The 224,560-nt window shown below is 66.3% G+C and carries 219 protein-coding genes, 7 tRNA genes, 4 pseudogenes and 2 riboswitches (2 of these 232 running past the window's edge); of the genes and pseudogenes, 111 read left to right on the forward strand and 119 right to left on the reverse strand.

Translation table 11 applies throughout. The features are described from left to right. The 5 genes from tolA to GJG85_RS03955 form a co-directional block, all read right to left on the reverse strand. A protein-coding gene (gene tolA, locus GJG85_RS03935; RefSeq protein WP_204383674.1) for a cell envelope integrity protein TolA crosses the window boundary here: on the reverse strand, positions 1–535 show its 5' portion. It extends 521 nt beyond the left edge of the window; only the first 535 of its 1,056 coding nucleotides appear in the window; it begins with the start codon at positions 533–535; its stop codon lies beyond the left edge, outside the window. Then, a complete protein-coding gene (gene tolR / locus GJG85_RS03940) occupies positions 532–981 on the reverse strand; it encodes a protein TolR (RefSeq protein ID WP_050011742.1) in 450 nt (149 codons plus the stop codon). Before tolR ends, tolA begins: the two co-directional genes overlap by 4 nt. A 10-nt stretch (positions 982–991) precedes the next feature. Further along, a complete protein-coding gene (gene tolQ / locus GJG85_RS03945) occupies positions 992–1,669 on the reverse strand; it encodes a protein TolQ (RefSeq protein ID WP_006476795.1) in 678 nt (225 codons plus the stop codon). Positions 1,670–1,813: 144 nt separating this feature from the next. Next, on the reverse strand, positions 1,814–2,299 hold the full coding sequence (ybgC, locus tag GJG85_RS03950; protein ID WP_050011741.1) for a tol-pal system-associated acyl-CoA thioesterase: 486 nt from the start codon (positions 2,297–2,299) through the stop codon (positions 1,814–1,816). Between the two features lie 108 nt (positions 2,300–2,407). Continuing rightward, positions 2,408–3,154, reverse strand: a complete 747-nt coding sequence (locus tag GJG85_RS03955; RefSeq protein ID WP_050011740.1) for an SDR family NAD(P)-dependent oxidoreductase — start codon at positions 3,152–3,154, stop codon at positions 2,408–2,410. Between the two features lie 180 nt (positions 3,155–3,334). Continuing rightward, positions 3,335–3,435: riboswitch (ZMP/ZTP riboswitch) on the forward strand. A 137-nt stretch (positions 3,436–3,572) separates the two neighbouring features. On the opposite strand from GJG85_RS03955, the gene glyA reads away from it, so the two are divergent. The 7 genes from glyA to GJG85_RS03990 all read left to right on the forward strand — a co-directional run bounded on the left by glyA (position 3,573) and on the right by GJG85_RS03990 (position 8,367). Continuing rightward, positions 3,573–4,820: a serine hydroxymethyltransferase gene (glyA, locus tag GJG85_RS03960; RefSeq protein WP_050011739.1), complete on the forward strand. Its 1,248-nt coding sequence runs from the start codon at positions 3,573–3,575 to the stop codon at positions 4,818–4,820. A 6-nt stretch (positions 4,821–4,826) separates the two neighbouring features. Continuing rightward, positions 4,827–5,306, forward strand: a complete 480-nt coding sequence (gene nrdR / locus GJG85_RS03965; RefSeq protein WP_050011738.1) for a transcriptional regulator NrdR — start codon at positions 4,827–4,829, stop codon at positions 5,304–5,306. A gap of 153 nt (positions 5,307–5,459) precedes the next feature. Beyond that, a complete protein-coding gene (locus tag GJG85_RS03970) occupies positions 5,460–6,023 on the forward strand; it encodes a GspH/FimT family pseudopilin (RefSeq protein WP_050011737.1) in 564 nt (187 codons plus the stop codon). Between the two features lie 5 nt (positions 6,024–6,028). Further along, positions 6,029–6,430 carry a hypothetical protein gene (locus GJG85_RS03975; RefSeq protein ID WP_204383675.1) on the forward strand — a complete coding sequence of 134 codons (402 nt, stop codon included), beginning with the start codon at positions 6,029–6,031 and terminating at the stop codon, positions 6,428–6,430. Then, on the forward strand, positions 6,420–7,253 hold the full coding sequence (locus tag GJG85_RS03980) for a PilW family protein (protein WP_204383676.1): 834 nt from the start codon (positions 6,420–6,422) through the stop codon (positions 7,251–7,253). Before GJG85_RS03975 ends, GJG85_RS03980 begins: the two co-directional genes overlap by 11 nt. Before the next feature lie 143 nt (positions 7,254–7,396). Then, positions 7,397–7,924, forward strand: coding sequence for a pilus assembly protein (locus GJG85_RS03985; RefSeq protein ID WP_176015610.1), 528 nt, complete (start codon positions 7,397–7,399; stop codon positions 7,922–7,924). After that, positions 7,921–8,367 carry a type IV pilin protein gene (locus tag GJG85_RS03990; RefSeq protein ID WP_089488190.1) on the forward strand — a complete coding sequence of 149 codons (447 nt, stop codon included), beginning with the start codon at positions 7,921–7,923 and terminating at the stop codon, positions 8,365–8,367. The genes GJG85_RS03985 and GJG85_RS03990 overlap by 4 nt, the downstream gene beginning before the upstream one ends. Before the next feature lie 52 nt (positions 8,368–8,419). On the opposite strand, the gene GJG85_RS03995 is transcribed toward GJG85_RS03990, so the two are convergent. The 3 genes from GJG85_RS03995 to GJG85_RS04005 form a co-directional block, all read right to left on the reverse strand. After that, positions 8,420–8,863, reverse strand: coding sequence for a DUF3318 domain-containing protein (locus tag GJG85_RS03995; protein WP_089488191.1), 444 nt, complete (start codon positions 8,861–8,863; stop codon positions 8,420–8,422). Between the two features lie 43 nt (positions 8,864–8,906). Next, a complete protein-coding gene (locus GJG85_RS04000) occupies positions 8,907–9,296 on the reverse strand; it encodes a phage holin family protein (protein ID WP_050011732.1) in 390 nt (129 codons plus the stop codon). Positions 9,297–9,416: 120 nt separating this feature from the next. Continuing rightward, entirely contained in the window at positions 9,417–9,719 is a 303-nt protein-coding gene (locus GJG85_RS04005) for a YqjD family protein (RefSeq protein WP_006494044.1), read from the reverse strand. A gap of 317 nt (positions 9,720–10,036) precedes the next feature. Between GJG85_RS04005 and GJG85_RS04010 the strand changes: the two genes are divergently transcribed. Further along, complete coding sequence (locus GJG85_RS04010) at positions 10,037–10,675, forward strand: peroxiredoxin (RefSeq protein ID WP_006476788.1); 639 nt, start codon at positions 10,037–10,039, stop codon at positions 10,673–10,675. Positions 10,676–10,797: 122 nt separating this feature from the next. On the opposite strand, the gene GJG85_RS04015 is transcribed toward GJG85_RS04010, so the two are convergent. Further along, positions 10,798–11,985 carry an acyl-CoA dehydrogenase gene (locus GJG85_RS04015; protein WP_050011731.1) on the reverse strand — a complete coding sequence of 396 codons (1,188 nt, stop codon included), beginning with the start codon at positions 11,983–11,985 and terminating at the stop codon, positions 10,798–10,800. Positions 11,986–12,161: 176 nt separating this feature from the next. Between GJG85_RS04015 and GJG85_RS04020 the strand changes: the two genes are divergently transcribed. Both GJG85_RS04020 and GJG85_RS04025 read left to right on the forward strand, forming a co-directional pair. Then, positions 12,162–12,953 (forward strand): IclR family transcriptional regulator, encoded by a 792-nt coding sequence (locus GJG85_RS04020; protein WP_050011730.1) that lies wholly within the window; start codon positions 12,162–12,164, stop codon positions 12,951–12,953. A gap of 145 nt (positions 12,954–13,098) precedes the next feature. Further along, positions 13,099–13,509, forward strand: coding sequence for a GFA family protein (locus tag GJG85_RS04025; RefSeq protein ID WP_124555676.1), 411 nt, complete (start codon positions 13,099–13,101; stop codon positions 13,507–13,509). 199 nt (positions 13,510–13,708) lie between these two features. Here the strand turns inward: GJG85_RS04025 and GJG85_RS04030 are convergent, their stop codons facing one another. Beyond that, positions 13,709–14,512, reverse strand: coding sequence for an EAL domain-containing protein (locus GJG85_RS04030; RefSeq protein WP_069616654.1), 804 nt, complete (start codon positions 14,510–14,512; stop codon positions 13,709–13,711). Positions 14,513–14,864: 352 nt separating this feature from the next. Here GJG85_RS04030 and GJG85_RS04035 point away from each other — a divergent pair, with 352 nt between their 5' ends. From GJG85_RS04035 to fahA, 5 genes are read left to right on the forward strand one after another with little or no spacing between them, the layout of a single operon-like run. After that, a complete protein-coding gene (locus tag GJG85_RS04035; RefSeq protein WP_050011727.1) occupies positions 14,865–16,526 on the forward strand; it encodes an FAD-dependent oxidoreductase in 1,662 nt (553 codons plus the stop codon). 28 nt (positions 16,527–16,554) lie between these two features. Then, positions 16,555–16,785, forward strand: coding sequence for a DUF2783 domain-containing protein (locus GJG85_RS04040; RefSeq protein WP_050011726.1), 231 nt, complete (start codon positions 16,555–16,557; stop codon positions 16,783–16,785). Beyond that, positions 16,782–18,140 carry an aromatic acid/H+ symport family MFS transporter gene (locus tag GJG85_RS04045; RefSeq protein ID WP_204383677.1) on the forward strand — a complete coding sequence of 453 codons (1,359 nt, stop codon included), beginning with the start codon at positions 16,782–16,784 and terminating at the stop codon, positions 18,138–18,140. Before GJG85_RS04040 ends, GJG85_RS04045 begins: the two co-directional genes overlap by 4 nt. A 16-nt stretch (positions 18,141–18,156) precedes the next feature. After that, on the forward strand, positions 18,157–19,491 hold the full coding sequence (gene hmgA / locus GJG85_RS04050) for a homogentisate 1,2-dioxygenase (protein ID WP_050011724.1): 1,335 nt from the start codon (positions 18,157–18,159) through the stop codon (positions 19,489–19,491). Further along, the gene (gene fahA / locus GJG85_RS04055; RefSeq protein ID WP_050011723.1) at positions 19,488–20,792 is read left to right on the forward strand and encodes a fumarylacetoacetase; all 1,305 of its coding nucleotides are present in this window, start codon (positions 19,488–19,490) and stop codon (positions 20,790–20,792) included. Before hmgA ends, fahA begins: the two co-directional genes overlap by 4 nt. A gap of 161 nt (positions 20,793–20,953) precedes the next feature. On the opposite strand, the gene GJG85_RS04060 is transcribed toward fahA, so the two are convergent. From GJG85_RS04060 to GJG85_RS04080, 5 genes are all read right to left on the reverse strand, one after another. Continuing rightward, a complete protein-coding gene (locus tag GJG85_RS04060) occupies positions 20,954–22,114 on the reverse strand; it encodes an MFS transporter (protein ID WP_050011722.1) in 1,161 nt (386 codons plus the stop codon). 93 nt (positions 22,115–22,207) lie between these two features. Then, positions 22,208–23,377 (reverse strand): MFS transporter, encoded by a 1,170-nt coding sequence (locus tag GJG85_RS04065; protein WP_050011721.1) that lies wholly within the window; start codon positions 23,375–23,377, stop codon positions 22,208–22,210. A 222-nt stretch (positions 23,378–23,599) separates the two neighbouring features. After that, positions 23,600–24,337: a 5,6-dimethylbenzimidazole synthase gene (bluB, locus tag GJG85_RS04070; protein ID WP_204383684.1), complete on the reverse strand. Its 738-nt coding sequence runs from the start codon at positions 24,335–24,337 to the stop codon at positions 23,600–23,602. 172 nt (positions 24,338–24,509) lie between these two features. Further along, entirely contained in the window at positions 24,510–25,508 is a 999-nt protein-coding gene (locus tag GJG85_RS04075; RefSeq protein WP_050011719.1) for a 2-hydroxyacid dehydrogenase, read from the reverse strand. Positions 25,509–25,538: 30 nt separating this feature from the next. After that, positions 25,539–26,522 carry a LysR family transcriptional regulator gene (locus tag GJG85_RS04080; RefSeq protein ID WP_050011718.1) on the reverse strand — a complete coding sequence of 328 codons (984 nt, stop codon included), beginning with the start codon at positions 26,520–26,522 and terminating at the stop codon, positions 25,539–25,541. 746 nt (positions 26,523–27,268) lie between these two features. Between GJG85_RS04080 and GJG85_RS04085 the strand changes: the two genes are divergently transcribed. Continuing rightward, the gene (locus tag GJG85_RS04085) at positions 27,269–28,480 is read left to right on the forward strand and encodes an alanine--glyoxylate aminotransferase family protein (protein ID WP_050011717.1); all 1,212 of its coding nucleotides are present in this window, start codon (positions 27,269–27,271) and stop codon (positions 28,478–28,480) included. Between the two features lie 36 nt (positions 28,481–28,516). On the opposite strand, the gene GJG85_RS04090 is transcribed toward GJG85_RS04085, so the two are convergent. Continuing rightward, positions 28,517–29,452, reverse strand: a complete 936-nt coding sequence (locus GJG85_RS04090; RefSeq protein ID WP_050011716.1) for an AraC family transcriptional regulator — start codon at positions 29,450–29,452, stop codon at positions 28,517–28,519. A 134-nt stretch (positions 29,453–29,586) separates the two neighbouring features. Between GJG85_RS04090 and GJG85_RS04095 the strand changes: the two genes are divergently transcribed. From GJG85_RS04095 to GJG85_RS04105, 3 genes are all read left to right on the forward strand, one after another. Continuing rightward, positions 29,587–30,477, forward strand: coding sequence for an EamA family transporter (locus tag GJG85_RS04095; RefSeq protein ID WP_050011715.1), 891 nt, complete (start codon positions 29,587–29,589; stop codon positions 30,475–30,477). A 122-nt stretch (positions 30,478–30,599) separates the two neighbouring features. After that, positions 30,600–31,253, forward strand: a complete 654-nt coding sequence (locus GJG85_RS04100; protein ID WP_235356148.1) for a hypothetical protein — start codon at positions 30,600–30,602, stop codon at positions 31,251–31,253. Between the two features lie 51 nt (positions 31,254–31,304). Beyond that, positions 31,305–31,856: an RES family NAD+ phosphorylase gene (locus GJG85_RS04105; RefSeq protein WP_239468925.1), complete on the forward strand. Its 552-nt coding sequence runs from the start codon at positions 31,305–31,307 to the stop codon at positions 31,854–31,856. Between the two features lie 42 nt (positions 31,857–31,898). On the opposite strand, the gene GJG85_RS04110 is transcribed toward GJG85_RS04105, so the two are convergent. Next, positions 31,899–33,113 (reverse strand): MFS transporter, encoded by a 1,215-nt coding sequence (locus GJG85_RS04110; protein WP_050011713.1) that lies wholly within the window; start codon positions 33,111–33,113, stop codon positions 31,899–31,901. A 333-nt stretch (positions 33,114–33,446) separates the two neighbouring features. Between GJG85_RS04110 and xdhA the strand changes: the two genes are divergently transcribed. The 4 genes from xdhA to GJG85_RS04130 all read left to right on the forward strand — a co-directional run bounded on the left by xdhA (position 33,447) and on the right by GJG85_RS04130 (position 38,653). Then, positions 33,447–35,018: a xanthine dehydrogenase small subunit gene (xdhA, locus tag GJG85_RS04115; protein WP_204383685.1), complete on the forward strand. Its 1,572-nt coding sequence runs from the start codon at positions 33,447–33,449 to the stop codon at positions 35,016–35,018. A gap of 18 nt (positions 35,019–35,036) precedes the next feature. Next, on the forward strand, positions 35,037–37,400 hold the full coding sequence (gene xdhB / locus GJG85_RS04120; protein ID WP_050011711.1) for a xanthine dehydrogenase molybdopterin binding subunit: 2,364 nt from the start codon (positions 35,037–35,039) through the stop codon (positions 37,398–37,400). A gap of 69 nt (positions 37,401–37,469) precedes the next feature. Then, positions 37,470–38,138 (forward strand): xanthine dehydrogenase accessory protein XdhC, encoded by a 669-nt coding sequence (xdhC, locus tag GJG85_RS04125; protein ID WP_176015552.1) that lies wholly within the window; start codon positions 37,470–37,472, stop codon positions 38,136–38,138. 113 nt (positions 38,139–38,251) lie between these two features. Beyond that, a complete protein-coding gene (locus GJG85_RS04130) occupies positions 38,252–38,653 on the forward strand; it encodes a nuclear transport factor 2 family protein (RefSeq protein WP_089488199.1) in 402 nt (133 codons plus the stop codon). 45 nt (positions 38,654–38,698) lie between these two features. On the opposite strand, the gene GJG85_RS04135 is transcribed toward GJG85_RS04130, so the two are convergent. From GJG85_RS04135 to GJG85_RS04145, 3 genes are all read right to left on the reverse strand, one after another. After that, on the reverse strand, positions 38,699–39,646 hold the full coding sequence (locus GJG85_RS04135) for a LysR family transcriptional regulator (RefSeq protein WP_050011708.1): 948 nt from the start codon (positions 39,644–39,646) through the stop codon (positions 38,699–38,701). Positions 39,647–39,727: 81 nt separating this feature from the next. Further along, positions 39,728–40,366 (reverse strand): 2-hydroxychromene-2-carboxylate isomerase, encoded by a 639-nt coding sequence (locus GJG85_RS04140; RefSeq protein ID WP_050011707.1) that lies wholly within the window; start codon positions 40,364–40,366, stop codon positions 39,728–39,730. Positions 40,367–40,460: 94 nt separating this feature from the next. Beyond that, positions 40,461–41,903, reverse strand: coding sequence for a TAXI family TRAP transporter solute-binding subunit (locus tag GJG85_RS04145; protein ID WP_124555691.1), 1,443 nt, complete (start codon positions 41,901–41,903; stop codon positions 40,461–40,463). 432 nt (positions 41,904–42,335) lie between these two features. Between GJG85_RS04145 and GJG85_RS04150 the strand changes: the two genes are divergently transcribed. From GJG85_RS04150 to GJG85_RS04160, 3 genes are all read left to right on the forward strand, one after another. Then, the gene (locus GJG85_RS04150; RefSeq protein ID WP_050011705.1) at positions 42,336–42,701 is read left to right on the forward strand and encodes a BON domain-containing protein; all 366 of its coding nucleotides are present in this window, start codon (positions 42,336–42,338) and stop codon (positions 42,699–42,701) included. A gap of 138 nt (positions 42,702–42,839) precedes the next feature. Next, positions 42,840–44,930, forward strand: a complete 2,091-nt coding sequence (locus GJG85_RS04155; protein ID WP_050011704.1) for a D-(-)-3-hydroxybutyrate oligomer hydrolase — start codon at positions 42,840–42,842, stop codon at positions 44,928–44,930. A 611-nt stretch (positions 44,931–45,541) separates the two neighbouring features. Further along, on the forward strand, positions 45,542–47,377 hold the full coding sequence (locus GJG85_RS04160) for a peptidase S1 (protein WP_050011703.1): 1,836 nt from the start codon (positions 45,542–45,544) through the stop codon (positions 47,375–47,377). A gap of 277 nt (positions 47,378–47,654) precedes the next feature. Here the strand turns inward: GJG85_RS04160 and GJG85_RS04165 are convergent, their stop codons facing one another. From GJG85_RS04165 to GJG85_RS04185, 5 genes are all read right to left on the reverse strand, one after another. Next, on the reverse strand, positions 47,655–48,443 hold the full coding sequence (locus GJG85_RS04165) for a sulfite exporter TauE/SafE family protein (protein WP_050011702.1): 789 nt from the start codon (positions 48,441–48,443) through the stop codon (positions 47,655–47,657). A 309-nt stretch (positions 48,444–48,752) separates the two neighbouring features. Then, positions 48,753–50,192 (reverse strand): DHA2 family efflux MFS transporter permease subunit, encoded by a 1,440-nt coding sequence (locus GJG85_RS04170; protein WP_089488200.1) that lies wholly within the window; start codon positions 50,190–50,192, stop codon positions 48,753–48,755. Positions 50,193–50,326: 134 nt separating this feature from the next. Beyond that, positions 50,327–51,058 (reverse strand): DsbA family oxidoreductase, encoded by a 732-nt coding sequence (locus tag GJG85_RS04175; protein ID WP_050011700.1) that lies wholly within the window; start codon positions 51,056–51,058, stop codon positions 50,327–50,329. 178 nt (positions 51,059–51,236) lie between these two features. Further along, positions 51,237–52,028, reverse strand: a complete 792-nt coding sequence (locus tag GJG85_RS04180; RefSeq protein WP_124630619.1) for a PAS domain-containing protein — start codon at positions 52,026–52,028, stop codon at positions 51,237–51,239. Beyond that, positions 52,025–52,987 carry an ornithine cyclodeaminase family protein gene (locus GJG85_RS04185; RefSeq protein ID WP_050011698.1) on the reverse strand — a complete coding sequence of 321 codons (963 nt, stop codon included), beginning with the start codon at positions 52,985–52,987 and terminating at the stop codon, positions 52,025–52,027. Before GJG85_RS04185 ends, GJG85_RS04180 begins: the two co-directional genes overlap by 4 nt. A gap of 380 nt (positions 52,988–53,367) precedes the next feature. On the opposite strand from GJG85_RS04185, the gene GJG85_RS04190 reads away from it, so the two are divergent. The 10 genes from GJG85_RS04190 to groL all read left to right on the forward strand — a co-directional run bounded on the left by GJG85_RS04190 (position 53,368) and on the right by groL (position 61,485). After that, positions 53,368–54,147, forward strand: a complete 780-nt coding sequence (locus tag GJG85_RS04190; protein WP_124630620.1) for an ABC transporter substrate-binding protein — start codon at positions 53,368–53,370, stop codon at positions 54,145–54,147. Positions 54,148–54,214: 67 nt separating this feature from the next. After that, a complete protein-coding gene (locus GJG85_RS04195; protein ID WP_050011696.1) occupies positions 54,215–55,459 on the forward strand; it encodes an FAD-binding oxidoreductase in 1,245 nt (414 codons plus the stop codon). 333 nt (positions 55,460–55,792) lie between these two features. Beyond that, a complete protein-coding gene (locus tag GJG85_RS04200) occupies positions 55,793–56,152 on the forward strand; it encodes a hypothetical protein (RefSeq protein WP_089488203.1) in 360 nt (119 codons plus the stop codon). A 33-nt stretch (positions 56,153–56,185) separates the two neighbouring features. Continuing rightward, positions 56,186–56,701 carry a sigma-70 family RNA polymerase sigma factor gene (locus GJG85_RS04205; protein WP_124630622.1) on the forward strand — a complete coding sequence of 172 codons (516 nt, stop codon included), beginning with the start codon at positions 56,186–56,188 and terminating at the stop codon, positions 56,699–56,701. Then, positions 56,698–57,480, forward strand: a complete 783-nt coding sequence (locus GJG85_RS04210) for an anti-sigma factor (protein WP_124555700.1) — start codon at positions 56,698–56,700, stop codon at positions 57,478–57,480. The genes GJG85_RS04205 and GJG85_RS04210 overlap by 4 nt, the downstream gene beginning before the upstream one ends. A gap of 26 nt (positions 57,481–57,506) precedes the next feature. Further along, positions 57,507–57,926, forward strand: a complete 420-nt coding sequence (locus GJG85_RS04215; protein WP_050011694.1) for a quinol oxidase — start codon at positions 57,507–57,509, stop codon at positions 57,924–57,926. Then, the gene (locus GJG85_RS04220; protein ID WP_050011693.1) at positions 57,923–58,555 is read left to right on the forward strand and encodes a hypothetical protein; all 633 of its coding nucleotides are present in this window, start codon (positions 57,923–57,925) and stop codon (positions 58,553–58,555) included. The genes GJG85_RS04215 and GJG85_RS04220 overlap by 4 nt, the downstream gene beginning before the upstream one ends. 44 nt (positions 58,556–58,599) lie before the next feature. Further along, a complete protein-coding gene (locus GJG85_RS04225) occupies positions 58,600–59,112 on the forward strand; it encodes an SRPBCC family protein (RefSeq protein ID WP_050011692.1) in 513 nt (170 codons plus the stop codon). 392 nt (positions 59,113–59,504) lie between these two features. After that, entirely contained in the window at positions 59,505–59,798 is a 294-nt protein-coding gene (gene groES, locus GJG85_RS04230; protein WP_004186661.1) for a co-chaperone GroES, read from the forward strand. 46 nt (positions 59,799–59,844) lie between these two features. Further along, positions 59,845–61,485 carry a chaperonin GroEL gene (gene groL / locus GJG85_RS04235; RefSeq protein WP_006476740.1) on the forward strand — a complete coding sequence of 547 codons (1,641 nt, stop codon included), beginning with the start codon at positions 59,845–59,847 and terminating at the stop codon, positions 61,483–61,485. 110 nt (positions 61,486–61,595) lie between these two features. Here groL and GJG85_RS04240 read toward each other — a convergent pair whose 3' ends face one another. The 4 genes and pseudogenes from GJG85_RS04240 to GJG85_RS04250 all read right to left on the reverse strand — a co-directional run bounded on the left by GJG85_RS04240 (position 61,596) and on the right by GJG85_RS04250 (position 63,160). Beyond that, a complete protein-coding gene (locus tag GJG85_RS04240) occupies positions 61,596–62,048 on the reverse strand; it encodes a hypothetical protein (RefSeq protein WP_124630623.1) in 453 nt (150 codons plus the stop codon). A gap of 1 nt (position 62,049) precedes the next feature. Further along, a complete protein-coding gene (locus GJG85_RS34925; RefSeq protein WP_239468926.1) occupies positions 62,050–62,394 on the reverse strand; it encodes an N-acetylmuramoyl-L-alanine amidase in 345 nt (114 codons plus the stop codon). 71 nt (positions 62,395–62,465) lie between these two features. Next, a pseudogene (locus tag GJG85_RS34930) lies at positions 62,466–62,582 on the reverse strand (N-acetylmuramoyl-L-alanine amidase); the annotation flags it as partial. 95 nt (positions 62,583–62,677) lie between these two features. Then, the gene (locus GJG85_RS04250; protein WP_204383686.1) at positions 62,678–63,160 is read right to left on the reverse strand and encodes a type VI secretion system tube protein Hcp; all 483 of its coding nucleotides are present in this window, start codon (positions 63,158–63,160) and stop codon (positions 62,678–62,680) included. 34 nt (positions 63,161–63,194) lie between these two features. Between GJG85_RS04250 and GJG85_RS04255 the strand changes: the two genes are divergently transcribed. Beyond that, positions 63,195–63,518 (forward strand): hypothetical protein, encoded by a 324-nt coding sequence (locus GJG85_RS04255; RefSeq protein WP_124593926.1) that lies wholly within the window; start codon positions 63,195–63,197, stop codon positions 63,516–63,518. 19 nt (positions 63,519–63,537) lie between these two features. Here the strand turns inward: GJG85_RS04255 and GJG85_RS04260 are convergent, their stop codons facing one another. Next, entirely contained in the window at positions 63,538–64,404 is an 867-nt protein-coding gene (locus GJG85_RS04260; protein WP_050011689.1) for a hydroxymethylpyrimidine/phosphomethylpyrimidine kinase, read from the reverse strand. Positions 64,405–64,659: 255 nt separating this feature from the next. Between GJG85_RS04260 and GJG85_RS04265 the strand changes: the two genes are divergently transcribed. The 8 genes from GJG85_RS04265 to GJG85_RS04300 all read left to right on the forward strand — a co-directional run bounded on the left by GJG85_RS04265 (position 64,660) and on the right by GJG85_RS04300 (position 71,266). Further along, a complete protein-coding gene (locus GJG85_RS04265) occupies positions 64,660–64,830 on the forward strand; it encodes a rubredoxin (RefSeq protein WP_004186709.1) in 171 nt (56 codons plus the stop codon). A gap of 104 nt (positions 64,831–64,934) precedes the next feature. After that, a complete protein-coding gene (locus tag GJG85_RS04270) occupies positions 64,935–66,239 on the forward strand; it encodes a hypothetical protein (protein ID WP_050011688.1) in 1,305 nt (434 codons plus the stop codon). Between the two features lie 182 nt (positions 66,240–66,421). Next, positions 66,422–67,000, forward strand: coding sequence for a YqgE/AlgH family protein (locus GJG85_RS04275; RefSeq protein ID WP_034206570.1), 579 nt, complete (start codon positions 66,422–66,424; stop codon positions 66,998–67,000). Further along, positions 66,997–67,446, forward strand: coding sequence for a Holliday junction resolvase RuvX (ruvX, locus tag GJG85_RS04280; protein WP_006476737.1), 450 nt, complete (start codon positions 66,997–66,999; stop codon positions 67,444–67,446). The genes GJG85_RS04275 and ruvX overlap by 4 nt, the downstream gene beginning before the upstream one ends. Then, positions 67,433–67,945 carry a bifunctional pyr operon transcriptional regulator/uracil phosphoribosyltransferase PyrR gene (pyrR, locus tag GJG85_RS04285; protein ID WP_050011687.1) on the forward strand — a complete coding sequence of 171 codons (513 nt, stop codon included), beginning with the start codon at positions 67,433–67,435 and terminating at the stop codon, positions 67,943–67,945. The genes ruvX and pyrR overlap by 14 nt, the downstream gene beginning before the upstream one ends. Positions 67,946–68,018: 73 nt before the next feature. After that, positions 68,019–69,050: an aspartate carbamoyltransferase catalytic subunit gene (locus tag GJG85_RS04290; protein ID WP_006476735.1), complete on the forward strand. Its 1,032-nt coding sequence runs from the start codon at positions 68,019–68,021 to the stop codon at positions 69,048–69,050. A 61-nt stretch (positions 69,051–69,111) separates the two neighbouring features. Beyond that, positions 69,112–70,389 (forward strand): dihydroorotase, encoded by a 1,278-nt coding sequence (locus GJG85_RS04295; RefSeq protein WP_050011686.1) that lies wholly within the window; start codon positions 69,112–69,114, stop codon positions 70,387–70,389. Positions 70,390–70,408: 19 nt separating this feature from the next. Continuing rightward, the gene (locus GJG85_RS04300; protein WP_050011685.1) at positions 70,409–71,266 is read left to right on the forward strand and encodes a lysophospholipid acyltransferase family protein; all 858 of its coding nucleotides are present in this window, start codon (positions 70,409–70,411) and stop codon (positions 71,264–71,266) included. 31 nt (positions 71,267–71,297) lie between these two features. On the opposite strand, the gene GJG85_RS04305 is transcribed toward GJG85_RS04300, so the two are convergent. Continuing rightward, a complete protein-coding gene (locus GJG85_RS04305; protein ID WP_204383687.1) occupies positions 71,298–72,137 on the reverse strand; it encodes a symmetrical bis(5'-nucleosyl)-tetraphosphatase in 840 nt (279 codons plus the stop codon). 334 nt (positions 72,138–72,471) lie between these two features. Between GJG85_RS04305 and rfbB the strand changes: the two genes are divergently transcribed. From rfbB to glf, 11 genes are all read left to right on the forward strand, one after another. Continuing rightward, complete coding sequence (rfbB, locus tag GJG85_RS04310; RefSeq protein ID WP_204383688.1) at positions 72,472–73,533, forward strand: dTDP-glucose 4,6-dehydratase; 1,062 nt, start codon at positions 72,472–72,474, stop codon at positions 73,531–73,533. Between the two features lie 11 nt (positions 73,534–73,544). Then, positions 73,545–74,438, forward strand: coding sequence for a glucose-1-phosphate thymidylyltransferase RfbA (gene rfbA / locus GJG85_RS04315; protein WP_124593933.1), 894 nt, complete (start codon positions 73,545–73,547; stop codon positions 74,436–74,438). Beyond that, positions 74,423–74,974, forward strand: coding sequence for a dTDP-4-dehydrorhamnose 3,5-epimerase (gene rfbC / locus GJG85_RS04320; protein WP_204383689.1), 552 nt, complete (start codon positions 74,423–74,425; stop codon positions 74,972–74,974). The genes rfbA and rfbC overlap by 16 nt, the downstream gene beginning before the upstream one ends. A gap of 38 nt (positions 74,975–75,012) precedes the next feature. Beyond that, positions 75,013–75,864, forward strand: a complete 852-nt coding sequence (gene rfbD / locus GJG85_RS04325) for a dTDP-4-dehydrorhamnose reductase (protein ID WP_239468927.1) — start codon at positions 75,013–75,015, stop codon at positions 75,862–75,864. Positions 75,865–75,868: 4 nt separating this feature from the next. Then, positions 75,869–76,777 (forward strand): glycosyltransferase family 2 protein, encoded by a 909-nt coding sequence (locus GJG85_RS04330; RefSeq protein WP_204383691.1) that lies wholly within the window; start codon positions 75,869–75,871, stop codon positions 76,775–76,777. Between the two features lie 39 nt (positions 76,778–76,816). Beyond that, positions 76,817–77,599 (forward strand): ABC transporter permease, encoded by a 783-nt coding sequence (locus GJG85_RS04335; RefSeq protein WP_124593972.1) that lies wholly within the window; start codon positions 76,817–76,819, stop codon positions 77,597–77,599. A gap of 10 nt (positions 77,600–77,609) precedes the next feature. Next, positions 77,610–78,356, forward strand: a complete 747-nt coding sequence (locus tag GJG85_RS04340; RefSeq protein ID WP_124593937.1) for an ABC transporter ATP-binding protein — start codon at positions 77,610–77,612, stop codon at positions 78,354–78,356. A gap of 98 nt (positions 78,357–78,454) precedes the next feature. After that, positions 78,455–79,162, forward strand: coding sequence for a sulfotransferase family 2 domain-containing protein (locus GJG85_RS04345; protein WP_204383693.1), 708 nt, complete (start codon positions 78,455–78,457; stop codon positions 79,160–79,162). A gap of 77 nt (positions 79,163–79,239) precedes the next feature. Next, positions 79,240–80,160, forward strand: a complete 921-nt coding sequence (locus GJG85_RS04350; RefSeq protein WP_124593939.1) for an NAD-dependent epimerase/dehydratase family protein — start codon at positions 79,240–79,242, stop codon at positions 80,158–80,160. 67 nt (positions 80,161–80,227) lie between these two features. Next, entirely contained in the window at positions 80,228–82,084 is a 1,857-nt protein-coding gene (locus tag GJG85_RS04355) for a DUF4422 domain-containing protein (protein ID WP_124593940.1), read from the forward strand. Position 82,085: 1 nt separating this feature from the next. Then, entirely contained in the window at positions 82,086–83,234 is a 1,149-nt protein-coding gene (gene glf / locus GJG85_RS04360) for a UDP-galactopyranose mutase (protein WP_275564759.1), read from the forward strand. A gap of 52 nt (positions 83,235–83,286) precedes the next feature. On the opposite strand, the gene GJG85_RS04365 is transcribed toward glf, so the two are convergent. Both GJG85_RS04365 and GJG85_RS04370 read right to left on the reverse strand, forming a co-directional pair. Further along, entirely contained in the window at positions 83,287–84,246 is a 960-nt protein-coding gene (locus GJG85_RS04365; protein WP_124593942.1) for a glycosyltransferase, read from the reverse strand. Between the two features lie 2 nt (positions 84,247–84,248). After that, positions 84,249–86,690, reverse strand: coding sequence for a glycosyltransferase (locus GJG85_RS04370; RefSeq protein WP_204383695.1), 2,442 nt, complete (start codon positions 86,688–86,690; stop codon positions 84,249–84,251). A gap of 236 nt (positions 86,691–86,926) precedes the next feature. On the opposite strand from GJG85_RS04370, the gene GJG85_RS04375 reads away from it, so the two are divergent. The 5 genes from GJG85_RS04375 (at position 86,927) to GJG85_RS04395 (ending at position 94,661) form a co-directional block, all read left to right on the forward strand. Then, positions 86,927–87,940, forward strand: coding sequence for a glycosyltransferase family 2 protein (locus tag GJG85_RS04375; RefSeq protein WP_239468928.1), 1,014 nt, complete (start codon positions 86,927–86,929; stop codon positions 87,938–87,940). Continuing rightward, positions 87,937–88,902: an SDR family oxidoreductase gene (locus GJG85_RS04380; RefSeq protein WP_050011662.1), complete on the forward strand. Its 966-nt coding sequence runs from the start codon at positions 87,937–87,939 to the stop codon at positions 88,900–88,902. Before GJG85_RS04375 ends, GJG85_RS04380 begins: the two co-directional genes overlap by 4 nt. A gap of 5 nt (positions 88,903–88,907) precedes the next feature. Further along, positions 88,908–89,924, forward strand: a complete 1,017-nt coding sequence (locus tag GJG85_RS04385; RefSeq protein ID WP_239468929.1) for a glycosyltransferase family 4 protein — start codon at positions 88,908–88,910, stop codon at positions 89,922–89,924. 12 nt (positions 89,925–89,936) lie between these two features. Beyond that, complete coding sequence (locus GJG85_RS04390; RefSeq protein WP_204383699.1) at positions 89,937–91,817, forward strand: nucleoside-diphosphate sugar epimerase/dehydratase; 1,881 nt, start codon at positions 89,937–89,939, stop codon at positions 91,815–91,817. Positions 91,818–92,297: 480 nt separating this feature from the next. Beyond that, a complete protein-coding gene (locus tag GJG85_RS04395; protein WP_204383700.1) occupies positions 92,298–94,661 on the forward strand; it encodes a protease pro-enzyme activation domain-containing protein in 2,364 nt (787 codons plus the stop codon). Between the two features lie 50 nt (positions 94,662–94,711). On the opposite strand, the pseudogene GJG85_RS34935 reads toward GJG85_RS04395, so the two are convergent. Further along, a pseudogene (locus tag GJG85_RS34935) lies at positions 94,712–95,164 on the reverse strand (hypothetical protein); the annotation flags it as partial. 399 nt (positions 95,165–95,563) lie between these two features. Here GJG85_RS34935 and GJG85_RS04405 point away from each other — a divergent pair. Further along, complete coding sequence (locus GJG85_RS04405) at positions 95,564–97,798, forward strand: S8 family serine peptidase (RefSeq protein WP_204383702.1); 2,235 nt, start codon at positions 95,564–95,566, stop codon at positions 97,796–97,798. 198 nt (positions 97,799–97,996) lie between these two features. Next, a complete protein-coding gene (locus tag GJG85_RS04410) occupies positions 97,997–98,164 on the forward strand; it encodes a hypothetical protein (protein ID WP_185641117.1) in 168 nt (55 codons plus the stop codon). Positions 98,165–98,173: 9 nt separating this feature from the next. Here the strand turns inward: GJG85_RS04410 and GJG85_RS04415 are convergent, their stop codons facing one another. Genes GJG85_RS04415 through GJG85_RS04435 form a run of 5 tightly spaced genes read right to left on the reverse strand, consistent with a single transcriptional unit; the run spans position 98,174 to position 103,610 of the window. Then, a complete protein-coding gene (locus GJG85_RS04415) occupies positions 98,174–99,280 on the reverse strand; it encodes a glycosyltransferase (protein ID WP_124593951.1) in 1,107 nt (368 codons plus the stop codon). Positions 99,281–99,307: 27 nt separating this feature from the next. Next, entirely contained in the window at positions 99,308–100,330 is a 1,023-nt protein-coding gene (galE, locus tag GJG85_RS04420; RefSeq protein WP_204383703.1) for a UDP-glucose 4-epimerase GalE, read from the reverse strand. A gap of 14 nt (positions 100,331–100,344) precedes the next feature. Beyond that, entirely contained in the window at positions 100,345–101,481 is a 1,137-nt protein-coding gene (locus tag GJG85_RS04425; protein WP_204383704.1) for a glycosyltransferase family 4 protein, read from the reverse strand. Positions 101,482–101,532: 51 nt separating this feature from the next. Then, positions 101,533–102,357, reverse strand: a complete 825-nt coding sequence (locus GJG85_RS04430) for a glycosyltransferase (protein ID WP_089488215.1) — start codon at positions 102,355–102,357, stop codon at positions 101,533–101,535. Continuing rightward, positions 102,354–103,610 (reverse strand): oligosaccharide flippase family protein, encoded by a 1,257-nt coding sequence (locus GJG85_RS04435; RefSeq protein ID WP_204383706.1) that lies wholly within the window; start codon positions 103,608–103,610, stop codon positions 102,354–102,356. Before GJG85_RS04435 ends, GJG85_RS04430 begins: the two co-directional genes overlap by 4 nt. A 246-nt stretch (positions 103,611–103,856) precedes the next feature. Between GJG85_RS04435 and GJG85_RS04440 the strand changes: the two genes are divergently transcribed. From GJG85_RS04440 to waaA, 4 genes are all read left to right on the forward strand, one after another. Then, the gene (locus GJG85_RS04440) at positions 103,857–105,251 is read left to right on the forward strand and encodes a phosphomannomutase/phosphoglucomutase (protein WP_089488217.1); all 1,395 of its coding nucleotides are present in this window, start codon (positions 103,857–103,859) and stop codon (positions 105,249–105,251) included. 124 nt (positions 105,252–105,375) lie between these two features. Continuing rightward, positions 105,376–106,419: a lipopolysaccharide heptosyltransferase I gene (gene waaC, locus GJG85_RS04445; RefSeq protein WP_306427004.1), complete on the forward strand. Its 1,044-nt coding sequence runs from the start codon at positions 105,376–105,378 to the stop codon at positions 106,417–106,419. A gap of 23 nt (positions 106,420–106,442) precedes the next feature. Then, positions 106,443–107,327, forward strand: coding sequence for a Kdo hydroxylase family protein (locus GJG85_RS04450; RefSeq protein WP_006485119.1), 885 nt, complete (start codon positions 106,443–106,445; stop codon positions 107,325–107,327). Positions 107,328–107,364: 37 nt separating this feature from the next. Further along, on the forward strand, positions 107,365–108,726 hold the full coding sequence (waaA, locus tag GJG85_RS04455; RefSeq protein WP_089488218.1) for a lipid IV(A) 3-deoxy-D-manno-octulosonic acid transferase: 1,362 nt from the start codon (positions 107,365–107,367) through the stop codon (positions 108,724–108,726). A gap of 63 nt (positions 108,727–108,789) precedes the next feature. Here the strand turns inward: waaA and ureG are convergent, their stop codons facing one another. The 16 genes from ureG to hemN form a co-directional block, all read right to left on the reverse strand. Beyond that, complete coding sequence (ureG, locus tag GJG85_RS04460) at positions 108,790–109,437, reverse strand: urease accessory protein UreG (protein WP_050011650.1); 648 nt, start codon at positions 109,435–109,437, stop codon at positions 108,790–108,792. Between the two features lie 16 nt (positions 109,438–109,453). Further along, positions 109,454–110,134, reverse strand: coding sequence for an urease accessory UreF family protein (locus GJG85_RS04465; protein WP_089488219.1), 681 nt, complete (start codon positions 110,132–110,134; stop codon positions 109,454–109,456). Further along, positions 110,121–110,771, reverse strand: a complete 651-nt coding sequence (gene ureE, locus GJG85_RS04470; protein WP_204383709.1) for an urease accessory protein UreE — start codon at positions 110,769–110,771, stop codon at positions 110,121–110,123. The genes GJG85_RS04465 and ureE overlap by 14 nt, the downstream gene beginning before the upstream one ends. Positions 110,772–110,789: 18 nt before the next feature. Then, positions 110,790–112,496 carry an urease subunit alpha gene (gene ureC / locus GJG85_RS04475; protein ID WP_050011647.1) on the reverse strand — a complete coding sequence of 569 codons (1,707 nt, stop codon included), beginning with the start codon at positions 112,494–112,496 and terminating at the stop codon, positions 110,790–110,792. A gap of 27 nt (positions 112,497–112,523) precedes the next feature. Beyond that, positions 112,524–112,829 (reverse strand): urease subunit beta, encoded by a 306-nt coding sequence (locus GJG85_RS04480; RefSeq protein WP_050011646.1) that lies wholly within the window; start codon positions 112,827–112,829, stop codon positions 112,524–112,526. An 8-nt stretch (positions 112,830–112,837) separates the two neighbouring features. After that, positions 112,838–113,140 (reverse strand): urease subunit gamma, encoded by a 303-nt coding sequence (ureA, locus tag GJG85_RS04485; RefSeq protein WP_006406310.1) that lies wholly within the window; start codon positions 113,138–113,140, stop codon positions 112,838–112,840. A 235-nt stretch (positions 113,141–113,375) separates the two neighbouring features. Then, complete coding sequence (locus tag GJG85_RS04490; RefSeq protein ID WP_204383711.1) at positions 113,376–114,251, reverse strand: urease accessory protein UreD; 876 nt, start codon at positions 114,249–114,251, stop codon at positions 113,376–113,378. A 141-nt stretch (positions 114,252–114,392) separates the two neighbouring features. After that, a complete protein-coding gene (gene urtE, locus GJG85_RS04495; protein ID WP_124638654.1) occupies positions 114,393–115,085 on the reverse strand; it encodes an urea ABC transporter ATP-binding subunit UrtE in 693 nt (230 codons plus the stop codon). 4 nt (positions 115,086–115,089) lie between these two features. After that, on the reverse strand, positions 115,090–115,947 hold the full coding sequence (gene urtD, locus GJG85_RS04500; RefSeq protein ID WP_089488221.1) for an urea ABC transporter ATP-binding protein UrtD: 858 nt from the start codon (positions 115,945–115,947) through the stop codon (positions 115,090–115,092). Further along, complete coding sequence (gene urtC, locus GJG85_RS04505) at positions 115,944–117,131, reverse strand: urea ABC transporter permease subunit UrtC (protein ID WP_204383713.1); 1,188 nt, start codon at positions 117,129–117,131, stop codon at positions 115,944–115,946. Before urtC ends, urtD begins: the two co-directional genes overlap by 4 nt. 1 nt (position 117,132) lies before the next feature. After that, the gene (gene urtB / locus GJG85_RS04510) at positions 117,133–118,752 is read right to left on the reverse strand and encodes an urea ABC transporter permease subunit UrtB (RefSeq protein ID WP_124846477.1); all 1,620 of its coding nucleotides are present in this window, start codon (positions 118,750–118,752) and stop codon (positions 117,133–117,135) included. A 148-nt stretch (positions 118,753–118,900) separates the two neighbouring features. Then, positions 118,901–120,208, reverse strand: a complete 1,308-nt coding sequence (urtA, locus tag GJG85_RS04515; protein WP_050011640.1) for an urea ABC transporter substrate-binding protein — start codon at positions 120,206–120,208, stop codon at positions 118,901–118,903. Positions 120,209–120,565: 357 nt separating this feature from the next. Next, entirely contained in the window at positions 120,566–120,889 is a 324-nt protein-coding gene (locus GJG85_RS04520) for a rhodanese-like domain-containing protein (protein WP_006476692.1), read from the reverse strand. 14 nt (positions 120,890–120,903) lie between these two features. Then, on the reverse strand, positions 120,904–121,560 hold the full coding sequence (locus GJG85_RS04525) for a protein-L-isoaspartate O-methyltransferase (RefSeq protein WP_050011639.1): 657 nt from the start codon (positions 121,558–121,560) through the stop codon (positions 120,904–120,906). Between the two features lie 104 nt (positions 121,561–121,664). Next, the gene (locus tag GJG85_RS04530; RefSeq protein WP_006488573.1) at positions 121,665–121,922 is read right to left on the reverse strand and encodes a hypothetical protein; all 258 of its coding nucleotides are present in this window, start codon (positions 121,920–121,922) and stop codon (positions 121,665–121,667) included. Positions 121,923–122,005: 83 nt separating this feature from the next. Then, positions 122,006–123,397 carry an oxygen-independent coproporphyrinogen III oxidase gene (hemN, locus tag GJG85_RS04535; RefSeq protein WP_089488225.1) on the reverse strand — a complete coding sequence of 464 codons (1,392 nt, stop codon included), beginning with the start codon at positions 123,395–123,397 and terminating at the stop codon, positions 122,006–122,008. A gap of 187 nt (positions 123,398–123,584) precedes the next feature. Between hemN and GJG85_RS04540 the strand changes: the two genes are divergently transcribed. The 3 genes from GJG85_RS04540 to GJG85_RS04550 all read left to right on the forward strand — a co-directional run bounded on the left by GJG85_RS04540 (position 123,585) and on the right by GJG85_RS04550 (position 125,390). Then, entirely contained in the window at positions 123,585–123,902 is a 318-nt protein-coding gene (locus tag GJG85_RS04540; protein ID WP_050011805.1) for a YkgJ family cysteine cluster protein, read from the forward strand. Further along, the gene (locus GJG85_RS04545) at positions 123,899–124,480 is read left to right on the forward strand and encodes a DUF1439 domain-containing protein (protein ID WP_089488226.1); all 582 of its coding nucleotides are present in this window, start codon (positions 123,899–123,901) and stop codon (positions 124,478–124,480) included. The genes GJG85_RS04540 and GJG85_RS04545 overlap by 4 nt, the downstream gene beginning before the upstream one ends. Positions 124,481–124,559: 79 nt before the next feature. Further along, a complete protein-coding gene (locus GJG85_RS04550) occupies positions 124,560–125,390 on the forward strand; it encodes an undecaprenyl-diphosphate phosphatase (protein ID WP_050011636.1) in 831 nt (276 codons plus the stop codon). 93 nt (positions 125,391–125,483) lie between these two features. Here GJG85_RS04550 and trmB read toward each other — a convergent pair whose 3' ends face one another. Next, entirely contained in the window at positions 125,484–126,269 is a 786-nt protein-coding gene (gene trmB / locus GJG85_RS04555) for a tRNA (guanosine(46)-N7)-methyltransferase TrmB (RefSeq protein WP_050011635.1), read from the reverse strand. A 131-nt stretch (positions 126,270–126,400) separates the two neighbouring features. Next, a tRNA-Gly gene (locus GJG85_RS04560) sits at positions 126,401–126,475 on the reverse strand. Positions 126,476–126,675: 200 nt separating this feature from the next. Here GJG85_RS04560 and GJG85_RS04565 point away from each other — a divergent pair. Then, entirely contained in the window at positions 126,676–127,020 is a 345-nt protein-coding gene (locus tag GJG85_RS04565) for a cupin domain-containing protein (protein ID WP_006496617.1), read from the forward strand. A 339-nt stretch (positions 127,021–127,359) separates the two neighbouring features. After that, entirely contained in the window at positions 127,360–128,541 is a 1,182-nt protein-coding gene (locus GJG85_RS04570) for an enolase C-terminal domain-like protein (protein WP_050011631.1), read from the forward strand. A 36-nt stretch (positions 128,542–128,577) separates the two neighbouring features. On the opposite strand, the gene GJG85_RS04575 is transcribed toward GJG85_RS04570, so the two are convergent. From GJG85_RS04575 to GJG85_RS04585, 3 genes are all read right to left on the reverse strand, one after another. Then, entirely contained in the window at positions 128,578–129,120 is a 543-nt protein-coding gene (locus tag GJG85_RS04575) for a chromate transporter (RefSeq protein ID WP_050011630.1), read from the reverse strand. Then, on the reverse strand, positions 129,117–129,728 hold the full coding sequence (locus GJG85_RS04580) for a chromate transporter (RefSeq protein ID WP_204383714.1): 612 nt from the start codon (positions 129,726–129,728) through the stop codon (positions 129,117–129,119). Before GJG85_RS04580 ends, GJG85_RS04575 begins: the two co-directional genes overlap by 4 nt. Before the next feature lie 139 nt (positions 129,729–129,867). Then, positions 129,868–130,623, reverse strand: coding sequence for a DeoR/GlpR family DNA-binding transcription regulator (locus tag GJG85_RS04585; RefSeq protein WP_089488229.1), 756 nt, complete (start codon positions 130,621–130,623; stop codon positions 129,868–129,870). 81 nt (positions 130,624–130,704) lie between these two features. Between GJG85_RS04585 and GJG85_RS04590 the strand changes: the two genes are divergently transcribed. The 3 genes from GJG85_RS04590 to GJG85_RS04600 all read left to right on the forward strand — a co-directional run bounded on the left by GJG85_RS04590 (position 130,705) and on the right by GJG85_RS04600 (position 132,734). After that, positions 130,705–131,304: an NUDIX domain-containing protein gene (locus GJG85_RS04590; protein ID WP_089488230.1), complete on the forward strand. Its 600-nt coding sequence runs from the start codon at positions 130,705–130,707 to the stop codon at positions 131,302–131,304. Beyond that, complete coding sequence (locus GJG85_RS04595; RefSeq protein ID WP_089488231.1) at positions 131,301–131,681, forward strand: DUF4406 domain-containing protein; 381 nt, start codon at positions 131,301–131,303, stop codon at positions 131,679–131,681. The genes GJG85_RS04590 and GJG85_RS04595 overlap by 4 nt, the downstream gene beginning before the upstream one ends. Before the next feature lie 183 nt (positions 131,682–131,864). Next, a complete protein-coding gene (locus GJG85_RS04600; protein WP_089488232.1) occupies positions 131,865–132,734 on the forward strand; it encodes a Sir2 family NAD-dependent protein deacetylase in 870 nt (289 codons plus the stop codon). 37 nt (positions 132,735–132,771) lie between these two features. Here GJG85_RS04600 and GJG85_RS04605 read toward each other — a convergent pair whose 3' ends face one another. Beyond that, positions 132,772–133,983, reverse strand: coding sequence for a S53 family peptidase (locus tag GJG85_RS04605; protein WP_089488233.1), 1,212 nt, complete (start codon positions 133,981–133,983; stop codon positions 132,772–132,774). 416 nt (positions 133,984–134,399) lie between these two features. On the opposite strand from GJG85_RS04605, the gene crcB reads away from it, so the two are divergent. Beyond that, positions 134,400–134,786, forward strand: coding sequence for a fluoride efflux transporter CrcB (gene crcB / locus GJG85_RS04610; protein ID WP_089488234.1), 387 nt, complete (start codon positions 134,400–134,402; stop codon positions 134,784–134,786). Positions 134,787–134,809: 23 nt separating this feature from the next. Beyond that, positions 134,810–135,160, forward strand: a complete 351-nt coding sequence (locus tag GJG85_RS04615; RefSeq protein WP_050011622.1) for a DUF190 domain-containing protein — start codon at positions 134,810–134,812, stop codon at positions 135,158–135,160. A gap of 13 nt (positions 135,161–135,173) precedes the next feature. Here the strand turns inward: GJG85_RS04615 and GJG85_RS04620 are convergent, their stop codons facing one another. Beyond that, positions 135,174–135,737 (reverse strand): YggT family protein, encoded by a 564-nt coding sequence (locus GJG85_RS04620; RefSeq protein WP_006488584.1) that lies wholly within the window; start codon positions 135,735–135,737, stop codon positions 135,174–135,176. A gap of 75 nt (positions 135,738–135,812) precedes the next feature. Then, positions 135,813–136,754 (reverse strand): DUF2520 domain-containing protein, encoded by a 942-nt coding sequence (locus GJG85_RS04625; RefSeq protein WP_050011621.1) that lies wholly within the window; start codon positions 136,752–136,754, stop codon positions 135,813–135,815. A 513-nt stretch (positions 136,755–137,267) separates the two neighbouring features. Here GJG85_RS04625 and GJG85_RS04630 point away from each other — a divergent pair. Continuing rightward, positions 137,268–137,576 (forward strand): hypothetical protein, encoded by a 309-nt coding sequence (locus tag GJG85_RS04630; protein ID WP_050011620.1) that lies wholly within the window; start codon positions 137,268–137,270, stop codon positions 137,574–137,576. A gap of 121 nt (positions 137,577–137,697) precedes the next feature. Here the strand turns inward: GJG85_RS04630 and GJG85_RS04635 are convergent, their stop codons facing one another. Both GJG85_RS04635 and GJG85_RS04640 read right to left on the reverse strand, forming a co-directional pair. After that, positions 137,698–138,366, reverse strand: a complete 669-nt coding sequence (locus GJG85_RS04635) for a LysE family transporter (protein ID WP_050011619.1) — start codon at positions 138,364–138,366, stop codon at positions 137,698–137,700. 58 nt (positions 138,367–138,424) lie between these two features. Continuing rightward, on the reverse strand, positions 138,425–139,981 hold the full coding sequence (locus tag GJG85_RS04640) for a UbiD family decarboxylase (protein WP_050011618.1): 1,557 nt from the start codon (positions 139,979–139,981) through the stop codon (positions 138,425–138,427). Positions 139,982–140,578: 597 nt separating this feature from the next. Here GJG85_RS04640 and GJG85_RS04645 point away from each other — a divergent pair. Continuing rightward, positions 140,579–141,712 (forward strand): transglycosylase SLT domain-containing protein, encoded by a 1,134-nt coding sequence (locus tag GJG85_RS04645; RefSeq protein ID WP_050011617.1) that lies wholly within the window; start codon positions 140,579–140,581, stop codon positions 141,710–141,712. Positions 141,713–141,828: 116 nt separating this feature from the next. Here the strand turns inward: GJG85_RS04645 and GJG85_RS04650 are convergent, their stop codons facing one another. The 9 genes from GJG85_RS04650 to GJG85_RS04690 all read right to left on the reverse strand — a co-directional run bounded on the left by GJG85_RS04650 (position 141,829) and on the right by GJG85_RS04690 (position 149,930). Continuing rightward, positions 141,829–143,025, reverse strand: coding sequence for a pyridoxal phosphate-dependent aminotransferase (locus tag GJG85_RS04650; protein ID WP_089488238.1), 1,197 nt, complete (start codon positions 143,023–143,025; stop codon positions 141,829–141,831). Between the two features lie 69 nt (positions 143,026–143,094). Then, complete coding sequence (gene nusB, locus GJG85_RS04655) at positions 143,095–143,532, reverse strand: transcription antitermination factor NusB (RefSeq protein ID WP_050011615.1); 438 nt, start codon at positions 143,530–143,532, stop codon at positions 143,095–143,097. Beyond that, positions 143,529–144,044, reverse strand: coding sequence for a 6,7-dimethyl-8-ribityllumazine synthase (gene ribH / locus GJG85_RS04660; RefSeq protein ID WP_006476661.1), 516 nt, complete (start codon positions 144,042–144,044; stop codon positions 143,529–143,531). Before ribH ends, nusB begins: the two co-directional genes overlap by 4 nt. A gap of 53 nt (positions 144,045–144,097) precedes the next feature. Next, positions 144,098–145,240 carry a bifunctional 3,4-dihydroxy-2-butanone-4-phosphate synthase/GTP cyclohydrolase II gene (ribBA, locus tag GJG85_RS04665; RefSeq protein ID WP_050011614.1) on the reverse strand — a complete coding sequence of 381 codons (1,143 nt, stop codon included), beginning with the start codon at positions 145,238–145,240 and terminating at the stop codon, positions 144,098–144,100. Positions 145,241–145,397: 157 nt separating this feature from the next. Continuing rightward, complete coding sequence (locus tag GJG85_RS04670; RefSeq protein ID WP_050011613.1) at positions 145,398–145,916, reverse strand: DUF1993 domain-containing protein; 519 nt, start codon at positions 145,914–145,916, stop codon at positions 145,398–145,400. 315 nt (positions 145,917–146,231) lie between these two features. Continuing rightward, positions 146,232–146,861: a riboflavin synthase gene (locus GJG85_RS04675; protein WP_050011612.1), complete on the reverse strand. Its 630-nt coding sequence runs from the start codon at positions 146,859–146,861 to the stop codon at positions 146,232–146,234. Positions 146,862–146,875: 14 nt separating this feature from the next. Next, a complete protein-coding gene (gene ribD / locus GJG85_RS04680) occupies positions 146,876–147,997 on the reverse strand; it encodes a bifunctional diaminohydroxyphosphoribosylaminopyrimidine deaminase/5-amino-6-(5-phosphoribosylamino)uracil reductase RibD (RefSeq protein ID WP_050011611.1) in 1,122 nt (373 codons plus the stop codon). Positions 147,998–148,012: 15 nt separating this feature from the next. After that, positions 148,013–149,296, reverse strand: coding sequence for a glutamate-1-semialdehyde 2,1-aminomutase (gene hemL, locus GJG85_RS04685; protein WP_050011610.1), 1,284 nt, complete (start codon positions 149,294–149,296; stop codon positions 148,013–148,015). Positions 149,297–149,477: 181 nt separating this feature from the next. Continuing rightward, positions 149,478–149,930 carry a hypothetical protein gene (locus GJG85_RS04690; protein WP_012328082.1) on the reverse strand — a complete coding sequence of 151 codons (453 nt, stop codon included), beginning with the start codon at positions 149,928–149,930 and terminating at the stop codon, positions 149,478–149,480. A gap of 247 nt (positions 149,931–150,177) precedes the next feature. On the opposite strand from GJG85_RS04690, the gene GJG85_RS04695 reads away from it, so the two are divergent. Beyond that, a complete protein-coding gene (locus GJG85_RS04695; RefSeq protein WP_204383715.1) occupies positions 150,178–151,395 on the forward strand; it encodes a Bcr/CflA family multidrug efflux MFS transporter in 1,218 nt (405 codons plus the stop codon). Positions 151,396–151,453: 58 nt separating this feature from the next. On the opposite strand, the gene GJG85_RS04700 is transcribed toward GJG85_RS04695, so the two are convergent. From GJG85_RS04700 to zwf, 6 genes are all read right to left on the reverse strand, one after another. Then, positions 151,454–151,885 (reverse strand): type VI secretion system amidase immunity protein Tai4, encoded by a 432-nt coding sequence (locus GJG85_RS04700; protein ID WP_089488240.1) that lies wholly within the window; start codon positions 151,883–151,885, stop codon positions 151,454–151,456. Between the two features lie 103 nt (positions 151,886–151,988). Continuing rightward, positions 151,989–152,345 (reverse strand): DUF1493 family protein, encoded by a 357-nt coding sequence (locus GJG85_RS04705; RefSeq protein WP_089488241.1) that lies wholly within the window; start codon positions 152,343–152,345, stop codon positions 151,989–151,991. Further along, a complete protein-coding gene (locus GJG85_RS04710) occupies positions 152,345–152,776 on the reverse strand; it encodes an STM2901 family protein (RefSeq protein WP_060313020.1) in 432 nt (143 codons plus the stop codon). Before GJG85_RS04710 ends, GJG85_RS04705 begins: the two co-directional genes overlap by 1 nt. A 577-nt stretch (positions 152,777–153,353) precedes the next feature. Next, positions 153,354–155,282, reverse strand: coding sequence for a bifunctional transcriptional regulator/glucokinase (locus tag GJG85_RS04715; protein WP_089488242.1), 1,929 nt, complete (start codon positions 155,280–155,282; stop codon positions 153,354–153,356). Continuing rightward, positions 155,260–155,940: a 6-phosphogluconolactonase gene (gene pgl, locus GJG85_RS04720; protein ID WP_050011604.1), complete on the reverse strand. Its 681-nt coding sequence runs from the start codon at positions 155,938–155,940 to the stop codon at positions 155,260–155,262. Before pgl ends, GJG85_RS04715 begins: the two co-directional genes overlap by 23 nt. An 88-nt stretch (positions 155,941–156,028) precedes the next feature. Further along, positions 156,029–157,498, reverse strand: a complete 1,470-nt coding sequence (gene zwf / locus GJG85_RS04725; RefSeq protein ID WP_089488243.1) for a glucose-6-phosphate dehydrogenase — start codon at positions 157,496–157,498, stop codon at positions 156,029–156,031. Between the two features lie 431 nt (positions 157,499–157,929). Between zwf and GJG85_RS04730 the strand changes: the two genes are divergently transcribed. The 4 genes from GJG85_RS04730 to ugpC all read left to right on the forward strand — a co-directional run bounded on the left by GJG85_RS04730 (position 157,930) and on the right by ugpC (position 162,333). Next, entirely contained in the window at positions 157,930–159,177 is a 1,248-nt protein-coding gene (locus GJG85_RS04730; protein ID WP_089488244.1) for an ABC transporter substrate-binding protein, read from the forward strand. 139 nt (positions 159,178–159,316) lie between these two features. After that, positions 159,317–160,255, forward strand: coding sequence for a sugar ABC transporter permease (locus GJG85_RS04735; RefSeq protein WP_011544827.1), 939 nt, complete (start codon positions 159,317–159,319; stop codon positions 160,253–160,255). After that, positions 160,245–161,102, forward strand: a complete 858-nt coding sequence (locus GJG85_RS04740) for a carbohydrate ABC transporter permease (protein ID WP_011544828.1) — start codon at positions 160,245–160,247, stop codon at positions 161,100–161,102. The genes GJG85_RS04735 and GJG85_RS04740 overlap by 11 nt, the downstream gene beginning before the upstream one ends. A 112-nt stretch (positions 161,103–161,214) precedes the next feature. Further along, the gene (gene ugpC / locus GJG85_RS04745) at positions 161,215–162,333 is read left to right on the forward strand and encodes a sn-glycerol-3-phosphate ABC transporter ATP-binding protein UgpC (protein ID WP_050011602.1); all 1,119 of its coding nucleotides are present in this window, start codon (positions 161,215–161,217) and stop codon (positions 162,331–162,333) included. Between the two features lie 103 nt (positions 162,334–162,436). Here ugpC and GJG85_RS04750 read toward each other — a convergent pair whose 3' ends face one another. The 3 genes from GJG85_RS04750 to trxB all read right to left on the reverse strand — a co-directional run bounded on the left by GJG85_RS04750 (position 162,437) and on the right by trxB (position 164,924). Further along, entirely contained in the window at positions 162,437–163,060 is a 624-nt protein-coding gene (locus GJG85_RS04750) for a trimeric intracellular cation channel family protein (protein ID WP_089488245.1), read from the reverse strand. After that, a complete protein-coding gene (locus GJG85_RS04755; RefSeq protein WP_050011601.1) occupies positions 163,047–163,826 on the reverse strand; it encodes a Smr/MutS family protein in 780 nt (259 codons plus the stop codon). Before GJG85_RS04755 ends, GJG85_RS04750 begins: the two co-directional genes overlap by 14 nt. Before the next feature lie 135 nt (positions 163,827–163,961). Beyond that, on the reverse strand, positions 163,962–164,924 hold the full coding sequence (gene trxB / locus GJG85_RS04760; protein ID WP_050011600.1) for a thioredoxin-disulfide reductase: 963 nt from the start codon (positions 164,922–164,924) through the stop codon (positions 163,962–163,964). 384 nt (positions 164,925–165,308) lie between these two features. Here trxB and GJG85_RS04765 point away from each other — a divergent pair, with 384 nt between their 5' ends. From GJG85_RS04765 to GJG85_RS04775, 3 genes and pseudogenes are all read left to right on the forward strand, one after another. Continuing rightward, positions 165,309–167,618, forward strand: a complete 2,310-nt coding sequence (locus tag GJG85_RS04765) for a DNA translocase FtsK (RefSeq protein WP_050011599.1) — start codon at positions 165,309–165,311, stop codon at positions 167,616–167,618. Between the two features lie 88 nt (positions 167,619–167,706). Continuing rightward, positions 167,707–168,354 (forward strand): annotated as a pseudogene (gene lolA, locus GJG85_RS04770) (outer membrane lipoprotein chaperone LolA); the annotation flags it as partial. 226 nt (positions 168,355–168,580) lie between these two features. Further along, positions 168,581–169,891: a replication-associated recombination protein A gene (locus tag GJG85_RS04775; RefSeq protein ID WP_011544833.1), complete on the forward strand. Its 1,311-nt coding sequence runs from the start codon at positions 168,581–168,583 to the stop codon at positions 169,889–169,891. A gap of 43 nt (positions 169,892–169,934) precedes the next feature. On the opposite strand, the gene GJG85_RS04780 is transcribed toward GJG85_RS04775, so the two are convergent. After that, positions 169,935–170,204 (reverse strand): DUF2164 domain-containing protein, encoded by a 270-nt coding sequence (locus GJG85_RS04780; RefSeq protein WP_050011597.1) that lies wholly within the window; start codon positions 170,202–170,204, stop codon positions 169,935–169,937. 247 nt (positions 170,205–170,451) lie between these two features. Between GJG85_RS04780 and serS the strand changes: the two genes are divergently transcribed. Further along, positions 170,452–171,753, forward strand: coding sequence for a serine--tRNA ligase (serS, locus tag GJG85_RS04785; RefSeq protein WP_204383716.1), 1,302 nt, complete (start codon positions 170,452–170,454; stop codon positions 171,751–171,753). A 115-nt stretch (positions 171,754–171,868) separates the two neighbouring features. Continuing rightward, positions 171,869–171,959 (forward strand) — tRNA-Ser (locus GJG85_RS04790). Between the two features lie 375 nt (positions 171,960–172,334). On the opposite strand, the gene GJG85_RS04795 is transcribed toward GJG85_RS04790, so the two are convergent. Then, positions 172,335–173,495 (reverse strand): alkane 1-monooxygenase, encoded by a 1,161-nt coding sequence (locus GJG85_RS04795; protein ID WP_050011595.1) that lies wholly within the window; start codon positions 173,493–173,495, stop codon positions 172,335–172,337. A gap of 556 nt (positions 173,496–174,051) precedes the next feature. On the opposite strand from GJG85_RS04795, the gene GJG85_RS04805 reads away from it, so the two are divergent. The 5 genes from GJG85_RS04805 (at position 174,052) to GJG85_RS04825 (ending at position 177,336) form a co-directional block, all read left to right on the forward strand. Beyond that, complete coding sequence (locus tag GJG85_RS04805) at positions 174,052–174,675, forward strand: GNAT family N-acetyltransferase (protein WP_235356145.1); 624 nt, start codon at positions 174,052–174,054, stop codon at positions 174,673–174,675. Positions 174,676–174,845: 170 nt separating this feature from the next. Beyond that, positions 174,846–175,631, forward strand: coding sequence for a septum site-determining protein MinC (minC, locus tag GJG85_RS04810; RefSeq protein ID WP_046545139.1), 786 nt, complete (start codon positions 174,846–174,848; stop codon positions 175,629–175,631). Between the two features lie 59 nt (positions 175,632–175,690). Next, positions 175,691–176,506: a septum site-determining protein MinD gene (minD, locus tag GJG85_RS04815; RefSeq protein ID WP_006476635.1), complete on the forward strand. Its 816-nt coding sequence runs from the start codon at positions 175,691–175,693 to the stop codon at positions 176,504–176,506. Between the two features lie 12 nt (positions 176,507–176,518). Further along, the gene (gene minE / locus GJG85_RS04820; protein WP_006476634.1) at positions 176,519–176,773 is read left to right on the forward strand and encodes a cell division topological specificity factor MinE; all 255 of its coding nucleotides are present in this window, start codon (positions 176,519–176,521) and stop codon (positions 176,771–176,773) included. 161 nt (positions 176,774–176,934) lie between these two features. After that, the gene (locus GJG85_RS04825) at positions 176,935–177,336 is read left to right on the forward strand and encodes a YXWGXW repeat-containing protein (RefSeq protein WP_050011593.1); all 402 of its coding nucleotides are present in this window, start codon (positions 176,935–176,937) and stop codon (positions 177,334–177,336) included. A gap of 114 nt (positions 177,337–177,450) precedes the next feature. On the opposite strand, the gene GJG85_RS04830 is transcribed toward GJG85_RS04825, so the two are convergent. Next, positions 177,451–178,998: a chloride channel protein gene (locus tag GJG85_RS04830; RefSeq protein ID WP_050011592.1), complete on the reverse strand. Its 1,548-nt coding sequence runs from the start codon at positions 178,996–178,998 to the stop codon at positions 177,451–177,453. A gap of 192 nt (positions 178,999–179,190) precedes the next feature. Here GJG85_RS04830 and waaC (GJG85_RS04835) point away from each other — a divergent pair, with 192 nt between their 5' ends. Beyond that, on the forward strand, positions 179,191–180,189 hold the full coding sequence (gene waaC / locus GJG85_RS04835) for a lipopolysaccharide heptosyltransferase I (RefSeq protein ID WP_050011591.1): 999 nt from the start codon (positions 179,191–179,193) through the stop codon (positions 180,187–180,189). A gap of 19 nt (positions 180,190–180,208) precedes the next feature. Here waaC (GJG85_RS04835) and GJG85_RS04840 read toward each other — a convergent pair whose 3' ends face one another. The 9 genes from GJG85_RS04840 to rph form a co-directional block, all read right to left on the reverse strand. Beyond that, positions 180,209–180,388 carry a hypothetical protein gene (locus GJG85_RS04840; protein WP_006486620.1) on the reverse strand — a complete coding sequence of 60 codons (180 nt, stop codon included), beginning with the start codon at positions 180,386–180,388 and terminating at the stop codon, positions 180,209–180,211. Between the two features lie 104 nt (positions 180,389–180,492). Continuing rightward, positions 180,493–181,803: an MFS transporter gene (locus tag GJG85_RS04845; protein ID WP_050011590.1), complete on the reverse strand. Its 1,311-nt coding sequence runs from the start codon at positions 181,801–181,803 to the stop codon at positions 180,493–180,495. 304 nt (positions 181,804–182,107) lie between these two features. Beyond that, entirely contained in the window at positions 182,108–182,599 is a 492-nt protein-coding gene (locus tag GJG85_RS04850; RefSeq protein ID WP_050011589.1) for an energy transducer TonB, read from the reverse strand. 305 nt (positions 182,600–182,904) lie between these two features. After that, the gene (locus GJG85_RS04855) at positions 182,905–183,198 is read right to left on the reverse strand and encodes a hypothetical protein (protein WP_050011588.1); all 294 of its coding nucleotides are present in this window, start codon (positions 183,196–183,198) and stop codon (positions 182,905–182,907) included. 234 nt (positions 183,199–183,432) lie between these two features. Next, positions 183,433–183,828: a hypothetical protein gene (locus GJG85_RS04860; protein ID WP_050011587.1), complete on the reverse strand. Its 396-nt coding sequence runs from the start codon at positions 183,826–183,828 to the stop codon at positions 183,433–183,435. A 141-nt stretch (positions 183,829–183,969) separates the two neighbouring features. After that, positions 183,970–184,057: transfer RNA gene (locus GJG85_RS04865), tRNA-Ser, on the reverse strand. Between the two features lie 44 nt (positions 184,058–184,101). Continuing rightward, entirely contained in the window at positions 184,102–185,316 is a 1,215-nt protein-coding gene (gene hemW / locus GJG85_RS04870; protein ID WP_176016847.1) for a radical SAM family heme chaperone HemW, read from the reverse strand. Then, positions 185,313–185,939, reverse strand: coding sequence for an RdgB/HAM1 family non-canonical purine NTP pyrophosphatase (rdgB, locus tag GJG85_RS04875; RefSeq protein ID WP_050011585.1), 627 nt, complete (start codon positions 185,937–185,939; stop codon positions 185,313–185,315). The genes hemW and rdgB overlap by 4 nt, the downstream gene beginning before the upstream one ends. Then, entirely contained in the window at positions 185,932–186,672 is a 741-nt protein-coding gene (gene rph / locus GJG85_RS04880; RefSeq protein ID WP_050011584.1) for a ribonuclease PH, read from the reverse strand. The genes rdgB and rph overlap by 8 nt, the downstream gene beginning before the upstream one ends. A 172-nt stretch (positions 186,673–186,844) precedes the next feature. Here rph and GJG85_RS04885 point away from each other — a divergent pair, with 172 nt between their 5' ends. From GJG85_RS04885 to GJG85_RS04900, 4 genes are all read left to right on the forward strand, one after another. Beyond that, entirely contained in the window at positions 186,845–187,768 is a 924-nt protein-coding gene (locus tag GJG85_RS04885; RefSeq protein ID WP_050011583.1) for a YicC/YloC family endoribonuclease, read from the forward strand. 108 nt (positions 187,769–187,876) lie between these two features. Further along, complete coding sequence (gene gmk / locus GJG85_RS04890) at positions 187,877–188,560, forward strand: guanylate kinase (RefSeq protein WP_050011582.1); 684 nt, start codon at positions 187,877–187,879, stop codon at positions 188,558–188,560. A 58-nt stretch (positions 188,561–188,618) separates the two neighbouring features. Further along, positions 188,619–188,822, forward strand: coding sequence for a DNA-directed RNA polymerase subunit omega (gene rpoZ, locus GJG85_RS04895; protein ID WP_006025620.1), 204 nt, complete (start codon positions 188,619–188,621; stop codon positions 188,820–188,822). 63 nt (positions 188,823–188,885) lie between these two features. After that, entirely contained in the window at positions 188,886–191,252 is a 2,367-nt protein-coding gene (locus GJG85_RS04900) for a bifunctional (p)ppGpp synthetase/guanosine-3',5'-bis(diphosphate) 3'-pyrophosphohydrolase (protein WP_050011581.1), read from the forward strand. 199 nt (positions 191,253–191,451) lie between these two features. On the opposite strand, the gene GJG85_RS04905 is transcribed toward GJG85_RS04900, so the two are convergent. The 3 genes from GJG85_RS04905 to GJG85_RS04915 form a co-directional block, all read right to left on the reverse strand. Next, positions 191,452–191,528 (reverse strand) — tRNA-Arg (locus GJG85_RS04905). A gap of 61 nt (positions 191,529–191,589) precedes the next feature. Beyond that, a tRNA-Arg gene (locus GJG85_RS04910) sits at positions 191,590–191,666 on the reverse strand. A 66-nt stretch (positions 191,667–191,732) separates the two neighbouring features. Continuing rightward, positions 191,733–191,809, reverse strand: a tRNA-Arg gene (locus GJG85_RS04915). A gap of 129 nt (positions 191,810–191,938) precedes the next feature. On the opposite strand from GJG85_RS04915, the gene greB reads away from it, so the two are divergent. Beyond that, on the forward strand, positions 191,939–192,502 hold the full coding sequence (gene greB, locus GJG85_RS04920; protein WP_006476618.1) for a transcription elongation factor GreB: 564 nt from the start codon (positions 191,939–191,941) through the stop codon (positions 192,500–192,502). A gap of 83 nt (positions 192,503–192,585) precedes the next feature. On the opposite strand, the gene GJG85_RS04925 is transcribed toward greB, so the two are convergent. After that, positions 192,586–193,731, reverse strand: a complete 1,146-nt coding sequence (locus GJG85_RS04925; protein WP_089488248.1) for a porin — start codon at positions 193,729–193,731, stop codon at positions 192,586–192,588. A 500-nt stretch (positions 193,732–194,231) separates the two neighbouring features. Then, positions 194,232–194,504: a hypothetical protein gene (locus tag GJG85_RS04930; RefSeq protein WP_050011579.1), complete on the reverse strand. Its 273-nt coding sequence runs from the start codon at positions 194,502–194,504 to the stop codon at positions 194,232–194,234. Between GJG85_RS04930 and GJG85_RS04935 the strand changes: the two genes are divergently transcribed. From GJG85_RS04935 to GJG85_RS04945, 3 genes are all read left to right on the forward strand, one after another. Then, positions 194,503–194,667 (forward strand): hypothetical protein, encoded by a 165-nt coding sequence (locus GJG85_RS04935; RefSeq protein ID WP_160300489.1) that lies wholly within the window; start codon positions 194,503–194,505, stop codon positions 194,665–194,667. The two genes, GJG85_RS04930 and GJG85_RS04935, sit on opposite strands and share 2 nt — an antisense overlap. Before the next feature lie 230 nt (positions 194,668–194,897). Then, positions 194,898–195,101, forward strand: a complete 204-nt coding sequence (locus GJG85_RS04940) for a cold-shock protein (protein ID WP_027783827.1) — start codon at positions 194,898–194,900, stop codon at positions 195,099–195,101. Positions 195,102–195,242: 141 nt separating this feature from the next. Further along, positions 195,243–196,370 carry an exonuclease domain-containing protein gene (locus tag GJG85_RS04945; RefSeq protein ID WP_204383717.1) on the forward strand — a complete coding sequence of 376 codons (1,128 nt, stop codon included), beginning with the start codon at positions 195,243–195,245 and terminating at the stop codon, positions 196,368–196,370. A 29-nt stretch (positions 196,371–196,399) separates the two neighbouring features. Here the strand turns inward: GJG85_RS04945 and GJG85_RS04950 are convergent, their stop codons facing one another. After that, complete coding sequence (locus GJG85_RS04950) at positions 196,400–196,990, reverse strand: chorismate mutase (protein WP_050011577.1); 591 nt, start codon at positions 196,988–196,990, stop codon at positions 196,400–196,402. 223 nt (positions 196,991–197,213) lie between these two features. Continuing rightward, positions 197,214–197,318, reverse strand: a complete 105-nt coding sequence (locus tag GJG85_RS04955; protein WP_162484450.1) for a chorismate mutase — start codon at positions 197,316–197,318, stop codon at positions 197,214–197,216. 239 nt (positions 197,319–197,557) lie between these two features. Here GJG85_RS04955 and GJG85_RS04960 point away from each other — a divergent pair, with 239 nt between their 5' ends. The 3 genes and pseudogenes from GJG85_RS04960 to GJG85_RS34940 form a co-directional block, all read left to right on the forward strand. Beyond that, the gene (locus GJG85_RS04960; RefSeq protein ID WP_050011576.1) at positions 197,558–197,947 is read left to right on the forward strand and encodes a DUF2946 domain-containing protein; all 390 of its coding nucleotides are present in this window, start codon (positions 197,558–197,560) and stop codon (positions 197,945–197,947) included. Positions 197,948–198,078: 131 nt separating this feature from the next. Beyond that, a complete protein-coding gene (locus tag GJG85_RS04965; protein ID WP_050011575.1) occupies positions 198,079–200,460 on the forward strand; it encodes a TonB-dependent receptor in 2,382 nt (793 codons plus the stop codon). 84 nt (positions 200,461–200,544) lie between these two features. Further along, a pseudogene (locus GJG85_RS34940) lies at positions 200,545–200,643 on the forward strand (TlpA family protein disulfide reductase); the annotation flags it as partial. A gap of 79 nt (positions 200,644–200,722) precedes the next feature. Here the strand turns inward: GJG85_RS34940 and GJG85_RS04970 are convergent. From GJG85_RS04970 to pepN, 5 genes are all read right to left on the reverse strand, one after another. After that, complete coding sequence (locus GJG85_RS04970) at positions 200,723–200,977, reverse strand: GlsB/YeaQ/YmgE family stress response membrane protein (protein WP_006476609.1); 255 nt, start codon at positions 200,975–200,977, stop codon at positions 200,723–200,725. A 333-nt stretch (positions 200,978–201,310) separates the two neighbouring features. Beyond that, positions 201,311–201,634, reverse strand: coding sequence for a hypothetical protein (locus tag GJG85_RS04975; RefSeq protein ID WP_176016842.1), 324 nt, complete (start codon positions 201,632–201,634; stop codon positions 201,311–201,313). 273 nt (positions 201,635–201,907) lie between these two features. After that, positions 201,908–201,983 (reverse strand) — tRNA-Thr (locus tag GJG85_RS04980). Positions 201,984–202,190: 207 nt separating this feature from the next. Continuing rightward, a complete protein-coding gene (locus tag GJG85_RS04985) occupies positions 202,191–203,204 on the reverse strand; it encodes a class 1 fructose-bisphosphatase (protein WP_050011574.1) in 1,014 nt (337 codons plus the stop codon). A gap of 279 nt (positions 203,205–203,483) precedes the next feature. Further along, on the reverse strand, positions 203,484–206,177 hold the full coding sequence (gene pepN / locus GJG85_RS04990; protein ID WP_124637798.1) for an aminopeptidase N: 2,694 nt from the start codon (positions 206,175–206,177) through the stop codon (positions 203,484–203,486). Positions 206,178–206,365: 188 nt separating this feature from the next. Here pepN and GJG85_RS04995 point away from each other — a divergent pair, with 188 nt between their 5' ends. Continuing rightward, on the forward strand, positions 206,366–207,076 hold the full coding sequence (locus GJG85_RS04995; protein WP_089488250.1) for a DUF4136 domain-containing protein: 711 nt from the start codon (positions 206,366–206,368) through the stop codon (positions 207,074–207,076). 54 nt (positions 207,077–207,130) lie between these two features. Here GJG85_RS04995 and GJG85_RS05000 read toward each other — a convergent pair whose 3' ends face one another. The 8 genes from GJG85_RS05000 to GJG85_RS05035 form a co-directional block, all read right to left on the reverse strand. Then, entirely contained in the window at positions 207,131–207,703 is a 573-nt protein-coding gene (locus tag GJG85_RS05000; protein WP_089488251.1) for a TMEM165/GDT1 family protein, read from the reverse strand. A 78-nt stretch (positions 207,704–207,781) separates the two neighbouring features. Beyond that, a riboswitch (yybP-ykoY riboswitch) is annotated at positions 207,782–207,919 on the reverse strand. Between the two features lie 131 nt (positions 207,920–208,050). Next, a complete protein-coding gene (gene guaD, locus GJG85_RS05005; protein WP_050011569.1) occupies positions 208,051–209,370 on the reverse strand; it encodes a guanine deaminase in 1,320 nt (439 codons plus the stop codon). A gap of 16 nt (positions 209,371–209,386) precedes the next feature. Further along, positions 209,387–209,728 carry a hypothetical protein gene (locus GJG85_RS05010; RefSeq protein ID WP_239468930.1) on the reverse strand — a complete coding sequence of 114 codons (342 nt, stop codon included), beginning with the start codon at positions 209,726–209,728 and terminating at the stop codon, positions 209,387–209,389. Positions 209,729–209,755: 27 nt separating this feature from the next. Continuing rightward, positions 209,756–210,781 (reverse strand): adenosine deaminase, encoded by a 1,026-nt coding sequence (locus tag GJG85_RS05015; RefSeq protein WP_089488252.1) that lies wholly within the window; start codon positions 210,779–210,781, stop codon positions 209,756–209,758. Between the two features lie 18 nt (positions 210,782–210,799). Then, positions 210,800–211,804: a xanthine dehydrogenase accessory protein XdhC gene (gene xdhC / locus GJG85_RS05020; RefSeq protein ID WP_050011566.1), complete on the reverse strand. Its 1,005-nt coding sequence runs from the start codon at positions 211,802–211,804 to the stop codon at positions 210,800–210,802. 620 nt (positions 211,805–212,424) lie between these two features. Then, positions 212,425–212,937, reverse strand: coding sequence for a disulfide bond formation protein B (locus GJG85_RS05025; RefSeq protein WP_050011565.1), 513 nt, complete (start codon positions 212,935–212,937; stop codon positions 212,425–212,427). 158 nt (positions 212,938–213,095) lie between these two features. Then, a complete protein-coding gene (locus GJG85_RS05030; RefSeq protein WP_204383719.1) occupies positions 213,096–214,472 on the reverse strand; it encodes an amidase in 1,377 nt (458 codons plus the stop codon). 6 nt (positions 214,473–214,478) lie between these two features. Next, positions 214,479–215,159, reverse strand: a complete 681-nt coding sequence (locus GJG85_RS05035) for a GntR family transcriptional regulator (RefSeq protein WP_124629887.1) — start codon at positions 215,157–215,159, stop codon at positions 214,479–214,481. A 280-nt stretch (positions 215,160–215,439) separates the two neighbouring features. Here GJG85_RS05035 and GJG85_RS05040 point away from each other — a divergent pair, with 280 nt between their 5' ends. Together GJG85_RS05040 and GJG85_RS05045 are read left to right on the forward strand one after the other, a co-directional pair. Beyond that, positions 215,440–216,630 carry a type 1 glutamine amidotransferase gene (locus tag GJG85_RS05040; RefSeq protein WP_204383720.1) on the forward strand — a complete coding sequence of 397 codons (1,191 nt, stop codon included), beginning with the start codon at positions 215,440–215,442 and terminating at the stop codon, positions 216,628–216,630. Between the two features lie 115 nt (positions 216,631–216,745). Next, on the forward strand, positions 216,746–217,450 hold the full coding sequence (locus tag GJG85_RS05045) for a DUF2968 domain-containing protein (protein WP_124629888.1): 705 nt from the start codon (positions 216,746–216,748) through the stop codon (positions 217,448–217,450). 78 nt (positions 217,451–217,528) lie between these two features. On the opposite strand, the gene GJG85_RS05050 is transcribed toward GJG85_RS05045, so the two are convergent. After that, positions 217,529–218,497, reverse strand: a complete 969-nt coding sequence (locus GJG85_RS05050) for a hypothetical protein (protein WP_050011559.1) — start codon at positions 218,495–218,497, stop codon at positions 217,529–217,531. Between the two features lie 353 nt (positions 218,498–218,850). Here GJG85_RS05050 and GJG85_RS05055 point away from each other — a divergent pair, with 353 nt between their 5' ends. After that, the gene (locus tag GJG85_RS05055; RefSeq protein WP_050011558.1) at positions 218,851–220,146 is read left to right on the forward strand and encodes an MFS transporter; all 1,296 of its coding nucleotides are present in this window, start codon (positions 218,851–218,853) and stop codon (positions 220,144–220,146) included. Positions 220,147–220,227: 81 nt separating this feature from the next. Here the strand turns inward: GJG85_RS05055 and GJG85_RS05060 are convergent, their stop codons facing one another. Further along, positions 220,228–222,135: a tetratricopeptide repeat protein gene (locus GJG85_RS05060; RefSeq protein WP_050011557.1), complete on the reverse strand. Its 1,908-nt coding sequence runs from the start codon at positions 222,133–222,135 to the stop codon at positions 220,228–220,230. 58 nt (positions 222,136–222,193) lie between these two features. On the opposite strand from GJG85_RS05060, the gene GJG85_RS05065 reads away from it, so the two are divergent. Continuing rightward, positions 222,194–223,837, forward strand: a complete 1,644-nt coding sequence (locus GJG85_RS05065; protein WP_050011556.1) for an FAD-dependent monooxygenase — start codon at positions 222,194–222,196, stop codon at positions 223,835–223,837. Between the two features lie 8 nt (positions 223,838–223,845). On the opposite strand, the gene GJG85_RS05070 is transcribed toward GJG85_RS05065, so the two are convergent. Together GJG85_RS05070 and fdhF are read right to left on the reverse strand one after the other, a co-directional pair. Next, complete coding sequence (locus GJG85_RS05070) at positions 223,846–224,097, reverse strand: formate dehydrogenase subunit delta (protein WP_050011555.1); 252 nt, start codon at positions 224,095–224,097, stop codon at positions 223,846–223,848. 7 nt (positions 224,098–224,104) lie between these two features. After that, positions 224,105–224,560, reverse strand: partial view of a formate dehydrogenase subunit alpha gene (gene fdhF / locus GJG85_RS05075; protein ID WP_050011554.1) — the final stretch only. The gene runs 2,496 nt beyond the window's last position; only the last 456 of its 2,952 coding nucleotides appear in the window; its start codon lies off the right edge, out of view; the stop codon is at positions 224,105–224,107.

The following is a 224,560-nucleotide window of genomic DNA, read 5'->3' on the forward strand; positions in this document are numbered from 1 at the left end:
TTTGCTGCTGGAGTTTCTGCTGTTCGAGCTTCTGCTGCTCGGCGAGCTGCTGTTGCTTGAGCTTGTCGGCCTGCTTCTGTTTGTCGCGTTCCGCGGCTTTCTGGGCGGCGAGCGCGGCGGCCTGTTGCGCGGCGAGCTGCGCGCGCCGGGCTTCCTCTTCCTGCTGGGCCTTCAGTTGCTGCGCGCGGCGCTGCTGCTCGAGCTGCGCCGCGCGCGCGGCCGCTTCCTGCTGACGCTTCTTCTGCTGCAGCGCGATGTCGGCCTGCTCGTCGCGCACCGGCGGAGGGGGCGGAGCGACCTTCGCGGGCGGCGTGGGCGTGACGACGGGCCGCGGCGCGGGGACGTCGGGCACTTCGGTCCACAGCTCGGCCTCGGCGCCGGCCGGCGTACTGTTCTGCCACTGCACGCCGTGATAGAGGAACAGCGCGAGCAGCACGTGCATCAGCGCGGCGAGCGCGAACGCGCGCCACGTCCCGCGCTCCCGGGGAGGCTGGAGCGGGTAGGCGGACCTGCGCGTGGATTGCTGCCGGTTCATTGCGATTTGACGAGGAGGCCGACGCGCTTGACGCCGCGCGCCTTCAGATCGGACATCACGGTCATGACGGCATCGTACTGCACGGTCTTGTCGGCTGCGATCACGACCGGCTGGTCAGGGTGATCGGCCTGCCGGGCCGTGATGAAGCTGTCGAGCTCGGCCTTCGTCATCGTGTCTTCCTGGGTCGCGCCCGAGTCGCCCTTGTACTTGACGCTCATCGTGCGGTCGGCCTTGATGTTGACGACGACGGGCGGCGTCTGCTCCTGCGGCGCGGCATTGCCGACGGTCGGCAGGTTGATGATCGACGGCGCGACGAGCGGTGCGGTGACCATGAAGATCACGAGCAGCACCAGCATCACGTCGATGTACGGCACGACGTTGATGTCGGCCATCGCGCGGCGCGAGCGGCCGCCGCGCATGCTGGATCGAATGGGACTTCCTGCCATGGCGCGCTCCTTACTGGGCCTGACGCTGCAGGATGTTCGAGAACTCTTCGATGAAGGTCTCGAAGCGGATCGCGAGGCGGTCGATGTCGTGCGCGTAGCGGTTGTACGCGACCACCGCCGGAATCGCGGCGAACAGGCCGATCGCGGTGGCGACGAGCGCCTCGGCGATGCCCGGCGCGACATTCGCGAGCGTGGCCTGCTGCACGTTCGCGAGGCCGCGGAACGAATTCATGATCCCCCAGACCGTGCCGAACAGACCGATGTACGGGCTGACCGAGCCGACCGACGCGAGGAACGCGAGATTGGCTTCGAGCACGTCCATTTCACGCTGGAACGACGCGCGCATCGCGCGGCGCGCACCGTCGAGCACGAGGCCCGGATCGCTGAGGCGCTTTTCCTTCGCCTTCAGGAATTCGCGCATCCCGGATTCGAAGATCCGCTCGAGCGCACCGATCGTGTGGCGGTTGTTGGCCGCGCTTTGATACAGCGCCTGCAGGTCGCCGCCCGACCAGAAATCCTTCTCGAAGCGTTCGGTCTGCGCGCGCGCGCGGCGGATCGCGAACCACTTGCGGAAGATGAAGGTCCACGACATCAGCGACAGCAGCAGCAGCAGCCCCATCACGGCCTGGGCCAGCACGCTCGCGTTGAGGACGAGGGAAATGATCGACAGGTCTTGAACAGTATTCATAGAGGTTTGAGTAACGTCCCTTCGGGAGTGCCCGGCAAGGGCGTCCGGTGTGCGTGCGGCGCGGCGCGCCGGCGAGGCCTGACGCCGAACCTTGCTTAGTATCGAATCAGAACGGCAAGTTCATAGGCTGTGTCTAAACGGCGCTCATGCGAGCTTCGTTGACAAACCAGTCTGCCCCGCGTCGATGACGGGCCCGCGTTGCAGCGCGTCGAGCACGGCCGGCGGGATGGCCGCGGGCCGGATGCCGTGACGGTCGACGCAGCCGAGGCGGATCTGCCCGGCCACGAGCAGCGTGTCGCCGCACCAGGCTTCCTGCGTGAATTCCACCGATGCGCGACCGATGCGTCCGGGGCGGCTCGTGATCGTCAGCGTGTCGTCGAGTCGCGCCGGCGCGCGGTAGTCGAGCGACGTGCTGCGCACGATGAAGATCGCATCGGTCTCGTCGGAGAGCCGACGCTGGTCGACGCCGCATGCGCGAAGCCACTCGGTGCGGGCGCGCTCGAAGAACTTCAGGTAGTTGGCATAGAAGACGATGCCGCCTGCATCGGTATCCTCGTAGTACACGCGCACCGGCCAGGTAAAGCCGGACGGCGCTTCCGGGGAGCGGGTAGGCTGAGTCATGGCGCGCATTCTACCGGAAGGCAAAGATGGGATTCGTAACCGATTCGTAACGGAATGTAGTGCGTCGTGGCACACCGCGGGCCGGCCGGAGCCGGGCCCGCGGCTGCGGGCGACGTGTCAGCCGCGATGGACCGTGAGGCCGGCCGGGGCTTGCGCGACCGGCATCATCTCGATCGTATTGATGTTGACGTGCGCGGGGCGCGTGGCGATCCAGTAGATCGTGTCGGCGATGTCTTCGGCCGTGAGCGGCTGGACGTTCTGATAGACGTTCGCCGCTTTTGCATCGTCGCCGCGGAAGCGGACGTTCGAGAATTCCGTGCCGCCGCACAGCCCCGGCTCGATGTCGGTTACGCGCAACGGCGTGCCGATCAGGTCGGTGCGCAGGTTCAGGCTGAATTGTCTGACGAAAGCCTTGGTCGCGCCGTATACATTCCCGCCCGGATACGGATAGGTGCCGGCCACCGAGCCCAGATTGAAGATATGGCCGCGACCGCGCGCGATCATGCCGGGCAGCAACGCGTGCGTGACGGTCACGAGGCCCGAGCAGTTCGTGTCGATCATGGTCTGCCACTCGTCGAGGCTCGCCTTCTGGGCCGGCTCGACGCCGAGCGCGAGGCCGGCGTTGTTGACGAGCACGTCGAGCGCGGCGAATTCGGCGGGGAGGGCGGCCGGCACGGCTTCGACGGCCGCGCGGTCGCGCACGTCGAGCTCGAACGGCAGCAGCGCGTCGCCGAGTTCGGCCGCGAGCGCGTCGAGACGATCCTTGCGGCGTGCGGTGGCGACGACGCGATGGCCGCCCTTGACGAAGGCGCGGGAGATGGCGGCGCCGAAGCCGGCGGACGCCCCTGTGACGAACACGATCATTGCTGCTCCTGGTCGGTAACGGAATAGCGGGTGGAATCCCGCAAGCCTACTGAGAATGCCGCACCGCGGCAAGACGGCGAAGCGTTCCGGCACGGGCGCGTAGAGTCCGGCCCTCATTGTTTGGAGGCCACTGCCGTGCGGTTGCCTATTCATGACGCATCCAATACACTAATGCGCTCATCACCCCTGCGTGACTGGCGATAGAACCCTTCGGGTTCAAGGTGGAGCATCCCACCGTGAAGCGCGGGGCGCCGTTTTTGCCGTTCGCCTGGGCAGCCGTTGTGCGCCGTCGCGTGCATCGCCGGTGGCTGTCCTGCCTCGCGTCATACGGATTCTTCCGCCACGTCGAGCTGGTCTCGCCAGCAGCGCACCGTACTCGGCCGCTCCGGTCAACCTGTACACACTTAACGGAAACCGTATGTTTGACAGAGCCCAAAGCACCATTGCGAACGTCGATCCCGAAATCTTTGCGGCGATCGAGCAGGAAAACCGCCGCCAGGAAGATCACATCGAACTGATCGCGTCGGAAAACTACACGAGCCCGGCCGTGATGGCCGCACAAGGCTCGCAGCTCACGAACAAGTACGCGGAAGGGTATCCGGGCAAGCGCTACTACGGCGGCTGCGAGTACGTCGACGTGGTCGAGCAGCTGGCGATCGACCGTGTGAAGCAACTGTTCGGCGCGGAAGCCGCGAACGTGCAGCCGAACTCGGGTTCGCAGGCGAACCAGGGCGTGTTCTTCGCGATGCTCAAGCCGGGCGACACGATCATGGGCATGAGCCTCGCGCATGGCGGCCACCTGACGCACGGCTCGCCGGTGAACATGTCGGGCAAGTGGTTCAACGTGGTGAGCTACGGCCTGAACGAAAACGAAGACATCGACTACGAAGCGGCCGAGCAACTCGCGCAGGAACACAAGCCGAAGCTGATCGTCGCGGGCGCGTCGGCGTTCGCGCTGAAGATCGATTTCGAGCGTCTGGCGAAGATCGCGAAGTCGGTCGGCGCATACCTGATGGTCGACATGGCGCACTACGCGGGCCTGATCGCGGCGGGCGTGTATCCGAACCCGGTGCCGCACGCGGATTTCGTGACGACGACGACGCACAAGAGCCTGCGCGGCCCGCGCGGCGGCGTGATCCTGATGAAGGCCGAGTACGAGAAGCCGATCAACTCGGCGATCTTCCCGGGGATCCAGGGCGGCCCGCTGATGCACGTGATCGCGGCGAAGGCCGTGGCGTTCAAGGAAGCGCTGTCGCCCGAGTTCAAGGAATATCAGCAGAAGGTGGTCGAGAATGCACGCGTGCTGGCCGAAACGCTGGTCAAGCGCGGGCTGCGGATCGTGTCGGGCCGCACGGAAAGCCACGTGATGCTGGTCGACCTGCGCGCGAAGCACATCACGGGCAAGGCAGCGGAAGCGGCGCTCGGCGCGGCGCACATCACGGTGAACAAGAACGCGATCCCGAACGACCCGGAAAAGCCGTTCGTGACGAGCGGCGTGCGCCTGGGTTCGCCGGCGATGACGACGCGCGGTTTCGGGCCGGCGGAAGCCGAGCAGGTGGGTAACCTGATCGCCGACGTGCTCGAGAATCCGGAAGACGCAGCGACGATCGAACGCGTGCGCGCGCAGGTCGCCGAGCTGACCAAGCGTTTCCCGGTCTATCGCTGATCGCCGATGCGCTGCCCGTTCTGCCGGCATGACGACACGCAGGTCGTGGACTCGCGCGTGTCCGAAGATGGCGCCGCGATTCGGCGGCGCCGGCGCTGCTCGGCTTGCGACAAGCGTTTCACGACGTACGAGCGGGTCGAGTTGTCCCTGCCGTTCGTCGTGAAGAAGGACGGCAGCCGCACGGAATTCGACCGTCGCAAGATCGTCGCCAGCATGCAACTCGCGCTGCGCAAGCGGCCGGTTGCCGCCGACGCGATCGACGCGGCGGTCGCCCGCATCGAGTATCAACTGCTCGCGACTGGCGAGCGCGAAGTGCGTAGCGAGAAGCTGGGCGAACTCGTGATGAACGAGTTGCGCGGCCTCGATACGATCGCCTATGTGCGCTTCGCATCGGTGTATCGCCAGTTCGAGGACGTTTCCGAATTTGCCGACGTGATCGAAGAGTTCCGTCGCGCCTCTCCCGCCAAGACCCCACGTAAGCGCTGACGCGCTGCGTTCGTTCATCGTCTGCTCCATTGGTTCGATTTGCGCCGATTGTGTCGGTTGCGATCGCATGTCGCCAGTCGGCCGTTCGGCCAATGGCGCACATCCGCACGCGCCGCTACAGTCGTCGCATCACCGTGGCGGAGGACGATTGCGATGGAACCGGGCGCTCAACCCTTTAAGAATGTGGTGCAACGGTCGGGCGGATTCACGCTCGTCGAGCTGATGGTCGCCATGTCGCTGGCAGCGGGGCTCGCGCTCTATGCGGTGCCCACGTTCGACCAGTGGCGCATGCGCGAACGCGTGGATGCCCGTTCGCGCGCGCTGCTCGGTGCGCTGTCGTTTGCGCGTGCCGAGGCAACGCGTCTCGGCGCGCGCGTCACGCTGTGCCGCGCCGGGCGCAACGGCGCCTGTCTGCGTGCCGGTGAGCAATGCGATCCGGCCGAATGGTCGTGCGACTGGATCGTCAGCGGGCAAGTCGACGGGCAGTCGCGTGTGCTGCGACGCTACCCGCGCGATGCCGAAGTGGCCGTCGCGGGCGCCGCGCATGAGCTCGCATTTGCGCCGCCGGTCGGTCAGTCGATCGGCGGCATCCGGCGTTTCGAGGTGCGTCCACGGCGCAGCGTGTCCGGCGCCGACGACGCGCGCGCGTCGCGTTGCGTGCGGATTGCGGCAGGCGGTCGCGCGCGGCTGGTCGCCGGCCGCTGCGACGCGGCGTGATCGCGATGCGCAATGCCATGCGCGGGACGTCGTTGATCGAGGCGACGCTGGCCATCGCGCTGCTCGCCACCGTGATGCTCGCAGTGGCCGGCAGCCAGCTCGCGATGGCGCGTGCGCAGCGCGCGACGATCTGGCGCGAACGCGCGCTGTGGCTGGCCGATGCGCGTATCGAGCGTCTGCATGCTCCCGCGGCGGCCGGCGACGGTCTCGCGGCGCTCGCGGCCGCCTCGTTGCCGGGCGGCGCGATGATGCTCGACGGCGGGCCGGGCGGTGTGCGCTACGCGGTTGTCTGGTGGCGGGGCGGCGATGGACGCGCGTCGGCGCGCTGCGATGGCGCGGGAATGTCGACGCGGCCGCCGTCGTGTGTCCGCATTCCATTTCGCGAGCGGGCGGGCGATGAACGCTGATCGCCGTACGCGTGGCCATACGCTGCTCGAAGTGCTGATCGCGATGACCGTCGGGCTCCTCGTGCTCGCGGCGGCCGGTGCGCTGTACCACGCGCAGCGCATTGCGCAGCGGCGCGCGGAAGACGGGTTCAGGATGCGCGACGCGGCAGCGACCGCGCTGATGCTGATCGGTCAACAGATCCAGATGGCAGGATTCCTGCCGCTCGATGCACAAGCGCCATCGTCGTTGCCGCCGGTGTTCGGGTGTTCGGCGGCGCGCGTGCGGGGTAGCGGCGCACAGGTGCGCTGCGAGCCCGTGCGCCTGTCGTCGGACGCGTTGCTGGTCCGGTATGTCGGCGATGCGGTATCGACGTGGACGACGGTGAACGACCAGACGTCGGATTGCCTCGGGCAGGGTGTCGGCGAGCCGGGCGAAGCTGCGCCGGTGGAGAATCGCTTCGATGCGCATGTCAGCCCGTCGACGGGCGAGCCCGAACTGTATTGCGAAGGAAGCGGCCGTCCGGGCACGCCGCAGCCTGTCGCGGCGGGAATCGATCAGTTGCGCCTGCGCTATTTGCGTCGCGGCGCCACGCAGTTCGTCGACGCCGATGCGATGCGTGCGGACGACTGGCGCGAGGTCGTGGCCGTGCATGTCTGCGTGCGGGCGCGCGGCGAGCCGATGCGCGAACCGACGCCGCATATCGACTGCGACGGCCGCGCCGCCGTTGCATCGGACGGCCGCGCACGTTTGACGCTCGATCGCATCGTCGCGTTGCGGAACGTCGCGCTCGCACCCGACGCTGCGTTACATGATGCAACCCGAGCAAGCGAGGTGGCGCGATGAGCGGCGCAGCACAGTGCGTGCGGGACGACATCTCGCGATGCATCGAGAGAGGCCACGCGCCCGAGCGCACCGTCGCGAGCGGAGGCGACCCGCAGCAGGCCGCATGCGTCGGCGTTCAGGCGATGACCCCGCGCGAGCCCCATATGCGTTTCCGGCCCGCTCGCCGCGCGTGGCGTCGCGATGCAGGCCTTGCATTGCCCGCGGTGATCGCGGTCGGCGCAGCAGTCGCGGCACTGACCGGCACATGGTTCGACGCCGCATTGACGGAGTCGCGCCGCACCCGTGCGTTGTCGGATCGGCTGATCGCATTCCACGCGGCCGATGCCGCGCTGGCCGCGTGCACCGCGCGATTGTTGCGCAGCTCGGCACCGTACGTGAACGAAAGCGACTCGCATGCGGAGCCCGACGCCTGGCGGCGCATGCCGCCGCTGGCGGCTGCCGAAGCGTTCGCGCCTTTCGCCGAATGGCCGATGGCCGCGCAACCGCCGCGATGCCTGATCGAGGCGTGGCGGCGTCCGTCAGCGCAGGCCGGCGACCGCGCTTACCTTGTCACCGCGCGTGGCGTCGGCGCGCACGCGTCGAGCGCCGTGTGGCTGCAACACCAGGTCGCGATACGCGACGGCCACGTCGTCGTGCTGCGCTGGCGTCGTGTCGCGGCGGTGCTTCGATGAACGGCCGCCTGCCGCTGTGCCGAGCGGCCGGCTTCACGCTGATCGAGCTGATGATCGTGCTCGCGATCGTCGCGGTGCTGGCCGGGTGGGGTATCCCGTCGTATCGCGAGCATGTCGTGCGGGTTCACCGCGCGACGGCGGTGTCCGCGCTGTACCGTGCGGCCCAATATCTTGAAACGCTGGACGGCGCGCCGCCCGCGGCGTTGCCGGACGCGCTCGCGCAGGCGCCGCCGGACGGGCATGCCGTGTATCGATTGACGCTCGGGCGGCCGGATGGCGACGACTCGCCGGTGAGCTACGAACTGGCGGCGACGCCGCTCGACACCGGGCCGATGCGCGACGATGCATGCGGCACGTTCACGCTGCGCTCGGACGGGACGAAAGGCAATGCAGGAAGCGAAGGTGTCGACGAACCGGGCGCTGTCTGCTGGGGCCTGCGCTGAGTTCGCCAGGAGGGTGCGCAGCGGCGCATGGCCGCGCGCGGGATGCCGACGGTCAGTCGTCGCGTGGGTCGAGCCCGCGCTCGTCGCGGGACTGCTTCCAGATCCGGTAGACCTCCCATGCGGCGAAGCCGAGCGTGCCCCACTTCAACGCGGGGCCCGTGCTCGCGCGCAGCAGCGAGCGAACGGGTTTCGCCAGCACGAGCGATGCGAGCGAACTCAGCATCGGATACTGGTTGACGAGCTGGCCTAGGCTTGCGTTCAGGTTCTTGGCCGACTGGCCGAACCTGCTGGTCGACAACCCGGGGATGAACACCTTGAGCCAGCTGAAGCGCGTGACGGCGTGGCGCATTTCGGCGGCGGCCTCCGCAAATTCGAGCCGCTCGACTTCGGATCGCAGGATCAGCAATTCCTTGCGGAGCGCGCGGTGCTGCGACGCGCTCCAGTTCGATCGCGACGAAGGGGAGCGGGAGGGATTGCCCGTGATGTTCTGGCTCATGGCGCGTCGGCGAAGTAGGTGGAAGGGACGAGCGCGAGGGCGCTCACGGCTTGCCGCGGAACAGGTCGCGGTCTTTCTCGAGCTCGGCGAGCGTCGCCTCGAATACGGTCGGCGCGTCGCGCAGGCCCGAGCGCGCCTTCAGCGCGCATGCGATGCCGCCAATGGCATACAGCGCGGTGATCGCGGCGAGCGCCTGCCAGCGGTAGGTATCCCAGAACGCGATCGCGATCAACACGGTCAGGCTGATGAGCGCCATCGTCGCGAGCATCATCGCGGCGAGGCCGAGGAACAGCACGCCCATCAGGCGCTCCTTCTCCTCGGCAAGCTCGATGCCCACCAGTTCGAGGCGCGTCTGCAGAAGGCCGATCGCGGAGCCGACGAGGCGGCGCAGCGGTCCTTGACCGGACGGCTGCGAGGAGGTGTCTGTCGTCATGGATGAGAGGCTTGCGCGTGCACTAAGCAGCTAGGACCAAGCCGGCCGGCGCAGGCCGGCTGGCTTCGACGCCCGCGGGCCGCGCGACGCGGCCCGCGGGACGAAACGGCGCAGAGCGCGTTACTTGCGGTTGATCAGCAAGCCGATCAGCACGCCGACGCCGGCGGCCACGCCGATCGACGTCCACGGATGCTCGTGCACGTAGTCGTCGGTCGCGCGCGCGGCCTTCTTGCCTTTCTCGACCACCACGACCTGGACGTCGGCAGCCTTTTCCTTGGCCTGCTTCAGGCGAGACATGGCCTTCTCGCGCAGCTCGGCCGCACGGTCGCCCGTGCTGCTCGCTGCTTGCTTGAGCAGGTCTTCGGCGTCCGAGAGAACGGTTTTGATATCCGACATCAGTTTCTCCTTGTTGATTTCCGACATTGCAACTCCCTTCGTGCTGTCATGCTGCAGGTTCACATCGTAGCGAAACCCCTGCCTGCTGGCGAGCCGGGAAGACACACGGCGGCCGCGCAAGACTGCATGGTAAACGACTTGTAATCATGAACAGAGCGACAAAGGATTGAAAAGTTTCCCTTGCCGCCCACCGTCCTGCCACGACGCCGGGTAAAAATGACAAAAAAGTATGAATATCAAACGGAATATTCGTTCGCACGACCCATGGCTTCCCGTAAGCTGATGGACTGCCCCGCGCTGTCCGGCGCGCGGTTTCAACCAGCATCGTTCGAGGAGGGAACATCATGAGTCTGCGTCTTGGTGACATCGCACCGGATTTCGAGCAGGAATCGAGCCTGGGCACCATCAAGTTTCACGAGTGGCTCGGCAACAGCTGGGGCGTGCTGTTCTCCCATCCGGCCGACTACACGCCGGTGTGCACGACCGAACTCGGGCTGACCTCGAAGCTGAAGGGCGAATTCGAGAAACGCAACGTGAAGGTGATCGCGCTGTCGGTCGACGGCGTCGAATCGCACAAGGGCTGGATCAACGACATCAACGAAACGCAGTCGACGGTCGTGGGCTTCCCGATCATCGCCGACGCGGACCGCAAGGTGTCGCAGCTGTACGACATGATTCACCCGAACGCGAACGAAACGCTGACGGTGCGTTCGCTGTTCGTGATCGACCCGAACAAGAAGGTGCGGCTCACGATCACCTATCCGGCCAGCACGGGGCGCAACTTCGACGAAGTGCTGCGCGTGATCGATTCGCTGCAACTGACCGACAATTACAAGGTCGCGACGCCCGGCAACTGGAAGGATGGCGATGACGTCGTGATCGTGCCGTCGCTGCAGGATCCTGAAGAGCTGAAGAAACGCTTCCCGAAGGGCTTCAACGCGGTGCGTCCGTATCTGCGCCTGACGCCGCAGCCGAACAAGTAAGCATCGGCGGCCCGGAGCCGCGGCTCCGATGACATAAGGCCCGCCCGGCAGCGATGCCGGGCGGGCCTTTTACCTGGCGGCGCGTGCGCGGCATCGCCGCCGTCCGCGTGATGGCCGGATCGTCAGAAGAATGCCTGGATGCCCGTCTGCGCGCGGCCGAGGATCAGCGCGTGGATATCGTGCGTGCCTTCGTACGTGTTGACCACTTCGAGGTTCACGAGATGGCGCGCGACGCCGAATTCGTCGGAGATGCCGTTGCCGCCGAGCATGTCGCGCGCGAGCCGCGCGATGTCGAGCGCCTTGCCGCATGAATTGCGCTTCATGATCGACGTGATCTCGACGGCCGCCGTGCCTTCGTCCTTCATCCGGCCGAGGCGCAGCACGCCTTGCAGGCCGAGCGTGATTTCGGTCTGCATGTCGGCGAGCTTCTTCTGGATCAACTGGTTCGCGGCGAGCGGCCGGCCGAACTGCTGGCGGTCGAGCACGTACTGGCGCGCGGTGTGCCAGCAGGACTCGGCCGCGCCGAGCGCACCCCATGCGATCCCGTAGCGCGCCGAGTTCAGGCAGGTGAACGGGCCGCGCAGGCCGCTCACGTTCGGCATCAGGTTCTCTTCGGGCACGAACACCTCGTCGAGGACGATCTCGCCGGTGATCGACGCGCGCAGCCCGACCTTGCCGTGGATCGCCGGCGCCGACAGGCCCTTCCAGCCCTTCTCCAGGATGAAGCCGCGGATCGCGTCCTTGCCGTTCTCTTCCAGCTTCGCCCACACGACGAACACGTCGGCGATCGGCGAGTTGGTGATCCACATCTTCGCGCCGGACAGCGAGTAGCCGCCCGGCACCTTCTTCGCGCGCGTGACCATGCTGCCCGGATCGGAGCCATGGTTCGGCTCGGTCAGGCCGAAGCAGCCGATCCATTCGCCGGTCGCGAGCTTCGGCAGGTATTTCTGCTTCTGCGCGTCGGAGCCGAATTCGAAGATCGGCACCATCACGAGCGACGACTGTACCGACATCATCGACCGGTAGCCCGAATCGACGCGCTCGACTTCGCGCGCGATCAGCCCGTAGCTCACGTAGTTGAGGCCGGGGCCGCCGTATTCCTCGGGAATCGTCGGGCCGAGCAGGCCGACCTCGCCCATTTCGCGAAAGATGGCCGCGTCGGTGCGTTCGTGGCGGAACGCTTCGGTGACGCGCGGCGCGAGCTTGTCCTGTGCGTACGCTTGCGCGGCATCGCGGACCATCCGCTCTTCTTCGGTCAGTTGCTGGTCGAGCAGCAGCGGATCGTCCCAATGAAAAGTTGCAGCACTCATCGTCTCATCTCCTGTCGGCCCGAGTTAGCGCTTCAGCGCTTACTCGGGCCCCATGCTTTGCGGTCGGCCCGAGTTGGCGCTTCGGCGCTTGCTCCGGGCTGATACCTGAAGTTCGCTTGACTTGCGTTCCGCTGTGCGGAACAATGTTTTGCAAATCGACCTCAGTGTAGCACCGGATGACACTTTCAACCATCGACGACACCCCCATCGACGAGCGCAAGTTCGTCGTCGCGCTCGCGCGCGGGCTCGACCTGCTGCGCGCCTTCCGGCCCGGCGAGACGATGCTGGGCAACCGCGATTTCGCGGAACGCACGGGCCTGCCGAAGGCGACGGTGAACCGGCTCGCCTATACGCTGACCGTGCTCGGCTATCTGCGCTACGACGAGACGCTCGGAAAGTATGCGCTGGACGCCGGCGTGTTGTCGCTCGGCTACGCGCTGCTGTCGGGCTCGGGGACGATCGATCTCGCGCGGCCGCACATGCAGGCGCTCGCGCGCGAAATCGGCGCGGCCGTGTCGCTCGGCTGCCGCGACGGGCTCGACATGATCTATCTGGAGACGATCCGCAGCGAGACCGCGCTGACGCTCGGGCTCGCGCCCGGCTCGCGGCTGTCGATGCTGACGAGCTCGATGGGGCGCGCATACCTGGCCGTGCAGCCGGAGGACGTGCGCCGCGCGCTCTATGCCGAACTGCATCGCGCGGCCGGCGGCGCGGCCGACGCCGATGCACTCGTCGTGGCCGCGCAGCACGCGGTGGCCGAGTTCTCCGAAGGCGGATGCTGCTATTCGTTCCGCGCGTGGCATACGGACGTGAACGCGGCGGCCGTCCCATTTCGCGAGCCGCGCGAGGGGCGCTGGCTGATCCTGAGCTGCAGCGGCCCCGCATCGTCGATGGACGAGGACGTGTTTCGCATGCAGGTCGGGCCGCGACTGAAGGCGCTCGCGCAGCGGCTCGGGCAGACGGTCTGAGCAACCATCGCGCGGGTGTTGCCGTCGCGCGCCAACCGGTTTGTTCGCGGCGAGTGCGGGGAGCGGACGCGTTGCCGTCGCGTATTGCGTGACGGGCGAACCGCGCTCATCATCGTTCGCCTGCTTCCCGACGACGAGGCCTGCCATGGCGCACCCCGAACCGATGGAAGGCGGATGCGCGTGCGGCGCGATCCGCTACCGTATCGCCGACGTTCCGACCGATGCCGGCTTTTGCCACTGCCGGCTCTGCCAGCGCACGACCGGCGCGGCGGTCGTCGCATCGGCATCGGTGCCGATCGACGCATTCGAATACCTGCAGGGCGAACCGGCCGTCTACGCGTCGAGCGCATGGGGCGAGCGGCGCTTCTGCGGCCGTTGCGGCGCGCAGCTCGAATACCGGCGCGCCGACGCGCCGCGGACGGTCGAGATCAATTACGCGACGCTCGACGAGCCGTCGCGGCTGCGTCCGGCGTGGCACGTCTGGTACGGCGACCGTTTCCCGGGCATCGAGATCGACGACGATCTACCGAAGTACGACGACGGTGGTAGAGAATAGGCCGCACATCGGTGTCGAGCGCGCGCACAAGCGCCTTCGACCTTTCTGCGTGAACGAACGAACGAACGAACAAACAAACAAACAAACAAGGAACCGGCCGCCGCGCCACGTTACGTGCTGAAACCCGGTTCCCTGAGCAACACGACACCGGAGTCCGCCATCCGGCGTGCCGCTCCCGGGCGCCTTCCCCGCCGATCCCTCAGACCGTCACGACCTTCGCGAACACCGGCCCCTGCATGAACCGCACGTCGTGCTGGCGCAGCAGCTCGCACTGCGTCTCGTCGACGACGCCGTCGAAGATCAGCGGAATCCGCACGCGCTGCGCATAGGCGACGAGCGCCTTGACCATCCCGTCGCGCAATGCGATGCCCGCATCCATCTTGATGTAGTCGGGGCGCGCCATATCCGATTCGACCGCGAGGATGCGGCCGGGGTCGGGCAGCTTGTCCGCGACCTTGAAACCGTGATGCTGGTAGCTGCGCGTCAGGTAGCCGAGGAACGTCTTGTGGGCGACCGCGACCGCCGGCAGCTCGATCACGATCCGCTCGGTCGGCAGCCCGAAGCGCTGCAGCACCGACGAGAAATGCTTGCCGTGGTCGTACTTCACGCTCTTGAGCAGCCGCTCGTGCACGCGCAGGAACAGCAGCCCGTGGCGCTGCGCGCCGAAGAAATTGATCGCGTGCAGCGCGCGCGACAGGCGGTCGATCGCGACCAGCGTCTGGTCGTCGACGGCCGCGTCGACCGGATCGTGCTGCGCGCCGGTGACGAGCGTGACGGCCTGAAAGCCGAGCTCGTCGCCGTAGCGCTCGATCGCGTCGGCGAACGACGTCGATTGCGGCGAGCCGGGCATCGTCACGTCGTAGATCGGCTCGTACGCGCTGGCGAGCGTGCGCTCGGGCAGGTTCGCGCACGCGGTCCCGCCTTCTGCAAGCGCGAGGTGCTCCCGCAGATACGGCAGTTGCCCGGCACGGGTGACCAGCTCGGGGATGGTAGGCGGAATCATCGGCGTGAAAAGGAAAAATGGCGGCCGAAAGGGCCGCCTCGTTGACTTGATATTAGCAGTGCGCGCCGCGCTCGGCTTGCCGTTTCACTCATATGGTTATCCCGTTCCCGAGCGCGCGATCAGGGTTTACGTTGATTTCACTATTCGTAATTGGTTTTACTATTCGTAAATCCAGGATTTGTCGCCGATCAAGAAACGCGGCAGGCAGGCGCCGAGAAACGGCGCCGTTCAAGAATCAACAGGAGCAAGGAGCGAGACGTGGCGGTTGACAGGACAGGCGGGCGCACGCGCCGGCGGCAGACGGACGGGACGACGGGCGCGGCGGTGCGCGCACGGCGCGGTTGACGCGCGGATGGCGACCATGAGCATCGATTACCAGACGCTGAAATTCGAGTACCGCGCCCGCGTGCACGACGCGGCCGTCCACCCGGTGATCGTCGTCGGCGCGGGCCCGGTGGGCCTCGCGGCCGCGATCGATCTCGCTCAGCACGGCGTGCCGGTCGTGCTGCTCGACGACGACGACACGCTGTCGACCGGCTCGCGCGCGATCTGCTTCGCGAAGCGCACGCTCGAGATCTTCGACCGGCTCGGCTGCGGCGAGCGCTTCGTCGACAAGGGCGTGAGCTGGCACGTCGGCAAGGTGTTCCTGCAGGACGAGCAGCTTTACGCGTTCGACCTGCTGCCCGAGGAAGGGCATGCGCGCCCGGCGTTCATCAACCTGCAGCAGTACTACGTCGAAGGCTATCTGGCCGATCGCGCGTTCGAACTGCCGAACATCGACATCCGCTGGAAGCACAAGGTGACGGGCGTCGACCAGTCGGCCGAACACGCGGTGCTGACGATCGAGACGCCGGACGGCGTCGCGACGCTGCGCGCGCAGTACGTGATCGCGGCCGACGGCTCGCGCAGCCCGATGCGCACGATGATGGGCCTGGAAAGCCGCGGCCGCACGTTCAAGGACCGCTTCCTGATCGCCGACGTGAAGATGAAGGCGGAGTTTCCGACCGAGCGATGGTTCTGGTTCGATCCGCCGTTTCACCGCAACCAGTCGGTGCTGCTGCATCGCCAGCCGGACAACGTGTGGCGCATCGACTTCCAGCTCGGCTGGGATGCCGATCCGGTCGCCGAGAAGCAGCCGGAGCGCGTGATTCCGCGCGTGCGGGCGCTGCTCGGCCCGGATGTCGAGTTCGAGCTCGAGTGGGTGAGCGTCTACACGTTCCGCTGCCAGCGGATGGACACGTTCCGCCACGGCCGCGTGCTGTTCGCGGGCGATTCCGCGCACGGCGTGTCGCCGTTCGGCGCGCGCGGCGCGAACAGCGGCGTGCAGGATGCGGACAACCTCGCGTGGAAGCTGAAGCTGGTGCTCGACGGCCGTGCACACGATCGCCTGCTCGACACCTATGCAAGCGAGCGCGAGTTCGCGGCCGACGAGAACATCCGCAACTCGACGCGCTCGACCGACTTCATCACGCCGAAGAGCACGGTGTCGCGCGTGTTCCGCGATGCGACGCTGAAGCTTGCGCGCGACTGCGAGTTCGCGCGCAAGCTGGTGAACAGCGGGCGCCTGTCGGTGCCGGCCGTGCTGGCCGATTCGCCGCTCAACACGCCGGACCGCAACGGCGACACGTTTGCAGGCGCGATGCGGCCGGGCGCGGCGGCGGCCGATGCGCCGGTGCGCGTGCAGGGTGCGCCGGGCTGGCTGCTGCAGCATCTGTGCGGTGGCTTTACCGGCGTGCTGTTCGGCTTGCCGGGCGACGCGGCCGCGCTCGCGCAGGCCGTCGACGGCCTCGCGCTGCCGGTGCGGCCGGTCCTCGTCGTGCCGGCCGGGCACGCGCAGCCGGTGGCCGGCATCGACGTCGTGGAGGACGTCGACGGCCTCGCCGCGCGGCGCTACGACGCGCAGCCCGGCACGTTCTACCTGCTGCGTCCCGACCAGCACGTGTGCGCACGCACGCGCACGCTCGACCGTCAGGCGATCGCCGACGCACTGGCGCGCGCGACCTGCGCATGCTGAATACGATAAAGACACCGGAGACACCGTCATGCCCCCACTCGACACCCGCCCGCGCCTGGCCGACCCCGACGCGTTCTACGAAGCGCTGATCGACATGCATCGCGACCTGTCGGATGCCGACAGCCAGCTCGTCAACGCGAAGCTGATCCTGCTGCTCGCGAACCAGGTCGGCGACGCCGACGTGCTGCGCGAAGCGATGGCGCTCGCGCGCCAGGGCGTGACGCCGCCCGTGCATCCGGCCGCCGAGGTCGAGCAATGAGCGCGGCGGCCGATACGCGCGTGCTCGAAGTCGAGCGCGTGATCGACGAGACCCATCGCCCGGGCTTTCACGCGATGCTGCTCGCGCTGTGCGGGCTGTGCCTCGTGATCGACGGTTTCGATGCGCAGGCGATGGGCTACGTCGCGCCGAGCGTGATCGCCGAATGGGGCGTGCCGAAGCAGGCGCTCGGCCCCGTGTTCAGCGCGAGCCTGTTCGGGATGCTGCTCGGCGCGCTCGGGCTGTCGGTGCTGGCCGACCGGATCGGGCGGCGCCCGGTGCTGATCGGCTCGACGCTGTTCTTCGCGGTGACGATGCTCGCGACGCCGTTCGCGAGCTCGATCCCCGTGCTGATGGCGCTGCGCTTCGTCACGGGCCTCGGCCTCGGCTGCATCATGCCGAACGCGATGGCGCTGGTCGGCGAGTTCAGCCCCGCCACGCATCGCGTGAAGCGGATGATGATCGTGTCGTGCGGCTTCACGCTCGGCGCGGCGATCGGCGGCTTCATCAGCGCGGCGCTGATTCCGGCGCTCGGCTGGCGTTCGGTGTTTTTCGTCGGCGGCGCGGTGCCGCTCGTGCTGACGATCGCGATGGTCGCGCGGCTGCCCGAATCGCTGCAGTTCCTGGTGCTGAAAGGGCGCGTCGCGCAGGCGCGCGACTGGCTCGCACGGTTCGCGCCGCAAGCCGGCATCGATGCGAATACGCGGCTCGTCGTGCGTGAACGTGCAGCGAGCGGTGCGCCGGTGGCCGAGCTGTTCCGCCATGGCCGCCTGCCGGTCACGCTGCTGCTGTGGTCGATCAGCTTCATGAACCTGATCGACCTGTACTTCCTGTCGAACTGGCTGCCGACCGTGATGCGCGAAGCCGGCTATTCGCCGGGCACGGCGGTGATCGTCGGCACGGTGCTGCAGACGGGCGGCGTGATCGGCACGCTGTCGCTCGGCTGGTTCATCGAACGTTACGGCTTCGTGCGCGTGCTGTTCGCCTGCTTCGCGTGCGCGGCCGTGTCGGTGGGACTGATCGGCTCGGTCGCGCATGCGTTGCCGTGGCTGCTGGTGGTCGTGTTCGCGGGCGGCTTCTGCGTGGTCGGCGGACAGCCGGCCGTGAACGCGCTCGCGGGCCAGTATTACCCGACGTCGCTGCGCTCGACGGGCATCGGCTGGAGCCTCGGCATCGGCCGGATCGGCTCGGTGCTCGGGCCGCTCGTCGGCGGACAACTGATTGCGCTCAACTGGTCCAACGGCGCGCTGTTCCACGCGGCCGCGGTGCCGGTGCTGTGCTCGGCGCTGTTCGTGCTGAGCCTGGCCGGTGTGACGCGGCGCAACGGCGCGCTGGCGCCGAACGCCGCGATGAATTGATGGAGAAAGGAAAACGATGACGCTTGACCTGTCGAAACCGGCGACCGCCGGCTACCTGAGCGGTTTCGCGAACGAATTCGCGACCGAGGCGCTGCCCGGCGCGCTGCCGCACGGCCGCAACTCGCCGCAGCGCGCGCCGTACGGGCTGTACGCGGAGCAACTGTCGGGCACCGCGTTCACCGCGCCGCGCGGCCACAACCGCCGTTCGTGGCTGTACCGGGTCCGTCCGGCCGCCGTGCACCGACCGTTCGAGCCGTACGCGGGCACGCAGCGGCTCGTGTCGGAATTCGGCGATTCGACCGACGTGCCGCCGACGCCGCCAAACCAGCTGCGCTGGGATCCGCTGCCGATGCCGGTCGAGCCGACCGATTTCGTCGATGGCCTCGTGACGATGGCCGGCAACGGGTCGGCCGCGGCGATGAACGGCTGCGCGATCCACCTGTATGCGGCCAACCGGTCGATGCAGGACCGCTTCTTCTACAGCGCGGACGGCGAGCTGCTGATCGTGCCGCAGCAGGGGCGGCTCTTCATCGCGACCGAGTTCGGCCGGCTCGACGTCGAGCCGTTCGAGATCGCGGTGATTCCGCGCGGCGTGCGTTTTGCCGTCGCGCTGCCGGATGGCGACGCGCGCGGCTACATCTGCGAAAACTTCGGCGCGCTGCTGCGCCTCCCGGATCTCGGCCCGATCGGCTCGAACGGGCTCGCGAACCCGCGCGACTTCCTGACGCCGCAGGCCGCGTACGAGGATCGCGAAGGCGCGTTCGAGTTGATCGCGAAGCTGAACGGCCGGTTGTGGCGCGCGGACATCGGCCATTCGCCGCTCGACGTCGTCGCGTGGCACGGCAACTACGCGCCGTATAAATACGACCTGCGCCTGTTCAACACGATCGGCTCGATCAGCTTCGACCATCCCGATCCGTCGATCTTCCTCGTGCTGCAGTCACAGAGCGACACGCCGGGCGTCGACACGATCGATTTCGTGATCTTCCCGCCGCGCTGGCTCGCGGCCGAGGATACGTTCCGCCCGCCCTGGTTCCACCGCAACGTCGCGAGCGAGTTCATGGGGCTCGTGCACGGCGCGTACGACGCGAAGGCCGAGGGCTTCGTGCCGGGCGGCGCGAGCCTGCACAACTGCATGTCGGGCCACGGGCCCGATGCGGACACGTTCGAGAAGGCGTCGGCGAGCGACACGACGAAGCCGCACAAGGTCGACGCGACGATGGCGTTCATGTTCGAAACCCGCACGCTGATCCGGCCGACGCGCTACGCGCTCGACACCGCGCAGCTGCAGGCCGACTACTTCGAATGCTGGCAAGGCATCAAGAAACACTTCAATCCGGAGCAAAAGTGAGCGATACCCAAGACTGGCGCGCGACGCTCGACCCGGCTCGCAAGAGCTGGATCGATACCGCGAACGATCCCGCCTGCGATTTCCCGATCCAGAACCTGCCGTTCGGGATCTTCAGCGATGCGAAGCAGGGCGCGCGCCGTGCGGGCGTCGCGCTCGGCGACCAGATCGTCGATCTCGCGGCGCTCGCGCGTGCGGGCCTCGTGACGCTGCCGGCCGGCGCCGATGTATTTGCCGCGCCGACGCTCAACGCGTTCATCGCGCTCGGCCGCGACGCGTGGCGCAGCGTGCGCGTGCAGCTGTCGGCGCTGTTCTCGCGCGACAACGCGACGCTGCGTGACGATGCGGCGCTGCGCGCGCAGGTGCTCGTCGCGCAGCGCGACGCGACGCTGCATCTGCCGGTCGACATCCCCGGCTACACCGATTTCTATTCGTCGAAGGAGCATGCGACCAACGTCGGCTCGATGTTCCGCGATCCGAAGAACGCGCTGCTGCCGAACTGGTCGGAGATGCCGATCGGCTACAACGGCCGCGCGTCGTCGGTGGTCGTGAGCGGCACGCCGGTGCGGCGCCCGAACGGGCAACTGAAGCTGCCCGACCAGGAGCGTCCGGTGTTCGGCGCGTGCCGCAAGCTCGACATCGAACTGGAAACGGGCTTCATCGTCGGCAAGAACAACGCGCTCGGCGAGCCGATCGCGTGCGAGGACGCGGAAGCGCATATCTTCGGGATGGTGCTGCTGAACGACTGGAGCGCGCGCGACATTCAGCAGTGGGAATACGTGCCGCTCGGCCCGTTCAACTCGAAGGGGTTCGCGACGACGATCTCGCCGTGGATCGTCACGCTCGACGCGCTCGAACCGTTCCGCGTCGCGCAGCCGGAGCAGTCGCCGCAGCCGCTCGCGTATTTGCGGCATGCGGGCAAGCATGCGTTCGATATCGCGCTGGAAGTGACGCTGCGGGCGGAGGGCGCGGCCGACGCGACGTCGATCTGCCGCACGAACTTCAGGCACATGTACTGGACGATGGCGCAGCAGCTTGCGCATCACACGGTCGCCGGCTGCAACACGCGCGTGGGTGACCTGATGGGTTCGGGCACGATCAGCGGGCCGACCAAGGATTCGTTCGGCAGCCTGCTCGAACTGACGTGGAACGGCAAGGAGCCGGTCGCGCTGAACGGCGGCGGCAGCCGCACGTTCATCGAGGACGGCGATGAGCTTACGCTCGCCGGCTGGTGCCAGGGCGACGGCTATCGCGTCGGCTTCGGCGCGTGTGTAGGCAGGATTTTGCCGGCGCGCGGCGCGTGACGGATCGCAGCGCCGGACGTTACGTGTAGGCTACGCGTCGTCCGGAAGGACAGGGCGGCCCGCGTTGCGCGGGCCGTTTTTCGTTGACCGCGGGACGGGCACGAGCGGGCCGAGGCGTATCGGTGCATGGTGCTGCGCGCCAACGCCAACGCCAATTTGCATCAGACCGCGCGCTGCACCGCTGCGCGTCCCTCCCACAACGCGGCCGCAACGAACGCGGCCACGCACGCGACCAGCACGCCGACCAGCGCGTTGCTGCCCAGTTGCTCCATCAACGCGCCGGCCACCAGCGGGCCGCCGAAGCTCGCGGCGCTCCACGACGCCGACACGAGCGAGCTCGCGGTGACGAGCGCCGCCCCGCGGAAACGCTCGCCGCACGCGACGAGCGACAGCGTGTAGATGCTGCCGGCCGCCGCGCCGAGCACGAACAGCAGCGGCCAGCACAGCCACGGATTCGCGATCACGAACGGCAGTAGCGGCAGGCCGGCCAGCACGATCCAGCCCGCGCCGAGGTGCACGCGTTCGCGGCCGAGCTTGTCCGCGAGCCAGCCAATCGGGAACTGCATCGCGGTATCGCCGAACAGCATGATCGACGCGAGCAGCACGGCGGTCGCGCTCGCGACGCCGTGATCCATCGCATAGAGCGGCAGCAGCGACAGCGCGAGCGTGTCGAACAGCGCGAAGAAGCCGGTGCCGATGATCAGCGCGGGCATGCGCGGCAGCACGTCGAGCCAGCGGCCGTGCGCTTCGTGATGCGCGTCGTCGCCGGCGAGCGGCGCACGGCGGATCGTCGCGAGCGTCGGCAGCGCAAGCAGGAACAGCGCGCCGCACAGCGCGAAGCGGAGGCTCGTCGCGCCGGCGATCTGGCTGACGAGCACGGGGCCGGCCATCTGGAACAGCGTGAAATTGGTCGCGTAGATCGCGACCACGCGGCCGCGCGTCGAATCCTCGGCGAGCTGGTTGACCCACGCTTCGCCGATCGTGAACAGCAGCATCAGCGCGGCGCCGCACAGCACGCGCAGCACGCCCCACAGGATCAGGTTCGACGTGAACTGCATCAGCGCGGTGGCGGCCGCGAGCAGCACGACCGACACGACGATCGCGCGGCGCGCACCGATGTGCCGCGCGAGCGCGGTGACGAACGGGACGACCGCGAGGCCGCCGAGGGCCTGCGCGGCGGTCAGCATGCCGACGACGTGGGTGCCGTGCCCGGCTTCGGTCAGTGCAAGTGCGGTGAGCGGCAGTGTGGCGCCGGTGCCGAGGCCGACGACCGCGACGCTCAGGATCAGCGCGAGGAAATCGCGATTGAGAATGGCTTTCATCGGCCGCGATGCTACACCGCGACCGGTGAAAGGTCCATGAAGGCCGTCAGGTTCGGATGGCGTTGTGTCCGCAACGATCTCAGCAGGGTTGCGTCACACGTATTCGGTCGGCACGACCACCGGCCGGCGTTCGAGCGACGCCGACCACAGCGTGAGCGCGAGCGCCGCGACGGCCATCGCGACGCCGACCCACGGCAGGCTCACGAGCGACACGCCGGAGCCGATCGCCATCCCGCCGAGCCATGCGCCGGTCGCGTTGCCGAGGTTGAACGCGCCCTGGTTCAGCGTCGACGCGAGGTTCGGCGCGTCGCTCGCGCGATCGACGATCATGATCTGCAGCGGCGGCACGATCGCGAACGCGAGGATGCCCCACACGAAAACCGTCGCGAGCGCGGCGAACGGCAGATGCATCGTGCCGGCGAACAGCGCGAGGACGATGCCGATCAGCGCGAGCGTCGCGATCAGCGACGGCATCCGGCGCCAGTCGGCGAGCTTGCCGCCGAGCGTGCCGCCGACCGTCAGGCCGAGTCCGAACAGCAGCAGCACGTAGGTGACCTGATGCGGCGAGAAGCCGGTCACGTCCTCGAGGATCGGCGCGATGTACGTGAACACGCTGAACAGGCTCGCGGACGCGAGCACGCTGATGCCGAGCACCATCAGCACCTGCGGGTGCTTCAGCACGCTGAATTCGCGCGTGATGCTGGTGTCGGGCATCGCGAGGTTTTTCGGCAGGCACACCGCGAGCACGGCGGCCGCGGCGATGCCGATGCCGGTGACGGCCCAGAACGTCGCGCGCCAGCCGAACGCCTGGCCGAGCGCGGTGCCGAGCGGCACGCCGAGCACGTTCGCGAGCGTGAGGCCGGTGAACATCAGCGCGATCGCCTGCGCGCGGCGGTTCGGCGCGACGAGGTTGCTCGCGACCACCGAACCGATGCCGAAGAACGCCCCGTGGCAAAACGCGGTGACGACGCGCGCGGCCATCAGCACCGCGTAGCCGGGCGCGATCGCGCAGAACAGGTTGCCGGCGATGAACAGTCCGATCAGCCCCATCAGCGCACGCTTGCGCGGCATCTTCGCGGTGACGATCGCGAGGATCGGCGCGCCGATCGTCACGCCGAGCGCGTAGCCCGACACGAGCATCCCGGCGGCCGGGATCGACACGCCGAGGTCGCGCGCGACATTGGGCAGCAGCCCCATGATCACGAATTCGGTGGTACCGATTCCAAATGCGGCGACGGCAAGGGCGAAAAGAGGCAGGGGCATCGCGGTAGGCTCGGGAAAGGATGCCGCTCGAGCCGGGCGCGGGATGCGCGGGACGGGCGGTCGATGAGGCGAGAGTCAGCCGCGATTCTACTTCAGTGAAAACCCTGATGCTTGGGGCCAAAATGGGTGTTGCCGGCGTGCGACGGGGCGGCGCGCAGGGTGCTCACAGTGTGGGATCGACGGCGATTCAGCAGCGAGGCGACGGCTGCGGCCGAATGTGGATCAGGCGATGCGTTCGGGCGACCCGTCGGCCATCGCATCCGATGGTTTTTTCTTTTCAGTCTCGACTGGCGCCGCCGCCGATCCGGCCCCGTCGATCGCCGCCGGCTCGTCCCAGCCGTTCTCGAACAGGCATGCTTCGATCGGCATCCGCGCGGCCCAGCGTTCTTCTTCGAGCATCGGCTTCGCGTAGAACGCGTCGACGTGCCCGACGCAGAGCACGGCGATCGGCTTCGCGCCGTCGGGCATCCGCAGCAGCGTGCGCAGCGCATCGACGTCGAACAACGACACCCAGCCCATCCCGAGCCCTTCGGCGCGCGCCGCGAGCCACATGTTCTGGATCGCGCACGCGGCGGAGGCCAGATCCATCTCCGGCAGCGTGCGGCGGCCGAACACGTGGCGTTCGCGGCCGTCGGCGAGCGCGACGACCAGCAACTCGCCGCATTCGCGCACACCTTCGACCTTCAGCCGCATGAATTCGTCCTGGCGCTCGCCGAGTGCGTCGGCGGTCGCGCGGCGCTCGGCGTCGACCAGCGCATGAATGGCGGTGCGCAAGGCGGGATCGGTGATGCGGATGAAGCGCCACGGCTGCATGAAGCCCACGCTCGGCGCGTGGTGCGCCGCGCGCAGCAGCCGCGCGAGCACGGCCGGATCGACGGGCGCCGGCGTGAAGTGACGCATGTCGCGCCGTTCGAAGATGGCGCGGTAGACAGCGGCGAGGTCGGAGTCGGCGAAACGCATGAGCGGACAAGGCAGGGAAGGACGTCGGCGCAACGATAGCAGACCGCGCGCTCGAAACGTTACTTCAACCGAAACAATGCGCTGAATTGTGGACGAAGGTGAGTGCGCTTCGCGGCGCGAGGCGTAAGCAAACGATTGCGAATGCGCCGCAAGCCCTCAAATGGGCGGTTTTTCAGCGATTTGCAATTACGACGTTCTGCGGCGTCCGCGCATGCCACGCCTCGATGTTCAGCAGCGTCGTGTGCGCGATCTCGGCCAGCGCCTCGCGCGTGAAGAACGCCTGGTGCGACGTGACGATCACGTTCGGGAACGTCAGCAGGCGCGCGAGCACGTCGTCCTGCAGCGGCAGGTCCGAGTGATCCTCGAAGAACAGCCCGCTTTCCTCCTCGTACACGTCCAGCCCGAGATGGCCGAGCTGGCCGCTCTTGAGCGCGTCGATCAGCGCCTGCGCATCGACGAGGCCGCCGCGCCCCGTGTTGATCAGCATCGCGCCGTGCTTCATCCGCGCGAGCGTGCGTTCGTTGATCAGGTGGTGCGTCGACGGCAGCAGCGGGCAATGCAGGCTGACGATGTCGGCGTGATGCAGCAGCTCGTCGAGTTCGACGTAGCGCGCGCCGAACGCGATCAGCTCGTCGTCGTACGGCGGCACCGAGTGCGCGAGCACGTGCATCCCGAAGCCCATCATGATCTTCGCGAACACGCTGCCGATGATGCCGGTGCCGATCACGCCGACGGTCTTGCCGTGGAGGTCGAAGCCGAGCAGGCCGTTCAGCGAGAAATCGCCTTCGCGCGTGCGCGCGACCGCGCGCGGCAGGCGGCGGTTGAGCGCGAGGATCAGCGCGACCGCGTGCTCGGCCACCGCGTGCGGCGAATACGCGGGCACGCGCACGACCGTGATGCCGAGCCGTTCGGCGGCGGCGAGGTCGACGTGGTTGAAGCCCGCCGAGCGCAGCGCGATCAGCCGCGTGCCGCCGTCGGCGAGCCGTTCGAGCACGGCCGCGTCGACGGTGTCGTTGACGAACGGGCAGACGACGTCATAGCCGTGCGCGAGGATCGCCGTTTCCGCGTCGAGGTGCGACGGCTGGAAGTGCAGCCGATAGCCGAACTGCCGGTTGGCGGCGGTGAACGAATCGTCGTCGTACTGCCGGCTGCTGAACAGGATCACGCGCACGCTGCACCTCCGATGGCTGACGCGCGCAGTTTACTGCAGGCCCGTGACGATGTCGGAGCGTTCGGGGCCGCGCACCGGCCGCAGGAAGTCGTAGTCCGTCTGCCCGCGGGCGGCCGGCGCGCCGAAGTGCTCGAGCGCGTGCTCGACGAAGCTGCGCGTCCGGGCCGGCACGTACTGGCGGTTCGGATAGACGAGCGACAACTGCGCGTCGGGATCGTCGATCCGGTAGCCGGCCATCAGCCGCACGAGCGTGCCGTGGTTGAGCGCGTCGGCCACGCACGGCTCGGGCAGCACCGCGATGCCGGCACCGGCCACGGCCGCCGCCTGCACGAGCGCGAGCTGATTGACCGTGCAGGCCGGGCGCACCGTGACCGTATGGGCGACGCCGTCGTGACCGACGAGTTGCCACGTCGGCGCGTGCTGGTGCGCCGCGAGCGTGACCCAGTCGTGGCCCGGCAGGTCGTCGGGCACGCGCGGCTCGCCGCGGCGGTCGAGATACGCGGGCGCCGCGCACGCGACGAACGGGTTCGGCGCGAGCGCATGGCCGATCAGCGACGGGTTGCCGTCGAGCCGGGTGCCCGTGACGATGCCGACGTCGTAGCCCGAATCGAGCACGTCGAGCGGCCCTTCGGCGACGGTCAGCTGCACGCGCAGCTCCGGGTAGCGGTGCCGGAAGCTGCTGACGAGCGGCGTCAGCGCGAGCGGCGACAGCAGCCCCGACGCGACGACGCGCAGCGTGCCGGCCGGTTCGCGCACGGCATGCGCGACGGACGATTCGAGGTGGTCGAATTCCTCGAGCAACGCACGGCAACCGTCGAGGTAGCGTACGCCGGCCTCGGTAAGCGACAGGTTGCGCGTGGTGCGATGGATCAGCCGTGTGTTCAGGTGGCCCTCGAGCATCGCGATCGAACGCGTGACGAGCGCATTGGACACGCCGAGATGGTGCGCCGCGCGCCGGAAGCTTTGCTGCTCGGCGACGCAGACGAATACACGCATGGTCTGAATCTGGTTCATGGCTTGCGTATTTCTGGCCCGGTTGATTGATTTTGGTTGTGATTTATCGCCGCGCAACGTCGAAAGCGCATCGCGCGGCCCCAGCTCTCCCTCGTCTCGAAAATAGAATTTTCGATTCCGCAGATGATTGTTCAATAAAGAACAGATATCCGTCAACCTGAGAAAACGGGCGGCTTGCGTAAAATCGAAATCGCGAGTACCCGTTTAACGCTGCAATGCAGCAAGCGCGGGGCGGCAAAACCGGCATGGTATTGGAGTATGCGCGGTTTCTTGAAAAATATCTTTTTTAATCAGTATGTTGGGAGAAATTTGGCAGCCCGTGGCGCAGCGCTTTCGGCGTCGTTCCCCAATACATGCTGCAATAGTGGATGTTTTTTCCACGTTCGGATTTTGTGTATCGCATTCGTTCCGCGATTTGTATCAGGTGGTCGGTACATTTCGTTCCATCCGCGAATGAGGCTGAACTGCCGTTTTCGACGAATCATCTCGATATTGGCGGAGAAAATCGTGCGTTCGGAACCCCGAGTGGAACCGTTTCGCGGCCGGCAGGCAATCCCTTTTCAATCCGGCCAGCCATCGCGGGCGCGGTGTGCGGCCGGCTGGCCCGGTCCGGCGACCGGGCCACCGTCGCGCTGTCCGGACGTGCGCGCCTCTTGCGCGAGGCGGCGGAACACGGAATGATCGATGAGTTGGCCGCGCCGTGCTACGGGCGTCCGGGCACTTCCTTTCCTCATCCTTTTCCAGCCATGTCCATCGATTATTCGCCGATTCCCTGTCCCGTCGTCGTGCCGCTCGACGCGATCCTGCCCGAAGAACCGCTGCTGATGATGGGAGCCGGCCCGGTGCCGATCCCGGCCGCGGTGGCCAAGGCGAACACGATCGTGATCAACCACCTCGGCGCGACGATGGCGAAGATCATCGAGCAGGTGAAGGAGATGGCGCGCTACGTGTTCCAGACCCGCACGAAGTGGGTGCTCGGCGTCGCGGGCCCGGGCTCGGCCGCGATGGAAATGGCGATCTCGAACCTCGCCTGGCGCGGCACGCGCGTGCTGTCGATCCGCAACGGCTTCTTCAGCGCGCGGATGGCCGAGATGGCCACGCGCGTCGGCGCCGACGTCGCGACGCTCGAAGTGGCCGACCGCGCGGTCGCGAGCCTCGACGAGATCGCCGACGCGATCGCCCGCGAGCAGCCCGAAATCGTCACGATCGTGCAGGGCGAGACGTCGAACACCGTCTGGAACCGCGACCTGCGCGACATCGCCGCGCTCGCGAAGGCGGCCGGCGCGCTGGTGGTCGTCGACGCGGTGTGCACGCTGTCGACGATGCCGCTCGAGATGGATGCGTGGGGCATCGACGCGGTGATCACCGGCGGCCAGAAGGGGCTGTCGTCGATCCCCGGCGTGTCGCTGATCGCGTTCTCCGATGCCGCGTGGGACCGCATGAAGCATCGCCCCGAGCCGAACGCGCACTGGTGCCTCGACATGGCGCTCGCGGAGAACTTCTGGCACAACGCCGGCTATCACTACACGGCGCCCGTGTCGGGCGTGCTCGCGCTGCACGAGGCGCTGCGGCTCGTCTGCGCGGAGACGCTCGAAAGCCGCTTCGCGCGCCACCTGCGCTGCTCGCTGGCGCTGCAGGCGGGCGTCGAATCGATGGGGCTCAAGCTCTATGCGCCGAAGGACTGCCGGCTCAATTCGGTGGTCGGGATCGAGACGCCCGAGGGGCTCACGCCCGGGATGGTCTGCGGCCATATCTCGAAGCAGTACCAGGTCGAGATCTCCGGCTCGTTCGGCTTGCCGATCGTGCGGATCGGGCAGATGGGCGAGCAGTGCCGCGAACACAACCTGTTCCGCACGCTGCATGCGTTCGGCCGCACGATGGTCGACCTGAAGGTGCCGGTCGACCTGCCGGCCGGCGTCGCGGCGCTCGAACAGGAACTGTCGCGGCGCGGCGCGTAAGCGGGAGCAGCGAGGAAACGAGGAAGCGGGCCGCGCTCAGCGGCCCTGCATCGCGCGCCGGTACGTATTCGGCGTCGTGCCGTGCGCGTCGCGAAAGCGATGGCTGAAGTGGCCGGCGTTCGCGTAGCCGCAGTCGGCCGCGATCTGCGCGAGCGGCAGCGCCGTCGTGCGCAGCAGCTCGCGGGCGCGGGCAAGCCGTTGCTCGGCCACCCATGCGTGCGGCGCGCGGCCGAACGACAGCCGGAACATCCGCGAGAAATGGTATTCGGACAGCGCGGCAACCTCGGCGAGTTCGCCGAGCGTCAGCGGCTGCGTGAGATACGTGTCGATGTAGTCGCGCACGCGGCGGCGCACGGCCGGCGCGAGCCCGCCGCGGAACGACGTGTCGGTGCGCGTCGTGCTCTGCCCGCGCAGCAGCAGGCTCAGCACGTCGTGCGCGGTCTCGTTCACGCGCAGCCGGTCGTCCGCATCGTCCCAGCCGTCGAGCGCGAGCGAGCGCAGCAGCGCCGCGACGCGCGCATCCTCGAAATAGGTGCGATCGGCGAGCTTCAGCTCGCGCGGTTCGCGATCGAGCTCGCGGATCGCGCGCTGCGTGAAGTGCTCGGGCAGGAAATACAGGTGGATGAAATGCATTTCGCCGCGCACCCACCAGCGCGATTCGTGGTCACCCGGCAACGCGCACAGCAGGCTCGGCGCGCCGTAGCGCGGCACGCGCTGGCGCTCGGTCCGGTAGCCGCCGTCGAGGTAGCACGACAGCGTGTGGTGGCCGGGCTGCTCGTAGACCGTCTCGCTTTCGTCGGTGATCCGCGTCCATTCGGCGATCGCGAGGTGGTCGCCGAGCCACGCGAAGCGCTCGAGCGTCGCGTTCGCGTCGGCGAGCGTGCGGCACACCGACTGCAGGCCGAACGGCAGATCGCCGCCAGCCAGGGCGGTGGTGCGGTCGACGGGCGGGGCGCAGAGGGAGAGACTCATGATGGGCCGAGTATAAGCGGGCGCGCGGCGCCGCGTGCGGCGTCCCGAAAAAGACCGCAATTCCGGACAATCGGCGCGCGCGGGGCGACGGCATAGTCGGGATCCCGATTCACCCGATTGTCAGGAACGCCGCCATGAACCTGTCGCTTTATTTCGTCACCGTGCTGATCTGGGGCACCACCTGGATCGCGATCAAGTGGCAGCTCGGCTCGGTGCCGCCGCCCGTGTCGATCGCGTGGCGCTTCTGGCTCGCGGCCGCCGTGCTGTTCGCGCTGCTGCGCGTGATGCGCCGCCCGGTGCGCCCCCCGCGCGAAGCGTGGCGCTTTCTCGTCGCGCAGGGCTTCGCGCTGTTCTGCCTGAATTTCCTGTGTTTCTACTATGCGGAGCAGGTCGTGCCGAGCGGGCTCGTCGCGGTGATCTTCTCGACCGCGCCGCTGCTGAACTCGATCAACGGCCGGCTGTTCATGGGCCGCCCGCTGCGGCCGTCGGCGATCGCCGGCGCGCTGCTCGGCCTGACCGGCATCGCGTGCCTGTTCTGGCAGCAGATGGCTGGCCATCTCGACGACCACGCGACGTGGACGGGGCTCGCGATCGCGTTCGCCGGCACGATGTGCTTCTCGGCAGGCAACCTGCTGTCGAGCCGGATGCAGTCGATGGGGCTGCACCCGCTCGCGACCAACGGCTGGGCGATGCTGATCGGCGCGGCGATCCTGACCGTCGGCGCCGCGGTGGCCGGGATGCCGTTCACGCTCGACACGAGCCCGCGCTATCTCGGCGCGCTCGCGTACCTCGCCGTGCCGGGCTCGGTGATCGGTTTCACCGCGTACCTGACGCTCGTCGGCCGGATCGGGCCGGAGCGCGCCGCGTACTGCACGGTGCTGTTCCCGATCGTCGCGCTGGCCGTGTCGACGGTGTTCGAGGGCTACCAGTGGTCGCCCCTCGCGGTGATCGGGCTGCTGCTCGTGGTGGCCGGCAATCTCGTCGCGTTCGACCTCACGCGGCGGTTGTTTCTGCGGACGGCGTGACGGCGTTCGCGGCTGCGCGAACCCGCGATCGAGGAAACCGGCGAACGGTTGATTTGGTTGACACGGTTGACTTTGTTTCGATTCAAGGCTACGCTCGATCATTCCGGTAGTGACGGGAGGTGATGATGATTGCGCGGGCTCATACGCTGGAAGGAACGGCCGTCGTTCTTGATGTCGAGACGGAGGAAGCGCTGCGCAGCGCCGTCGGCGCGGCGACCATGCTCGGCCCCGATCGCGCGCGGGCGCTGCTCAGCCTGTCCGACGAGCAATTGGGGCACCTGTTCAAGGTCGGCATCGCGCAGGTCATCGATCTGGCCGGCACGATCACGTTCGGCATCGCCGCTGCGGCGACGCGCGACAGGCCGGCCCGCGGGAAGAAGCGGGCGGCGGCAGTCGCCGCCGCCGATCCGGAGCGGCAGGTGCAGGCCGAACGGCGCATGCTGGTCGCCGACGGCAAGCTGCTGCCCGCCGCGCAGACATGGGCCGGCCTCGGCATGACGCGGCAGGCGCTCAGCAAGGCCGTGGCGTCCGGCCGGATCTTCACGGTCGATGTCGGCGCCGCACAGTACTACCCGGCCTTCTACCTGGCGGGAGATATCGATCGGAAGACGTTGGGCCGGGTGACCCAATGTCTGGGCGGTTTGCCGGGATGGAGCAAATGGCAGTTCTTCACGACGCCGAAGGCATCGCTGGGCAACGTCACGCCGCTCGTCGCGCTGTCGCGCGGGAAGGTGGGTGAAGTCGAGCGCGCCGCCACGGCGTTCGCCGAGCGCTAGGCGGCCCGTTTGCTGACGGCGCCAGGAGCACATTTCGCGAGCGCGACACTGGTGACTCGCGAAGTTGCGCCGACGGCGCTGCTGCGCATCTCGCGATTCGCGACGGGCGAGCCGTACTTCGGCAAGTCGGGCGGCAACCGCTTCGACGATCCACGCAAGCGACGGCGGTACGGCACCAGCTATTTCGGCTTCGATCTGCATTGCGCATTCGCCGAGACGGTGCTGCACGACGAAGTCGCCGATCTGGCGCTGGGCGGTTTCCCGCTCGTGACGACCGAACTCGATCGCTACGTCCTTTCGTTTGGCGGCGCGCCGCTGACCGTCGCCGTCCTGCACGGCTTGCCACTGAAGAATCTCGGGGGTGACGGCGCGTTGTCGACCATCGCACCGTACGACGTTCCGCAACAGTGGTCGCTTGCCGTCCACCGGCATCCCCGTCGCGTCGACGGGTTTTTATACATGTCGCGCCATCTCAACACGTCGGAAGCGCTCGTGCTGTTCGATCGTGCCGAACCGAAGCTCTCGCTCGGGCGCGCCGTTCCGTTCAGGCGTCATCCCGATGCGGCCCGCGTATTGCGGGACTTCAACGTACTGCTGCGTTGACGCGTGTGGCGCGTGACCCACGCGCCAACGCGCGCATCCCTCTCACGCCGCCGCGCCGCTCCCCGCCACGCGCGCCTGCCGCTGGTACAGCACCATCGACAGCGCGACGCCCGCGGCCGCGGCCACCGCCGCGAACAGGAACACCTGCGGATAGCCGAACGCACCGGCCACATAGCCGGCGAGCGGGCCGGTGATGCCGAGCGACAGGTCGAGGAACACCGAATACGCGGACAGCGCCGCGCCGCGGCTCGCGGGCGGCACCAGCGCGACGGCCTCGACGCCGAGCGCCGGGAAGATCAGCGCGAAGCCGAAGCCCGTCAGCGCGGCGCCGACGAGCGCGACGTGCGGCACCGGCGCGAGCCACAGCAGCAAAAGGCCCGCGGATTCGAACGCGAACGACACGATCGCGACGCGGAAGCCGCCGTAGGTCTTGATCGTGTTCGCGAACAGCAAGCGCGCGCCGATGAACAGCGTGCCGAACACGGTCAGCGACAGCGCGGCGTTCGGCCAGTGGCGCGCCGCGTAGTACAGCGTGACGAACGTCGCGATCGAGCCGAAGCCGGCCGAACCGAGCGCGAGGCCGAGGCCGTGCGGCAGCACGCGCGTGAACACGCTCGCATACGACATCCGTTCGCCGTGCACGAGCGGCACCGGCGCGATCGGGCGAGCGAGGGTGAAGCCGAGCGCGGCCAGCGCGATCACGATCACGCCGATCAGTGCCGGATTCAGCGTATGCGCGATCGCGACGCCGACCGGCGCGCCGAGCGCGAGCGCGCCGTAGGTCGCGATGCCGTTCCACGAGATCACCTTCGCGTTGTGCGCGACGCCGACCCGGCCGATGCCCCACAGGATCGCGCCGGTGCCGCACAGGCTTTCGCCGACGCCGAGCACGAGCCGGCTCGCGACCAGCAGCACGAGGCTCGCGACCGGCCAGTGCGCGAGCAGCAGCGCGACCAGCAGCAGCACGCCCGACACGCCGCAGCCGACCAGCCCGCGCAGCACCGTCTGCTTCGGCCCGAGCGTATCGGCGAGGCGCCCGGCGAGCGGCCGCGACGCGAGCGTCGCGAAATACTGGACGCTGATCGCCCCGCCCGCGACGATCGCGGAAAAGCCGAGGTCGTCGTGGACGAAGCCGGGCAGCACCGCGAGCGGCAGGCCGATGGTCAGGTAGCAGATGAACGTGAAGCAGACGACGGACACGATTTGCAGCGTGACCGCAAACCCGCTGCGCGGCGGTGTGGCGGAATCGGATGACATGGGGTCGGAACGAATGGCGGAGCGGACGGAAAACGGCGGAAAAGGGAATCGGGATTTTCCCATGGAACCGGTTTTCCCGCAGGTACCGTTTAGTTAACTGCGCCCCGTTCGTAGAGAGGACCGCCGGTCACGGGGGCAGGGACGGACGGAGCGCCCCGTCCGGCAAGGGCGTCAGCCGGCCGGGCGCGCATATCGCGGCAGTTATATGAGCCGCATGCGTGATGGGCTATGGGTTGCGGAATTTGACGGTGATAGCGTGCAAACTGTCGGAAAAACGTCGGTCGAGCGCTCCGCGCAGGCCGCCTTGCCCCCCATTTGAAGAAACACCGAGACATGAGTGAGCCGATCCGCTTCTACCATCGTCACGCGATCCGCGAAGTCAGCGGCGCGGACGTGACCCGCACCGTGCTGCAATACCTGCGCGAGGACGCGCATTGCACCGGCACCAAGGAAGGCTGTGCGGAAGGCGACTGCGGCGCGTGCACGGTCGTCGTCGGCGAGCTGACCGACGCCGGCGCGGTCGAGTTCAAGGCCGTCAACGCATGCATCCAGTTCCTGCCGACGCTCGACGGCAAGGCGCTGCTCACGGTCGAGGACCTGCGCCGGCCGGACGGTTCGCTGCACCCGGTGCAGCAGGCGATGGTCGATTGCCACGGGTCGCAGTGCGGCTTCTGCACGCCCGGCTTCGTGATGTCGATGTGGGCGCTGTACGAGAAGCACGGCCACGAAGGCTGCGGCAGTGCGTGCGCGAAGGCGAAGGACGTGCCGACGCGCACCGAGATCGCCGATGCGCTGACGGGCAACCTGTGCCGCTGTACCGGCTATCGCCCGATCGTCGATGCGGCGGTGCGGATGTTCGATGCGACCGGCGAAGCCGCGCCGCAGCCGGCCGCGCCGGTCGACACGGCCGCGCTCGCCCGCACGCTCGCATCGCTCAAGCGCGACGACACGTTCGACTACGCGACGGTCAACGGCGCGCGCTTCGCGGCGCCGCGCACGCTCGACGCGCTGGCCGCGCTGAAGGCCGAGCGTCCCGACGCGCGCATTCTCGCGGGCAGCACCGACATCGGCCTGTGGGTCACCAAGCAGATGCGCCGCCTCGACGACCTGATCTACGTCGGCCAGATCGCCGAACTGCAGCAGGTCGTGCACGGCGACGACTGGATCGGGATCGGCGCGGGCGTGACGGTCGAAAAGGCCTATGCGGCGCTCGCCGGAACCTATCCGGAACTGACCGAGATGTGGAAGCGCTTCGCGTCGCTGCCGATCCGCAACGCGGGCACGCTCGGCGGCAACGTCGCGAACGGCTCGCCGATCGGCGATTCGATGCCGGGCCTGATCGCGCTCGGCGCACGCGTCGTGCTGCGCGGCGGCGACACGGTGCGCGAGCTGCCGCTCGAGGCGCTGTACACCGGTTATCAACAAAAGGACCTGGCGCCGCACGAATTCGTCGTCGGCGTGAAGGTGCCGACCCGCACCGGCGCCCGTGCAAAGCTGCAGTTCCGCACGTACAAGCTGTCGAAGCGGTTCGATTCGGACATCTCGGCCGTGTGCGCGGCGTTCGCGTTCATCGCGGACGGCGACAGGATCCGCGAGCCGCGCATCGCGTTCGGCGGGATGGCCGCGACGCCGAAGCGCGCTGCCCATACGGAAGCCGTGCTCGACGGCGCGCAGTGGCACGAAGCCACCGCGCAGGCCGCGATGCAGGCGCTCGAGCGCGACTACCAGCCGCTGTCCGACATGCGCGCAACCAGCACGTATCGCCTCGATGCCGCGAAGAACCTGATGTTCCGATTCTGGCTGGAGACGCGCCCGCACGACCCGCTGCCGCCGCAGGCGCTGAACGTGCGCGAAGTGGCCGCCGAAGCAGGCGCTGAAGTTGCCGACGACGCGGCACGCGTCTGACGACGGAGAACACCGAACATGAATCAGCAAGCAGAACCGTTCCTGAGCACCCTCGACCCGCAGGCCGACGCCGCGCAGGTGCACGTGTCGCGTGCGCACGAATCCGCCCACCTGCACGTGAGCGGCCGCGCGACCTATACCGACGACATCCCGCTCGTCGCCGGCACGCTGCACGCGGCGCTCGGGTTGTCCGCGAAGCCGCACGCGAAGATCGTGTCGATGAACTTCGACGCGGTGCGCGCGACGCCGGGCGTGGTCGCCGTGTTCACGGCCGACGACATCCCGGGCGTCAACGATTGCGGCCCGATCATCCACGACGATCCGGTGCTCGCGAACGGCATCGTGCAGTTCGTCGGCCAGCCGATGTTCATCGTCGTCGCGACGTCGCATGAAACCGCGCGGCTCGCCGCGCGGCGCGCGCAGGTCGACTACGAGGAACTGCCCGCGATCCTGACCGCGCAGGAAGCGCGCAAGGCCGAAACCTACGTGATCCCGCCGCTGAAGCTCGCGCGCGGCGACGCGGCCGCGCGGCTCGCCGCCGCGCCGCACCGCGAGTCGGGCGAGATGCTGCTTGGCGGCCAGGAGCAGTTCTACCTGGAAGGGCAGATCGCGTACGCGGTGCCGAAGGACGACGACGGGATGCACGTGTACTGCTCGACGCAGCACCCGAGCGAGATGCAGCACCTGGTCGCGCACGTGCTCGGCGTCGCGTCGCACAACGTGCTGGTCGAATGTCGCCGGATGGGCGGCGGCTTCGGCGGCAAGGAGTCGCAGTCAGGCCTGTTCGCGTGCTGCGCGGCGCTCGCCGCATGGAAGCTGCTGTGCCCGGTGAAGCTGCGTCCGGACCGCGACGACGACATGATGATCACCGGCAAGCGGCACGACTTCCATTACCGCTTCGACGTCGGCTACGACGACGACGGTCGCATCGACGGCGTCGCGCTCGACATGACGTCGCGCTGCGGCTTCTCGGCCGACCTGTCGGGCCCGGTGATGACGCGCGCGGTGTGCCACTTCGACAACGCGTACTGGCTCGGCGACGTCGACATCGCCGGCTACTGCGGCAAGACCAACACGCAGTCGAACACCGCGTTCCGCGGCTTCGGCGGCCCGCAGGGCGCGTTCGCGATCGAAACCATCCTCGACGACATCGCGCGTTCGCTTGGCCGCGATCCGCTCGACGTCCGCTACGCGAACCTGTACGGCAAGACCGAACGGAACGTGACGCCGTACGGGCAGACCGTCGAGGACAACGTGCTGCACGAATTGCTCGGCGAACTCGAGACGACGAGCGACTATCGCGCGCGGCGCGCGGGCGTGCGCGCCTTCAACGCCCGCAACACGGTGCTGAAGAAAGGCATCGCGCTCACGCCGGTGAAATTCGGCATCGCGTTCAACGTCACGCACTTCAACCAGGCCGGCGCGCTCGTGCACATCTACACCGACGGCTCGGTGCTCGTGAACCACGGCGGCACGGAGATGGGGCAGGGGCTCAACACGAAGGTCGCGCAGGTCGTCGCGCACGAACTCGGCATCCGCTTCGGCCGGATCCGCGTGACCGCGACCGACACGAGCAAGGTCGCGAACACGTCCGCGACCGCCGCGTCGACGGGCTCCGACCTGAACGGCAAGGCCGCGCAGGACGCGGCGCGCCAGTTGCGCGAGCGGCTCGCGGCGTTCGCGGCGAAGCAGTTCGGCGACGGCAACGTCGAGGCGGCCGACGTGAAGTTCGGCAACGACGTCGTGTGGGTCGGCGGCCATGGCGTGCCGTTCGGCGAGGTGGTCGCGAAGGCGTATCTTGCGCGCGTGCAGCTGTGGTCCGACGGGTTTTATGCGACGCCGAAGCTGCACTGGGATCAATCGAAGCTGCAGGGCCGGCCGTTCTACTACTACTCGTACGGCGCGGCCGTGTCGGAAGTCGTGGTCGACACGCTGACGGGCGAGATGCGCACGCTGCGCGTCGATGCGCTGCACGACGTCGGCGCGTCGCTGAACCCGGCGCTCGACATCGGCCAGGTCGAAGGCGCGTTCATCCAGGGGATGGGCTGGTTGACGACCGAGGAGCTGTGGTGGAACGCGGGCGGCAAGCTGATGACGCATGCGCCGTCCACGTACAAGATCCCGACGGTGAACGACACGCCGCCCGAGTTCAACGTGCGGCTGTTCCAGAACCGCAACGTCGAGGACAGCATCCACCGCTCGAAGGCCGTCGGCGAGCCGCCGCTGCTGCTGCCGTTCTCGGTGTTCTTCGCGGTGCGCGATGCGGTGGCCGCGGTCGGCGACTACCAGGTGAATCCGCCGCTCGACGCGCCGGCCACGGGCGAGTCGATCCTGCGCGCGATCGGCGCGGTGCGTGCGGCGAGCGCGAGCCGGGCAGGTTGAGATGAAACGCTCTTTGCGCTTGCTTCGTTCGTTGCTCGCTCACGGCGGCACGACCCGACGGAGGCCGGCATGAACGGCCCCGCTCGTTCGCCGCGTGCCGCGTCGCAGGCGTCCGCCGCCGGATGCGACGGCGCGTGCGGCAGCGCGTCGTCGCAACGACAGCCGTTCGCGCCCGGCTCCGGCCAGCGCAACCGCGTGACCGCAGCACCGCCGCCGATGCACATCGTGCTGTTCGGCGCGGGGCACGTCGGCCACGCGCTCGTCACGCTGCTCGGCGCGCTGCCGTGCGTCGTGCAGTGGGTCGACACGCGCGACGAGCTGTTCCCGGACGAATGTCCGCCGAACGTGCAGCCGGAGCCGACCGACACGCCGGAGGCCGTCGTCGACGCGGCGCCGCCCGGCGCGTACTTCCTCGTGATGACGCACAACCACGCGCTCGACTTCGCGCTCGCCGCGCAGATCATGCGGCGGCGCGACTACGCGTACTTCGGGATGATCGGCTCGCGCACCAAGCGCGTGAAGTTCGAGCGCCGGCTCGCCGCGCGCGGCGTCGATCCGGCGCGGCTCGTCGAGATGGTGTGCCCGATCGGCGTCGCGGGCATCGTCGACAAGGCACCGGGCGCGATCGCGGTGGCCGTCTGCGCGGAGCTGCTGCAGGCCCGCTCGGGCATGCCGGTGGCCAATGCGAAGGCGGCCGCGGCCGGGCGCGCACGCGACGACCTGTCCTGCGCGCGCTAAAACGCGCGGTAAAACGGTCATGCCGCGCGGCTGGCGCACGACCGCGCGTTTTTGCCTACACTGCACGACAACGCGCGGCAGCGGGCCGCGCTTCACGTCACCGTGCACGCCCCATGTCCGATCACTCCGTCTATCTCGACGCGCTCGATGCGAGCCTCGTCGCCATCGAGCGCTGGCTGTCCGGCGTCGATACCGCGCCGGCGGCGCTCGATGCGCTGCTCGCCGCGTTTTCCGTCGACTTCACGATGATCCTGACCGACGGCCGCGTGGTCGACCATGACGGCATGCGCGCGCTGTTCGCGACGCTGGCCGGCGCGAAGCCGGGGCTGCACATCGCGCTGTCGGAGATCCGCGTGCTCGCGGCCGATGCAGCGCATGCGGTGATCACCTATCTCGAAACGCAGCATGCGGCAGCGGGCGAACTGCCGGCGCGCCGCGCGACCGCCGTGTTCGCGCGCGACGCGGCGGGCGTCGTGCGCTGGACTCATCTGCAGGAAACCTTCTGCACGGCCTGAGCGGCCGCGCTGCCTGACCACTTCGCGCCGCGCTTTGGCCGCGCGTCAGCGCTTGCGCGTGCGGGCGACCGTCAGTTCGTCGGACACGCTCTGCATCAGCGCGCACAGCCACGCGATGTCGGTCGGCCGATCGGGTTGCGGGTGCGTGAGCAGGTAGCTCTTGATGCGCGGGAACGGCACGGGCGGCGTGACGACGACGAGCGGCAGCAGTTGCGCATAGTGCGTCGCGAAGCGGCGCGTCGTCGTGAAGATCAGGTCCGACTGCAGCAGCACCTGCGGCACGATCCCGAAATACGGCAGCGTCGTCACGATGCGCCGCGTGAGGCGTGCGCGCGCGAGGCCGATCTCGATCGCGTTGCGCTTGTCGCCGGTGTACGGCGTCGGCGCGACGTGCGCGGCCGACGCATACGCGTCGCGCGTGAGCGGTTCGCGGGCGAGCGGATGCGCGTCGCGCATCAGGCACACGATCGTGTCGGAGAACAGGTCCTGGCGCGCGAACTGCGGGTCGGGCTTCGGCCAGTTGCCGATCACGAGATCGAGCGCACCCGATTGGAGCGCGCCCGCGTGGTCGAGCGCGGGATTCAGCGAATCGATTTCCAGATGCGCATGCGGCGCCGCGTCGCGAAAGCGCTCGATCAGCGTCGGCATGAAGAAATCGTTCAGGTAGTCGGGTGCGGCGACGCGGAATGTGCGCCGCGCGGACGACGGATCGAAGTCGCCGTGCGGCGTCGCGATGAAGTCGACCTCGCGCAGCGCACGCGACGCGGCTTCGAGCAGCGACGCGCCGTATTCGGTCGGCACCATGCCGGATTTGCCGCGCACGAGGATCGGGTCGTTCAGCGTCTCGCGCAGCTTGCGCAGCGCGGTGCTGATCGCGGGCTGGGTCTGGTTCAGCCGCAGCGCGGCCTGCGTGACGCTGCGCTCGAGCAACAGCGTGCGCAATACGCGCACGAGCCAGATGTCGAGCGAGGCGGTACGGTCGTCGTCGTCCATTGGTGGGGGGTGATTCGGGGGACGCGTAACCTTACCGCAGCCGCGCGTTGCCGTGCGTGATACCGGCCATCACGCACCCCATCACGCGCGGCCCTTCGGCAGCGTGCTGATCCGCTTGACCTCGCGCGATTCGAGCCAGTTCGGCGTGCGCGCGCAGTACAGCACCATCGGCAGCGCGTCCTCGCCCCAGAACAGCTGCTTGTTCATCCAGAAGGTGGGCACGCCGAACACGCCGAGCGCGATCGCATCGGCCGTGTTGCGGGCCAGCTGCGCGGCGGTTTCCTCGAATTCGATCAGCTCGTCGCCGTGGCTCACGCCGACGCGTTCGCACAGCGCCGCGAAGCCGTCCGGCGTCGATGGATCGTTGCCTTCTCGCCAGACGAAGCGGAACATTTCCAGCACCGTCACGATATCGGCGCGCAGCGCGATCGCGAGGCGCAGCACCTTGTCGGAATCGAATGGATGCGCGGGCGGCATCTTGAAGCGGATGCCGAGCTGTTCCGCGCGAAACAGCGCGTGACGGTACGTGAACACGCGCTTGGCCGGCACGTCGGCGCTCGGGCGCTGGCCCCAGTGGCGCTGCAGGTCGGGCAGCGATACGGCGACGGGGTTGAACGGCACGTCCGGCCATTTGTCGTGCTGCTCGAGCAGCAGATACGAGAACGGCGACACGAAGTCGAAGAACCAGGCGGGTTGGGCGGTATCGAGGCCGGTTGTCATGTCGTTCTCCAGAAGGGGGGGCGTGCGGCGCCTGGCGGCGGCCTCCATGTTACGCGGCAGCGCGCGCATGCAGCAATGATCGCGGATCGTTCGCTCACGCGGAACCGGGAGTCGCCCGGGGGCCATCGCCGGCCGGCGGCGGGCCGGTTTCCGCGCGCGCCGGCGAATTGCCGGCGCCGGGCGGGCCCGCCGGCGCATCCTGGTCGTGCGCGGTGAGCCGTTCGCGCACGAAGCCGATGTGCTCGCGCAGCACGTAGAACTGCCCGGCGTACGCGAGCGGCATCTTCATCCGGTTCACGGCTTCCTCGATGTCGTCGAGCTCGTCGAGCAACTGCACGCGCTCCTCGGCCGTATGTTCGCCGAGCGCGCGGCGCTCGAGCGCGATCAGCGCGCCGTACCAGCGGTAGATGCGCGAGCGCACGCGCCAGCCGTACAGCGACGGCACGAGCCGCAGCCCGGGGATCAGCACGACGATCAGCGGCACGACCACGACCAGCAGCCGGTCGACGAGGCTCGCGACCCAGAACGGCAGCCGCCGGTACAGGAAGCTCTTGCCCGACTTGTAGTAGCGGGCGGCGTCGTCGGACAGCGGAAAGCCGCGCGTGACGGACGACGGGAATTCGCCCGCGTGCTGCAGGATCGTCGCGTGGCCGTGCACTTCGCGCGCGGCCTCGATCAGCAGGTCGGACAGCGCCGGGTGCAGCGAGTCGCGCGCGACGAGTTCGATCGTCGGCGCGACCGTGTGGATGTCGGCCGGCGGCAGGTTGCGGCCGAGATCGTAGACGCCCATCGGCAGCGTGATTGCGGTCAGATACGGAAAGCGCCGCGCGTACGCCTCGGCCTGCGTGAACGAATATACGTGCACGCCGGGCGCGCGGAACAGCTTTGCCATCACCGGGATCTGCGTCGAGTCGCCGGACAGGAACGCGGCGTCGATCTTGCCGTCGAGCAGCGCGGTCGCGGCGTCCTCGCCGGCGGTCGGCAGCAACTCGGTCGGGCCGCCCGGCACGATGCCGTTCATCTTCAGCAGCGCGAGGCTCAGTTCGCGCGCGCCGCTGCCTTCGGCGCCGAGCGCGAGCCGCTTGCCCTTGAAATCGGACAGGCGCGCGACGACCGGGCCGCGGTACATGATCGCGAGCGGCACGTAGCCGATGCTGCCGAGCGACACCAGATGCTCGTCGCGCTCCTTCGGGCCGATGCCGCTCTGCACGAAGCCGACGTCGACCGGCGCGTTCGGGTTCGACAGCCGCGCGAGGTTCTGCGCGGAACCTTCGGACGATTGAACGTCGAGCGTGACGCCGTTTTTCGCGAGGATCGTCTTGTATTTCTGCGCGGCGTTCCAGTACGTGCTGCCGGGCGGCCCGGCCGAGATCACGAGCGTGGACGGCGGCGCCGGCTGGATCAGCTTGACCGCGAGCCAGACGGCCGCGCCGGCGAGCAGCACGGTCGGGCCGATCGACAGCGCGAGGTCGCGCCACGACACGGCGACGAAGCGGGCGAGGATGCGGCGCGGCGGGCGGGGACGGGCAGGCTTCATGGGATCGGCGGATGACGCTGGCGTGACGCATCGGTGACGGTCGTCGCGGGACGATGCGGATTCTCGCGGCGATGGTACCCGGTTTCCCTGCGCCTGCGCGAGTCGGGGCGGTATTGCACCGCGGCACCGCGACGGCGGCGGGCATCCCGGCGTCAAAAGCTTTGCGCTTCGGCGGGCGCTGGATTACATTGTGCGACGCAGCCGCGCCCGATTCGCGCGCGACCCGGCACGTCATGAGGCCGGGCGCGTCCGGCCGGCGGCTGCCCGGCCCGACCGGCCCGCTTTTGCGTGCGCCGGCCGCCGGCCCGTGACGCCTCTCTCGTATCGCCGTGGAAAACACCGGCTGTCCCGCCCGTTCGCGCGCGGGCCGGCTGTTTTTGGGGGTATCCGGCCGTACTGTGCACGGCCGTTCCGGAGTGATAAGGAGATAGCATGAAGTCGATCGTGTTGAGAGCGTTGGGCGTCGCCGCCGTGGCGGCCTGTCTGTCGGGCAGCGTATATGCGCAGTCGAGCGACGCAGCGGCAACGGAAGCGCCGGCGGCCGCGACGAGCGCGCCGAAAGCCGCCGCGAAAACCGCGAAGAAGGCGAACCGCAAGCTCGGCTATGCGGTGCGCAAGGCCATTACGAAGGCAGGCGGCATCGACGTGGCGAACCTCGTCGTGCGCTCGAAGGGCGGCGCGATCACGCTGGAGGGCACGGTGCCCGACCAGGCTCAGATCGACAAGGCGGAAGAGGCGGCGAAGGGCGTGAGCGGTGTGACGTCGGTCACGAACAAGCTGACGGTTCAGCAGCAGTAACGCCGGGCGGCGGCGCGCGAGCGCCGCGCGCGCCCGTTTCAGGCGGGCCCCGGCATGCCGGGGCCCGTTTGCGCTTCAGGGGGCCGACAGCCGCGCGCGGCGCGGCGACGGACCGATAACGATATCGAGGGGGCGGCGATGACGAAGTTCGGGTGGGGCAAGCGGGTGGTGTGGGGGGCGGCGCTGGCCGCGGTCGCGATGCTCGGCGCCTGCAACGGCGACGAGTCGGCCGAGCGCAACCGGTTGCCCGGCTTCGTGTCCGGCAGCGTGCGCACGACGGCCTACGACGGCGCGAGCGACGACCTGCTGACGGCCGGCCTCGGCAAGACGGGCCTCGCGGCGGCGACCGCGCCGGGCTTCGCTAACCCGTCGCGGCCGACGAGCGCCGAATTGCGCCGCCTCGCGATCTGGTCGAACTACCGCGCGCTCGTCGACATGAGCGCGAACGGCGGCTACGGCCGCTTCTGGGGGCCGAACGTCGACCTCGACGGCAACGACACGCTCGGTGAAGGCAAGATCCCCGGCACCGAATATCTCGCGTATGCCGACGACGGCAGCGGCGCCAAGAACGTGACGCTGCTCGTGCAGGTGCCTGCCAGCTTCAATCCCGCGCAGCCCTGCATCGTCACCGCGACGTCGTCCGGCTCGCGCGGCGTGTACGGCGCGATTTCCGCGGCCGGCGAATGGGCGCTCAAGCGCGGCTGCGCGGTCGCCTACAACGACAAGGGCGGCGGCAACGGCGCGCACGAACTCGGTTCCGACGCCGTCACGCTGATCGACGGCACGCTCGCCGACGCGGTGCTGGCCGGCACCGCGAGCCTGTTCACCGCGAACGTGACGAGCGGCGATCTCGCCGCGTTCAACGGCCGCTTCCCGAACCGCTATGCGTTCAAGCACGCGCATTCGCAACAGAATCCGGAACAGGACTGGGGGCGCGTGACGCTGCAGGCGGTCGAATTCGCATACTGGGCGCTCAACGAGCAGTTCGGCCCGCTGATCGACGGCACGCATCACGCCGTGCGCTATCGCGCGGGCGACATCACGACGATCGCCGCGTCGGTCAGCAACGGCGGCGGCGCGTCGCTCGCGGCGGCCGAGCAGGACAGCCGCGGCTGGATTACCGCGGTCGTGGTCGGCGAGCCGCAAATCAACGTGCGGATGGCGCCGAATGCGGTCGTCCGGACGGGCGGCCAGCCGGCGCCGTCGTTCGGCCGGCCGCTGGCCGATTACGCGACGCTCGCGAACCTGCTGGAACCGTGCGCGGCCGCGTCGGCGTCGCTCGCCGGCGCGCCGTACCTGAGCGCGCTGCCGTCCGCGACCACGCAGTCGATCCGCACGCAGCGCTGCGCAACGCTCGCCGCGGCCGGGCTGGTGGCGGGCGCCGACACGCAGAGCCAGGCGGCCGACGCGCTCGCGCAGCTCCATGCGGCCGGCTATCTGGCCGATTCCGACCTGTTGCAGGCGGCGATGTGGGATTCGCAGGCGATTCCCGCGATCGCGGTCACCTATGCGAACGCGTACACGCGCTCGCGCGTCACCGACAACCTGTGCAACTTCAGCTTCGCGACGACGAACGCGGCGACGGGCGCGGTCGCGGCGCCCGCCGCGTCGCCGATGCCGGCCGTGTTCGGCATCGGCAACGGCGTGCCGCCGACGGCCGGCATCAATCTCGTGTTCAACAACGGCGCGGGCGTCGACCACCGGCTCGCGACGCCCGATGCGAGCTTCGCGGGCGCGCTGTGCCTGCGCCAGCTGTGGACGAACGGGATGCTCGGGATGCCCGCGAACGTCGACGCGGTGCGCGTGAACGCGAACCTGCACGGCAAGCCGGCGATCATCGTGCAAGGCCGCAGCGACGCGCTCGTGCCCGTGAACCACGCGTCGCGCGCGTACGTCGCGCAGAACGGCATCAGCGAAGCCGGGCGCAGCCAGCTGGTGTTCTACGAAGTGACGAACGGCCAGCACTTCGACGCGTTCCTGTCGGTGCCGGGCTTCGACACGCGCTTCGTGCCGGTTCACTACTACAACGTGCAGGCGCTGAACCTGATGTGGAAGCGCCTGAAGAACGGCGCGCCGCTGCCGCCGTCGCAGGTGATCCGCACGGTGCCGCGCGGCGGCACGCCGGGCGCCGCGCCCGCGCTGACGAGCGCGAACCTGCCGCCGATCTCGGCCGCGCCGGGCGCGAACGCGATTTCCGTCGGCGTCGGCACGATCGACGTGCCGCTCTGACGGCGCCCGTCACGCGCCTCCAGCAAGCCGGACAGCCGTCCGGCTTTTTTTATGGGCGTTTCTGGAATCGGTCCCGGACTGCCTTTTATCGGAATGGCGAGCGCTGTAACAAATTCTTACTTTACGGCGATAAATCCGGAACCTATTATGCGCCGGTATTTTCACTTAATTTAATAAATCGGATTGCGAGCATATTCCTTTCCATTTAGTTAATCGTTCCTTTCGATTTTATTCAATCGGATCGAGTCGCGATTGGTCGCGGTTTCGCGATTAATCGGTATCTCGCCGATGGGGATCGTTTGTCTGGTCGAAGTGAAGACGCTTTGCTGAGCGGGCTTTGCGAGGCGTCCTTTTGTCCGTCGCTTTCGTTATGCGTGCGAATCCGCGGAATGAATCCGTATTGCGGTGAATCATCGAATTATCGTTGCCAATGGAGTTTATGCCATTGTGCGGTTGCAAAAAAAGGTGGGGTAAATCGTGCCGATCGGTATTCGCCGATCCGGTAAAAAACTCGGAGTGCGTCGCATAACGAATGCATTCCCGGTGCGGAGCGCCGGCGCAAATGATCCCTTGCGACCGGCGGTATTTATCGTTCTGTTCGAGAGGCAATAATGACGACACGCAAGTCCTTGAAAGACGGTTTCGCGCTATTCGGAACGACCTTGAGCGTACCGCTCGCCGCCGCGGCGGCCGCGGCGCTGCTCGTCACGGGGTGCGGCGGCGACGATGGGCCGAGCCCGGCTGCGTCGGCCGCCACCGCGGCCGCGACGTCCAGCGGCGGCACGTCGGCCACCACCGACGCAACGGCCGCCACCGCGGCCGACCAGCCGTACGTCGACACCGACGTGTACGGCACCGGGCCGAACGATGCGGTCACGGATTCGACGGAAGGCGCGGCGGTCGTGCACCGCCAGGTCGCGATCGGCGGCAAGACGATCCAGTACACGGCCACCACCGGTCACCTGACGACGATCGATCCGGTCACGTCGGCGCCGAACGCGAAGATGTTCTACGTCGCGTACACGCAGGACAATCCCGACCCGTCGAAGCCGCGCCCGGTCACGTTCTTCTACAACGGCGGCCCGGGCTCGTCGTCGGTCTACCTGCTGCTCGGCTCGTACGGGCCGAAGCGCCTGCAGTCGTCGTTCCCGAACTTCACGCCGCCCGCGCCGTACAAGCTGCTCGACAATCCGGACAGCCTGCTCGACCGCACCGACCTCGTGTTCATCAACCCGGTCGGCACCGGCTACTCGACGGCGATCGCGCCGGCGAAGAACAAGGACTTCTGGGGCACCGACCAGGATGCGCGCTCGATCGACCGCTTCATCCAGCGCTACCTGACCAAGTACTCGCGCTGGAATTCGCCGAAGTTCCTGTACGGCGAGTCGTACGGCACCGCGCGCAGCGCGGTCGTGTCGTGGGTGCTGCACGAGGACGGCATCGATCTGAACGGGATCACGCTGCAGTCGTCGATCCTCGACTATGCGAACGCGCTGTCCGCGCCGGGCACGTTCCCGACGCTCGCGGCCGATGCGTTCTACTGGAAGAAGACGACGCTCAACCCGACGCCGACCGATCTCGACGCGTACATGGTGCAGGCCCGCCACTACGCGGACAACACGCTCGCGCCGCTTGCGCAGAAGCCGAATCCGCAGGACGGCGGCTTCGTGAACGTGCGGCTGAACCTGAAGCTGCAGACCGCTCAGCAGATGGGCGCGTACATCGGCACGGACCCGACGTCGCTGATCCAGACCTTCGGCAACCCGGCCGCGCTCGGCAACGTGCCGTCGTCGGACGACAACCCGCCGTACACGTTCTTCCTGACGCTCGTGCCGGGCACGCAGATCGGCCAGTACGACGGTCGCGCGAACTTCACGGGCAAGGGCATCGCGCCGTACATCCTGCCGAACTCGGGCAGCAACGATCCGTCGATCACGAACGTCGGCGGCGCGTACACGGTGCTGTGGAACAGCTACATCAACACCGATCTCAAGTACACGTCGACGTCGTCGTTCGTGGACCTGAACGACCAGGTCTTCAACAACTGGGACTTCAGCCACACGGACCCGACCGGCGCGAACAAGGGTGGCGGCAACACGCTGTACACGGCCGGCGACCTGGCGTCGACGATGAGCGTGAACCCGGACCTGAAGGTGCTGTCGGCGAACGGCTATTTCGACGCCGTCACGCCGTTCCACCAGACGGAGCTGACGCTCGCGCAGATGCCGCTCGATCCGACGCTCAAGGCGCAGAACCTGACGATCAAGAACTACCCGTCGGGCCACATGATCTATCTGAACGACGCGTCGCGGACCGCGCTGAAGGGCGATCTCGCCAACTTCTACGACGGCATCCTCGCGAACCGTACTGCGCTGCAACGCGTGCTGAAGCTGCAGGCGCGCACGCAGCAGATGAAGCAGCAGAAACTGCAGCAGCAGGGGCAGTAAGTGTTGCGGGCGGCGGGCGCCGCCCGCCGCGGCGGAAAAGTGCACGCGCGCGTGCGTCCCGATGTGGCGGGTCGTGTACGTTGATGGTGTGGCTGTCGTTCCACAAGATGCCCCCGAGAGTCGTGGACTCCGGGGGCATCTTTTTGTGTCGGAGGGGGTATTGCCCCGGAAGTCGAAGGTGATGGCTTCCTTAATCCTCAAAACAGGGATGAAAAGCCCTCTATTGAGGATCGGCATGCGCCGACGGTGGCGTTTGTCACCAGACGCGAGGCGTTGCTTACGCCAGCACGAGCCGCACGCCCACCGCCACCAGGGTCGACGCGAGCAGGTTGCGCAGCAGCCGCTCGGGCGCGCGCGCCGACAGCAGGCTGCCGATCACGATGCCGGGCAGCGAACCGAGCAGCAGCGACAGCAGCATCGACCAGTCGACGGAGCCGAGCAGCCAGTGGCCCATGCCCGCGACCAGCGTGAGCGGCACCGCATGCGCGATGTCGGAACCGACGATGCGGGTCGTCGCCAGCAGCGGATACAGCAGCAGGAGCACGGTCACGCCGATCGCGCCGGCGCCGACCGACGTCATCGACACGAGCACGCCCAGCACGGCGCCCGTCAGCACGGTCGACCACAGCGTGCGCGCGGGGCTCGGCGCGAGCGGGTTGCGCGCGGCGAATGCCGTGAGCTGCGGGCGGAAGATCAGCGCGAGCGACGTGAGCAGCAGCGCGACCCCGAGCACGAGCTGGATCATCCGCGCGGTACCCGGCGTGTTCATCCCGTGCGTGTGCAGCCACCACAGCGTGAGCGCCGCGGCCGGTACGCTGCCCACCGCGAGCCGGCCCGTGATGCGCCAGTCGACCGAGCCCTTCAGGCCGTGGACGAGCGTGCCGGTGGCCTTGGTCGCGGCCGCGTACAGCAGGTCCGTGCCCACGGCCGTCGCCGGGTGGACGCCGAACAGCAGCACGAGGATCGGCGTCATCAACGAACCGCCGCCGACGCCCGTCAGGCCGACGAGAATGCCGACGAACAGGCCGGACAGCGAGTACAGCAGATCGATATGGGGAAGCGACATCGGAGGCAGGCGGTTAGGTGGCGTTCGGCGGCGGCGCGCGGCCGCGGCGCTGCGCGCGCGTCAAAGTCCGCCATTGTCGCAAAAGTGGCGCGTCAATGTACGACTGCGTTAAAAATCGGCCGGGAAGGTCTGCACCGCAGGCGGCCGGCGGGACGTAAAACGGGCGTTTGAATGGGGCGCGACCGACGATGACGACCGGTCTGAAAGCGATGACGAACCGGGGCCGGCGCCGTGTATCCGGGCGCGCATAAAAAGGGCGCGACAGTGCGCGCCCCGACTCGATGCCGGTTCCGGGCCGCCCATCGACGGTCAGTGCATCGCGGGCCCGGCACCTTCGACCGCGCGTGGCGGCCGGATGCGCAGCGCGAAACCGGTCAGCGCGGCCACGGCCGCAAACGCCGCGCCGAACGCGAAGGCCGCGTGGTAGCCGCCGTTCAGTGCGTCGAGCGGCGCCGCTTGCGCTGCCGCGAGCGCATCGGTGCGTGCGCCGGCGAGACTCGCGAGGACCGCGAGCCCGAGCGCGCCGCCCATCATGAACGCGGTGTTGACGATCCCCGACGCGAGCCCGGAATCGGCCGGATCGACGTCGTTCATCGCGGCGAGCAGCACCGGATTGAACGCGACGCCTGCACCAATGCCCAGCAGCGTCATGCCGGGCAGCACATGCCACACGAAACCGCCGTCGACCGGCGCGCGCGAGAACAGCGCAAGGCCGCACGCCGCGATCAGCAGGCCGGCGGCGATCGGGCCGCGGATCCCGAAGCGCATCACGATCCGCGCCGACAGCCCGAGCGAGAACGCCGCCATGATCAGGTTCGCCGGCAGGAACGCGAGGCCGACCTGCAGCGGCCCGTAGCCGAGCACGCGCTGCATGTACAGCGCGGACAGGAAGAACCACGCGAACATCGCGGCCGCCCACAGCACGGCGATCGCGTTTGCGAGCGCGACGTTGCGCGCGGCGAACAGCGTAAGCGGCATCAGCGGGTGCGCGGCGCGCGACTCGATCGCGATGAACAGCGCGAGCAGCACGACGGCCGCGCCGATCAACGCGACGGTCTGCGTCGACAGCCAGCCGGCCTCGTTGCCGCCGACGATTCCGTAGACGGCCAGCATCAGCGATGCCGTCACCGTGATCGCGCCCGCCACGTCGAGCCGCGCGGTGCCGGCCGCCGTACGCGTGCGCGGCAGCAGCGCGGCGCACATCGCGTAGACCGCGACGCCGATCGGCAGGTTGACGAGGAAGATCCAGTGCCACGACAGCGAGCTCGTCAGCAGCCCGCCGAGCAGCACGCCGATGCTGCCGCCGCCCGCGCACACGAAGCCGTAGACGCCCATCGCGCGAGCGCGTTCGCCGGGCTCGGTGAACAGGTTCATGATCAGCGACAGCGAGACGGCCGACACGACCGCGCCGCCGAGCCCCTGCACCGCGCGCGCGGCGATCAGCATCGCCTGCGATTGCGCGAGCCCGCAGGCGAGCGACGCGAGCGTGAACACGACGAGGCCCGCGAGAAACATGCGCCGCTGGCCGTACAAGTCGCCGAGCCGGCCGCCGAGCAGCAGGCAGCCGCCGAATGTCAGGAGGTAGGCATTGACGACCCACACGAGGGCCGTTTCGGTGAAGTGGAGATCGGTGCTGATCGACGGCAGCGCAACGTTCACGATCGTGCTGTCGAGCACGATCATCAGCACGCCGAGGCAGAGCACGATCAGCGCGTACCAGCGCTTCTCGCCGTGAATCCCGTGGGTCATGGGCTCGCAGCCTTCTATTCGTTATATGGAAGGATGCATTGTAGATGCCACCGGCGCGGGTTTCCTGTCGGTTTGTGGCAGGAGCGTCGCGTAGCGGCGGGTGTGGCCCGGCGCGCGTGAAGCGGGATGTTGCGTTACGCGCGCGCCGGCAGTTCGCAGCCGTCCGGGCCGCAGGCGGCCGCGTCGTCGCCGTCGAGTTCGACGACGCCGTCGCGCCACGCGTGGTCGAGCGCTTGCGCGAACGCGTCGGCCGGCTGCGCGCCCGATACGGCGTAGCGGCCGCCGAACACGAACAGCGGCACGCCGCGCCCGCCGATCTGCGCGGCGCGCGCGATGTCGGCCTCGACTTCGTCGCGGTACGCGTCGCTGTGCAGCACCGCTTCGACGGCCGAGCGCTCGAGCCCGGCTTCGACCGCGAATTCGGTCAGCGCGGCATGATCGAACAGCGAGCCGTGCTCGCAGAAATACGCGCGATACAGGCGCTCGGTCAGCGCATGCGCGCGGCCCGACGCGTGCGCGAGCTTCACGAGCCGGTGGCCGTCGAGCGTGTCGCCGACGAGCGTGCCGGGCAGGTCGTAGCGCAGCCCGACGCTCGCGGCCGCCTCGGTTACCTGGCGCAGCATCTGGTCGACCTGTGCGGGCGCCATCCGGTATTTGCCTGCGAGCATCGCCTCGACCGGCTCGACGGGGTGGCCCGGCATCAGCCGGTACGCGCGCAGCGCGACGTCGACGCGGTCGGCGTGCGCGAACGCGGCCAGCGCCTCGTCGAAACGGCGCTTGCCGATCCAGCACCATGGGCAGATCAGGTCGGACCAGATTTCGACGGTCAGGGTCGGGCGGGCGGTCGGGGCGGGAGCGGTCGTCATGGCGGTTGGAGCGGTCAAAAATGTAACTGTGACTATATCACTTTATGCTCCCGGGCTCCGTGGTCCGTAGGCCCGTGCGGCATGCAGCCGCGCCCGCGTATCGCGAAGCTTCGACGCGGAAACGGTCGTCCGATGCCGATGGCCGGGTCCGATCGTCATTGCGGCCGCCGCTGCGCGCTCAGGCGTCGCCCGTTTCCTTCAGATGCTTCAGATGCTTGTAGACCGTCGCGCGCCCCATCCCGAGCACGTTCGCGACGTAGTTCGCCGCGCTCTTGCCGCGAAACGCGCCTTCCGCGTACAGCGCCTCGACGAGTTCGCGCCGGTGCTCGCGCGTGAGCCCGTTCAGCCCGACCTGCCGCTCGCGCAGCCAGCCGTGCAGGAACGTATTGATGCGCTCCTGCCAGTCGTCGCGGAACAGCTCGTCGGGCTGCGCGACGACGCCCGCGCCCTTGATGAACAGGTCGAGCGTCGCGCGCACCTCGTCGAACACCGCGATGTTGAAGTTGATGCACATCATCCCGGCCGGGCGGCCTTCGTCGTCGAACAGCACGTTGCTCACGCAGCGCATCCGCCGGCCGTCCCAGTTCAGCTTCTCGTACGGGCCGATCACGCGCTCGCGCGCCGAATGATCGATTTCCTCGAGCGCGGAATCGTCGCCGACCTCGCGCTTCGACAGGTTGTTCGCCAGATACAGCACCGTCTGGTCGTGCAGGTCGTGGATCACGACTTCCGCGTACGGGAAGAACAGCGCGGCGATACCGTCGGCGATCGGCGCATAGCGGGTGAGCAGCAGGTCTTTGACGGGAGATTTCTTCTTGCGCATCGGTATCGCGATCTCGGGTGGGCGGGAGCCGGGCAGCGTGTCGGGCCGGCGGGCCGGCGCACCGTCGGCCGGCATGCCCGTGCGCCCGCGCGCGGCCGCCGCGGCGGTTGCGCCATTGTATCGGCCCCGCGCGCGCGGGGCGCTCATCCGCGCGTCAGATGCGTGTACAGCGCGTGCGCGATCGCGATGTCCTCGAGCCCGAGGCCGATCGAGCGGAAGAATGCGTGACGCGTGCGCGACGGCGCCGCGCAGGTGCCGGCGACGAGCGCGGGCAGGTCGCCGGCGATCCGGCCGGCATCCCAGCCGTGCTCGGCCGCCGCGATCTGCATCTCGCCGGCGCTCGCGGGCGTCGTGTGCCGGTAGTCGCAGTAGACGTCCATGTCCGGCAGCCACGCGGGCGGGATTTCGTGTGCGCGCGCGACGTTCGTGCTGATCGACGTGACGAGCGCGGCGCGCGTGAGCATCCCGTCGCCGAGCACGGGCGTGCCCGACGACGTGCACAGCATCACCACGTCCGCGTCGCGTACGCACGCCTCGACGCTTGCCGCCGCGCGTGCGCGCGGGTCGAGCGCGGCGAGGCTCGCCTGCAGTGCCGTATCGCCGGCCAGCGCGGGCGAGTACACGCGGATCGTGTCCCAGTCGCGCAGCGCCGCCGTGTGCCGCAGGTGCGCGAGGCCGACCGCGCCCGCGCCGACGATCGCCAGATGACGCGCGTTGCGCGGCGCGAGGCAGTCGACCGCGAGCGCCGTCGTGCCGGCCGTGCGTTCGACGGTCAGCAGCCCGGCGTCGCACCACATCAGCGGCTGGCCGGTTTGCATCGACATCAATGCGGTCCATGCGGTGACGATGGGTTTGCCGTCTGTCACGACATACGGCGACAGCTTCGCGCCGAATACCTGCTGGTCGGCGAGCGCGCCGAGATACGTGATGAAGTCGCCGGCCTGGTCGGGAAACGGCGTGAGCGTCTGCGGCGGCTGCACCGCGCGCGCCGCGGCGAGCGACGCGAACATGCGGCGCAGCGTGCCGAGCACGTCGAGCGACGGCAGCGCCGCGCGCACCGCGGCTTCGTCGACGGTCAGCGGCAGGCTGGGGCGGGGTTGCGTCATCGGGACATCTCCGGTGCGGGCTGGACAGAAAGTCTCGAAAGACGGTGTCCGGCGGGGTTCGTTGTGGACTAAAAGTCTAATATAGACAAACGAAATCGGGATAATTTTTCTTTTCGAGACGTCGTGGCGGTGCTGGGATCATGAAAAATTCCACAGAATCAACGATGTTTTGGCTCGGGCGACGAAATTTCGGCGTCGAGCAACACGACGATCTCCTCATATCCCCTATAGTCTATAGTAGACTTTGAGTCTATATTTCGCATGCAGAGCCCGACACGTCGCCATGCGGCGGCCGCCTGCGCCGAATCCCGACCCGGCGTCCGACCGAGGGCGTCGTGCGACCGATCTTCATCGCCTCACTCCAGAACAGAAGGACCGTCATGAACTGGAAACTTTCCCTCTGCGCCGCTGCGGCGGTCGCGTGCGCGGCCGTCACGGCCCATGCGGAACAGACCACGTTGCGCTTCGGGATCGAAGCCGCCTATCCGCCGTTCGAGAGCAAGACGCCGGCTGGTCAGCTGCAGGGTTTCGACGTCGACGTCGGCAATGCGGTATGCGCGAAGCTGAACATGAAGTGCGTGTGGGTCGAGAACGCGTTCGACGGGCTGATCCCGGCGCTGCAGGCGCGCAAGTTCGACGCGATCAACTCGGCGATGAACATCACCGCGAAGCGCAAGCAAAGCATCGACTTCACGCCGGCGATCTACGTGGTGCCGATCGTGATGGTCGCGAAGCACGGCTCGCCGCTGAAGCCCGACGTCGCGAGCCTGCGCGGCAAGCACGTCGGCGTGCTGCAGGGCTCGTCGCAGGAGGATTTCCTGAAGGCGCACTGGGCCAATGCGGGCGTGGACGTCGTGTCGTACCCGGATCAGGACCAAATCTACGCCGATCTCGTCGCGGGTCGTCTCGACGCGGCCGTGCAGGAAGCGCAGACCGCGCAGGACGGCTTCCTCGACAAGCCGGCCGGCCGCGACTACCGGATCGTCGGCGAGCCGCTGAAGGATCCGGCGACGCTCGGCGAAGGCACCGGCTTCGGGATGCGCAAGAACGACAAGGCGCTGCAGGCGAAGATCGTCGGTGCGCTCGATGCGCTGAAGAAGGACGGCACGCTGAGCGCGCTGTCGCAGAAATACTTCAAGCGCGACATCATCGCGAAGTAAGCGCCGCCGCGTGCCGCCCGCCGGGCCGGCGCACGGCGCATCCCATCTCGACGCAGTGCGGGGGACCATGGATTTCGACGTCATCGTTCTGGGGGCCGGCATCGTCGGCGTGTCGTCGGCGCTGCATCTGCAGGATCGCGGGCTGCGCGTCGCGCTCGTCGACCGGCGCGCGCCCGGCGAGGAAACCAGCCACGGCAATGCGGGGCTGATCGAGCGCTCGTCGGTCGTGCCGTATGCGTTTCCGCGCCGGCTCGGCACGCTGCTGCGCTACGCGCGCAACCGTTCGGTCGATCTCTATTGGGATTACCGCGCGCTACCTGCGTATGCGGGCTGGCTCGCGCGCTTCTGGCGCGAATCGTCGCCGCAGCGGCTCGCGGCCGCCGCGCGCGACCTGCTGCCGCTCGTCGCGGCGAGCGTCGTCGAGCACGATGCGCTGCTCGCACGCACCGACGCGCAGCCGCTCGTGCACGACGGCGGATGGATCGAGGCGTTCCGTTCACCGGGGCTGTTCGACGCGGAAGCGCGCGCGCAGCAGCAGGTCGCCGCCGCGCACGGGTTGCGGATGACCGTGCTCGACGCGCATGCGCTGCGCGCGCGAGAGCCCGGTATCGGCGACGCCTTCTGCGGCGCCTTCCACTGGCAGGATCCGAAGACCGTGTCGAGCCCGGGCGGGCTGACCAAGGCCTATGCGCGGCTGTTCGAGCGCGACGGCGGCTCGTTCGTGCACGGCGACGCGACGACGCTCGTGCAGGTCGATGACGGCTGGCAAGTCCGATCCGAACACGGGCCGATCTCGGCGCGCTCGGCCGTGGTCGCGCTCGGGCCGTGGTCCGATCAGGTGTTCGCGCCGCTCGGCTACCGGATTCCGCTGCGCGCGAAGCGCGGCTATCACATGCATTACCGGCCGACGCGCACGCCGCTGAACGTGCCCGTGTGCGATACCGAGGCCGGTTTCGTCGTCGCGCCGATGGAGGGCGGCCGCCTGCGGCTGACGACGGGCGTCGAGATCGCGCCGCGTGGTGCGCCGCCGACCGGCGTGCAACTCGCGCGCGCCGAACCGCTGGCGCGCGACGCGTTCGGCATCGGCGAGCGGCTCGATCCGGAACCGTGGCTCGGGATGCGGCCGTGCACGCCCGACATGCGTCCGGTGATCGGGCCCGCGCCGCGCCATCGCCATTTGTGGTTCGCGTTCGGCCACTGCCATCACGGGCTCACGCTTGGGCCCGCGACCGGCCGCCTGCTCGCCGAAATGATGACGGGCGCGCCGACCTATATCGATCCGCATCCGTATCGGCCCGCACGCTTCAGTTGAACCGGCCGCGCGCAGTTGCGGCGTCGGTCGCCGGCACGCGCCGATGGCAATGCGCGTATTTCACGGTTTTTCGTTCTGCTGCCCGGGTGGTCGAAATCCGCGCCGTCGAAAATGATCTGCCAATCGACAAGAAGGACATTCAGGCTTCCCGCGTGCTTTCGTCGCATGAATGATCGCCACCACTCGTCGCGCCGCCGCATGGAATAACCGGCCGCCGCCGTCCGTTTACATACCGAGTTCCGGCACAGCCGGCCGGCGGGATAATGATCGCGACGCAGCCGATCGTCCCGTTCGGCGGCACCGTGTCGCGACACGACGCCAAGGAGAACGGGAATGAAACGGATGCTCTTCGCTGCCGCGCTGACGGTGGCGATCGTGCGGCCGGCGGCCGCGGAACCGCCCCAGGTCGGCGACGGGAAACTGGTCGACGAAGCGCACATGACGCTGTACGTGTTCGATCGCGATGCGCCGGGCAAGAGCATGTGCGACGGCACGTGCGCAGCCAACTGGCCACCCGCGCTCGCCGACGCGTACGACAAGGCGTCGGGTGCGCTGAGCCTCGTCGCCCGCGACGACGGCAAAAAGCAATGGGCATACCGCGGCCGCCCGCTGTATCGCTGGAAGATGGACCGCAAGGCCGGCGACGCGAGCGGCGATGGAATCGGCGGCATGTGGCACGTCGCGCGGCCGTGACCGTGACCGCGCGGCGACGCGCGAGGCGCCCCGATGAGCTATGAATCGGACCTGCTGGTATGGCTTCCGCATCTCACGCGCTATGCGCGTGCGCTGACGGGCGAGCGCGCGTGGGCCGACGATCTCGTGCAGGACACGCTCGAGCGTGCGCTGAACCGGCCGCCGCGCGACGGCGGCAACCTGCGCGCATGGTTACTGACGCTGCTGCGGCACCGCTTCATCGACCAGTTGCGCGCGCGGCACGAGATCGCGGTCGACGACGCGACGGCGCCGTGGCAGACGATGGCCGCGCCGGTCGGCGAGGTCGGCGGGCTGGAGTTGCGCGACGTGCAGCGTGCGCTGTACCGGCTGCCGGTCGAACAGCGCGAGGTGCTGCTGCTGGTCGCGCTGGAGGAGTTGAGCTATCGCGATGCCGCGCAGGTGCTCGGCGTGCCGGTGGGCACGGTGATGTCGCGGCTCGCGCGGGCGCGCGCGCAGATGCGCGCGTTGCTGTCGGACGCGCCGTCGACGCACGGCACGGCCACGTTACGGGTGATCGGGAAGCCATGATGGACGATCCGCGCAAGCCTTCGAACGAGCAGGGAGACGATGCGTCGGCGCAACTGCTGTCCGCGCTGCTGGACGGCGAACTGTCCGGGCACGAGCGGCGCGAGGTGCTCGCGCGCCTGCAGGCCGATCCGCAGGAAGCCGAACGATTCGCGCATTACCGCGCGCAGCGCGATGCGCTGAAGGCGCTGTTCCCGTTGCCGGGCGCGGCGCCCGCGTTGTTCGTGCAGCGCCGCGCGCCGCGCTGGCGCGCGGTCGCGCATGCGTTCGCGGGGCTGGCGGCCGGGCTGCTGATCGGTGTCGCGCTGCATGCGGGCTGGGCGGCATTCGGCCGCGAACCGGCGTTCGCCGCGCGCGCCGATGTCGCCTACGCGGTGTACGCGGCCGACCGCGAGCATCCGGTGGAAGTCGGCGCGAACGATCCCGAGCGTCTCGCCGCGTGGTTGTCGGCGCGCGTCGGCCGGCCGGTGCGCGCGCCGTCGCTCGACGAATACGGTTACGCGCTGCTGGGCGGCCGGTTGCTGCCCGGCGACGCGGGGCCGGCCGCGCAGCTCATGTACCAGCGCGCAGACGGTGCGCGCGTGACGCTGTACATGACCGCATACGATGCGCGGCGTCTCGCGCCGCACGCGCTGTCGGCGAACGGCCGCTACACGTATTTCTGGTCGGATCGCGGCATGGGTTATGCGCTGTCCGGCCGTGGCGACGAACGGCGTCTGCGCGAGCTCGCGATCGACGCATGCGGTGCGCTGGGCGGGCCGACCGACGCGTGGAAGGGCTGACGCGCGGCGCCCGCAGGGAGCAGGCGATGAAGATGGCGACGATGAAGGGGCTCGTACTGGCGGTGTTCGCCGCGGGCACGGTGCTTGCGCACGCGGATGCCGACACGCCCCTGCGCGTGCCGATCGACGCGGACGGCGTGCAGCGCGTGACGATCGTCGGCGGCAGCTATTTCTTCCGGCCGAATCACGTGATCGTCCGTGCGCACGCGCCGGTCGAACTGACCGTGTCGGCCGAGCCCGGCGTGGTGCCGCACAGCTTCGAGATCGACGCGCCGCAGGCCGGCATCGCGGTACGCACCGAGCTCGGCACGACGCCGAAGACGTTTCGTTTCACGCCGGTGCAGCCGGGGCGATTCGCCTACTATTGCACGCACCGGCTGCTGTTTTTCAGCAGCCATCGCGAGCGCGGGATGGAAGGCGTGCTCGAAGTCGAGGCGGCGCCGTGATCGCCGCGTTGCTGGCCGCGAGCCTGATAGGAGCGAGCATGACAGCCGATCCCGTGACCGTCGCGCAGGCGCATTTCGACCACGTCCGCTCGTACCGCGCGACGATCCGCTCGTCGGCGCGCGACGGCGAGCGCACCGAAATCCGCTACGCGTACCTGAAACCGGGCTTCGTCCGGATGGATTTCGTGTCGCCGCATCGCGGCGCGGTGCTCGCGTACGATCCCGGCGACGGCAAGGTCAGGCTGCGCCCGTTCGGCACGCATGCGCCGCCCGCGCTGACGCTGTCGCCGTCCAATCCGCTCGTGCGCGACCGCACCGGCCACCGGGTCGACCGCTCGGACGTCGGCGAACTGCTGCGCAACGTACATGCGCTGCAGCAGGGCGGTGCGACGGTGACCGAAGGCAAGGAGGCCGTCGGCGGCCGGACCGCGCAGCGCGTGCTGGTCACGGGCGCACCCGCGCACGCGATCGACGGCGTGCATCGCTACCGGTTGTGGCTCGACGCCGCGGACGGTTTTCCGCTGAAGGTCGTCAGCTATGCGGGCGACGACGACGTGCCGCTCGAAACCGTGACGCTCGACGACGTGGAGATCGACGTCGCGTTTCCCGAGCGTTTCTTCGCGCCCTGACGGCGCGCCGATCTGCGTTCCTGAACGCGCATGCCGGAGGCTGCATGGCGGAGTACCGGTTTTCGACGACCTGGCGGGTGGATGCGCCGCTCGCGGCGGTCTGGGACGCGATCTACCAGGTCGATCGCTGGCCCGACTGGTGGAAGGGCGCCGTGCGCACCGTCGAGCTCGAGCCTGGCGACGCGCGCGGCGTCGGCGCGTTGCACCGGTATACGTGGAAGGGAGCGCTGCCGTACCGGCTGACCTTCGACATGCGCGTGCGGCGCGTCGAGCGGCCGCATGCGCTCGAAGGCCATGCGAGCGGTGCGATCGAGGGCGACGGCTGCTGGTCGTTCGCCGCCGACGGCGCGCGCACCGTCGTGCGCTACGACTGGCACATCCGCACGCGCGGCTGGATGAACTGGCTGGAGCCGCTCGCGCGGCCGCTGTTCCGGTGGAACCACGACGTCGTGATGCGCGAAGGCGCGAAGGGGCTCGCGCGGCGGCTGGGCGCGACCGTCGAGACGGACGGCCGGACCTTCCGGCCGTTGTCCGGCGCGGACTGCGCCGACGCGTGAAATCGGCCCGGCGACGCCGGCGAGCGAGCACGGCGCGGCAGACGAAATCGGCGTCGCGCGGTTTTTTCGATGCGATGTCACCGGTCCCGGGAACTCCGGGCTTACCCGGTGTCCAAACGGGGCTGGATGGGATCAGCGGGCCGCATGGGCCCGCCTGTCGGGTCGGTTGCATTCGATATGGCATTGTTTTAAAAGGGGTTTTTGTTGTTTTCGTGGGTTTTTCCCGCCGCGTCGCCGCCCCGAAAATTCCTCCGGTTTCCCTTCTTGAATTTGTCAAAACCCGTCCATATAATTAGCACTCGCTGCACGAGAGTGCTAACAATTCTCTGCCGGGCGCCACGCCGGGCAGTTTCCCTAAGCGTTCTTCAATCTCAGTCAAGAGAGGAGTGAATATGAACCTTCGTCCTTTGCACGATCGCGTGATCGTCAAGCGCCTGGATCAGGAAACCAAGACCGCCTCGGGCATCGTGATCCCCGACGCCGCTGCTGAAAAGCCGGATCAGGGCGAAGTCCTGGCCATCGGCCCGGGCAAGCGCGACGACAAGGGCGCCCCGATCGCGCTCGACGTGAAGGTCGGCGATCGTGTCCTGTTCGGCAAGTACGCAGGTCAGACCGTGAAGGTCGACGGCCAGGAACTGCTGGTCATGCGCGAAGAAGACATCATGGCCGTGGTCAACGCCAAGTAAGCGTCCTCCGACGGTACATATTCCCAAGAATTCAAGGAGTTAGAAGATGGCAGCTAAAGACGTCGTATTCGGCGATTCCGCCCGTTCGAAGATGGTCGAAGGCGTGAACATTCTCGCCAACGCAGTCAAGGTCACGCTGGGTCCGAAGGGCCGCAACGTCGTGCTCGAGCGCAGCTTCGGCGGCCCGACGGTCACCAAGGACGGTGTGTCGGTCGCGAAGGAAATCGAGCTGAAGGACAAGCTCCAGAACATGGGCGCGCAAATGGTCAAGGAAGTCGCTTCCAAGACCAGCGACAACGCAGGCGACGGCACGACGACGGCAACCGTCCTCGCGCAATCGATCGTTCGCGAAGGCATGAAGTACGTCGCATCGGGCATGAACCCGATGGACCTGAAGCGCGGCATCGACAAGGCAGTCGCAGCGGCTGTCGAAGAGCTGAAGAAGATCAGCAAGCCGTGCACGACCAACAAGGAAATCGCACAGGTCGGCTCGATCTCGGCGAACAGCGACTCGTCGATCGGCGATCGCATCGCTGAAGCGATGGACAAGGTCGGCAAGGAAGGCGTGATCACCGTCGAAGACGGCAAGTCGCTGGCCGACGAGCTCGACGTCGTCGAAGGCATGCAATTCGACCGCGGCTACCTGTCGCCGTACTTCATCAACAACCCGGACAAGCAAGTCGCCGTCCTCGACAACCCGTTCGTGCTGCTGCACGACAAGAAGGTGTCGAACATCCGTGATCTGCTGCCGGTGCTCGAGCAAGTCGCGAAGGCTGGCCGTCCGCTGCTGATCATCGCTGAAGACGTCGAAGGCGAGGCACTGGCCACGCTGGTCGTCAACAACATCCGCGGCATCCTGAAGACCGTTGCGGTCAAGGCGCCGGGCTTCGGCGATCGTCGCAAGGCAATGCTGGAAGACATCGCGATCCTGACCGGCGGTCAAGTCGTCGCGGAAGAAACCGGCCTGACGCTCGAGAAGGCAACGCTGGCAGAACTGGGCCAGGCGAAGCGCATCGAAGTGGGCAAGGAAAACACGACGATCATCGACGGCGCAGGCGAAGCCGTGAACATCGAAGCACGCGTGAAGCAAGTGCGCGCGCAAATCGAAGAAGCGACGTCGGACTACGACCGTGAAAAGCTGCAAGAGCGCGTGGCCAAGCTGGCAGGCGGCGTTGCGGTGATCAAGGTCGGTGCTGCGACCGAAGTCGAAATGAAGGAAAAGAAGGCACGTGTCGAAGACGCACTGCACGCGACGCGCGCAGCTGTGGAAGAAGGCATCGTTGCAGGTGGCGGCGTTGCGCTGATTCGCGCACGCACCGCGATCGCAGGCCTGACCGGCGCGAACGCCGACCAGAACGCCGGCATCAAGATCGTGCTGCGCGCAATGGAAGAGCCGCTGCGCCAGATCGTCACGAACGGCGGCGAAGAAGCCAGCGTCGTCGTGGCGGCGGTTGCTGCAGGCAAGGGCAACTACGGCTACAACGCAGCAACGGGCGAGTACGTCGACATGGTCGAAGCCGGCGTCGTCGACCCGACCAAGGTCACGCGCACCGCACTGCAGAACGCAGCTTCGGTTGCAGGCCTGCTGCTGACGACGGACGCAGCTGTCGCAGAACTGCCGAAGGAAGATGCACCGATGCCGGGCGGTATGCCGGGCGGCATGGGCGGCATGGGCATGGACATGTAATCGACTTCGGTCGATTGTCCGGAGCGCGCAGCGATGCGCGTTCCAGCCAAAAGAAAAGACCCGCAGCGATGCGGGTCTTTTTTTATATGTGCGCGTCGGCGCGATTGGAATCAGAAGCCCGGCAGATAGCACGAAGCGTCGTCGTCTTCATCGTGAAGGCCGTAGCTGCATGCGAACGGGTCGTGCCAGCCGTTATGGCGACCGTTGTAGAGATAGACCGTGTTGCCGTTCGATGCCCATGTCAGTGACGCGGTGCCGCTGGAGTAAACACGCCACCTTCCCGAACTGCCGTCCGGGAACGATACGGTGCCGCTCGAATGGCAGGGCGAGTAGTAATCGTGTGCCACGAACCTGCCGTCAATCGGCGCTGCTCTGGAAAAGAAGCGCTTCAGCTGGTCGACGGTCGGTGTGAAGTTTCTGCATGCATCCGTTGTACGCGGATCGTCCGGGGTCGAAGTCTGGCCGGAGTGCTCGACCGTCACGGCCTTCACCCCTCTGGCCTGACAGACGGTGATCGGGACGCACAACGCAACCGCGGCGACACATCTGGCTAGAACCATCATGTCATTCCCACCGTGCAGTGCTTGCTTCTGTGGCGTTCTTGCGTCCGACTTCCGGGTGCCGATACACCTCTCGCATCTCGACGTTCAGCGTTTCAGACAATTCGCGAACCAGCCATTTGAGCGATGCATTCTGTTCGGTTGTGACGCTTTCATAGATGGGTTCCGCGGTTTTCTCGTCGGGGTAGTACATGCCGACAAGTTCGATTCCTATTGCGTCCGAGTTGGACGGGTAGCGGTCCGGAAATGCCTTCCGGGATTCATGGCGATGGAATGCCGTTGGACCGGCTTGGTACGCGCGCCGTGCCGCTCGGAGGTCTGCGGTCGAGCAGTTAGTGTGGTGATACAACGTGACTGTAATTTACCGATGTGATTGGTCATCCTGTGCAGGGAGGCGGTCTGATAGATCGTGCCATCTTTGTCGATCAGGAAATGGGCGCCGTTCGGGACGTGCGCGGTATTGCTATAGCTATTGAATGTACTGGAGACGGTGGCGCCCCCGGTTTGATGGACGACGATTCCGTTCACGTGCTCCATCGGCCCTCGTTCGATGGACGAGTATATTTTGACGATCACGCGTTCCGCGTTGACGTGGCCCTGCTTTGAAATGAAAAGCACGACTCCTCCAATTCTCAAGTCGCTTTGCCGGTTTTGACGTCGTATCCTGCCGCGACCGTTCCGCCGCTCCCGCCTTGCGCGTTCTGAACGACATACTCCTGCCGGATATGGGCGAATGAGAGTTGGACTTCCTCCCGGGGCCGCGCCATGTTGAAATTGGCGACTGAATTGATCCGTGTGATGACGACATCATCCAGCGTGATCTTCAGGTACTCGAGTGGCATGCAGCCGGCCTTGCGCGCGACAAGAACGGCGTTCTCGATATGATTCCCTTTTAGGCAATGCAGCATGAGGATCGGTGATGCGCGATCGACATAATGCTCGATGGTCAGATCGTTGGCCGTGCATTTGGCTTCAATGCTGCCGGCCCCTGAGCGTGTGGACGATGGCTGATCGGCGGACCAGTCCCACGCCAATACCTCGATCTCGTCAGGATGCGACGCATCTCGAGATTCGCCTTTGATGCCGGCCAGTTTCAGGAAAATGTCTTGCGCCATCGCATGCTCCTTTGTATCGGTCACATTGAGTGAAATGGACCGTAGCATTGAGCTTGGTGGTCAATCTATTGGACCGGTTCGATTTTCGGCGCAATTGGACGTTGAAAAGTACGACGCCAATTTATCGTTGGTCGAAAGTCGCCAGAGTAGGACGGGCGCGAACGCGGATTCGGCCGCGATGATTGAGCGGCTGCGATTGCGCGGGCCGACGCGCTGGTCGGGAAAACGAAGATTCGGAGGGTGTCGCGCCGAGCCGGCAGCCGATGGCGATGGTTTTGCATGCATCGGCGTCGATTTGCCGATGCGGGAGGTGTGCTGCCGAGACGACGAGAAGGGCGGCCGGCGTTTGATTGCGTGAACCCCGCCGCCCCGACGACTCAATGCCGATGCGATGTCCTCGGCACCAGGTCGGCCTTCACGGCCGGCGGCGTGTCCGACTCGTCGTTGCTGCGCGCCCAGAAGAACCGGTCGGGCAGGTACGCGCCCATGCCGGGCCGGAACGCGTCGCGCACGGCCTGGTACAGGTATTCCTGCGCCTCGCGCACGGCTTCCGGCGGCTCCTGGCCGTTCGCGAGCAGCGCCGCGATGGCCGCGCCGAGCGTATCGGTGATGCCCATCAGCCGGTGCGGCGAGCGATCCCACATGTCTTCGCGAAGCTGGCCTTCCTCGCCGTACAGCGTATTGACGAGCCGGTGCGAGCCCGTTTCCGACGACAGGATGTATTCGCAGCCCTGCGACAGCAGGTGCGACACGGCCGCGTCGAGATTCGGCGCCTCGGCATCGCCGTCCGGCTGCGCGAGCGCGATCAGTGTCGCGTGGTCGGCCACCAATAACGTGGTTTGCGGTGCCAGCAGGTCGGCGATCGACTCGCGCAGGTCGTCGGCGGCGAGGACGTGTTCGTCGTCGAGCGTGAAGTCCGGTGCGAGCACGAGCGGCACGCCGTCGTAGTCGGCGACGACTTCGGCGATCGCGCTCACGACTTCCGCACGCGTCGCCGCGCCGATCTTGAACGCGGCAACCGGCATGTCCTCGAGCAGCATGCGCGCCTGCGCGGCGACGACGTCGGGATCGAGGCCCGTGACTTCATCGCAGGCGGCCGAGTCGCGCACGGTATAGCCGGTCAGGACGGACACGCCGTGACAGCCCATGCTCGCCAGGGTCATCAGATCGGCTTGGAGGCCGGAGCCGCCGGTGGGATCGGACAGGCCGAAGGTGAGGACGATCGGAGGGGCGTTGCTGGACATGTAAAAATGGGGCAAGAGAAAAACGGACAAGCGACGGAGATGCGGACGGCGAGGCGAATGGGCTTGTTTGGCCCTGTGTTGCCCGGCAGGCCGCACTTTTCAACCATTATGCGGTGGAATCCGGCCGGTACGACGGATTTTTTAGCGCAGCGCAACGTAGTTGCCGTCCTCCAGCGCGATTGCTAGGCAGTCCGGCCCCGACACGGTACCATCATGGCTCCCGAATTTACCGACTTTTCCCCGACGCGGCTTAAGATGGAATACAAGAGCTGGATGTGCCTGATTTGTGGCTGGATTTACGACGAAGAAGCCGGGCTGCCGGAAGAGGGCATTGCCCCGGGCACGCGCTGGGAAGACGTCCCGATCAACTGGACGTGTCCCGAATGCGGCGCCCGCAAGGAAGACTTCGAGATGGTCCAGATCTGATCGGACCGCTGGCCCACGGACACCCCGCTCAGGCCTCGCACCGGCCCGGCGCTTGCGCGCCGCGGTTCGCGCGAGCGACTTGACGATGACAGGCGCGCGTGTCCATGACGTCCGATCCGGCGAACGTTCCCCACCCTGACGCATTGCCCAACCCGCGCGGCGGCGCCGTACGCGCGGCCGACGCGTGGCTGGCGGCGGCCGCCGACGCATTCGAGCGGCGCGACGCCGCCGCGGCACCGCTGGCGGCGGCCGCGGCCGTGCTCGCGGAAGCCGGCTGGCTGCCGGCCGCGCGTTTTGCCGGGCAACTGTCGGCCGCCGTGCCGCTCGTCGCCACCGAGCCGACTTCGGCCGGCTGGCGCGCGGCGCTGCACGATTTTCGTGCGGCCGTCGGGCGCCACAACCTGCGCGAGCTCGCGTGCTCGCCGGTTCTCTTCGAGCATTTCCGTGCGTTACGTGCGCAAAGCGCCGCCGACCTGCGCGCGAACACGCCGCTCGATGCGCTCGCGCTGGTCGGCCGGGCGGTGCCGCCTGCCACGCTGCGTGCGCTACCCGACGCCTTCGCGCCCCGGATTCGCGCCCGCTACGAGCAGGCGCTGCTCGACGTGCTGCGTGCCGAGCACGGCGTGCCGGGCGCGGCGCTCGACGAAGTCGACGCGATGCTGGCCGCGCTCACCGACGACGGGCCGTACGATTTCTGGCGGCTCGCGGCCGCGTGCGTGCGCACGCTGCGCGCAAGCGGCGCACCCGAGCTGAAGCGCTTTCTCGCGCGGATCAACCTGCTGCTCGGCGAACACGCGCAGGGCCGGCGCAGCGCGCCGCCCGGGCTGGTGCGCGAGACGGTGGCGCTGCTGTGGCGCGATTTCGCGCTGTTCGGCGCCGCCGCCGAGGACGTCGCGCTCGTCGACGTGCTGCACGACTACGGATTGACGGTCGACTGGCACGTCGCCGGCACGCCCGCATCCGAAGCATTGTGGGAGGCCGATGCGGCGCGGGCCGAGCACGATGCGGTCGCCGCCGCCGCGCCCACCCGTGCGCTCGGCGTCGTGACCGTCAACGCGCATGCCTATGAGGATTTCCTGCAGACCGCCGATGCGTCGATGGCCGACCTGGCGGCCAACCCGGTCACCGCCGACGCCGGCGCCGCATGGCACGCGTCCGCCGCCGCCTACCGGGTCGGCACGGCCGCGTGCGCGCTCGGGCTCGGCCACGCGGCGCTGCTGGCCGACACGCTGGGCCTCGCGTGGCGCCGTGCAGCCCACGGCGTGCCGCTCGCCGACGGCGGCCTCGATGCGCACCGCCACGCGTCCGACATGCTGCGTGCGGCGCTCCTGAAGATCGCGGCCGGCGTCGCGCCGCCGGATCTCACGGCGGCGTCCGAAGCGCTCGGCACGGCCCTCGGCCGGACCTGACGAACAAGGGGACGAACACGCGACGGCGGCCCTTGTCGCACGGGCCTGCAACACGCTGCCGACAGCGCCCGCGCGCGTGTTAGAGTGCCGTGTGATCCGCGTGCGCCGTTGCCAGCGCGGCGCGGCGTTGCTTGTTGATCGCGGCCCGGTCAGGTCGCGGCGTCTTTGCTAAAATTCAAACCATGTCAAAGCCTTCCGATCGCATCAATCTCACCAACCAGTTCCTGATCGCCATGCCGAACATGGCCGATCCGACGTTCTCGGGAACGGTGATCTATCTTTGCGATCACAGCGAGCGCGGTGCGCTCGGCCTCGTCATCAACCGTCCTACCGACATCGACCTCGAATCGCTGTTCAACCGCATCGACCTGAAGCTCGACATCGAGCCGCTGCTGCACATTCCCGTGTACTTCGGCGGCCCCGTCCAGACCGAGCGCGGCTTCGTGCTGCACGAGCCGGTCGAGGGCGCGAGCTACAACTCGTCGATGTCCGTCGACGGCGGGCTCGAGATGACGACGTCGAAGGACGTGCTCGAGGCGGTCGCGACGGGCACCGGCCCGAAACGCTTCCTGCTGACGCTCGGCCATGCAGGCTGGGGCGCCGGCCAGCTCGAGGAAGAAATTTCCCGCAACGGCTGGCTGACGGTCGCCGCCGATCCGCGCATCGTGTTCGACACGCCGGCCGAAGAGCGCTTCGAAGCCGCACTGGGCCTGCTCGGCGTCAGCTCGTCGATGCTGTCCGGCGAAGCAGGGCACGCATGAGTGGCGCGAGCGCGCGCGATGCGACGCTCCTGGCGTTCGACTACGGCGAAAAACGGATCGGCGTCGCGATCGGCAACGCGCTGACGCGCTCGGCCCGTGCTCTCGTCGTGATCCAGAACCTGAACCGCGAACACCGCTTCAAGGCTGTCGGCGACTTGCTGGCCGAATGGCGGCCGGACGCGCTCGTCGTGGGCCTGCCGATGCATCCGGACGGCACGCCGCACGACATGACGCAGCAGGCGAAGCGTTTCGGCAACCAGCTGAACGGCCGCTTCGGGCTGCCCGTCACGTGGGTCGACGAGCGCTATTCGTCGGTCGAGGCCGAGGCCGGGCTGCGCGAGCGCAACGTGCGCGGCCGCGCCCGCACCGACATGCTCGATGCCGAAGCCGCGCGCGTCATCCTTCAACAGTATCTCGATCAATTGTCCGACCATGAGCACCATTGACGCCGAGGCGCTTTACCGCGTCCTGCTCGACCAGATCCGCGCAGCCTACGGCACGGCGTTCGCCGAACCGGGCGGCCCGCGGCTCGCCGGCATTTACAGCGGCGGCGCGTGGCTCGCCGAGCGCCTCGCGCGCGATCTCGGCGCTCAGGCGTTCGGCGTCGTCAACGTCGCGCTGCACCGCGACGACTACGCGAAGAAGGGGCTGCACAGCCAGGCCAGCCCGACGTCGCTGCCGTTCGAGATCGACGGCGCGCGCATCGTGCTCGTCGACGACGTGCTGTACACCGGGCGCACCGTGCGCGCGGCGCTCAACGAGTTGTTCGACTACGGCCGTCCGGCCGCGGTCGAGCTCGCGGTGCTCGCCGATCGCGGCGGCCGCGAGCTGCCGGTCGCCGCACGCTTCGCGGGCGGCACGCTCGACGTGCCGGCCGACGCGACGCTCGTGCTCGCGCGCGACGATGCGGGCTTCACGCTGCGCGTCGAATCGCACGGCGCCTGAACGACACGCGAACCGTATCCCGGGCCGCCGGTTTGCACCGCGGCCCGTTTGCATAGTTGGAATCACGCACACCATGACCACCGACACCACTGGCCGCACCGGCAATCCCGCGGCGGCCGCGAGCCCCGACCGGTTCCGCTACGGTTTCCTGAAGGGCAACCCGCAGCTCACGAAAAACGGCGAGCTGAAGCACCTGCTGTCGATCGAGGGCCTGCCGCGCTCGATCGTCAATCACATCCTCGATACGGCCGAGCAGTTCGTCAGCGTGACGGACCGTGAAGTGAAGAAGGTGCCGCTGCTGCGCGGCAAGTCCGTGTTCAACCTGTTCTTCGAGAATTCGACGCGCACGCGCACGACCTTCGAGATCGCCGCGACGCGCCTGTCGGCCGACGTGCTGAACCTGAACATCAATGCGTCGTCGACGAGCAAGGGCGAATCGCTGCTCGACACGATCAACAACCTGTCGGCGATGCATGCCGACCTGTTCGTCGTGCGTCACGCATCGAGCGGCGCGCCGTACCTGATCGCCGAGCACTGTGCGCCGCACGTGCACGTGATCAACGCCGGCGACGGCCGCCATGCGCATCCGACGCAGGGCCTGCTCGACATGTACACGATCCGTCACTACAAGCGCGACTTCACGAAGCTGCGCGTGGCGATCGTCGGCGACATCCTGCATTCGCGCGTCGCGCGCTCCGACATCCACGCGCTCACCACGCTCGGCGTGCCGGAAGTGCGCGCGATCGGCCCGCGTACGCTGCTGCCGGGCGGCCTCGAACAGATGGGCGTGAAGGTGTTCCACAACCTCGACGAGGGGCTGAAGGGCGTCGACGTGATCATCATGCTGCGCCTGCAGAACGAACGAATGAGCGGCGCGCTGCTGCCGTCCGCGCAGGAGTACTTCAAGACGTGGGGCCTGACGCCCGAGCGCCTCGCGCTCGCCGCGCCCGACGCGATCGTGATGCACCCGGGCCCGATGAACCGGGGCGTCGAGATCGATTCGCAGGTCGCAGACGGCCCGCAGTCGGTGATCCTCAACCAGGTCACGTTCGGCATCGCCGTGCGGATGGCGGTGATGGGCATCGTCGCCGGCAACAGCGACTGAGCCCGCTTTCGCGCGTCCTCATTCAGGCATTCAACGCAATCAACGCATTCACAGACAGCGCATGAAGATTCATATCCAAGGCGGCACGCTGATCGACCCGGTCGCCGGCACCGAACGGCAGGCCGACGTATTCGTCGCGGACGGCAAGATCGCCGCGCTGGGCAGCGCGCCGGCCGGTTTCAACGCGGACAAGACGATCGACGCATCGGGCCTGATCGTCGCGCCCGGCCTCGTCGACCTGTGCGCGCGGCTGCGCGAGCCCGGCTACGAGCACAAGGCGACGCTCGCGTCCGAGATGGCCGCGGCCGTCGCGGGCGGCGTCACGACCCTCGTGTGCCCGCCGGACACCGATCCCGTGCTCGACGAGCCCGGCCTCGTCGAGATGCTCAAGTTCCGCGCGCGCAACCTGCATCAGGCGAACGTGCATCCGCTCGGCGCGCTCACGGTCGGCCTCAAGGGCGAAGTGATCACCGAGATGGTCGCGCTGACCGAATCCGGCTGCGTCGGCTTCACGCATGCGAACGTGCCGGTGCGCGACACGCAGGTGCTGCTGCGCGCGCTGCAATACGCAAGCACTTACGGCTACACGACGTGGCTGCGTCCGCTCGACGCGTTCATCGGCCGCGGCGGCGTGGCCGCGAGCGGCGCGCTCGCGTCGCGGCTCGGGTTGTCCGGCGTGCCGGTCGCGGCCGAGACGATCGCGCTGCACACGATTTTCGAACTGATGCGCGTGACGGGCGCGCGCGTGCACCTCGCGCGGCTGTCGTCGGCGGCCGGGCTTGCGCTCGTACGTGAAGCGAAGGCCGAGGGGCTGCCCGTGACCTGCGACGTCGGCGTGAACCACGTCCACCTGATCGACGTCGACATCGGCTACTTCGATTCGCAGTTCCGGCTCGATCCGCCGCTGCGCAGCGAGCGCGACCGCGAAGCGATCCGCGTGGCGCTCGCCGACGGCACGATCGACGCGATTTGCTCCGACCACACGCCGGTCGACGACGACGAGAAGCTGCTGCCGTTCGGCGAAGCGACGCCGGGCGCGACGGGGCTCGAGCTGCTGCTGTCGCTGACGCTGAAGTGGGCGGACGAGACGCGCACGCCGCTCGCGCAGGCGCTGCGCCGCATCACGTCCGCGCCGGCCGACGTGCTGCAACTGCCGGCGGGGCGCCTCGCCGAAGGCGGTGCGGCCGACCTGTGTGTGTTCGATCCGCGCGCGCACTGGCGCGTCGAGCCGCGAGCGCTGAAGAGCCAGGGCCACAACTCGCCGTTCCTCGGCTACGAACTGCCGGCCACCGTGCGCGCGACGCTCGTGGCCGGGCAGGTCGCGTTCGAGCGCCACTGAACCACGCCGGATCCTCGCCATGACCGCTCTTCGCAAGCTGCGTCTCGTCTTTCATCTGCTGCGCGGCATGGCGATCGTCGCGCTGCGTTTTTCGCACGTCACGCCCGCGCGCCGCGCGGAGCTGATACGCCGCTGGTCGGTCAAGATGCTGCGCATCTGCGGGATGCGCCTCGTCGTCCACAACGACGGCGCGCGGCTCGACGCGAGCGCGCTCGTCGTGGGCAATCACGTGTCGTGGCTCGACATCTATGCGGTCAACGCGTGGCGGCCGACGCCGTTCGTGTCGAAGGCGGAGGTGCGGCAGTGGCCGGTCGTCGGCTGGCTCGCCGAGAAGCTCGACACCGTGTTCCTGCAGCGCGAGAAGCGCACCGAGGCGATGCGGATCATGCACGAGATGGCCGAGCGCCTGCGCACCGGCGGTGTGATGTGCGTGTTTCCGGAAGGGACGACGTCCGACGGCCAGGATCTGCTGCCATTTCATGCGAACCTGTTCCAGGCCGCGGTATCGGCCGGCTGCGCGGTGCAGCCGATCTGCCTGATGTACGAGGACGCGCACGGGCGGCAGTCGGTCGCGCCGGCCTATACGGGCGAGTTGTCGCTCGGCAAGTCGCTCGACATGGTGCTACGCGGCGGGCCGCTCGTCGCGCATCTGTACGTGTGCGAGCCGATCGCGCCGGGCGGCGACCGGCGGGCGACGTCCGCGGCGGCGCGCGACGCGATCGCCGCCGCGCTGGCGACGCTGCAGGAGAAGGTCGGCAAGCCGACGGCCGAGTCGCTCGCCGAGCTGCAGAAGCATGCGTATCCGGCGACTGAACTCGGCGCAGACGCGGCGGGCGATGCTGCAGCCGACGCACCCGTGCCGGGGCGCGAGGGCTGATGCACCGGCGGGCGCGTGAATCAGCCTGCCGTCACTCGCCGCCCGGCGAGCGGCACGCTTCGCACTGCACCTGCGTGACCGTGCGCTGTGCAGGATCGGCCGTCAGCCGTACGGCCGACAACTGGTTTCCCCATACGCATCCCGAATCGAGCGCGACGACGTTGTCGCGCAGCATCAGGCCGAGCGCGGCCCAGTGTCCGAACACGACCGTCACGTCCGCGGTGCGGCGCCCCGGCACGTCGAACCACGGCAGGTAGCCGGGCGGCGCGCTGTCGGGGCCGCCGTTCGCCTTGAACTCCATCGCGCCGTCGGGCGTGCAGAAGCGCAGGCGCGTGAACGCGTTGAACGCGACACGCATCCGGTCGCGCTTTTTCAGGTTCGGGTTCCATTGGTTGGGTTCGTTGCCGTACAGGCCTTGCAGCGTGTCGCGCCAGTCGGGGGCGCGGAGTGCGCGCTGGAGTTCGTCGGCGAGTTCGAGCGCGAGCGTGGCATCCCATTGCGGTAGCACGCCCGCGTGCACGAGGAGCTTTCCGTCTTCGAGATGCACGAACGGGCGGTGGCGCACCCAGTCGAGCAGGGCTTCGGCGTCGGGGGCGTCGAGGATCTCGCCGATCGTGTCGCCGGGGCGTTCGGTGCGCAGGCCGGCGGAAACCGCGAGCAGGTGAAGGTCGTGGTTGCCGAGCACCACGGTCGCGCGCGGGCCGAGGTCGACAACCGCGCGCAGCGCGGCGAGGGAGCCCGGGCCACGGTTGACGACGTCGCCGGCGATCCAGAGGGGCGTGTCGGCGGGGGCTGAAAGCTTGTCGAGCAGCGACTGGAAAGCGGAATGGCAGCCTTGGATGTCGCCGATGGCGATGGGGGTGTGCGTCATGAAGGGCGACTGTTACAATTTGTGACGTTCAAGAAAAGTGATGGCCAAAACACGCGACGGTCGAGAATTTTATTCCATCAGAGCGTGCCATCGGGACGAAAAAATTTTAAGACCGAGAGGGGCGGAGCGCTGTATCAAGTTGTTAGCGGCATGGCTTTTGCGCACTGCGGATCCCTATAATTGCTTCTTTCCCCAACAAAATTAGCACTTCATGACTTTGACGGTAGGGACGACCGGGTAAAATCCTCGGCCTGATGTGACTGTCATTGTCACTTGCGATTCTCAGCGGCAAGCGTCGGTTGGCGACTTGCCGCGCTTTACTAGAGGGAGCCTCATGATCCTGGTTACGGGCGGCGCGGGTTTTATCGGTGCCAACTTTGTTCTCGACTGGCTGCGTGAATCCGACGAAGCCGTGCTCAACGTCGACAAGCTCACGTATGCGGGCAACCTCCGCACGCTGCAGTCGCTGGACGGCAACCCCAAGCACGTGTTCGCACGCGTCGATATTTGCGACCGCACGGCGCTTGATGCGTTGTTTGCCGAGCACAAGCCACGCGCAGTGTTGCACTTTGCTGCCGAAAGCCACGTCGACCGCTCGATCCACGGCCCTGCTGATTTCGTGCAGACCAACGTCGTCGGCACATTCACCCTCCTCGAAGCGACCCGTCAATACTGGAACGGCCTGAGCGACGCAGACAAAGCAGCGTTCCGTTTCCTGCACGTTTCGACCGACGAAGTTTTCGGTTCGCTGTCCGCGACGGATCCGCAATTCTCCGAAACGACGCCGTATGCACCGAACAGCCCGTATTCGGCGACGAAGGCCGGCTCGGACCACCTCGTGCGTGCCTACCATCATACGTATGGCCTGCCGACGCTGACGACGAACTGTTCGAATAATTACGGCCCGTATCAGTTCCCCGAGAAGCTGATTCCGTTGATGATCGCGAATGCGCTCGCCGGCAAGCCGCTGCCGGTGTATGGCGACGGGCAGAACGTGCGCGACTGGTTGTATGTCGGCGACCACTGCAGCGCGATCCGTGAGGTGCTCGCGCGCGGCGTGCCCGGCGAGACGTACAACGTCGGCGGCTGGAACGAGAAGAAGAACCTCGAAGTCGTGCATACGCTGTGCGATTTGCTCGACAAGGCGCGTCCCAAGGCAGCAGGTTCGTATCGCGACCAGATCACCTACGTGACGGACCGGCCCGGCCACGATCGCCGCTACGCGATCGATGCACGCAAGCTCGAGCGCGAACTCGGCTGGAAGCCGGCGGAAACGTTCGAGACGGGTCTTGCCAAGACTGTCGACTGGTATCTCGACAACCAGGTATGGGCCGACGAAGTCGCGTCGGGCGAATACCGCAAGTGGGTCGAAACCAACTACGCGAAGCGCGCTTGAGGAGATACGCGATGGCACGTAAAGGCATCATCCTCGCCGGCGGTTCGGGTACGCGGCTGTATCCGATCACCCACGTCGTCTCCAAGCAACTGCTGCCGGTGTACGACAAGCCGATGATCTACTATCCGCTGTCGACGCTGATGGTCGCCGGCATCCGCGATGTCCTGATCATCTCGACGCCGCAGGACACGCCGCGCTTCGAGTCGATGCTCGGCGACGGCAGCCAGTGGGGGATGAACATCCAGTACGCGGTGCAGCCTTCGCCCGACGGTCTCGCGCAAGCATTCATCATCGGCAAGGAATTCGTCGGCAACGATCCGTCGGCGCTGATATTGGGTGACAACATTTTCTATGGGCACGACCTGGCGGGACAACTCGAACGGGCGGATGCACGAGAGTCGGGAGCAACTGTATTCGCTTATCACGTGCATGACCCCGAGCGATATGGCGTCGTCGAGTTCGACAAATCGTTTCGGGCGATTTCTATCGAGGAGAAGCCAACACAGCCGCGCTCAAACTATGCAGTGACGGGATTGTACTTCTACGACAATCGAGTCTGCGACATTGCAGCGGACATCAAACCGTCTGCGCGTGGTGAGTTGGAGATCACCGATGTCAATTCGCGCTATCTTCAAGACGGTGTGTTGAACGTCGAAATCATGGGGCGTGGTTACGCGTGGCTCGATACGGGAACCCATGATTCATTGATCGAGGCAGCGAGCTTTATTGCGACGCTGCAGAAGCGACAAGGTTTGGTAGTGGCATGTCCGGAGGAAATTGCATATCGGAAGCATTGGATCGATGGGGAGCAACTGTCTAGGCTTGCACAGCCGCTTGCCAAAAATGGTTACGGCCAATACCTCAAGAACATTCTCACGGATCAGGTTGCATGGGCATCGAAGTAAAGGCGACAGCGATTCCAGACGTCAAATTGATCGTTCCCCGTGTATTCGGGGACGCGCGCGGATTTTTCCTTGAGAGCTTTAATGCGCGTGAATTCTCCGAGAAGCTCGGTGTCGATGCACCGTTCGTTCAGGACAATCACTCGCGCTCGACCAAGGGAGTGCTGCGTGGTCTGCACTATCAAATTCAGCATCCACAGGGCAAGCTCGTGCGGGTTGTGAATGGGGAAGTGTTCGATGTTGCTGTAGACATTAGGAAAAGTTCACCCACCTTCGGAAAATGGGTGGGGGCGGTCCTGAGTGCATCGAATTTTCACCAATTTTGGATTCCGCCCGGTTTTGCACACGGATTTGTTGTGTTATCAGAAACGGCGGATTTTCAGTACAAGACCACGGATTACTGGTACCCGGAGCATGAGCGGAGCATTGCGTGGAATGATCCGGAAATCGGCATTGAGTGGCCCATCGATTTTCAGCCAACGCTGGCGGCGAAAGATGTGGCAGGTCAGCGTCTGAGCGAAGCGGATGTCTTCGCGTGAGGGGTACTGTGGATAGGCCGACGATTGTTGTCACAGGCGTGAGCGGCCAGGTTGGCTTCGAACTTCAGCGCACGCTTCAATGCCTAGGGCGTGTCGTGTCTTGCGATCGCGCTGCTCTAGACCTGTCTGATCTGGCGCGTGTGCGTGAATTCATTCGCACAACGGCACCATCGATCATTGTCAACCCAGCTGCTTATACAGCGGTGGATCGCGCCGAGACCGATGAAGTGATGGCCATGCGGATCAACGCGGAGTTACCTGCTACTCTCGCTCAAGAGGCGGCGGCGCTGGGTGCAGTGCTTGTGCATTATTCAACCGACTATGTGTTCGACGGGCAGAAGTCCGGTCCGTATGTTGAAGATGATCAGCCGAACCCGCAAAACATATACGGAAAGAGCAAGCTCGCCGGAGAGTTGAGTGTTGCCGCAGCAGGTTGTGCACACCTGATCTTGCGTACGAGCTGGGTTTATGGACGGCGGGGAAAGAATTTTCTGCGAACGATGCAGCGACTTGCAACCGAACGTCGAGAGTTGAAGGTGGTTGCCGATCAGATTGGCGCGCCGACGTGGTCTCGGACAATCGCGGAGGCGACCGCGCAGATCCTTTCACAAGGAATCGCTGCAAATCGCTCGGAATGGTGGCGGGAGCGCTCTGGTGTCTACCATCTTACAGCCGCAGGCGAGACATCATGGTGCGGCTTTGCGAAGTCCATTCTTGAACGCGATGGCCATCATGCCGATACGGTGGTGGTGCCGATCACGTCAAGTGAGTATCCGACACCTGCTGCGCGACCTTCCAATTCGCGGATGAGTATCGACAAAATATCCAAGATATTCGGTCTGCACATGCCCGCGTGGGACGAGGCGCTGGGCCTGTGTCTTGGTGATTGATCGAATGAGCGAGCGTTCCGCGACATCCCAAAAAATCGGCATTGTCGTCGTGTTTTATCGACCCAACGCTGATTGCGTGCGTAACGCCAATCGACTTGCTGGTTTTGGCCATTGTGTTGTTGTAGATAATACAGAAAGCAGCGCCAACGCAGGCGGCGTTAGACTTGATCCGGCGATCGAGTACATCACAAATGGCCGAAATTTAGGGATCGCAACTGCATTGAACCAAGGTGTCGAGCGACTGCTTGAGCACGGTTGCCGATGGGCTTTGCTGTTTGACCAAGACAGCGAGCCGACACCGGAGTTGCTTACCGGTTTGCCAAAGCGGATCGATGCGGCCGTTAGACGGAATCCACGCGTTGCGCTTGTCGGCCCCGCGTATGCAGATGCTAGGCTTGGCGGTGTCGCCCCATTCATTCAGTTTCGACATTTTTCACTCAAACGCATTCGACCGACATCGAATGAGCCGGTGTCTGTCGATTTTTTGATTACGTCAGGATCGTGCATCAATTTGTCGTTGTGGCGTGAAATTGGTCCGATGGACGATTCACTATTTATTGATTTTGTCGACCTTGAATGGTGCGTTCGTGCGCGTGCGCGTGGGTGCCTCATTCTAGGTATACCGGACATCACGCTCATGCACGAATTGGGGGGCGAGCCTGTTAGGGTTCTTGGTCGACTCTATCCGAGTCATAGCGCGCTACGCCACTACTACTTGTTTAGAAATGCTGTACTTCTAATCAAGCGAGACTATGTTCCGTTGAGTTGGAAGAGTACGGAACTAATTAAATTCCCGTTTAGGCTGGCCATCTATGGCGTATTCATGACTCCCAGAATGGAGCATCTTCGCCTATCTTTGCTGGGCTTGTGGCATGGGCTGAAGGGGCGTAGCGGGAGGTTAGAGCGGCAATGAAGTATTACACAGCGATTCTGATTTCGATTGATGGTTCTTATGTTCAATAGTGCACTAATTGACTTGTGGCAGAGTCTGGCCTCTTGGAGGCTCTGGATGTTGTTGGGGTGGCTCGAAATTCGTCAGCGATATGCTCGCTCACGGGTGGGACCATTCTGGCTCACCATCAGTATGGGGGTGATGGTGGGCTCTCTGGGCGTCGTATACGGCACGCTTTTCGGTCAAAAGATGAGCGACTATCTGCCCTTCCTTGCGACAAGCATTGTTATGTGGGGTTTTTTTTCGCAAGTCGTTCAAGAGGGAAGTCTATCGTACATCAACAGCGGCTCTTATATCCGCCAGACCCCAACTGCAAAACTCATTTTTGTATTGCAGGTCGTTTGGCGGAATCTGGTGGTTTTGACTCACAACTTTGTCATCATCCTTGTCCTGCTTGTTGTTTTCGGCGTAAAGGACTGGGTATCGCTGATCTTTTTTGTACCCGCATTCGGCCTTTACGTTCTGAACGCTGTTTGGATTGCAATGGTAGCCGGGCTTTTGTCGGCTCGATTTCGAGACCTGCCTCAGATCATCGGTGCTTTTCTGCAGGTGGCATTCTACGTGACGCCGATCATCTTCAAGCCGACTTCGTTAAATCGGTTCTCGTTCATCGTGGAGTGGAATCCTCTTGCATACATGATCGATATCGTTCGTGCACCGTTGATTGGTGAGATACCGGGAGCGACTACATGGATCGTCGTGGGCGGGATGGCTCTGGTGGGCTGGCCCCTCGCGTTGATGCTGACAGGGCGATATCTGAAGCGTATCCCGTACTGGATTTGAGGGGCAGAAAGTGGCTTACATTGAACTAAAGAACGCGACACTTGACCTGCCTATCTACGATCTCCAAGGTCGGTCACTGAAGAAAAAGGTGATGCGAATGGGGCGACGGAATACTATTGCTGAGGACAACGATGGAGTAATCGTCGTTCGAGCCCTTGATAGCGTTTCGATGCGGTTCGAGAGCGGGGACCGAGTTGGGCTAATCGGTCATAACGGGGCAGGAAAATCGACTTTGTTGCGTACGATGGCCGGGATCTATACACCCACGTCGGGCGAAGTGCAGCGAAGCGGAAAGGTCGTGCCGCTGCTGGATATCAGCTTGGGAATGGATGAGAATTCCACTGGCCTCCAGAACATTCGTCTCCGGGGATTGCTGCTCGGTATGTCGGATACGGAAATCAAGGCAAAGCAAGAAGAAATTGCCGATTTCTGTGAGCTTGGCGACTACCTAGATTTACCGATTCGAACGTACTCGAGCGGGATGCGGGTTCGCCTCGCATTCGCAGTGTCTACGGCGGTTGATGCGGAAATCCTGTTGCTCGACGAAGTCATGGGGGTGGGGGATGCATCTTTTATGCAAAAGGCGAAGACTCGTCTACAAGACCTGCACGGTCGGGCCGAGATTGTAGTCCTCGCAATGCACTCGAATACCGAAATTCGTCGCGTGTGCAATAAGGTGTTATGGATGGAAAGAGGCCGCGTCCATCGGTTCGGGGGCGTGGAGGAAGTGCTTCAAGAATATGAGGCGCAGGTCTGAGTTACCACGCATCGATGTTGTTTGTGGAAGAGGGGACGCGGTCGAACGCGACGCGTCTCTCACGAAGAACCGGTAGGAGCATAGTCGGTAGTGCAAATATGACGATGATGTACTTCAATGACCACCAGCTTAGATTCATTCGTATTCCCAAGAATGCGTGCTCGACGGTCATTAATAGCCTGGGTTTCTCGAAAATTCAAGGAAGGAACCCGCATCACGTTGGCGAATCGTTCGCCGGCGCTTCGCCGGACGCCCACGAGTGGCCGTGCCTTATTGTTCTGCGAGATCCTTTTGAGCGAGTTGTTTCCGCGTACTTAAACAAGTTTACGGAAATCTTGCCGGACGAATTGTTTGTCCACGAACTCGTCGAATACATCTGGCGGGTGCAACGAGGGAAGGCACGACCATCGTCGACTTCATCGGTTACATTTCGCGAATTTGTAACGCATCTCTGTGCTTTTCCAGACGAACAACTCGACCCACATTGGCGCAGTCAGTCCGCGTTCTTGACCGAGCAGCCGACGATCTGGCTCTGGATGGAAACACTGCAGGAGCAATGGAGTGGCCATCCGCGGTTGCGAGAGATCGAACTCAAAACTTACGCCCCACACGCGACTAGGTCAGACATAAGCATTGGCAGCAACGTGCTAGACGTGAACGGTGAGGTGTTCCTCGGGTTCAAGGAAATTTGCGGACAGTTTCCGGCATCGTCACAGTTTCGCGACGCAGAGCTCGTTGGGCGTATTCGAGCCAGGTTCGCGGCTGACTATACGCTGATCGAGTCGATGTTTGGAACTTCCCAGTAAAAGCAAGTGGTACCGGACTTCGTTCATGGCCACGCGGCGATGCACTGCAATATCGAAAATCTTGTGGATTTAGAAAGATGAGAGCACTAATCACTGGGGGATTCGGTTTCATCGGTTCCCATTTGACACGCCACCTTCTTGACAAGGGTTGGAACGTTACCGTTGTCGACTTGGAAGGTGCTACACCGTGTGTGGCGCTGCCGATGGATAAGTTGACTTTGATCAACGGGCCCTACTACGCCCCGGAGGTGATTGCGCAATGCGGTGGAGAGATCGACGTGTGTTTTCATCTCGCATCTAGCGTTGGGCCCGCGCTGTCGAACGAGAAGATCGTATTCGATATTGAGACGAATTTAATCGGAACTGTCTCGTTGCTTGATGCGCTCTCGCCGAAGCAAATTCGGCGATTTGTTTATATTTCATCGGGAGGTACCGTCTATGGCACGGTGCCGAGTGTACCGATTTCGGAAAATCAACATGGCTTCCCGACGTGTTCATACGGAATTGTAAAAAAGGCGGTTGAGTATTATTTGCATCTTTATAGCAAAATTCACGGGATGCGCTACAACGTTATTCGCCTTGCAAATCCGTATGGGGTTGGCCAGCGCCTAAATTACAACCAAGGGGCAATTGCGAACTTTATTGGAAAAATCATCAATAACGTCCCCATCGAAATCTGGGGAGACGGATCTGTTGTTCGCGATTATATCTATATAGATGATGTGGTGAGGGCCATCGTGGCTGCCGCAGAGAGCGACGCGGAAAATGAAATATTCAATATCGGCTCGGGCGTAGGTCTTTCCCTGAATCAAATAGTGAAAATTCTTCGCGACGACTTTGGATTGCCGTTCGAGGTAAAATATCAGGCGTCGAGAAGTGTGGATGTTCCTGTTAATATCCTTGATATTGCAAAGGCAGTCAATAGATTAAACTGGCGACCTGAAATTGATGTCAAGAGTGGCATTGAAGCCACTTTGACGTGGGCCCGTGGTCAGTGAAAGTTATTGCCGCGTGCGAAAAAAAGCATCAAGAAATACTGGCCATGCTGAGTCAAGAGTTACTTCAATGAAAATTTCTCTCTACATAAATTATTTCAACCCTGCTTACATGGTGAAGAGCAGGGTGATGAAGCCGATTCAGACTGGATGTGCGATATCAAAGCACGACTTGCCGACGCTCAAAGATAATGTCGGTGAAAATATTTCCGGGAAAAACGCGTCGTATTGTGAATTGACGGGGCAATATTGGGTCTGGAAAAACGACAAAGAATCGGATTATGTTGGATTTGTTCATTATCGTCGTTTTTTTGATTTTTTCCCGGAGCGAATTGATCGAAATGTAGATTCAAGTGGGCTCGTCATTGAGGATCGTCTGTCCGCGGAAGTGCTCGCCAAATATGGTCTGACCGATCATGATATCGAGCGCTGCGTGGAGGATGTCGACATGATTTTGCCGGAGCCCTGGAATGTCGCGGGTTGCGGTGCTACAACAATTTACGATCAATATCGTGACGCCACATTTCATCACATCAAAGATCTTGATCTTGCTGGTGAGATAATTTATGAAACATGCCCGGAGTACTACGGGCATTTCAAAAAAGTGATGAGCTCGGAATCGGGTTTATTCACCAACATGTTCATTTTTAAGCGTGAAATATTTGAGGAATATTCCGCTTGGCTTTTCCCGTTGCTCGCCGAGCTAGACAAGCGTATCGATGTTTCAAACTATGGCCCCGCCGAGCGTCGCGTCATTGGGTATATCGCTGAACGCATGGTTGGCGTGTTCGTCTCGAAGAAATCGGCGGACGACAAGGATTTGAAGATTAAGTACTTGCGCCGTGTATTTGTAAAAGATACGTCCCCGATCGCGTCATGTCCACCGTTGCCGGTTACCGATCTCAAGCCGGTATCGGTTGTTGCCGCTACGGATTCGCACTACGTTGCTCATATGGCTGCGCTCGTTGCTTCGGTTTTTTCTAACGCGGCACACGATAGGTTCATCGATTTTCTGATTCTTGATGGAGGGATGACCGAACTTGAGCGTCGAGGTCTTCGCGCGCTGGAACGATTGCATCCACATGCAAAGATTTCGTTTGTTGATATGTCAATGCAGTTTCTTGACATCGATGCTCATATGTACTTCACGCGCGCCACGTTCTATCGGCTTGCGTTGCCTGAGATCGTCTACAACCGCAATAAGATCTTATTTCTCGATACCGATGCTGTAGTCATCGATGATGTCGCCAAGATTTTTGACACTGAGCTTGATGGCAAGTCAGCGGCCGCGGTAAAGGACGTCATCATGGCATCGTTTGTTGCGATGGGAGTTCGTTCAATGGCGGAGACAGGAGGCTATCCGACTGCGAAATACTTGTCCGACGTGGTCGGAATGAAGGAGCGGTATCGGGACTACTTTCAAGCAGGACTCATTTTGTTTAATCTCGAGAAGCTTCGAGAAAATCGGTTGTGTCAGAAAATGATTTCTGATCTTCGGCGTAATAGATATTGGTTTCTTGATCAAGATATATTAAACAAATATCTTGTTGGTGATGTTCGGTTTCTGGATTTAACTTGGAATAGTGTGAGTTTGCCGCCGGGGCATGGAAATGCGCTGCCGGTCGACATCTACAACGCGTATCTCGAATCACGAAAGAATCCTTCCATGCTGCATTATGCAGGAGCGGTTAAGCCGTGGAACGATCCGGGTTCAGAGTTTGCGCAATATTATTGGTTTTATCTGAGAATGACGCTTTGGTATGAAGATCGCTTGCTAAAGCTAAGTTCCTCGGCGGCACCCTTGTCTTTGCGTAGTAATACCATGAAGCGACGGGTTGCTTCGGCAGTGTGGAGGCGATTGCCTGGTTTTATCCGCCGTGCAATCTTTCCGCTAGCCACGACATTGGATCAACGGTGGAAGAATTGATATGGAAAAAATACTTATTGTCGGCGCGGGCCTCTCTGGGGCGGTGATCGCCCGTGAATTGGCCGAAAAGGGAATGAAGATTACGGTGGTAGAGTCGCGTAATCATGTGGCCGGTAATTGTCATACCGAGCGGGACGCGCGAACTGGAGTGATGGTTCATGTCCACGGCCCTCATATTTTCCATACTGATAACGAGGAAGTCTGGAAATATGTAAATCGCTTTGCAGAATTTGCGCCATATATTTGTCGAGTGAAGGCGACAACCGGTGGGCGCGTTTATGGGCTTCCGATAAATTTGCACACAATCAATCAATTTTTCGGAAAGACATTTAATCCGAAAGAGGCGAAGCAATTTATCGAGCAAAACGCGGAAAAGTCAATTTCAGAGGTGCGAAGCTTCGAGGATCAGGCGTTGCGCTTTCTGGGGAAAGACTTGTATCACGCGTTTTTCCGTGGCTATCCGATCAAACAGTGGGGTTTGCCGCCGAGCGAGTTGCCTGCATCTGTTTTGAAACGATTGCCGGTGCGATTTAGTTACGATGACAATTACTTTGGCCATCGTTTCCAAGGAATGCCGGTCGAGGGGTATACGCTCATGGTCGAGCGGATTCTCGATCATGAAAATATTGACGTCCATTTGAACTGTAGCTTTGATCGCACATCGACGTCAAAATATGATCATGTATTCTTCAGTGGTCCACTGGACAGTTGGTTTGAACATAAGTTGGGGCATCTCGCGTATCGAACATTGAGGTTCGAGCCAATTTATGACACGGGAGATTTCCAAGGCTGCGCGGTGATGAGTTATCCAGAGGAGAATGTTCCGTATACGCGCATTACTGAACACAAGCATTTCACTCCCTGGGAGGATCACGAGGAAACTATCGTATTCAAGGAGTTTAGTAGTCAATGTCAGCCAGGTGATATACCGTACTATCCGATCCGTTTGGTCGAAGATAAGGAAATGCTGCGCGACTATGTTGATCTGGCCGAGACGGAGCGTAACGTCACATTTGTTGGTAGATTGGGCACATATCGCTATCTCGATATGGATGTCACTATTGCCGAAGCTCTAGATGTGGCGGACGCTTTCCTCACCGCTCGTACGGAGCGGGCGCAAATGCCTGCATTTGTCGTATCGCCTCTTTGATTCGATTGGGTATTTTTCCTCTTTGCCAAATGCAAGTTTGGCAAAGAGGAATTTAAGCAACGTAGAGGTGCTGAATCGAATCGAGAATAGTCTGCGCACGATTCTTATATGTGTGATCTCGCCGAGTGCGCGCTTGTGCAGCCTGTGCAATTCTTTTTGCGGAGATGGGATCGTCTTTCAGCATTTCCCAATGTCGACGCAACTCTACTGGCGAATCAAATAGGAGAATTTCTCCGCTTGCTTCATCGTAGTAGTCGCTAATTTCGAGACCTTCGACGAACATGCATTGTACTGTACCGGCTGCGGCTGCTTCAAATGTTCGCGGTCCCGGGGTTGAGGCATCTAAATTGAATCGCTCGTTTGCTAAATTATGTCGCCTACCGACATTTAGTGTAATGAGCGAGGATGCATACATATCCGGAAGAACATTGTTGGGTATGCGCTGATTCGAAGTGAAACTCAAGTCTTGCGGCCAGCCGTCGCCAAATATTTCAACATTAATATGTTGGAGATAAGGTGCGCAGTCCCTCAGGAGTTGAATCCGATTGTTGAACCCGACTCCACAAAAAAATAAATCACGTGTCTTTTCTGTTTTGAAATCTCGAAAATGAGCCTCGCAATCTGCTGCGAGCGGAAGATGCACGACATGCGGGTGCTGGTAGTGCGTAGATGTCCATTTGTCGTTGGAAAAAACTATATCGGCTATCGATGTAATTTTTGCTGCATGATCGAATTCATAGGGATCGTCATGAAGCCAGAATGCCATTGTGGCGTCGACATCCATTGCGGCCTGCTTTAACGGGAGGTAGTATGCTTCTGAAGGCATGCAAGATCCGAACACTAAGATCAGATCTGGTGATGTGGCCTGTGCAACCAACGTTGCGCTTTCAAGGGAGCATGCGGTTACATCGGCGACGTTTTCGAGAGCGCGAAAGCCGTTCGCAACGTATCCTCTAAGGATTGCATTGTTGTTAACTGCGTCGGGCGATGCTCCCGCAATTAGTACTTTCATTTTTACCTCGGTACCCGAATTCTGTTTGCAATGATGCGCAGCGTCGGACGTACGCCGTGAATCTTGTAGAAGGCAGCCAGTTTATGCGCCTTCCGTATTGCACCGGAGAACATCTTTCCGCCAAGCGGCAAAAACTGCGTCCCATGGTGCCAACTGAATGGATGGGGCGCGATTCCTGCATCTGCGAGATTCAATTCCGCCTCGAATTGTGGCATGCCATGAGGGCGATTTTTCAACAACGTCGAATAGACATCGCTCAAAGAAGCTACATGACTCGAAATTTGAGCGTATAGTGTTGGAGAGATATTCGATCGGTACTTCGAAAGCATTGAGGGCGAGTCGACGAGGGTGTGGATCGCGTCGATCAGATCTCCTTCGCTATCGGGAGCGATTTTCAGTCCGTTCACGCCATGGTCTATGCGCTCGCCGAGCGCTCCGATGTTTGTGACAATTGGAACGAGGCTCATCTGAAGTGCTTCCGACAGCGTAAGGCAATAAGTCTCGGGCCAGATCGATAGGTGCAATGAGACATCGCACTCCTTCAATGCTTCGGGCATAGCGTCGTATCGGTAGCCTCCGTGAACAACGACGTTCGGATAGCGGGCGGGGTCGGCAAGATCGGCATACTGTGGATCAATTCGACCAAACAAATGCAGTTCCACCGGTGCGCTTGCGAGTAGTGGAAGAGCACGCGACAATACGTCGCCACCTTTCTGATGCGTGATATTGCCGAGCCACGCTATCTTCAAAGGTGTCGATTTTGTATGGTTGCGGGTCGTGGCAGTTGCCGTACTGTCAGGTATGGGTACGGGAAGCACCTGCACATTGGAGTGAAGTCTGACTGACGGATAGATGCGCTCGTATATGTTCTTGCTGTGGCTTGTATTGAAGACAAGCATGTCGACACGACTTAATGTGTCATTCCAGAAACTCCGTCGGAGTGCCTGGGAACCCGGCGCAACATGATGTTTTTGCCACAAGCAGACGTCACATTGCGATAACGGGATGTCTGGTGCGCCGCAGAACGTCTGCTTGAACGACAATAGATTGAATTCGTGACAGGCGCCGTAGAAATCATGTGCAGTGAACGCGCTCGCAATCCCTAGGAGGCGCGGCACGAGGGTAAGTGACGGGGGGTGGCCGATAAAATGATGGAAATGAACGAGATCTACATGGTATTTGCTTAGGATATTTCGAAATGCATTTTCCCTCTCCTCACATCGAAGCAGATCAGTACCGTAGGTGTGAGCGAAATTTATAGTCTCAAGTGCTTCGTACGTTTCTGACAGAAGCTGGGCAGATCGCCCGGTTCGATTGTCCGGAACATAGAACAATACGCGGTAGTCGCCTTTGAGTGCGTCACGCAGGCGATCAAGATATACTTCGACGCCGCCGAAGTTTTTGCTTCCGATTACGTTATGCGTGACGAACAAAACTGTTCGTCGATCAGGTACGACTGAACTGGAGGCAGAGGAGCGAATCTCCGATGCGGCGGTTAGAATGGTATCGACACGTCGGTCATACGTATGCAATTCTGTGGCCTTCGCGCGAGCGGCTTCCGCAATTTCGTTGCGATAGGCACGATCGTTAATTATCTGCGTCGCTTTCGCGATGAAATCATGCTCGTCCGAAAAGAAGACAAGCTCCTTCCCCGGCGTAAAGAAGGTTTTGGCCTCCGTCAACGAATCGTGAATGATCTGAACCGAGCCGGCCAGAGCAGCCTCGAACAAGCGAGGGGGTGGTGTCTCCGCAAATTCCCGACCACCGGACGCGGTAAAGACGCGAGGCAACATCAACGTAATTGCGCTTCGATTTGCGAAACGTGCGAAATCTGAGGGCGACGTTCGCCAGGACAGTGCGCTTGGTGGTAAGTCAATCCCGTGCGGTGGCAGAAAGGGATTGGTCGGAAGCGCAAGCTTAAATTTCCAATCATCAGGCAACTGCTTCAGGACCGAGCGCAGGAACTGGCTTCGGTTGGGCCAGGCGGTTCCCGCAAAAAACATGTGGTAGCGCAGTTCTTGCTGTAGCGGGAGAACCGGCAACGAATGAAATTCTGAGGCACCGGCCAGTGGCAGATGCCGACCACGACTTCCGTAAGCCGAAACACTGGACGAATCGTTCGTAAACACGACATCGAACAACTCGGCGTTTCTCAGATTGATTGGAAGCTCATACGGATCTTCTGTAACCCAGAGCACCGAGCGACCGCAAATGGTTGCAAGCGTCGCACACAGGTCCTTACGAAGTTCTTCGCCATCGAACGCAATGAACAGGTCACATTTCTGGCGCATTGCGGTTGCAGCAGCATCGATCGGGTCTACTTTGGCGACGAATTCGACATCCGGGTGTCGCTGCAAGGCATGAAGAATCGCGAGACAAATGTAATGGTTTGGGTTGCGATATTTCGTGTCAAGCAAGAGGACGCGGAATTTTGGTTGACTCATAGATCTTTCTCTGCCGACAGGGGCGGTACGTGAGGTCATACAGGGGTCATTGAGCGACGGTGTTGGTAGCCTCGTCGTGACGGATGTTCGTTTGCGAACTCAAAGCCGTGCTGTTGCCGGCCCGCTAGCGTCGCGCTGAGCGTTCGGGGCCCGGCGGTATGCTGGAAGTGTACGGATGGTGCTTCGTTGGTGCGGTTGGGGAGGTACCGCAATGTTAACGCACATCGGGGATTCTGATGCCCTTTCTTGAGGCAATGGGGTCGAGTCTAGCAAGCGGTAAGCATGGTGGTGTAAGTAACCGTAACCGCGGTCGAGGCCATCGCTTGCCAATATGGTGGCTTATGGCCACACTTACCGCTTTTAGGAGATGTCAACCGGATGGTCAAGTACCGAATTCAAGGGCATTGGCGGTGATAGGCAGCGCACGGAATGATGGCGCGCGACTTTCGGTTTCCGTTGTCGTGTTTCGGCCGGACGTTGCCGCTCTGATCAGGACTCTCGACACGCTGAGGAGTGCGATCTCAACCTTGAACGATGAGAGAGGCCCGGATGGGACGACAATCTTCTTGGTCGACAACGGCGGACTACCGGACGTAGGGAGTGCGGTTCAGTCACTACATGCAGTCGGCGCAGACGTGGCAGTCCTAAGCGGACATGGAAATGTCGGATACGGTCGTGGTCACAACATCGCCCTACAAAGCGTTGGCAGCCGATACCATCTCATTCTTAACCCGGATGTCGATATCGAGCCATCCGCACTGGCCGACGCGATAGCTTTTCTTGATGACAAGCCGGAGGTAGGTCTGCTTGCGCCGCGTATCGGTGATGAGCACAGCGCATTGCAACACCTTTGTCGACGCTTTCCGAGCTTGGTGGACCTCGCAGTGCGTGGGTTCATACCCGTAGCGTGGCGCAAGTGGTTCCGTCGGCGCCTCGCCCACTACGAAATGCGCGACGTGATAAACGACCGCGACGTCGTCTGGGATCCACCCATCGTCAGCGGCTGCTTCATGCTGTTCCGCACGGAAGTGCTGAAGAAGTTGGGCGGTTTCGACCCGCGCTACTTCCTCTACTTCGAGGACTACGACCTGAGCTTGCGTACGCATGACGTCGCGCGCGTCGCGTACGTCCCGTCGGTCCGCGTGATCCACCACGGCGGCGGCGCGTCCCGTAAAGGCTTCGCCCACATCCGCATGTTCGCCGCGTCAGCCTTCAAGTTCTACAACCGCTTTGGCTGGAGGCTGTGGTGAGCCACCTCATCGTCACCGGCGCAAACGGCTTCGTCGGTCGTGCGGTCTGCCGCCGCGCGCTGGACGCCGGGCACACCGTCACCGCACTGGTGAGGCGCCCGGGCGGATCCATCGAACGCGTGCGTGAATGGGTGCACGACGCCGCCGATTTCGACGGCCTCGACGAAGGATGGCCAACGGATCTGGCGGCCGACTGCGTGATCCATCTCGCGGCCCGCGTACACGTGATGCGCGACGAGTCACCGGATCCCGACGCCGCGTTCGACGCGACCAACGTCGCCGGTACCTTGCGTCTCGCCAAAACCGCGCGCCAGCACGGCGTGCGCCGCATCGTCTACGCAAGCAGCATCAAGGCGGTCGGCGAGAGCGACGGCGGCACGCCGTTGTCGGAAGCGGTGAGTCCCAATCCGCAGGACGCCTACGGTCGCTCGAAGCTGCGCGCGGAGCGCGAACTCGCGCAATTCGGTGCGTCGAACGGGCTCGACGTCGTGGTCGTTCGGCCACCGCTCGTCTACGGTCCGACAGTCCGCGCGAACTTCCTGCGAATGATGGACGCGGTAGCGCGCGGGATACCGCTGCCACTCGGCTCGATCGCGGCACGTCGCAGCATCGTCTACGTCGACAACCTGGCCGATGCACTGCTGCAATGCGCGATCGATCCGCGCGCGGCCGGAGAATGCTTCCATGTCGCCGACGACGATGCACCGTCGGTCACGGGGCTGCTACGTCTGGTCGGCGACGCGCTCGGCAAGCCGGCCCGCCTGATCGCTGTCCCGTCCGCCGTGCTGCGCGCGCTCGGTACGCTGACCGGCCGCCGCGCGGCGATCGACCGCCTGACCGGCAGCCTCCAACTGGATACGGGCCGGATCACGCGCGTGCTCGGCTGGCATCCGCCTTATACGACAAGACAGGGCCTCGAAGCGACCGCCGCATGGTATTGTTCGCGCAATACACAACAATAGCCGACATGCATTTCCTGATATCCACGTGGCCCGACGCGGCTGCGGTGGCGCTGGCTGCTGCCATCGCGTCGACGGCCATCCTGCGCATGCTGCTCGCGACCGGCCTTGCGTGGCGCCTTGCCACCGATATTCCGAACGACCGTTCGCTCCACACGCTGCCGACGCCGCGCGTCGGCGGGTGGGGCATCGTACCGGTCTGCGTCGTCGCGCTGCTCGTGCTGGCGCCACACTTGTGGCTGATCGCCATCGCCGCCGCCGGGCTGGCCGCGATGTCCCAGATTGACGACAGGCGCGGGCTGCCCGCCCGCGTGCGGTTCTCGGCGCACCTCGCGGCGGTCGTCGTGCTGATCGTCGTGTTTCCGGCCGACGCGCCGTGGTGGCTGCTGGTCGGCATCGGCTTCGTGATGGTCTGGCTGACGAACCTGTACAACTTCATGGACGGCGCCGACGGCCTTGCGGGCGGTATGGCGCTGTTGGGCTTCGGCGCGTACGCGGTCGCGGCGCTGACCTCCCCGACGTCGTCGCCGGATCTGATCGTCGCCGGCTCGGCCGTCGCCGGCGCCGCGTTCGGCTTCCTGCTGCTGAATTTCCATCCGGCCCGGCTGTTTCTCGGCGATGCTGGTTCGATTCCGCTCGGATTCCTGGCCGGTGCCCTCGGCTATTGGGGCTGGCGCGCGGGCGTGTGGCCGATCTGGTTTCCGGCGCTGGTGTTCGCGCCCTTTATTGCTGACGCATCTGTAACACTTTTGAGACGTCTGTTACGTGGCGAAAAGTTCTGGCAGGCCCACCGGGAGCACTATTATCAAAGGATGGTCCGCGCGGGCGTAGGTCACCGCCGGACAGCTCTTTATTGGTACCTCATCATGCTCGCAGGCATAATCGTCGCCGTGTGGGCAATGGGCCGCCCGGAACTGCAGCAGTGGCTGTCGTTCTTCGCGTGGTACGGCGTCCTGGCATGGTTCGGATGGGTGATCGACATGCGTTGGCGCCGGTTTCAGTCCGCCGCCGAAAATAACTCTTGAGGTTTCCTGCCGATGTTGCGATCCAAAGCATCATGGCTTTCGCTGAGCGCTTTCCTGTTTGACCTGACGGCGGTCGCCGCCGCGTGGTTGTTCGCCTATCTCGTCCGATTCAACGGCAGCGTTCCATCCGATTTCATGGGCGGCGCGCTGACGGCGCTCGTCTGGGTGTTGCCGGTCTACGCGCTGATGTTCCACTTGTTTGGGCTGTATCGCGGGCTGTGGGTGTTCGCGAGCCTTCCCGATCTGATGCGGATCTCCAAGGCCGTCATCGGTGGCGGCGTGATCGTAATGATCGGCGCGGTGATGTTCCAGCCGAGCCCGATCATCCCGCGCTCGGTGCTGCTCGTGTCGCCGCTGATGCTGTTCCTCGCGATGGGAGGCGCCCGCGCGCTGTACCGCGCGACGAAGGAGTTCTACCTGTACGGCGGGCTGGTCGGCCAAGGCAAACCGGTGCTCGTGCTCGGTGCCGGCACGGCCGGCGCGAGCCTCGCGCGGGAGCTGTCGCGTTCGGGCGAATGGCGTCTGGTGGGCCTGCTCGATGACGATCCGACCAAGCAGGGCCGCGAAATCTACGGCTACAAGGTGCTTGGCTCGTTCAACGACCTGAAGCACTGGACCGACGCGCTGAAGGTGGAATACGCGATCATCGCGATTCCGTCGGCCTCGGTCGAAACGCAGCGCCGTGTCGCGACGCTATGCGTGCGCGCCGGCATCAAGGCGATGGTGTTGCCGTCGCTGACCGCACTGATGCCGGGGCAGGGCTTCCTGTCGCAGGTACGGAACATCGATCTCGAGGATCTGCTCGGCCGCGACGCGGTGACGATCGACACACCGCACGTCGAGGCGTTGCTGCGCGGCCGCGTCGTGATGGTGACGGGCGCGGGCGGCTCGATCGGCTCCGAACTGTGCCGGCAGATCCTCCGCTTCAAGCCGGCGCAGCTCGTCGCGTTCGACCTGTCCGAATACGCGATGTATCGGCTGACCGAGGAACTGCGCGAGCGCTTTCCCGATCTGTCCGTCCTGCCTATCATCGGCGATGCGAAGGATTCGCTGCTGCTCGACCAGGTGATGTCGCGTCACGCACCGCACATCGTGTTCCACGCGGCTGCCTACAAGCACGTGCCGTTGATGGAAGAGCACAACGCGTGGCAGGCGCTGCGCAACAACGTGCTCGGCACCTATCGCGTGGCGCGCGCGGCGATTCGCCACGACGTGCGTCACTTCGTGCTGATCTCGACCGACAAGGCCGTCAATCCGACCAATGTGATGGGCGCGAGCAAGCGTCTCGCCGAAATGGCATGCCAAGCGTTGCAGCAGACGAGCGAGCGCACGCAGTTCGAGACGGTGCGCTTCGGTAATGTGCTCGGCAGTGCCGGCAGCGTGATTCCGAAGTTTCAGCAGCAGATCGCGAAGGGCGGGCCGGTGACGGTCACGCACCCGGAAATCACGCGTTTCTTCATGACGATTCCGGAAGCATCGCAACTCGTGCTGCAGGCGTCGAGCATGGGGCGCGGCGGCGAGATCTTCATTCTCGACATGGGCGAGCCGGTCAAGATCGTCGATCTCGCGCGTGACCTGATTCGTCTGTACGGTTTGTCTGAAGGGCAAATCCGGATCGAATTCACGGGGCTGCGTCCCGGTGAGAAACTCTACGAGGAACTGCTCGCGGACGACGAGACGACCACACGCACGCCGCATCCGAAGCTGCGAATCGCGCGTGCGCGCGAAGTGCCGGACCATCTGCTCGATGAGCTATTGCCTTGGCTGATGCAGCACCGCGTGCTCAGCGACGACGAAGTGCGGCGCGACCTGAGGCGCTGGGTGCCGGAGTATCAGACGGCGGTGGCGCCGGTGTTGCAAAGTGTGCCGAGGCGCGTCGTGTCGGGCGGATAGGCTTGATACCCTCGCGCCAATCGGACCGGATGGCTGATGGATATACATGTGCCGTTCAGTAATTTACTGAACGGCTTTTTTGTTGGTGAGTAGCTGCACGCAAGTGCGCGTCGCAAGCTTGGCAAGCAGTTTTAGAACATATTAAATTTCTCGCAAGTTCCAATGGTGGTTGGTTTTTCGTGATTTCATTCTGTTTGTGAAATTAACGTGCGAATATCGCGCCACCCTGTCTCGGTATTTAACAATTCTTAAAACTCGGTGAAACTCCGTCGAGTGATTGACTATCGGCTCGCTCCTGCGTATGTTTAACGACGGGGCGGAACTCGATTGACTGCGGCTGTATTTGTTCGCTCTTGCTTCCTTTCTTCATGTGTCGAACATATCGGTGTCGAAGAAAAGTCGCTATCGCCGACACGCTGTTGTGGTGGAAGGGAAAATGTAAGAAATCAAATAAATAATCAATAAATTGAGACCAATTCAATGAAAACCGGACACATTGCCCGATCGTTGATCGGGGTGCTTGCGGCGTTAGCACTAGGTGGTTGCGGGGATGGCGATAATTCAGCGGTGGCTACCGCGCAGGCTTACAAATTATCAACACTGCGGGCCTCCGGGAATATTGTGAGCTCGGCGCCTTTGAGCGCTACGGCGCCCATCCATGTCGCGTTGGTTCTGAAGCTGAACAACGAAGCCGAGCTCGATGATTTTTTGCGGAGAGCAAGGACGCCGGGTAACGCCAGCTTCGGGGCGGTCCTGAGCTCGGCGCAAGTTGCTGCAAGATACGCGCCTACTACCGGGCAGGTCTCCACCGTGAAAGCCTATTTGCAAAATAGTGGTTTCACGAACATCAAGGTGGCCGGCAACAACATGCTTGTCGAAGCCGATGCGCCAGCCAATGTGGTCGCCGGCGCGTTCCGGACGACACTGGTATCGGTCGCAATGGCGGATGGAAGTCAAACGCATATCAACACTACCGCCGAGACGGTGCCCGATGCCATCAGCGGCATCGTTCGGTCCGTTTTAGGTTTGGATACGGCCACCCGCTTGCGCACACACGGTATCCGGGCTTCTGTCCCGGCAAGCGGTCCTCATGCGAGCGACTCGCCGACAACCGCGGCAGTAACGGCGGGGCATAATCCCACGGCTTTTCCCGCCATCTACTCCGTGGGCAACACTCCGGCGGCCGGCAACATCACCGTGGGCATCATCGCGGAAGGAAATCTATCGCAACCTCTTGCTGATCTGACTACGTTCACAAATAACAACCGATTGCCCGCTGTAGCCGTTTCGGTAATCAATGCAGGAACGCCAAGTCCAGATACGAGCGCGAACTCGGAATGGTCGCTCGATAGCCAAAGCATTGTCGGTATGTCCGGTGGCGTGCGGCAACTCAATTTCTATGTTGCATCATCCTTCGCATGGAGCGACATGGCCAGCGCCATCAATCGAGCGGTGTCGGACAATACTGCTCGGGTCATCAACATGTCGATTGGCGGCTGCGAGAGTTTCGCACCCACTACATCGATCGACCAGATGCTCAAACTCGCCGTAGCGCAAGGGCAGACATTCTCGGTGAGCACGGGCGATTCAGGCAGCGTTGCGTACGGTTGCTCGGGAACCTCGGTGGAATATCCCGCCAGTTCGCCGTATGTCGCCGCCTTGGGCGGCACGACTCTGTACACGAATGCGGACGGAAGCTATGCCGGCGAGACGGCGTGGAACTCGGGTGGTGGCGGCATCAGCGTCGTGGAACCCATTCCGTCGTGGCAATCGAGCGTACCTCAGCTCAACGGGCGGGCTAATCGCGGCACGCCGGACATTGCGTTTGATGCGGATCCCAATAGTGGTGCGCTGATCATTGTAGGAGGCCAAATCCAGCAATGGGGCGGGACGAGTCTGGCCGCGCCCTTGTTTGCTGCGACGTGGGCACGCATCCTCTCCGGCAGTTGCTCGGCGAATCCAGGATTCGCACCGCCCGCCTTGTATGGCTTTCAAGCGACGACCCCCGCCATTTTCCGCGATATCTCCAGCGGTTCGAACGGTGCATACAGCGCGGGTCCGGGATGGGATTTCGTGACCGGTTGGGGCACGCCGAACGTCAGCGTATTGCATTCCGCGATCTGCGTTCCAACGACGCCGATCTATGGCGGCAATCTCAACGAAGGAACGACGCTGAGCCCGGGCCAAGTCGTGTATTCGGCCTCCGGAAACCATAAACTCGTCATGCAATATGACGGTAACCTCGTGCTTTACAACGTGGGTAACGGTGCTGCGATATGGAATTCCGGAACGTCGGGAAATCCGGGGGCTTATGCCGCTTTCCAGCTTGACGGGAACTTCGTTGTCTATGGGGCGGGTGGCAAGGCGCTGTGGTTTTCGTCGACCACCGGCACGCCTTATGATCAACATCTCGCCGTACAAGATGACGGCAACATGGTGATCTACGAGGCACATGTGCCTTTGTTTTACACCGCGACCGCTACGACGGGCTATCCAAACTCCCCTAGCGGCCCTGCTGTCTGGAATGGCGGCACCACCCTCGTGAGCGGCCAGAATTTCACTTCGGGCAATGGCGCGAATGTGCTGGTCATGCAGGGTGATGGCAATCTGGTGCTGCTTCGCCAGGGGGTTCCGCAATGGAATTCAGGGACGTTCAATCATCCCGGGGCATATGCGACGATGCAAACCGACGGCAATCTAGTCGTCTACAGTCCGGCTGGCGTTGCGCTGTGGAATTCCGGCACGGGCGGACATCCGGGGGCAGCGACTTACGTTCAAGACGATGGTAACGTCGTGATCTATGCGCAGGTACCGCACTGGAGCACCAATACCGCAGGAAGCTAACATTCTTCGGTCGGTGGAGGCCGGCACCATCACGCTGGCCGCCGCCACCTTCAAGATTCCCGCCTCTCATTCCTCGCCATCATCCACCGCGGCACTCTGAACCTGACGATGCTGAGATAACGCCACACACGCCAGCGCGAACAGCACCACAAAAACGAGCAGATGCACGGTATACCACCAGAACCGCGTCGCTGGAATCACCGTGTCGAGGCACGACAGCCAAAGACAAGGTGAGGGAGGGGGATCGAAATCCGCCGCGTGGGATTGACCGGCTCTGGAATTTTCGGACCAATCGAAGCCGTCGATGAGGTTGGTCCGTTCGCGAGCACCGCGATGGCGAGCACCGTGATGAACATGGAAATGGCGACGCAGCCGGGCGGGAAGTCGAGCGGCGACACGCCGATGCGCTTGATCGCGATGCCCAGCAGCCAGAATGCCAGCGCAGCCGCGCCCGTCGTGCACAGCAAGCAGCGCCGCGCGGTGACATGTGCTTGGTCAAGATCGAGAAAAAAGAAATTGCTGAATAACGAAGTGGGCTCACTCTCTCGATATGGACATACCTTAATCTATGGCCATTTCTCGAATTCATGCTGTAAAAATTTCGAGATTTAATCTCGATTATTTTTATTAATTTAACGGACCACTGCTTAGCGTGGAGAATTGTGCGCTTTCGTGCTTTGAATATTCGATCCGTTATAGCAACATCTTCCATGCGCTCATTCAGCTTGTCGTCGCGTCACCAACTCGACATTTCGCTTGCCGAACCGGTGTTCTGTGATGTCCCACCCTGCCTTGAGACGCGGGCGGAGGATACAGTTCCCGGCCTGTTCGAACCATCAAATCGTGCGGGCAGCAGCAAGTCGATCCTTGGTCTGGTTTTATAAATAAAGCGAGGGAAGAAATTGAGACGTCGAATCTTTACAGTAATAGAAAATCAACGACAAAAATTGCGATCAAGAGCAGGTGCGACCGCTGTCCTGTTACTGTCGATGACATTGGCCGCTTGCGGTGGCTCGGATGATGAAACCACGTCGGCAGTGGCAGAACGACAGGCGGCTATCGTTGCAAACAAACAGCCAGTCAATAGTGGAGGGCAATACGACCAATTCAATCTCCAGGCGCTGCCGGAAACTGCCGAGACTGACCGCTTCATCGTCAAATACAAGGAAGGCTCGCGACTGCGTCGCGATGCAGCCAGCGTCGATGCACGCGTGAACGAACGCACGCGTTCGATGCGAATGCATGCACGCCACTCCCTCCGCCTGGCAACGGGTGCTGATGTGATCGTCACCGATCGCAAGCTGACTCGTGAGCAGGCAAAGTCATATATGCAGCAGATTCATACTGACCCGGAGGTGGAATATATCGAGCCGGATGTACGAATCTTCCCGCAAATGGCCCCCAACGACCCTGGGTACTCCAGGCAATTTGGTTACTGGGGCTCGCAAAGATCAGCAGGAGGAATCAATGCGGAAGAAGCCTGGGATATCGCCAACGGTGCTGGCATCACAATAGCTGAGCTCGATACTGGCATTGCCTTTCATGGAGACCTTGATGGCAATATCCTGGCCGGTACCGAAATCAGCCGGGGGCGCTTCAGCGGTGATGGGCGGGATCGCGGAGTCACGACGGAAAGCTGCCAGCCAAATTGGCATGGTACCCATGTCGCAGGAACACTGGCTGCCTCGACGAATAACGGGGCGGGTGTGGCCGGAACAGCGTGGGGCGCCAAAATTGTACCGGTGAAAGTTTTGCCTACATGCGGCTACGGATATCTTTCAGATACCGCTACCGGTGTTATTTGGGCTTCTGGTGGCGTCGTTCCTGGCGCACCAGCCAATCAGCTTCCCGCTCAAGTCTTGAATTTGAGTCTTGGGGGCGTGGGCGTTTGCTCCCGTACCATGCAGGATGCTATCGATAGCGCGCTCAGCCGCGGCACCATTGCAGTTGTTGCCGCAGGGAATGCCGGAGCAGACGCGATGAGCCAAACGCCGGCAAACTGCAACGATGTGATCACTGTTGCAGCGCACAAATCAGATGGCGCTGTTGCATCGTTCTCTAACTGGGGCAATCGGATCGACATTTCTGCACCCGGACAGAACGTCTATTCAACGTGGAAAAGTGGAAGAGATGCTTCCGCAACCGATAGCTACGCGACGATGGATGGGACCTCCATGGCAACCCCTCACGTGGCAGGCGTGGTGGCACTGATGCAGTCGGTAGCGGCTCCCAGGCGCCTCACGGTCAACGAAGTCAAGAACATATTCAGAAGCACAGCCAGACCGTTCGCTGTGCAACCTCATAACCCCCAGGGCCCAGGAATTCTTGACGCAAGAATGGCGGTATTGGTCGCAAGGGATGCAGGCGCGTCTCAGAGTGGGGTTTTGAGTATTAACCAATCAGCATGCTCGCCATCTGGCAAGGTCTGCTTGGTTATGCAGGGTGATGGCAATCTCGTGCTCTACCCATCGACGGGGGGGCAGGCGCTTTGGGCGACTGGGACGCAAGGAACGGGAGCCACTCGCGCCGTAATGCAAGCCGATGGAAATCTTGCGCTGTACACCGCAGCGAACAAAGCTGTCTGGTCCACCCAGACGAACAACCCCGGCACTTTTCTTGCTGTACAAGATGATGGGAATGTTGTCGCCTACTGGCCTCGACCGATTTGGCATAGCCAGACCTCGGACCTTGCATCTGCCACAGGCGAGAACGCGGTCATTTTTGGTCCGGGAACTCAACTGACCGTGGGCCAATGCTATGCCGTCGGCGCATTCTGCTTGGTCTTCCAAGCGGACGGCAACCTTGTCTTGTACAAGAATCGCGCAAACGCTGTTTGGAATTCAGGCACATATGGAAGAGGGGCCGTTCGCGCAATCCTGCAACCGGATGGCAATCTGGTGATCTACAACAGCAGCGGCGTAGCGCTCTGGGCCACACACACGGCTGGAAATCCCAATGCATATCTTGCGTTGCAGGCCGATGGCAATTTGGTGATGTACTCCAATACGCCAGTATGGAGTCGCATGACCGGAAGCATGTCACCTGGGCCCGCCGCGCAACCATTGCCTCGCCCTGCGCGTTGCTATGATATTGGACAGTGCAACTCATCGACAATTTCCCCGTATGCGAGCCGTTAGCGGCGTCCTTGCCTAGCGATCGCTGCACCCTGACGCTACGTGTCCGCGTGGGCACGTAGCCATTTGCACAGGTGACGCCACTTGTGATCCGCTCTAGCAATCCTGGACACAAACGCGTGTTGGTGTTTGGGGGGGGCAATTGTCCCAATAGGAACGGAAGGTTGGCAATGAGCCGGCGAACAGCCGGTTCTGGAGACGATGGCCGCACTGGCGAATCATCATCCGGAGATTCGGGTGAATCCCGCATTGGTTCGTGCCAGCGAGGTACGCAAACCGATGGGTTCGACCGAACGGTTGAGCGGTGCGATAGGCGTACTTCAGATCGTTCCGCTCGAAGACACGCATCCGCTGGACGCGCCGGCATGACGGCGTCGCTCAGTGACTGTCCCGTTGCTTCCTCACCACCATCCACCGCGGCGCCCTGAACCTGACGATGCTGAGATAAAGCCACACATACGTCAGCGCGAACACCACAACAAACACGAACAGATGCACGGTATGCCGCCAGAACAGCGTCGCCGGTATCACCGCGACGAGGCACAGCAACCACAGATAAGGTGACGTGAGCGAATTCCGCCGCGTCAGATCATGCGCGTGCTTCGTCCCGACGGCCCACCGCATCAGCCGCTTGTACACGAGCATATGCAGATGCACGCCGTCCGGAATCCCCGGCGACATCCCGCGGATGAACTTCTTCCGGTAGATCGAGAAGCAGGTCTCGAAGATCGGATACATGAACAACAGCACCGGATACCAAGCGGACACCTCGCGATTGCGCATCACCAGCATGATCGCAAGCTCGGCAAGCATGAACCCGATGAAATACGCGCCGCCGTCGCCGAGAAAGATCAGCCCCGCCGGGAAATTCCACAGGAAGAAGCCGAGCACCGCGCCCATCATGATGATCGACGCGGACATCACGACCGGGTCGTTCACATGGAACGCGACATACGCGAGCGACGCGAACATCATGAAGCTGACCATCGAGGCGAGCCCGTTGAACCCGTCGATGATGTTGATCGCGTTCGCGAGCGCCGCGACCGCGAGCACGGTGATGAATGCCGAGATGGCCACGTAGCCGAGCAGGAAATCGAGCGGCGGCACGCTGATGCGCTTGACCGCGATGCCCAGCAGCCAGAACGCCAGCGCGGCCGCGCCCATCGTGCAGAGCAGCCGTGCGCGCGGCGACACGCGCTTGGTCAGGTCTTCGACGAGGCCCGACAGGAACGCCGGCATCCCGCATGCGACGATCCCGAGAATGCTGCCGGCGATCGTCGGATAGCGCCGCGACACGAGCAGCGCGGCCACGACGACCCCGGCGAGGATCCCGATGCCCCCGACGCGCGGCACGGGCCGCACGTGGAATTTCTGCACGCCGGCCAGGTCGCTGTCGATCGAGAATTTCTCGTGAAGGTGCGCGTAGCGCACGATGAACAGCGTGACGAGCAAGGAGACGATGAAGCCGGACGCGAAGCTGAGCATGGGATCGCTCGAAAAATGGACAGCGGATTATACAAAACCGCGCGGGTTCCCCTCCTGCCATCGCCAGTGGTCGGCACACATTTCCTCGATGCCGAGCGTCGCGCGCCAGCCGATGATGTCGGCCGCGGCCTGCGGGTTCGCATAGCACTCGGCGATGTCGCCCGGGCGGCGCGCGACGAGTTCGTACGGCACCGGGCGGCCCGACGCCTTCTCGAACGCGCGCACGACTTCCAGCACGCTGTAGCCTTGCCCGGTGCCGAGGTTCACGACGAAGCTGGCGTCGCGCTTGGCCAGTGCGGCGAGCGCGGCGATGTGCCCCTTCGCGAGATCGACGACGTGGATGTAGTCGCGCACGCCGGTGCCGTCCGGCGTCGGGTAATCCGAACCGAATACACGGAGCTTTTCCAGCTTGCCGACCGCGACCTGCGCGACGTACGGCATCAGGTTGTTCGGGATGCCGGCCGGATCCTCGCCGATCAGCCCGCTCGCGTGCGCGCCGACCGGGTTGAAGTAGCGCAGCGTCGCGATCCGCCACGACGGGTCCGAGACTTCGAGGTCGCGCAGGATCTGCTCGGCGATCAGCTTCGACTGGCCGTACGGGTTCGTCGCGGACAGCGGGAACGATTCGTCGATCGGCGAGCGTTCGGGCACGCCGTACACGGTCGCGGACGAGCTGAACACGAACTGCCTGACGTTGCGCTCGCGCATGACCTTGAGCACGGCGAGCAGGCCGCCGATGTTGTTCTGGTAGTACTCGAGCGGCTTCGCGACCGATTCGCCGACGGCCTTGAGCGCCGCGAAGTGAATCGTGCCGGTGATCGGGTGCGCGTCGAATACCTTCGCGAGCGCGGCTTCGTCGCACACGTCGACCTGGTGGAACGCGGGCGTCTTGCCCGTGATCCGCTCGATGCGGCGCACGGATTCGGCCTTGCTGTTCACGAGGTTGTCGACGATCACGACGTCGTAGCCGTTGTCGAGCAGCTCGACGGCCGTGTGCGAGCCGATATAGCCCGCGCCGCCGGTAACGAGGATGGTGCCTTTAGCGGTCATGCTGATGCGCTCCTTCAGAGTGTGAATCCCGTCAACGAATGGATGGTCTCCCGGTAGCGTTCGACGACCTGCTGTTCGTCGAATTCCGCCGCGACCTTGTGCCGGCCGCTTGCGCCCATCGCCGCCCGGCCTTGCGGCCCGAGCGCGATCATGCGATTCATTTGCTCCGCGAGGCTCGCGCTGTCCCGCGCGCGGCACAGGAAGCCCGTTTCGCCGTCGGCGACGACGTCGCGGCAACCCGGCACGTCGGTCGCGACGATCGGGCGGCCCATCGCCGATGCTTCCATCAACGTGCGCGGCACGCCCTCTCGGTACGACGGCAGCACGACGCAATCGGCCGCCGCGATGTGCGGGCGCACGTCGTGCGCTTCGCCGAGATACTCGACGATGCCTTCGCCGACCCACGCGTCGACGTCCGCGCGACCGATCGCGCTCGGATTGTCGACGCCGAGCGGCCCGAGCAGCTGGAAGCGCGCGTTCGGAAAGCGTTCGCGCACGAGACGCGCGGCCTCGACGTATTCGCGTACGCCCTTGTCCCACAGCAGCCGGCCGATCAGGATGAAGACGGGCGCGTCGCCGCCCGGCAGCGGCACGGGCGAGAACTGTTCGAGATCGACGCCTTCGCCGTGCAGCAGCCGCGCGCGCTCGGGATGCGCGAGCAAGCGCTCGTCGGTGAAGGTCGCGAGATCGTCGCGATTGAGGAACCACACCTCGCGCGGGAAGCGGAACGCGAACCGGTACAGGCGCTTCGCGACGCTCGCCGCGCGGCTCTTCTGGATGAACACGTAGCCGAGGCCCGTCGTCACCGCGATCGACGGCACGCGCGCGAGCCACGCGGCCACCGAGCCGTAGATGTTCGGCTTGATCGTGTAATGGAACACGAGATCGGGCCGCAGCGCGCGGTAGTGGCGCGCGAGCGCGGCGAGCGTGCCGAGATCCTCGCGCGGGCTCGTGCCTTTCGACGCGACGGCAAGCGCGACGTAACGGCAGCCCATCTGCTCGAGCAGCGGCACCGTGCGGTCGTGCGGCGCGATCACGACGACCTCGGCGCCGCGCGCGACGAGCGCACGGATCAGCCCGTGGCGATACGTATGGATCGCCCAGGCCGTGTTGCAGACGAGCGCGATGCGCAGCGGGGACGTGGTGGACATGAAAAAAAGAAAAAATAAAGCGTCGTAATTGCCGGACGGGCCGGATGCGCGTCAGGCGGACGGCCGCGCGGCGAACAGCGTCTGCTTGATGCGCTGCAGCGTACGGTACGGCGTCACGAAATGCAGCAGGTTCTTGGCGAGGCCGGCCCAGTCGTACGGGTTCAGCACGTTGAAGTGGCGCAGCAGCAGCGTGAGCGTCGACACCAGCTGGCGCCGGCGTTTGGTCGCACTGATCCCGCCCTCGTTAAGCTCGTAATACAGGCCGAGTTCCGGCAGGTTCGCGCAATCGTAGCGTTGCATTAACCGTAAAAAAAGATCGAGATCCTCGGCCGCGCGGTACTTCGCCCGATAGTTGCCCACTTCGCGCACGGCGTCGATGCGCAACATGACCGACGGATGCACGAGCGGCGAGCGCAGGAAGCGCGTGCGGCGCAACGTGCGCGGGTCGGCGGGCGGCGTCAGCATGAAGCGCGGCTCGCCGGCGCGCGACACGACCTGCGTCCACATGCCGACGCAGGCCACGCGCGGGTGGGCGTCGAGATACGCGCGTTCTTTCGCCAGGCGCTGCGGCGTGGCGAGATCGCCCGCATCGATGCGGGCCGCATAGCGGAAGCCGCGCGCGGCGAGCGCGTCGATGCCGGCCGCCAGCGCGCGTTCGATGCCGCCGTTGCGCGGCATGCGCAGCACGTCGATCGACAGGCCTGGCAGGTCGGGTGCGACGATCGGCGGCGTGCTGCCGTCGTCGACGATCAGCACGTGCACGGGTGCGTCCTCGCGAAACGACGCGAGGGTCCGGGCGACGTCGTCGTGCCCGTTGTAGGCCGGCATCAGCACGGCCACGTCGTCGAGCGGGGGCGGGCAATCAGGGGACGTCATGTTCGCAGCTTGAAACGGATGTAATAAAAGTTGACGGCGGCAGCAGCCAGGTAGCCGGCCGCCAGCCCGACGAGCGCGCCGTACAGGCCGAGCCGCGGGATCGCGAACAGGTTGACGAGCACGGCGATCGCCAGCGCGAGCAGCCATTTCGACAGCAACACGAATTTTGCTTGATATTTGAGAACGATAAGATTGCCTATCGCCTCGATGCCGGCCGGCACGGACAGCCAGACGGCCCAGCGGAAGATGTCGACCGACGCCTCGTAGCCGCGGCCGAACACCTTGCCGACGATCAGCGGGGCGGCCGTGTCGAGCACGAGCGCGCCAGCCGTCATCAGGCCGGCCGTCATCGCGATCAGCCGGACGATGTTGCGGCGCAGCCGCGCGACGTCCTGCACGCGGTACACGAACGCGGGCGCGATGGTCTGCGCGAGCATCAGCGCGAGCGTGATCCAGTTCTCGTTGAGCTGCTGCGCGGCCGAATAGCGGCCGAGATCGGCGAACGACACGTGGCGCTCGAGCATCAGGCGGTCGAGTTTCAGGAACAGGTACATGCAGATGAGGCCGAGCCAGAACACGGTGCCGGCCGTTGCAAAGTGCCGGAACAGCGATGTGTCGAACGTCCAGCCGAGCGCGCTGCCGTTACGATGGCGGTAGTACAGCAGCAGCGCGAGGCCGATCGCGGCGGCTTCCAGCGCCCACAGCCACGCGAAGCGGGCGGGGCCGGCGGCCGCGCGCACCAGCAGCCACACGAGCAGCGCCTTGGCGAGCGCCGTGACCATGCTGGCGACGAGCTGCGGCTTGCTGTAGGTCATGCTCTGCAGCCACGCGTTGATCACGCCGACGAACGGCTCGCGAAACACCATCGTGACCGCGAGGCCCGCGAGCATCGCGCCGACCAGCGGGTCGAAGGCGCCCGCGGCGATCGCGATCCAGGTCGCGGCGAGCGCGGCGACCGACACGGCGATGCGCAGCACGAACGCGCTGCCGAGCACCGCGCCGAGCTGGGCGGGCGGGAGCTGGACGATGGTCGGGACGAGGATTTCCGCGCCGCACACCCAGGTGAGCGGCGCCAGTACCAGGAGAAGCGTATTCGCGTACTGCCATTTGCCGAACACATCTGGCCCGAAATAACGGGCCAGCAGGCCGCTGATCGCGATCGCGACGCCGATCTGCGTGAGCCGTTCGAGGCCCAGCCAGACGAGGTTCGCGACGGCTTTCGCGACGTCCGGGTTGCCGAAGCGCTTCAGCATGCGCGGCAGCGACGGCGCGCGCGGGGGGCGGCCGAAAGCGGCGGGTGGGCGGCGGCGGGACGGCTAGGCATTAAAATAGGCGGTATGCGCGTCATCAAAACCCGCGATTATAAGTGGGATCGCGACCGCTCCAGCCGTTCCGTTCCTTGTTTTGCGGGGCCGCCTGTATCATGCGCGGCACCGGCGAGAGGCGGCCAGCCAAGCCAGACAATTTTCCATGCACGCAACTGAGAGAGAAGAGAATCGATGATCTCCCAATCCATCTTCAAGGCATATGACATCCGTGGCGTGGTCGGCAAGACACTCGACGTCGACACGGCGCGCGGGATCGGCCGCGCATTCGGCAGCGAAGTGCGTGCGCAGGGCGGCGATGCGGTCGTCGTCGCGCGCGACGGCCGCCTGTCCGGGCCGGAACTCGTCGGCGCGCTGGCCGACGGCCTGCGGGCGGCCGGTGTCGACGTCGTCGACGTCGGCATGGTGCCGACGCCGGTCGGCTATTTCGCGGCGAACGTGCCGCTCGCGCTGAAGGGCGGCGAGCGCCGCGTCGATTCGTGCATCGTCGTCACGGGCAGCCACAACCCGCCCGACTACAACGGCTTCAAGATGGTGCTGCGCGGCGCCGCGATCTACGGCGAGCAGATCCAGGCGCTGTATCGCCGCATCGTCGACGAGCGGTTCGAGACGGGCAGCGGCACCTATGAGGAAATCGACGTCGCCGATCAATACATCGCGCGCATCGTCGGCGACGTGAAGCTCGCGCGGCCGCTGAAGCTCGTGGTCGACGCCGGCAACGGCGTCGCCGGCCCGCTCGCGACGCGCCTGTTCAAGGCGCTCGGCTGCGAGCTCGTCGAGCGCTTCACCGACATCGACGGCACGTTCCCGAACCACCACCCCGATCCCGCCCACCCGGAAAACCTGCAGGACGTGATCCAGGCGCTGAAGGACACCGATGCGGAGCTCGGCTTCGCGTTCGACGGCGACGGCGACCGTCTGGGCGTCGTCACGAAGGACGGCCAGATCATCTATCCGGACCGCCAGCTGATGCTGTTCGCGGAAGAAGTGCTGTCGCGCAACCCGGGCGCCCAGATCATCTACGACGTGAAGTGCACGCGCCACCTCGCGCAGTGGGTGAAGTCGAAGGGCGGCGAGCCGCTGATGTGGAAGACGGGGCACTCGCTCGTGAAGGCGAAGCTGCGCGAGACGGGTGCGCCGCTCGCCGGCGAAATGAGCGGCCACGTGTTCTTCAAGGATCGCTGGTACGGCTTCGACGACGGCCTGTACACCGGCGCGCGCCTGCTCGAGATTCTCGCGAAGACGGCCGATCCGAGCGCGCTGCTCAACAGCCTGCCGGACGCGATGAGCACGCCCGAACTGCAGCTCTGGCTCGACGAAGGCGAGAATTTCCGCCTGATCGAGCAGTTGCAGAAAGAGGCGAAGTTCGACGGCGCCGACGAAGTCGTGACGATCGACGGCCTGCGCGTCGAGTACCCGGACGGCTTCGGCCTCGCGCGTTCGTCGAACACGACGCCGGTCGTCGTGATGCGCTTCGAAGCCGAGACGCAGGAAGGGCTCAAGCGTATCCAGGACGACTTCCGCCGCGTGCTGACGGCCGCGAAGCCGGACGTGAAGCTGCCGTTCTGAGCGCCGGCGGCTAGCGGGCCGCCCGTACGACGGCCCGTTCAGCGGCCGTGCTGGTCCCGAAAAGCGGCGCGCGCCCCAGGCGCGCGGCCGCTTTTTGTCTGTCCGGCCCTTCGGCCGGGATAAAATCCCCCCTTTATGTCTGTCGCCGGCTGTCAGCCGGCGTTTTTTCAGCGTGCAAAAGATCCTGATCGTGCGCGTGTCGTCGCTGGGCGACGTCGTGCACAACATGCCGGTGATCGCCGATATCCGGCGCCGCCATCCCGATGCGCAGATCGACTGGCTCGTCGAGGAAAGCTTCGTCGACCTCGTGCGGCTCGTCGACGGCGTGCGCAACGTGCTGCCGTTCTCGCTGCGCCGCTGGCGCAAGAAGCCGTTCTCGGGCGCGACGTGGCGCGAGATCCGCGCGTTTCGCCGGCGCCTCGCCGCCGAGCAGTACGACCTCGTGATCGACTGCCAGGGCCTCATCAAGACGGCGTGGGTCGCGAGCTGGGCGCGCGGCCCGCTCGTCGGGCTCGGCAACCGGACCGACGGCGCCGGCTACGAATGGCCGGTGCGCTTCTTCTACCGCAAGCGCGTGCCGATCGCGCCGCGCACGCACGTGGTCGAGCGCTCGCGTCAGCTCGTCGCGGCCGCGCTGGACGACCCGGCGCCGACCCCGGCCGATCCGGTCGAGTTCGGCCTCGACACGCGGGCGGCGGCGCTCGCGGTGGCCGCGCTCGGCCTGAACCTGCCGGTGCCGTACGTCGTGTTCGTCCACGCGACGTCGCGCGCCGACAAGCAGTGGCCGGACGCCGCATGGATCGAGCTCGGCCAGGCGCTCGTGCGGCGCGGCGCGTCGCTCGTGCTGCCGTGGGGCAACGACGCGGAACGCGCGACCAGCGAGCGGCTCGCGAAGGAATTCGGCGCGGCGGCGATCGTGCCGCCGAAGCTGTCGCTGCCGGCCGTGGTCGGGCTGATCGACGGCGCGGCCGCGACGGTCGGGGTTGATACAGGTCTGGTTCACATCGCGGCCGCGCTGAAGCGTCCGACGGTCGAACTGTACAATTTCGCGACGGCCTGGCGGACCGGCGGCTACTGGTCGCCGAACGTCGTCAATCTCGGCACGGCGGGGCAGCCCCCGTCGATCGCGCAGGTGAAGTCGACGCTCGCGGGCTTCGGTCTCCTGTAACGCTGTCCACACGCGAACCGATCATGAGCGAATCCCAGATCATCGAAGTCCCGTCCGCCGACTGGAGCGGACACAACCTGTCGGCGCCGCGCGAGCAGTTGCTCGCCGCGGTCGAGGAAGGCAAGGTGCTGTATTTCCCGCACCTGCGCTTCGCGATCGAAGGCGGCGAGGAAGCGCTGCTCGATCCGGCGCTCGCCGATCCGAAACGCAAGAACATCAGCCTCGCGCCGAACGGCGGCGCGCTCGCCGGCGTGCTCGGCGACAGCGTCACGCAGTCGGCCGTGCGCGCGCTCGTCGCGCGCTTCCAGCAGCAGGCCGGCACGCTCGTCGACGGCCTCTTTCCCGAATATCGCGGCAAGCTGCGCGTCGCGCCGACGAGCCTGCGGCTGATGCAGGTCGAAACGCGCCAGACGTCGTGGCGCAAGGACGACAGCCGCCTGCACGTCGACGCATTCCCGTCGCGGCCGAACTACGGCGAGCGGATCCTGCGCGTGTTCACGAACGTGAACCCGGCCGGCGCGCCGCGCGTGTGGCGCGTCGGCGAGCCGTTCGAGGACGTCGCGAAGCGCTTCCTGCCGAAGATCCGGCCGCAGTTCCCGGGCTCGGCGTGGTTGCTGAACCTGCTGCACGTGACGAAGTCGCCGCGCAGCGCATACGACCACCTGATGCTGAACCTGCACGACGGGATGAAGGCCGACCTCGATTACCAGAAGACGTGTCCACAGCAAACGATGCCGTTTCCGCCGGGCAGCGTGTGGATATGTTTCTCCGATCAGACTTCGCACGCTGTGATGTCCGGCCAGTTCATGCTCGAGCAGACCTTCTTCCTGCCGGTCGATGCGATGGTGCGCCGCGAGTGCGCGCCGCTCGGCATTCTCGAACGCCTGACGGGCAGGGCGCTGGTTTGAGCGCGCACCTGCTTCGACGTCACTCGAGGGCGGCCGCATGCTGAGGGCGATCTATCGCGCGCTGTGGTGGCTCGTCGCGCCGGCCGCCGTGATCCGGCTCTATGTGCGTTCGCGCAAGGAGCGCGGCTATCGCGAGCATATCGGCGAGCGCTTCGGCCACGTCGCGGGCCGTTCGCCGGACGATCGCGCGCCGCTGATCTGGGTGCATGCGGTGTCGGTCGGCGAGACGCGCGCCGCGCAGCCGCTGATCGATGCGCTGATGCACGCGCGCCCCGATGCGCGCATCCTGCTCACGCACATGACGCCGAGCGGCCGGGCGACGGGCGAACAGATCTTCGGCGATCGCGTGCTGCGCTGTTATCTGCCGTACGACATGCCGGGCGCGGTGCGGCGCTTCCTGCGCGCATGGCGGCCGACGCTCGGCCTCGTGATGGAAACCGAGGTGTGGCCGACGCTGATCGACGAGTGCCGCCGCGCGGACGTGCCGCTCGTGCTGACCAATGCGCGGATGTCCGCGCGTTCGTTCCGGCGCGCGGCGAAGTTCGGCACGGCGACGCGCGACGTGTTCGGCGGCTTCTCGCGCGTGCTCGCGCAGAGCCCGGCCGATGCGGAACGGCTGACGTCGCTCGGCGCCCGCAACGTGACCGTGCTCGGCAACCTGAAATTCGACATGACGACGCCGCCGGAACTCGCGGCGCGCGGCCATGCATGGCGCGACGCGATCGGCGCGCGGCCGGTGTGGGTCGCCGCCAGCACGCGCGAGAATGAAGAAGCGCTGGTGCTGCAGGCGTTCGCGGAAATGCGCACGCCCGGCGCGTTGCTGGTGCTCGTGCCGCGTCATCCGCAGCGTTTCGCCGAAGTCGAGGCGCTCGTCGCGCGCAGCGGGCTCAAGTGCGTGCGGCGCTCCGCCTGGGCGGCCGATGCGGCCGCGCTCGCGGCCGGCCGGCCGGCCGCCGAACCGTTGGCCGGCGACGTGACGGTGCTGCTCGGCGATTCGATGGGCGAGCTCGGCGCGTACTACGCGGCGGCCGACATCGCGTTCATCGGCGGCAGCCTGTTGCCGCTCGGCGGGCAGAACCTGATCGAGGCGTGTGCGGTCGGCGTGCCGGTGCTGATCGGGCCGCACGTGTTCAACTTCACGCAGGCGACCGCCGATGCGGTCGCGGCCGGTGCGGCGATGCAGGTCGCGGATCCGCTCGATCTCGCGCACGTGCTCGACGCGCTGTTCGCCGACAAGGCGCGGCGCATCGCGATGGGCGCGGCCGGCGCGGCGTTCGCGTCGCGTCACCGTGGCGCGACCGCGCGCACGGTCGACGTGCTCGCCGCGTTGCTGCCGGCCGGCGAAGCCGGTGCGCGTGCGCTGCCGGGTGGGCAGGACGCCTCTTCCGAAGACGAATAGACGAAGGGCGGCGCAAGGCCGCCCGCGCACGCATGGCGGCGACGTGAGCCGCCGCCATGCCGCTCACACCGTCAGCAAACCCTTCTTCTCGATGAACGCGATCACGTCCGCGACGCCGTCGAGCGCCTTCAGGTTCGTCATCACGTAAGGCCGCTCGCCGCGCATCTTCCGCGTGTCGGACGCCATCACGTCGAGATTCGCGCCGACCAGCGGCGCGAGGTCGGTCTTGTTGATCACGAGCAGGTCGGACTTCGTGATGCCGGGGCCGCCCTTGCGCGGAATCTTCTCGCCGCCGGCCACGTCGATCACGTAGATCGTCAGGTCCGACAGCTCGGGGCTGAAGGTCGCCGCGAGATTGTCGCCGCCGGACTCGATGAACACGATGTCGGCATCTGGGAAGCGCGACAGCATCCGGTCGACGGCTTCGAGGTTGATCGATGCATCCTCGCGGATCGCCGTGTGCGGGCAGCCGCCCGTCTCGACGCCCATGATGCGTTCCTCGGGCAGCGCGCCCGCGACCGTCAGCAGCCGCTGGTCTTCCTTCGTATAGATGTCGTTCGTGATCGCGACGAGGTCGTACTTGTCGCGCATCGCCTTGCACAGCATTTCGAGCAGCGTGGTCTTGCCGGAGCCGACGGGGCCGCCGATGCCGACGCGCAGCGGCGGCAGTTTCTTCGTGCGGCGGGCGGAGGAGGGAGCAGGTGCGTTCATGGTCGGGCGAAGAGGTTCAGGAGCGGAACAACCGCGAATACTGGGTTTCGTGCCGCGCGGACAGGATGCCGAGCTGCGGCGCGAACGTGTTGACGGCGTCGGGCGGCGTCGCGAGCGCGCGGCGCACGGCGGCGTCGATCGCGCCGCGCAGCGCGACGATGATGCGTTGTCCGGCGAGCTGCCCGAGCGGCACGGCTTTCAGCGCGGCGGACGTCTGGTTCTCGACCCAGCCGAATGCGTACGCGGCGAGCGTCGCGTCGGCGCTCGCGTCGTGTGCGGCGGCCGCGTACGCGAACGCGGTCGGCAGCGCGATCGGCGACAGCGACGCGAGCGTCGCGCGGCGTGCGGCGTCGCCCCATTCGAGCGACGCGCACAGTTGCGCGAGCGACCAGCCCATCTGTTCGGTTTCGCGGCGCAGTTCGGCCGATTCGCGGCTCGCGACGAACCACGCGTTGTCGGCGGCGAGCGCGTGCGTGTCGTGCGCCTGCCAGCGGGCGAGCTGGTGCGCGAGGAACGGCAATTCGCCGTGCGCGAGCACGTCGGTCAGGCCGCTCGCGATCCAGTCGCGCGCGGAATCGGCGTCGCGGATCAGGTTCGCGTCGAGCGCGGCTTCAAGGCCCTGCGAATAGCTGTACGCGCCGATCGGTAGTGCGGGCGACGCGAGGTGCAGCAGCGCGACGAGTTCAGTGGTGGTCATGACCGTGGTGGCCGTGCGTGCAGCCGGGACCATGCTGATGGCCGTGATCGTGATCGTGATCGTGATCGTGATCGTGGTCGTGATCGTGATCGTGATCGTGATCGTGCGAATGCGAATGTCCATGGTGTTCGCCGAACACCTGCTGCGCCAGCGCATAGTCCTCGGCGAACGTCGCGTCGTGCCCGTGCTTGTGGCCGCCGCCGTACGCGCCGGCTTCCGGCTGGAACGGCGCGCGCGCCTCTTCGACCTGCGTGCCGAGTCGGCGCAGCATGTCCGCGAGCACCGGATCGGCTTCGAGCTTCAGGTAGCCGTCGCCGATCTCGACCGGCGTATGGCGGTTGCCGAGATGGTAGGCGGCGCGCATCAGCGTGAGCGGATCGGCCGCGCGCACGAGCAGCACCGTTTCGGATGCCGCGGCGATACGCACGAGCGCGCCGTCGTCGGCGACGAGCACGTCGCCGTCGCGCAGCACGGTGCCGCGCGGCAGCAGGACCGCGACGTCCTCGCCGGTGTCGAGCGTCGCCGCGAGGCGGCTCTTGCAGCGGGCGTCATAGGCGAGCGTGAGCGTCGGCGCGCGCGCGACGAGCGACGCGGCGAGTTTCACGTTCGGGGCAATGCGTTTGTCGAGGGTGCGCATGACACTGAGGATTCCGGATCAGAACAGGAAATAGCGCTGCGCCATCGGCAGCACCGTTGCCGGTTCGCAGGTGAGCAACTGGCCGTCGGCGATCACGTCGTAGGTTTCCGGATCGACGCTGATCGACGGACGCCATGCGTTGTGGATCATGTCGGCCTTCGTCACGTTGCGGCAGTTGCGCACCGGCACGATCCGCTTCGCGAGGCCGTAGCGCTCCGCGATGCCCGCATCGGCCGCCATCTGCGACACGAAGGTCAGCGACGTGCGCGCGAGCGCGCCGCCGCGCGTCGCGAACATCTCGCGGTAGTGGACCGGCTGCGGCGTCGGGATCGACGCGTTCGGGTCGCCCATCTGCGCGAGCGCGATCATCCCGCCCTTCAGGATCATCGACGGCTTGATCCCGAAGAACGCGGGCTCCCACAGCACGAGGTCGGCCCACTTGCCGGGCTCGATCGAGCCGACTTCATGCGCGATGCCGTGCGTGAGCGCCGGGTTGATCGTGTACTTCGCGACGTAGCGTTTCGCGCGGAAGTTGTCGTTGCGCGCGCCGTCTTCCGGCAGCGCGCCGCGCTGCACCTTCATCTTGTGCGCGGTCTGCCACGTGCGGATGATCACTTCGCCGACGCGGCCCATCGCCTGCGAATCGGACGACAGCATCGACAGCGCGCCGAGATCGTGCAGGATGTCCTCGGCCGCGATCGTCTCGCGGCGAATGCGCGATTCGGCGAACGCGAGATCCTCGGCGATCGACGGATCGAGGTGATGGCACACCATCAGCATGTCGAGATGCTCGTCGAGCGTGTTGATCGTGTACGGGCGCGTCGGATTGGTCGACGACGGCAGCACGTTCATCTCGCCGCACACCTTCAGGATGTCGGGCGCATGGCCGCCGCCCGCGCCTTCGGTGTGGTACGTGTGGATCGTACGGCCCTTGAACGCGGCGACCGTCGATTCGACGAAGCCGGCCTCGTTCAGCGTGTCGGTGTGGATCGCGACCTGCGTGTCGGTGTCGTCGGCCACCGACAGGCAGTTGTCGATCGCGGCGGGCGTCGTGCCCCAGTCCTCGTGCAGCTTCAGGCCGATCGCGCCGGCCGCGATCTGCTCGACGAGCGGCTGCGGCAGGCTCGCATTGCCCTTGCCGAGGAAGCCGAGGTTGATCGGCCAGCCGTCGGCCGCCTGCAGCATCCGCTCCATGTGCCACGGGCCCGGCGTGCAGGTCGTCGCGTTGGTGCCGGTGGCTGGCCCCGTGCCGCCGCCGAGCATCGTCGTGACACCCGAGGCCAGCGCCTCGTCGATCTGCTGCGGGCTGATGAAGTGGATGTGCGTGTCGATGCCGCCCGCCGTCACGATCAGCCCTTCGCCGGCGATCACTTCGGTCGCGGCGCCGATCGCGATCGTCACGCCCGGCTGGATGTCGGGGTTGCCGGCCTTGCCGATCGCGGCGATGCGGCCGTGCTTGATCGCGATGTCGGCCTTCACGATGCCCCAGTGATCGAGGATCACCGCGTTCGTGATGACGGTATCGGGCACGTCGGCGGCCACGCGCTGCGACTGGCCCATCCCGTCGCGGATCACTTTCCCGCCGCCGAATTTCACTTCCTCGCCGTACGTGGTGAAGTCGCGTTCGATCTCGATCAGCAGTTCGGTATCCGCGAGCCGCACGCGGTCGCCCGTCGTCGGCCCGAACATTTCCGCGTACGCGCGGCGGCTCAAGCGTAGTGTCATGTTGCTGTTCCTGAAGAGCGGGGCGGCTTACAGCGGCCCCATCACCTTGCCCTGAAAACCGTAGACGGCGCGATCGCCCGCGAGTGCGACCAGCTCGACGGTGCGCGTCTGGCCCGGCTCGAAGCGCACGGCGGTGCCGGCCGCAATGTTCAGGCGAAAGCCGCGCGCGGCCACGCGATCGAACGACAGCGCGTCGTTGACTTCGAAGAAGTGGTAGTGCGAGCCGACCTGCACCGGGCGATCGCCGGTGTTCGCGACGACGAGCGACAGCGTCGCGCGGCCCGCGTTCAATTCGTGTTCGCCGTCGTCGGTGAGGATTTCGCCGGGGATCATGCGGGGCCTCACGGAATCGGGTGGTGGACGGTCACGAGCTTCGTGCCGTCGGGGAAGGTCGCTTCGACCTGGATGTCGGGAATCATTTCCGGCACGCCGTCCATCACGTCGTCGCGCGTGAGCAGCGTCGTGCCGTAATGCATTACCTCGGCCACGGTCTTGCCGTCGCGCGCGGCTTCCATCAGCGCCGCGGTGATGAAGGCCACCGCCTCCGGATAGTTGAGCTTCAGGCCGCGCGCGCGGCGGCGTTCGGCAAGCAACGCCGCCGTGAAGATCAGCAGCTTGTCCTTTTCGCGGGGAGTCAGTTTCATGAAGGCAGGCGTTCAGGAAAACGTAATTTTTATCGGTGCGCACGCAACCGGGCAGGAGGCGGATCATCGTAGCACCGCGCTGTTTGGCGTGCGTCGTGTATCGCTTATGTAAGCAGCAAGGGCCGTGCCATGTGCATCCGGCGTGCTGTCGTGCGCATTCATGGTGCGCGATGCATGTACAGGGTGCGCGGTGTGGGGTGGCGTTGCGCCGAAACGGTGCGTGGCGCGACCGCGCTCAGGTTTGCCAGAGGCGCAGCGGCCGTGCGTCGACGCCGTGCACGATCGGCCGCAGGTGCAGCCAGCAGTCGGTGAAGTGGCGTTGCAGCGCTTCCATCGACGTCGACAGCGCGCGGACCAGCACGACGCCGGGTGTCACGCAGGTCGCGCCCGCGCGCAGCGTCGCATCGAACGGCATCCGCGCGGCGAGCGATTCGGCGAGCGCGGCGTCGCACGCGGCGCCGGCGGCCCACAGCGTGCCGTATGCGGGAAAGCCGGCAAGACCCTGCAGCGCGCCGCGCAGCGGGTCGTGCGCATCGAGCAGCGCGCGCTCGGTCCACAGCGGCCGGCCGTCGGCATCGACGAGTGCCGAACCCGACGCGATGCGGCCCGCCGACCACGTTTCGCCGGCCGCCTGCCGGCCGAGCTGCGTCGCGTCCCAGCCGATCGCGCTCGCGCCCGCGCCGAGCGTCACCGTGAAGTCGAGCGCGGCGTGGGCCGCGTCGAAGAACAGGTTGTTCTGCGGCAGCCAGTCGAGCTTCGCGTGCGCGCCGACCGTGATGCCGATGCGCTGCGTCGCGTCGAGCCCGTTCGACTTGTACCACTTGGTCGCGCCGGGCGTCGTCAGCACCGCGTGCGTGCCGTCGCCGAGCGCGATGTCGATGTCGAGCCGGTCGCCGCCCGCGACGCCGCCCGGTGGGTGCACGATTACCGCGTGGCAGACCGCGTCGCCTTCCGGGTACAGCGGCCGCTGCACGCGCAACGGGCCGTCGTGCAGCCGGTGCGCGAGCGTCGTGCGCGCACTGTGCCGCTCGAAGCCGAGTTCGAGGCGGCCGCGCCACGACTTGGCGACGGCGGGGCGGGACAGCGGGGCGTGCGAATCGGGGGCGGACATCGGCGGCGAACGGGAAACGAGGAAGCGGGTGCGAAGAACGTGGATGCTACCGGAACAATAATGCAGATGCCGCGTTCGCAGGAAGTGCCGCGTGCGGGCGTCTCGCGAGTCGGCCGTACGTGTTCCCCGCCGTGCCTACCGTCACACCGCGATCAGCTCGCGCACGCCGTTCGCCTCCATGTCCCGCGCGTCCCCTCCCGCGACAATCTCCCCGCGACTCATCACCCAATATCGATCCGCGATCGAGCGCGCGAAATCGTAATACTGTTCGACCAGCAGCACGGTCATCTTCGATTCGTCGACGAGCTGGCGCAGCGTGCGCCCGATGTCCTGGATGATCGACGGCTGGATGCCTTCGGTCGGCTCGTCGAGGATCAGCAGCTGCGGCTCGCTCATCAGCGCGCGGCCGATCGCGAGCTGTTGCTGCTGACCGCCCGACAGGTCGCCGCCGCGCCGCGCACGCATGTCCTTCAGCACCGGGAACAGGTCGTAGATGCGATCGGGCACTTTCGACGGCGCCTTGCGGCTCGCCGCGCCCACGAGCAGGTTCTCCTCGACGGTGAGTCGCGGAAAGATGTCGCGGCCCTGCGGCACGTACGCGAGCCCGGCCGCGACGCGCGCATACGGCGGCAGTGCGCCGAGCGCGGTGCCGCGCCACGACACGCTGCCGCTTTTCGCGGCGACGACCCCCATCAGGCAGCGCAGCAGCGTGCTCTTGCCGACGCCGTTGCGGCCGAGCAGCACGGTGAGCTTGCCGTCGTCGGCCGCGAGGTTCACGTTGCGCAGGATATGGCTGCCGCCGTAGTACTGGTTCAGCGCTTCGATTTTCAGCATCGCATCATCGTCCGAGGTAAGACTCGATCACCGCGTCGTCGCGCTTGACCTGGTCGAGCGTGCCGTGCGCGAGCACCGCGCCTTCGGCCATCACCGTCACGCGCCCCGTGTCGCCCGCGAGCGCCGCGACGAACTCCATGTCGTGCTCGACGACCATCATCGAGCAGGTACCGCGCAGCGTGTTCAGCAGCTCGGCGAGTTCCATCGTCTCGTGGTCGGTCATCCCGGCCGCCGGCTCGTCGAGCAGCAGCAGCGCGGGACGCTGCATCAGCAGCATGCCGATTTCGAGCCGCTGCTTCTGCCCGTGCGACAGCTCGCCGGCCGCGCGATACGCTTGGCTTTCGAGGCCGATCAGCGCGAGCGTCTCCTCGATCTTCGCCTGCGCGGTACGGTCGAGCCGCGCGCGCAGCGACGCGAGCCAGCCCTTGTCGGTCTGCATCGCGAGTTCGAGGTTTTCCCACACCGGATGCTGTTCGAACACGGTCGGCTTCTGGAACTTGCGGCCGATGCCCGCCCGCGCGATCTCGGGTTCGTTCATCCGCGCGAGATCGATCGTCTGGCCGAGAAACACCTTGCCCGCATCGGGCCGCGTCTTGCCGGTGATGACGTCCATCATCGTCGTCTTGCCCGCGCCGTTCGGGCCGATCACGCAGCGCAGCTCGCCCACGTCGATCGCGAGCGACAATTTCTTCAGCGCGCGAAAGCCGTCGAAGCTTACTTCGATATCCTCGAGATAGAGGATCGTGCCGTGCGACGTGTCGATGCCGGCCGGCACGACGCGCCCCATCGACGCGCTGCCGCTGACGGCGAGCAGCTCGTCCTCGGGCGGCGGCGTGAACTGATAGAGAGCCGTTCCGTTCATGCGCGTTTCCCCTTCGCGAGCACGGTTTCGACGAGGCCCATGATCCCGCGCGGCAGCAAGAGCGGCACGAGCACGAAGATCAGGCCGAGGAAGAACAGCCAGTATTCGGCGAAGTACGCGGTGAAGAAACTTTTCGCGCCGTTCACCGCGAACGCGCCGACGATCGGCCCGATCAGCGTGCCGCGCCCGCCCACCGCGACCCAGATCGCCATCTCGATCGAGTTGCCGGGCGACATCTCGCCGGGATTGATGATGCCGACCTGCGGCACGTACAGCGCGCCGGCGATGCCGCACAGCACGGCCGACACGGTCCACACGAACAGCTTGTACGCGAGCGAGCTGTAGCCGAGGAACATCAGCCGCGTCTCGCCGTCGCGCACCGCGGTCACCACGCGTCCGAGCTTGCTCGTGACGATCGCGCGCGCGGCGACGAACGCGAGCACGAGCGTCGCGAAGGTCAGCAGCAACAGCACCGTGCGCGTGCCCGGCGACGTGATCGAGAAGCCGGCGATGCGCTTGAAATCGGTGAAGCCGTTGTTGCCGCCGAAGCCCGTCTCGTTGCGATAGAACAGCAGCATCGCGGCGAACGTCATGGCCTGCGTGATGATCGACAGGTACACGCCCTTCACGCGCGAGCGGAACGTGAAGAAGCCGAATACCCACGCGAGCACGGCCGGCACGAGCACGACGAGCGCGAGCGCCCACGCGAGATGCTGCGTGCCGCTCCAGTACCACGGCAACTGGTGCCAGTCGAGGAACACCATGAAGTCGGGCAGGTCGCTGCCGTACTTGCCTTCGCGGCCGATCTCGCGCATCAGGTACATGCCGATCGCATAGCCGCCGAGCGCGAAGAACAAGCCGTGGCCCAGGCTCAGGATCCCGCAGTAGCCCCACACGAGATCGAGCGCGAGCGCGGCGATCGCGTAGCACATCAGCTTGCCGGCGAGCGTCATCGTGTACGCGGACAGATGGAACGCGCTGGCTTCCGGCGCGACGAGCGCGGCGAGCGGCACGCCGACGCCGATCGCCACGCATAGCGCGACGAGCGCGAGCCACGCGCGACGCGAGAGCAGCGCGGGGCGGGGCGGCAGGCCGAGCGCGAAGCCGTCCGCCGCGCGCGCGCCGGCAGCGGGCTTCGACGTGTCGGCGACCGGGTTCGACATCGAATCGGTGTATGAAGTCACGTCAAGCCTCCGCGCTGCGGCCCTTCGGCGCGAACATGCCCTGCGGGCGTTTCTGGATGAACAGCACGATCATCACGAGCACCGCGATCTTCGCGAGCACGGCGCCCCAGAACGGTTCGATCGCCTTGCTCGCGAGGCCAAGCCCGAAACCGCCGAGCACGGTGCCGGCGATCTGCCCGACGCCGCCGAGCACGACGGCCATGAACGAATCGATGATGTAGTTCTGGCCGAGATCGGGGCCCACGTTGCCGATCTGCGACAGCGCGCAGCCGCCGAGGCCCGCGATGCCCGCGCCGAATGCGAACGCATACGCGTCGACGCGGGCGGTCTTCACGCCGACGCACGCGGCCATCCGGCGGTTCTGCGTGACCGCGCGCACGAACAGACCGAGCCGCGTCTTCGTCAGCACGGCCCACGCGACGAACACCACCGCGAGCGCGAACGCGAGGATCGCGAGCCGGTTGTACGGCAGGATCAGGTTCTGCATCACCGTCACGCCGCCGCTCATCCACGACGGGTTCACGACCTGCACGTTCTGCGCGCCGAACAGCATGCGGGTGGCCTGGATCAGGATCAGGCTCACGCCGAAGGTCGCGAGCAGCGTTTCGAGCGGGCGACCGTACAGGTGCCGCAGCACGAGCCGCTCGAGCACGATGCCGACGAGCGCGGCCACCGCGAACGACACCGGCACGGCGACGAGCGGATACCAGTCGAATGCGCCGGGCGCGTAGCGCTGGATCAGCGTCTGCACGACATAGGTTGCGTACGCACCGATCATCAGGAATTCGCCGTGCGCCATGTTGATCACGCCGATCAGCCCGTACGTGATCGCGAGGCCGAGCGCGGCGAGCAGCAGCACGCTGCCGAGCGACAGGCCGGCGAACACCGTGCCGACGATCTCGCCGCGGCGCTGCAGCGCGTGCAACGTATCGAGCCCTTGTTGCGCGGCGTCGCGCACGCGCGCGTCGGGTTCGGCGAAGCTGCCGTCGGCGTTCTTCGCGACGAGCGGGCGCAGTTGTTCGATCATGTCGAGATCGCTGCGCGCGGCCACCACCTGCGCGGCTTCGAGGCGTTTCGCCGGATCGGCATCGTGCAGCGCGGCGATCGCCCACAGTGCATCGAGACGGCGCTTCAACGCCGGATCGGTTTCCTTTGCGCGCGCGCGATCGATCATCGGCTTGAGCGCCGGGTCGGGCGACTTCAGCAGCGCGTCGATCGCGTCGCGGCGCGTGGCCACGTCGGGCGACGCGAGCGCGAGGCCCGACAGCGCGCCGGCGATCTTCGTGCGCAGCAGGTTGTTCAGCATCACCGGCTGCGCATCGCCGGCCGGCGTCGCGGCCTGCGTGAGCGCGTCGTGTGCGGTGTCGCCGGACTGGATCAGCAGGCGGCCGTCGCCGGTCGCGAGCGCATCGCCGCTCGACAGCGCGTTGAGCACCGCAACGGCGCGCGGATCGGTGTCGGCGGCGAGCCGTTCGATCGCGGCCGTCTTCGCGTCGAAGTCGTCGCCGGCGAGCGCGGCGGTGTCGGCCGCCGTCAGCGCGAACGCGGCGTGCGGCAGCAGGCCCGCGAGGGCGGCGCATGCCGCGATCGCGCGGGCGGCTCGGCGAAAGCGTGTAGGCATCGGGAAATCCTGTCGGGCGTGGGGGAGCGGAGCGGTGCGACGCTGCGTCGGCGCGGGCGATTCGTCACGGCAAGCGCGGCCGGCGCATCGGCAGCGGGCGGGCAAGCGTGCGGCACGTCGCACACGAAGCGCGACGCGCCGCACGGCATCACGCCAGCGCCGCGCGCTGCCGGCGCAGGAACGCCGGGATCGAGCTGACGACGTCCGGCTTGCCCTGGTTGCCCGCGATGAACGGGCTCCACGGCTGCGCGCGCACGGCCGTCTTCGTTTTCCACACGACGTTGAACTGTCCGTCGCCGCGGATCTCGCCGATCATCACCGGCTTGTGCAGGTGATGGTTGCCGTCCATCGCGAGCGTGAAGCCCGACGGCGCGGCCACCGTCTGGCCGATCATCGCGACGCGCACCTTGTCGACGTCGGTGCTCTTCGCCTTCTCGACGGCCTGCTTCCACATGTGGATGCCGACGTAGGTCGCTTCCATCGGATCGTTGGTCACGCGCTTCGCGCCGCCCGGCAGGTTGTTCGCCTTCACCCATGCGGCGAACTGGTCCTTGAACTTCGTGTTGGTCGGGTTCTTCACCGACATGAAATAGTTCCACGCGGCGAGGTGGCCGACGAGCGGCTTCGTATCGATCCCGCGCAGCTCTTCCTCGCCGACCGAGAACGCGACGACCGGCACGTCGGTCGCCTTGATGCCCTGGTTGCCGAGTTCCTTGTAGAACGGCACGTTGGAATCGCCGTTGATCGTCGAGATCACGGTCGTCTTGCCGCCCTGCGCGAAGGTCTTGATGTTCGCGACGATGGTCTGGTAATCGCTGTGGCCGAACGGCGTGTAGACCTCCTGAATGTCGGCGTCCTTCACGCCCTTCGATTTCAGGAACGCGCGCAGGATCTTGTTGGTCGTGCGCGGATACACGTAGTCGGTGCCGAGCAGGAAGAAGCGCTTCGCGCCGCCGCCTTCCGCGCCCATCAGGTACTCGACGGCCGGAATCGCCTGCTGGTTCGGCGCGGCGCCCGTGTAGAACACGTTGCGCGACATTTCCTCGCCTTCATACTGCACCGGGTAGTAGAGCAGCCCGTTCAGCTCCTCGAACACCGGCAGCACGGACTTGCGCGACACCGACGTCCAGCAGCCGAACACGCAGGCGACCTTGTCCTGCGTGAGCAGCTGGCGCGCCTTCTCGGCGAACAGCGGCCAGTTCGACGCCGGGTCGACCACCACCGGTTCGAGCTTGCGACCCATCACGCCGCCGCTCTTGTTGATGTCGGCGATCGTCATCAGCGCGGTGTCCTTCAGCGACGTCTCCGAGATCGCCATCGTGCCCGACAGCGAATGCAGGATGCCGACCTTGATCGGGCCGGTGCCCGCATCGGCCGCGTGCGCGAACGGGCTCTTGCCCGCCAGCGCGAGCGCGCCGGCCATGGAACCGAACTTCAACAGACTGCGACGTTTCATCGGGATCCCCTTGTCGTGTTGGATGCGCGTGCGCCGTGGCGGCGCCGGCCATCGTGTAACGCAAGGCATGTGCCAGTCGCGCGGATGCACGCCCGGCGTGCCTGCGCGGGGCACGGGCGGGCACCAGCGGGCATCGGCGCGGTGCGGATGACGCGCCGTGCAGCATGCGCGGTCCGTTGCGGTGCAGACGCACGGGCACAAATGGTGCACGACGGTGCGGCGGCGTCGAAACGCAGGGAAACCGGGGGAGGAAAAGAGAAACGGGCGCGCAGTGCGCGCCCGTTCGGCGGATCGGTGCGGCCGGCGGCGGGGTGCCGGGCGGCGCGGCGGCGCATGATGCGCCGCGGGAAGGATCGATCAGTAGCGCGGCACGGACGGATCGACGTCGCGCGACCACGCGTCGATCCCGCCTTGCAGGTTGTACAGCTTCGTGAAGCCGCGCGATTCGAGGAACATCGCGACCTGCGCGCTGCGCATCCCGTGATGGCACACGCAGACGATTTCCGCTTCGTCGTCGAGCTCTTCGCTGCGCGCGGGAATCTGCTGCATCGGAATCGCCACGCTGCCGGCGATCTGCGCGGTCGCGATTTCCCACGGCTCGCGCACGTCGAGCACGACCGGCGCGGGGCGCGCCGTGTCGCCGAGCCATTCCGCGAGCATCGCGGGCGTCAGGATCTGCATGGAGGCTCCGCCGCTCAGAACTTGAAGCGCGACGGCTCGATCGCGTTGACGAGGTGGTCGATGTACGTTTCGAACACGTCGGCGACGCGGTACTGCTTGTCGTCGATGCGCGTGATGATCTGCGCCTTCATCACCGGACGGCCGCCGACGAACGCCGCCAGGCGGCCGCCGACCTTCAGCTGTTCGAGCATGTCCTGCGGCACGACCGGCAGGCCGCCCGCGACGCAGATCACGTCGTACGGCGCCTTGGCCGCCCAGCCGCGCGAGCCGTCGCCGAGCACGACTTCGGCGTTGGTCACGCCGTCGTTGCGCAGGTTGTCTTCCGCGAACTTCGCGATCGCCGGATCGATCTCGACGGCCGTCACGTGCTGCGCGCGATGCGCGAACAGCGCGGCCAGGTAGCCCGAGCCCGCGCCGATCACGAGCACGTTCTCGTGCTTCTTGACTGCCAGCTCCTGCAGCACGCGCGCTTCGACGCGCGGGAACAGCATCTTGCTCGCGCCGCCCGGCAGCGGCAGTTCGAGATCGGCGAACGCGAGATCGCGGTATTGGGCCGGCACGTAGTTTTCACGCTTGACGATCGACAGCAGGCCCAGGACATCCAGATCCAGCACGTCCCACGGACGGATCTGCTGTTCGATCATGTTGAAACGCGCGTTTTCGATATTCATGGTGTGGTCACGCAGCCAGGTCGGCCATCAGCGGGGATAGAGAAACTTCGTGATTGTACCAAACGGCACGGCCGCGAAGCCTTCAGGCGGCCTGCAACAGACCTTTACCCTTTGCTCTTCTTGATCTGCGCCTCGAACGCGAGGTCGAGCTTGCTCGCCTTGCGCGGTTTTTTGGGGCCAAATTCGTCGACGAACTTGACGAATTCGTCGAGCGGCAGCGGCTCGCAGCGCTTCTCGGCAGTGCCGCCCGAGCGGTCGACGAGATAGAACAGACCGCCCGCCATCGCGACGGCCGCGAATTGCGGGTTGCCGGAGCGGGTCTTCAGGCGTTCGACCGCGTGGGTCGCTTTGGTGGTGCGCATCTTGGGGGCTGGCGAAGCGGATGTAAGCCTCACACTGTATCAAACCGGTCGCCCGCGTGCGGCCGGCGCCCGCGTGAACCGCCCTAAACCGTGCGCGAGTAGCGCTGCCGCGACGTCTGGCCGAGGTACGCGTCGAACGCCATCGCGATGTTGCGCACGACCATCCGGCCGGCCGGATGGATCGTCAACCGGTCGTGCGCGATCGTCAGCAGCCCGTCGCGCTCGAACGGGCGCAGCGCGTCGAGCTCGCGCGCGAAATGATCGGCGAAGCGGATGCCGTGCGCGGCCTCGACGTGCGAGAACGGCAGTTCGAGGTTGCACATCAGTTGCGTGATCACGTCGCGGCGCAGCCGGTCGTCCGGCGTGAGGCGGACGCCGCGCGCGATCGGCAGCCGGCCCGCGTCGAGTGCGGCGCCGTACGCGGGCAGGTCCTTCGCGTTCTGCGCGTAGACGTCGCCGACCTTGCCGATCGACGACACGCCGAAGCCGATCAGGTCGGTATCCGCGCGCGTGCTGTAGCCCTGGAAATTGCGCTGCAGCGTGCCGTTGCGCTGCGCGCGCACGAGTTCGTCGGACGGCCGCGCGAAGTGGTCCATCCCGATGTACACGTAGCCGGCCGACGTCAGCATGTCGATCGCGAGGCCGAGCAGCGCGATGCGCGCTTCCGGCGGCGGCAGCGTCGCATCGTCGATCTGCCGCTGCATCTTGAACAGGTGCGGCATGTGCGCGTAACCGAACACCGACAGGCGATCGGGCGCGAGCTCGATGATCGTCTCCAGTGTGCGTGCGAACACGGCGACCGTCTGGTGCGGCAGCCCGTAGATCAGGTCGACGCTCACCGAATGGAAGCCTGTCGCGCGTGCGGCGGCGAGCAGGTCGGCCGTCATCGCGCGCGGCTGGATGCGGTTGATCGCCTGCTGCACGACCGGGTCGAAATCCTGCACGCCGAGGCTCAGCCGATTGAAGCCGATCGTGCGCAGATGGACGAGCGTCGCCGGCGTGACCGTGCGCGGATCGATCTCGATCGAGAACTCGGCGTCGGCGTCCGGCGCGAGCGCGAAATGCTCGCGCGTGGCCGCCATCAGCTCGGCCGTTTCGTCGTCGGACAGGAAGGTCGGCGTGCCGCCGCCCCAGTGCAGTTGCGTGACGGGGCGCGACGGATCGAACAGCGCGGCCTGCAGCGCCATTTCGCGCTTGAGCTGGTCGAGATACGGGCGCGCACGGCGGCGGTTGTTGGTCGCGATCTTGTTGCAGCCGCAGTAGAAGCACGCGGTGTTGCAGAACGGGATGTGGAAGTACAGCGACAGGTCGCTCGACGAGGCGCCGGGGTCGCCGGCCGCGCGGACGTAGTCGGCCGGATCGAAATCCTCGCGGAACTGCAGCGCGGTCGGGTACGACGTATAGCGCGGCCCGTTCACGCCGTATTTCGTGAGCAAATCGGGACGGAACACCGGGTCGGCAGATCCAGAACGCATGGCGGTCTCGCGCTTTTTTAGATGGTTTCGAGTATAGGAACACGCGGTCGGGCTGCATTGTGTAATAACGTCGCAGCCGGCGATGGCACAATGCGGGGTGGGGCTGCCGGACGCCGCGTCCGGTTGCCGCATCGTTTTCGGTTGTTCGTTGTTCGTTATTCGTCGAGAGAGCCGAGTGTCCGTCGAAATGCCTGTCCGCGCGGCGCCCGCCGACGTCCCGCCGCCGCATGCGTGCCGCGAGGGCTGCGGCGCGTGCTGCATCGCGCCGTCGATTTCCAGCCCGATTCCGGGCATGCCCGACGGCAAGCCGGCGGGCGTGCGCTGCGTGCAGCTCGGCGACGACCTGCGCTGCATGATCTTCGGCCGGCCCGAGCGCCCCGCGTGCTGTGCCGGGCTGCAGCCGTCCGCCGACATGTGCGGCGCGTCGCGCGACGACGCGCTCGCGTGGCTCACGCGCCTCGAGGCCGCGACGCGGCCGGCGCATCCAGGAGAGAAATCAGCATGACCGTCCCTCGCGCGCCTGGCCGGCGCCGTTTTCTCGCTGCCGCCATTGGCGCCGTCGGCGTGTGCGTATCGCTTGCCGCGTGCGCGTCGACGTTCCCGTTCATCCCCGATCACTACACGTTCTCGCGCGGCGACGTGCAGAAGGCCGTCGCGCGGAAGTTTCCTTACCAGAAGACGGTCGCCCAGGTCGTCGACGTGTCGCTCGCGAATCCGGCCGTCAACCTGCTGCCGGACCAGAACCGCGTCGCCGTGCAGCTCGACGCGAACTTCGTGAGCCCGTTCCTGCGCGGGCCCGTCAGCGGCAAGTTCACCGTGTCGGGCCAGCTCGCGTACGACGCGCCGAGCCGCTCGGTCGTGCTGAAGGCGCCGGCCGTCGACAGCCTCGCGCTCGACGGCGACGCGCAGATGTACGCGCAGCAGGTGGGCGCGGCCGCCGGCCTGCTCGCGACGCAGCTGCTGACCAACTATCCGATCTACACGTTCAAGCCGGAACAACTGCAATTTGCCGGAGTGAACTACGAACCCGGTACAATTACGATCCTTACAAACGGCATACGCGTGGCGATCGTCGAAAAGTGACGACGGAGCGCGCACGGCCGGGTGGGCCGCGCGCGCAAGAGTGGCCTTTTCTTTCGACCATTTCGGAGTTGGGCCACGGATGGACTGGATCCTGATCTGCAAGGCATTGATCCTCGGCGTCGTCGAGGGGCTGACGGAATTCCTGCCGGTGTCGAGCACCGGTCACCTGATCGTCGCGGGCAGCTTCCTGAATTTCAACGATTCGCACGCGAAGACGTTCGACGTCGTGATCCAGTTCGGCGCGATCCTCGCGGTCTGCTGGGAATACCGGCAGCGGATCGTGTCCGTCGTGTCCGGGCTGCCGAGCCGGCCCGATGCGCAGCGCTTCACGCTGAACGTCGTGATCGCGACGATTCCCGCGATCGCGCTCGGCCTCCTGTTCGAGAAGAAGATCAAGGCCGTGCTGTTCTCGCCGGTGCCCGTCGCGTTCGCGCTCGTCGTGGGCGGCGCGATCATCCTGTGGGCCGAGGCGCGGCAGCGCGAACGCGGCGAGCCGCCGCGCGTGATGTCGGTCGACGCGCTGACGCCGCTCGACGCGCTCAAGGTCGGACTCGCGCAGTGCTTCGCGCTGGTGCCCGGCATGTCGCGCTCGGGCTCGACGATCATCGGCGGGATGCTGTTCGGTCTCGACCGACGCGTGGCCACCGAATTCTCGTTCTTCCTCGCGATTCCGATCATCTTCGGCGCGACGCTCTACGAAACCGTGAAGGACTGGCAGGCGTTTACCGTCGATTCGCTCGGCCTGTTCGCGCTCGGGCTCGTGTCGGCGTTCGTCAGCGCGTTCGTGTGCGTGCGCTGGCTGTTGCGCTACGTCGCGACGCACGATTTCACGGTGTTCGCGTGGTACCGGATCGCGTTCGGACTGTTCGTGTTGCTGGTGGGTTACAGCGGCTGGCTGAACTGGGCGTGAGGCTGGCGAGCGGTCGATGCGCCGCTCGATGAAAAAATCCCGACCGGCGCGAGACGCCGGTCGGGATTTTTTATGCTGCGCAGGGTGGGACGCTCAGCTTGCGCGCTTGCGGAACACCAGGTCCCACACGCCGTGGCCGAGCCGCAGCCCGCGCCGTTCGAACTTCGTCACCGGGCGGTAGTCGGGGCGCGGCGCGTAATCGGCGGCCGTGTTTTCGAGCGTCGGTTCCGCGCCGAGCACTTCCAGCATCTGCTCCGCGTAGTTCTGCCAGTCGGTCGCGCAGTGAATGTACGCACCGGGCTTCAGGCGCGACGCGAGATGCGCGACGAGCGGCGGCTGGATCAGCCGGCGCTTGTGGTGACGCGCCTTGTGCCACGGATCGGGAAAGAAGATGTGGACGCCGTCGAGGCTTTCCGGCGCGATCATGTGCTCGAGCACCTCGACCGCGTCGTGCTGGATGATGCGGATGTTCGATAGATCCTGCTCGCCGATCAGCTTCAGCAGCGCGCCGACGCCCGGCTCGTGCACCTCGACGCCGAGGAAGTCATCGCCCGGGCGGTGCGCGGCGATTTCCGCGGTCGACGCGCCCATCCCGAAACCGATCTCGAGGATGCGCGGTGCACTGCGGCCGAAGATCGCGTTCCAGTCGGGCAGTTCCGGCGCATACGGGACGACGAAGCGCGGGCCGAATTCGTCGAGCGCGCGGCGCTGGCCGGTCGACACGCGGCCGGCGCGCGTCACGAAGCTGCGGATGCGGCGGCGGTGCAGCGGGTTGACTTCGTCGGCGCCTTCCGTGGCTTCGCCGGCTTGGTCGGCTTCGTCGGGAATGGCGTCGTCGTGCGGCGGAAGGCCGGCTTCGTTCGGATCGTCGTGCATCATCGGTACAGAGAAAGGCTCGGTTCGGGCGAGGGCCCGTTGCGCAGCAATGCTGCCGGGCGATTCGGCGCATGGTACAAAAAAGCCGCCTTCGACGAGGCGGCTCATGCGCAGGCTGTCGTGCAGCCGGAAAGTGGAGCGGGCGATGGGAATCGAACCCACGTCATCAGCTTGGGAAGCTGAGGTAATGGCCATTATACGACGCCCGCAGAACGTGCAATTCTACAGGGGTTTGGGTGGGGATGGCAAGCGGGGCGTCTGGGCCGCCGGTATCGAAACTGCTGCGGCCCGACTGGCCTGCCAGCCAATGTCGAAAATGGACGAGTCGGTGTCGGAAGCGTACAAGCCCTGGTAAAGCTTTCGAACTAACGTGACAGGCCTCTCATACGATCGTCAGTCTGGAGCCGACATGTCCGATTTCATCACCGTTCTGCGCAAAACCTGCCCGACGCCTGTCCTTGATGCGACCAAGTGGAAGCGCATTGGCGGCGATCCGCACACCGTGAACCTCAACGCGTACGTCTCGAAGGACGGCAGCAAGATCATGGGCACGTGGATCTGCACGCCGGGCAAGTTCGAGGTGAATTACGAAAAATGGGAGTACTGCCACTTCCTCGATGGTTACTGCATCATCACGCCGGAAGGTGAGGAGCCGCAGCACCTGAAAGCCGGCGACGTGTTCGTGATCGAACCCGGCATGAAAGGGACGTGGGAAGTGGTGGAGACCGTGCGCAAGTACTTCGTCTTCGCCTGAGCGGGCGGTCGATTCTATCCAACCCCTGCATACCGTCATCGCCCCACGTCTTCGCGGTTCACGAAGCCGGGAGGGGCGAGCGAGGATTCCGGTTCAATAAAAGTCGTCCCGGGTTCGGAAACAGCGCGCTGAGGGCAGCCACAGGCTTGGCGCGCTTCGTTATCCAGCCGCAATCCATGACGAATTGAACGCACGGTTGTCCGGCGACGACACGATGACGCTCGCCACCGGTCCTGCACACCGTCACGCAAACCCCTAAGATGCAGCGATCCGCCCACCGCTTCCGCTGCCGCGCATGAACCTTCCGCCTGCGCCGGACGCCCCTCCGGAGCCCCGACCATGCGCATCACCGCGATCCACGAACGCGCGATTCCCGTATCCCGCTATGCCGATCCGGCGATTCCGTCCGGCGGCCTGACGACGAGCGTCGTCGCGGTCGTGACCGACGTCGTGCGCGACGGCCGCCCGGTGACGGGCTACGGCTACGCGTCGATCGGCCGCTTCGCGCAGGGCGGCCTGATCCGCGAACGGTTCGCGCCGCGCCTGCTGGCTGCCGCCGACTCACTCGCCGACGAAGCCGGCACGAACCTCGACCCGTTCCCCGCATGGCGCGCGATGATGGCCGGCGAGAAGCCGGGCGGGCACGGCGAACGCTGCGTCGCGGTCGGCACGCTGGACATGGCGATCTGGGACGCCGCCGCGAAGATCGCAGACCTGCCGCTGCACCGCTTTCTCGCCGACCGCCTCGGACGCACGGCGCCGCCGCGCGTGCGCGTGTACGCAGGCGGCGGCTACCGCTATCCGCATGACGATCTCACGCGCCTGTCGGACGAGATGCGCCGGATCGTCGATCTCGGCTACACGCACGCGAAGATCAAGATCGGCGGCGCGGATTTCGAGCAGGACCGGCGCCGCATCGACGCCGCGGCCGCACAGCTCGCCAGCCCTTCGCATCTCGCAGTCGACGCGATGAACACGTACGACGCGACGACGGCCTACGAGGCGGCGAACATGCTTGCGCCGTTCGATCTCTGGTGGTTCGAGGACATCTGCGATCCGCTCGACCTGCCGCTCCAGGCAGACGTCGCCACGCGATACGCATCGCCGATCGCGGCAGGCGAAGCGCTGTTCTCGCTCGCGGAAGCGAAGCTGCTCGACCGTTACGGCGGCCTGCGTGCCGACCGCGACGTGCTGGTGTTCGATCCCGTGCACAGCTACGGGCTGTCGGGCTATCTGCAGATCGTCGATCACTTCGTGTCGCGCGGCTGGCGGCGCGACGCGTTCTGGCCGCACGCCGGTCATCTGTTCTCGCTGCACGTCGTCGCGGCGCTCGGGCTCGGCGGGGCGGAAGTCAGCCCGTTCGCATTCCATCCGTTCAGCGGACTGGCCGATGGCGAAAACGTTGACGCGGGACACGCACGCGTACCGCAGGCGCCGGGCATCGGATTCGAGCTGCATGCCCACGCGCACGACGCGTTCCGCGCGATATCGGAATCGGTGCCGGTGTTTCGCGGCGTCTAGGCGCTCAGGTAGCGACGCGAAGGCGGTGGCGCCGTGCTACGTCCCCCCGAGCGCACGCAAGCCGACGAGCAGCAGCGCGCCGATCGCGATCAGCAGTAGCGCATGAACGCGCGTGTAGATCACGCACAGTGTCGACGCCACCGCGATCGCGCGGGCGGCCCAGCCGCCGTCGAGCGCCTGCACCAGCACCCACACCGATGCGAGGATCATGCCGGCCGCGACCGGGCGCAGGCCGGCTTCGAGCGCGATCTGCCAGCGCGCGCCCCGGTGCCGTCGCCACAGGTGCGCGACGCCGTAGATCAGGAACGCGGTCGGGCCGAACAGCGCGAGCGTCGCGATCACCGCGCCCCAGAAACCGGCCACCTGCCAGCCGATCAGCGTCGCCAGCAGCGAGCCGGGGCCAGGCGCCATCCGTGCGATCGCGAAGTCGTTCACGAATTGTGTTGCGCTCATCCAGTGATGCACGTCGACGACCTGCCGCTGGATATCCGCGATGACCGCCTGCCCGCCGCCGATCGTCGCAATCGACAGCGGCGCGAACACGCCGAACAGTGCTGCGTAACGTGCGGACGCATTCATCGCGCGTCGTTCCCGACCGGCGCGGCGGCCGCACGACGGTATTCGAGCGCGACGCTCAGCGTGCCGCCGATCAGCACGGTCCACACGAGCGGCCAGTGCAGCACCGCAACCGACACGAAGGTGAGCGTCATGACCGCGAACGGCAGCACGCGGCGCGGCAGCCGGCGCACCGCGGTAATCGCCATCGAGATCGACAGCCCGATCGCCGCGGCCGCCGCACCGGCGAGCGCGACGTGCGTGAGCGGAAAGCGCGTGAGCGTCGAGAACGCGACGCCGAACAGCACGATCAGCACGGCCGGCGGCGCGATGATGCCGATGAAGCCGGCCACCGCGCCGCGCCATCCGGCGAGCCGGTAGCCGATCCAGATCGCGAGGTTCTTCACGTTGACGCCCGGTAACGCCTGCGACAGCGCGAGACCGTTGAGGAACGCCTCTTCGTCGAGCCAGCGTCGCTCGTGGACGAAATCGCGCATCATCCGCCCGCTGAGCCCGCCGCCGAAGCTAGTCAGGCCGATCTGCGCGAACGCGATGAACAGCGCGAGGATGCCCGGCGGCGGTGCGTCGCCGGCGGGCGGTGCCGAGGGCGTCGTGGAGGAGGGCGAGGGCATCGGGCGGTTGGCACGTGGCGATCGGGCGATCGCCCATGTTAGCAAGCGGCGCCTGTCAGCACGCTGACATCGACTCGGGTGCCTGCGCGACGACACTTCGCAACCGAGCCGGCAAGCGCGAATACCAACGCCCCGCGCGCTACGCGCGCACCACCGTCACACCCGCGGCCTCGATCGGCTTCGTCAGCGCGGCGTCGGTTTCCTTTTCGACGACGACCGTCTGCGCCAGCGTGATGTCGCCGATCACGAACTGCGATGCCGCGCGCAATTTCGACTGCGACGCGAGCACGACCGTCTCGGCCGCGCGTTCGGCCAGCGCGCGCTTGATCGCCGCTTCCTCGAAATCGCCGGTGCTCAGGCCGGCGACCGGATGCACGCCCGTGACGCCCATGAAATACAGGTCCGCATGAATGCGCGCGATGCCTTCCATCGCCGCCGCACCGACCGCGACGATCGAATGCTTGTAGAGCCGCCCGCCGATCAGGATCACGTCGATCGACGGATGCGCGGCGAGCGCCACCGCGACGCTCGGGCTGTGCGTGACGATCGTCGCGCGCAGGTCGGCCGGCAACTGGCTGACGAGCAGCGCCGAGGTCGTGCCGCCGTCGACGATCGCCACCTGCCCGGGCGCGATCATCTGCGCGGCCCGCCGTGCGATGCGCCGCTTCTCCGTGGTTTCGAGCGTCTCGCGCTGCGCGAGCGGAGCGACGGCCGGCGACGCCGGCAGCGCGCCGCCATGCACGCGCTGCAACAGCCCGTCGGCCGCGAGTTCCCGCAGGTCGCGGCGCACCGTGTCTTCGGACACGCCGAATTGCACGCTCAGCTCGGCGGCCAGCACCTGGCCGTCGCGCGCGAGCGCGTCGAGGATCGCCTTCTTGCGTTGCGTCGTCAGCATCGTGTTTGCACGAAAATTCTTGAAATTGCACGAATGTGCACGTTACCATGGGCGCCGTCCTTTGTCGAACCGGAGGCTGCAATGGCTGCAACGCGGGAGCGGGTGCGCATCGTCGATACGACGGTGCTGTCCGACGACTGGTATGTGCTGCGCAAGGTGACGTTCGATTTCCTGCGCCGCGACGGCACGTGGCAGCGCCTGAGCCGCGAGACCTACGACCGCGGCAACGGCGCGACGATCCTGCTGCGTCATGCCGAAACGGGCGACGTGCTGCTGACGCGCCAGTTCCGGATGCCGGCGTTCGTGAGCGGACACGACGGCATGCTGCTCGAAGCGGCCGCCGGCCTGCTCGACGACGAAACGCCCGAGGCGCGCATCCGCGCGGAGGCCGAGGAGGAGACCGGCTATCGCGTGCGCGGCGTGCGCAAGGTGTTCGAGGCGTTCATGAGCCCGGGTTCCGTGACGGAGAAGCTGCATTTCTTCGTCGGCGAATACGATGCGTCGCTGCGCACCGGCGCGGGCGGCGGCGTCGCGGAAGAGGGCGAGGATCTGGAGGTCGTCGAGATGCCGCTGCGGGCGGCGCTGGACGCGGTCGAGCGCGGCGAGATCGTCGACGCGAAGACGATCATGCTGCTGCAGTACGTCGCGCTGCGGGAAACCGCCGGCGCACGCGCCGCATGACGCCGCGGCTCGTGCTGATCGCCGGCCCGTATCGCAGCGGCACGGACGGCGACCCCGCGCGCATCGCCGCGAACCTGCACCGGCTGGAAGCGGCGGCGCTCGCCGTGTATCGCCGCGGGCACGTGCCGATGATCGGCGAATGGGTGTCGTTGCCGCTCGCGGCCGCGGCCGGGTCGACGCAACTGGGCGACGCGATCGGCGAAACGTTCCTGTATCCGGCCGCGCACCGGCTGCTGCGACGCTGCGATGCGGTACTGCGCATCGATGGCGCGTCGCGCGGGGCGGATGCGGACGTCGCGCTCGCGCGGCAACTCGGCAAGCCGGTCTATTTCGCGGTCGACGAGATCCCGGTTGCACACGACGAATCGGCTCACTGAGCAAGCATGGGCGCCGCGTCGCGGTATCGCCGGTGCGGCGCTTGCGGACGGCGGGCCATTGCATTGCCGGTCGCCGCACGTGCGCCGCGCTACACAGTTGCGTCGCCGATGCGGCGCGACGCCCGAACCGGCGTATGATCGCCACGCCACTCGCGCAACGTTCGACGCCACCGCTTTCCCATCATGCCGCTTTCCGGTCCCGCAGATCTCGCCGACTCCGCCGCCGCGCCGCTTCCTGCCGAGCTCGTCGCGTCCGCCGTCGCCGCACTCGCGCGTGCCGATGCATTGCTCGTCACGGCCGGCGCGGGCATCGGCGTCGATTCCGGACTGCCCGATTTTCGCGGCACGGACGGTTTCTGGCGCGCGTATCCGGCGCTGCGCTACGAGCGTTTCGAATTCCACGAGATCGCGTCGCCGCACGCGTTTCGTGCGCGTGCGGCGCTCGCGTGGGGCTTCTACGGGCACCGTCTCGCGCTCTACCGCGCGACGGCGCCGCATGCGGGCTTCGCGATCCTGCGCCGCTGGATCGACGTGATGCCGAACGGCGGCTTCGTGCTGACGAGCAACGTCGACGGCCAGTTCCGGAAGGCCGGTTTCGATCCGGCGCGCATCGTCGAGATCCACGGCTCGATTCATGCGATGCAGTGCCTGCGCCCGTGCACAGACGCCACGTGGGACGCGGCGCCGTTCGTGCCGGAGGTCGACGAAGCGACGTGCCGCCTCGTGGGCGACATGCCGCGCTGCCCGCACTGCGGCGGTCTCGCGCGGCCCAACATCCTGATGTTCGGCGACACCGGCTGGCTCGGTGCGCGCTACGACGCGCAGGAACGCGTGCTCGAAGAGTGGATTGCGCAGGCCGGGCGCGTCGCCGTGGTGGAGATCGGCGCGGGCACCGCGATTCCGACCGTGCGCTTGCTGAGCGAACGGCTCGGCGCCGACGTGATTCGCATCAATGCGCGCGACGCGCATGCGCGCCGGGCGGACGTGATCGGGCTGAAGGGCGGTGCGCTGGCGACGCTGAACGCGCTCGACCGCGCGTGGCGCGGCGGCTGAGCCGCGCGCCACGAGGCGACCGGCCGGGGCCGCGCGATTACGGCCGCGCGACGAGCGCCTGCACGAGCGCCGGCGCGATCGGCGAACCGAGGCCCGTCACATAGTCGTAGCCGCCCGCCGCGTTGCAGACGCTGCCGCAATTGCCGTTGGATCCGGTCGTCACATCGTGGAAGTCGCTGCCGTACGCGGTTTTGCCGACCGCATAGAGCGTGTCGTAGGCGCCGCTCAACGATGTCTTGCCGGCCGCCGTGCGCAGCGAATTCGCGATCGCGACGAGCGCCGCCCATTGCGGCGCGCCCGCGCTCGTGCCGCCGACCTGGAACCAGCCGGCCTGCCCCTGATAGGTGACCGAGTCGTACACCGCGAAACCGCTGGACGGATTCGCGTCGTAACCGACATCCGGCACGCCGCGCTTGCCGGCCACCGGAATCGGCCACGCGGTCTGGCCGGCCGGCTCGGCCTCGACGCTGCTCACACCGCCGCCGCTGCCGCTCCACGCCGTCTCGCCGATGTAATTGCCGGCCGTATCGGACGACAGCGTCGTGCCGCCGACGGACACCACGTAAGGCGACGCGGCCGGGTATTCGGTGCCGGTGCCGCTGTCGCCGGACGACGCGACGAACGTCACGCCCGGTACGTTGAAGTGGCTGTCGAAGCCGGTCTCGCTGCTGAATTCGTTGCCGCCGAAACTCATCGACACGACCGACGCGCCGCGCTTGACCGCGACGTCGACCGCGGCCATCAGGTCGCTGAAGCTGGCCGATGCCGCCTCGACGAGCACGATCTTCGCCTTCGGCGCGATCGCATGCACCCATTCGACGTCGAGCGAGATCTCGAGCGACCAGCCTGCATTGGGCTTGGGCCGCGCACCGTGGGCATACACCTTGGTGAAACAGCCGTTCGACGACGTGCAGGCCGGCAGCGAGAACGCAGTGCTGAACACGCCGAGATCGGCTTCGATCTTCGGGTCGTCGTACGCGTCGACGATCGCGACGACCATCCCGTCGCCCTGGTTCGCGATCGCGTCGAACCCGTAGGCATGCCGCGCGAGCGCCGGCGTGAGGCCGGCGATCGTGGCGGTGCTTGCGCGTGGCTTCGTGTGGAACGGCGGGCGCGCGAATCCTTTCGGTGCGCGGTTGCCTTCGACGTAGGACGGCGGCCCGTTGCCGTCGGCGAGCGCGACGCCCGACGCGAGCAGCGACGCGCACAGCGCCGGGATCAACATGGATGACAGGCGGATATTGTTCATTTTTCGAGTCTCCATGTCGATGGAGTAGGGTGGCGAAACAATTCTACGAAATCGACGACGATAACGACATCGAATATCGACTGGATACGGGAATGTCTGATAAGGGAAAGTACGTGGAACCTCGATGGGACAAGCGTTGTGCAGGGTTAACCTGTGCGCACGATCGAACTGCTTTATCGGTTTTTAAACAGCTGATAAATAATCGGCAAATTAAAAATCGGTTTGTAATGTCGGATGTAATTGTCCGGTAAATATCCACGACGGCGCGCGCAGGGAAATCGTGAAACGCGTCATGCGAACGCGACACGCTCCGCCGTCTGCCTGCACGGCCCGTCGGCATTGCCGGCGCGGCGCGATTCCGCATACAGTTCAGCGTAGCCGCGTGCGCCGCGTGGCGTCGTCCGTGAGAGGTGCCCTTGTTCTATTCGATCGTCGCGATCTTCGTCGGCGCCGGCCTCGGCGCGTTGCTGCGCTGGTTCCTGAGTCTCGCGCTCAACGCGGTCTTTCCCGCGGTGCCGCTCGGCACGCTCGTGTCGAACCTGCTCGGCGGCTACGTGATCGGCATGGCCGCCGTCGTATTCACCGTTCGCGTCGGGTTGCCGCCCGAATGGCGGCTATTCGTGATCACGGGCTTTCTCGGCGGCCTCACGACGTTCTCGACCTATTCGGTCGAAGTGATGACGCACGCGCTCGACGGCGAATTCGGATGGGCGTTGGCGGTGGCTGCCCTACACTTGACTGGATCGTTCGCGCTGACGGCGCTCGGCATGTGGACCGCGCGCGCGTGGCTCGCGGCGGCCTGAGCGGGCCGCCATCGGAGGGAGCGATGGACAGGGTCTTTTTGCGCTTCTACGTGCACGAGCAGCACCGGCTGCACTGGAAGCCGCTGTGGGAATGGCTGCTGGAAGAGGCGAACCGGATGGGCGTCGCGGGCGGTTCCGCGTTTCGCGCGATGGCCGGTTTCGGCCAGCATCGCGTGCTGCACGAGGATCGCTTCTTCGAACTGCAGGGTTCGCTCGCGATCGAGGTCGAATTCGTCGTCACCGAGGACGAAGCGCAGCGGCTGCTCGAGCGGCTGTCGCACGAGAAAGTGCGCGTGTGCTACGCGATGATGCCCGCGCAGTTCGGCGTGATCGACACGCTCGGCGCACCGCCGGCGCAGGGGCCGGCAGCGTAGGTGTCGCGCCGGATCAGATGCCGAACATCGTCAGCGACACGGCGGCGCGCGTGACGATCATCAGCAGCACCTGCACGATCACGAACAGCAGGATCGGCGACAGGTCGATGCCGCCGAGGTTCGGAATCACGCGGCGCAGCGGGTTCAGGAACGGCGCGGTGAGCTGGTAGAGGATCGGCATTGCCGGCGAGCGCGGGTTGAGCCACGACAGCAGCGCCATCAGGATCGTCATCCAGATCACGAGGTTGAGCGCCCACTTCACGACGGTGAGCAGCGCGACCACGACGAGCGTCGCGATCACGGCGGCCGGATCGAAGCCGGCCATCACGACCATCAGCACGACATAGACGAGCGCGGTGAGCAGTGCGGCGACGACGCTGGCCCAGTCGATGCCGCGTACGCCCGCGATCACGCGGCGCAGCGGCAGCACGAGCCAGTTGGTCGCCTGCAGCACGGCTTGCGTGACGGGGTTGTACGGCGGCACGCGGACGGCCTGCATCCAGACGCGCAGAATCAGCGCGGCGCCGAATAGCGTGAAGACGGTATTGAGCAGAAAACGGGCGATCTCGCCGAACATCGTTGGCATCCTTTTTATACAGTCAGTAGCGTGCGGCCGCCAACGCCGGTTGGCGGCGCATCGGCCGACACCTTATCACGCCTCGTCGCGCGACGGGGAGGGGGGCGCGGCGGGGTGGGCGGCCATCCGCGCCAGCGAGGTTTCGACGGCTTCGGCCAGCGCCGGCAGCGATGCCGGCGGCGGCGCGCGCTTCGCCGCGAGCGCGACCGCGCGGCGCGTCAGCAGCGCATACAGCGCCGCGTGATCGCCGCCGCGCGCTTCGAGCAGCGCGAGCTGGCGCTCGACGATGGCCGTGTCGCCGCGCGATACCGGCCCGGCCAGCGCATTCGCGAGCCCCTTGTCGCGCGCGGTCTCGATCGTGCCGGCGAGCATCGGCAACAGCGCGCGCAGCGCGGCGTCCTCGTCGAAACCGAGGCCGCGCCACAGCTCGACCGCTTCCGACAGCCCACACAGCGCGAAGCTCGCCGCGTAGTGGGCGGCCGCGTGATACAGCATCCGGCCGCCGGCCGGAATCGACAGCGGATGACAGCCGAGTGCGGCGGCAAGTCGCAGCAGCGTCGCGTGCAGCGCACCGTCCGCTTCGATCGTGACCGAGCAGCCGTCGATGCGTGCGAGGTCGGCGTCGGTGCCGCCGAACAGATAGAGCGGATGGAAGCCGCCGGTGGCCGCGCCTTGCTGCTTCGCCGGATCGAGCAGCGCGACCGGCGATGCGCCGCTGCAATGGACGACCGCCTGGCCGGCCGCGCGCGATGCGTCGAAGCGCAGCGCCGCGGCGCTCGACGCGAGATGATCGTCGGGCGTGGTCAGGAAGATCAGCTCGGCGGCGTCGACCACCTGCTGCGGGTTATCGACCGCGCGGCAACCGGCGATGCGCGCGGCGAGGCCGGCGGCCGACGCGGGCGTGCGGCTCGCGATCGCGACGACGGGGAAGCCGGCCTGCGCGAAACGCTGCGCGACACACCGCGCGAGGCGGCCGGCGCCGATGAAGCCGAGGCGGGGTGTGTCGGGAAGCGGCATGGCGGCGGATGTCAGCAAAAACGAAGCAACCGCCAGTATCGCAGGAATGACGGCCATTTCGCGGAAGGCCGGCTGCGGGGCTGCCGCGTGTATGAATTACCGGTAGGCAGTGAGGCCGATGCGCGGCCGGCGTCCGCCACCGCGGCGAATCAGGGGCGCGGAATCCGACCCCTAAACACCGCGCCGCTGCATCCGGCCTGGAATGTCGGCATGTTGTCTCGAATTTGTAATCGTTCATTACGTACGCGTGCCCGCTGCGCCCGCCGGATCCGGTAAGACTGACCGGTCGGCGTGCCGCGACCCGATCCCTCGGACGGAATCGCGCGACCGGCAAGGAACGCGGCCCATGTCGGGCGCCGCGCCGGACGGCCGCTGCGGCCGCGTGCAATTGCAATTTGCAACAAATGGATGATACGCGCGGGGCGGGTTTTCGCTACATTGCTTCCATGCGACGTGCATGCCCGCCGTTGCCGACAGGAGCGCCTAAAATACCGCTCCAGCAGGAGAATCGAAGTGAAAAAGCTCATTCCGTTCATCGCCGCCGCCGCGCTGGGCCTGGGTGCCGCGAGCGCCGCGCAGGCTCACGTGTCGATCGGGGTCGGCATCGGCATCCCGGTCGCACCCGCTTACCCCGTCTACGCACCGCCGCCGCCCGTGTACTACGCGCCGCCGCCTCCGCCCGTGTACTACGCGCCGGCGCCGGCCTACTACGCGCCGCCGCCCGCGGTGGTCGTCGGCGGCTACGGTGGTGGCTACTACGGTCGCCCGTACTGGCGCCATGGTTACGGCGGCTGGGGCCATCATGGCTACTGGCGTCGCTGATTCGTCCCGCGCGGCCTGACCGCGCGCGGCAAAACGGCGCAACGTCCCGCGAGGGGCGCTGCGCCGTTTTTCATTGGGGCTCACATGTGGCGCGGTGGCCGGCGCGGCAGCGCGACCGCGATTACGCCGCGTGTACGATCAGGTCGCGGTAGCCGCCGACGATCACGCTGTACGAGAAGTACGCGAACAGCAGCGCCGATGCGACGTGGCACGCACGCATCAGCCCGGCGCCCGCGCGCTTGCGGCCCTGGCTCGCGAGCGTGCACATGAACAGCGTCCACGCGAGGCCGCCGAGGAAAAAGCCCGACAGGAACACCGACGCGGTGGCCGGCGTGGTCGCACCGGCTTTCGCGATCAGCGCGCCGCCGACCGCCGCGAACCACAGGATCGCGCTGGGCGACGACATCGCGAGCAGCATCCCGCGCAGAAAGCTGCGTCGTGCGCTCGCTCGCGGCGGAGGTGCATCGTCCGCGTCGTCGTCGGCCGACTTCGCGGGCGTCAACGCTTCGCGCGCCATCTTCCACGTGAGGAACAGCAGCACCGCGCCGCCGCCGATCCACACGATCCAGCGCACCGGTTCGAACTGCAGCAGCACGGCCATCCCCGCGAGCGCGAGCGCCGCGTAGACGAGATCGCCGACGCACGACCCGACGCCGAGCCAGAAGCCCGGCCGGAAGCCGTGCGACAGCGTGAGCGACAGCATCGCGACGTTCACGAGGCCGATGTCGAGACACAACGACAGCGACAGAAAGAATCCGTCGGACAGCATGGAGGCGGGCGGAAAGCTCATCTTCTGGGTGCGTGCGGCAAGTGCGATGCGCGGGCCGGCGTGCGCCGGCCGCGTGGCGTCAGAGGCCGATCTCCTGCCATAGCCGGTCGACGCGCGCCTTCACGGCCGCGTCCATCTCGATCGGGCGACCCCATTCGCGGCTCGTTTCGCCCGGCCACTTGTTGGTCGCGTCGAGCCCCATCTTCGAGCCGAGTCCGGCCACCGGCGATGCGAAGTCGAGATAGTCGATCGGCGTGCTGTCGACCATCACCGTGTCGCGCACGGGGTCGACGCGCGTCGTGATCGCCCAGATCACTTCTTTCCAGTCGCGGATGTTCACGTCCTCGTCGACGACCACGATGAACTTCGTATACATGAACTGCCGCAGGAAGCTCCACACGCCGAACATCACGCGCTTCGCATGGCCCGCGTAGCTCTTCTTCATCTGGACGATGGCCATCCGGTAGCTGCAGCCTTCGGGCGGCAGGTAGAAGTCGGTGATTTCCGTGAACTGCTTCTGCAGCAGCGGCACGAACACCTCGTTCAGCGCGACGCCGAGCACCGCGGGCTCGTCGGGCGGCTTGCCCGTGTAGGTCGAATGGTAGATCGCGTCGCGGCGCATCGTGATGCGCTCGACGGTGAACACCGGAAACCACTCCTGCTCGTTGTAATAGCCGGTATGGTCGCCGTACGGCCCTTCGAGCGCGTGCTCGTATGCGGCCGCCGCATGGCCGGCCGGGCGCGGCGGCGCGCCGGCCGGAGCGGGGCCGGGTGCGCCTTCCTGCGGATGAATGAAGCCTTCGAGCACGATCTCCGCGCGCGCGGGCACCTGCAGCGTGTCGACACCGGGCGTCAGGCACTTCGCGAGCTCCGTGCGGCTGCCGCGCAGCAGGCCGGCGAACTGATATTCGGACAGCGAATCGGGCACCGGCGTCACCGCGCCGAGCGTCGTGGCCGGATCGGCGCCGAGTACGACCGCGACCGGATATGGCTTGCCCGGGTTCTGCAGCGCGAATTCGCGGAAGTCGAGCGCGCCGCCGCGATGCGCGAGCCAGCGCATGATCAGCTTGTTGCGGCCGATCAACTGCTGACGGTAGATGCCGAGGTTCTGGCGGGACTTGTTCGGCCCGCGCGTGACCGTCAGGCCCCACGTGACGAGCGGCCCCGCATCGCCGGGCCAGCAGGTCTGGATCGGCAGCTTGTTCAGATCGACGTCGGCGCCTTCCCAGACGATCTCCTGGCACGGCGGCGACGACACCGACTTCGGCGCCATGTCCCACACCGCCTTCGCGAGCGACAGCAGCTTGCCGGCGTCCTTCAGGCTCTTCGGCGGATCGGGTTCCTTCAGCGCGGACAGCAGGCGCCCGAGGTCGCGCAGCGAGCCGAGCGCGGCATCGTCGCCCGCATCGACGCCCATCCCGAGCGCGACGCGGCGCGGCGTGCCGAACAGGTTGCCGAGCACCGGGAACGCATGGCCGGGCGGCGCGTTGAACAGCAGCGCGGGTCCGCCGGCGCGCAGCACGCGGTCGCACAGCTCGGTCATTTCGAGCACGGGCGACACGGGCTGCGTGACGCGCCGCAGCTCGCCGAGCGCCTCGAGGCGCTGAATGAAATCGCGTAAGTCTTTGTATTTCATGAAGAAGGTCCGAGCCACCCGCAGGGACGGGCAGCGATGGGCGGGGCAGCGGCTGGCTACGACCCCGAATCGACCGACGATTTTACCCCGGGCAGCCGCGCGACCGCCCCGGCGAAGAAAAAGTCGACCGCGCGCAAACCCCCTACGGCACGGGGATTGCGTTCTGAAGAGGGGTTTTAAATTACTTTTTGTTATAGATTTGAGTTTTTATAGTGTTGACGATCTATAAAACCCTGCTAGAATCCGCTCACATTGGCTGCAGGGTAAAAGGCTTCGAGCCGCCAATCACCGATCTTTGACGCAGCGCGTCACCGTCCGCCGAATCCTGCACGGCGTCTTCGACGGCTTATGTCGTAGTCCCAGCCAGCGCCACCAGACGCTGGTTTTTTGCGTGGGTGCCACCGCGTATGCCCGCCTCGCCCAGTGTGCGAAGGCGCCGGCCTTCTTACACCGTGGCCTCGAACGGTACTTATACCGTTTCCCCGATGCTTGCGCGTCCCAACCAAGGCGTGCGGCGTCGTGATTCCGCGGCGCGTTTTCTGTCTCGCCATCGAGCTGAGCGAGCCGCACGAGTCATGTTCATGGGAGATGATCTGAATGAACGCTTGGTTATCGTGGCGTCCCACTGAGCAGCATGCGCAAATCGTGCGCAACTTGCTGCGTCGCGGGACGCGTGTCAGTCACCATCTATTCAGCGTTGTCGGCTGTTTCGCTGTCGCGGTTGCGCTTGCACTGTGGCTGCTGCCAACCGTCCGCGGCACGCTCGCCGCGAAGCTGATGCCGGTCGTGTCCGCGGCCGTGCAGGCCGGTCCGGCCCGTCTGCTGTCCGGCCATCCGCTGCCGAACTTCGCGCCCGCTGGCGCGCAGCCGCAGCAGGAAGACACGCCCGAAGCGGATGCGCTTGCGGTCGGCCTCGATGTCGCGCCGGAAACCGCCGCTCAGGGCGCTCAAGGCGCCCAGGGCGATGCGTCCGACCCGGCCCGCAACGGCCCGTCGCCGGTCGCACTGGCCAAGCTGATTCCGATTCAGCGCGTGGCGGCCGATGCCCGCGACGATCGCGCGCTCGCGTCGAACCGCGAACAGGCGCTCGTCGCGACCTATCTGTCGCGCCGTTACCGCGTCGCGCAGGAGCCGCTCGGCCAGCTCGTCAAGGCCGCGTTCCAGACCGGTCGCGACGTCGGCCTCGATCCGCTGCTGCTGCTGTCCGTGATGGCGATCGAATCGGGCTTCAACCCGTACGCCGAGAGCGGCGTCGGCGCGAAGGGGCTGATGCAGGTGATGTCGAAGGTTCACTCCGACAAGTTCGAGTATTTCGGCGGCACCGACACCGCGCTGCAACCGCTCGCGAACCTGCAGGTCGGCGCCCTGGTGCTGAAGGACTGCATCGCGCGCGGCGGCTCGCTCGCGAGCGGCCTGCGTCTGTACAACGGCTCGACGAACCCCGACGATAACGGCTACGGCTCGAAGGTGATGGCCGAACGCGGCCGCCTGCGCGACGTCGCGCGTGGCCGCAGCGTGCCGATCAACGCGCCGCAGGCGCCCGCGCAACCCGCGAAGCCGATCGTCACCGCAGCCGTGACGGCCGCGGCAGGCGGCGCGAAGCGCGTGCATGCGACGCTCGACGGCACGACGTCGGTCAAGGCGGCGCCGAAGGAAGCGGCGTCGCAGGACGATGCGAGCGTCGATACCGCGAAGCAGTCGCACGGCGATCGTTCGGAGCTCGGCGCGTAACGCGTCACGCGCTCCGTGCGGCTCCGGCCGGCAGGACATGAAAAAGGCACCCGATTCGGGTGCCTTTTTCTATTGGCGGTGCCTGAAGCGGCCGGTGCGCCGGCCGTGGCGTCAGATCAGTGCTGGCCGAACAGCGTCGCGAGCCGGTCGACGGCCGCTTCGAGCCGCGAGTAGGCGGTCGCATAGGACAGGCGGATATAGTCGCGCGGCGCATGGACACCGAAGTCCATGCCCGGCACCAGCACCACGCCCGCGTCGTGCAGCATCGCCTGCGTGAGCGCGGCGCTGTCGCCGGCCGCCGGGTGGGCGACGCCGCCGCAATGCGCATACACGTAGAACGCACCGTCCGGCATCACCGGCACCGTGAAGCCGAGCCGCTCGAGCGCCGGTGCGATGAAATCGCGGCGGCGCTTGAATTCGTGCCGGCGTGTTTCGTAGATGTCGAGCGTCGCGGGTTCGAAACAAGCAAGTGCCGCATGTTGCGCGAGCGCGGACGGGCAGATGAACAGGTTCTGCGACAGCTTCTCGAACGTGCCGACGAGCGCGGGCGGTACGACGAGCCAGCCGAGCCGCCAGCCCGTCATGCTGAAATACTTCGAGAAGCTGTTCACGGTGATCACGTCGTCGCCGAACGACAGCGCCGACACGGGCGCGGCGTCATAGCTGAGCCCCTGGTAGATTTCGTCGACGATCGTGAAGCCGCCGCGTGCGCGCACCGCTTCGACGATCCGCTTCAGTTCGTCCGGTTCGAGCGACGTGCCGGTCGGGTTCGACGGCGACGCCAGCAGCACGCCGCGCGTGCGGTCGTTCCAGTGCGTGCGGACGTCGTTTTCGGTGAGCTGGAAGCGCGCGTCCGGGCCGCTCGGCACGAGCACCGGGCGACCTTCGGCCGCCGCGACGAAGTGCCGGTTGCACGGGTACGACGGGTCGGGCATCAGCACTTCGTCGTCGCGGCCGACCAGCGCGAGGCACGCGAGCAGCAGCGCGGCCGATGCGCCGGCCGTGACGACGATCCGCTCGGGGGCGATCGCGAGGCCGTACGCGCGCGCGTAGTGCGCGGCGATCGCCTCGCGCAGCGGCGCGATGCCGAGCGCGCTCGTGTACTGCGTAACGCCACGGCGCAGCGCGGCCGCGGCGGCCTCGACGACCGGCTCCGGCGCGGTGAAATCCGGCTCGCCGATGCCCATGTGGATAACATCGCGCCCCAAGGACTCGAGCCGCTGTGCCTCCTTCATCAGTTCCATCACGTAGAAGGGCTGGATCGCGTCGACGCGTGCGGCGAGCGTGACGAGCGAATCGGCGGTGGTATTCATCGGCGGGCAGGGCGGAGGGGAAAAGAATGAAAAACGGGCGCTTGCGCGCCCGTGGACAAGCAAACGGTATCAGCCGTTGCGACGCGCCTGCGTTTCGGCGGGGCGCAGCTTCGCGGCCAGCTTGTCGAGCACGCCGTTCACGTACTTGTAGCCGTCGGAGCCGCCGAACGTCTTCGCGAGTTCGACGGCTTCGTTGATGATCACGCGGTACGGCGTTTCGACATGGTGCGTGAGTTCGAACGTCGCGATCAGCAGCACCGCGCGTTCGACCGGCGACAGCTGATCGATCGGACGGTCCAGCGACGGCGTCAGCGCTTCGACGAGCGTCGCATGCTCGCGGATCACGCCGTGCAGGATCGCTTCGAGCAGTTCCTTGTCAGCCTTGTCGTAACCGAGCGCGCCGCGCAGTTGCGCGTCGATCTCGCCGGAGGGCGCGTTCGACAGCAGCCACTGATACAGGCCCTGCGTCGCCAGCTCGCGCGATTGTCGGCGGGCGCTCTTCTTCATGCGCGCTCCTCTTCGTCGTCTTCGTCTTCTTCTTCGTCCTCGTCGTCGCCGAGCTGGTCGAGCGCCATCGTCAGGTTCGCCATCTCGACGGCGACGCGCGCGGCGTCACGACCCTTTTCGGTCATGCGCGCGACGGCCTGCTCGTCGTTTTCGGTCGTCAGGACCGCGTTCGCGATCGGCAGGTTGAAGTCGAGGCCGATGCGGGTGATGCCCGCGCCGCTCTCGTTCGACACGAGTTCGAAATGGTAGGTCTCGCCGCGGATCACCGCGCCGAGCGCGATCAGTGCGTCGAACTGGCCGCTTTCGGCGAGCTTCTGCAGCGCGAGCGGGATTTCCAGCGCGCCGGGCACCGACACGAGCAGCACGTCTTCACCGGTGACGCCGAGGCGTTCCAGTTCCTCGACGCACGCGTCGGCGAGGCCGTTGCACACGGGTTCGTTGAAGCGCGATTGCACGATGCCGATACGCAGGCCGTCGCCTTCGAGATTCGGTTGGTATTGTCCGATTTCCATGATCTGGTCCGTGGTGTGGATGAACGGTTATAGGGCGAAAGCGCCGTGGCGGGTTACGCGTGGGACGCCGGGCAGGACGTGGCTTCGCCGCCGGGCATCGGAATGAAGCCCGTGACTTCGAGGCCGTAGCCGGACATGCTGCCCAGCTTGCGCGGATTCGACAGCACCTGCATCTTGCCGACGCCGACATCGCGCAGGATCTGCGCGCCGATGCCGAACGTCTTGAAATCGACCGGCCGGCGCTTGAGCGCAGCGGCCTTTTCTTCCTCGTCGAACGCCTTGAAGACGTCGATCAGGTGTTCCTTCGTATCGCCGCAGTTGAGCAGCACGATCACGCCGAGGTCGCGTGCCGCGATCTCGCGCATCGCCGCGTCGAGCGTCCACGAGTGGGTCGACACGCCCGTCTCGAGCAGGTCGAGCACCGACAGCGGCTCGTGCACGCGCGCCGGCGTATCGACGTCGGGCGACGGCGTGCCGCGCACCAGCGCGATGTGCGGCGAGCCGCTCGGCTGGTCGCGGTACAGCACCGCGCGGAACGTGCCGTGCGCGGTCTGCATCGTGCGCTCGGCGATCCGCTCGATGATCGATTCGGTGCGGCTGCGATACTGGATCAGATCGGCGATCGTGCCGATCTTCAGGTCGTGTTCCTTCGCGAACTCGAGCAGGTCCGGCAGGCGCGCCATCGTGCCGTCGTCCTTGATGACCTCGCAGATGACCGCGGCCGGCGTCAGCCCGGCGAGCGCGGTGAAGTCGCAGCCGGCCTCGGTATGGCCGGCGCGCACGAGCACGCCGCCCGGCTGCGCCATGATCGGGAACACGTGGCCCGGCTGCACGATGTGTTCGGGGCGCACGTCGTGCGCGACCGCCGTGGCGATCGTGTGCGCACGGTCGGCGGCCGAGATGCCGGTCGTCACGCCTTCGGCCGCTTCGATGCTGACCGTGAACGCGGTGCCGTACTGCGTGCCGTTGCGATAGGTCATCAGCGGCAGGTGAAGCTGCTTGCAGCGTTCCTGCGTCAACGTCAGACAAATCAGGCCGCGGCCGTACTTGGCCATGAAGTTGATCGCTTCCGGCGTGACGAATTCGGCGGCGATCACGAGGTCGCCCTCGTTTTCGCGGTCTTCTTCGTCGACCAGGATCACCATCCGGCCGGCTTTCAGCTCGGCGATGATGTCGAGCGTGGAGGCGAGCGTCATAAGGGGGCGAGAAAGAGGAAAGTGCGTATTTTACGCCAGCCGGACGGCGTTTCGGCTGGCGCGGGCCGCGCGGGGCCGGCGAGCACTCCGGAAAGCGCCGCGGACGGCCTGCGCGCGGGTGCGGACGGTTGCGGGCCGGGCATGGCCCGGCCGCACGTCACGCGTGCTCGTTGCGCCCGCCGAGGTAGTCGAGCTTGCCGAGTTCGACGCCGCTGTGGCGCAGGATGTCGTACGCGGTCGTCACGTGGAAGAAGAAATTGGGCAGCACGAAGTTCAGCAAATACGACTGGCCGGTGAACTCGATCGGGCCGACGCGCATCTTCAGCACGATCTGGCGCGCCTCGCTGCCGTCGATCTGCGCGGCGTCGAAGCTCTTCAGGTAGTCGATCGTCTTCTGGATGCGCGCATGCAGTTCGTCGAAGGTCTGCTCGACATCCGGGTAGCTCGGGATCTCGGCGCCGGCGAGCCGCGCGGCGCAGCCCTTGGCCGTGTCGGTCGCGATGTAGACCTGGCGGACGAGCGGGAGCATGTCCGGGTAGAGGCGTGCGCCGATGAATACCGATGGATCGATCTGCTTTTCGGCCGCATGGGCCTGCGCCTTGCCGAGGATGTGCTGCAGGTTGGTGAGGCCGCGGATCAGGACGGGCAGCGAAGCCTGGTACATCGAGATGGACATGGGGACGACTCCAATGGGAAGAGTGGCGGCCGCGACGCGGCGCGTCGTACGTGGCGGCATGGAAACCGCTGTCGACGCATCTTAGCGCGGCGGCATGACCCGTGCGCGTCGTTGGCTGTTCGGCCAGGTGTCGGCCGGCCGGACGGGCATCGAGCGAACGCGATCACGATGCTGTCGCTTCGGACCGCCGACGGGGTGGCCCGGCACGAAGCAGGGCGGGAGCAACGCTCGGCGGAGCGACGGGGCTGCGGCGACGCCTAGGCAACGAGGCCGAACCGTCAGCCGTCATTTCATATATGGGACGGCGTTGCCCGATCAGTCCTGATGCACGCCCTGCGACGCCGACAGCATCCGCTCCACATACCGCGCGATCATGTCGACTTCAAGATTGACCTTGTCGCCAACCTTCACGTGACGCAGCGTCGTGACCTCGACCGTATGCGGAATGAGATTGATCGAGAATTCGCACCCGTCCGCGCGGTCGTCGACCGTATTGACGGTCAGGCTCACGCCGTTCACCGTGATCGAGCCCTTGTACGCGAGATAGCGGCCGAGTTCGCGTGGCGCGACGATCCGCAGTTCATGCGACTCGCCGACCGGCGCGAAGCGCGTGACGGTACCGAGGCCGTCCACATGGCCCGACACGATATGCCCGCCGAGGCGATCGTGCGCGCGCAGCGCCTTCTCGAGGTTCACTTCGCCGGGCTGCGCGAGGCCGACCGTCCGGTTCAGGCTTTCGCGCGACACGTCGACGTCGAAGGTGGCGTCGGTCTTTTCGATCACCGTCATGCACGCGCCCTGGATCGCGATGCTGTCGCCGAGCGCGACATCGGCCAGGTCGAGCCCGCCGGCCTGCACGGTCAGGCGCACGCCGGCATCGGCCGACGTGCCGAGCGGGGCGATCGTTTCGATGCGGCCGACGGCCGCGACAATTCCGGTAAACATCGTGACGATTCCGTTCAGTGAGAGGCGTCGGGCGGCGCGACGCGCGCGAGGATCCGCAGGTCGTCGCCGATCCGTTCGATACCGTGGAACGACAGCCGCGTGCGCGCATCGAGGCTGGCCGGCGCGGCGAGATCGAACATGCCGGCCGCGTCGGCGCCCAGCAGGCTCGGCGCCAGATATACCAGCAATTCGTCGACGCAGTGCTCGCGCAGCAGCGAACCGTTCAGCTTGTGGCCGGCCTCGACGTGCAACTCGTTGACGCCGCGCGCGCCGAGCGCCGCCAGCATCGCGGGCAGGTCGACCTTGCCGTGCGCATTCGCGAGCGGCACGATTTCCGCGCCGCGCGACTTCAGCACGTTCGCGCGGACTTCGCCGGCGGCGTCGAGCCGGCCGCAGAAGATCAGCAGCGGCGCGCCTTCCAGCAGCCGCGCGTCGAGCGGCAGGTCGAGGCGGCTGTCCACGAGGATGCGTTGCGGCTGGCGCGGCGTGTCGATGCCGCGCACGGTCAGCAGCGGATTGTCCTCGCGCACTGTGCCGATGCCGGTGAGGATCGCGCACGCGCGTGCGCGCCATGCGTGGCCGTCGAGGCGCGCGGCCTCGCCGGTGATCCACTGGCTTTCGCCGGACGGCAGCGCGGTGCGGCCGTCGAGCGACGCGGCGGTCTTCATCCGCACCCACGGCCGGCCGCGCGTCATCCGCGACACGAAGCCGATGTTCAGTTCGCCCGCTTCATGCGCGAGCAGCCCGCAGCGCACGTCGATGCCCGCGTCGCGCAGCATCCCGAGGCCGCGGCCCGACACCTGCGGATTCGGGTCTTCCATCGCCGCGACCACCTTCGCGACGCGCGCGTCGATCAGCGCGTTCGCGCACGGCGGCGTGCGGCCGAAATGGCTGCACGGTTCGAGCGTCACGTAGACGGTCGAGCCCGCGACGTCGTAGCCGCGCGCGCGCGCGTCCTTCAGCGCCTGCACTTCCGCGTGGTCCTGGCCGGCCGGCTGCGTGAAGCCTTCGCCGATCACGTCGCCGTCCTTGACGATCACGCAGCCGACGCGCGGATTCGGCGCGGTCGTGTACATGCCGCGCGCGGCGAGCGCAAGCGCGCGCTGCATGTGGGCGAAATCGGTATCCGAGAACATGCGCGCGCCCCCGGGTCAGGCGGCGAGTGCCGCGAACGCGCGGCGCGCGGCCGCGAGCGTCGCGTCGATCACCGCGTCGTCGTGCGTGCTCGACACGAAGCCCGCTTCGTACGCGGACGGCGCGAAGTACACGCCCTCGTCGAGCATCAGGTGGAAGAAGCGGTTGAAGCGCTCGGTGTCGCTCTTCGTGACTTCCGCGAAGCTGGTCGGCACACGCTCGGCGAAGTACAGGCCGAACATCGCGCCGATCGAGTCGGCCGCGAACGGCACGCCGGCCGCGCGCGCTTCGGCCGCGAGGCCGTCGGCGAGCCGCTTCGTCTGCGCGGTGAGCGCGTCGTAGAAGCCGGGCGCCTGGATCAGCTGCAGCGTCTTCAGGCCCGCGGCGACCGCGATCGGGTTGCCCGACAGCGTGCCGGCCTGGTAGACGCCGCCGAGCGGCGCGAGGTGGGCCATGATGTCGCGGCGGCCGCCGAACGCGGCAGCCGGCATCCCGCCACCGATCACCTTGCCGAGGCAGGTGAGGTCGGCCGCGATGCCGTAGTGCGCCTGCGCGCCGCCGAGCGCGACGCGGAACCCGCACATCACCTCGTCGAAGATCAGCACGGCGCCGTGCTTCGTGCACAGCGCGCGCAGCGTGTTCAGGAATTCGGGCGTGCCGCGTACGAGGTTCATGTTGCCGGCGACCGGCTCGACGATCACCGCGGCGATTTCGTCGCCGAACGCGCCGAATGCTTCTTCCAGCGCGGCGACGTTGTTGTATTCGAGGACGGTCGTGTGCTTCGCGATGTCGGCGGGCACGCCGGCCGACGTCGGGTTGCCGAACGTCAGCAGGCCCGAGCCGGCTTTGACCAGCAGGCTGTCCGCGTGGCCGTGGTAGCAGCCCTCGAACTTCACGATGCGGCTGCGGCCCGTGAAGCCGCGCGCGAGACGCAGCGCGCTCATCGTGGCCTCGGTGCCGCTCGACACCATCCGCACCTGTTCGATCGACGGCACGAGCTTGCAGATTTCCTCGGCGATCTCGATCTCGGCTTCGGTCGGCGCGCCGAACGAGAAGCCGTCGGCGAGCACGTTTTGCACGGCCGACAGCACTTCGGGATGGACGTGGCCGACGATCATCGGGCCCCACGAGCCGATGTAGTCGATGTACTGCTTGCCGTCGGCATCCCAGAAATACGGGCCTTGCGCGCGCGCGACGAAACGCGGCGTGCCGCCGACCGAACGGAACGCGCGCACCGGCGAGTTGACGCCGCCGGGAATGGTCTTCTGGGCGCGTTCGAAGAGGATCTGATTGTTGGACATGAGCGAAACCTGCGAGAGAAGGGCGCGGGGGCCTGTGCACGGGCCGCGGCGCCTGGGCGGAACGATCGTCTGATTGTACCGGAGACACGCGCGGCAGGCCCGCCGGGCGGTCTGCGGCCTTTCGGCGCGCGAAGGGGGGCGTCTAAGCGGGAAGGCGGCCCCGATTCGAGCCGGTTTCCGCCTATCGCGGCGGCTTGCGCTTGCCGGTCAGTTCGGCCCAGCGCTTTTCGAGCGGACCTTCGACCATCGGCTTGATCGACGTGCCGGAACTCTGCGCGTCCCACGTCTGTACCGAGTACGGATGCACGCGCAGCGCGTCACGCGGAATCACGACGTCCTGATGCGCGTCGACGAGCCAGTCGTACACGAAGTCGATGCACAGCCGGTAGCCGCGCTTGGTCGACGGATCGGGCACCTCGTACGGCGCGCGCGTCACGTAGCCGGAGCCGAACACACCTTTCGGTTCCTTCGCGACGCGGTGCAGGAACACGCGGTCGCCCGGCAGGATGCCGCGCGCGAAGCCGCAGCCCCACACGTCATGCACGGCCTCGCCGGCCTTCACGCGCGCAGCGACGTCGGGCAGCTCGGGCCATGGCCATTTCTTGGGGCTCCAGATCAGCAGGAAAGCGGTCATCGGTTCGGTCGTACGTCGAATGGGTCAGACAAGAGAGGCAAGCAGCAAGCTTAATCGAATCCACCCGCGCGCTCGTTCGGCGGGCGACGAGCGCGGGCGTGTTCCTGGCCGCCGCCGCATGCAGCCCCGGGGCAGGCAAAAAAGTTGCGCGTACAATCATGGTCCTGAGCGCGCCGCTTGCGGCGCGGCCTCCCGTCTTCACCGCCACGCGCGCCCCGATGCGCGCGGGCTCCCATTCCGGATACCCATGTCTCACGTCGTCCGGCGCCGGCCCGATGCCCGGCTGATCCTGTTGCTCGGTGCGCTCGCGGCCTGCGGGCCGATCGCCACCGACATGTACCTGCCAAGCCTGCCGTCGATTGCCGCCGGCTTCTCCGTGAGCCCCGGCGCCGCGCAACGCACGCTGACGAGCTTCATGGCCGGCTTCTCGATCGGCATGCTGCTGTACGGCCCGCTGTCCGACACGTGGGGCCGCCGCCCCGTGCTGCTCGGCGGAATCGCGCTGTTCACGCTCGCGAGCATCGGCTGCTTCGTGTCGGGCTCGATCGACATGCTGATCGTCGTGCGTTTCCTGCAGGCGCTCGGCGCCGGCGCCGCGTCGGTGCTCGCGCGGGCGATCGCGCGCGACGCGCACGAGCCGAGCGACGCGGCGAAGGTGCTGTCGATGGTCGCGATCGTCACCGCGGTCGGGCCGCTGCTCGCGCCGCTGATCGGCGGCCAGATCCTGCGTTTCTCCGGCTGGCGCGGCGTGTTCGTCGTGCTGGCCGTGTTCGGCGCGCTATGCGCGACGACCGCGTACTTGCGCGTGCCCGAAACCTGGCCGAAGGAGCGGCGCAAGAGCGCGGCCGTGCTCGCGTCGTTCGCGTCGTACGGGCGCATCCTGTCCGACCCCGTCGCATGGGGGCACATGCTGTGTGGCGGGATGGCGTTCGCGTCGATGTTCTCGTACATCACCGCGACGCCGTTCGTGTACATCGAGTATTTCCACGTGTCGCCGCAGCACTACGGGCTGCTATTCGGCCTGAACGTCGTCGGGATCATGATCGGCAACTTCGCGAACACGCGGCTCGTCGGCCGCATCGGCTCGCTGCGCATCATTTCGGCCGCATCGCTCGTGAGCTGCATCGCGTCGCTCGCGGTCGCGTTCGTCGCGCTGACGGGGTTGGGCGGGCTGTGGTCGATCGTCGTGTGCCTGTTCTTCGTCGTCGGCGTGGTCGGGATCCTGTCCGCGAACTGCACGACCGATCTGATGCACCGCTATCCGCACAACGCGGGCGCGTCGGCGGCCGTGTTCGGCGCGATGCAGCTCGCGCTTGGCGCACTCGCGAGCGCCGCGATCGGCGCACTCGCGGACGGCACGCCGTTCGCGATGGGCGTGACGATCGGCGTCACCGGCGTGCTGTGCTTCGTCGGGCGCTATCTGGTGCTGCGCTGGCATGGACGGCCTGTGCGGGCCGGGGCTTGAGCAGCGCGGCGAAACTGGCGGAGGAGGGCGGTCGACGGGTTTGAACTTCCCCTCTGCATCACTTTGAACGGCCTGACGAGCGATTGTCGAGTCGATAGCTGCGCTTCGGGTTGATCACGAATCGCCTGACTTCGGTCTCGAGTTCCTGGCTGTGATACAGATCCAGGCATTTCAAAAAATCAAACCTCACGCCCTTGATTTCGGACTCGACGACCGGATTGCGATAGTCGCGTGCAAGAAAACGATTGACCAGCGATTTGCCCGTGTCGGGGTTCCGTTCCAGATCGAAGTCGGTCCAATCCATTAGTGCACTGGCGCTGCTTCCCGCGTCCATCGCAGCGGACGGTTCATTCCGATAAGCGGTCGCGACGCATTCGGCGAGCACCATGTCCTTGTAGTTCTGCGCGTAGGTTCGGGCGCCGGCTTGTGGCGACGACGACGTATCCGTGGCGTGGCTGGGTTGTGCCGCGAACATCAGGGCCCAGAACATCACACACCGGAGCAGTGGATTTTGTCTGATGGCAGACTCCAGAGGTATGCACAGATCCAACACATCGCCTAAAAGATGAACCGGTCTATGTGGCTAGGAGCAATCAGCGCGGTAGGCATTCCAAGCGCTGATTGCTCCACTCTCCATCCAAAATAGCCTGATAGAGCATGCCTAGAGTCAGTGGTACTTTGTCATATTTTTCTCGGCGTTTTCTGGAGAAAGCCATCCGCGCCACTTCAATCAAGCTAAAGCCCTCTCCTGAGAAGTAGCGATTGAACTCAAAATCTCCAACTTGCACTGGAAATTTATCGAAGAAGCGCTCCATAAACTCGACCGCATCGTCGCCAGTGATATCCAAATCACCCTCGACGGCATGATCTTTTGTGAGAATTTTTTTGGGGCTGACACCGGCCTCCTTTCTCACGAAATCCTCAAACTCGTCCCACGTAAACTGGCTCATCAGAACACCTTGTCCTCAGGCTTAACAAGCGCGTTATAGCGCGACACGGAACGAATGCTGATCATCGTGACATCCTTGGCAGCAATGACCCACCCAACGACAGGAACTGCGCGCCCAACGAAAACCCCAATGTTTCTTACCAGAATGAACTTCAAGCGCTTGACGCTGGCATTGGTCAACGTTGGGAGGATTTTCTTCTTCAAATCGTAGTCCAGATACTTGCGACTCAATATCGACGCAACAGAAGTCCCCGGCGTGGTACCAAAGGGCTTTGCTCGTGTTGGCATCCAATTTTGACCGGCCACAATGGCAACCACTGCTGCTACATCGTCAACACCAAGTTCCTTGCATGTCTCATCGATAAAGATAAGGAAAAACAGTTCCATTGGCGTGAGATCTCGATGTGTACCAAAGGCATAGGTATTGTTCATTATAGTATTCCTCTCTCAGGCTATCGACGAGGCTGAAACCTCGAAGAGAACGATCCCGTGCCTATTGTCCAGGGTGCTGCCTCCCAGCGAAGGCGGGAATTTGATCACTTCTGCTTTGTCACATCGCTGGATATTGGTGGCCACGTTGCCACCAATCGTCAAGGCAACTTTCTCCGCGGAATTTATCGGCGCGTAAATGCGCATTGCTGCTGCCCATGCGGCTGAAAAACGTGGTCTAGGCATATCCCTCTCCGCAAACTGGATGAACGTGATGCTGTCGATGCCAATCGGGGTTCTGTGAGAAACGTGTCATTTCTCGCGTCGGACCGGGATGGCTGCATCACGCGGCGTGAAGGAAGTTACCGAGCCTGGGCAACTCCTGACAATTGGACTTGTTCGAAAATAGGAGCGTGTACGAACGTATGACGTCACGCGCAGCCATAGGTAGAAGGCATCGTCGATACCTGCCGAGCCGCTGTTGTTCGCGCCGATGCCGATCATGCAAAACACCCCGAACGCCGGGCCTGAATCCAGCATTCGGGGTGTCGTTCACCGAGGCGTTTTTTTTACCGCTGCGTCAATCCCGCGCGACGTCCTTCGCCGCCGGCGAAGCCCCATGGCTGAGCCAATCGAGCACGTCGGCCGTTTCGTCGTCGCTGGCGCGTGCCCGCGCCTGCGCGACGGCCTCCGGCAGCTCGCCGTTGGTCGATGCGCGGCGGATCGCGACGCCCACCGCGAGGATGTCGATCATCAGCAGATGCAGGACCCGCGAGATCATCGACAACTGCGATTCACGCATCTCGATGTGATCGGTCTCGAGCGCGACGGTCGCGCGCTTCGCGAGCGGCGTGTTGCTCGACGTGATCGCGATCACCTTCGCGCCGGCCTGCATCGCGACGTCGAGCACGCGCAGCAGTTCGGGCGCGCGCCCCGACTTCGACACCGCGACGATCACGTCGCCCTTGCCGAGCAGCGCGGCCGACGCGGCCTGCATGTACAGGTCGCCGTACGCGATCGTCGGGATTCCGAAGCGGAAGAACTTGTAGTGCGCGTCCTGCGCGACGATGTTCGAGTTGCCGAGCCCGTAGAACTCGATGCGCCGCGCGCCGTTCAGGATGTCGATCGCGTTCTCGACGTGCTCGAAATTCAGGTGCTCGCGCAGTTGCAGGATCGCGGACACCGTGTTGTCGAGCACCTTCGCGCCGAAGTCGGTGGCCGTATCGCCGAGATGCACCTGGCTGTGGCTCATCGGAATCGTGCCGGTGAGGCCGGTCGCGAGCTTCAGCTTGAAATCCGACAGCCCCTGGCAGCCGAGCGAGCGGCAGAAGCGGATCACGGTCGGCTGGCTCACGTCGGCCTTGCGCGCGATGTCGACGATCGGATCGTTGATGATCGAGCGCGGATGGTTCAGCGCGAGATCGGCGACGCGGCGCTCGGCCGGCGTCAGCGCGTCGCGCATCTGGCGGATCCGCTCGAACACGGCCGACGACGCACCGCCCGAACGGTTCGACAACTGTTCCGCGAGGATCGCCGATACGCCGAGGAACGCCGGGTATTCGGCGGTGATCAGGTAGGTCGGGATGTTCTCGAGGTAGTGCGTGAAGCGGCCCTTCGCCTCGAAGCGCGCGCGGAACGACGAGCGCGTGAACAGCTCGCCCAGCTTCAGCGCGACGCCGCCGCCGATGTACACGCCGCCGAGCGCGCCGAGCGTCAGCGCGACGCTGCCCGCGAACGCGCCGAGAATCCCGCAGAAGCATTCGACCGTCTCGAGCGCGAGTGCGTCGCCCGCATGTGCGCGCTCGACGATCTCGACCGTGTCGACGGATGCGGCCACCCGCTTCTTGTCGCGCGCGGCGAGCGCACGATAGATGATCTCCATGCCGGGGCCCGCGCACACGCGCTCGAACGACACGTGCGGAAACTTCTTGCGCGCGTATTGCAGCACGAGATCCTCGCGCTCGTCCTGCGGCGCGAACGAGGCGTGACCGCCTTCGCTGCCGAGCGCGATCCAGCGGTCGTCGGCCGGAATCAGGCCCGACACGCCGAGCCCGGTACCGGGCCCGAGCAGCCCGATCACGCTGTTCTGGCGGCGCGCGCCGCCGCCGACCTGCACGCGCTGCGCATCGGTCAGGCCCGGCAGCGCCATCGCGAGCGCGGTGAAGTCGTTGACGACGAGCAGCGTGTCGAAGCCGAGCGCGCGGCGCGTCGCCTCGATCGAGAAGCTCCAGTCGTGATTGGTCATCGTGACCTGGTCGCCGTCGACCGGGTTCGCGATCGCGATCGCCGCGTGGTTCACGCGGCTGATCTTCACGTCCTTCAGATACTTGCGGATCGCGTCGGTGATCGTCGGATAGTCGGCGCCGGGATAGACGCGAATCTGCGTGATCTCGCCCGGGCCGGTTTCCAGCGCGAAGCGCGCGTTGGTGCCGCCGACGTCCGCGAGCAGGCGCGGGCCGTCGGCATGCTGACCCGCGACGACCGCCTTACTTTGCGCACCAGTAGACATCGAGCTGGGTCCCCTTGTCGTTGGCCAGTTGGGAAATCGCGTTCTTCTGCAGCGACGCGGCCGCGGCGTCGAGCACGTCGCGTTTGCGCTCGCCCGCGATCAGCAGGAACAGCCGGTCGACACGCTTCAGCGCATCGAGCGAATAGCTCACGCGCGCATGGGGCGCGGCGCCCGGATGCACGGCGACGAACCGCTCGGGCGTCGTGATCGCGTGGTCCCATTCGGGCGCGTCGGCGAAGATCGACGCGGTGTGGCCGTCCTCGCCCATGCCGAGCACGGCGACGGTCGGCACGCGGTAGTCGGCGTTCGCGTTGAGCGCGGCGACGTGCGCGTCGAGCGTGGTGCGCGTGTCGACGAGCGGCAGGAAGCGGGCAGGGGCCGCCGCGTGTTGCAGCAGCGTGTCGCGCACGAGTTGCGCGTTGCTGGCCGCGTCGTCGTCCGGCACCCAGCGGTCGTCGACCAGCGTGACGTCGACGCTGGCCCAGTCGAGCGTCGCGTGCGACAGCGTATGCAGGAACGGGCGCGGGCTGGTGCCGCCGGACACCGCGAGCGTCGGGCGCGCGGGGCGGGCGAGCGCCGCGCGCAGCGCTTCGCCGACGGCGCGCGCGAGCGCTTCGCTTTGCGCTTCCTGGGTGTCGAAAGCGTGGATCTCGATCACATCTCCTCCGGACTGCCTTGTCTGTTCAAATCGTACGAATCGTGATGCACGTTGCCGCATACGGTGGCGTACGCGGCAACGGTTTGGTTCAGTTTTCTTCTTCGAGCCAGCAGGTGTCGTGCTGCGCGAGCATCGCGCTCGACGCGGCCGGCCCCCACGTGCCCGCCGCATACGGCTTCGGCGGCTTCAGCGTGCGCGTCCATTCGTTCAGGATCGGCTCGACCCATTGCCATGCGGCTTCCTGTTCGTCGCGACGCACGAACAGCGCGAGCCGGCCGTTGATCACGTCGAGCAGCAGGCGCTGGTACGCCTCCATCTGCCCTTCCTTGAAGAACTGGTCGAACGCGAGGTCGAGGTGCACGCTCGCGAGGTTCATCCCTTCGCCCGGCTGCTTCGCGAGGCAGTACAGGCGGATCGTCTCGTTCGGCTGCAGCCGGATCACGAGACGATTCGAACCGGGGCGCAGCGCGGTCGGCCCCAGCGCCGAATGCGGTACCGGGCGGAAGTTGACGACGATCTCCGCGACGCGGTCGGCCAGACGCTTGCCGGTGCGCAGGAAGAACGGCACGCCGGCCCAGCGCCAGTTCTCGATCTCGACCTTCAGCGCGACGAAGGTTTCGGTCTGGCTGTCGGGCTTCACGCCCGGCTCGGTCGCATAGGCCGGCACCTGCGCGCCCTTGATCACGCCCGCATGATACTGGCCGCGCACGGCAACCTTGCCGATGTCGCGCGGGTCGACCGGCTTCAGCGCGCGCAGCACGCGCAGCTTTTCGTCGCGCACCGAGTCGGAATCCATCGAGTGCGGCGGCTCCATCGCGACGATCGACAGCAGCTGCAGCAGGTGGTTCTGCACCATGTCGCGCAGCGCGCCCGTATTGTCGTAGAAATCGCCACGCGCCTCGACGCCGAGCTCTTCCGCGATCGTGATCTGGATGCTCTCGACCCATTCGCGGCGCCACAGCGGCTCGAACAGCGCATTGCCGAAGCGCAGCGCGAGCAGGTTCTGTACCGGCTCCTTGCCGAGGTAGTGGTCGATCCGGTAGATCTGGCCTTCCGCGAAGATCTCGCCGACCGCGTCGTTGATCGCGTTCGACGATTTCAGGTCGTAGCCGAGCGGCTTCTCGAGCACGATGCGCGCGCCTTCGTTCAGGCCGACCGCCGCGAGCGCCTTGCAGATCGGCACGAACAGCGACGGGCCCGTCGCGAGATAGAACACGCGGATGCCGGGCAGCGAGGCGACCGCGTCGCGCAGCACGACGTAGTCCTCCGCGCGGCCGAGATCGAGGTTCACGTACTCGATGCGGTCGAGAAACGACTGCCATGCCGCGTCGTCGAATGCATCGCCGGCCGCTTTCGCCGCATGCGGCTTCACGTGCGTGTCGACCCATTCGAGATAGGCCGCCCGATCCGATTCGTGTCGCGCCACGGCGACGATCCGGCCGCCCGTCGCCAGCATGTTCGCGCGATGCGCTTCGAACAGCGCGGGCAGGATCTTGCGCATCGACAAATCGCCGGTGCCGCCGAAAAGTACGAAGGTAAAGCTGGAATCGGTATGCATGTGTCTCCGCCGTGTTGGGGGTGCCCGGAAGCGATCCGTAGTGCGATAAAAATATTTTTGACACTGAATTGTAGTTTAACTACAATCCGCCGCAAGGGGTAGCACCTGGGTGAAGAAAAAAAGAAGTGCGGTCGATGAACTGCGCGAGCTTCGCCTTCGGGAGCGCCTTGTGCCGAATGTTATCGGACATTGGCGGCGCGCACCGTTGGCGCGCCGTCGGCCCCGGGCTCGCGTCGCATCATCGCGGCGGGCCAGAAACACAAAGAGGAGACACGCCGTTGAATCTCGATTCACGCTTTCTGTAAGAGCCCGGCCGGTCATCGGCCCCGTACGCTGCATGCGTCCCGCGGCTCGATTTCCCCGTCGTTATCAAGAAGCCGGTTCCCGGTCAGGGAACCTCACGAGTTGATTCAGTCTGGAGGAGATAAGTAATGAAAGTTCGCTCGATCATGGGCGCGCTCTGCGCCGCAGGCCTGATGGCTGGCGCCGTGGCGGCGCAGGCAGCCGAGAACGTAACCGTGCTGCACTGGTGGACCTCGGGCGGCGAGTCGAAGGCCGTCGGCGTGCTGAAGGACGACCTGCAGAAGCAGGGCTACGTGTGGAAGGACTTCGCGGTCGCGGGCGGCGCCGGCGCCGCGGCGATGACCGCGCTGAAGACCAAGGTGATCAGCGGCGATTCTCCGTCGGCCGCGCAGATCAAGGGCCCGCTGATCCAGGACTGGGCCGACCAGGGCGTGCTCGTCAACATCGATTCGGCCGCCGGCGACTGGAAACAGAACCTGCCGCCGGAAATCGACAAGATCATCAAGTACAAGGGCCATACCGTCGCCGCGCCGTTCTCGGTGCACCGCGTCAACTGGCTGTACATCAACAAGGCCGCGCTCGACAAGGTCGGCGCGAAGGTGCCGACCACCTGGCCTGAATTCTTCGCGGTGGCCGACAAGCTGAAGGCCGCAGGCATCCAGCCGGTCGCGATGGGCGGCCAGCCGTGGCAGGACCTGACGCTGTGGGAAGACGTCGTGCTGTCGCAGGGCCCGGCGTTCTACAAGAAGGCGCTGGTCGACCTCGACCAGGCGACGCTGACGTCGCCGCAGATGCTGTCGGTGTTCGACACGGTGCGCAAGATCCAGGGCTACTTCGACAACGGCCGTAACGGCCGCGACTGGAACCTGGCGACCGCGATGGTCATCAACGGCAAGGCCGGCATGCAGTTCATGGGCGACTGGGCGAAGGGCGAGTTCGAGAACGCCGGCAAGAAGGCGGGCAAGGACTACGTCTGCGCGCCGGTGCCGGGCACCGCGAATTCGTACACGTTCAACGTCGACTCGTTCGTGTTCTTCCAGCAGAAGGGCGAGAAGAACGCGACGCCGGGCCAGCTCGCGCTCGCGAAGACGATCATGACGCCGGACTTCCAGGAGCAGTTCAGCCTGCTGAAGGGCTCGGTGCCCGTGCGTCTCGGCGTGAAGATGGACAAGTTCGACGATTGCGCGAAGAAGTCGTACGCCGACGAGCAGACCGCGATCAAGTCGGGCGGCTTCGTGCCGTCGCTCGCGCACGGCATGGCGCAAGGCGACGCGACCGCCGGCGCGATCACGGACGTCGTGACGAAGTTCATGAACTCGCAGCAGGATTCGAAGAGCGCGGTCGCCGCGCTCGCGAAGGCCGCGAAGGTCAAGTAACGCGCGCCAGGCGCCCGGCCGGACACGCTTCATCGGCCGGGCGTTTTTGCATGTGCAGCAAACGGGCTCGCCCGCGAAGCCCGTGCCGTACCCGGCGCCGGCCCGGCCTGCGTCGCCCTCGTTCCAGGAGTCGAATCAAGTGGCTGCCCCTCTTAGCGGAAACGGATCCGGCGCTGCCGCCGCACGGCGTACGTCGCCGATGTCGGCCTTCGCCGATCGCTGGATCCCGAAGCTCGTGCTCGCGCCGAGCGTCGCGATCGCCGTGGTGTTCATCTACGGCTTCATCCTGATTACCGGCTATCTGTCGCTGACCCGCTCGCGGCTGTTGCCCAACTACGAATTCGACGGCTTCGGCCGTTACACGGACCTGTTCCAGAACGACGTGTGGTGGACCTCCGCCGCGAACCTCGGCTGGTTCGGGATCCCGTTCATCGCGATCTGCGTCGGGCTCGGCCTGTTCCTCGCGATCCTGCTCGACCAGCGGATCCGCAACGAAGGCGCGCTGCGCGCGATCTTCCTGTACCCGATGGCGCTGTCGTTCATCGTGACCGGCACCGCATGGCAGTGGATCCTGAACCCGGGCCTCGGCCTCGAGAAGGTGATGCACGACTGGGGCTGGACCAGCTTCTCGTTCGGCTGGCTCGACGATCCGGACAAGGCGATCTTCTGCGTGGTGATCGCGGCCGTGTGGCAGTCGACCGGCTTCGTGATGGCGCTGTTCCTCGCGGGGCTGCGCGGCGTCGACGGCGAGATCTTCAAGGCCGCGCAGGTCGACGGCGCGACGCTGCCGACCATCTACCGCAAGATCGTGATCCCGAGCATGCGCCCGGTGTTCTTCTCGGTGCTGCTGATCCTCTGCCACATCACGATCAAGACCTTCGACCTCGTCGTCGCGCTGACGGCGGGCGGCCCGGGCACGTCGTCGTCGCTGCCGGCCATGTTCATGTACACGTTTTCGTTCAACCGCGGCCAGCTCGGGCTCGGCGCGGCGTCCTCGGTGATGATGCTCGCGACCGTCGTCGCCGTGCTGGTGCCGCTGATGTATATGGAATCGAGGAGCACCCGCAATGCAGCCTAAGATGACGATCAGCCGGGCAGTGATCTATGCGGCACTGATCCTGTTCGCGCTGTATTTCCTGTTCCCGATCTACGTGATGCTGTCGACGTCGTTCAAGGACCTCGACCAGCTGCGCACCGGCAACCTGCTGACGCCGCCCACCACGTGGACCGTCGACCCGTGGGTGAAGGCATGGAGCGGCGCCTGTACCGGCGTGCGCTGCGACGGCATGAAGCCGTTCTTCCTGAACTCGCTGCAGATGGTGATTCCGGCCGTGCTGATCTCTTCGCTGATCGGCGCGTTCAACGGCTACGTGCTCACGCACTGGCGCTTTCGCGGCGCCGACGCGCTGTTCACGATGATGCTGGTCGGCTGCTTCATCCCGTTCCAGGTGATCCTGCTGCCGATGGCGCGCCTGCAGGGGATGCTCGGCCTTGCCAACACGATTCCGGGCCTCGTGTTCGTGCACGTCGTGTACGGGATCGCGTTCACGACGATGTTCTTCCGCAACTTCTACGTGAGCGTGCCGGCCGAACTCGTGAAGGCTGCCCGCATCGACGGCGCCGGCTTCTTCACGATCTTCACGAAGATCCTGCTGCCGGTGTCGCTGCCGATCTTCATGGTGTGCCTGATCTGGCAATTCACGCAGATCTGGAACGACTTCCTGTTCGGGATCGTGTTCTCCGGCGTCGATTCGATGCCGATCACGGTCGCGCTGAACAACCTCGTCAACACGTCGACGGGCGTGAAGGAATACAACGTCGACATGGCCGGCGCGATCATCGCCGCGCTGCCGACGCTGCTCGTCTACATCGTCGCCGGCCGCTACTTCGTGCGCGGGCTGACGGCGGGCGCGGTGAAGGGGTAGGCGCGGCGTTATCCGATACGACGAACCGGCCGCGCACCACGCGCGGCGCATCGAAACGAACCCGACGCGGCGCCCGAGTGCGCCGCGCGAGACGAGACAGAGGATTCACAGCATGGCAAGCCTTTCCATCCGTGACGTGTACAAGACCTACCCGAACGGGGTGCCGGTCCTGAAGGGTGTCGACATCGAGATCGAGGACGGACAGTTCCTGATCCTGGTCGGCGGCTCGGGCTGCGGGAAATCGACGCTGCTCAACATGATCGCCGGGCTCGAGACCGTCACGAGCGGCGAGATCTGCATCGACGGCAAGGTCGTCAACGACCTGTCGCCGAAGGATCGCGACATCGCGATGGTGTTCCAGTCGTACGCGCTGTATCCGTCGATGACGGTGCGCGAGAACATCTCGTTCGGCCTGAACATCCGCAAGGTGCCGAAGAACGAGCAGCAGCAGATCGTCGACCGCGTGTCGGCGATGCTGCAGATCCAGCACCTGCTCGACCGCAAGCCGGGCCAACTGTCGGGCGGCCAGCGCCAGCGCGTCGCGATGGGCCGCGCGCTCGCGCGCGATCCGTCGCTGTTCCTGTTCGACGAACCGCTGTCGAACCTCGACGCGAAGCTGCGCATCGAGATGCGCGCGGAAATCAAGCTGCTGCACCAGCGTCTCGGCACGACGATCGTCTACGTGACGCACGACCAGATCGAGGCGATGACGCTCGGCGACCGGATCGCGGTGATGAAGGACGGCGTGGTCCAGCAGTTCGGTGCGCCGCAGGAGATCTACGATTCGCCGTCGAACCTGTTCGTTGCGGGGTTCATCGGCGCGCCGCCGATGAACTTCATCAACGGCAAGCTGGTCGAGCAGGGCAGCGGGATCGCGCTCGAGATCGACACGGGCCTCGCGCGCAGCGCGCTGATCCTGCCGTTCGACGCGGCGAAACTGAAGTCGCACGTCGGCCGCGAGGTGATCCTCGGCCTCCGTCCGGAGCGCATCACCGACGCGCGCAACGCACATCACGGCGAGACGTCGAAGCTGCAGCCGATCGACGTGCGCGTCGACGTGACGGAGCCGACCGGCCCGGACACGCACGTGTTCGCGCAGGTGAACGGCAAGCGGATCGTGAGCCGCGTGCATCCGGCCGCGAACCCGCAGCCGGGGCAGACGCAGTCGCTGCTGTTCGACGTGTCGAAGGCCGTGCTGTTCGATCCGGCGTCGGAAGAGCGGATCGCGTGACGCGACGCTTGCGCTGAACGAAAGGCAAAGGGGCCGTTTCGATGAACGGCCCCTTTTTCGTTTCCGCGATGCGGACGATTCGTCCGCAGATGCGTCGGTCAGGTCAATGCGGCAACCGCACGTCGAACTTGAACGTCGCGAGCCGTGCGACGAGGATGAAGCCGGTCGCGAGCAGCACGCTGTATACCGAGTCGACCTGCAGCCACACGAGCAGCAGGTAGAACCAGCAGCCGACGAACGCGCAGGTCGCGTACGGCCGCGAATCGCGCAGGATCAGCGGGATGTCGTTGCACAGCACGTCGCGGACGATCCCGCCGACCACGCCGGTGATCACGCCCATCATCACCGCGATGAAGCGCGGCATCTCGGCGTCGAGCGCGATCGACGTGCCCGAGATGCTGAAGATGCCGAGCCCGATCGCGTCGGCGATCAGCAGCAGCCGTTCGGCCGACAGCCGCGACAGCATGCGCAGCACGAACGGCGCGAACAGCGCGAGCACGAAGATCGCGATCACGTAGTCGTCGTGCACGACCCAGTAGAACGGCCGGCGCTCGAGCAGGATGTCGCGCAGCGTGCCGCCGCCGAAGGCGGTCGCGAGCGCGACGACGAACGTGCCGACCGAGTCGAGGCGGTTCTTGCGCGCCTCGATGAACCCCGAAATCGCGAAAGCCAGCGTAGCGATCGCCTCCAGTATCGCGATCGCGAGCGTCAGCCTAGGATGCGGCACGCGGCCCCCGGTCGGCCGGCGCCGCGTGCGGCTGCAGCAGCACCAGCACCGCGCCCGCGCCGCCGTCGTGGCCGCGCGCCTCGCAGAATGCGATCACTTCTTCCTTCTGCACGAGCCACGCGCGCACCTTGCCTTTCAGCACCGGCTCCTTGCCGATCGAGCCGAGCCCCTTGCCGTGGATCACGCGCAGGCAGCGCAGCCCTTTCTTGCCGGCTTCGCGGATGAATTCGGCGAGCGCATCGCGCGCTTCGTCGCGCCGCATCCCGTGCAGATCGATCTGCGCCTGCACGATCCATGCGCCGCTTCTCAGCTTGCGCACGACGTCGCGGCTGATGCCGGGGCGGTGGTAATACAGCGAGTCGTCGCTGTCGAGCAGCGTCTCGGGATCGAATTCGTCGGACAGCGTTGCGTTCAGCACGGCTTCCTCGTCGCGCTGCGTCTGTTTCGGCACCGGGTCGGGCGGCATGCGGCCCGACGACGCGCGCGGCGGCGCGTTCAGCGGCCGGATCGTGCCGATTTCGTTGCGGAACAGGTTCGCGTCGGCTTCCGCCTTGCGCTCGGCCTGCACGGTTTCGATGCGCGCGCGCTCGCGCCGATCGGCTTCGCCTTGCAGCGACTTGCGCAATGCGCCGAGGCCCGCGAGGCCCTGGCCGCGCAACGCGGCCGCATCGGGCGCGGGCGGCGGCGCGGCGGGCGCCGCGGTCACGGGACGGGCAGCGATCTTCCGCTTCGCGGGATCGCTCGGATGGGGCTGGTTCTTCGCCATGATTCGGTAACGGGGCAGGCGCGTTCGGGCGCGCGGGCAGAAAAAAGCCGCTGCGCGGCGGCAGCGGCTTTCCGGTCGAGCCCGCTTCGCGGCAGCGGACGCCATTGTAGCGCCCGCCGCGGCAAGGCTCCCGGCTTACTTCTTGTCGTGCAGGCTTTCGAGGTAGCGCTGCGCGTCGAGCGCGGCCATGCAGCCCGTGCCCGCACTGGTGATCGCCTGGCGGTACACGTTGTCCTGCACGTCGCCCGCGGCGAACACGCCCGGCACGCTCGTCGACGTCGCGTTGCCTTGCAGGCCGCTCTTCGTCAGGATGTAGCCGTCCTTCATCTCCAGCTGGCCCTGGAACAGGTCGGTGTTCGGCTTGTGGCCGATCGCGACGAACACGCCCTGCACGTGCAGGTCTTCCGTCGCGCCGGTCTTCACGTTCTTGATACGCAGGCCCGTGACGCCCGATTCCTCGCCCGTCACTTCGTCGAGCACGTGATCCCACTTGATGTCGACGACGCCTTCCTTTTGCTTCTCCAGCAGGCGGTCGATCAGGATCGGCTCCGCGCGGAACTTGTCGCGGCGGTGGATCACCGTGACCTTCTTCGCGATGCCGGTCAGGTAGAGCGCTTCCTCGACGGCCGTGTTGCCGCCGCCGATCACCGCGACTTCCTGGTTGCGATAGAAGAAGCCGTCGCAGGTCGCGCAGGCCGACACGCCCTTGCCCATGAACGCTTCCTCGGAGGCCAGGCCGAGATACTGCGCGGACGCGCCGGTCGCGATGATCAGCGAATCGCACGTGTATTCGCCCGAGTCGCCGATCAGCCGGATCGGCTTTTCGTGCAGCTTCGCGGTGTGGATGTGGTCGAAGACGATTTCGGTGTTGAAGCGCTCCGCGTGCTCCTGGAAGCGCGCCATCAGTTCCGGGCCTTGCACGCCCTTCGCGTCCGCCGGCCAGTTTTCGACATCGGTCGTGGTCATCAGCTGGCCGCCCTGCGCGATGCCGGTGATCAGCACCGGGGACAGGTTGGCGCGTGCCGCGTAGACGGCAGCCGTGTAGCCGGCGGGGCCGGAACCGAGAATCAGGACTTTGGCGTGTTTGGGCGTGGACATGTGCGAATCCGTAAAAGGCGGCTGCGGCGGGCGGGATAAGGCTCGCCGGACGGTCCGGGTTGACCGGGATGCCGTCATAGATGGGTATCAGACGCGCATTATAAAGGCCCCGTTGCTGCGCTGCCGAACGAGAGTTTCAATCGTGGCGATAGCGTTTCGCGGCGTGCCGTCCGTACCGGGGCAACGGGCCGGGCGGCAGCCTGCCATGCGGCGGCGCGTTGTCGCAAGGGCGGGCATCCGGCCCGGTGACGGCCGGCCGCGCCGGTTCGGCATGCCGTCCCCGTTATGTAACCGTCATTTACACTTGGCGGCCCAGTGCAGCGTTTACAATAAGCGCGATCGAACGACAGGCGGGCGCACGGCTCGTCCTCTTTATACGGATTCATGGCAAAAGCTCCTTATTCCGCCCAGGCACAGGCGTTGCCGCACCGGATGTCGAAGCTCCTCACGGAGATCCGCTGGATTCTCCAGGTCGCGCTCTGCGCCTTTCTGGTGATGGCCCTGCTGAGCTACAGCCGGCGCGATCCGAGCTGGACGCACGCCGCCCAGGTCGATCACATCTCGAACTGGGCCGGCCGCGTCGGCGCATGGACGGCCGACATCATCCTGCTGCTGTTCGGCCTGTCGGCCTACTGGCTGATCGTGCCGCTCGGGCGGCGCATCGCCGTCAACTACCGCCGCATCACGCGCCACGACGCGATTCCCGACGAACCGGAGCGGCCGATCGGCTGGCTCACCGAGATCTTCGCGTTCGTGCTGGTCGTGCTCGCGTGCGACGGCATCGAGGCGCTGCGCATGTGGTCGCTGAAGGTGCAGTTGCCGCGCGCGCCGGGCGGCGTCGTCGGCGAGGCCGTCGCGGGCGCGATGTCGCATGCGTTCGGCTTCACGGGCGGCACGCTGCTGCTGCTGATCGCGCTCGCGATCGGCCTGTCGCTGTATTTCCGCTTCTCGTGGCTGTCGGTCGCCGAGCGCGTCGGCGGCGCGATCCTGTCCGCCGTCAACGTCGCGAAGCTGCGCCGCGAGGCCGAGCGCGACCGCAAGCTCGGCGAGGCCGCGGCGGTGCGCCGCGAAGGCAAGGTCGAAGAGGAGCGCGTGCGCATCGAGGATCACGAGCCGGTGACGATCGTGCCGCCGGTCGTCACGCCGGCGAAGTCCGAGCGCGTCGAGCGCGAGCGCCAGGTGCCGCTCTTTACCGACCTGCCGGGCGATTCGACGCTGCCGCCGGTGTCGCTGCTCGACCCGGCGCCGAAGACGCAGGAAGCGATTTCCGCCGATACGCTCGAATTCACGTCGCGCCTGATCGAGAAGAAGCTCAAGGACTTCGGCGTCGAGGCGAGCGTCGTCGCCGCGTATCCGGGCCCGGTCGTCACGCGCTACGAGATCGAGCCGGCCACCGGCGTGAAGGGCAGCCAGATCGTCAACCTCGCGAAGGATCTCGCGCGTTCGCTGTCGCTCGTGTCGATCCGCGTGGTCGAGACGATTCCCGGCAAGAACTACATGGCGCTCGAACTGCCGAACCAGCGCCGGCAGACGGTGCACCTGTCCGAGATCATCGGCTCCGAGGTGTATGCGGCCGCGTCGTCGGCGCTGACGCTGAGCCTCGGCAAGGACATCGGCGGCAAGCCGGTGTGCGCGGATCTCGCGAAGATGCCGCACCTGCTGGTGGCCGGTACGACCGGTTCGGGCAAGTCGGTCGGGATCAACGCGATGATCCTGTCGCTGCTGTACAAGGCCACCGCCGACCAGGTGCGCCTGATCCTGATCGATCCGAAGATGCTCGAAATGAGCGTCTACGAAGGCATTCCGCACCTGCTGTGCCCGGTCGTCACCGACATGCGCCAGGCCGGCCATGCGCTGAACTGGACGGTCGCGGAGATGGAGCGCCGCTACAAGCTGATGAGCAAGCTCGGCGTGCGCAACCTCGCCGGCTACAACAACAAGATCGACGAGGCGGCGAAGCGCGAGGAGAAGATCCCGAACCCGTTCAGCCTGACGCCGGAAGATCCCGAGCCGCTCGGCCGCCTGCCGAACATCGTCGTCGTGATCGACGAGCTGGCCGACCTGATGATGGTCGTCGGCAAGAAGGTCGAGGAACTGATCGCGCGGATCGCGCAGAAGGCGCGGGCGGCCGGCATCCACCTGATCCTCGCGACGCAGCGGCCGTCCGTCGACGTGATCACCGGCCTGATCAAGGCGAACGTGCCGACGCGGATCGCGTTCCAGGTCTCGTCGAAGATCGACTCGCGCACGATTCTCGACCAGATGGGCGCCGAATCGCTGCTCGGGATGGGCGACATGCTGTACCTGCCGCCCGGCTCGGGGCTGCCCGTGCGCGTGCACGGCGCGTTCGTTGCCGACGACGAAGTGCACCGCGTCGTCGAGAAGCTCAAGGAGCAGGGCGAGCCGAACTACGTCGAGGGTCTGCTCGAAGGCGGCACCGCCGACGGCGACGAGGGCTCGGCCGGCGCGGGAACCGGCGAAGGCGGCGGCGAGTCTGATCCGCTGTACGACCAGGCGGTCGAGATCGTCATCAAGAACCGCCGCGCGTCGATCTCGCTCGTGCAGCGCCATCTGCGAATCGGCTACAACCGCGCGGCGCGGCTGCTCGAGCAGATGGAGCAGTCGGGGCTCGTGTCGGCGATGTCGTCGAGCGGCAACCGCGAAATTCTTGTGCCGGCGCGCGACGCGGAATGAGTCCGCGGCGCCCGCAGCGCCGGCCACCCACGGAGAAAACCGCAATATGCAGCAACATTCGTTCGCAATGTCCCTTCGTTCGACGCGGCGCTGGCTCGGCGCGGCGCTCGCCGGCGCATCGCTGATGCTCGCGGCGACGCACGCGTTCGCGGGTGGCACCGAGCAACTGAAGGCCTTCGTGTCCCAGGTGCGTTCGGCGAAGGGCGATTTCACGCAGCAGATCGTCAAGGCGCCGGCCAAGGGCGCGAGCGCCGTGCAGGCCGCACCGAAGCCCACCGACAATTCGAGCGGCACGTTCGTGTTCGCGCGGCCGGGCAAGTTCATCTGGACGTACCAGAAGCCGTACCAGCAGGTGCTGCAAGCCGACGGCGACAAGCTCTACGTGTACGACCGCGACCTGAACCAGGTTACCGAGCGCAAGCTGAACGGCGCGCTGGGCGCGAGCCCCGCGGCGATCCTGTTCGGCAGCAACGATCTCGACAAGAACTACACGCTGCGCGATGCCGGCGAGAAGGGCGGCATCGAATGGCTCGAGATGCTGCCGAAGGCGCAGGACACGCAGTTCCAGCGGATCGGCATCGGTTTCCGCAACGGCACGCTTGCTGCGATGGAGCTGCACGACGTGTTCGGCAACGTGACGCTGCTGACCTTCACGAACATCCAGACGAACCCGTCGCTGAAGGGCGATACGTTCAAGTTCGTCGTGCCGAAGGGCGCGGACGTGATCAACGGCTGACCTTCGCTGCGCCGTTTTCCCGACACGGGCCTGCCGGCGACGGCAGGCCCGTGTTGTTTGGGGACGCGTGTAACGGACGCGTGTAACGGACGCGTGTAACGGACGCGTGTAACGGACGCGTGTAACGGACGCGGGTACCAGGCCCGGCGGCGCGCTCGCGCGGCTGTCATAATGTCAGGTCCGGCGGCCGGTTCGGCCGCGACCGTTTGATGTGGAGCGAGGGTTCATGTCCGACCTGTTTCAAGTCGAGCCGCGCCGCCCGCTCGCCGAGGCGCTGAGGCCGAAGACGCTCGCCGAGGTGATCGGCCAGACGCATTTGCTGGGCGAAGGCAAGCCGCTGCGGCTCGCGTTCGAATCGGGCAAGCCGCATTCGATGATCCTGTGGGGGCCGCCCGGCGTTGGCAAGACGACGCTCGCGCGGCTCACCGCGCTCGCGTTCGACTGCGAGTTCATCGCGCTGTCCGCCGTGCTCGGCGGCGTGAAGGACATCCGCGAGTCGATGGAGCAGGCGAAGGACACGCTGAACCGTACCGGCCGCCACACGATCCTGTTCGTCGACGAGATCCACCGTTTCAACAAGGGGCAGCAGGATGCGCTGCTGCCGTTCGTCGAATCGGGCCTCGTGACCTTCATCGGCGCGACGACCGAAAACCCGAGTTTCGAGGTCAATTCGGCATTGCTGTCGCGGGCGCAGGTGTACGTGCTGAAGTCGCTGAACGATGACGAGATGCGCCAGTTGCTGAAGCGTGCGCAGGAAATCGCGCTCGACGGCCTCGCGTTCGACGACAAGGCGATCGATACGCTGGTCGGCTACGCGGACGGCGACGCGCGCCGCTTCCTGAACCTGCTCGAACAGGCGCAGACGGCGGCGACGTCGGCCGGGGTCGCGACGATCGATGCCGATTTCGTCAGCAACGCGATGACGCTGAACGCGCGGCGCTTCGACAAGGGCGGCGACAATTTCTACGACCAGATTTCGGCGCTGCACAAGTCGGTGCGCGGGTCGAGCCCGGACGGCGCGCTGTACTGGTTCTGCCGGATGATCGACGGCGGCGCGGATCCGAAGTATCTCGCGCGGCGCATCGTGCGGATGGCGTGGGAAGACATCGGCCTGGCCGACCCGCGCGCGTTGCAGGTGGCGAACGACGCGGCCGAAACCTACGAGCGGCTCGGCTCGCCGGAAGGCGAACTCGCGCTCGGGCAGGCGGTGATCTATCTCGCGTGCGCGGCGAAGAGCAACGCCGGCTACAACGCGTTCAACCAGGCGATGGCGTTCGTGAAGCAGGACAAGTCGCGCGAGGTGCCCGTGCACCTGCGCAACGCGCCGACCAGGCTGATGAAGGAGCTCGGCTACGGCCACGCTTATCGTTACGCGCACGACGAGCCGAACGCGTACGCGGCCGGCGAGACGTACCTGCCGGACGGGATGCGCGAGCCGCGCTGGTATCAGCCGGTGCCGCGCGGGCTCGAGTCGAAGATCGCCGAGAAGCTCGCCTGGCTGCGCGAGCTTGATCGCGAGGCCGGCAAGAAGGATTGACGGCGCCGCGCGCGCCGGTTCGATCCGCGCCGCCGCGCAGGCGTCAGCGCTTGCGGGCCGGCTGCTGTTTCTTCCAGTATTCGAACGGCTCTTCGTGGCATTCGATGTCGAGTTCGGCGACCCGCGCATGCAGGCGTTCCTGCGCGTCGGCGATCGCGAGGTTGTAGATCGCCGGTGCGACTTCCTGAATGAAGAAATGCAGCAGCGCGCCGGCCTGGATGTTGCCGATCGGCTCGTCCATGTTTTCTGTGAAATAACGTTGCAGCGACGCGATCGCGCGGTCGCGGACATCCTTGTCGAGTTCGATGGTCATCGGATTCCTTGGGAGCTGTGACGCGGAGCCGGCGCTCCGCCCGATTCGGTTGCCGCCGGCCGGCGCGGGCGTGGTGCGATCCGTCATGGCCACGCGCGCGGCAATTCGCCGGCCGCCGAGGCGGCGGGCCGCGAATGCGATACTGCCATGGCTGCCCATTTGCGGCATTGTCCATCCGGCCGACGCCGTGGCGGCCGCGCGGTGCGTTAGAATTCCCGTCTTACACAACGATTTTCCAAGTCCTCCCATGCTCGACATCCAGTTGCTGCGCAAAGACCTCGACGGCGTCGCCAAGCGCCTCGCCGATCGCGGCTACACCCTCGACGTCGCCGCGTTCTCCGCACTCGAAGCGGAACGCCGCGCGATCCAGACCCACACCGAAGAGCTCCAGGCGCGCCGCAACAGCCTGTCGAAGCAGATCGGCGCGATGAAGGGCAAGGGCGAGGACACGTCGGCCGTGATGGCCGAGGTCAGCGGGATCGGCGACGACATGAAGGCGTCGGAAGCCAAGCTCGGCGAGATCCAGGCGCGCCTGTCCGACCTGATGCTGGGCATGCCGAACGTCGCGCACGACAGCGTGCCGGTCGGCAAGGACGAAGCCGACAACGTCGAGGCGCGCCGCTGGGGCACGCCGCGGCAGTTCGACTTCGCGGTGAAGGATCACGTCGACGTCGGCACCCCGCTCGGCCTCGATTTCGAGACGGGCGTGAAGCTCGCCGGGGCGCGCTTCACGATGCTGCGCGGCCCGATCGCGCGCCTGCACCGCGCGCTCGCGCAGTTCATGATCGACACGCACACGCAGCAGCACGGCTATACCGAAACATACACGCCGTACATCGTGAACCCGGAGATCCTGTACGGCACGGGCCAGTTGCCGAAATTCGCGGACGACATGTTCCGCGTCGAGAAGGGCGGTGCGGAAAACACGGTCACGCAATACCTGATCTCCACGTCCGAGATTTCGCTGACGAACACCGTGCGCGAGTCGATCGTCGACGCGTCGGCGCTGCCGATCAAGCTCACCGCGCATTCGCCGTGCTTCCGCTCGGAAGCCGGTTCGTACGGCCGCGACACGCGCGGGATGATCCGTCAGCACCAGTTCGACAAGGTCGAGATGGTGCAGGTCGTCGCGCCGGAAACGTCGTACGCGGCGCTCGACGAGATGGTCGGCCACGCGGAAGCGATCCTGCAGAAGCTCGGCCTGCCGTACCGCGTGATCACGCTGTGCACGGGTGACATGGGCTTCTCGGCCGCGAAGACGTTCGACCTCGAGGTATGGCTGCCCGCGCAGAACACCTATCGCGAGATCTCGAGCTGCTCGAACACCGAGGCGTTCCAGGCGCGCCGGATGCAGGCGCGGTTCCGCAACGCGCAGGGCAAGCCGGAGCTCGTGCATACGCTGAACGGTTCGGGCCTGGCGGTCGGCCGCACGCTCGTCGCGGTGCTGGAGAACTACCAGAACGCGGACGGCTCGGTCACGGTGCCGGAAGTGCTGCGTCCGTACATGGGCGGCATGGAGCGGATCGACGCGCCGGTGCAGGCGTCGTAACGCCGGTCTTTCGCGCCCTCGCAAAAAATTTGCAGAAAGGGCTTGTCAGCCGCGAATCGATCGTCTTATAATCTTTTTCTCGCGGAAACGACCAGCCGCGAAATGCAGTAAGGAAGGAGAGGTGGCAGAGTGGTCGAATGTACCTGACTCGAAATCAGGCGTACGGTTTCCCCGTACCGTGGGTTCGAATCCCACCCTCTCCGCCAAAATACGAAGCCCCTTGATCCGAAAGGATCAAGGGGTTTTTCGTTTTGGGTCGTCGGTGCAGTGCGTCGATTGCGGATGCGGTGACGACAGGCGGCTACGGGCGCATCGCGTCGTGCCGGACGATAGCGGCGCGATCGTGCCGCCTCTTCAATGCGGGCTCGCTGCATGACGAATACGGCCGCCCCGTGCCGCACTGACTGTCGGAAGTCCTGAAGGTTGTGCATGGCCGATTGCCGTCGTCACCGGGCCATGTTCGCGTTGCCGGAAATCGGGTGACGGCGTCGCTGCCGCACCGTGCGCCTGCGAAACCGGATGCCGGCGCGCCGACCGTCTCAAGCAGCGCTCGCCGGCTTCTACACAGTGCTGCCGACCCATCAGCCCGCCGCCGGATACTGCGCCAGCACCCTGTCGCGGATCGCCGGCTTGATATTCGATTGCGCCATGTCGCCGCGATAGTGCGCGACGACCCGCGGGTTCATCACGCGATACCAGAGCGGCGGCACGTACGCGAACAGGATCATCGTCGCGTAGCCGGCCGGCAATTGCGGCGCATCGTCGAAGTGGCGCAGCGCCTGGTACGAGCGCGTCGGATTCGCGTGATGGTCGGCGTGCCGCTGCAACTGGTACAGGAACAGATTCGTGACGACGTGATTGCTGTTCCACGAATGCTGCGGCGTGCAGCGTTCGTAGCGCCCGTTCGGCAGCTTGCGGCGGCCGAGCCCGTAGTGCTCGACGTAGTTCACCACTTCGAGCAGCGACGCGCCGTAGACGGCCTGGATCACGAGGAACGGGATCACGACCTTGCCGGCCATCGCGATCGCGATGCCCCACACGACGGCGGTCATCGCCCATGCATGCAGTACTTCGTTGCGCCAGGTCCACGGCGAATGCCCGAGCCGTTCGAGGCGAGCCTGTTCGAGCCGCCACGCCGAGCGGATGCTGCCGGTCACCGTACGCGGCAGGAACGCCCAGAACGACTCGCCGTAGCGCGCGCTCGCCGGATCCTCGGCCGTCGCGACGCGCACGTGATGGCCGCGATTGTGCTCGACGTAGAAGTGGCCGTACGCGACCGGCGCGAGCGTGATCTTCGCGAGCCAGCGTTCGAAGCGGTCGGTCTTGTGCCCGAGCTCGTGCGCGGTGTTGATCGAGATGCCCGTTGCGGCGCCGAGCGACAGCGCGAAGCCGACGTAGTCGTACCACGCGAGCGCGTGCGTGCCGACGATCCACACGCACATGAAGAACGCAACGTATTCGACGAACGTCGCGAGATAGACGATGTATCGGTAATAGCGCTCGCGTTCGAGGTGCGGCACGACCGCTTCGGGCGGATTGTCGCGATCGTCGCCGATCAGCGTGTCGAGGATCGGGATCACGCCGAACGCGAACAGCGGGCCGAACCACCAGAACACGTGAAGGCCCGTCGCCAGCGCGAGCTGCGCGGCGAGGATCGGCAGCGTGATCGTCAGCGCGCCGAGCAGCCACAGGTAACGCTTGCCATCCGACCAGCCCGAGGCCGATCCGTCGGTCATTGTCATTGTCTCCCTCCAGTCGGCCGGCCCGCAGGCGACCGCATGCAAGATTGTTCGAATCCTCGTGGTCCGCGACGCGCGCGGCAGCGCCGGATCGTTGCCCGGTTCTGCCTGTTATACGACTGGTGCGCGCACTTGCCAAACCCCCGCGCTAGGCGTGGCGCTCCAAACGACGAGGTGCGCGGGCCGGAGGGCGGGAGGGGCCGCTACGCGCCGATTGAAACGTGCTGACGACGGCGCATCGATCCGCGCGGCGGCGCCTTCGTCAGACGATTGGCTCGGCGTGCGGCGCGCACAGGCCGGTGTGACGGGGCTGCAACGAATGTTGCATCGCAATAACGAGGCCGCCGAAGCAGGGGCGCCGCGCGCTTTTCGTTGGCTTATATTACGTAGCATTACGACCACGGCGACACGTTCCAACGCAGTGCCAAACCGGTCGGCCGCGCATCGCAAGGAGAACGACGCAAAGCGCCGGATCACGCGATCGCGCCCACCGTCCCGTCGTCGCGCGCGTCGATGCCCCGATGCTGCACCTGCACACCGGGCGCCGCGAGTCGTGCTGATGACATCTGCCGCCTTTCGATCCGCGCTGCCATTTGAAAATTACGATTTGACTCATGCCCCGCTTTCGGTTGAAGCTACTAGCTTGCTGTCCGAAGGGGGCTGTGCCTGCATGAGTTCGATCTTGACCGTTCGTCGTATCGCTGCCGATCAGGGCGGCGTGTATCGCGAACTCCGCGCCGCATCGCTGCGTGAGCCCTATGCGCCCGGCGAAGCGCCGGAGGCCGAATTGCTGACCGTCGAAACGGACGCGGCGTCGGCGATCGCCGCGCAGCGCGCCGTGTCCGACGAGTCGACGACTTTCCTGCTGTACACCGAAGGCCACCCGGCGGGCATGATCGGCGCGTATTTCGACAACACGCCCGATCGGCGCGCGTTCGTCAGCGAACTGTGGGTCGCGCATGCGGTGCGTCATCTGCGCGGCGGCGTGCTGCTGCTGGAGACGGCCACCGCATGGCTCGCCGAGCGCGGCGCCACCGACGTCTACGCGTGGATCGCCGATGCGAACCGCAACGCGATCCGCTTCTACGAGCGTGCCGGTTTCGGCAACACCGGTGAACATGCGCCGATCGCGCGGATGCCCGGCGCGATGAAATCGCTGTTCGTGTCGCAGGTGAAGCACTGACCCGACCTCGAAATAGCCCGCCGCGCGGCGCGACGAAAGCCCGATCGCCCGCTGGCCTGCCCGCCTGCCGATTGCGCGTCCGCCCGGGCCGCCGCAATCCCGAGTCCCAAAAATAATGGCCGCTCGCGTGGACGCCTGTAAAATACGCAAAAAATTTTTGCAGAGTGTCCATGTCGCTTAAAAAATCGCCATTCTTCGAGCTGCGCAGCGGATCGGTCGATACGTTGCTGTTCACCGTGAAGACGACCGATCTCGACGCGTTGCGTACCGAACTGGTCAAGCGCTTCGAAGCGACTCCCGAGTTTTTCGCCGACGATGTCGTCGCGATCGACGTCCGCCGCCTGGCTGACGGCGAGCGCGTCGCGCTCGCGGACATCCGCCAGATGCTGAACGACGTGCGGATGCGTCCGGTGGGCGTCGTCGCACTGGCAACGCAGGGCTGGGCGGGGGAAGCCGGCCTGCCGTTGCTGGAGGCGCGCGATCGCCGCGCGCCGGCCGCGAAACCGGCCGACGAAGCGGAACCGGCGGCCGTGCCAGCCGTCGAGCCCGCCGCCGCTGCGGCAGCCGCAGCGGCGCCCGAACAGCCGTCGGAACCCGCGCCGACACTCGTGCAGGCCGGCGGCCAGACGCTGGTGATCGACCGGCCGTTGCGTTCGGGGCAGCAGATTTACGCGAAAGGAGACCTCGTGGTGCTCGCGCCGGTCAGTCACGGTGCGGAAATCATCGCGGAAGGCAATATCCACATCTACGCGCCGTTGCGCGGCCGCGCGCTCGCGGGCGTGCACGGCAATCACGACGCGCGCATTTTCTGCACGTGTCTCGAACCGGAACTGATTTCGATCGCGGGTATCTATCGAACGACCGAGAACCCGCTGCCCGCCGACGTACTGGGCAAATCGGTACAGATCCGGCTCGAAGAGGAAAAACTGATGATCGAACCGCTGCGCCTGACGTGATTCACGCGGTGCGCTCCGGATCGATCGGCTCTCATTGACGAACACAGGGTATTGGGTAAATGGCAAAAATCATCGTGGTGACCTCGGGCAAGGGCGGCGTGGGCAAGACGACGACGAGCGCGAGCTTCGCGTCGGGTCTCGCGCTGCGCGGCCACAAGACGGCCGTGATCGACTTCGACGTCGGCCTGCGCAACCTCGATCTCATCATGGGCTGCGAGCGTCGCGTCGTGTATGACCTCGTGAACGTGATCCAGGGCGAAGCGAACCTGAACCAGGCGCTGATCAAGGACAAGAAGTGCGAGAACCTGTTCATCCTGCCGGCGTCGCAGACGCGCGACAAGGATGCGCTGACGCGCGACGGCGTCGAGAAGGTGCTGAACGACCTCGTCGCGATGGACTTCGAATACATCGTCTGCGATTCGCCGGCCGGTATCGAGGCCGGTGCGCTGCACGCGATGTACTTCGCGGATGAAGCGCTGATCGTCACGAACCCGGAAGTGTCGTCGGTGCGCGACTCGGACCGCATTCTCGGCATCCTGTCGTCGAAGACGAAGCGCGCGACCGAAGGCAAGGAGCCGATCAAGGAACACCTGCTGATCACGCGTTACAGCCCGAAGCGCGTGAGCGAAGGCGAGATGCTGTCGCTCGAGGACATCAGCGAGATCCTGCGCATCAAGCTGATCGGCGTGGTGCCCGAATCGGAAGCCGTGCTGCATGCGTCGAACCAGGGTCTGCCGGCCGTGCATATCGACGGCACCGACGTCGCGGAAGCGTACAAGGACGTCGTCGCCCGCTTTCTCGGCGAGGACAAGCCGCTGCGCTTCACCGATTACCAGAAGCCGGGCCTGCTGCAGCGCCTCTTCGGCAGCAAGTAACGGAGGCCGCCCATGTCCATCCTTTCGTTTCTCCTCGGCGAGAAGAAGAAGTCCGCATCGGTCGCGAAGGAGCGCCTGCAGCTCATCATCGCGCACGAGCGGGTCGGCGGCCGGCCGCCGGCCGATTACCTGCCGGCGCTGCAGAAAGAGCTCGTCGCGGTCATCTCGAAGTACGTCCATATTTCGGACGATGACATCCGCGTGAGCCTCGAGCGCCAGGACGACCTCGAAGTCCTCGAAGTGAAGATCGAGATCCCGCAAGCCTGACGCTCAGCGTGTGTCCTTCCGCACGGCGGCGCCCGCCGCCGTGCGCGTCTTACGCCCTGTTGCACTTTCGGGCACGCCGTAACACGACGCCTGTCGGCCGTCATCGCCCCTCCCGCATTGAACGAATACGCTCACGTGTGTTGTTCAACCAGGAGGTTGTGATGGCTGTCTCTACCGTTTCACGTCGTATCGTTTCGCTCGCGCTGTTCGCCGCGGGCCTGTCAGCCGTCGTCGCACCGTTCGCCGTGCACGCGGACGAGATTCTCGTCGGCACGCCCGTGATCGCGCCGCAGGGGCGCATGGTCATCGCGGAGCCGGTCGCCGTGCGCACTGAGGAAATCGTCGTCGTCGCGCCGAATGCGCCGCCGCCCGTGCGCTACGAGGTCGTACCGGCCACGCGCGTCGGCTACGTGTGGGACCGCGGGCACTGGCACTGGGACCATAGCCGCTACGTGTGGATCGGCGGCCACTGGGAGGCCGAGCGCGTCGGCATGCAATGGGTGCCCGGGCATTGGGACCAGCGCGGTCCGAACTGGTTCTGGACGCGCGGCCACTGGGCTTGAGGCAGGCGCGATGAAAAGAACCGCAATCGCCATCGCGCTCGTCGCGATCACGCTGGCCGGGTGCATCGTCGTGCCGGCGCGGCCGGTCTACTACCGGCCGGCGCCCGTCGTGATCTACTGAGCGTCGCGCGGGCCGTGCTGTTGCGTCGGGCCGTTTGCATTGGTTGCAGCCGGCCCGGCATCGTGCGGCGCCGCCGTGTCCGCGGCGCTGTCGCCCGGCGCCGCAGCGGCCGGCTCGTCGCCGCCTTCGTCGCGCAGCGTGTCGAGCGGATCGGCGGGGGCCGCGGTTGCATCCCGCGGTTCGGTCACGTCGGTCATGTTGCCGGCCGCGGCCGCAGTGGTTGCCGCGGCCGGCGCGGCGGGCGGCGCGAGATAGCGCTGCGCGAGCGTTTCGTACAGCGGCGGCGCAAAAAAGCGCGATACCCGGCTCGATACCAGTGCAGTCGCCATCAGCGAAATCACGAGCGCATGACCGTTGATCATTTCCATCACGATCACGAACGACGTGATCGGCGACTGCGTGACGGCGGCCAGGTAGCCGACCATTGCGAGCGCGATCAGCATCGGCAGGCTCATGTTGCTGAACACGGCATGCAGCACGTTGCCGAAGCCGGCGCCGATCGACAGCGACGGCGCGAAGATCCCGCCCGGGATGCCCGGCAGGTACGACGCGACCATCGACACCATCTTCAGGAGCGGATAGAACACCGACAGCTGCTGACTGCCATCGAGCAGGCCGCGCGCCTCCGCATAGCCGCTGCCGAACGTCGTGCCGCCGGACACGAGCCCGACGACGGCGATCGTGAAGCCGCACAGCGCGGCGAACGCGACCGGCCGCTCGCGATACAGGCCCAGCAGTCGCGCGGGCAGCCAGCGCCCCGTGTTCAGCAGCAACCAGCAGAACAGGCCGCCCGCGATGCCCGTCACGATCGCGGTGACCAGCACCGCGACCGCCAGCAGCTTCGGGAAATGGAGCCCGGCGTTGATCGTGCCGAAATACGTGTAGTTGCCGTTCAGCCCGAGCGCGACGACGCCGGCGAGGATGATCGCGGTAATCAGTACGCCGCTGGCGCGCGCGGAGAAGCTGCGGGTCAGTTCCTCGATCGCGAACACGATGCCCGCGAGCGGCGTATTGAATGCGGCCGACAGCCCGGCCGCCGCGCCGGCCAGCACGAGCTGGCGTTCGATCTGCGCGTTCGAGCGCGGGTAGAAGCGCCGCAGGTTGAACATCAGCGCCGCACCGACTTGCACGGTCGGCCCTTCGCGGCCGATCGTGAAGCCGCCGAGGATGCCGAGGAACGAGATCAGCACCTTGCCGAACAGGATGCGCAGCGTCAGCAGCCGGGCGCCGAATGCGCTCGGGCGCGCATGCAGCGTCGCGATCACCTGCGGGATGCCGCTGCCCTCGGCGCCGCGGAAAAAGCGGCGCGTGATCCATGCCGACAACGCGGCGATCGCCGGCGTCAGCAGCAGCGGCAGCCAGACGGCGTGATCGCGCATCGCGCGGAAAGTCTCGTAGCCCCAGTCGATCAATCGGGCATACAGGACGGCCGCGAGGCCGACGACGATCGCGCCGAGCCAGAAAACACCATACTGGCGCCAGATTCGCAGCGAGCGGCGGGTAAGGGCGGGAAACAGCGCGGGAAGGGCGGGGCGCGGCATGGGCTCGGCCGGAGGGCAAAGAGAGGATTATAAAAAGGAACCGATGCCAGCGGGGACGACGACGCGCCGCGCAGGACGACAAAAATTCACAAAAGAGATGCAATTTGTTGCAAATGTAATGTTCGCGTAATGTCTGGACATAGCAACCGTCGTTAGCATGCCAAGATGGCCAGTCGAGAATTCCCGCAAATCGTGAAACGAATCCTTATCGTGAAAGTGACGTCGCTCGGCGACGTCGTCCAGACGCTGCCTGTCGTCGCCGACCTGCATCGCGCGTTCCCCGGCGTGACGGTCGACTGGGCCGTCGACGAATCGTGCGCGGAGGTCGTACGCTGGCATCCGGGCGTGAGCGCCGTTCTGTGCGCGCCGCTGCGCCGCTTCAAAAAAATGCGCAACGCAGGCGACCTGAAGGCGATCTCGGCATCGATCGGCGCGCTGCGTGCGCACCGCTACGACGCGATCATCGATCTGCACGGCGTGTACAAGAGCGCGATCATTTCGTCGCTGGCGCGTGGCGCGCGTCGCTTCGGCTACCAGACGCAGGATCTCGGCGAAACGGGCGCGCGCTTCGCGTATTCGCACCGTTTCGGTCCGCGGCCGGACTGCGACGCATGGCACGGGATGCGGGTGAGTGCCGGCGAAGCGCTGGGCTACGTGCCGGAAGGGCCTGCCACGCACGGCATCGTCGCGCCGCAGGATGCGAGCCTGCCCGCCGCCGTGACCGACGGCGGGCCGTTCATGCTGCTGTTCCATGCGACGTCCAATCCCGACAAGAAGTGGCCGCCCGGACACTGGGCCGCCCTTGCGACGCAGATGATGGCGCGCGGCTTGCGCGTGCTGGTGCCGTGGGGATCGGCGGCCGAGCACGACGATGCACGGGATATCGCCGCGCGGGCGCCGGGCGCGATCGTGTTACCGGCGATGACGGTGCGTGAGCTCGGCGCGGCGCTGGGTCGGGCCGCGCTCGTGGTGGGCGTCGATACCGGGTTCGTGCACATGGCGCACGCACTGCAGCGGCCCACCGTGATGATTTTCGTCGCGACGTCGCGCCACCATTGCGGGATCGGCGGCGTGCCGAATGCGCTGTCGATTGGCGAGCCGGGCGCGATGCCGACCGTCGACGAGGCGCTGGAGGCGATCGATACGGTCTGCCCCGCCTACGGCACGGTGCGCGCGCGGCTGTCCGCCTGACGCGGCGCGGCGGCCGCGGTCAGGCGAGCAGCGCTTCGACCGTGACGACGGCGGCGATGGCCGCCAGATTCGCCAGCAGCGCCTCGAACACGAGGCCGCGCCAGGTTTTCGGCCGAAACCGCAGCGCGAGCAGCAGCGCGCCACCGAGCGCGAGCGCAAGGATCAGCACGAGATCGGCATTGGCAAGGCGGATATTCATGGCGGCGGCTCCTGTCGGGGCGGGATCTCCGGGCGCGCAACGACGCGCCCAGGATCGAGTATAGGCAGCGCCCGCCGTCGTACAACCCGGGTCGCCCCGAAGGGTCAGACGAGCGACGCGTCGCGCGTCTCGCGCATCAGCAGCACGCCGATCAGGCTGATCGCCGCCGCCACCGACACATAGCCGCCGACCCACGACAGCCCGCCGCGCGCAACCAGCAGTTGCGCGATATACGGCGCGATCGACGCGCCGAGGATTCCGCCGAGGTTGTACGCGACGCCCGCGCCCGTGTAGCGGACGTTGGTCGGGAACAATTCGGGCAGCAGCGCGCCCATCGGTGCGAACGTCACGCCCATCAGGAACAGCTCGATCGTCAGGAACAGCGCGACGAGCGGCATCGAGCCGCTGCCGAGCAGCGGTTCCATCGCGAACCCCGACAGCAGCGCGGCGATCGCGCCAACGACCAGCACCGGCTTGCGGCCGAAGCGGTCCGACGCCCATGCGGACAGCGGCGTCGCGACGCCCATGAAGACCACCGCGAAACACAGCAGGCCGAGGAAGCTCTGGCGCGGAATATGCAGCGCCGACACGCCGTACGACAGCGAGAACACCGTCGAGATGTAGAACAGCGTGTAGCAGACGACCATCGCGAGCGCGCCGAGCAGCGTCGGCCGGCAGTGCTGCGTGACGAGCGTCGCGACCGGCACGCGCACGCGCTCGTTGCGGTCGAGCGCTGCCTGGAACGCGGGCGTTTCGGTGATCTTGAGCCGCACGTACAGGCCGAGCGCGACGAGCACCGCGCTGACGAGGAACGGGATGCGCCAGCCCCAACTGCGGAACTGCGCGTCGGACAGCGACAGCGCGAGCGCGAAGAACAGCCCGTTCGACATCAGGAAGCCGACCGACGGTCCCAGTTGCGGGAACATCCCGAACCAGCCGCGCTTGCCTTGCGGCGCGTGCTCGGTCGCGAGCAGCGCAGCGCCGCCCCATTCGCCGCCGAGGCCGATTCCCTGGCCGAAGCGCAGCACGCACAGCAGCACCGGCGCGAGCGCGCCGATCGCGTCGTAGCCGGGCACGAAGCCGATCGCGGTAGTGGACACGCCCATCACGAGCAGCGATGCGACGAGTGTCGACTTGCGGCCGATGCGGTCGCCGAAGTGCCCGAACAGGAACGAGCCGATCGGACGCGCGATGAACGCGATCCCGAACGTGACGAACGCGGACAGCGCTTGCGCCGTCGCGGAGCCGTGCGGGAAGAATACGGGGCCGATGACGAGCGCGGCGGCCGTCGCGTACACGTAGAAATCGTAGAACTCGATCGCGGTGCCGATGAAGCTCGCGAACACGATGCGCCGGTGGCTGACGGCGCCGGCCGAACCGGTTGCGTGTGCAACGGTTGCGGGGGATGCGGACATGGATGTCTCCGTTTTGTCGTTGGGGCAGCCGGCTGGGCGTGCGCTGGGGAGGCGACTGCCTGCCGGGCGCGCCGGGCAAATGATTGATGCGGATGACGCGGTGGCGGCGTGGACGCGCGCCGTGGCGCGGACGTCACCCGCCGGTCGACGATGGAGACGGATACGTCGCCGCCGCCCGGTGCCGGCGTGGTCGGCTCGCTTGCCGGGTGGGGCGCGCGAACGCGCGCGCGGCGTGATGGCCGCGCGAGTGCGGAAAATTATAGCCAGCGCTGCCGCCCCCCGGCAATCGGGCCGCGGCGGCGCGTCAGTCGATCGATTGCGCCTGCGCGGACGCGGTGCTTTGCAGCTGGAAGTGGCCGTCGTCGTTGAAGAGCCAGCCTTCCATCAGTTCGAGCCGACCGTTGCCGTCGAGCAGCCGCGACGGCGGCGCCGGCAGCGGCGCCGAGCGGCGCAGCGACGCGAGCGCGAGCGCTTCCGCCTCGCTGTCGCCGTTGCTGCGATAGACGGATGCGTTGATCACGCGGCCGTTGCCATCGACGGTGAAGGCCACGACGACGAGCGAACGCAGCATGGCCTGCGGTGTGCCGTGCAGCATGCCGGACGGATTGCGTTCGGCGACGCGGTGCGCGACCTCGACGCGATACTGGTCGAGATTGCCGCTGCGTATGACCGACGGAATCGTCACGACCGAGCGTAACGACGAAGGCGGCGTGATCGTGCACGCGGCGAGCAGGGCGACGACGGCCAGCGCGGCAACACGCAGCCGGGCGACGCACGGACGGGGAAGGGGGCGCATGACGTGATGGCCTGGAGGGACGATAAAAAAATGATAGGCGTACCGACGCGAGGCGATATGGGGGGAAACGCATAGCGCGCGGGACCGGTCGTTGCGCTCGCAGATGATGCCGGCCGGACGCCGCGTCGAGCCACGCGCGTCGTGCACCGCGATGTGACGCGACATGTGGCGGCGTCCGCAGCGGACGCGTGCTGGAAGGTTGAAAGCCGCGGCACGCTGCGATCGTCCGGCCGCGCGGCGCGGTCAGCCGATGCGGCCACCTCGGCAGCCTTCCGGGGAATCGTCGGCGATGCGTTCCGGCCGCGTCAGAAGCCGTGCGTCACGAGCGACAGGACCGACAGGTCGGGGTGCGTGCCGTCGATGATGCTCTTGCCGATGTGCACGGCTTCGTGGGTCGCCTCGTCGACGCTCGCGAAGCTTTCTTCGCCATCCGCGTGGAACGGCACCGCGTGGCCGGGCAGCGCGGGATTCACGCCCGGATGGCACACGTAGCCGGTGTAGGTATAGCGCGTGTCGCTGCCGGGCATCGCGGCCGGCACGACATGGATCTCGAAGCCTTCGTAATCGACGTGGTCCGTCGCGGTCGACAGGTCGGTCATGGCGATCTCCGTGTGCCGCGCGCAGGGGTGGCGCGTGCGGCATCGAATACGCGGCGGCGTTCGTGTCGCCGTGTTGAACGAATTCTAGGCGATGACGGGGCGGGCCGGGAGGCGTCAGGCGGTGTGCGGCGGCAGGCGTCCGGGACGCTCGCACCCTGTCGCTTCGACGCGTCGACGATCCGGCGCCGATTCCATCAGCGGGCGACGGAAACGGGGATCATCGTATTTTTCGCATCATTGCTTGCAGCGCGCGTCCTTGCGCTGCACGACGACGATCACCGGATACTTCTGGCCATGATCGAGTTCCACACGCGCGACGACGGTCAGCGTCGCCGGGTCGGAATCGTCGTACACGCTGACCTGTTCGTTGCGCAGGTAGGTCACGCCGGTGCAGTTCGACGTGCGTCCGTCGTCGCCCACCTTGCACTGAAGCTCGTTGTCCTTCAGGTAGTTGTATGGCGACGGGCTCGCGAGATACTCGCTCAGGCCGCGCGGCGAACCGCCGACGCCGGTCACGTACGCGATCGCGCACGACGCCTGTGCGTCGCTGCCGGAGGCGGTGTCGGCCGCCGCATGCGCGCTGACGGCGGCCAGCACGGCGACGAGCGACGAGACGAGGAAGGGCTTCATGACGTGGATTTCCCGTTTCGCGAATCGGAGCGCGGGATTGTAACGGCATCCGGCGCGATGCGTCGGAACGTGCGGGGCGCACGCGTGCGGACAAACAAAAACCCCGTCATTCTGCGAATGGACGGGGTTCGGCGAACTTCCTGGCGGAAGCGGTGAGATTCGAACTCACGGACAGTTTCCCGTCGCTGGTTTTCAAGACCAGTGCCTTAAACCGCTCGGCCACGCTTCCACACGAGGCGGCATTGTAACCGAAATGCCGCCGCGTTCATCCGTTCAGTCGTCGCGCAGGAACAATTCCTGCAGGTCGTTGAGAAAACGCTGGCCGAGCGGCGTCGGCGCGATTTGCGTGAAATCGCGCGTGATCAGCCCACGCCGTTCCGCTTCCTTCAACGCCGGCTCGATCGTGCTCATCGGCAGGCCCGTCCGTTCGACGAAGCTGTGCACGGGAAAGCCCTCGACGAGCCGCAGCATATTCAGCATGAATTCGAACGGCAGGTCGCGCGCGCCGACTTCACGCTCTTCCTGCACGGCCGTGCCGGCCTTCGCCTGTTCGATGAAGGTTGCCGGATGCTTGTAGCGCGCTTGCCGCAGGACCCGGTTCGGGAACGACAGCTTCGTGTGCGCGCCCGCGCCGATCCCGAGATAGTCGCCGAAGCGCCAGTAGTTCAGGTTGTGCTTGCACTGATGATTCGGCTTCGCGTACGCGGATACTTCGTAGCGCCCGTAGCCGGCGTCGGCCGTGCGCGCGTGGATCCATTCCTGCATGTCGGCCGACGCGTCGTCGTCGGGGACGACCGGCGGAAACTTCGCGAACAGCGTATTCGGCTCGAGCGTCAGGTGATACAGCGACAGGTGCGGCGGCGCGAACGACAGCGCGGTCTCGATGTCGGTGCGGCATTCGTCGAGCGTCTGGTTCGGCAGCGCGAACATCAGGTCGAGGTTGAAGTTGTCGAAGTTCTTCGCGGCGATCTCGACGGCCGCGCGGGCCTGCGCGGTGTCGTGAATCCGGCCGAGCGCCTTCAGGTGCGCTTCGTTGAAGCTCTGGATGCCGACCGACAGGCGGTTCACGCCGCTTGCGCGGAACTGCGCGAACTTCGCGGCTTCGAAGGTCCCCGGGTTCGCCTCGAGCGTGATCTCGGCATCGGCGTCGAGCGGCAGCAGCGCGCGCACGTCGGACAGCATCCGGTCGAGGCCGGCCGCCGACAGCAGGCTCGGCGTGCCGCCGCCGATGAACACGGTATGCACCTGCCGACCCCACACGAGCGGCAGCGCCTGCTCGAGGTCGGCGCGCAACGCGTCGAGATAGTCGGCTTCCGGAAACCGTTCGCCTTTCCATTCATGCGAGTTGAAATCGCAGTACGGGCACTTGCGCACGCACCACGGGAAATGCACGTACAGCGCGAGCGGCGGCAGCGACGTGAGGCGCACCTGGCCGGGCGACGTGAAGGTCGCGACGACGCGCGCACCGGTGTCCGAAGCCTGGCTCATGCTTCCTCCGCGAGCCGCGCGAGCAACGCCTTCAGCGCCAGCGCGCGATGGCTGTGCGTGTTCTTCACTGCAGGCTCGAGTTCGGCGGCCGTCGCGCCGAGCGACGGCAGGTAGAAATACGGGTCGTAGCCGAATCCGTGTTCGCCGCGCGGCGTATCGACGATCTCGCCGGCCCAGCGCCCTTCGGCGAATAGCGGTTCCGGATCGTCCGCATGGCGAACGAGCGCGAGCACGCAGCAGTAGTACGCACGCCGGTCGGCGACGCCGCGCAGCTGCTCGACGAGATACCCGTTGTTCGCCGCGTCGCCCTTGTCGCGGCCCGCGCGCTGCGCATAGCGCGCCGAATAGACGCCCGGCGCGCCGCGCAACACGCGCACGCACAGGCCGGAATCGTCGGCGATCGCCGGCAGTCCGGTGAGCCGCGACGCATGGCGCGCCTTGGTCAGCGCGTTCTCGATGAACGTACCGAACGGCTCTTCCGCCTCCGGCACCGCGAGGTCGCCCTGCGGGACGATCTCGATGCCGACCGTCGAGAACAGCGCGGTGAATTCGCGCAGCTTGCCCGCGTTGTTCGACGCGAGAACGATGCGCGACAGCGGCGCGACGGTGCGGTCGTCAGGCATGGCTCGCACCCAGGACCTCTTTCTGCAACCGCACGAGCTCGGCGATCCCGCCCTGCGCGAGGTCGAGCAGCGCGTTCATCTCGGCGCGCGAGAACGGCACGCCTTCGGCCGTGCCCTGGACTTCGACGAAGCCGCCCGCGCCGGTCATCACGACGTTCATGTCGGTGTCGCAGCGCGAATCTTCCGCGTAGTCGAGGTCGAGCACGGGGGCGCCTTCGTACACGCCGACCGAGATCGCGGCGACGTGGTCGGTGATCGGCGAGCGCGTGAGCTTGCCGGCCGCGATCAGCTTCGACACGGCGTCGTGCGCGGCGACGAACGCGCCGGTGATGCTGGCCGTGCGCGTGCCGCCGTCGGCCTGGATCACGTCGCAGTCGATGTGGATCGTGCGCGGGCCGAGCGCCTCGAGATCGAACACCGCGCGCAGCGCGCGGCCGATCAGGCGCTGAATTTCCTGCGTGCGGCCCGTCTGCTTGCCGCGCGCCGCTTCACGGTCGCTGCGCGTGTGGGTCGCGCGCGGCAGCATCCCGTATTCGGCGGTCAGCCAGCCTTGCCCGCGCTCGCGCAGGAACTCGGGCACGCGCTCGGCGACGCTGGCGGTGCACAGCACCTTGGTGTCGCCGAATTCGACCAGCACGGAGCCTTCGGCGTGTTTCGTGTAGTGGCGCGTGAGGGCGACCTTGCGCAGTTCGTCGGCGCGGCGGCCGCTCGGGCGGGAAACGGAAGACGTCATGGGGAAATCGCGGAAGGAGAGGAAACCCCGATTTTAGCGCCGAACGGCGGGCGTCCCCGGCGGGGTGGTCCGCAAAAATGGGATAATGCGCGCTTCCCGCCCCGCGCTTTCCGATGCGCCGGGCGCCTCGATGTATTCCCGCCCGCGAGGGCACCAGACGGCGAGACGAACCATGATCTACAGCATGACGGGCTACGCGAGCGCGACGCGCGAACTCACGACGGCCGCCGGCAACGGCGGCACCAGCGTGTCGGTCGAACTGCGCACCGTGAACTCGCGCTTCCTCGATCTCAATTTCCGGATGCCGGACGACGTGCGCGCGTGCGAACCCGCGCTGCGCGAAATGCTGATGAACAAACTGTCGCGCGGCAAGGTCGACGTGCGCATCAACCTGCAGCGCGGCGAGCAAAGCATCGGCGCGGGCGCGCTGAACCAGTCGGCGCTCGGCCAGCTTGCCGATCTCGAACGCGCGGTGCTCGATTCGTTCCCGGGCGTCGGCCGTCTGCGCGCGGGTGAAATCCTGCGCTGGCCCGGCGTGCTCGCCGAGGCCGGCGTGTCGGCCGACGCGATCCGCGACGCCGTGCTCGCCTGCGGCAAGGAAGCGATCGGCGAGCTCGTCGTCGTGCGTTCGCGCGAAGGCGCGCAACTGGCGACGATGCTGCTGTCGAACGTCACCGAGATGGAGGCGATCGTCGCGCGCATCACGCCGCTCGTACCGGAGCTGATCGCGAAGCACCAGCAGAAGATCGTCGAGCGGCTGCAGGAAGCGCTCGGCCTCGCGGCGCCCGAAGGCGGCTCGACGGTCGTCACGCGCGAGGAAGCCGCGGAGCGCATCCGTCAGGAAGTGACGATGTACGGGATCCGGATCGACATCGCGGAAGAACTGTCGCGGCTCACCGCGCACCTGAACGAAACGCGTCACGTGATCGAGAAGGGCGGCCGCGTCGGCAAGCGTCTCGATTTCATGATGCAGGAACTGAATCGCGAAGCGAACACGCTCGGCTCGAAGGCGGCGGCGAAGGAATTGGCCGACGCGTCGATGGCGCTGAAGCTGCTGATCGAGCAGATGCGCGAGCAAGTGCAAAACCTGGAGTAAAGAGATGAAACGACCCCCACGCTCACTACGTTCGCTTGGGGGGGCGCAGCCCCCCCATCCTTCGAAAGCCGATTCATGCGGATGTGGCCAGGCCCGGCGGAGGCTGTCATGACCGAATCCACCCGCGACGGCCACGCGTCGCATTCGCTGCACGGCGGCGTCTATCCCGGTAACCTGTTCATGGTCGTCGCGCCGTCGGGCGCCGGCAAGTCGACGCTCGTGAATGCGCTGCTGTCGAAGGACAGCGACATCTGCCTGTCGATCTCGTACACGACGCGCAAGCCGCGCCCGGGCGAGCAGGACGGCCAGCACTACCACTTCACGACCGTCGACGATTTCCGCGCGCGTCACGCGGCGCACGAATTTCTCGAGAGCGCGGAAGTGCACGGCAACTACTACGGCACGTCGCGCGTCTGGATCGAAGAGCAGATGAAGAACGGCCACGACGTGCTGCTCGAAATCGACTGGCAGGGTGCGTTGCAGGTGAAGAAGCAGTTCCGTAACGCGGTCGGCATCTTCATCCTGCCGCCGTCGCTCGACGCGCTCGAGGAACGCCTGAAGAAGCGCGGCCAGGACGAGCCGAACGTGATCACGCGACGCCTGCTGGCCGCCGGCAGCGAGATCGCACACGCGTCGGAAGCGGAATACGTGGTGATCAACGAGAATTTCGAACGCGCGCTCGCGGAACTCGAATGCATCGTCGCGGCGACGCGCCTGCGTTTTGCTTCGCAGTACGCGCGACACGCGGAGCTGTTCATCGAGCTCGGCATCCATCTGCCCCACGCGGAATGACGCGGGGCACGAGGGACATAAGGTAGAATAAGGACTATATTCAGAAGGAATTACCAACATGGCTCGCATTACCGTCGAAGACTGCCTGAAGCAAATCCCGAATCGCTTCGAACTGGCGCTCGCCGCCACCTATCGCGCGCGGCAGCTCGCGCAAGGCCATACGCCGAAGATCGAAAGCCGCGACAAGCCGACCGTCGTCGCGCTGCGCGAAATCGCCGCCGGCCAGGTCGGCGTCGAGATGCTGAAGAAGGTGCCGGTGTAACGCGCATCCGGCCCGTTCCAGCCATGTAGTCCACGCGCGCAACGACTCGACCTGGAGGCGAATATGAGCACCACCCCATCGTCCGCCTCCGCGGATTCGACCACCGAAGCCACGGCCCAGTCGCCTGCGCGCCAGTACATCGACGCGGTCCTCGAACAGTCCTTCCGGCATTTGTTCGGGCCGACCGCCACGCCGGAGCAACCGCGCAAGCACGGCGTCGTTTCGATCGCGAAACTGACGGCCGCGCTTGCCGAGTATCTCGCTCCGGACGAAATCAAAGAGGTCAAGGCGGCGTTCCACTTCAGCGACGAAGCCCACCTCGGTCAATATCGCCAGAGCGGCGAACCCTACATCACCCATCCCGTCGCCGTCGCGGAAATCTGCGCCGGCTGGAAGCTCGACGCACAGGCCGTGATGGCCGCGTTGCTGCACGACGTGATGGAAGACCAGGGCGTGACCAAGAACGAGCTGGCCGAGCGGTTCGGCCCGAAGGTCGCCGAACTGGTCGACGGCCTGTCGAAGCTCGACAAGATGGAATTCCGCAGCCGCGAGGAAGCGCAGGCGGAAAACTTCCGCAAGATGCTGCTCGCGATGGCGCGCGACGTGCGCGTGATTCTCGTCAAGCTCGCCGACCGCCTGCACAACATGCGCACGCTCGGCGCGGTGCCGATGGAAAAGCGCCGCCGCGTCGCGCGCGAAACGCTCGACATCTACGCGCCGATCGCGCACCGGCTCGGGTTGAACAACACGTATCGCGAGCTGCAGGACATGAGCTTCGCGAACTTCAACCCGCATCGCTACGCGACGCTCGAGAAGGCCGTGAAGGCCGCGCGCGGCAACCGCCGCGAAGTGATCAGCAAGATCCTCGAGGCCGCGCAGCGCGCGATGGCCGACGCGAAGATCGACGCCGAGATCACCGGCCGCGAGAAGACCATCTACAGCGTCTACCGCAAGATGCGCGACAAGCAACTGTCGTTCTCGCAGGTGCTCGACGTGTACGGCTTTCGGGTCGTCGTCGACGGCCCGCTCGACTGCTACACGTGCATCGGCGCGCTGCACGCACTGTACAAGCCCGTACCCGGCAAGTTCAAGGATTACATCGCGATCCCGAAGATCAACGGCTATCAGTCGCTGCACACGACGCTCGTCGGCCCGTTCGGCGCGCCGATCGAGTTCCAGGTACGCACGCGCAAGATGCACGAGATCGCCGAGGCAGGGGTCGCCGCGCACTGGCTGTACAAGAACGGCAGCGCCGATCTCAGCGACGTGCAGAAGCGCGCGCACCAGTGGCTGAAGTCGCTGCTCGACATCCAGAGCGAAGCGGGCGATTCGAGCGAATTCCTCGAGCACGTGAAAATCGACCTGTTCCCGGATGCGGTCTACGTGTTCACGCCGAAGTCGAAGATCATGGCGCTGCCGCGCGGCGCGACGGCGCTCGATTTCGCGTATTCGATCCACAGCGATCTCGGCAACCAGTGCGTGGCCGTGAAGATCAACAACGAGCTGCTGCCGCTGCGCACCGAGCTGAAAAGCGGCGACATCGTCGAGGTGATCACCGCGCCGTATTCGAAGCCGAACCCCGCGTGGCTCGGCTTCGTGCGTACCGGCAAGGCGCGCTCGGCGATCCGCCACTACCTGAAGACGATGCGCCTGAACGAGTCCGTGCAACTGGGCGAGCGGCTCGTCGACCAGAGCCTGAAGGGCTACGGTCTCGCGCTGGCCGACGTCGAGCCGGAGGTGTGGGAGAAGCTCGTGCAGTGGACGGGCAACAAGAGTCGTCAGGAAATTTTCGCGGATATCGGCCTCGGTCGTCGCGTCGCCGCGGTGATGGCCAAGCGCATCGAAGTGTTGATGAGCGGCCGCGACGCGGACGACGATCTGCCGAAGTCCGAGCGGCATCCCGCGCATCATGCGCCGCCGGTCGTGATTACCGGCACCGAAGGGATGTCCGTGCAGTTGTCAGCATGCTGCCGCCCGATCCCGGGCGATGCGATCATGGGTTACATCGGCATCGGTCTGGGCATGGCGATTCATACGACGGATTGCCGTGTCGCGCAGCGCATCCATCGCCGCGATCCGGGCCGCTGGATCGACGTCGAATGGGCGCCGCAGCCGGGCCGCCTGTTCGATGTCGCGGTGAAGGCGCTCGTGAAGAACACGAAGGGCATCTTCGCGCGCGTCGCGGCGGACATCACGTCGGCCGACGCGAACATCGTTCATATCGCGATGGACGAGGATCTGACGCACGAGTCGACGGTGCTGCGCTTCGTGATCCAGGTCAGCGACCGCGTGCATCTCGCGAACGTGATGCGGCGCGTGAGAACCAATCCGGACGTGATGCGGATCATGCGCGAGCGTTCGACCGACGACGGCGCGCATGCACGCCATGACGGCGGCATGCGTATCGAGCGCGAGCGGCAGGATTACTGACGTTGACGCGCGCGGCGGTGGGCGCGGGCGGATTCGATGATCGACGGACGGCGGCTTATGGCCGCCGTTTTCATTGGGGCTGTCGAAAGCGCGTGCGATGATGCCGGCGCTTTGCCGAGCGCGTGCGGGGTGAGGGTGCGAACGAGGGAGGCGGGCGCAAAAAGAAAAAGGGCTTTCCCGGAGGAAAGCCCTTTTAAGGTGGCGCGGCTGGCAGGATTCGAACCCACGACCCCTTGGTTCGTAGCCAAGTACTCTATCCAACTGAGCTACAGCCGCACGCAAAACGGTACTGCTTCAACTGTCGGAACCTTCTGCGATGGGAAGGCCCCCAAAAAAGTGGCGCGGCTGGCAGGATTCGAACCCACGACCCCTTGGTTCGTAGCCAAGTACTCTATCCAACTGAGCTACAGCCGCACGCAACAACAAACTTCTACTGCTTCGAACTGAAAGGGCCTTCGGTTCGGAAGGCCCTCGAAAAAGTGGCGCGGCTGGCAGGATTCGAACCCACGACCCCTTGGTTCGTAGCCAAGTACTCTATCCAACTGAGCTACAGCCGCACGCAGAAGCGGAAGTATAGCAGAGTCGTATAAAAAGGGAAGCCTTATTCGCGAATTTGGTGCCATGGCCTTGGCCGGCCGCCCATCGTGTACCCTTGAGGGATCAGTCATCCACGTTGAATCTGCATCATGAACAAGGCGTTTGTCAAAGAGTCGGACGGTGACGACGACGATCTCGACCAGGCTCAACCCGCGATTCCGGCGGGCGCGAAGAACTACATCACGCCGGCCGGCCACAAGCGGCTGAGGGACGAGTTGCTGAACCTGATCGACGTCGAACGTCCCGAGGTCGTGCGGCTCGTGTCGTGGGCGGCCTCGAACGGCGACCGGTCGGAAAACGGCGACTATATCTACGGCAAGCGGCGGCTTCGCGAGATCGATCGCCGCATCCGCTTCCTGACGAAGCGGCTCGACCTTGCGGAAGTCGTCGACGCGAGCCGGCAGGAGAACGTCGACCAGGTGTTCTTCGGCGCGACGGTCGATTACGAGACGCCGGACGGCGAGGATCACACGGTGACGATCGTCGGGATCGACGAGGTCGATCTCGACCGCGGCTGCGTCAGCTGGATCTCGCCGGTCGCGCGTGCGCTGATCAAGGCGAAGATCGGCGACACCGTCACGCTGATGACGCCGGCCGGCCCGCAGCCGATCGACATACTCGACGTCCGGTATCCGGCGCGGGGCGACGCCTGACTGGCGGCCCGCGCGCCGCGACCAGGAAATAGCGCCCCGATGGGGCGCTTCGTCTTTCGGCGTATGGCGAACGGGCCGGTCGCTCAGAAGCGGTGACGCAGGCCGGCCGTGACCGCGATCTGCTTGTTGGTCGACGACGCGGCGCCCAAGCCGTTGATGTTGGCGCCGAGGTCCAGTCCGTCGGTGTTGACCTTCTGGAACTCGCCCTGCAGGTACACGTCGGTGCGCTTCGATAGCGCGTAGTCGGCTTGCAGGTTGAACTGGTGCCAGGTCGGCTTGTCGCCGGACAGGCGGCCCTGGGTGTACGTGTAGGAGCCGGCGAACGACAGGGCCGGCGTCAGCGCGTAGCGGCCGTTGACCTCATAGTTGCTGAAGCGCCCGGTATCGCCGAGGCCCGTGATGCCGCCCGCCACGCCCGATTGGCCGGCGCTGATCGCGCGAAGGCCGGTCAGGCGCGTCTGGGTGAACACGAAGCCGACCGTGGCGGGGCCGAACCCGTAATTGAGGCCGGCGCCCCAGGTGCGCTGCACGCGCGACGCGAAGGTCCAGTCGCCGGTGACCGCGCCCGGATCGGACGCGGCCTGCGCGAGCGCGTTCACGTCGCTGTTCAACTGCAAGTAGGCCGCGGCAAGGTTGAAGCCGAGGTAGCTGTACGACACGCCGCCGCTGTACGCGCGGTTGTTCGCGAACGCCGACGAGTTGGAGAATCCGTACAACGCACCGAACTTGAGGCCGCCGTAGTTCGCGCTCTGATACTTGACCGAGTTGTTGATCCGGAACGAGTTGTTGAGGTTGTCGTTGTCGAACGGGTGAGCAAACTGGGTGCCGCCATACTGGGTACCGGTCAGCGACAGCGGCCCGAGATAGTCGACGACGCTGTCGTACTGCCGGCCCAGCGTCAGCGAACCGTAGGTGTTGTGCGCAAGCCCGACGAACGCTTGCCGGCCGAATTCGCGACCGTTCTGCTTCAGCGCGCCGTTGTTGATGCCGAAACCGTTTTCCAGCGTGAAGATGGCTTTCAGGCCGTCGCCGAGATCTTCGGTGCCGCGCAAGCCCCAGCGGCTGCCGTTGATCGAACCGCTCGTTTCCTGCCAGGCGCTGTGGCCGCCCTGATTGTTCGTGTAAGTGATGCCTGCGTCGATCAGGCCGTACAGCGTCACGCTGCTTTGTGCATGGGCGGCGCTAACGAATACACCCGACAACGCGGCGACGATCAGGGTCTTGTTCATGGATCTGTCTCCAAACACGATGATGTCGATCGAACCTGGGGCGGACGGCCGTGCTTCGTTTGATGCTGTCGCCGGCGCCGCAGAACGGCGGTGCGCGTATCAGAAATCCATTTGCAGTGTACGAAGTGTGCGGAGCGAGGGCGGTTCACGCTTTAAGAAACAGTGTGTTTTGAAATCCGCAAAAATCGGGAAAGTCGCGCAACCGATTGCCACGCAAGGGTTCGCTGCGGCGCAGCAAATGGAAATAACGATCAGGACTGCGTAGAGGGCGTTGCGCGTTTGCGACGGACGGTCAGCGGCCGGCGGGAGCGGCTATAGCCCGATTATTGACACATCGGCAATAGAGGTTTGTGTGGAGCATGGATAATGAAAGGTGGTTCTCTCGCTATACTGCGATCTCTGCTTTCCGAAGCAGACTTTTTCGTTGACGGAAAAGATCTCCAAACCTTTGTCGGCGCGACTTCCCAGTCGCGCTTTTTTTTGCCCGGCCGCTCAGCGCGCTACGACGTGTACGAGCGGCGCTTGCGCTGGCGCTTGCCCGCAGGCGCGGCATCCTCTGCTTCGATCGGCGGCGGCGTGTTGGTCCAGTCTTCCATCACGTAGTGACGGGCATCCAGAGGCGATGCGAGCAGGTTCTGCCAGTGATCGCCGTGCCATGTCATATCGAACTCGGTATCGCACGGCGCTTCGCGCGCGGACTCGGCCAGGGCGCGGGACTTGCGACGTACGCGTCCGAGCCGGCTCGCGAAGCGCTTGATTCCGTCCAGCCACATGACCCTCTCCTTCCTTTCAGCATTGATTCAGGATCGCAACGTCGCCCGATTTCTGCAACCCGAAAAAACCCGAGGATTTTACCGGGTCGATTTGTCCCCGGTAGAAATTTCGCTTCCGGCGATTATTAGCGATCCGATCCCGGTAATGTTGACAGGTTTTTGATGCGAATCAATTAATCATCGGTGACGGTGTACCGATTCCAGTGGTATTAGCGTCTTTTCAAGAAAGCAGTGGCTAAAAATTTTCTTGACGCACCCGGATTGTCCAATTTATAAAGTGAGCACTCCGTCCTCGGGCGGCGTGCTGGTGTGGGTGCTGGCGCAATGTTTCGGGATTTCGGGAAACGGCTATAAAAATAGCTTTTTTGATCTTATCGAGTGGGGAAAGAAGACATGGATACCGGTATCGTGAAATGGTTTAACGATGCTAAAGGTTTTGGCTTTATTACGTCGGACAATGGCGGTGAAGATTTGTTTGCGCACTTTTCCGAAATCCGGATGGACGGCTTCAAGACGTTGAAAGAAAACCAGCGTGTTTCGTTCGAGGTCAAAGTCGGACCGAAAGGCAAGCAGGCAGCGAATATCCAGGCGGTCTGACGCGCCACGCATTGCCGATCACGTCCGGCCCCCGCATCGCGGGGGCTTTTTGTTTTCGGGGGGACGGAGCGAGCCGGTCCGGGCTGGCCCGAGTACGCATGCCGGTGCATACTCACGGAAGCATCGTTTCCCTGTCTTTTCATGTCCGATTCCGTTCCGTCCGATCCCGCCAGCGAGCAGCCGCTCGTCTTCGTCGACCTTGAAACCACCGGCGGCTCGTCCGCCGACCACCGCATTACCGAAATCGGCGTGGTCGAAATCGGACCGCTCGGCGTGTCGACGTGGACGAGCCTCGTCAATCCGGGGCAGGCGATTCCGCCGTTCATCCAGCAACTGACGGGCATCTCGGACGCGATGGTGCGCGATGCGCCGACGTTCGCATCGCTCGCGCCGGCGCTGTTCGAGCGGCTCGACGGGAAGCTGTTCGTCGCGCACAACGCGAGCTTCGACCGCGGCTTCCTGCGCGCCGAATTCGAGCGCGCCGGCCTGGCGTTCAATCCCGACGTGCTCTGTACGGTGCGGCTGTCGCGCGCGTTGTTTCCGCGCGAATCGCGGCACGGGCTCGATGCGTTGATCGAACGGCATGGGCTCGTTCCGGCCGCGCGTCACCGGGCGCTGGCCGATGCCGACCTGATCTGGCAGTTCTGGCGCCAGTTGCACGACATCGTGCCGCTCGAGCGGCTGCGCGACCAGATCGCGCGCACGACGCGCCACTTCCGTCTGGGCGGCGATCTGACCGAGGCCTGGCTGGATACCGCGCCGGCAGGGTGCGGCGCGTATGCGCTGTTCGGGGAGCGTGACGAAGCGCTGTATGTGGGTCGTAGCGTGCGCGTGCGGCAGCGGCTGCGCGCGCTGCTGACCGGCGAGCGCCGCTCGTCGAAGGAAATGCGGCTCGCGCAGCAGGTGCGGCGCGTCGAATGGCGCGAGACCGGCAACGAGCTGGGGGCGATGTTGGCCGAAGCGCAATGGATCGCCCGGTTGCGCCCGTCGTACAATCGGCGCCCCACGGCCGACGCCGTCCGCGCGGGCAGTGCGCCCTGGCCGTTCGAAGGCGCGGTCGCCTTCGAGGCGGACGGCGAGCGCCGCCTGTTTCATGTGATCGATGGCTGGTGCTATCTCGGTTCGGTGGACTCGCTCGATGCGGCTGCGCGGCTCGCGGCCGACGCGGCGGGCGGCGTGTTCGAACCCTTCACCCATCGCCTGCTGCAGACGCATCTCGCGCGCGGCCTGCAGGTGATTCCGCTCGCGGCGCTGACCGCCGCGGACTGAGCGCCGCCGGGCGATCCGTGCCCGCCGCGTCAGCCGATCGCGCTGGCCCCGCCGGCGGAGCAGACATGCGACAGCGCGGTATCGAGTGCCCGCGTCTGCGTGGAATCGTAGCGCGTGAGCGTCTTCCAGTTCGCGATGCTGCGCGCGAGCCGCGCCTGGCAATCGGGCGCGTCGCGCAGCGGGGCGACCTGTGCGAGACCGGCGAGCATTTTCTGCGTCAGCCGATCGAGTGCCGGCCGCGTGCTGGTCGCGAGATCGGGCGGCGTGCCTTCCGGCGGCCGCGTCGCGCGCCAGGTCGCGAACAGTGCGTTCTGCACGTCCTTGCTTGCGGTGATCTGATCCTCGAAGAATGTGCGGGCGAAGGCGGGATCGACGCCGGCCTCGGTCGCGCGCTTTTCGACGGCAGTGAGCAGGGCCGCTTCGCGCGGCTGGTCTTCGATGGCCTTGTGATTCGCCCATTTCCATCGCGCGACCGGTTCGGCGAGCGCGAGGCGCTGCGACGCGAGCGCAACGACGTTGGTGAGGGCGGTGTCGTCGCCGTCTGCGCGGACGGCAGGCGACGAAAGGAGGGCGACGCCGAGTGCGGCGACAGCGACGCTGGCACGAATGGCTTGCTTCATCGGAACGATCAGGAGAGCCGGGCGGGCCGGACGTGGAAAACCAGAAGGATAGACGAAGACAGTCGCGCGGCGTAGCGTCGCGACAGGAGAATCAGCAGGCGAGCTGACCCGGCACCGTCAGGCTGTTGCAGCCCGGGTGCGAAGCGAATTGCGCGCGAAGCGCTAGGATGAACCGCACGATAGCGAGGGTCGACACGTGGCGGTTACAGAACCGGACCGGCGTTCACTTCGGCGAGTACAGCTTGTGCTGCTCGTCGAAGAATGCCCGAACGTGCTCGGGCAATTCGGCGAGGAATTCCACGCCGACGGGTTCCGGATCCGGGCTCATCACTTGCTCGGGCGGTGGCATGCGAGTCGGTCTTTCGTCCATGATCGTTTCTCCAGCAGGTTCAATGATTATCAACCTCGCGCTCGGATTTGTGCCAGCGGCGAATCGTTAGATTTTGTCTCTGTTGTATTAACGGCACATGCGCTCCGGCGCGAAGTGTGATGCCCGCTATCGCGCGCCGCGCGACGGCGACAATCGGGCCGCTTGCTATACTTGCGCGCACTTTTTCCTGGACCGCGATGAGACGAACGACGCGATGGATCGGCCTCGTATGGCTGGCGCTGGTACTGAACGTACTGTCGCCCGTCGTCGGCTACGCGCGTGTTGCGTCGAGCGGTTCCGGCGCGCTCACGCTCGAGTTGTGCAGTGCAGCGGGCGCGCGTCGGGTCGTGCTCGCGCAAGCGGGCGACGACCGCGACAGGTCGTCGTTCGACCACGCCGGCGTCCCGCATTGCGTGTACTGTCCCGGCTTCGCCGCGAACGTCGCGCTGGGCACGAGCCTGCCTGCGATGCCGGGCTTCGTACGCACGTTCGCGTATCGGATGGTCGCCCCGATCGTTCCCGATGTGCCCCGCAGGGGCATCCGTCTTGCGCAGCCGCGCGCCCCGCCTGAAAACGTTCCGGTCTGATTGATGTCCTTCGCGCGCCCCGGTGGCGCGTGAGCCGCCTGCGGCCTCGGCCCGCGCGTCGCGCCGTGCGTGCGTGCGCGGCTCGCGCCCCGTACCCGGCGGCGTCCGATCACGTTTTCAGGAAACCACTCATGTCGTCTACCCTTGCCGCGCGGTCGTCGCGCGGCCGGCTCGCGCTCGCATGCGCGGCCGCTTTCGCATGGCCGGCCGCCCACGCGGCTTCGACCGACGATGCCCGCGCCGACGCGGCCCATGGCGGTGGCATCGATCGTCCCGCCGCCGCCGCGGCGCCGGCGGCCGTCGGTGTCGCTGCAGCGGCCGTGGCGGTCGGCGATACGTTGACCGCCGTCAGCGTGACTGCGCAGCGGCAACCGGTCGACCCGGATACGCCGGCCGTCGTCGCGTCGATCACGCGCGAGCAGATCGATGCGCACACCAACGTCACCACGGAGGACGCGCTGAAGTACGCGCCGAACCTGATGGTCCGCAAGCGCTACATCGGCGACCGCAACAGCGTATTCGCGGGCCGCGACTTCAACGAACTACAGAGCGCGCGCGGGCTCGTCTATGCCGACGGCGTGCTGCTGTCGAACCTGCTCGGGTCGAGTTATGCGTACCCGCCGCGCTGGTCGCTGATTCCGCCCGACGACATCGCGCGCGTCGACGTGCTCTATGGCCCCTTTTCCGCACTGTATCCGGGCAATTCGATCGGCTCGACCGTGCTGCTCACCACGCGGCGCCCCGAACAGCTCGAGGCGTCGCTGTCGACGCAGTTCTTCACGCAGCGCTACCGCGACGGCTACGGGTTCGCGGACAGCTTCGGCGGCAATCACCAGACCGCGCGGATCGCGAACCGCGTCGGCCGGTTCTGGCTCGCGCTGTCGCTCGACCGGCTGGAGAACGACGGCCAGCCGATGCAGTACGCGAGCCCCAATTCGGCCTACAACCCGAAACTGGGCGCCGCCGTTCCCGTGACGGGCGCAGCGACCGACATCGGACCCAACGGCAAGCCGCGGACGATCGTCGGCGCACAGACGATCGAGCGGACCGAGCAGCTCAACGAGACGGTCCGGATCGGCTATGCGTTCACGGATCGTGTCGATGCGACGCTGACGCTCGGGCATTGGGAGAACCATTACCGGCAGCACGGCGAGACCTTCCTGCGCGATGCGACGGGCAATCCGGCGGCCGGCGCTCCGGTCTACGGCGGCAACGTGTCGATCGGCGGCCAGAACATGACGGTCGCGCCGAGCGCATTCGCGCCGCAGCGCGGCGACCAGGAGAACTGGCTGTATGCGCTCGGACTGAACGGCCGGCTCGAATCCGGCTGGCGGCTGTCGGGCGTGGTGTCCGCGTACGACGTGTCGCGCGACGTGCTGCGCGCGGCCTCGACCGTGCAGGGCGGGGCGGGCACGCTGTTCCAGGGCGACGGCACCGGCTGGCGCACGCTCGACCTGAAGGCCGAGGCGCCGGCAGTGAAGGGCCATACGTTCACGTTCGGCTATCACTACGACAACTACTTCCTGCGCAACGTCACGTACAACACGGCCGACTGGCTGGCCGGGCCGACCACTTCGCTCGCGAGCGTCTATCGCGGCGACACGCGCACGCAGGCGCTGTTCGGGCAGGATGCGTGGCGCTTCGCGCCGGGCTGGCTTGCGACGCTCGGGCTGCGCTACGAGCGCTGGGACGCGTACGGCGGCGCGCTCGGCAATGCGAACGGCACGCTCGGCTACGCGGACCGCGGCGCGAATGCGCTGTCGCCGAAAGTCGCGCTGCAGTGGGATGCGACGCAGGTCTGGCGCTTCCGGCTGTCGTTCGCGACCGGCACGCGGTTCCCGACGGTCGGCGAACTGTTCCAGGGCACGATCTCGAACAACGCGATCGTCAACAACAACGCGAACCTGCGCCCGGAAAAGGCGATCGACTGGGACTTCACGGCCGAACGCGACGTGGGCGTCGGTGTCATGCGCGCGAGCGTGTTCCAGAGCGACCTGCGCGATTCGATCTACAGCCAGACGACGGTGTCGGGCGCGACCACCGTCACCAACATCTCGAACGTCGATCGCGTGCGGGTGCGCGGCGTCGAACTGGCGTTCAGCGGCGAAAACGTCGGGCTGCGCGGGCTCAACGTCGACGCGAACGTATCGGCGAGCAACGCGCAGATCCTCGCCGATGCCGCGAATCCGGCCTATGTCGGTTCGCGTTTCCCGCGCATTGCGCGCATGCGCGCGAACCTGCTCGCGTCATATCGCTTCGACGAGCACTGGCTCGCGAGCGTCGGCGTGCGCTACTCGGGCCGCCAGTTCAACACGCTCGACAACAGCGACGTGAATCCGGACGTCTACGGCGGCACGAGTTCGTTCACGGTCGTCGATCTGAAGGCGCGCTACCGCTTCGATCGTCACTGGACCGCGTCGGCCGGCATCGACAACCTGACGGACCGCCGCTATTACGTGTTCCACCCGTATCCGGGGCGTACTTTCTATGGAGAACTGAAATGGTCGCTGTGAAATCGCACGCGGCAGGCTACGCGCGGTGGCTTGCGGCGCCGTCGGCGGCCGGCGGGCACGAGGCGTCCGGCGTGCCGAACGGCACGGGCCGTGCGGATCGGGCGAGATGGAGTGCGTGAAGCGCGCAGTGGATTGCTGACGGCCGACGTGCTCGACGGCGGGTTGCGGCACGCGAAGGGTTGACGGGATCGGCCGCGCGCGGCGAACGAGCCGCGCGCCGGCCCGATGCTAAAACGCGCCCGAAGGCGCGTGGAGAGAAACGTCAGGCCGCGCGTCTGAACAGCCGGATCACGAACAACAGGATCACCGCGCCGATGACCGCGACGATCACCGAGCCGATGAAGCCGCTGCCGATGCTGATGCCGAGCAGCCCGGCAAGCCAGCCGCCGATCACCGCGCCGACGATCCCGACGATGATGTCGACGATCAGCCCGAAGCCGCCGCCCTTCACGAGCAAGCCGGCGAGCCAGCCGGCGATCGCGCCGATGATGAGCCACATAATCAAGCCATGAGTCATGGTGGTCCTCTCCTTGGGTTGAGTCGAAATGACCGGGCACCGGCCGTTGCACGCCGCAAGCTGGTGGGTAGCGACATGCGGCCGTCGCGCCGCCCACGCAATGTAACGCGATAGACGGGTCAGGATCGTTAAGTAATGTTATGCACCCTTAAGCAGATTTTCCAGGGGATTCGTCTGCTCAGCGCATGTTCCGTGCGCGCTGGACGCATGGCGAAATGAGTCTGTAAGGATTGGCTATCGCTGAAGTCGTCCGCCGGGCACGTCATCGCTCAAGCGTTGTCGCTGGCAACGTGGCCTCGGGGCAGGCCGTCTACTGCATCGGCGATCAGGCGTTCAGATGGTCACGGCATCGCGAATCGCGTCGATCGACAGCCGTACGAACCGGCGGGAAGCGCGGCGCATCGCGTCGCTGATGCGGGGCATCGTATGGCACCGATTGGGGTAGCGCGTGACGTATCCGACGTCCACCCTCATTCGGTATCCTGATGGATTGGCTTCGGACGATGCGTGTGGATGGAGCGGGAGATCGAGCGTGGCATCCATGTCGTCGGCGCGCGCGTCGTGCCGGCGGCTGGGCACGTGCCGGTCGGGACGCACGACAAAGGCGGTGCCGTTGCGTGGGCTGTCGAGGTCGGGCAAGTCGGTCGTCGTCGTCATGGCCGCCGCAGGCCGTGCGGCTACGCACGGCAAGGGATGGTCGATACGATCGGCCGGCGGCCGTTGAGTGCGTGGAAATGTCGAGCGGATGTTGCGCAGATAACCGCCGCCGCGATGATTGGCGCCGGACAGCTTGCGCGGGCGATTGCCGAATCCGTACGCGAAGATCGTACACGGCGTGATCGGTCGTGCGCGCCGGCGAACGACTTCAGGATTTCGACGCCGGAAAAGAGAAAAGGTCTGACAAGCGATGCTTGTCAGACCTTTATGTCTTGGTGCCGGAGATAGGAGTCGAACCTACGACCTTCGCATTACGAATGCGCTGCTCTACCAACTGAGCTACACCGGCAGCAGAGAAATGAAATTATATGGTGAAATCCGCGATCTTGGCAATAGGTTTTGCGAAATTTTTTTCAGCTTGCTGCGGCTGCTTCGCGAAACCCTCGATCCGGCGGACTTTCCGCTTTCACTTCACCGCGACGCGACCCGTCGGGGCCACATCGCGAAGGCGCGATTGTACTGAGGTCTCGCACCTCCGTCCAGTGCTGCAGTGCAATTATTTTGCTTCGTCGTGATAGCCGGTCACGCGCTCGACTTCGTTCTTCGAACCGAGGAACACGGGCACGCGCTGGTGCAGGCCGGTCGGCTGCACTTCCATGATCCGCTGCGTGCCGGTCGTCGCGGCGCCGCCTGCCTGTTCGACGATGAACGACATCGGGTTCGCTTCGTACATCAGGCGCAGCTTGCCCGGACGATCGGGCGTGCGCTTGTCGGCCGGGTACATGAAGATGCCGCCGCGGTTCAGGATCCGGTGCACGTCGGCGACCATCGACGCGATCCAGCGCATGTTGAAGTTGTCGCCGCGCGGGCCGTCCTTGCCGGCGTTCAGCTCATCGACGTAGCGCTTGACCGGGTCGTACCAGTGGCGTGCGTTCGATGCGTTGATCGCGTATTCGCGCGTGTCGGCCGGGATCTGCATGTTGCTCTGCGTGAGCACCCACGAGCCGACTTCGCGGTCGAGCGTGAAGCAGTTCACGCCGTTGCCGGTCGTCAGCACGAACACCGTCTGCGGGCCGTACACCGCATAGCCGGCCGCGACCTGCTCGGTGCCGGGCTGCAGGAACGATTCCTCGGTCGCCTGCTTGCCGTCCGGGCAGCGCAGCACCGAGAAGATCGTGCCGATCGACACGTTCACGTCGATGTTCGACGAGCCGTCGAGCGGATCGAATACGAGCAGGTATTCGCCGCGCGGGTAGTTCGCCGGGATCGGGAAGAACGTCTCCATTTCTTCCGACGCCATCGCGGCGAGGTTGCCGCCCCATTCGTTCGCGTCGAGCAGGATTTCGTTCGACAGGATGTCGAGCTTCTTCTGCACTTCGCCCTGGACGTTCTCGCTGCCGGCGGTGCCGAGCGCTTCGCCGAGCGCGCCCTTCGACACGTTGTAGCTGATCGCCTTGCACGCGCGAGCGACGACTTCGATCAACAGGCGCAGGTCGGCGGGGAGGTTGTTGGTCTCACGTTGCTGTTCGATCAGGAACTTCGACAGCGTGGTGCGGCGGGCAATGGACATGACAGACTCCGAAAGGCCAAAGAATCCTTGAATGGCCGCAATTTTACCCGTCGCGCCTCCGCTGCCGCCGGCTTTTTTCGTCCGGTTACATGGGCGGGGCGCCGAATCGGCCCGGTATCGGGCGGCGATGACGGGGCGGGGCATGCATCACCGCGGAGACAGGCCGAGCGGTCCGACCCCGTGCGCGCGGTTTCGGCCGCGCGCGTGCAATAAAAAAGCCGGCGCCGCGTGAGGCGGCGCCGGCTCGATCGCGCGGACGCGACGGGACGATCGCGCGACTTACGCGAGCGCCTTCTCGACGATCTCGCGCACGTCGCGCGATTTCGCGCCGGCGGCGACCTGTTCGAGCGCTTCGCGCATCCGGTCGCGCAGCGCCGGCGTGAAGCGGCGCCACAGTTCGAGTGAGCGCGCGAGGCGCGCCGCGACCTGCGGGTTGATCGCGTCGAGCGCGAGCACCTGTTCGGCCCAGAACGCGTAGCCCGAACCGTCTGCCGCGTGGAATTGCGCGGGGTTCGCCGCGCAGAAGCTGAAGATCAGCGAGCGCGCGCGGTTCGGGTTCTTCAGGTTGAACGCGGGGTGCGCGAGCAGCTTGCGCACCTTCGCGAGCGTCGGCTGCGCGGGCGTACCGCGTTGCGCAGCCTGCATCGCGAACCACTTGTCGATCACGAGCGCTTCCTTCTCGAAGCGACGGTAGAAGTCGTCGAGCGCATGCTCGGCCGGCCCGTTCGCGCCTGCGGCGGCCGCGGACAGCAGCGCGCCGAGCGCCGCCGCGCGATCGGTCATGTTGTTCGCCGCGTCGTACTGGGCCGTGGCGATGCGTACGGCATCGGCCGGATCGTCGAGTTCGGCGAGATACGCGAGCGCGAGGTTCTTCAGCGCGCGGCGGCCCGACGCTTCCGGCGTCGGCTCGTAGGCGCCGGGCGTCTGGTGCTGCTCGTACGCGGCGAGCCACTCGGCGCGCAGCGCGGTCGCGAGCTGGCGGCGCACGAACTGGCGCGCGCGATGCACGGCGGCCGGGTCGGCCTCGGCCATCTGATCGGCGAGGTAGGTTTCCGACGGCAGCGTCAGCGCGAGTTCGCGGAACGCCGGCGACAGGCTTTCGTCGGTCAGCACGCGGCGGAACGCGGCGACGAAGTTCTCGCCGAGCGCGAGCGGCGCGTCGGCGGCGGCACGGGCGGCGAGCGTCAGCAGCGCGCGCGTCGCGAGGCGCTGGCCGGCTTCCCAGCGGTTGAACGGATCGCTGTCGTGCGCGAGCAGGAACGCGAGATCGTCGTCGCTGTAGTCGTACTCGACGATCACCGGCGACGAGAAGTTGCGCAGCAGCGACGGCAGCGGCGCTTCCGGCACGTCGACGAACGTGAAGGTCTGCTCGGTGTCGGTGAACTCGAGCACGCGCGTCGTGCCCGATGCGGCGGCTTCGCCGTCCAGACGCAGCGGCAGGTCGCGGCCGTCGCGGCCGATCAGGCCGATCGCGAACGGGATCAGCAGCGGCCCTTGCTGCGTTTCGCGCGCGGCCGGCGACGCGTCGCCGTAGCCTTGCGCGAGGGTGACCGTATAGCGGCGCGCGGCTGCGTCGTACGCGGTGCGCACCGACACGCGCGGCGTACCGGCCTGGCTGTACCAGCGCTCGAACTGCGCGAGGTCGCGCCCGTTAGCGTCGGCCATCGCGTGACGGAAGTCGTCGCAGGTCACCGCGTGGCCGTCGTGGCGCTTGAAGTAGAGGTCCATCCCCTTGCGGAAGCCGTCGCGGCCGAACAGCGTCTGGTACATCCGCACGACTTCCGAGCCTTTCTCGTAGACGGTCATCGTGTAGAAGTTGTTGATCTCGACGTAGCTTTCCGGGCGTACCGGGTGCGCCATCGGGCCGGCGTCCTCGGCGAACTGCAACTGGCGCAGCACGCGCACGTCCTCGATGCGCTTGACCGCGCGGGCCGCCGATTCGACGTCGTCGCCTGCGGCCATGTCGGCCGAGAATTCCTGGTCGCGGAATACCGTCAGCCCTTCCTTCAGGCTCAGCTGGAACCAGTCGCGGCAGGTCACGCGGTTGCCGGTCCAGTTGTGGAAGTACTCGTGGCCGACCACCGACTCGATGTTCGCGAAATCGGTGTCGGTCGCGGTCTCGGGGTTCGCCAGCACGTACTTCGTGTTGAAGATGTTGAGTCCCTTGTTCTCCATCGCGCCCATATTGAAGTCGCCGACCGCGACGATCATGAAGCGGTCGAGATCGAGCTCGAGGCCGAAGCGTTTTTCGTCCCAGCGGATCGAATGGATCAGCGAATCCATCGCGTGACGCGTCTTGTCGAGATCGGCCGGTTCGACCCATACCTGCAGCAGCTTTTCCTTGCCGGAGCCGGTCGTGATCGTTTCCTCGATCGCGACGAGCTTGCCCGCGACCAGCGCGAACAGGTAGCTCGGCTTGCGGAACGGGTCTTCCCACTTCGCGAAGTGGCGGCCGTCGGGCAGGTCGCCCGAATCGACGAGGTTGCCGTTCGACAGCAGCACCGGGTACGCGGCCTTGTCGGCGCGCAGCGTGACCGTGTACGACGCCATTACGTCGGGGCGGTCGAGGAAGTAGGTGATGCGGCGAAAGCCCTCGGCCTCGCACTGCGTGAAGAAGTTGCCGCTCGACACGTAGAGGCCCGACAGCGTCGTATTCTGGTCGGGCGCGCACGCGCTTTCGAGCGTCAGCTCGAACGCGTCGGGCACGTTCTCGACCGTCAGGCCGTGTTCGTGCGCGCGCACCGCGCCGTGCGGCGCGCCATCCAGCCGCGCGCCGAGGAAGTCGAGCGCCTCGCCCATCAGCTCCAGGTGCGGGGTGGGCGCGGCATCCGGATTGCGGCGCACGCGCATCGTGTTCCTGACGATCGTGCGGGCCGGCGCGAGATCGAATTCGAGTGCGACGGAGTCGATGAGGAAGGCCGGCGGCGTGTAGTCGGCGCGGCGGATCACGGTGGAGGAGGCGTTGTCGGACATGGTCGTCGAGATCGGGTGGAGTGGGGGACGGGCCCGTCGCGCGGGCCAGGCGAACCGGGCCATTGTACAAAGGCTTGCGGCGGTGTGCCGGGCGAACTTTTTACCGCTTCCGGGAGTCCGCGTATTATCGGCATCCCGTTGTGCTTCGCGCGGTGCGACGAACGGGTGACGGATCGACGAGGATCAACATGAAACGCGAATGGATTTTTCGCGGTGCGGGCTGGGCGGCGGCGCTGTGCGTCGCGCTGCTGACGGGCTGCACCAGCTACGTGACCACCCGGGTCACGGCCTTTTCCGACTGGAGCGGCAGCGACGCGACCCGCACCTATGCGTTCACGCGTACGGACGCGCAGAAGAACAGCATCGAGCAGTCGACCTACGAGCCGATCGTCGCGAACGAGCTGTCCGCGTATGCGTTCCGGCAGGTGCCGCAGTCGCAGGCCCGCTATCTGGTCGGGCTGACCTATTCGGTCGGCAGCGATCTCGTGACGGTGCCGCAACCGGTCTACTATGATCCGTGGTTCATGGGGCCGGGGCCGTACTGGCGAGGCGGGCCGTGGAGTCCCTGGGGACCGTGGGGTCCCTGGGGGCCGATGCCGGCCGGCTATGTCGCGCAGACGTACCAGATGTTCGACTACATGCTCGGCATCCGCATCACCGAGCGCGCGACGGGCAAGGAGGTCTACAACGTGTCCGCGCGCACGACCGGCGACAACGGTACGCTGCTGTACGCGATGCCGTTCCTCGCGCGCAGCGCGCTCGCCGATTTCCCGTTGTCGAACGGGGCGGTCCGCACGGTCCGGCTGCCGGTCGACAAGCGCGGCGGGCCGGCGGCGCCGGCCGCCAACGAGCGCGCGGTGCCGGCGGCGCCCGCGTCGGGCGCGGCCGTCGCGAAGTAACGCGGCATTCCACCCTGGCGCGGCCGCCCGGCCGCGCCGTCAGTTTCCTTTCCGTCAGACTCCGACACCCAGCAGCGCCAGCGCGCCGAGCACGACGAACAGCACGGCCGCGATCCCGTGCACGAGCTTCGTCGGCAGACGGTGTGCGAAGCGGTCGCCGAGCAAGATCGCCGGCACGTTCGCGAGCATCATCCCGAACGTCGTGCCGGCCACGACGCCGATGTAATCCTGGAAGCGGGCGGCCAGCGCGACGGTCGCGATTTGCGTCTTGTCGCCCATCTCCGCGAGGAAGAACGCGACGAGCGTCGTGCCGAACACGCCGAGCCGCGAGCGCGTCGTATTGGCTTCGTTCTCGTCGAGCTTGTCCGGCACGAGAATCCACAGCCCCATCGCGATGAACGAGAACGCGAGCGCCCAGCGCATGATCGACGGCGTGACGAGCACGCCCAGCCATTCGCCGAGCGCGCCGGCAAAACCGTGGTTGACGAGCGTCGCGACGAGCACGCCGAGAATGATCGGCACCGGCTTGCGATAGCGCGCGGCCAGAACGAGGGAAAGCAGTTGGGTCTTGTCGCCGATTTCAGCGAGGGCGACGGCGCCGGTGGAGATCAGGAAGGCTTGAGACACGAATGGGGTTCCACGGGCCGTTGTTGTGCGTGCGAGCGACGATCCACCGCGCGCCGGGCCCTGATGCGGCGCGCAATGAACCATCGGTCTCGCCAGGCCAACGTGGCTGCGTCCGCCATGGCCGAACGGCCAAGTCTGTTGACGGACGCCTCCGTCACGATGCGCGCCGGGAGCGCGGGACATCGAGCGGAGCGGCTACTCCCCAATGAGCGGCGAATTCTAGCACGGTGCATCGCGCGCGGGAAAGCGGCCGGGGCCGCCGTGCGGCGCGCTGGAGCGGCTTCGATGTCCGGCGCATGCGCGACGGCGAAGCTGCCGCGCATGCCGGAACGGGGCCTCGCGGCGCGTTACGCGGCGGCCGGGGGGCGCGCGGCGCCGCGTTGGTGCACGAGTGCGCCGGCCGCATAGGTACGGTACACCGCGCGGTCGTCGCCGAGCAGCGCGAACGCGAACAGCAGTTCCTCGAGCGAATCCGCGCGCTGCGTGCGGCGCGCGAGCAGCGGCGTCGCCCGCGGATCGAGCACGACGAAGTCGGCCTCGGTGCGCGGCTTGAGCGTGCCGACCGTGTCGGCGAGGTCGAGCGCCTGCGCGGCGCCGGCCGTCGCGAGCCAGAACATCCGCGTGGCGGTCAGGTGATGGCCCGACAGCCGCGCGACCTTGTGCGCCTCATTCATCGTCTGCAGCATCGAGAACGACGTGCCGCCGCCGACGTCGGTCGCGAGCGTGACCGGCACGTCGTATTCGCCGGCCTTGTCGAAATCGAACAGCCCGCTGCCGAGGAAGAAGTTCGACGTCGGGCAGTGCGCGACGACGGTGCGCGTCTCGGCCATCCGGCGGCGATCCTCGTCGTCGAGATGAATGCAGTGGCCGTACACCGCGCGCGGCCGCAGCAGCCCGTAGCGGTCGTAGATGTCGAGATAGCTGCGGTGGCCCGGGAACAGCTCCGCCACCCATTTCACCTCGTCGACGTTTTCCGCGACGTGGCTTTGCACGAACACGTCCGGATGGCGGCGCGCGAGTTCGCCGCATGCCTCGAGCTGCGCCTCGGTCGACGTCGGCGCGAAGCGCGGCGTGAGCGCGTACATCTGGCGGCCGTTGCCGTGCCAGCGGCCGATCAGCTCGGCGCTGTCGTCATAGCCCGACTGCGCGGTGTCGCGCAGGAATTCGGGGCAGTTGCGGTCCATCAGCACCTTGCCCGCGATCATCCGCAGGTCGCGCGCGTCGCTCGCCGCGAACAGCGCATCGGCCGATTGCTTGTGCACCGTGCAGTAGACGAGCGCGCTCGTCGTGCCGCACGCGAGCAGTTCGTCGACGAAGAAGTCGGCGACTTCGCGCGCATGCTCGGGGTCGCCGAACTGGCGCTCGGTCGGGAACGTGTACTTGTCCAGCCACGGCAGCAGGCCGGGCGCCGGCGACGCGATCATGTCCGTCTGCGGATAGTGGATGTGCGTGTCGATGAAGCCGGGCACGATCAGCTTGTCGCGCAGATCGTGGACCACTGCATCGCGCGCGAGCGTCGCGGCGAGCGACGCATACGGGCCGGCCGTGACGACCTTGCCGTCGTCGACGATCAGGAGTCCGTCGGTCTCGTAGTTCGCGGCCTGGCTCGATTGCGCGGGGTCGCCGTTGAAGGTCAGCAGTTGGGAACGGAAAGCGGTTTGCGTCATGACGAAGGGTCCTGCATCAAGGTAAGGCGAACAGAAGAAAACGATCGGCGCCGCACGGGGCGGCACGGTGCTTCGCGAGCGGCGGCCGCCCGTGATGTGCGGCACGGCCGCACGCGATGGCGCGGGCGAACGTGGCGGCCGAAGCCGCCCGCGAGTGGTTGCGGGCGCACCTCGCGGCCGTTGCGCGCACATCCGTTACGCCCGCATCCGGTACGACGGCGACCGGCACGGCAAGCCGCGACGGCCGGTGCGGCCGGGCGGCGATGCACCGCGCCGTCGCCCGGCTTGCACGCACGCCACCAGCCCGGCGCAAGGCCGAACAGGGAATCGCGAAGCGGATGCCGTTGCCGTGTTTCATCTGTCTAGCGTGCCTCGATGCGGGCCGTCACGCGGCCTGCCAGTACGCGTCGAGGCGCGCGTACAGTGCGTCGCGCTGCGCCGGTTCGATGAACGACGCCTCGAAGCCGTTGCGGATCACCGCATGGACTTCGGCATCCGTGAGTTGCAGCCCTTCGGCCGTCGCGAAGTAGTTTTCGTTGACGTAGCCGCCGAAATAGGCCGGATCGTCGGAGTTGATCGTCACCGCCACGCCGCGGTCGAGCAGCGCCTTCAGCGTGTGCTTCGCCATGTCGTCGAACACGCACAGCTTCAGGTTCGACAGCGGGCACACGGTGAGCGCCGTGCGCGTTTTCGCGAGCCGCTCGACGAGCGCCGCATCCTCGATGCTGCGCACGCCGTGGTCGATCCGGTCGACCTTCAACACGTCGAGCGCTTCGTAGATGTAGGCGGGCGGGCCTTCCTCGCCCGCGTGCGCGACGAGCTTCAGCCCGAGCGCGCGTGCCTTCTCGAACACCCGGGCGAACTTCGTCGGCGGATGGCCGAGCTCGGACGAATCGAGGCCCACGCCGATCAGCCGATGGCGATAGCGCTCGAACAGCGGCAACGCGGATTCGAACGTCGCGAGCGCGTCCTCTTCGGACAGATGGCGCAGGAAGCACAGGATCAATTTGCTCGACAGCCCGCGGGGCTCGGCATCGGCGAGCGCGCGCTCGATGCCCGCGACGACCGTCTCGATCGGCACGCCGCGCTCGGTGTGCGTCTGCGGGTCGAAGAACAGTTCGGTGTGGACGACGTTGTCGGCGAGCGCGCGCTCGCAGTACGCGGCCGTCATGTCGTAGAAATCCTGCTCGGTGAGCAGCACGCTCGCGCCGGCGTAGTAGATGTCGAGGAACGACTGCAGGTCGGTGAACGCGTACGCGGCGCGCAGCGCGTCGATCGAGTCGTACGCGAGCTTCACGCCGTTGCGCTGCGCGAGCGCGAAAATCAGTTCGGGCTCGAGTGAGCCTTCGATATGAATGTGCAGCTCCGCTTTCGGCGCGCGGGCGATCTTGTTCTTGAATGTCGGGGTCATGGCGTCGTTTTTGGTCGGTCAGTAGGTAGGGGAAGCCTGTGCGGACGCATTCGCCTCGACGGCCTGCAGCAACTGCGCGGCCACCGAGATCGCGATCACTTCGGGCGCCTTGTCGATGATGCCTTCGACGCCGATCGGGCAGCGCATCCGCGCGACCTGGGCCGGGTCGATGCCGATCGCGGCGAGGCGATGATCGAACTGCGTGCGTTTCGTATGCGAGCCGGTCATCCCGAAGTACGCATAGTCGCCGCGTCGCAGGATGCGCTCGGCCAGCACGAAATCGAGTGCGTGGTCATGCGTCATCACGACGAAGTAGGACTGCGGCGGCGCCGCGTCGACCGCGTCCGCCGGGGAAGCGGCCGCGTCGATCGCGAGATTGCCGATGCCGGCGAGCGCGTCGGCCGGCGGGAACGCCGCGTCGGGCCGGTCGATCCAGCGCACGTGGCACGGCAGCGTCGCCAGCACCTTCACGAGCGCGGTGCCGATGTGCCCCGCGCCGAACAGCATGACGGGGAACGCATACGGCGCGATCGTTTCGGTCATCAGCGATACGCCGCCGGTTTCCCACAGCAGGCAGTCGGCGCGCGCGGCTTCCGATTCGGGCTCGCTCAACAGCGGCGCGCCCGGCGAGGGGCCGAATGATACGCTACGCACGGTCGCGGCGCCGGCCGCGACGCGCTTCGCGAGCGACATGATCCAGCCGAGGTCGCCGACGTCGAGCCGCTCGAACGCGAGCACCACGGCGCCGCCGCAGCACTGGCCGAGGCTCGGGCCGAGCGCGAGCCGCTCGAGCCGGCGCGCGTGCGGCACGTGCGCGCCGTCCTTCAGCAGGTGCCGCGCGATCTCGATCGCCTTCCATTCCAGATGACCGCCGCCGATCGTATGGCGGGCCGTGTCGCGCGTGACGAGCATCTTGGTGCCGGCCTCGCGCGGCGCGGAGCCGTCGGTATGCGCGACCGTCACGAGCACGGCCGCTTCGCCGTGCGCGAGCAGTTGCTGCAGATCGCCGAGCCAGGCTTCCATCAGCACGCTCCGTTCGGGACGACGCCGCACGACGCGCGGCGCGCTCTGGCGGGCGCGGCGGCAACGAGGGCGGACAGGAGCGGGGCTGGCCGGCTGCACGGCCGATGCCGTGCGGCGGCCGCGGACCGACGGCGTGCGCGACCGGCGCCGCCGGACGCGCGGACGCCATGAGGGTGACGGATGCGGATGGTTTGCGTTGTCATGATGAATCCAGTCGACATTGCGGATCGGGCGCGCGTTACGCAGGCAGCGGTGAGACCGCCTGGCCTCGCGCACGTAGATCGCCATCCAGCCCCGAAGATAGCACCGCCACGCGGCGGGAACATGGCCGGGCGGTGATCCGGGCTATCAGGCGGCGATCATGTCGATCATAGGCCCGCCGCGCGGAATCGGGGGACCGATGCATGTACATCGGGCCGAAACGCATGTGGGGCGGGGCGGGGGCGCGGCGATCGCGCGACGCGCGCCAGCCCGGAACGCCGGGCGGCGGCGGGATAGGTGTTTATACGCGGCGACCGGGCAAGGCCGGCGCAGGTCGCAGCCGGGTGACGACTCGCCGGCGGCGCGCGGCCCATTCGGTCGGGCCGCGCATGCGATGGGCCGGCACCGCGGCCGGTGGGTCAACCCGCGAGCTTGCGGCGATGGCGCCAGAGGCTCGCGACGACCGCAATCAGGATCGCGGCGAAGCCGATCAGCGCCCAGCCGGGCAGCAGGATGCCCAGGATCGGCGGGTAGACGGTCTCGCACAGCCCGGCGACCTTGAACATGCCAGGGAACCACTGCGCGGGCGGCAGGCTGTCGACGATCGGCTGCAGCGTGTCGAAGCCGCAGCTGAAGCCCGGATTCATCTGGATCGACAGGTGCCGCGCGGCCGTGCCGACACCGCCGGCCGCGGCGATCGCGATCAGCAGTTCGAGCACCCAGACGCCGCGCCAGTTGCGGATCCCGGCAGCCAGGAACGCGAAGATCCCGATCGCGCAGAAGAAGTAGCGCTGGATGATGCACAGCGGGCACGGGTCTTCGTTCTTCACGTACTGCAGGTACAGCGCGCCGGCCAGCAGGGCGATGCACACCCATCCGAGCAGCATCAGCAGGCGGCGTTCGCGGCGGAGGGCAAGCGTGTAGTCGTTCATGTCGGCGGGATTCCTCGTCGGTCGGTCCGGAAAACAATCGCGCGATTTTAGCGCGAATGATCTGGCACGAAACTGACAGCGCGCGTGCGGCAACCTGCCGCACCGCGCGCGGGCCGCCGGCGATCGGCTCGCCATCGGCTTGCGATCGGCCGGCGCGGTCAGCGGATCGTGTTCAGTACGGCCTCGACCGATTGACCGATCGCAAGCAGCGCGTCGTCGCGATGCGGCGCCGCCGCGAGCATCAGACCGACCGGCGCCGCGTCGCGCGGATGGCACGGCAGCGACAGCCCGCACGCGTCGAGGAAGTTGAACGCGCTCGGGTTGCGCAGGATCAGCGCGTTGGTGCGCGTGAACGCGTCGTCGTCGGCTTCGAGTTCGGCGATGCGCGGCGGCACGACCGGCACCGTCGGCGCGACGAGCGCATCGAAACGCGACCAGACCGTGTGCGCGGCTTCGTCGAGCATCGCGGCGCGCGCGGCCAGCAGGTCGAGATAGTCGGCCGCGCTCGCGGGTTCGCCCTTCAGGATCCGCGTCAGCACGCGCGGGTCGTACTGGTCGCGATGCTTCGCGAGCAGCGGACGGTGCCACGCGTACGCCTCGATCGGCGAGAAGCCGAAACGGTTGATCTCCGGCAGCCGGTCGAGCGCGGGGAAGCGCACGTCGGTGACGATCGCTCCGGCCGCTTCGAGATGCTTGAGCGCGGTGTCGAGCGCGGCCGCGACGTCGGCATCGACGCCGTCCGTCACGTAGTTCGTCAGCACGCCGAGCCGCACGCCTTCGAGCGGCCGCGCGGCCGGTACGTGCGGCTCGAGCCCCGCGAGCATCCGGTCGACCAGCGCGCAGCACGCGACCGTCAGGCCGATCGGGCCGAACGAGTCGAGCGTCGTCGACAGCGGCACGCCGCCTTGCGTCGGGATCCGGCTCGCGGTGGGCTTGAAGCCCGTCAGCCCGCATAGTGCGGCCGGAATGCGGATCGAGCCGCCGGTGTCGGTGCCGAGCGCGACGGCGGCCATCCCGTCGGCGACCGACGCGGCCGCCCCCGACGACGAGCCGCCCGAAATCCGCGCATCGCCCGGCACGTCGCGGTGATACGGCGAGCGCGGGTGGCCGAAGTGTGGATTCAGCCCGAGCCCGGAAAACGCGAACTCGCTCATGTTGGTGCGGCCGACCAGCACCGCGCCCGCGCGCTTGAGCCGCGCGACGGCGACCGCATCGGTGTGCGCGGCCGGCGCGCCGTCGAGCACCCGCGAACCCGCGCGCGTGACCTGGCCCGCGACGTCGAACAGGTCCTTGACCGACACCGGAATGCCCGCGAGCGGCGACAGCACCGTGCCCGCGGCGCGCAGCCGGTCGTGCGCGTCGGCGGCCGCGCGGGCGTTGTCGGCATCGACTTCGGTGAAGACGACGGCGCCCTGGCCCGACGGATCGGCGATCCGGTCGAGCGCGGTGTCGACGAGCACGCGGCTCGTGGTCCGGCCGGCGGCGAGGTCGGCGGCGAGCTGGGCGAGCGGGGGGAAGGGCGTGAAAGTGGTCATGGCGGCTCAGGGGCGAAGATGTTGAAGAAGCGTGGAGCGGAACGAATCGATATGGTTTTCGACGGCCGCGCGCGCACCGGCGGCGTCGCGCGCGGACAGCCGGTCGAACAGCGCGCGGTGCTCGTGCTGGACGTCGGCGAGATGGTGCGGTTCGGACAGCGTGACGAACCAGAAGCGCAGCGAGCGCTCGTGCAGCGCGCGCAGGATGTCGGCGAGGACCGCATTGCGCGCGGCCGCGGCGATCGTCTGATGAAACGCGCGGTCGAGCTCCATCATGCCCTCGACGTCGTGCATGTCGACGCAGGCCTGCCCGTCGTCGAGCAGCGTGGCCAGGCGCGCGAGATCGTCGGGGGTCGCATGGCGCGCGGCGAGTTCGGCGCAGTGCGCTTCGTTGACGCGCCGCACGTCGATCACCGCGACGATGTCGTCGAGCGACAGCGGCTGCACCATCAGGCCCTTGCGCGGCATCACGGACAGCAGCCCTTCGAGCACGAGCCGATGCACGGCCTGATGCACCGGCGTGCGGCCGATGCCCGTGCGTGCGACGAGGTCGGCTTCGTTCAGCGCGGCGCCCGGCTTCAGGCGCATCGTGATGATGTCGCGCTGGATCAGCGCGTACGCGCGGTCGGCGAGGCTGGCTGGCGACGCGGCGGCCCGGTCGCGGGTGAGGTCGGTCACGGTACTCATGCCGGTGGCGGCGCGGCGGCCGGGAGGGGCGCGATCATGGCGCGGAGGCTCGGAAAGCGTGGACGATCGCTGGATATTATTGTGATATATCAGTAGTGTCCAGTGCCGGCGAGGCCGGGCAATCGGTGCCGACGCGCGAGCGGCGTCGTTCTGCGGCGTGCGTGGTCGCCGACTTGCAACAATATCGACAGGATGTTGCAGGTTTGCCGCGCGATCGTGCACTGAAGCATAATGAATCCTCGTCTATCCCTACGCGCGAGCGACGCATCAGACTATCGTCATGAGCGAAAACACGCCTTCCTCGGCCGGTCTGCCCGGCACCTCTTCCGCTTCTTCCGATTCCCCCCGTCCCGATCCGGCGAAAACGCCCGATGCGCCGGCCACGCAGGCCGCCGCGGAGCATGTCGCCGATGACGGCGCGTCGCCCGTCACGGCTGCATCCGAACCCGGTGCGCCCGGTGCGGCAGGCGCCGTCGGCGACGGCGCGGCCGCGCCCGCGCCGCTGAAGCCAGGCGCACCGCCGCCCGGATTCGGCGCGCCGCCCGATTTCGACACGCCGCGGCCGCCGCCCGCGAGCGCGCAGAATGCGCCGCCCGCCTATCTGAAGCAGAGCGACACGCCGTGGTCGGTGTTCGGCCGGATCGTCGCGGCGCGTGCGCGGCGGCTGTTCGACCGCGCCGGCCAGCGCATCACGCAGCGCACGCTGCGCATCGGCGTGTCGGCGCGGATCTTCCATCCGGAGCCGGGCGCGAAGGGGCTGCGCGGCAAGACGCTGCAGTATCTCGAGGAATCGATCGCCCACTGGGTGATGTCGCGCGACGTGCTCGTGTTCATGATTCCGACCGTCGGCCATCAAGGCATGATCCATCCGAGCAACATCCGCCTGCGCGATTACGCGAAGCATCTCGACGGCCTGCTGCTGCAAGGCGGCGCCGACGTGTCGCCGCAAACCTATGCGGCGTCGGATGCGCGTCCCGAATGGCCGGGCGATCGCGTGCGCGACATGTACGAGCTCGAACTGCTGCACGAATTCGTCGAGTCCGGCAAACCCGTGCTCGGCGTATGTCGCGGCTGCCAGCTGATCAACGTCGCGTTCGGCGGCTCGCTGTACCAGGACATCGCGACCGACGTGCCGACCGCGCACGCGCACGTGAGCGAGCATTACGACCAGCATCGTCACGCGATCCGCTTTCCCGATTCGTCGACGCTCGCGAGCATGTTCCCGGGGCGCAGCGAAGCGATCGTCAACTCGATTCACCACCAGGCGATCCGCGATCTCGGCCGCGATCTGAACATCGAGGCCGTGTCGGCCGGCGACGGGATCATCGAAGGCATTCGCCATCGCCGTTCGCCGTTCGTCGTCGGCGTGCAGTGGCATCCGGAGTTCCATCGCGCGGGCGGTTCCGAACTGCTCGACTGCACGCCGCTGCTCGACGCGTTCCTGCGCGCGGCGCGCGAAACGCGTCTGTAGCACGCCGTATTTTCCGTGCTGAACGAAGGCCGGCCGCATCCCGATTAATTCGAGATGCGGCCGTTTCGTTTTGCACGATAATCGCCAGTTCCGATTCGTTCGCCGGAGTCTGACGTTGGCTTTCCGAAATTTCTCCCCTGCACGATGCGCAACGTGGATCGTTGCGCTGGCTGCCTGCGCGCAAGCGGGCACGGCCTGGTCCACCGACGCGACCGCACCCGTCGCCGGTACGCGTCCGGCGGTCACGAGCCTGAGCGGCGGCGCGGCGCCGGCGCCGGCGCCGGCGGCGTCGGCCGCGACGGACGCCGCCGTGCAAGGCAACGTCGCCGAGCTGACGCAGATGCTGCACGACGGCCGGATCGTCGAGATGCGCACGACGTACAACGGCAGCTACGGTGCGAGCCTGATGTTCGATCCGCGCGAGATGACGTATTACGTCGCGCTGTTCCAGGACAAGAACCTGTGGCGCGTGATTCGTTCGCAGGAAAAGACGCGCGCGGAGATGGTGTACGCGAATTTCGTCCAGCAGACGGCGCAGCTCGCCGAGATCGAGATCCGCCGGACCGAGCTGCAGGCGCAGAAGGCATTTCTCGAACGCGTGATCGCGCTGCAGGCGAATCGTGCGCAGCAGTTGCAGGCCGATCTGAGCGTCGCGCGCAGCCAGCAGGCCGAAGTCGCGCAGCGGCAGAAATCGGCGCAGGAGCAGGCGCAGGCGCTGCAGGTCGAGAAGCGGGCGGCGCAGTTGCAGTTGCGCGATCTGCAGGAGCAGGTGCGGCAACTCGAGAAGCAGACCGAGACGGGGCTGCCCGTGCACAAGTAACGTGTCGTCGAGCGGACGAAACGAGACGAGCGAAAACCCGGCGAAGCGATCTTCGCCGGGTTTTTTATTGCGCGGGCGTCAATGCGCGAACGCGTCCGGCACGTCGGTCACGCGGCGGTGCGACAGGTGCGACGTCCAGTCGACGCCGGCCGGCGGGTGCGCCGGCCGGGCCGGCTGCGCGGCGCGCAGCGTGTTCGCCATTGCGATCAACGTGGCCGGATCGTCGAACGAGTCGCGTGTATCGCGCGTATCTGCCGTGCGCAGCGGCCGAGCGAGTCGATCGCGTGTGCCGGTGTTGGCCGCGTCGCGCTGGAACGGCGCACGCTGGAGCGGCTGATGTGCGGCGAGCCGCGGCACGACCGGCGTACGGGTCGGGGCGTTTGCCGTGCGCTGGCCGGTTGCCCGACGTGGCGAAGCAGGGGCGGCATGCCGCACGTCGGCCGTCGCTTGCGGGTGAAGCGTTGCGGGTCGAAGCGCGACGCGATGCTTGGCTGGCGGCGATTCGACCGTGTTCGCGACAGGCGTCGCCACCTTGTGCTGCGGCATCGCATGCGTCGACGTATCCGGTTGCGCCGCCGCGATACGTATCGTACCGGTCGATGTCGCGGCGTGATCGGGCGTACTGCCGGCCGCCTGGATCGCGTACGCGGGACCGGAACCCGCGGGCCGGTCGTACGTGCCGATCAGCCAGCCGATGATGCCGAGCGCGCCGATGCTCCAGCAGACGACGTACATCGCGCGCCGGTCGCGAGCGTGGCGCGCGGAATGGCGCAAGCGCCGGCCCGGGACAACTGTCGACGGGACAGGCAGCCCGGCCGAAGCCGGCAGCGACGCCGCCACGGATAGCGGCTGCCATCGGCACTCGCGGTGCGGTCGGTCGACATCGATGCAGGACGTCGTCAGCGTCGCGAGGCAGTTCCTGCCAGGCCCTGCGCCGGGTGCGCCGCGAAATCGCCATTCGCGGCCGAACGGCGGGACGTGGTCGAGCGGGGTGGCGCGAGGGCGGGCGAGCGCGCCTTCGACCGGGACGAGGGGCGATGGGATCATGGCAGGGGCGTCGTGCGACACGGGCATCCGTGCCGGCGCGGCGTGAAAATGTCGTCGCAAATCGTGACATTGTGGTCAGCCGGCGAAGGTCGGTCGATCAGATCGATCTGATTCTTGTGTCCGCTTCGGGGCGACTTGTACGAGGCGGACATCGCGACGTCGGTGACAGGGGCGCTACAAGGCAAATGTCGGGTTGCCGTGGCATGATTCGCGGATCATGCCGGCGGCGCGCCGTTACGCGCCGTGCCGCCGGCGGGCAGCGATGCCCGTGCGCGTCGGCCCGACCCGGCGCGGCGCGCGTCGCCGGATCCATGCGGCGCGGTATTCGCGCCATCCGAGCTGAGCGAGAAACCATGTCCACAGCGTCGCCTGCCATCGCGCAGGAATCGAAAGTCCGCACCGTCTTCCGGGTCGTCAGCGGCAACTTCCTGGAAATGTACGACTTCATGGTCTACGGGTATTACGCGTCGGCCATCGCGAAAACGTACTTTCCGAGCGGCAACGCGTTCGCGTCGCTGATGCTGTCGCTGTCGGTATTCGGCGCGGGCTTCCTGATGCGACCGGTCGGCGCGATCGTGCTCGGCGCGTATATCGACCATCACGGCCGCCGCAAGGGGCTGATCCTGACGCTCGGGCTGATGGCGATCGGCACGCTCGCGGTGGCTGCGATACCGGGCTATGCGACGATCGGCGTGCTCGCGCCGGTGCTCGTGCTGCTCGGCCGGTTGTTGCAGGGCTTCTCGGCGGGCGTCGAACTCGGCGGCGTGTCGGTCTACCTGTCGGAGATCGCGACGAAGGGCCACAAGGGGTTCTATACGTCGTGGCAGTCGGGCAGCCAGCAGGTGGCCGTCGTGTTCGCCGCGTTCGTCGGCGTCGTGCTGAACCGCGCGCTGCCGGTCGAGGAAATGACCGCGTGGGGCTGGCGCATTCCGTTCCTGATCGGCTGCCTGATCGTGCCGTTCCTGTTCCTGATCCGCCGTTCGCTGAAGGAGACCGACGAATTCCTCGCGAAGCGCCACCGCCCGACGATGGGCGAGATCATGCGCTCGATGCTCGACAACTGGGGCGTCGTGGTGGCCGGCATGGGGATGGTGATCATGACGACGGTGTCGTTCTACATGATTACCGCGTACACGCCGACGTTCGGCAAGGAAGTGCTGCATCTGTCGTCGCTCGATGCACTCGTCGTGACCGTCTGCGTCGGGATCTCGAATCTCGTGTGGCTGCCGCTGTCCGGTGCGCTGTCCGACCGTATCGGCCGCCGCCCGGTGCTGATCGCGTTCACCGTGCTGACGCTGCTGTCGGCTTACCCGGCCGTGCGCTGGCTCGTCGGCGATCCGTCGTTCCTGCGGCTGCTCGCGGTCGAGCTGTGGCTGTCGTTCCTGTACGCGTCGTACAACGGGGCGATGGTCGTCGCGCTCACCGAAGTGATGCCGGCCGACGTGCGGACGGCCGGTTTCTCGCTCGCGTACAGCCTGGCCACGACGATCGGCGGCTTCACGCCGGCGATCTCGACGCTGCTGATCCACCAGACCGGCAACAAGGCGGCGCCGGGGCTGTGGCTGAGTGTGGCCGCGATCTGCGGCTTGATCGCGACGCTCGTGCTGTACCGCACGTCCGACGCGCGCAACCAGTACAAGTCGGCCTGACGGCGGCCGGCATAGCGCGCGACGTCGGCCGCGGATCACCTTGAACAAGGGAGCGCAATGCGCTCCCTTGTTCGTTTGCGGTCATGCTTCGCGCAGCATGTCGGCCACCGTGGCCGCCACGTCGGGCCACGCGCCCGGCGCAGGCTGGCGCGCGATGCTGGCGCGCGCATACCACGGGCAGTCGTCGCCGGTGAACCAGCGCCAGTCGGGAGCGAACGGCAGCATGACCCACAGTGGCTTGCCGAGCGCGCCCGCGAGGTGCGCGACCGCCGTGTCGATCGTGACGACGCCGTCGAGGCGCTCGACCAGCGCGGCCGTATCGGCAAAGTCGTTCAGCCGGCCGTCGAGACGATGCACGCGCGGATGCGCATCGACGCGCGCGCGTTCGTCGTCGTCGAGCGCGGGCTGCAGCACGATCCAGTCGATGTCCGGCAGCGCGAGCAGCGGCGCGAGCGCATCGAACGGCATCGAGCGGTTTTCCTGCGCCTGTCGGCGCCCCGACCACGCGAGGCCGAACTTGCGCTTCGACTGCCCGCCGAGCGAGCCGCGAAAGCGCCGCCGGGCGCCGTCGGGTGCATCGAGGTAGCGCGAGCCGACGATGTCTTCCGGCTGAAGCCCGAGCAGGAACGGCAGGCTCATCAGCGTGCAGGCGACGTCCGCGGCCGGCGGCTTCGCGGCGCCTTGCGGGACGAGCGTCACGCGCCAGCGCGCGGCGGCCGGCGTCAGCAGCGCGACGAGTTCCGGCTGGACTTCGAGCACGACGCGCGCGCAGCGTGCGCGCACCTGCGGCACGAAGCGGACGAACTGCAGCGTGTCGCCGAACCCCTGTTCCGCGCGGATCAGCAGCGTGCGCGACGTAATCGGCTCGCCTTGCCAGCGCGGCAGCGCGCCGAGCGGCGTCGCGCCGGGCGTCTCGTGACGCGCTTCGTACGCGGGCAGGCCGCGCGTGAAGTCGCGCAGCGTCAGCAGCGTGACCGCGCGATGCAGCCGCGCGAGCGTGAGATCGGGCGCGACGCGCAGCGCCTGGTCGAATGCGCGCAGCGCCATCTCGTGCGCGCCGAGCGCGTGATGTGCGTTGCCGAGATTCAGCCACGCGAGCCCGAACGACGGATCGAGCCCGACGGCGCGCTCGTAGTAGGGCAGCGCGTCGCGGTGGCGCGCCTGCGCGCAGAGTGCGTTCGCGAGCCCGAACAGCGCGAGCGGAAACGGCGGGTGCAGTGCGAGCGCGGCTTCGAACGCCGCGGCCGCCTCGGCATGCCGGCCGACCGCATCGAACGTGTTGCCGAGATTGAAATGCGCGGCGACGAACCGCGGCTGCGCGGCGATCGCAGCCTGGAAGTGCGCGATCGCATCGTCGGCGCGACCCATCGCGCTCAGCGCCATCGCGAGGTTGTTGTGCGCGCCCGCATGGCCGGGCCGCAGCTCGAGCGCGCGACCGAACGCGGCGAGCGCGTCGTCGTGGCGGCCGAGCGCGTTCAGCGCGTTGCCGAGATTGTTGTGGATCGATGCGTCGTCGGGCGTGAGCCGCAGCGCACGGCCGAACGCGTCGATCGCATCGTCGTGACGCTGCAGCGCCGCATACGCGTTGCCGAGGTTGTAGTGCGCGAGCGGGAATTCGGGCGCGAGCGTCAGCGCGTTGCGGAAGCGGTCGATCGCTTCGTCGAGCCGGCCCAGCGCTTTCAGCGCGTTGCCGAGATTGAGCTGCAGCGCGGCATCGTCCGGACGCAGCGCGACGGCGCGGCCGACGAGGTCGGCTGCCTCGGCATGCTGGCCCTGCTGGTGCCGCAGCACGCCGAACAGGTGCAGCGCGTCGGCGTTGGCAGGGTTGGAGGCGAGTGCGTGGCGATAGCCGTGCTCGGCCTCGGCGAGGCGGCCCGCGCGATGTGCGGCGTACGCCCGGTCGAATGCGGAATCCATGACGCGAAAAGGGGCGGAAAGCGCGTATTTTCCCACACCGCGCGGCGAGGCCGCGCATCGGCCGGTCGGCATATGGCCCCGTCACGCGGAGCGGCGTAGACTGGCAGGGTCGCGTGTCATCGAGGTCTCCATGGCTGACACACTATCCGATATCCCGCCCGTGCTGATCGTCGGCGCGGGGCCGACCGGCCTTGCCGCGGCGATGAGCCTCGCGCGGACTCGCGTGCCGGTGCGCATCATCGATCGTCTCGCCGCACCGGCGCCGTTTTCGCGTGCGATCGGCATCCAGGCGCGCACGCTCGAACTGCTGGAGCAGCATCGCGCGGTCGAACCGTTTCTCGCGCTCGGCCATCGCGCGCATGCGGCCGAGCTGCATGCCGACGGCCGCGTGATCGCGCGACTCGATTTCGATCCGCTGCAAACGCGCTATCCGTATCTGATGTTTCTCGACCAGAGCGTCACCGAGCGGCTGCTCGCCGAGCACCTGGCCGGAATGGGGGTGACCGTCGAACGCGGTACGGCGCTGACCGCGTGCGACACGGGCGCTACGTCGCTCGACGTGACGCTGCGCCGCGCCGACGGCCGCGACGAGTCGTTCGCGCCGTCGTACCTGATCGCCGCCGACGGCGCGCACAGCACGGTCAGGCACCTGCTCGGCCTGGGCTTTACCGGACATGCGTTCGAACAGACTTTCCTGCTGGCCGATTTCGCGGCGATACCCGACTGGTCCGACGAGGAGATCCACCTGTTCACGACGCCCGCGGGCATCGCGGGCCTGTTTCCGATGGGCGGCGGCCGTTACCGGCTCGTCGCGGACCGGCCGCCCGGCAGCGGCGCGTCGCCCGACTCGACGCCGTCGCTCGACGAATGCGACACGATCATCCGCGCGCGCGTCGGCGCATCGATCTCGCCAAGCGATCTCGCGTGGTCGTCGTATTTCCATCTCCACAGCCGGATGGTCGACCGGCTGCGTCACGGCCGCGTGTTTTTCGCGGGCGACGCCGCGCACGTTCACAGCCCGGCCGGCGCGCAGGGCATGAACACCGGCATCCAGGAGGCGTTCAACCTCGGCTGGAAGCTCGCGCGCGTGCTGCGCGCCGGTGCGCCCGAGCGGTTGCTCGACACGTATCACGCGGAGCGCCATCCGATCGAGCGCGACGTGTTGCGGCAGACCGGTTTCGTCACGCAGGTGGTCGAAGCCGAGCGCGGCGCGATGAAGCTGCTGCGCGATCACGTCGTGCCGCTGCTGGCATCGTTCGGGCCGATGCGCGACGCGCTCAGGCGCACGGTCAGCGAGCTCGGCGTGCAGTACCGGAAGAGTCCGCTCACGCTCGAGCGCGTGCTCGACGGCGGTCCGCGCGCGGGCGAGCGCGCACCCGACGCGCTCGTGCACGTGCTCGACGGGCCGCTCGGTCGCGCGCCCGGCACGGCGCGGCTATACGATCTTCACGATCCGGCGAGTTTCACGCTGTTGCTGCTGGAAGAGCCGGCGAATACCGACACCGGCGAGGTGCCGCCGATCCCGGCCGATGCGCAGGCGCTCGTGCAGGGGCTCGAACGGATCATGCCGGAAGCGGTGCGCGTGTGGCGCGTCGCCGATGCCGAAGGCGACGGCGCCGCGGGGCTCGCGCAGGAATACGGCCGCTCGCGGCCGTCGTTCTATCTGCTGCGGCCGGACGGCTATGTCGCCGCGCGCGGGCGCACGGCGACCGACGCGAACGCGCTGCTGCGCCACTGCGAAAGCTGGTTCGCGGGCATGTCGGTATCCGCGTAGCCGCGCGCTCAGGCGGGCGCCGCGGCAGGGACGAGCGACGCGCGATGCGCGGCGATCGCATCGCGCACGATCGGCGCCGCGCGCTGTCCGGCTTCACTCGACGGATCGTCGAGCGCGGCGAGCAACGCGCGACGCATCCGCGGCTCCCAGAAGCGCCGGATATGCTCGGCGATGCCGGCCAGCGCTTCGTCGCGATCGGGCATCGATTCGAAGAACGCGCCGATCTGGTTGGCCATGTCGATCAGGTGGTCGTGGTCCATGGTTGCCTCACTTGCCCGTCGTCGCGGCGGCCGGCTCGGCGGCGCGGCGCTCGAGCAAATCGAGCTGCTCCGAGTTGAAGCGCGCATACGCTTGTTGCCAGTCGGACGGTTGCGCCACCGGCAGCACCTGCACGGCCGTCACCTTGTATTCCGGGCAGTTCGTCGCCCAGTCGGAGCTGTCCGTCGTGATCACGTTCGCCCCCGATTCGGGGAAGTGGAACGTCGTGTACACGACGCCCGGCTGCATGCGCTCGGACACCAGCGCGCGCAGCACCGTCTGCCCCGCGCGCGATTCGATGCCGACCCAGTCGCCGGTGCGGATCCCGCGGTCCTCCGCGTCGTGCGGATGGATCTCGAGGCGATCCTCTTCGTGCCACCGGACGTTTTCGGTCCGGCGCGTCTGCGCGCCGACGTTGTATTGCGACAGGATGCGGCCCGTCGTCAGGATCAGCGGATAGCGCTG

This window comes from Burkholderia sp. MS389, from assembly GCF_016899425.1.
Taxonomy (GTDB): domain Bacteria; phylum Pseudomonadota; class Gammaproteobacteria; order Burkholderiales; family Burkholderiaceae; genus Burkholderia; species Burkholderia sola.

Coding starts and splice junctions, on each gene's coding strand:
- GJG85_RS04030 (WP_069616654.1), bottom strand. CDS start 14,512: ATGATTCCGCCTACCATCCCCGAGCTGGTCACCCGTGCCGGGCAACTG.
- GJG85_RS05040 (WP_204383720.1), top strand. CDS start 215,440: ATGAGCGAAAACACGCCTTCCTCGGCCGGTCTGCCCGGCACCTCTTCC.
- GJG85_RS04005 (WP_006494044.1), bottom strand. CDS start 9,719: ATGTCGGAAATCAACAAGGAGAAACTGATGTCGGATATCAAAACCGTT.
- GJG85_RS04040 (WP_050011726.1), top strand. CDS start 16,555: ATGCCCCCACTCGACACCCGCCCGCGCCTGGCCGACCCCGACGCGTTC.
- nrdR (WP_050011738.1), top strand. CDS start 4,827: ATGCGCTGCCCGTTCTGCCGGCATGACGACACGCAGGTCGTGGACTCG.
- GJG85_RS04130 (WP_089488199.1), top strand. CDS start 38,252: ATGTCCGATCACTCCGTCTATCTCGACGCGCTCGATGCGAGCCTCGTC.
- minE (WP_006476634.1), top strand. CDS start 176,519: ATGTCCATCCTTTCGTTTCTCCTCGGCGAGAAGAAGAAGTCCGCATCG.
- GJG85_RS05065 (WP_050011556.1), top strand. CDS start 222,194: ATGGCTGACACACTATCCGATATCCCGCCCGTGCTGATCGTCGGCGCG.
- GJG85_RS04530 (WP_006488573.1), bottom strand. CDS start 121,922: ATGCGCACCACCAAAGCGACCCACGCGGTCGAACGCCTGAAGACCCGC.
- GJG85_RS04385 (WP_239468929.1), top strand. CDS start 88,908: ATGCATTTCCTGATATCCACGTGGCCCGACGCGGCTGCGGTGGCGCTG.
- GJG85_RS04430 (WP_089488215.1), bottom strand. CDS start 102,357: ATGACGTCCCCTGATTGCCCGCCCCCGCTCGACGACGTGGCCGTGCTG.
- GJG85_RS04590 (WP_089488230.1), top strand. CDS start 130,705: ATGGCTGCAACGCGGGAGCGGGTGCGCATCGTCGATACGACGGTGCTG.
- xdhC (WP_176015552.1), top strand. CDS start 37,470: ATGAACGGCCCCGCTCGTTCGCCGCGTGCCGCGTCGCAGGCGTCCGCC.
- GJG85_RS04060 (WP_050011722.1), bottom strand. CDS start 22,114: ATGAAAGCCATTCTCAATCGCGATTTCCTCGCGCTGATCCTGAGCGTC.
- greB (WP_006476618.1), top strand. CDS start 191,939: ATGAACAAGGCGTTTGTCAAAGAGTCGGACGGTGACGACGACGATCTC.
- GJG85_RS04100 (WP_235356148.1), top strand. CDS start 30,600: ATGATGATTGCGCGGGCTCATACGCTGGAAGGAACGGCCGTCGTTCTT.
- groL (WP_006476740.1), top strand. CDS start 59,845: ATGGCAGCTAAAGACGTCGTATTCGGCGATTCCGCCCGTTCGAAGATG.
- GJG85_RS04635 (WP_050011619.1), bottom strand. CDS start 138,366: ATGAGCTTTCCGCCCGCCTCCATGCTGTCCGACGGATTCTTTCTGTCG.
- GJG85_RS05050 (WP_050011559.1), bottom strand. CDS start 218,497: ATGATCCCATCGCCCCTCGTCCCGGTCGAAGGCGCGCTCGCCCGCCCT.
- GJG85_RS04995 (WP_089488250.1), top strand. CDS start 206,366: ATGAAACGCGAATGGATTTTTCGCGGTGCGGGCTGGGCGGCGGCGCTG.
- GJG85_RS04180 (WP_124630619.1), bottom strand. CDS start 52,028: ATGAGCGCCCCGCGCGCGCGGGGCCGATACAATGGCGCAACCGCCGCG.
- GJG85_RS04550 (WP_050011636.1), top strand. CDS start 124,560: ATGGACTGGATCCTGATCTGCAAGGCATTGATCCTCGGCGTCGTCGAG.
- GJG85_RS04335 (WP_124593972.1), top strand. CDS start 76,817: ATGTTCAATAGTGCACTAATTGACTTGTGGCAGAGTCTGGCCTCTTGG.
- GJG85_RS04365 (WP_124593942.1), bottom strand. CDS start 84,246: ATGAAAGTACTAATTGCGGGAGCATCGCCCGACGCAGTTAACAACAAT.
- GJG85_RS05030 (WP_204383719.1), bottom strand. CDS start 214,472: ATGACCACTTTCACGCCCTTCCCCCCGCTCGCCCAGCTCGCCGCCGAC.
- GJG85_RS04300 (WP_050011685.1), top strand. CDS start 70,409: ATGACCGCTCTTCGCAAGCTGCGTCTCGTCTTTCATCTGCTGCGCGGC.
- GJG85_RS04185 (WP_050011698.1), bottom strand. CDS start 52,987: ATGACGCAACCCCGCCCCAGCCTGCCGCTGACCGTCGACGAAGCCGCG.
- GJG85_RS04620 (WP_006488584.1), bottom strand. CDS start 135,737: ATGTTCGGCGAGATCGCCCGTTTTCTGCTCAATACCGTCTTCACGCTA.
- GJG85_RS04730 (WP_089488244.1), top strand. CDS start 157,930: ATGAAAGTTCGCTCGATCATGGGCGCGCTCTGCGCCGCAGGCCTGATG.
- tolQ (WP_006476795.1), bottom strand. CDS start 1,669: ATGAATACTGTTCAAGACCTGTCGATCATTTCCCTCGTCCTCAACGCG.
- GJG85_RS04265 (WP_004186709.1), top strand. CDS start 64,660: ATGGAATACAAGAGCTGGATGTGCCTGATTTGTGGCTGGATTTACGAC.
- urtA (WP_050011640.1), bottom strand. CDS start 120,208: ATGAAACGTCGCAGTCTGTTGAAGTTCGGTTCCATGGCCGGCGCGCTC.
- ureA (WP_006406310.1), bottom strand. CDS start 113,140: ATGAAACTGACTCCCCGCGAAAAGGACAAGCTGCTGATCTTCACGGCG.
- ribBA (WP_050011614.1), bottom strand. CDS start 145,240: ATGACGCTCGCCTCCACGCTCGACATCATCGCCGAGCTGAAAGCCGGC.
- GJG85_RS04345 (WP_204383693.1), top strand. CDS start 78,455: ATGACGATGATGTACTTCAATGACCACCAGCTTAGATTCATTCGTATT.
- GJG85_RS04305 (WP_204383687.1), bottom strand. CDS start 72,137: ATGACGCACACCCCCATCGCCATCGGCGACATCCAAGGCTGCCATTCC.
- GJG85_RS04390 (WP_204383699.1), top strand. CDS start 89,937: ATGTTGCGATCCAAAGCATCATGGCTTTCGCTGAGCGCTTTCCTGTTT.
- GJG85_RS04490 (WP_204383711.1), bottom strand. CDS start 114,251: ATGTCCGCCCCCGATTCGCACGCCCCGCTGTCCCGCCCCGCCGTCGCC.
- GJG85_RS04625 (WP_050011621.1), bottom strand. CDS start 136,754: ATGCCGCTTCCCGACACACCCCGCCTCGGCTTCATCGGCGCCGGCCGC.
- GJG85_RS04575 (WP_050011630.1), bottom strand. CDS start 129,120: ATGAATGCGTCCGCACGTTACGCAGCACTGTTCGGCGTGTTCGCGCCG.
- GJG85_RS04715 (WP_089488242.1), bottom strand. CDS start 155,282: ATGTCTACTGGTGCGCAAAGTAAGGCGGTCGTCGCGGGTCAGCATGCC.
- hemL (WP_050011610.1), bottom strand. CDS start 149,296: ATGTCCAACAATCAGATCCTCTTCGAACGCGCCCAGAAGACCATTCCC.
- rph (WP_050011584.1), bottom strand. CDS start 186,672: ATGACGTCTTCCGTTTCCCGCCCGAGCGGCCGCCGCGCCGACGAACTG.
- GJG85_RS03970 (WP_050011737.1), top strand. CDS start 5,460: ATGGAACCGGGCGCTCAACCCTTTAAGAATGTGGTGCAACGGTCGGGC.
- GJG85_RS04780 (WP_050011597.1), bottom strand. CDS start 170,204: ATGACCATCGAACTCGACAAGGATGTCCGCGACCGCGCGATCGCGTCG.
- minD (WP_006476635.1), top strand. CDS start 175,691: ATGGCAAAAATCATCGTGGTGACCTCGGGCAAGGGCGGCGTGGGCAAG.
- GJG85_RS04765 (WP_050011599.1), top strand. CDS start 165,309: ATGGCAAAAGCTCCTTATTCCGCCCAGGCACAGGCGTTGCCGCACCGG.
- minC (WP_046545139.1), top strand. CDS start 174,846: ATGTCGCTTAAAAAATCGCCATTCTTCGAGCTGCGCAGCGGATCGGTC.
- GJG85_RS04855 (WP_050011588.1), bottom strand. CDS start 183,198: ATGACCGACCTGTCGACCGCGACGGACCACGTCGATTACGAAGGCTTC.
- GJG85_RS04260 (WP_050011689.1), bottom strand. CDS start 64,404: ATGTCCAGCAACGCCCCTCCGATCGTCCTCACCTTCGGCCTGTCCGAT.
- GJG85_RS04955 (WP_162484450.1), bottom strand. CDS start 197,318: ATGAGCCCGGATCCGGAACCCGTCGGCGTGGAATTCCTCGCCGAATTG.
- GJG85_RS04200 (WP_089488203.1), top strand. CDS start 55,793: ATGAAACGGATGCTCTTCGCTGCCGCGCTGACGGTGGCGATCGTGCGG.
- groES (WP_004186661.1), top strand. CDS start 59,505: ATGAACCTTCGTCCTTTGCACGATCGCGTGATCGTCAAGCGCCTGGAT.
- glf (WP_275564759.1), top strand. CDS start 82,086: ATGGAAAAAATACTTATTGTCGGCGCGGGCCTCTCTGGGGCGGTGATC.
- GJG85_RS04930 (WP_050011579.1), bottom strand. CDS start 194,504: ATGTGGCTGGACGGAATCAAGCGCTTCGCGAGCCGGCTCGGACGCGTA.
- urtD (WP_089488221.1), bottom strand. CDS start 115,947: ATGAACGGAACGGCTCTCTATCAGTTCACGCCGCCGCCCGAGGACGAG.
- GJG85_RS04605 (WP_089488233.1), bottom strand. CDS start 133,983: ATGAACAATATCCGCCTGTCATCCATGTTGATCCCGGCGCTGTGCGCG.
- GJG85_RS04830 (WP_050011592.1), bottom strand. CDS start 178,998: ATGCCGCGCCCCGCCCTTCCCGCGCTGTTTCCCGCCCTTACCCGCCGC.
- GJG85_RS04640 (WP_050011618.1), bottom strand. CDS start 139,981: ATGAAATACAAAGACTTACGCGATTTCATTCAGCGCCTCGAGGCGCTC.
- GJG85_RS05070 (WP_050011555.1), bottom strand. CDS start 224,097: ATGGACCACGACCACCTGATCGACATGGCCAACCAGATCGGCGCGTTC.
- GJG85_RS05010 (WP_239468930.1), bottom strand. CDS start 209,728: ATGAAACACGGCAACGGCATCCGCTTCGCGATTCCCTGTTCGGCCTTG.
- GJG85_RS04410 (WP_185641117.1), top strand. CDS start 97,997: ATGGCCGCACTGGCGAATCATCATCCGGAGATTCGGGTGAATCCCGCA.
- rdgB (WP_050011585.1), bottom strand. CDS start 185,939: ATGCCTGACGACCGCACCGTCGCGCCGCTGTCGCGCATCGTTCTCGCG.
- hemN (WP_089488225.1), bottom strand. CDS start 123,397: ATGCGTTCTGGATCTGCCGACCCGGTGTTCCGTCCCGATTTGCTCACG.
- GJG85_RS04155 (WP_050011704.1), top strand. CDS start 42,840: ATGACGAAGTTCGGGTGGGGCAAGCGGGTGGTGTGGGGGGCGGCGCTG.
- GJG85_RS04015 (WP_050011731.1), bottom strand. CDS start 11,985: ATGAGTGCTGCAACTTTTCATTGGGACGATCCGCTGCTGCTCGACCAG.
- GJG85_RS04565 (WP_006496617.1), top strand. CDS start 126,676: ATGTCCGATTTCATCACCGTTCTGCGCAAAACCTGCCCGACGCCTGTC.
- GJG85_RS03990 (WP_089488190.1), top strand. CDS start 7,921: ATGAACGGCCGCCTGCCGCTGTGCCGAGCGGCCGGCTTCACGCTGATC.
- GJG85_RS04690 (WP_012328082.1), bottom strand. CDS start 149,930: ATGACCGCTTTCCTGCTGATCTGGAGCCCCAAGAAATGGCCATGGCCC.
- GJG85_RS04395 (WP_204383700.1), top strand. CDS start 92,298: ATGAAAACCGGACACATTGCCCGATCGTTGATCGGGGTGCTTGCGGCG.
- GJG85_RS04805 (WP_235356145.1), top strand. CDS start 174,052: ATGACATCTGCCGCCTTTCGATCCGCGCTGCCATTTGAAAATTACGAT.
- guaD (WP_050011569.1), bottom strand. CDS start 209,370: ATGACGCAAACCGCTTTCCGTTCCCAACTGCTGACCTTCAACGGCGAC.
- GJG85_RS04600 (WP_089488232.1), top strand. CDS start 131,865: ATGCCGCTTTCCGGTCCCGCAGATCTCGCCGACTCCGCCGCCGCGCCG.
- GJG85_RS04415 (WP_124593951.1), bottom strand. CDS start 99,280: ATGCTCAGCTTCGCGTCCGGCTTCATCGTCTCCTTGCTCGTCACGCTG.
- GJG85_RS03995 (WP_089488191.1), bottom strand. CDS start 8,863: ATGAGCCAGAACATCACGGGCAATCCCTCCCGCTCCCCTTCGTCGCGA.
- GJG85_RS04250 (WP_204383686.1), bottom strand. CDS start 63,160: ATGGCGCAAGACATTTTCCTGAAACTGGCCGGCATCAAAGGCGAATCT.
- GJG85_RS04960 (WP_050011576.1), top strand. CDS start 197,558: ATGAGACGAACGACGCGATGGATCGGCCTCGTATGGCTGGCGCTGGTA.
- xdhC (WP_050011566.1), bottom strand. CDS start 211,804: ATGGAAGCCTGGCTCGGCGATCTGCAGCAACTGCTCGCGCACGGCGAA.
- GJG85_RS04215 (WP_050011694.1), top strand. CDS start 57,507: ATGAAGATGGCGACGATGAAGGGGCTCGTACTGGCGGTGTTCGCCGCG.
- GJG85_RS04940 (WP_027783827.1), top strand. CDS start 194,898: ATGGATACCGGTATCGTGAAATGGTTTAACGATGCTAAAGGTTTTGGC.
- hmgA (WP_050011724.1), top strand. CDS start 18,157: ATGACGCTTGACCTGTCGAAACCGGCGACCGCCGGCTACCTGAGCGGT.
- GJG85_RS04525 (WP_050011639.1), bottom strand. CDS start 121,560: ATGAATATCGAAAACGCGCGTTTCAACATGATCGAACAGCAGATCCGT.
- GJG85_RS05015 (WP_089488252.1), bottom strand. CDS start 210,781: ATGACCCCGACATTCAAGAACAAGATCGCCCGCGCGCCGAAAGCGGAG.
- urtB (WP_124846477.1), bottom strand. CDS start 118,752: ATGCCTACACGCTTTCGCCGAGCCGCCCGCGCGATCGCGGCATGCGCC.
- GJG85_RS04840 (WP_006486620.1), bottom strand. CDS start 180,388: ATGAATATCCGCCTTGCCAATGCCGATCTCGTGCTGATCCTTGCGCTC.
- ybgC (WP_050011741.1), bottom strand. CDS start 2,299: ATGCGCGCCATGACTCAGCCTACCCGCTCCCCGGAAGCGCCGTCCGGC.
- GJG85_RS04615 (WP_050011622.1), top strand. CDS start 134,810: ATGGACAGGGTCTTTTTGCGCTTCTACGTGCACGAGCAGCACCGGCTG.
- GJG85_RS04585 (WP_089488229.1), bottom strand. CDS start 130,623: ATGCTGACGACGCAACGCAAGAAGGCGATCCTCGACGCGCTCGCGCGC.
- GJG85_RS04965 (WP_050011575.1), top strand. CDS start 198,079: ATGTCGTCTACCCTTGCCGCGCGGTCGTCGCGCGGCCGGCTCGCGCTC.
- GJG85_RS04090 (WP_050011716.1), bottom strand. CDS start 29,452: ATGAGTCTCTCCCTCTGCGCCCCGCCCGTCGACCGCACCACCGCCCTG.
- GJG85_RS04355 (WP_124593940.1), top strand. CDS start 80,228: ATGAAAATTTCTCTCTACATAAATTATTTCAACCCTGCTTACATGGTG.
- nusB (WP_050011615.1), bottom strand. CDS start 143,532: ATGAAGAAGAGCGCCCGCCGACAATCGCGCGAGCTGGCGACGCAGGGC.
- GJG85_RS04150 (WP_050011705.1), top strand. CDS start 42,336: ATGAAGTCGATCGTGTTGAGAGCGTTGGGCGTCGCCGCCGTGGCGGCC.
- GJG85_RS04135 (WP_050011708.1), bottom strand. CDS start 39,646: ATGGACGACGACGACCGTACCGCCTCGCTCGACATCTGGCTCGTGCGC.
- GJG85_RS04465 (WP_089488219.1), bottom strand. CDS start 110,134: ATGACCACCACTGAACTCGTCGCGCTGCTGCACCTCGCGTCGCCCGCA.
- GJG85_RS04110 (WP_050011713.1), bottom strand. CDS start 33,113: ATGTCATCCGATTCCGCCACACCGCCGCGCAGCGGGTTTGCGGTCACG.
- GJG85_RS04935 (WP_160300489.1), top strand. CDS start 194,503: ATGACCCTCTCCTTCCTTTCAGCATTGATTCAGGATCGCAACGTCGCC.
- GJG85_RS04705 (WP_089488241.1), bottom strand. CDS start 152,345: ATGAGCCAGTTTACGTGGGACGAGTTTGAGGATTTCGTGAGAAAGGAG.
- GJG85_RS04845 (WP_050011590.1), bottom strand. CDS start 181,803: ATGTCCGCATCCCCCGCAACCGTTGCACACGCAACCGGTTCGGCCGGC.
- GJG85_RS04580 (WP_204383714.1), bottom strand. CDS start 129,728: ATGCCCTCGCCCTCCTCCACGACGCCCTCGGCACCGCCCGCCGGCGAC.
- GJG85_RS04925 (WP_089488248.1), bottom strand. CDS start 193,731: ATGAACAAGACCCTGATCGTCGCCGCGTTGTCGGGTGTATTCGTTAGC.
- GJG85_RS04270 (WP_050011688.1), top strand. CDS start 64,935: ATGACGTCCGATCCGGCGAACGTTCCCCACCCTGACGCATTGCCCAAC.
- ureE (WP_204383709.1), bottom strand. CDS start 110,771: ATGCGCACCCTCGACAAACGCATTGCCCCGAACGTGAAACTCGCCGCG.
- GJG85_RS03985 (WP_176015610.1), top strand. CDS start 7,397: ATGCGTTTCCGGCCCGCTCGCCGCGCGTGGCGTCGCGATGCAGGCCTT.
- GJG85_RS04065 (WP_050011721.1), bottom strand. CDS start 23,377: ATGCCCCTGCCTCTTTTCGCCCTTGCCGTCGCCGCATTTGGAATCGGT.
- rfbB (WP_204383688.1), top strand. CDS start 72,472: ATGATCCTGGTTACGGGCGGCGCGGGTTTTATCGGTGCCAACTTTGTT.
- ruvX (WP_006476737.1), top strand. CDS start 66,997: ATGAGTGGCGCGAGCGCGCGCGATGCGACGCTCCTGGCGTTCGACTAC.
- zwf (WP_089488243.1), bottom strand. CDS start 157,498: ATGCATACCGATTCCAGCTTTACCTTCGTACTTTTCGGCGGCACCGGC.
- GJG85_RS04295 (WP_050011686.1), top strand. CDS start 69,112: ATGAAGATTCATATCCAAGGCGGCACGCTGATCGACCCGGTCGCCGGC.
- GJG85_RS04350 (WP_124593939.1), top strand. CDS start 79,240: ATGAGAGCACTAATCACTGGGGGATTCGGTTTCATCGGTTCCCATTTG.
- GJG85_RS04695 (WP_204383715.1), top strand. CDS start 150,178: ATGTCTCACGTCGTCCGGCGCCGGCCCGATGCCCGGCTGATCCTGTTG.
- ribH (WP_006476661.1), bottom strand. CDS start 144,044: ATGGAAATCGGACAATACCAACCGAATCTCGAAGGCGACGGCCTGCGT.
- GJG85_RS04085 (WP_050011717.1), top strand. CDS start 27,269: ATGTCCATCGATTATTCGCCGATTCCCTGTCCCGTCGTCGTGCCGCTC.
- GJG85_RS04095 (WP_050011715.1), top strand. CDS start 29,587: ATGAACCTGTCGCTTTATTTCGTCACCGTGCTGATCTGGGGCACCACC.
- GJG85_RS04975 (WP_176016842.1), bottom strand. CDS start 201,634: ATGACGACGACGACCGACTTGCCCGACCTCGACAGCCCACGCAACGGC.
- GJG85_RS04570 (WP_050011631.1), top strand. CDS start 127,360: ATGCGCATCACCGCGATCCACGAACGCGCGATTCCCGTATCCCGCTAT.
- glyA (WP_050011739.1), top strand. CDS start 3,573: ATGTTTGACAGAGCCCAAAGCACCATTGCGAACGTCGATCCCGAAATC.
- GJG85_RS04330 (WP_204383691.1), top strand. CDS start 75,869: ATGAGCGAGCGTTCCGCGACATCCCAAAAAATCGGCATTGTCGTCGTG.
- GJG85_RS04165 (WP_050011702.1), bottom strand. CDS start 48,443: ATGTCGCTTCCCCATATCGATCTGCTGTACTCGCTGTCCGGCCTGTTC.
- GJG85_RS04850 (WP_050011589.1), bottom strand. CDS start 182,599: ATGCGCCCCCTTCCCCGTCCGTGCGTCGCCCGGCTGCGTGTTGCCGCG.
- pyrR (WP_050011687.1), top strand. CDS start 67,433: ATGAGCACCATTGACGCCGAGGCGCTTTACCGCGTCCTGCTCGACCAG.
- GJG85_RS05055 (WP_050011558.1), top strand. CDS start 218,851: ATGTCCACAGCGTCGCCTGCCATCGCGCAGGAATCGAAAGTCCGCACC.
- GJG85_RS04160 (WP_050011703.1), top strand. CDS start 45,542: ATGACGACACGCAAGTCCTTGAAAGACGGTTTCGCGCTATTCGGAACG.
- ribD (WP_050011611.1), bottom strand. CDS start 147,997: ATGTTCTCGGATACCGATTTCGCCCACATGCAGCGCGCGCTTGCGCTC.
- GJG85_RS04450 (WP_006485119.1), top strand. CDS start 106,443: ATGAGCGAATCCCAGATCATCGAAGTCCCGTCCGCCGACTGGAGCGGA.
- GJG85_RS03955 (WP_050011740.1), bottom strand. CDS start 3,154: ATGATCGTGTTCGTCACAGGGGCGTCCGCCGGCTTCGGCGCCGCCATC.
- GJG85_RS04435 (WP_204383706.1), bottom strand. CDS start 103,610: ATGCTGAAGCGCTTCGGCAACCCGGACGTCGCGAAAGCCGTCGCGAAC.
- GJG85_RS04010 (WP_006476788.1), top strand. CDS start 10,037: ATGAGTCTGCGTCTTGGTGACATCGCACCGGATTTCGAGCAGGAATCG.
- GJG85_RS04140 (WP_050011707.1), bottom strand. CDS start 40,366: ATGACAACCGGCCTCGATACCGCCCAACCCGCCTGGTTCTTCGACTTC.
- GJG85_RS04145 (WP_124555691.1), bottom strand. CDS start 41,903: ATGAAGCCTGCCCGTCCCCGCCCGCCGCGCCGCATCCTCGCCCGCTTC.
- GJG85_RS04205 (WP_124630622.1), top strand. CDS start 56,186: ATGAGCTATGAATCGGACCTGCTGGTATGGCTTCCGCATCTCACGCGC.
- GJG85_RS04045 (WP_204383677.1), top strand. CDS start 16,782: ATGAGCGCGGCGGCCGATACGCGCGTGCTCGAAGTCGAGCGCGTGATC.
- GJG85_RS04425 (WP_204383704.1), bottom strand. CDS start 101,481: ATGTCCACCACGTCCCCGCTGCGCATCGCGCTCGTCTGCAACACGGCC.
- GJG85_RS04795 (WP_050011595.1), bottom strand. CDS start 173,495: ATGACAATGACCGACGGATCGGCCTCGGGCTGGTCGGATGGCAAGCGT.
- rfbA (WP_124593933.1), top strand. CDS start 73,545: ATGGCACGTAAAGGCATCATCCTCGCCGGCGGTTCGGGTACGCGGCTG.
- GJG85_RS04645 (WP_050011617.1), top strand. CDS start 140,579: ATGAACGCTTGGTTATCGTGGCGTCCCACTGAGCAGCATGCGCAAATC.
- GJG85_RS04170 (WP_089488200.1), bottom strand. CDS start 50,192: ATGACCCACGGGATTCACGGCGAGAAGCGCTGGTACGCGCTGATCGTG.
- GJG85_RS04195 (WP_050011696.1), top strand. CDS start 54,215: ATGGATTTCGACGTCATCGTTCTGGGGGCCGGCATCGTCGGCGTGTCG.
- ureG (WP_050011650.1), bottom strand. CDS start 109,437: ATGAACGCACCTGCTCCCTCCTCCGCCCGCCGCACGAAGAAACTGCCG.
- GJG85_RS04290 (WP_006476735.1), top strand. CDS start 68,019: ATGACCACCGACACCACTGGCCGCACCGGCAATCCCGCGGCGGCCGCG.
- pepN (WP_124637798.1), bottom strand. CDS start 206,177: ATGTCCGACAACGCCTCCTCCACCGTGATCCGCCGCGCCGACTACACG.
- GJG85_RS04000 (WP_050011732.1), bottom strand. CDS start 9,296: ATGACGACAGACACCTCCTCGCAGCCGTCCGGTCAAGGACCGCTGCGC.
- GJG85_RS04740 (WP_011544828.1), top strand. CDS start 160,245: ATGCAGCCTAAGATGACGATCAGCCGGGCAGTGATCTATGCGGCACTG.
- GJG85_RS04885 (WP_050011583.1), top strand. CDS start 186,845: ATGATCTACAGCATGACGGGCTACGCGAGCGCGACGCGCGAACTCACG.
- rpoZ (WP_006025620.1), top strand. CDS start 188,619: ATGGCTCGCATTACCGTCGAAGACTGCCTGAAGCAAATCCCGAATCGC.
- GJG85_RS04545 (WP_089488226.1), top strand. CDS start 123,899: ATGACCGTCCCTCGCGCGCCTGGCCGGCGCCGTTTTCTCGCTGCCGCC.
- trmB (WP_050011635.1), bottom strand. CDS start 126,269: ATGATGCACGACGATCCGAACGAAGCCGGCCTTCCGCCGCACGACGAC.
- GJG85_RS04255 (WP_124593926.1), top strand. CDS start 63,195: ATGGACCGTAGCATTGAGCTTGGTGGTCAATCTATTGGACCGGTTCGA.
- GJG85_RS04540 (WP_050011805.1), top strand. CDS start 123,585: ATGCCTGTCCGCGCGGCGCCCGCCGACGTCCCGCCGCCGCATGCGTGC.
- GJG85_RS03980 (WP_204383676.1), top strand. CDS start 6,420: ATGAACGCTGATCGCCGTACGCGTGGCCATACGCTGCTCGAAGTGCTG.
- GJG85_RS04595 (WP_089488231.1), top strand. CDS start 131,301: ATGACGCCGCGGCTCGTGCTGATCGCCGGCCCGTATCGCAGCGGCACG.
- GJG85_RS04825 (WP_050011593.1), top strand. CDS start 176,935: ATGGCTGTCTCTACCGTTTCACGTCGTATCGTTTCGCTCGCGCTGTTC.
- urtE (WP_124638654.1), bottom strand. CDS start 115,085: ATGCTGAAAATCGAAGCGCTGAACCAGTACTACGGCGGCAGCCATATC.
- GJG85_RS04970 (WP_006476609.1), bottom strand. CDS start 200,977: ATGACTCATGGCTTGATTATGTGGCTCATCATCGGCGCGATCGCCGGC.
- gmk (WP_050011582.1), top strand. CDS start 187,877: ATGACCGAATCCACCCGCGACGGCCACGCGTCGCATTCGCTGCACGGC.
- tolR (WP_050011742.1), bottom strand. CDS start 981: ATGGCAGGAAGTCCCATTCGATCCAGCATGCGCGGCGGCCGCTCGCGC.
- GJG85_RS04375 (WP_239468928.1), top strand. CDS start 86,927: ATGCCCTTTCTTGAGGCAATGGGGTCGAGTCTAGCAAGCGGTAAGCAT.
- GJG85_RS04860 (WP_050011587.1), bottom strand. CDS start 183,828: ATGAAGCCCTTCCTCGTCTCGTCGCTCGTCGCCGTGCTGGCCGCCGTC.
- GJG85_RS04480 (WP_050011646.1), bottom strand. CDS start 112,829: ATGATCCCCGGCGAAATCCTCACCGACGACGGCGAACACGAATTGAAC.
- GJG85_RS04985 (WP_050011574.1), bottom strand. CDS start 203,204: ATGTCCATTGCCCGCCGCACCACGCTGTCGAAGTTCCTGATCGAACAG.
- ureC (WP_050011647.1), bottom strand. CDS start 112,496: ATGACACTACGCTTGAGCCGCCGCGCGTACGCGGAAATGTTCGGGCCG.
- trxB (WP_050011600.1), bottom strand. CDS start 164,924: ATGTCCACGCCCAAACACGCCAAAGTCCTGATTCTCGGTTCCGGCCCC.
- GJG85_RS04440 (WP_089488217.1), top strand. CDS start 103,857: ATGATCTCCCAATCCATCTTCAAGGCATATGACATCCGTGGCGTGGTC.
- GJG85_RS04950 (WP_050011577.1), bottom strand. CDS start 196,990: ATGAAGCAAGCCATTCGTGCCAGCGTCGCTGTCGCCGCACTCGGCGTC.
- GJG85_RS04650 (WP_089488238.1), bottom strand. CDS start 143,025: ATGAATACCACCGCCGATTCGCTCGTCACGCTCGCCGCACGCGTCGAC.
- GJG85_RS05025 (WP_050011565.1), bottom strand. CDS start 212,937: ATGAACGACTACACGCTTGCCCTCCGCCGCGAACGCCGCCTGCTGATG.
- GJG85_RS04275 (WP_034206570.1), top strand. CDS start 66,422: ATGTCAAAGCCTTCCGATCGCATCAATCTCACCAACCAGTTCCTGATC.
- hemW (WP_176016847.1), bottom strand. CDS start 185,316: ATGAGCCAGGCTTCGGACACCGGTGCGCGCGTCGTCGCGACCTTCACG.
- GJG85_RS03975 (WP_204383675.1), top strand. CDS start 6,029: ATGCGCAATGCCATGCGCGGGACGTCGTTGATCGAGGCGACGCTGGCC.
- GJG85_RS04710 (WP_060313020.1), bottom strand. CDS start 152,776: ATGAACAATACCTATGCCTTTGGTACACATCGAGATCTCACGCCAATG.
- xdhB (WP_050011711.1), top strand. CDS start 35,037: ATGAATCAGCAAGCAGAACCGTTCCTGAGCACCCTCGACCCGCAGGCC.
- GJG85_RS04700 (WP_089488240.1), bottom strand. CDS start 151,885: ATGTTCTGGGCCCTGATGTTCGCGGCACAACCCAGCCACGCCACGGAT.
- GJG85_RS04370 (WP_204383695.1), bottom strand. CDS start 86,690: ATGAGTCAACCAAAATTCCGCGTCCTCTTGCTTGACACGAAATATCGC.
- GJG85_RS04025 (WP_124555676.1), top strand. CDS start 13,099: ATGGCGCACCCCGAACCGATGGAAGGCGGATGCGCGTGCGGCGCGATC.
- xdhA (WP_204383685.1), top strand. CDS start 33,447: ATGAGTGAGCCGATCCGCTTCTACCATCGTCACGCGATCCGCGAAGTC.
- GJG85_RS04190 (WP_124630620.1), top strand. CDS start 53,368: ATGAACTGGAAACTTTCCCTCTGCGCCGCTGCGGCGGTCGCGTGCGCG.
- GJG85_RS04900 (WP_050011581.1), top strand. CDS start 188,886: ATGAGCACCACCCCATCGTCCGCCTCCGCGGATTCGACCACCGAAGCC.
- bluB (WP_204383684.1), bottom strand. CDS start 24,337: ATGCGTTTCGCCGACTCCGACCTCGCCGCTGTCTACCGCGCCATCTTC.
- galE (WP_204383703.1), bottom strand. CDS start 100,330: ATGACCGCTAAAGGCACCATCCTCGTTACCGGCGGCGCGGGCTATATC.
- GJG85_RS04175 (WP_050011700.1), bottom strand. CDS start 51,058: ATGACGACCGCTCCCGCCCCGACCGCCCGCCCGACCCTGACCGTCGAA.
- GJG85_RS04520 (WP_006476692.1), bottom strand. CDS start 120,889: ATGCAGATCCTGACGCCCGCGATGCTCGCGGAATGGCTCGGCGACACG.
- GJG85_RS04775 (WP_011544833.1), top strand. CDS start 168,581: ATGTCCGACCTGTTTCAAGTCGAGCCGCGCCGCCCGCTCGCCGAGGCG.
- serS (WP_204383716.1), top strand. CDS start 170,452: ATGCTCGACATCCAGTTGCTGCGCAAAGACCTCGACGGCGTCGCCAAG.
- GJG85_RS04945 (WP_204383717.1), top strand. CDS start 195,243: ATGTCCGATTCCGTTCCGTCCGATCCCGCCAGCGAGCAGCCGCTCGTC.
- GJG85_RS04755 (WP_050011601.1), bottom strand. CDS start 163,826: ATGGCGAAGAACCAGCCCCATCCGAGCGATCCCGCGAAGCGGAAGATC.
- GJG85_RS05035 (WP_124629887.1), bottom strand. CDS start 215,159: ATGAGTACCGTGACCGACCTCACCCGCGACCGGGCCGCCGCGTCGCCA.
- GJG85_RS04080 (WP_050011718.1), bottom strand. CDS start 26,522: ATGAACCAGATTCAGACCATGCGTGTATTCGTCTGCGTCGCCGAGCAG.
- GJG85_RS05060 (WP_050011557.1), bottom strand. CDS start 222,135: ATGCCGACCGGCCGATGCGCGGCCTCGCCGCGCGGTGTGGGAAAATAC.
- rfbC (WP_204383689.1), top strand. CDS start 74,423: ATGGGCATCGAAGTAAAGGCGACAGCGATTCCAGACGTCAAATTGATC.
- GJG85_RS04670 (WP_050011613.1), bottom strand. CDS start 145,916: ATGTCCATCTCGATGTACCAGGCTTCGCTGCCCGTCCTGATCCGCGGC.
- GJG85_RS04225 (WP_050011692.1), top strand. CDS start 58,600: ATGGCGGAGTACCGGTTTTCGACGACCTGGCGGGTGGATGCGCCGCTC.
- ugpC (WP_050011602.1), top strand. CDS start 161,215: ATGGCAAGCCTTTCCATCCGTGACGTGTACAAGACCTACCCGAACGGG.
- GJG85_RS04675 (WP_050011612.1), bottom strand. CDS start 146,861: ATGTTTACCGGAATTGTCGCGGCCGTCGGCCGCATCGAAACGATCGCC.
- waaA (WP_089488218.1), top strand. CDS start 107,365: ATGCTGAGGGCGATCTATCGCGCGCTGTGGTGGCTCGTCGCGCCGGCC.
- GJG85_RS04210 (WP_124555700.1), top strand. CDS start 56,698: ATGATGGACGATCCGCGCAAGCCTTCGAACGAGCAGGGAGACGATGCG.
- GJG85_RS04240 (WP_124630623.1), bottom strand. CDS start 62,048: ATGATGGTTCTAGCCAGATGTGTCGCCGCGGTTGCGTTGTGCGTCCCG.
- GJG85_RS04020 (WP_050011730.1), top strand. CDS start 12,162: ATGACACTTTCAACCATCGACGACACCCCCATCGACGAGCGCAAGTTC.
- GJG85_RS04035 (WP_050011727.1), top strand. CDS start 14,865: ATGGCGACCATGAGCATCGATTACCAGACGCTGAAATTCGAGTACCGC.